Source organism: Klebsiella sp. KPN54798 (assembly GCF_021184225.1).
Lineage (GTDB): Bacteria > Pseudomonadota > Gammaproteobacteria > Enterobacterales > Enterobacteriaceae > Klebsiella > Klebsiella pneumoniae.
In genome coordinates this window covers 2,567,904-2,794,246 of the sequence record NZ_CP089234.1, presented here as the reverse complement: position 1 = coordinate 2,794,246, position 226,343 = coordinate 2,567,904, and the positions used below count along the sequence as shown (strand labels likewise).

Here is a 226,343-nt window from a genome sequence, read left to right as displayed (position 1 = left end):
CGCTGGGGCTGGCGATCACCTATGGCCTGCTGGGGGTGATTAACATGGCCCACGGTGAGATGTTAATGATCGGCGCCTACAGCTGCTGGCTGGTACAGCAGGCGCTGGCGCAGCTCGCGCCGCAATGGCTTGCCTTTTATCCGCTGGTCGCGCTGCCGGTGGCGTTTCTGGTGACCGCCGGGATCGGCATGGCGCTGGAGCGCACCATTATTCGTCATCTGTATGGTCGGCCGCTGGAAACGCTGCTCGCCACCTGGGGGATCAGCCTGATGCTTATCCAGCTGGTGAGGATGCTGTTTGGCGCGCAGAACGTGGAGGTGGCAAACCCGGCCTGGCTCTCCGGCGGCGTGCAGGTCCTGCCGAACCTGATCCTGCCGTGCAACCGGCTGGCGGTGCTGGCGTTCGTCCTGCTGGTGCTGTGTTTTACCTGGCTCATCCTGAACCGTACCCGTCTGGGGATGAACGTCCGCGCCGTGACGCAGAACCGGGCGATGGCCGCCTGCTGCGGCGTGCCTACCGGGCGGGTGGATATGCTGGCCTTTGGCCTCGGCTCTGGTATTGCCGGGCTGGGCGGCGTGGCGCTGTCGCAGCTTGGCAACGTCGGGCCTGAACTAGGTCAGGGATACATCATCGACTCGTTTCTGGTGGTGGTGCTCGGCGGCGTCGGCCAGCTGGCCGGCAGCGTGGCGGCGGCCTTTGGGCTGGGCATTTTCAACAAAATTCTCGAACCGCAAATGGGCGCTGTGCTGGGCAAGATCCTGATCCTGGTGATGATTATTCTGTTTATTCAGAAACGCCCGCAGGGTCTGTTCGCGCTGAAAGGGAGGGTTATTGACTAATGAGCCAACCAATCACCTTAACGCTGGCGCAGCGCGCGCCGCGGCCTCTGCGCTGGCTGGGGATCCTGCTGGTGCTGGGGCTGCTGTGTATGCCATTCCTGGCGCTGCTGCCGGCCTCGCATCCGCTGGCGGTGCCGAGCTGGCTGCTGACGCTGAGCGGCAAAATCCTCTGCTACGCCATTGTGGCGGTGGCGCTGGATCTGGTCTGGGGCTACGCGGGTATGCTGTCGCTGGGGCACGGGATTTTCTTTGCCCTCGGCGGGTACGCCATGGGGATGTACCTGATGCGCCAGGCGGCGGGGGACGGTCTACCGGCGTTTATGTCTTTTCTCTCCTGGAGCGAGCTGCCCTGGTTCTGGTGGGGCACGCAGCATTTCGCCTGGGCGATGGCGCTGGTGGTGCTGGTTCCCGGTCTGCTGGCCCTGGTTTTCGGCTGGTTTGCCTTTCGCTCGAAGATCAAAGGGGTCTATTTCTCGATCATGACCCAGGCCCTGACCTATGCCGGTATGCTGCTGTTCTTTCGCAACGAGACCGGGTTTGGCGGGAATAACGGCTTCACCGGTTTTACCACGCTGCTGGGCTTTCCTGTCACCGCCACCGGCACCCGCGCCAGCCTGTTTATGGCCACGGTTTTGCTGCTGTTGCTGACGCTGTGGCTGGGCGCGGCGCTGGCGCAGAGTAAGTTTGGCCGGATCCTCACCGCGGTGCGTGACGCCGAAAACCGACTGATGTTCTGCGGGTACGACCCGCGCGGCTTCAAGCTGCTGGTGTGGACGCTGTCGGCGGTGCTCTGCGGTCTGGCGGGGGCGTTATATGTCCCGCAGGTGGGGATCATCAACCCCAGCGAAATGTCGCCGACCAACTCCATCGAGGCCGCCATCTGGGTGGCGCTCGGCGGGCGCGGCACCCTGATTGGCCCGGTGCTTGGCGCCGGATTGGTCAACGGTGCGAAAAGCATTTTCACCGTGGCGATGCCAGAGTACTGGCAGCTGTTTCTCGGCCTCATCTTCATCATTGTGACCCTGTTTTTACCCCGCGGGGTGATGGGCCTGCTGCGTCGAGGAGACCGCTAATGCAACCGGATGAAGGACTATTTACCCGCCAGCTGCCCGGCGATCGCTTTCGCGAACAAACCGATCCGGTGCTGCAGCTGGAGAACATCAACGTCAGCTTTGACGGTTTCCGGGCGCTGACGGATCTGTCGCTGGCGATAGGCGTCGGCGAACTGCGCTGTGTGATCGGCCCCAACGGGGCGGGCAAGACCACCCTGATGGACGTGATCACCGGCAAGACCCGGCCGCAGAGCGGCAAAGCGCTCTATGACCAGTCGGTGGATCTGACCACTCTTGACCCGGTGGCCATCGCCCGCCAGGGCATCGGGCGCAAGTTTCAGAAGCCGACGGTCTTCGAAGCGCTGACGGTGGCGGAAAATCTCGCCCTGGCGATGAAGGGGGATAAATCGGTGTGGGCCAGCCTGCGCGCCCGGATGAGCAGCGAACAGGACGATCGGCTGAATGAGGTGCTGCGCCTGCTGCGTCTTGACGGCGAGCGCTACCGCCAGGCCGGTCTGCTGTCCCATGGTCAGAAACAGTTTCTTGAGATCGGCATGCTGCTGGTGCAGGAGCCGCATCTGCTGCTGCTTGATGAGCCGGCGGCCGGCATGACCGATGCGGAAACGGAGTATACGGCGGAGCTGTTTCGTACCCTGGCCGGACAGCACTCCCTGATGGTGGTGGAGCACGACATGGGATTTGTCGAGACCATCGCCGACCGGGTGACGGTCCTGCATCAGGGCCAGGTGCTGGCGGAGGGAGCGCTGCGGGAGGTGCAGGCCAATGAGCAGGTCATTGAAGTTTATCTGGGACGTTAAGGAGCGCCAATGTTACAGGTGAGTCAGTTACATCAATACTACGGCGGCAGCCATATTTTACGCGGGGTGGATTTTTCCGCCCGCCAGGGCGAAGTCACCTGCCTGCTGGGGCGCAATGGCGTCGGTAAGACCACGCTGCTGAAATGCCTGATGGGGCTGATCCCGGCGCGCAGCGGTGAGGTACGCTGGCAGGATCAGAACATCACCCATCGCAAACCGCACCAGCGGGTGCAGGCCGGGGTCGCCTACGTTCCCCAGGGGCGCGAGATATTTCCGCGCCTGACGGTGGAAGAAAACCTGCTGATGGGGCTGTCGCGCTTTCCCGCCCGCGAAGCGCAGCAGGTGCCGGAGGAGATCTACCAGCTTTTCCCGGTGCTCAGGACCATGAAGCAGCGGCGAGGCGGTGACTTATCCGGCGGCCAGCAGCAGCAGCTGGCGATCGGCCGCGCGCTGGCCAGCCGCCCACAGCTGCTGATCCTTGATGAACCCACCGAGGGGATCCAGCCCTCGGTCATCAAAGAGATTGGCGAGGTGATCCGCCAGCTGGCGAGCCGCGGAGACATGGCGATCCTGCTGGTGGAGCAGTTCTATGACTTTGCCGCCGGACTGGCGGACCACTACCTGGTGATGTCGCGCGGCGCCATCGTCCAGCAAGGCAAGGGTGGTGATATGGAGAGCGACGGCGTGCGCGCGATGGTGACCATCTGACCATGCCGGCGGCGGTCGCGCCGCCGGTTTGCGGCCTATTTGCGCAGCAGCCGCTGCAGGCGCGCCTGGCGCCAGTTTTTAATCCATTCGCCGAACACGAACAGGCGTAATCCTCTCACCACCAGCAGGGCGCCCCAGATCAGGGCGACCCAGCCGGACCAGTAGTACTGTGGATTAGTGAAGCGGTTAAGCACCGCCAGCAGCACGCAAACCACCAGCGCCACCGACAGCGAACGGAAAAAGCGGCTCTCCTGATGCACCCGCGCTTTGGCTTCCTCTATGCGCAGATCCAGTGAGGCTTCCTGGCCCGGCGCGTCTTCCCGCCGGGCTTCGCCGCCGATCTCGGCCACCGTCACTTCAAAGACCGCGGCGAGGGCGCTGAGGGTTTCCAGCCCCGGGCGTTCGCCATTCTCAATGCGCTGGATCGTGCGGACGCTGAGACCCGCCATTTCGGCCAGCTGCTCCTGGGACCAGGCGCGCTGCAGCCGTAATTGTTTGACCTGATTGTTGCTGTTCATATTCGTATGCTCCATAACGTTCTGCGGATGTAAACCTGTGATGGAGTATGGTGAACCGGGCCGCCAGCCACCACGACAGCGACCCGACAACGGCCCGACAGCAACCTGACAGCCGCATGCCAGCTGGCGTCAGGCGTTGGCCAGCGGAGAATCCGGTTGCCAGGGGCGGGCATTGATCCCGCGAAAAATCATCAGCCAGGCGGCGACAATCGCCACGATAAGAATGACAAAAAGCGACCAGTGCGGCAGATGGGTGAGGATCAACCCCGTCAGCATCGGGTTGAATGCCGCCCCCAGCCACCCCAGCGACTGGGCGGAGAAGTAGCTGGCCTTCATCCCCGGCGGGGCAATATGGTCAATCAGCATATACTCCCCGGGGGCATAAATCACTTCCCCGAGGGTGAAGATCGCCGCCGAGATCCCCCACGCCCACAGGCTGGCGCCAGAGAACATAAAGCCCACAAGGCCGATCACAAAGCAGACGGTGCCGAAGGTCATCAGCGGGCGGATATTTCTCGCGCTCAGCCGCCGGCCAACCGCATACTGCAGAGCAACCACCACCGCGGCGTTGACCGGCAGCACCACGGCCACCACTTTCTCGGCGAAATCGCTGCTGGCGACCACCAGCACATACTGCGAGAGACAGGAGGCGAAGGCGCCGCCGACGAAGGAGGCCAGCAGCCCGGAGCAGGTAAACCACAGCAGCGCCCGGTCGCGCAGCAACACCGAAGGCGACCAGGGCGCGGCGCCCGGCTGGGCCGCGGCGGCGCCATCCCGCTGAAGAAACAGCTGAATAAACACCAGCGGAAAGGCGGCGCAGGCGGCCGCCAGCCAGAACGGCAAATTGATACTGTGCATTACCAGCAGGGTGCCGATGGGCGGCCCAACGGTCCAGCCGATGTTGAGGATGGTGTAGTTCAGCGAGAAGATGCGCGCTTTTTTCTCTGCCGTCAGCCGGTCGGCGAACCAGGCTTTCAGGACGGTGGAAAAGACCGAGTAGGCGCAGTTGATCAGTGCAAAGAAGATCACCACCAGGGGGGCGTTATTGACCAGCGGTATTGCGCTGAAGCCGAGAATAAACACCAGCACTGACCACACCATATAGCGCTTTTTATCGAACCTGTCAGCGAGGATGCCAAAACCCATGCTGAACAACACCCCAACCACCAGCGCCAGCGACAGGGCATAGCCAATCACATCCACCTCCAGCTGAAAGCGTCGGGTGAGATAGATGGTCATAAACGGCAGTGTGGCCCCGCGGCCGATAGTCAACAGTAACGACGATGCCAGCAGCGCGATGGTGGAGCGCCGGAGAGTGGTGATCATGATTTCCTTGCCTGTCATGTTGTTATAATTTTATGTCTTCGATCACAAATAACACGGCCATTACGCCTTGTACAGGTCATCGCGGTCGACGGGCGCACTTCCGGGCCTGCCAAAAATAATGATCTATCCCGGCGGCCGCTTTTTCGCTACTTTGATTTTGTTCACAAAAATTCCAATAACGACAGAGGCAGGGGTATGACGAGGAAAGATGGACTACTGGCGCTGCTGGTAGTGGTGGTGTGGGGGCTTAACTTTGTGGTGATTAAGCTGGGGTTGCACAATATGCCGCCGCTGATGCTGGCGGGGCTGCGCTTTATGCTGGTCGCCTTCCCGGCGCTGCTGTTTGTCGCCCGGCCAGCTATTCCGCTGCGCCTGCTGCTGGGCTATGGCCTGACCATAAGTTTCGGTCAGTTCGCCTTTCTGTTCTGCGCTATCGGCCTGGGTATGCCGGCCGGGCTGGCCTCCCTTGTGCTGCAGGCGCAAGCCTTCTTCACCATCATCCTTGGCGCCTTCGTCTTTGGCGAACGTCTGCAGGTCAAGCAGCTGGCGGGGATCGCCCTGGCGATCTTTGGCGTGTTGGTGCTGGTGGAGGGCAGCCTTGGCGGGGAGCATGTGCCGCTGGTGGGCTTTATGCTGACCCTCGCGGCGGCGCTCAGCTGGGCCTGCGGCAATATTTTCAACAAGAAAATCATGTCCCAGGCGAGCCGGCCGCCAATCATGTCGCTGGTGGTCTGGAGCGCGCTGATCCCGGTGCTGCCGTTTATGCTGGCCTCATTGTTGATCGATGGCCCGCAGACCATGCTGGCGAGTCTGCAACACATCGATCTGCTAACGATACTGTCGCTGCTTTATCTGGCGTTTATCGCCACTATCGTCGGCTATGGCATCTGGGGATCGCTGCTGGGGCGGTATGAAACCTGGCGGGTGGCGCCGCTGTCGCTGCTGGTGCCGGTGGTGGGAATGGCCAGCGCTGCGCTGCTGCTCGGGGAGACGCTGAGCGGACTGCAGCTCACCGGGGCGGTGCTGATTATGGCCGGGCTCTACATTAATATCTTTGGCTTACGTTTGGTGCGGCCTGGCATGGCGCGCGGATAAAAAAAAGCCCCGGAGACGGGGCTATACACAATTATGCGTGTAATGGCATCACAGGTCGTGCTGCTGATAGTACGGCACGCCAAGTTCGTCAGATTTATCATTACCAGCCGCCATATGATTGAAATCAAACGGCGAATCATTATGTTCGGAAGGGATAATCATTGTATCACGCTGGTTTTGACGCACCGGCGTGGTGTTTTGCTCCGCATAGCTGAGGCTGGAGGCCAGCGACAAGAGTACGATAGCTGCGGCAGCGAATAGTTTCATGATTTCCTCAATACGTCTTTTATAGTGCAGGCGATTAACATCAGTTATTTAGCGGATGTAGATAGCGGGATTCGCCAGGTACATTCGTTATGCGATACTTGTGGGGCGGAACATCGAAATAGTTCTTGAACGTTCGCGTCAGGGTCTGCTGCGACTCGAAACCATAGCGTTCCGCCAGGTACAGGATTGGCTCATTGCTCTGCTTGAGCTTCTGCGCAATCTCCGTCAGCTTGCGGCTGCGGATGTACTGGCCGAGGGAATGGCCGGTCTCTTTCTTAAACATACGTTGCAGGTGCCACTTAGAGTAACCGGAGCGCTCAGACACTTTTTCCAGCGACAGGGGCGATTCCAGGTTATCCTCGATCCACGACAAAATACTATGGATAGTGATGGCGTCATTATTACGTCTGGACATCATCTTACCTCTTCTTATTTTTACGGCAGGACCTTCTTGAGCAGTTGCTCAAGCATGGCGACTTCGTCCGCCGACAGATTTTTCGTTAACTCCTGGTGTAACTTCTGACCCACAACCTGATGACACTGCTCGCAAAGGGCTGCGCCGTCCGGCGTCAACTGCACCAGCACGCCGCGCTTGTCAGCGGGGTTGGGTAACCGTTCAATCCAGCCTTTGCACGCCAGGCGGTCGAGCATGCGCGTCATCGCGCCCGGGTCGACGGAAAGCACGGTTTTCAGCTCAACGGGGGTAATACATACTTCGCAACGAATGGAGCAGAGCACGCGAAACTGGGTCGCGGTAATATCCATAGGTGAGAGGTAGTCATTGAGCAGGCGATCTTTTTTCTGGTTAACCATCTGGATCAAGCGGCCCAGCGGGATCATTTCATTAAACAGGTCGCTGGTACTTTTCATAATGGTTGCCCAGGCAAGTAATTAGTTGCAAGTGATACTATTGCCCAGGCAATCATAAGTCAACATTATGAATTGGCCGATGCCACGATTTGCTAAAATGGAAAAGTACGATGTGGGTCACTCTTTATGATTTTTCTAACGCTTGTTATTTTTTTGCAGAAGTGATTTATCAGCAGGCTGGCGTCAAATTTGTTGAAGCCGATATACTCACGGAATGAAACCATTCTTAAAAAATGAATATTAACGGGACTTTAATTAACTATGTTCGATTTGTTTAAAGCAATAGGGCTCGGCCTGGCGGTGCTTTTACCGCTGGCGAATCCACTCACAACCGTGGCGCTGTTCCTTGGCCTGGCCGGTAATATGAACAACGCCGAGCGTAATAAACAGGCGTTAATGGCATCGGTGTATGTCTTCGCCATCCTGATGGTGTCGTGGTATGCCGGTCAGGTGGTGATGAATACATTCGGCATATCAATACCTGGGCTGCGTATCGCCGGCGGATTGATTGTGGCCTTTATCGGTTTCCGCATGCTGTTTCCCCAGCAAAAAGCCCACGATTCGATGGAAGCGAAGATCAAATCGGAAGAACTGCAGGATGAACCGACCGCCAATATCGCCTTTGTGCCGCTGGCGATGCCAAGCACCGCCGGTCCGGGCACCATCGCGATGATTATTAGCTCCGCCTCGACCGTTAAGCACGGCGTGGACTTCCCGGAGTGGGTGGTGCTGGCGGCGCCGCCGATCATCTTTTTGCTGTTAGGGGTGATTCTGTGGGCTTGTCTGCGCAGTTCCGGCGCGATTATGCGTCTGGTTGGCAAAGGCGGCATCGAGGCCATCTCGCGACTGATGGGCTTTCTGCTGGTCTGCATGGGCGTGCAGTTTATTATTAACGGCGTGCTGGAGATCATTTCGACCTGGCATCCCTGACCGCCCGCGATGCGCAGAGAAAAAAAGCCCGCCGGCGCGATACCGGCGGGCTTTTTTGTGCGACGGAATCAGGAGTGGTGCGGCTGATGGTCTTCCAGCGATACCGGCCAGCGACGGAATATCATCAGCGACCAGACCAGCGCGACCAGCGCCGGAATGGCGCCGACGTAGCCGACGGAGGCCATGGAAAGATGCAGACTCACCTGGCTGCCGACCAGCGCCCCGGCGCCTATGCCGATATTAAAGATGCCCGAGAACAGAGACATGGCGACGTCGGTGGCATCCGGAGCGGAGGCCAGCACTTTCACCTGCATGCCGAGACCGATAATCATGATCGCCACCCCCCAGAAGATGCTGAGCAGCATCAGGTGCTGCGGGTTATGCGAGGCCGGCAGCAGCAGCAGCAGGCAGGCGAGCAGCAGGGCAATCGCCAGGCTTATCAGCCCCGACGCGTGCTGGTTACCGAGCTTACCGAACAGAATGCTGCCGATAATACCGGCCCCGCCAAGGATCAGCAGCAGTACGGTGGCAAAGTTGCCGCTCAGGTCCGCTACCGTCTGGACAAAGGGCTCGATATAGCTGTAGGCGGTATAATGAGCGGTCACCACCACCACGGTCAGAATGTACACGCTGACCAGCGCCGGGCGGCGGAACAGCACCGGCAGGCTTTTCAGCGAGCCAGAATGTTCGCTCGGCAGGGTCGGCAGCAGTTTTACGAGGCAGGCCAGGGTGGCTAACGCGCCGAGGCCGATCGCCAGGAAGGTCATCCGCCAGCCAAAGTACTGGCCGATAATGCGCCCGATCGGAATACCAAACACCATCGCCAGCGCGGTACCGGTGGCGATCAGGCTCAGCGCCTGCGCCCGTTTGCCCGGCGGGGCCATGCGGATGGCCAGTGCCGACGTTATCGACCAGAAAACCGCATGCGCAAAGGCGATGCCAATGCGGCTAATCACCAGCACGTCAAAATTCCAGGCAAAAAACGACAGGACGTGGCTGGCGATAAACAGAATAAACAGGCCGATAAGCAGGCGCCGGCGCTCCACTTTGCTGGTTAGCAGCATAAACGGCAGCGACATTAACGCCACCACCCATGCGTAGATGGTCAGCATCATGCCCACCTGGGCGGTTTCCATGCCGAAGCTGTCGGCAATATCCGACAACAGACCGACCGGGGCAAACTCTGTGGTGTTAAAAATAAACGCGGCGATGGCCAACGTCACGACACGTAGCCACGCTACCTTGCGTGAGACCGTATTCGTAGTCATAAGCTCTGGACTGGTGATTCAGGGAAAGATGTGACGCTGATCTTAAAACGATTGTTGGCGAAAAGACAATCATTTTGTGATCTGCGTCTCATTTCATCGCAAGGGGCTGGCCGCGGTTAAGCGATTAATTTTGCTATGGATAGTGTCAAGGGGGCGCTTTTATGTCATGTTGAAGGAAAGTAAAAAAAGTAAGGACAGGGTATGCAGGAAATTCAATTTTATCTGGTCGATGCTTTCAGCGATAAAAACTTTGGCGGCAATGCCGCGGCCGTCTGCCCGCTCAGCGAGTGGTTAGCCGACGATGTGCTCCTGAAAATGGCCCAGCAGCATAATCAATCCGAAACGGCTTTCTTTGTCCGTACCGACGAGGGCTATGAGCTGCGCTGGTTTACCACACTCGCTGAGATCAATCTCTGCGGCCACGCGACCCTCGCCGCTGCGCACGTTATTTTCGAATATCTCGACCATCCTTCGGCGACGATTCTCTTTAGCACCCGTTTTGTTGGTGAGCTGCGGGTCACCCGTAATGGCGACTGGCTGACGCTCGATTTCCCGGCGTGGTCGACCTCCCCGGTGGAAAACCCGCCGGCGGATCTGCTGACCGGGTTGGGACTCGAGGCCGCCGTTGAAGTTCGGGAAGGACGCGATTATCTGGTGGTGCTGGCGGATCGCCAGCAGGTTGAAGCGGTGCGACCGGATATGGCGCGGCTGCGAACGCTTGGCAAAATGATCTGCGCCAGCGCGCCGGATGAAGAGTATGACTTTGTCAGCCGCTTCTTCTGCCCGGGAGAAGGGGTGCCGGAAGATCCGGTCACCGGCTCCGCCCATAGCATGCTGATCCCCTGGTGGGGCGAAAAGCTGGGGAAAACCACCATGATGGCGCGCCAGGTCTCCGCTCGCGGCGGCGACCTGCGCTGCCAGTGGCAGGGCGACCGTGTGCTGATTAGCGGCCAGGCCACCACCTATATGCGCGGAACGGTTTACCTGCGAGGTTAACAATGTGTTTACGCCCGGTGGCGTCCTCTACCGGGCGGATTGGACTTAATGTTGTTCTGCGGCATTAAGGACGGGTGATTTTCCACCTTTGTCATTGATAGGTTCAATTTTACCCATCAGGAACAGGTAGTTGATTATCCCGATAACGACAAGAATGGCCGAGAAAATCAGTGCCCAGTTGAATGAGCCTGTCGCAGCAACGATCGCACCCGTAATGATCGGACCGACTGCGCCTCCCATATTCGAAACCGTATTTTGCAGCCCAGCGACAATTGAGACGCTATTTTTGGGTGCAACATCACCCGGTAAGGCCCAAACCTGCGATGCGGCGACCGTCGTGCCTGATTTCGCGACACACAAGAGAAAGACGGTCATAAACACAGAGTCGGTAAATGGTGCAAAGCCGATACAAAGTGCCATAAGCAAGCCGATAGTCAAAAACAGTTTACGGGTGGCCGTAAGAGACAGTACTTTCTTATGTACCAGACGATCCGAGGCCCAGCCAGCAAAAACTTCAATAACCATCCCGCATAATAAAGGCAGAGCGGCTACCATTCCCATTTTAATAAAATCCATACCTTTTTCTTTTACCAGGTAAGTAGGAAGCCAGGTAATAAAAAAATAGGAGGTATAATTGATGGTAAAAAAGCCGATGCACATTGCCCAAATGTTACGATAACGCAAGAGCTTATACCATTTCATGGGCAATACAGTTTTGTCGCCGTGATGTTGTTTTTGGCCATCGCGAATAATACGCACTTCTGAAGGACTGATGCGTTTGTGTTCTTCCGGGTTTTCAGCATAGATAAAATACCAGGCGATAACCCATAAAATGCCCACACTGCCGATAATCAAAAAGGTCAGTCGCCAGTCAAAGGTGTAGATCATCCAGACGATAAGCGGCATGGCAATCGCCCCGCCAAATTTTGACGCACTATCGAAGAGTCCGGATACGGTGGCACGTTCTTTATCCGGAAACCAGCGTGCGGTGATCCCAGCGTTGCTGGGGTAGGCGGCGGCCTCGCCAACACCTAAAGCCAGACGCAGTGCCAGAAGTGATTTAAAACCCGTGGCAACACCCATCATCGAGGTGGCAATTGACCACCAGGCGACGGCTAAACCAAGACCTTTTTTCTGACCAAAACGATCGGCGAACCATCCGGCGGGGATCTGTAATAACGAGTATGACCAAAAAAAAGCCGCCATGATAAACCCCATCATTTCGGGGTCGAGTTTCAGTTCATCGATTAAATGTGGGGCTGCGGCAGATAATACTGTCCGGTCGATATAGTTGATGGCAATAGCCAACCACATTAACCCGGCTATCCACCAGCGAATACGAGTAGTGTTAGCTGTCGTGTTCATATATTCGGCTCTAAGTAGATGTTCGTTATATTGGTGGGAATGGCATGCTTCCCACCTCGTTATTTACAGCGAATTCATAATGTTTTCAGGTCGTTCACCACGACAGACGCAGGTAATAATATTGTTGACGCAGCGCGCGCTAATATTGCTAATTGCGCCATCCGTATATCCAGCAATATGAGATGTTGGCGCAAAATTCGCCAGGGTAAATAAAGGGTGCGTAGCGCAAGGTTCCTCGAGAAAAACGTCAGCTGCGGCTCCGGCGAGGTGTCCTGATTTTAGTGCTTCATACAACGCTTGTTCATCAACAATACCGCCTCTGGAAACATTGATCAGGAATGCCCCTGATTTCATCTGCTGTAGCCGGGCGGCATTAAACATATTTTCAGTTTCCGGGGTTAAAGGGGTATGCAGGCTAATAAAATCACTTTGCGCCGTCAGGGTATCCAGTGAGACATATTCAATCTGGTGTTGTTGTGCAAATTCTCTGTCTGGCCAGGCGTCGGTGGCGAGCACTCGCATATTGAATCCGCGCGCACGTCGCGCCACTTCCTTACCGATATGGCCTAAACCGACGATCCCCAGGGTTTTGCCATACACATCAGTGGCAAAAATACGAGGCCAGTTGCCTGCTTTCGTTTCACTGATTGCCTGACAAATCTGGCGGGCAGTATTGAGAATTAAGCCAAAAGCAAAATCGGCCACCGCATGCTTGTTGGCATCAGGAACGTTAGTGACAAAAATTTTGCGCTGACGTGTAGCGTTAAGATCGATGTTATCCACACCAACGCCGTGTTTGCAGACAATTTTTAACCTCGGGGCCTTTGCCAGCAGCGATTCATTGATGTCGGTGAAGGCGACAATCATCGCTATGGCATCAGGCAGATGCTGAGCCAGCATCTCTATAGAGGCATCGGCAGGCAACATGACCAGTTCAAGATCGGCCTCTTTCAGTGCCGAAATGGGCGCATCGTCGTATTTGGCGAATGAGGGCGAGGTGCAAATTACTTTCATAACCGTTTCCTGTTTACTGGCGACAATGAGCGTCGCAAATACAAGACCTTGCCCCAGCCAGTGATGGCCGGGGCGGATACGTAAATTAGTGAAGGTAGGTGTTAATGATATTTTTAATCTGCTGCAGCTGGTGGTCACTAAACTGCACCGCGTAGCGGCTGTCGCCCACCTCGTGACCCATTAGCTGCAGGGCTTTCTTCACCGCCGCAGGCGAGAACGCCACTTTATACAGATCGGTGCGCAGGCCCGTTACCTGCTCCTGGGCCTGGCGCGATCCGGCGATATCCCCGGCGTGAAAGCGCGACCAGATGGCGTTAATTTCAGCGGGGGCGACGTTGGCAAGCCCCGAGATGCAGGCCGAGCAGCCGTCGACAAATCCCTGATGGATAAGCGAGTCCGGCCCGTTCAGAACGTCGAAACCGTCGATATCGCGCACCGCGTCGAGAAAGCCTTTCAGGCTGTCGTAGCTGCCGGCGCTATCCTTAATGCCGACTATATTCTCGTGGCGGGCCAGCTGGCGCGCGGTCTCCGGGGCAATAGTGTTCCCGGTGCGGGCGGGAATATTGTAAAGAAAGAGCGGGACGCTCAGCGCGTCGGCGATCGCCGTATAGTGGTTAATCAGCTCTTCCTGCTTCAAGGGCACGAACCACGGGGTAATGGCCGATACCGCGTCAACTCCGAGGCGGGCGATCTGCTGGCCCAGCCGGCGCGTCTCCCGGGTGGAAACCTCCCCAATATGGGCCACCACCGGCGCGCGACCGGCCGCCTCTTCCACGCAGGTTCTGGCGATGGCGATCTTCTCTTCCTCATTGAGGACAAAAAACTCGCCGTTGGTGCCGCCGCAGAAAATACCGTTGCCTGCGGCGAGCTGGCGCTGCACCTGCTGGCGTAGCGCCGGCAGGTTAAGCGCTCCCTCGGCGGTAAAGGGAGTGACAATGGCGGTGAGTACGCCGCTAATAGCTTTCCTCATTTAACTTTCTCCTGTTAGGCATGTTCTGGATACAGCGTTTGGTAGATGGCCGCGATCTCTTCGCGGCTGACGCTGCATGGGGCATTGTTCATCAGGCGTTTGACGTTTTGCGCCGCTGCGCTGAGGGCGGAAATACTCTCCTGAGGCACGCCTAGCGCGGCCAGGTTGTCCGGCAGCGGCAGTCGTTTGACCAGCGCCGCCAGCCATGCGACCAGCGCATGGGATTTCTCTTCCGCGCTGAGCGTGCGATCTGCATCGGGGATCAGGTCCCAGACTTGAGCGAACTTCGCCACCGCGTGAGGGCGGACCACCCGCATGCAGGGCGCCAGTAGAATGGCGTTGGCCACCCCGTGCGGCAGGTGCCAGGTACCGCCAAGCGGATAGGAGAGCGCATGCACCAGGTGAGTGCCGGAATAGTTGATCGCTGCGCCGCCGTACCACGAGGCCCAGAGCATCTCCAGCTTCGCCGTCAGATCCTGCGGCTGATTTACCGAACGCTCGATATGGCGTACCAGCTTGTGTAAACCGATTAACGCCGCGTTATCGCTCACCGGGTTGGCGACGGTGGAGGTAAAGCACTCCAGCAGATGACACAGAGCATCGATTCCGGTCGACGCCGCGATGCTGGGCGGCATGCTGGTGGTCAGCTCCGGCAGCAGGGCGACATAGTCCGGAAGCAGCACCGGGGAGATGATCCCCACCTTCGTCTGCTGCTCGGGGATCGCCAGAATGGCGTTCGGCGTCGCTTCGGATCCGGTGCCCGCGGTGGCCGGGATTAACAATGAGCAAATTCGTCGTTGCGGCTGCTCGCCTGCCAGCAGGGACGTCAGCGAGGGCGCCTCAGGGTGCAGAAGTACTGACAGCAGTTTTGCTACATCCAGTACGCTCCCCCCGCCGATACCAACGACCATCTGCGGCTGGCTGGCGCCCAGCTGGCTGACGATCTGCGTAACATCGTGATGGTTGGGCTCCGCTGGCACGCTGTCAATGACCTCAACTTCACGCCCTTCAGCCGCCAGCAGGCGATGAATCGCCTGGGTTGCCTCCAGCGCCCCGACGTTCTTGTCGGTCACCAGCAGGATTGAGGTTTTACCGGCCAGCAGCGGGAGCAGGGCCGATGAGGCGCCAGCCCCGCTGATGATTGTGCTGTGTATCGTCGCCACGCGTTTCTCCTTGGTAGTAATTGATTGAATTCAATCATTCATAAATCTTGCCACTCGTCTGATGGGGAAAAGTTATAATTTATACGGCAGCTTAATAACTTGAGCTTGCTCACATTTAATCAAATATGATTGAATATAATCAATTTAAGATTTTATCGACTACAAGGCAGGACAATGAACGACGGCAATAACAGAGTGCTAGTGCTGGCGGATGACTTTACCGGGGCCAATGACGCCGGGGTCAGCCTGGCGGAGGCGGGTATGTCGGTGGAAGTGGCCTTCACCGCCGGACAGCCATCAACCGCCCGGGCATTAATTCTCAACAGCGACAGCAGGGCGATGACCGCCGCCGCGGCGGCGGACAAGGTCGCCGCTCTGCTGCGCGGCGCGGCGACATTCGTCCCGCACTGGCAGGTAAAGAAGATCGACTCCACGCTGCGCGGTAATCCCGGCGGCGAACTGGAGGCAATGATGGCGGCGCAAGGCTGCCGGATGGCGGTGGTGGCCCCGGCTTATCCGGCAGCCGGGCGGCATACCCGGGACGGGCGCTGCTATGTGCATGGCGTGCCCCTCGATCAGACCGAATTTGCCAGCGATCCGAAAACGCCGGTGAGCCGGGCGGAGATTAGCGAAATTATCGCTATGCAGAGCCGTCTTCCCTGTCTGACCCTGAACGCTGGCCAGCTTCCGGCGGCATTAGCGACGGCGGGCGAGGAAAAGCGAGTGTTGATTGTCGACGCCTGGGAAGACAGCCATCTGGACCAGGTGATCGACGCCGTTGCGCCCCATGCGCGGGAGACCCTGCTGGTCGGCTCGGCGGGTCTCTGCGAGGCGCTGGCTCGCCGCCTGCGCCGCAGCGAGCAGGGCCCGCTGCTGGCGGTGGTCGGTTCGATGAGCGAGATGGCGCAGCGTCAGGTTGCTGCGCTGCAGGTCCATTCCCGAGTACGGGTGATTGAAATTGATGTCGAACAGGCCTTTAGCGGATCGCCAAAGGAGGAAGCTTCACGGATCGCCGGGGCGCTGCGCGAGGGCCAGCACTGCGTGGTGACCACCCGCCCGAATCACGCCGTCCGGCAAGGGATTGAAGCCCGGTGCCGTGAACGCGGCCTCAGCCGCGCCGCCTACGGGGAGCACATCTGCGCCTGGCTTGCCGACGTCACGGCGCAGGCGGTGGCGCAGTCTTCCCCTGGCGCGCTGTATCTTTCCGGCGGCGATGTGGCCATCGCCGTCGCGCACGCGCTCGGCGCCACAGGGTTTCAGATCCGCGGCCGGGTGGCGGAGTGCGTTCCATACGGGCATTTTCTCGGCGGCCGCTGGTCGCGGCCGGTGATGACCAAAGCCGGAGGATTCGGCACCGACACCACGCTGTTACATGTTGTGAATTTTATTGAGGAGAAACTGAGTGTCTAAGATGATTGCAGTGACAATGGGCGACCCGGCAGGGATTGGTCCGGAGATTATTATCAAATCCCTCGCCGAGGGGGCGCTGAGCGGCGCGCCGGTGGTGGTGGTGGGCTGCGCGCAGACGCTGCGGCGGATCCTGGCGCTAAATATCACACCGCGGGCGGAGCTGCGCATTATTGACCATCCCGCCGAGGCGAGTTTTTCCCCAGCGACTATCAACGTCATTGATGAACCACTCAGCGACCCGCAGGGGCTGCGCCCTGGCGAAGTCCAGGCCCAGGCAGGGGATCTCGCGTTTCGCTGCATCAGGCGGGCGACCGCGCTGGCGCTGGAGGGCGCGGTCGCGGCCATCGCTACCGCGCCGCTGAATAAAGAGGCGCTGCATCTCGCCGGGCACGCTTATCCCGGCCATACCGAACTGCTGGCCCACCTGACGCAGACTACCGATTACGCCATGGTGCTCTATACCGAGAAGCTTAAGGTTATCCATATCACTACCCATATTTCCTTGCGCCAGTTCCTCGATACCCTCAACCAGCCGCGGATTGAGACGGTGATTGGCGTGGCGGATCGCTTTCTGCGCCGCGTCGGCTATCCACGTCCGCGCATCGCGGTCGCCGGCGTTAACCCGCACGCCGGGGAGAACGGCCTGTTTGGCGATGAAGAGATCCGTATCGTCGCCCCGGCGGTCGCCGCCATGCGGGCGAAGGGAGTGGAGGTGACCGGCCCCTGTCCGCCGGACACGGTGTTTATGCAGTGTCACGAAGGCATGTACGACATGGTGGTGGCGATGTATCACGACCAGGGGCATATTCCGCTGAAGCTGCTGGGATTCTATGACGGGGTGAATATTACCGCCGGGCTGCCGTTTATCCGTACCTCCGCGGATCATGGCACTGCGTTTGATATTGCCTGGACAGGTAAAGCGAAGTCTGAGAGCATGGCAACCTCCATTGAGCTCGCCATGCACATCGCGCAGGAATAACATGAAGGGATATAACCGGTTAGAGCAGATTATGGACTTCCTGAAAAGCCATAATCTGGTGACAGTCGACCAGCTGGTGGCGGCGACCAACGCCTCGCCGGCCACCATTCGCCGCGACCTGATCAAACTCGATCAGGAAGGGGTGATCAGCCGAACGCACGGCGGGGTGACGCTGAACCGGTTTATTCCTTCCCAGCCGACGACGCTGGAGAAAGCCCAGCGCAGTCCGCTTGAGAAGCAGGCTATCGCCAGTGCGGCGGCAGCGCTGGTGAAAGCCGGCGACGCCATTGTGCTTGACGCCGGCACCACCATGATTGAGCTGGCGCGGCAGATCACCCATCTGCCGCTGCGGGTGATCACCAGCGATTTACATATCGCGCTGTTCCTATCGGAATTTAAGCAGATCGAAGTGACGATTATCGGCGGGCGCATCGATGACAGCAGCCAGTCGTGCATCGGCGATCACGGCCGCCGCCTGCTGCAGACCATCTGGCCCGATCTCGCCTTCGTCAGCTGCAACGGCTGGGACCTTGAGAAGGGGATCACCGCCCCGACGGAGGAAAAGGCCGCCCTGAAGCGCGATCTGATGGCCAATGCCCGGCGGCGTATCCTGCTGGCGGACAGCTCCAAATACGGCGCCTGGTCACTGTTCAACATCGCTCCGCTGGCGTCGTTGACCGATATCGTCACCGACGCCCACCTGCCGGATAAAACCCGCGAGGCGCTGGAGACCCTTTCCCCGCAGCTGATCATTGCCGACTGACTCGCAGGCTGCCGTCAGGGCAGACGGGCGATATTGGCCTTGATCACCGCGATCGACTGGCTGAACTTCGCCTGCTCTTCGCCGGCCAGCTGCAGTTCAATGATCTGCTTCACGCCACCCTGGGCCAGCACCGCCGGCACCCCAGCCGCCGCGCCGCTGACCCCGTACTCGCCGTCAAGAATGCAGGAGACCGCCAGCGCGCGGTGGCTGCCGGTGAAGATATTGCGGCAGATCTCGGCGATGGTCCCTGCCACGCCATATTCGGTGCAGCCTTTACCCGCGTAGATCTCAAATCCCAGCTTGCGCACTTTGTCAGCCATCGCCTCGCGAGCGAGCGGCAGGCCGGTGCGCTGCTGGTAGAGGTCGGCGATTGGCGTGCCATATACCGAGGAGTGCGACCACACCGGAAACTGGGTATCGCCATGCTCGCCGAGGATAAAGGCGTCGATGCTCTGGGCGCCAATCTCCAGTTCCTGCGCCAGCAGGCGACGCAGGCGGGTGGTATCCAGCCAGACGCCGGTGCCCAGCACCTGGCTGCGCGGCAGGCCGGAAAGCTGCCATACCTGCCAGGTGATGATGTCGCAGGGGTTGGTGGCCACCAGAAAGATGCCCTTAAATCCGTTGGCCATCATCGTCGGCACAATGCTCTTCACAATCTTCGCGGTGGAGGTCAGTTCATCCAGCCGGCTCTGGCCGGGGCGCAGCGCGCCGCCGGAGACGGTGATCACCGCGATATCGACATCGGCGCAGTCGCTGGCCTCGCGGGTGGAGATGGTCATCATCCCCGGCAGGTAGGCCGCGGCGTCGCTCAGGTCCTGAGCGTGGGCCTCAGCGCGCTGTTGGTTAAGGTCGACGAGGATCAGCTCCTCGCAAATGCTCTGGTTGAGCAGGGCGTAGGCCGCCGACGCGCCGACATTGCCGGCGCCAATAATCATCACTTTACGGGCTTTGGTGTGCATATTCAGATCTCAAGTACGAACAGCAGGGGATAAAATTACTGTGTTTCAGTTGGTTAGCGCAATAGGCGGGCGGCAATATAAGTTAATGCTATGTCGGGAAAAGCCGCCGGCCGCGCTACAGTGGGGTAAAAAAGGAGCTCACCTATGTACACCATCACCGACATCGCCCCTACCGACGCCGAATTTATCGCCCTGATTGCCGCCCTCGACGCCTGGCAGGAGACCCTCTACCCGGCGGAGAGCAACCACCTGCTGGACCTTAGCCAGCTGCCGCCGCAGACGGTCATCGCCCTGGCGATCCGCAGCCCGCAGGGCGAGGCCGTTGGCTGCGGGGCTATTGTTCTCAGTGAGGAAGGCTTTGGCGAGATGAAGCGGGTCTATATCGATCCCCAGCACCGCGGCCAGCAGCTGGGAGAAAAGCTGCTGGCGGCGCTGGAAGCGAAAGCGCGTCAGCGCGACTGCCATACCCTGCGCCTGGAGACCGGTATCCATCAGCATGCGGCCATCGCCCTCTACACGCGCAACGGCTACCAGACCCGCTGCGCGTTTGCGCCGTATCAACCCGATCCGCTCAGCGTGTTTATGGAGAAACCACTGTTTGCCGATCTTCGTTCAGCAGCGCTATAAACGCCTCCAGCTGGCGGGTTTTGGCGCCCCGGCGCCACACCAGCCAGGTGGTGAGCCAGCGCCACTCTTCGGCCAGCGGCCAGGCGGAAACCTGCTGATGGCCGGGCATACTCTCCAGCATGCTGCGCGGGATCAACGCCAGGCCGGCGCCGGCGATGACGCAGGCCAGCATCCCGTGGTAAGACTCCATCTCGTGGATCCTGCCCGGGGTCGCTCTGTCGGCATGAAACCAGCTCTCAAAATGCCGGCGATAGGAACAGTTGGCGCGAAAGGCGTAGACGTTGGCCCCGTTCACTTCGCTGGCGCGGGTGATGGGTGCGTGGCCGTAGGGGGCGACGATCATCATCTCTTCAGGGAACACCGGCAGCCCCTCCAGGCCCGGATGCACCAGCGGGCCGTCGACAAACGCGGCGCTCAGGGCGCCTTCCAGCACGCCGTCGATCATCGTCCCGGAAGGGCCGGTTGAGAGCGCCAGATGAATTTTCGGGTAGCGCTGATTAAAGTGGGCCAGAGTGCTGGGGATCCGTACCGCCGCGGTGCTCTCCAGCGAACCAAGAGAAAACAGCCCCTGGGGTTCGTCGCCCGCCACCACCATTCGCGCCTCGTCCACCAGGGCGAGGATCTGCTGGCTATAGCGCAAAAAGCTGTGTCCCGCAGGCGACAGGCGCAGGCGCTGGTTCTCGCGGATAAACAGCTCAACGCCGAGGTCGGCCTCCAGCTGGCGGATGCGGGTGGTGAGGTTGGACGGCACGCGATGCACTTTCTGCGCCGCCTGGGTAATGCTGCCGGTGCTGGCGACAGCGTTAAACATCTCTAGCTGAGTCAGGTCCATGATATTCTTCTTTTGTGAATGCGTTGCTTAATATTATTCATTTTCAATGAATGGAAAGGTAAGCCAGAATACGGACACTTCGCAAGCAACGAGAGAGAATAATGATGAATTTATCTGCAACGCACGCCGTCTCCGTCAATCCGACTACCGGTGAGGTGGTCTCCTCGCTGCCGTGGGCCAGCGAACGCGAGGTCGACGCGGCCATCGCGCTCGCCGCGGCGGGCTATCGCCAGTGGCGTCAGACGCCGCTTGCCGACCGCGCCGATGCCCTGCGCCGCATCGGGGCCGCGCTGCGCGCCCGCGGTGAAGAGGTGGCCCAGATGATCACCCTTGAGATGGGCAAGCCGATCGCTCAGGCGCGTGGTGAGGTGGCGAAATCGGCCAACCTCTGCGACTGGTACGCTGAACACGGCCCGGCGATGCTGGCGACGGAAGCTACCCTGGTGGAAAATAACCAGGCGGTAATTGAGTATCGTCCACTGGGCGCCATACTGGCGGTGATGCCGTGGAACTTCCCGGTCTGGCAGGTGATGCGCGGCGCGGTGCCGATCCTGCTGGCCGGCAACAGCTATCTGCTGAAGCATGCCCCGAACGTGATGGGCAGCGCCCGTCTGCTGGGCGAAATTTTTGCCGCCGCCGGCCTGCCGGATGGTGTATTTGGTTGGGTGAACGCCACTAATGACGGCGTTTCGCAGATTATCAATGACGACCGCATCGCGGCGGTGACCGTCACCGGCAGCGTCCGCGCCGGGAAGGCGATTGGCGCCCAGGCGGGCGCGGCGCTGAAGAAATGCGTGCTTGAGCTGGGGGGATCCGATCCCTTTATCGTGCTCAACGATGCCGATCTCGATGAAGCGGTAAAAGCCGCCGTCACCGGCCGCTATCAGAACAGTGGCCAGGTGTGTGCGGCGTCGAAACGCTTTATCCTCGAAGCCGGCATTGCCGAGGCCTTCACCCGCAAATTTGTCGACGCCGTGGCAGCGCTGAAGATGGGCGACCCGCGCGATGAGCAAAACTACGTCGGACCGATGGCGCGGTTCGATTTACGCGATGAACTGCACCAGCAGGTAACGGCGACCCTTGATGAAGGAGCGACTCTGCTGCTGGGCGCGGAAAAAATCGAAGGGGCGGGCAACTACTATGCGCCAACGGTGCTGGGCAACGTCACCGCCGGGATGACCGGCTTTCGTCAGGAGCTGTTTGGTCCGGTAGCAACCCTGACCACCGCTCGCGACGCTGACCATGCACTGGCCCTCGCCAACGACAGCGAGTTTGGCCTGTCCGCCACGGTCTATACCACCGACGAGGCGCAGGCCCAGCGCTTTGCCCGCGAGCTGGAGTGCGGCGGCGTCTTCCTCAATGGCTACTGCGCCAGCGACGCCCGCGTGGCCTTCGGCGGCGTGAAGAAGAGCGGTTTTGGCCGCGAGCTGTCGCATTTTGGCCTGCACGAGTTCTGTAATGCGCAGACCGTCTGGAAAGACCGTCGCTAATCAACGTTAGCCCCTGACGACCGTCGTCCACGTCTGCTATACTCGCCCACCGAATTTTGATGGTGGGCAAGGAGCCGCGTGTGGCGACGGTTATCAATAATGCAATGCTGGAAGCCATTCTGGCAGAAATCAGGCCGCTGATTGGCCGCGGAAAAGTGGCGGATTATATTCCGGCGCTGGCCAGCGTCAGCGGCGACAAGCTTGGTATCGCGATCAGTACGGTGGACGGTCAGCACTTTGCCGCTGGCGATGCCCATGAACGTTTTTCCATCCAGTCAATCTCCAAGGTATTGAGCCTGGTGGTGGCCATGAACCACTATCAGGAGGAGGAGATCTGGCAGCGGGTGGGGAAAGATCCTTCCGGCCAGCCCTTTAACTCGCTTCTGCAGCTGGAGATCGAGCAGGGCAAACCGCGCAACCCGTTTATCAACGCCGGGGCACTGGTGGTCTGCGACATGCTGCAGAGCCGGCTCAGCGCCCCGCGTCAGCGGATGCTGGAGATTGTCCGCCGTCTGAGCGGCGTGGCCGATATCGCCTACGATCCGGTGGTGGCTCGCTCAGAGTTTGAGCATTCGGCGCGCAACGCCGCCATCGCCTGGCTGATGAAATCCTTTGGTAACTTCCATAACGACGTCGCCACCGTGCTGCAGAACTATTTCCACTACTGTTCGCTGGAGATGAGCTGCGTTGAGCTGGCGCGAACCTTTCTGTTTCTCGCCGACCGCGGCATTGCCCCGCATCTCGACGCGCCGGTTATTGCGCCCATCCAGTCCAGCCAGGTGAATGCCCTGATGATGACCAGCGGCATGTACCAGAACGCCGGTGAATTCGCCTGGCGCGTTGGCCTGCCGGCGAAATCGGGCGTCGGCGGCGGGATCGTGGCGATTGTCCCGCAGGAGATGGCGATCGCCGTGTGGAGCCCGGAGCTTGACGACGCCGGGAACTCGCTGGCCGGCGTGGCGATGCTGGAAAAACTAACTCAGCGGATGGGGAGGTCGGTGTTCTGATGGTCGATCAGGATCGCTTGTTTGCGCGCCTGGCGCGCTCGACGTTTCGCTCACGCTTCCGTCTGGGGGGGAAAGAGCGGCAATATTGTCTCGATAAGGGACCGGAGGTCATTGATCGGCATGCCGCAGACTTTATTCGCCAGCGGCTGGCGCCCGCTGCGCCGATCAATGATGGCAAGCAGACGCCGATGCGCGGTCACCCGGTGTTTATCGCCCAGCACGCGACCGCTACCTGCTGTCGCGGTTGCCTGGAAAAATGGCATGCCATTCCCCACGGCCGCGCGCTGAGCGAGCCGGAGCAGGACTATATCGTGCAGGTCATCCACCGCTGGCTGGTGCTACAAATGAATGCGCCGTCTGTGCGCTAATTTGCATTTGATCGGCGCCGGAGTATGCCTGATAAATATTCTCATGTTATGATAATCCGCTAACTAACTATTAACATAATAATTTCCTGAAACAATTAGACGGATAATTACTGAATGTCTTCACTGTCGATTCGGTCATTTACGCTGTTTCGTGAAGAACAACCCGTGCGCGATGCATTGGTCTTATTTACGTTAACGCTACTGCTGCATTTTCTTGGCGCTATGCTGCGTCTGGTGCAGGAGCTCTCTTTCTTCTGGCCGCTCAATGCAGTGATGGCCGGGATTTTTGCACGCTATGTATGGCTTAACCGCAGCTATTTTTATGCCGTCTGTTTTGCGGCAATGCTGGTCTATGACGGATTAACCTCGCGCTGGGGAATGGGCTTTGCCTCATTGCTGATTAACTTTTCCAATATTGTCTTTATTGTGACGCTGGCGCAGCTGGTGCTGTGGGATAAACGTCGCGCCGACTCCATGCCGGGCCCGATAAACGCGCTTAATTTATTCTGTTTCTGCCTGTTAGCCGCCTTACTGTGCGCAGCGGTCGGCGCGCTGGGGTCGGTGGATGTTGAACGCGCCACCTTCGTTCCCCAGCTGGCGGACTGGTTTAGCGAACAGTTCTCAACGGCGGTATTAATCCTGCCCTTTATTCTGACCCTGACGCTGCCTTCGGCATTAAGCGGTTTTCGCTTTCGCCAGCTGCTGCCGGTGCTGGCGCTGGTCCTGTCAATTGCGCTTGGCGTGGCGGTAGGCGGCGCGGGCAGCATTACCTTCCCGTTACCGGCTTTGATCTGGTGCGCTGTACGCTATCCGCTGCCGCTGACCTGTCTGCTGACTTTTCTCACTGGCATCGGCGAAATACTGCTGGTCGCTAATTCGTTAATTCACTTTTCGCCAGATGCGCGAATGCAGCCGTGGCAGCTGTTCTCCACCCGCCTCGGAATTGCCGCCATGCTGATTAGCCCGGTGATTGTCGCATCCAGTGTCGAAGCGATTAACACGCTGGTGAAGCAGCTGGCCCTGCGCGCCGATTTTGACTTTCAGACCCGCGTCTATTCCCGTTCCGGACTGAGCGAAGCGTTGAAGCGTCAGACGCTGCCGGCGGATAAGCTGCTGACGGTGATGGTGCTGGATATCGATGGCTTCAAACGGGTGAATGATGCTCTGGGCCATGAAGGCGGCGATTGCGTGCTGACCCAGTTTGCCCAGCAGGTTCGACAGCTGGTGGGTGAGCAGGGGATGGTGGCCCGTATCGGCGGCGAAGAGTTTGCGGTGGCCGCCGTCGTCGACAGCGCCCAGCAGGGCTATTTGCTGGCGGAAAAGATCCGTCACGGGGTGGAGTCGCAGCCTTTCGGCCTGGGCCAGAACCCGATCCACCTGACCATCAGTCTGGGACTGGAGACGCGCGAGGTAGGCCACGCCCGCATCACCGAGCTGTTTAACCAGCTGCTGTTGGCGGCGGACGATGAGATGGTGAAAGCCAAACAGAGCGGTCGTAACCAAATTTGTATGCCGACGCTGACCGAAAGCGCGCCATAAGAAAATCCTATCGGGATCCTGCTTGTGCTAATTTTTGGTTAAAAACATAGTGATGTGGTCGATAACAGGGAGCTTTTATGACCACATCCTTTTCACTGCGCACGCTCTCGCGTGACGATATTCTCCATCACCTCCCGGCATTAAGCGAGATCCTGGCAAGCTGCGTCAACGGCGGCGCCTCGGTGAGCTTTATGCTGCCTTTTGCGCCGCAAACGGCGATAACGTTCTGGCAACGCACTGCCGACAGCGTGGCGGCCGGGGAGCGCATTGTGCTGGCCGCCTTCGACGCGGAGGAACGTCCCGTTGGCACCGTGCAACTTATCACCAGTCAACCGGAAAACCAGCCCCATCGAGCGGATGTCGCCAAATTATTGGTTCACCAAAATGTCCGCCGCCAGGGGATCGCCCAGGCATTGATGAGCGAGCTGGAGCGCATTGCCCGGCGGGAAAGGAAGACGGTGCTGGTGCTGGACACGGCGACCGGCAGCGGGGCGGAACAGTTCTATGCCCGCTGCGGCTGGGAAAAAGTGGGGGAAATTCCGCGCTATGCGCTGATGCCCGACGGCGAAATGACTGCCACCTCACTATTCTATAAGTTTCTGCCCTGACGGCCGCTATTGCAGATTGCTTTGATCAAAACAGGGTTTCACTGGTAGCAAAACCTGATAACTTATTGGACCAATTACTCAGGTTGTATGACTACTATTAGAGGGAACCCATTGTGAAAACTTTAAACCGTCGTGATTTCCCCGGCGCGCAGTACCCTGACCGTATCATCCAGTTTGGGGAAGGTAACTTCCTGCGCGCATTCGTTGACTGGCAGATCGACCTGCTCAACGAGCATACCGACCTGAATGCGGGCATCGTGGTCGTGCGGCCTATCGCCACAGATTTTCCGCCTTCGCTGAACACCCAGGATGGCCTGTACACGACTATTATTCGCGGCCTGAACGAGCAGGGCGAAGCGGTCAGCGATGCGCGTCTTATCCGCTCGGTCAACCGGGAGATCAGCGCTTACGCAGACTTCGACGCTTTTTTACGCCTGGCGCATAACCCGGAGATGCGGTTTGTCTTCTCCAACACCACCGAGGCGGGCATCAGCTACCATGCCGGGGATCGGTTTGACGACGCGCCGCCGGTCAGTTATCCGGCGAAACTGACCCGTCTGTTGTTTGAGCGTTATCAGCATTTCGCCGGTGCGGCCGACAAGGGATGGGTGATTATTCCCTGCGAGCTGATCGATTATAACGGCGAGGCGCTGCAGGCGCTGGTGCTGCGCTATGCTAGCGAATGGGAACTGCCGCAGGCATTTATCACCTGGCTGACCTCAGCGAATACCTTCTGTTCGACGCTGGTGGATCGCATTGTGACCGGCTATCCGCGTGATGAAGTGGAGGCTCTCGAGGCGCAGACCGGCTATAAAGATGCTTTCCTTGATACCGCTGAGCATTTCTACCTGTTCGTTATCCAGGGACCTGCCTCGCTGGAGGCCGAGCTGCGTCTCGATAAACTGCCGCTGAATGTGCGCATTGTGGACGATATCAAGCCGTATAAAGAACGCAAAGTGGCGATCCTTAACGGGGCGCACACCGCGCTGGTGCCGGTGGCCTTCCAGGCCGGGATCGACACCGTGGGTGAGGCGATGAACGATGCGGAGATTTGCGCGTTTGTCGAAAAAGCGATTTATGACGAAATTATTCCGGTGCTGGATCTGCCGCGCGATGAGCTGGTGTCATTCGCCAGCGCCGTGACAGGGCGCTTCCGTAATCCCTATATTAAACATCAGCTGCTCTCGATTGCGCTCAACGGCATGACCAAGTACCGCACCCGTATTCTGCCGCAGCTGCTGGCGGGGCAGAAAGCGCATGGCGCGCTGCCGCCGCGTCTGACCTTTGCCCTGGCGGCGCTGATCGCCTTTTACCGGGGAGAGCGGGATGGTGAGAGCTATCCAGTACAGGATGACGCCGACTGGATATCGCGCTATCAAACGCTGTGGGCCCGCCATCGCGATGGCCAGATGAGCACTCGCGAGCTGGTCACCGCCGTGCTCAGCGTGGCGGATCACTGGCAGCAGGATCTGAGCCAGATCCCGGGATTGGTGGAGCTGGTGACTGCCGACCTTGACGCTATCCTGACCTGCGGTATGCGCGACGCCGTCAAACCTCTTTGCTGATAGTCCATCTATACACCCGGCTGCGGCCGGGTTGTGCAGGATTTTTATTAGTTACAACATACTATTATACTAACCTGTAACAGCCGGTCAGTGGCTCCTCTGCATACGGCTTTTTAGTGCCAAATCGTTCCGAACAGCAGGAGAATTATGGCCGAAGCGCTTGAACAAATATCTGCGCAGGAAAATAATGACCTCAACTCATATCTCCTGCCAATATTCGCAGGCTAATGCATTCATCTGTAAGGAAACTCTCATGGTCATCGATATCCGGGAAGTACGGCCCCACGACAAAGCCGAATGGCTTCAGCTTTGGCAAGGCTACACTCGTTTTTACGGTAGCCCGCAGCCGGAAGAGGTGACCGAATGCACCTGGCAGCGGATGCTGGATGTAAACTCGTCTGTATTGGGTAGAGTCGCGGTGGTGGATGATGCGGTGGTCGGCTTCGCTATCTGTGTTCTTCATGAGGGAACCTGGGTTACCACGCCGATCTGCTATCTGGAGGATCTGTTTGTCGATCCCGCCTTCCGTGGACAGGGTATTGCCAGAACCATGATTAAGTCGCTGCAAAGCGAAGGGGCGGACAAAGGCTGGTCGCGGCTGTACTGGCATACGCGCCGTGATAATCCCGCCCGTCATCTGTATGATGAGTTTACCCCAGCTGACGATTACGTACGCTACAGGATCACGCTTGGGTCCTGAAGCGGTAAGAGGTTGTTAAGCTTTTCCCGCTATAACAGGGGAAACAGGCTCAGGAGAAGCAACGATGGAAAAACGTCTTGAAACAGTGGTCAATGTGATTATGTTTCTTTCGCTATTGGCAACGGCCTGGGATCTCTCGCTGGTGCATCATCTCGCGTGGTAGTACATTATATCATCTGAAACGCGGCGCCTCTTGCGGCGCCGCCTGTCTCATTCATCCGCCATCTTCCCTGGGCTAAAACTCCAGTCCTCCAGTTGGTTAAACTGGATAACCACCATCACGTCCTGCGGGCTGACCGCCATCTCATCGTCTAACCGCGCGCAGAGCCGACGATAGAGTCCCTGTTTCTGCGCCCGGCTGCGCGGTTTTCCAGCGAAAATATGAAATAATACGAAGTAATAGCTAACCGAGATATTTTAAGCCGGGCAGGGGGCGAGGGAATATAAACAAAAGAGTAGAGTCAATATTACTATCAAGGCCATCGTTTTATAAGTATATTGAAAGGCCAGATGAACATAAGAAATATGTGCCGGAACAATGAATGATCTAATAAAGGAAGGATCTAATTATGTATTATAGGAATTTCATCATTACCTCAATCGAGGCGGAGCGTATTCTGGCCATGAAATTTGATGAAGCATTTGCTGGAGTAAAAAAGAATGTTATTGATACACTGAATCAAATGGGAAATGGTATAACCCGTGCTTCGTATTATACTTCCTGCTTAATGGATAATTATCAGGGTGTTTGTTCTAAGTTAAAGCAAGAGGACACAAGATTTATTGCAGGGCTGGCGCAGTTAGTTAAAAGCCGTGATATCATTTTCCAAATGATTAAAATATATATAGAAACCAACTTTCAAAATAAAAAAGAAGAAAAAGCTCAATATATTCTCAAGAAGCTTGTCGGCGCGGGAGTTTACATATCATCTTCAGGATTAACTAATCGTATTTTAATAATGGCAGTAGCAACCATGATTTGCCAGGCTTCCAGGTTTAATACTGTTGTATATGGGCGTATCAACAGGGCAAGGTCATTAGTCCTTAAAGGGAGTGTAACTGCTACCGCAGTGGTATTAAACGTGTATGGATTGATTCAGGATGCCGCTAATAGCGCTGACAATTTGAAAATGCATAATTCATTTTATTACAATGCGTTATACGCTAACCATCTGGAGATGATGTACTTTCTCATCGAACCTGTCATCACAGGCGTTCCTTATTTAAATCCGATGATTATTTCTGATGATGAACTTGCTGAATTACTTATTAAATTAATGAGGTGAATGGATGGATTTCTTGAAAAGATGGTTAAAAGAAGAATTCATTCTTTTTTTATGGGGATGGGGTATTGTATTATTAATCATTATATTTAGCATGATTGCAGTCTCTCTTTTTCCTGACATTGCCATTAACTTAATAGGACTTTTTGTTTTATTAATCATTGGGTTTCACGTTGTCGTTTGGTTTAAAGTTAAAAACTGATATGAAAGAGGAGGGGTAATGTCAAATCCAGCATATTTATGGTTAACTGATGAGAATGATTCGCCTATTATAGGTTCTTGCCTGATGCCCACACGCACGGGTTCCATCGAATTGCGCGCAGTGAATCATCATGTTTGGTTACCTACCGATAATAATACAGGAAAGCTGACGGGAACCCGTCTTCATACACCGGTTAAAATTCAAAAAGAGTTTGACAGAACAACACCTTTGTTATTTAGGGCTCTTTGTGAAGGTCGAATATTAAGATCGGCAACGCTAAAAATGTACAGAATAAATGAGGCGGGACTGGAAGTTGAATATTTTAACATAGCGATGGCGAATCTTAAGATTACGGCAATCACACCAAATTTACATCCGGCCGGAATGACAAGTACTCACCTTGAAGACATTGATTTCCGTTATGAGACGATCACCTGGATATACACAGAAGGGAACATCATGTATCGTGATTCATGGAACGATCGCTGTTGTGCATGGTAGCAAATGATATAGTGCTGAAACGCGGCGCCTCTTGCGGCGCCGCCTGTCTCATTCATCCGCCATCTTCCCTGCGCTAAAACTCCAGTCCTCCAGTTGGTTAAACTGGATAACCACCATCACGTCCTGCGGGCTGACCGCCATCTCATCGTCTAACCGCGCGCAGAGCCGACGATAGAGTCCCTGTTTCTGCGCCCGGCTGCGCGGTTTTCCAGCGAAAATATGAAACAGCACGAAGCGGGCGCTGCGTCCTTCGCTGAGGTAGTGCGGGTCGTAAATGCGCTGCTCATCGGCGGCCCGTTCGATAAACTGAAATCTGTCTGCTGACGGAACGTCGAACTCCGCCACCAGACACTCATGAAAGAGCGCCGACAATTGAGCAAACTCCGCGGGATGCCAGGCGGTGCCAAGCGAAATTCGGGTCAGGGGCATGACGCCTCCTGCGCGTTCAGGCAGGTCAGGGCGCTGGCCGCCGCCGGCCAACCGGCATAGAACGCCAGATGGGTAAACAATTCGACAATTTCTTCCCGGCTCAGGCCATTCTGATAGCCGAGCGCGATGTGCCACGGCAGCTGTTCAGTTTTGCCCTGCGCCGTCAGGGCGGAAAGGGTGATCAGGCTGCGTTCGCGGGGCGACAGCTCGCTCCGCGCCCAGATATCGCCAAACAGCACCGTTTCGGTCAGCTCGGCTAGCTTTGGCGCGATAGCAGCCAGCGTTCGGCGATCGACAGGAGGAGTACTCATAGTGATTCTCTTTGCAGGTTAAAGGAGTCATCACTGTCGCACGCTGACTAAGATATTGAATATCGCAACGTTCGGGATTATCAATCCTGAAAATCAGGATGGTATAGCCGATCCTTTACACCTTTCATCACTCCGCTTTTCTGCCCACCTATCCCAACGGTCAGGCGGCGATCTTTCGCGCCACGATAAACAGCCGTGGGAAACGCAGGAGCACCTTCCCGTTACACTGTAACGGATAGTGTGCGGCCAGCAATGCGAGATAGCGTGTGAGAAACGCGCTTCCGGCCTGCTCGTCCAGGCCTGCCAGATAGGGGCGTAACCCGGTGCCCTGCAGCCAGTCGACAATCGCCTGATGAGAAGCAAGGGGATGAAAATAGGTGGTGCGCCAGATATCAACTTCGCAACCCTGGCGGCTGAGCAGATCGTACCAGGCGGCGGGCGGGAGTAACGGCTGGCGTCCACGGTCCGGCAACCCCATCTCGCTAGCAACCTGACGCATCAGGGTATGGGAAGGTTCCTGCCAGTTATCCGGCATCTGCACTGCCAGCGTTCCGTTGTCCGCCAGCTGGTTTACCAGATGGGGGAAAAGCGTCTCATGATCCGTCAGCCACTGCAGAGAGGCGTTGGCATAGATCACATCTGGCGGTTGCGCAGGCCGCCAGCGGGCAATATCGGCATCAATGAATTCGCAGTCGGGTAAGGCCTGCGCCGCCTGGACCAGCATGGCCGGGGAGTTATCGATACCGACGATCGTCGCCAACGGCCAGGCGGCGCGTAGCAGGCGGGTGCTGTTTCCCGGCCCGCAGCCGAGGTCGACGGCGTGCTCGACCTGCAGATGGGCAATACGCGAGAGCAGGTCGGCCGCGGGGCGGGTACGTTCAGCGTCAAATTGCAGATACAACGAAGGATTCCAGTCGGCCATCGGGTGCAGTTCCTGTGTGAGGAGGGAGACAGGGTAAAGCATAGAACGCGTCAGGCGGCATGTCAGCGGTTAATGAACCTCAGCGGTCACCTTTGTGCGTGACAGTGTCACAAAATAGAACGTGGCTGGATTGCGCCTGCGCTGTTGGCCGAACCTGGGATTGAGACATGGCAGGGAACGTCTCTGCGCCCGTGGCGGGCGCAGGAGCCTATTCGGCGTTTTTGAGCGCCTCGGCGCGGCTGGCGGTGGCGTAGACAAAATCCAGCATCGGCTCGAGATCGGTGTCATAGCCAGCCTGAATAATTTTTCCTCGCAGCCATTCGATTTCACTGGTGATATCGGGAGGAAAAATGTTGTTATCCTGCGCCCGGCGCAGCCATTTCAGCAGAAAGTTATTCTTTCCCCTGATACCACCTGCTTTTTTCGATTTTCCGTGCATCTTCAGCGCGACCAGGACGCAGTAATAGAAATGAACGCGCTGATTAAAACTTTGGTGCATGTCTGTGTTTCCCGCCAGAATCAGGAATTCACCGTGTGGGTCAGTGATTCGGATTGGACTACGGTACCGGGCTGGATCGTTGCGCGAACTCTGTTGTCTACCAGTACCGTCCATGCATCTGTTGCCAGACGCTGACGGGATGTTGGCACGGAAGCCGAATCGTCGTCAATTGCCGATTCATTTTTTGCCGGCGTTATCGGACCGCGGCGGCCCGCGAGCCGGGCCACACTACTCTCTGGCGACAAGCCGCTGTTGCCGATGTACGCGGAAAATCAGCAGGAATGCGAGCGCCACCACGATCGCCGCCAGCAGATACAGCGTGGCGAGATCGTAGAACCCGGCGACCCAGCCGGCCAGCGGCCCGGTCAGGCCCAGCGCCAGATCAAGAAACGCCGAGTAGGTGCCGAGGGCGGTTCCCTGATTTTGCTCTTCCACCTGTTTTACCGCCTCAACTCCTAAAGCCGGAAAGACCAGCGAGAAACCCGAACCGGTGAGAAAGGCGCCGACGCCGGCTATCCATGCTGATGGCGCCAGCCAGATAAGCAGCAGGCCGAGACTTTCAATGATGAAGCAGGCCAGGGAGACCGGGACTCCGCCAAAGCGGGTAATGGTATTTCCCAGCACCAGGCGAACGCAGATAAAGCCGACGCTGAACAGCGAAAGGGTAAACGCGGCGCCCTGCCAGCTGTGCGCGGCGAAGTAGAGGGTGATAAAGGTGGCGATAACGCCGAAACCGACGGTGCCAAAGGCCAGCCCCAGGCCGTAAGGCCAGATTTTTCGCACCACCGCGTGAAAGGGCGCTCTGGCGCCGGCGGTCACCTTGACGTCCTGGCGGGTACGAGCGAACAGCAGACCGATGGCCGCGACCAGCACTACCACCGTAGCAAAGCCGCTGATGCCAAAATAGTGATTGAGGGTAACTCCCAGCGGCGCCCCGACCGCCATCGCCACATAGGTCGCCACGCCGTTCCAGGAGATAACCCGTGACGTGTGGATCGCGCCGACGGTTTTGATCCCCCACAGGGTGGCGCCGGTGGCGGTAAAGCTCTCGCCGACGCCGAGAAACACCCGGCCCGCCAGCAGCGCGGCAATGGCCAGCATCGGCGTTGCCTGCAGGACTACCGCCAGTAGCGTGAAGGCGCCACTGAGCAGGCAGCAGACGATCCCAAGGCTGACCACTTTTTTCGGCCCCCAGATATCGGTGTAGCGCCCGGCGTGCGGCCGGCTTATCAGCGTCGATATGTACTGCAGACTGATCACAATTCCGGCGACAAAGGTGCTGTAGCCCAGCTGATAGTGAATATAGCCCGGCAGTACGGCCAGCGGCAGACCAATGGAGAGATAGCAGATACAGGTAAAAACAACGATCGAAATAATGCGCAAATTGAGTTGTGTAGTGCTGACGGAAGTGCTCATAGGGATAAGAGGTTAATACAACGGGATGTGTAGCATAGCGCGCCGTGAGGGTGCTGGCGAGGCGCGACAGCGTTTTATCGGTAACCGACGGGAACGATATTTGTACGAATGTAAATAACTGCTTTTACAGCGCTTAACGCCCGCCTCGCTCAGCGTCAGCTCGCCGCCATACCCGACGAATCACACACCATGCCCCAGGCGCGGTTTTGCAATACCGTGCGGTAGCCGTCCCGGTCGACGAAAGTGACGCCATTGACCTCCCAGTAAGGGTTAAACGCCGTAACGCGCAGAAATCCGGCGGCGTCCATGGCTGCGCACTGTGCCTCCCATGCCGCCTGCTGCGGATAGTACAGCACCAGCAGATCTTCATCGCCTGGCGAGGGGGTGACGGGATGGTGGCGGCAGTGGGTGAATTCCAGATGCCAGCCCGCTTCGGGCGCGCCGAGCATTATCCCGCTAAATCCTTCATGATCGGTAAAGCTGCCGAGCTGCTCGAGTCCCAGCCCGGCGCAATACATGCTGGCGGTGGTGTCCAGTTCGCTGACCGGCCTGGCAATACGCATATGACAGAACGACATAATGACTCCCGTGAGCATAAGTTGAGTTGATACTGTACCGGTAAATCGGCCCGGCGTGTGTTAAGCCGTGCCCAGGCGCCACCTTCTCTCTGTAAATACCATAGCGGATTAACATCCGCCTTGCGCCAATAATACCTCTTCATCATAATAAAAAAAGAATCATTCAATCTTATTATTCTTAAATTGAGAATCACTGTGGGGTGGTGGATGAATAACCAATCGCGCCAGGCCTTATGGCTGGCACTGGCTGGATCGATAGTACTGATGATCGGCATGGGCTATGGGCGCTTTGCCTTCACCGGCGTGCTGCCGCTTATGCTTAATGAAGGTCTGTTAACCCTGCACGAGGGCAATCTCGCCGCGTCGGCCAATTACGCTGGCTATCTGGTCGGCGCGTTGCTGCTGGCGCGGGTGCAGCCTGGGGCCGCCACCCGACTGAGCATTATCTCCGCCGGGTTGACCATCGCCAGCCTGGCGCTGCTGGCCTGGGTGAGCTCGCCGTGGACCATTATTACGCTGCGCGCCGTCGCCGGCGCGCTGAGCGCGATAACGCTGATTGCAGGTTCGCTGTGGCTGCTGGAACATATGGGGCATCATCACGGGGCGCCGTTGCTGTATGCCGGGGTGGGGCTGGGGATATTTATCTCCGCGGAGGGGATCGCCCTTGGACATGCCCTGAGCCTCACCAGCCAGCAGATCTGGCTGCTCTGCGCATTATGCGCCGGTCTGCTGCTGGCGCTGGCGATCCGTTGGCTACTGACTCCGCCGGCTGCACTGGTGAGGGTTTCCCATGTTGAGACCTCCCTGCCTGCGTCCGGGAGCGATACCCGTCGCGCGGCGTGGCGACTCTTGATGGTTTACGGTCTGGCGGGCTTCGGCTATATCATCACCGCCACTTATCTGCCGTTGTTTCTGTCCGGTTCGCTGCAGAGCGTTGACCCGGTCCATCTGTGGGCGCTGTTTGGTCTGGCGGCCGCGCCGTCCTGCCTCATCTGGCATAAGCTGGTGCTAAAGTGGGGATACCGGCAAGCGCTGACCCGCAACCTGCTCGTCCAGGCGCTTGGCGTGATCCTTCCAGCCTGCAGCGCTTCATTGCTGTTTTGCGTGCTAAGCGCGCTTTTGGTGGGCTTTACCTTTATGGGCACCGTAACCATTGCGCTACCGAAGGCGAAAAGTCTCAGCCATCAGGTGAGCTTCAATATGATTGCCGCGATGACTGCACTGTACGGTGTGGGACAGATTGCCGGGCCGCTTATCGCCGGCGCGCTGTATCAGATCGCGGCTTCATTTAACCCGGCGCTCTATGCCGCGGCGCTGGCGCTGCTGATTGCCGCAGGGCTGGTCTTTACCGAACGCCAGGCTTAGCCAATCGCCACGCTTTGCAGCAGCTTGCGCCACTCGCTCAGGGCGGGGGCGCTCAAGCCGCTGCGCCAGATAAGCTGGGTGGTCGCCTCGCACAGCGGTTCGCTAAGGCAGTTTTCGGGAAGCGTCATCAGCGACAGCACGCTCTGCGGCAGCAGGCAGGCGTAGCGCCCGGACGCCACGCAGGCAAGCATGCTGTGATAGGAATTGACCTCATGCACCTCGACGGCCGCCTGCTGTTCCGCCAGCCAGCGTTCTCCCAGCGCGCGGTAGCTGCAGCCGCTGGCAAATGCCGCGAACCGCAGCGGACCCGGGGTCTGCGGACGGACCAGCATCAGGGTTTCATAAAACACCGGGGTGAATGCCAGCTCGTCGGGACAGGCAGGTTGCCCATCGGCCCCTGGCGGCAGGCAGACCAGCGCGGCATCAAGGGCGGCGGTTAACACCCCCTCGGTTAACTGGCTGGTTGGTTGGGTGATGAGGGTGATATCCACCTGCGGGCACTGCTGTTGGAAGCGGGTAAGCAGCGGCGGCAGCCGGCTGGCGGCGGTCGCCTCCATCGCGCCCAGACGCAGACTGCCGCCTGGGGTTGTCGGATGCAGAGCCTGCTTTGCCTCTTCCGCCAGGCTCAGGATCCGCCGGGCATAGCTGAGAAACTGCACGCCTGCCGGGGACAACACCATTTTTTTGTTGCCGCGAACGAAGAGCTCAACGGCAAGCTCCTCTTCCAGCTGCTGAATGCGGGTCGTGATATTGGACTGTGCGCGGCCCAGCCGTTTTGCTGCCTGGGTGACGCTCTGCGTTTCTGCCACCTGAATGAAGATCTCGAGTGTGCTGTGGTTCATATTTTTCTTCTCAATACGATAATAATGTTGATCTTACCATCTTTAAAGGAGATGGTAAGCCTCCGGCATCGTTAATGCATGAGGAAACCATGAGCAACCCGCTGCTTTCGCTTCTTGATATTGATTATCCCCTGATTCAGGCCCCGATGGCGGGCGTCTCCACCCCCGCGCTGGCTGCCGCGGTAAGTAATGCCGGCGCGCTGGGCTCGCTGGGGCTGGGCGCTTCAACCGTTGCCCAGGCGGAAGCGATGATAGTCGCCACCCGCCAGCTGACGGACCGTCCGTTCAATGTCAATCTGTTCTGCCATGCGCCGCCCCGGCGCGACGCCCGGCGGGAAGCCGACTGGGCAACAACATTACGTCCCCATTTTGCCCGCTATGGCAGTACGCCACCGGATTCGTTAAGCGAGATCTACCAGACATTTATCGGTCATGCGCCGATGCTGGAGCTGCTTCTCGACCTGTCGCCGGCGGTGGTGAGCTTTCATTTTGGTCTTCCTGAAGGTGAGACGATCCAGCGTCTGCGGCGGCAGGGGATCGTTACCCTGGCGACAGCGACTTCGCTCCAGGAGGCGCTGCTGATTGAACAGCAGGGGATCGACGTGGTGGTCGCTCAGGGCTATGAGGCGGGTGGGCACCGGGGGATCTTTGCTCCGCAGGCGCCTGACGCGCAGCTGAGCACCTTCACCCTGGTGCAACTTCTGCGGCGTCGACTAACCATCCCGGTGGTGGCCGCCGGAGGCATCATGGACGGAGCGGGGATCGCCAGCGTGATGCAGTTGGGGGCGCAGGGCGTACAGCTCGGTACGGCGTTTTTACTGTGTCCGGAATCGGCCGCCGACGCCGGCTACCGCGCGGCGATCCACAACAGTCTTGACGGGCGTACGGTGCTGACCTCCGCGATATCCGGGCGTCCGGCACGCTGTCTGGCGAATGCCTTCTGTGCGCTGGGGGAAGGCTATCCGGCGAGCGCCGTGCCGGATTATCCGCTGGCGTATGATATCGGCAAAGCGCTGGCCGCCGCCGCGAAAGCCCAGGGCGTCCATGAGTATGGCGCCCACTGGGCCGGGCAGGGGGTGGGGTTGATCCGCGAGTGTGACGCCGCCACTCTGATCCGCCAGCTGGCGGCAGAGAGCGGCTGGAACTAATGACTGACGGCTAGCGGCGGTGGGCCAGGCTACGCACCAGCCGATCGCCGGCCATTTGCACCCCCTGGACCATCGCCACCAGGATCAGCACTGTGCCAAACATGACTTCATTATTAAACCGCTGATAGCCGTAGCGGATGGCGAGGTCGCCGAGTCCACCGCCGCCGATCACACCGGCCATGGAGGAGAAACCAATCAGCATCACGATGGTCAGCGTGATCCCGGCCAGCAGCGTTGGCAGGGCTTCCGGCAGCAGGGATTTAAAAATCACGTGCCAGACGTTGCCGCCCATCGACAGAATGGCTTCAATTCTCCCGTAGTCCACCTCGTCGAGCGCGTTTTCCGTCAGACGGGCAAAGAACGGAAAGGCGCCGATGGTTACCGGCACGATGGCGGCGGTGCTGCCCAGCGTGGTGCCGACGATCAGCCGGGTAAAGGGGATCAGGGCGATCAGCAGTACGATAAACGGCAGCGACCTGCCGATGTTGATCACCGCGCCTAACAGCGCGTTCAGTTTCGGCATCGGCGCCAGCCCGTTGGCGCGGGAAATAAACAACAGCACGCCGGTGGGCAGCCCGATCAGCACCGTAAACAGGGCCGCCAGGCCCACCATATAGAGCGTATCCAGCGTGCCGTCGAGTAATAACGGCCACAAATCTTCCCAGCTCATGCTACTCCGCATAATGGCCTCCCCTGAACGCCGTGGCGGGTAAGAAATTCCTGTTCAGCCTGCGGGTCGTGCAGCAGCGACTGGCGCAGCCGCGACCATGGGGTCACCAGCAGGTCGGCAAGTTTACCGCTTTCGACAATCTCGCCCTGTTCCAGCAGCGCCGCGTGGTCACAGATGGTTTTCACCACCTCCAGCTGGTGCGTAATCAGCACAATGGTCAGATTGAGGCGCTGGTTAATATCCGCCAGCAGGGCCAGCACCGAGGCGGTGGTCTCGGGATCCAGCGCACTGGTCGCCTCATCGCACAGCAGCACTTCCGGCCGGGCGGCCAGCGCCCGGGCGATGCCGACGCGCTGCTTTTGCCCGCCGGAAAGCTGTGACGGGAAAGCGGCGGCCTTTTCGCTGAGATCCACCAGCGCCAGCAGTTCGCGCACCCGGGCCTCGCGAGCGGCCCTCGGCACTCCGGCAATCTCCAGCGGCACCGCGACGTTGTCAGCGACGGTGCGGGCATGCAGCAGATTGAAGTGCTGGAAAATCATCCCGGTGCGCAGGCGATAATCCCGCAGCGCCGCCTTGTTCAACTGGGTAATATCCTGTCCGTTCACCAGAATGCGGCCCGAGGTGGGCCGCTCCAGTAAATTGAGACAGCGGATGAGCGTACTTTTGCCGGCGCCACTGCGCCCGAGAATGCCGTATATTGCCCCTTTCGGTATCTGCAACGCGATATCGTTCAGCGCCGGTCGGCCGGTTCCGGCGTAGGTTTTGCTCAGCCCTTCGATGGTTATCATGACTGAGGGGCCACCGGGATCACCGAGCCGTTGTAGGTTTTACGGATAAACTCCGCCACCTGCGGCGAGGTCAGATCTTTCGCCAGCGCCTTAATGCGCGGGTCATTCGCCAGGGCTGGGGTGGTCACCAGAATATTGGCGTACGGGTTATGCTCGGCGCTTTCTAGCCCCAGGGCATCCTTCGCTGGCACCAGGCCGGCTTCCAGCGCGTAGTTACCGTTAATCACCGCCAGGTCGACATCGTCGAGGGAGCGCGGGATCTGCGGCGATTCAATCTCCAGAATCTTCAGGTGTTTCGGGTTCTCGACAATATCCTTCGGCGTCGCCAGGGTGGTGGCCGGGTCGGTAAATTTAGGGTCCAGCTTGATAAGCTTCTGCGCCTGCAGCAGGAACAGCGCCCGGCTCAGGTTGGTGGTGTTATTCGGCACCGCCACCGTGGCGTTTTCCGGCAGTGATGAGAAATCTTTATGCTTATGCGAGTAAATTCCCAGCGGCTCAATATGCACGGTGGCCGCGACGGCAAAGGTTTTACCCAGCGCTTTTTCCTGATCCTTCAGATAGGGAACATGCTGGAAGTAGTTGGCATCCACATCGCCACTGGCCAGCAGTTCATTGGCGTTGACCCCGCTGGTCAGCTCCACCACCTTCAGATCGAGGCTGGGATCGATTTTTTTGATGTAGTTGAGGATCTCCGCGTGGGGAACCGGGTCCGCGGCGACGCGCAGCGCGGCAGCCTGGGCAGACGTCCATACCAGAGAAAGAGACAGTGCGACCCCTGCCAGTTTAAAAGCGGCATATTTCATGGTGTGTTCCTTTTTAGTTATGGTTAAACGATCAATTGCTCGGCGCGTTCGCGAAACACGTCCTGATAGTAGCGTTCCGCCACGTCCGGATGGGAACGCAGACGGCCCTTGAGATAATTCCAGCCGACATCGCGCAGCAGCGGATTGTGCGGGTCGCTGTCCGGCCCTCGCGCTTCACGCGCCAGCTCGGGCGGCAGGGTGTAAACCGGCACCACCGCGTCAAGCTGGGCGCCGAGGAAGAAGGCGATGGAGAGGCGCTGCTGCTGCGCCGGCGGCGACACCACGCGATGGACGGTAGCGCGCAAATACCCGTTGGTCGCCAGCTCCAGCAGTTCGCCAATATTGACCACAAAGCTGCCGGCCAGCGGCACGGCGTCGATCCATTCTCCAGGCGCGACCTCTACCTGCAGTCCTTTCTGCTCGTCCTGCAGCAGGAAGCTGAGAAACCCCGAATCTTTATGGGCGCCGACGCCCTGGCTGCTTTGGGTCTCCTGCTGGCCGGGGTAGCGGATCAGTTTGATATGCTCGTTGGGTTTCTCGCCGTAGAGCTGATCGAAAGCATTCTCCGGGAGCTGCAGGGCTTCGGCAAAGGCGCGCAGCAGGCGGATGCCCACCTGGGTCATTTGCTGTTGCCAGTGAAGTAATACCGGTTTAAGCGACGGCAGGGCGGCAGGCCACAGATTCGGACCCTGCAGGCGCTGCCAGCGCGGGGCGTCGTCGCTGAGGGTTAGCGCCGGACGTTCGGCGCCGATATCAAACTGTTCTCGCCAGTCAGGCTGGCCGCGCGTCAGCTCAGAGGCCGCGCGGTTATAGCCGCGAAAATGGGGGGAGTGGATCATCGCCACCTGCTGTTTTTGCGCCTCATCGAGAGCAAAAAAACGCTGGGACTGGCGCTGAACTTCATATTGAAGCGCGTCGTCGACACCGTGGTTGATCAAATAGAAGAAGCCGATGTCGCGGGCGGCATGACGCAGGTCGGCCAGGAAGGCCGCTTTATCCGCGGGGTCCGCGTAGCGGGCCAGGTCGAGAATCGGCAGGGTGGTCGCGTTCATTGTGTTCTCCGAAAACGGGGTAATAAGTTATGGGTAGATTCAGGTTCTGGGTTCGGGCACAACAGCAGCGCATGGTGATTTCCTCTGTCCGGGGCTGAACACAGCTTGCCTCAAGGCCAAATAAGCAACCAATAACGTTATTTTCTAATTTATGACTGCGCGGGGTTCAGTGCTTTTGCGTTAAATAGATATAGGCGCGAAGCGCGTAATGAAGCCGGTTGCGCCCGTCGGTGAGAGCCAGTAAGGTAGGCGCACTTTTTAATGCGGAACGGACGTATCGTAATGCACAGCTCGAAAGATCCCCTGCACGGCGTGACGCTGGAAGCGCTGCTCAATGCCCTGGTGGCGCGCTATGGTTGGGCGGAAATGGCCCGCTAGGTCAACATTAACTGCTTTAAAAGCGATCCCACCATTAAGTCCAGCCTCAAATTTCTCCGCCGGACGCCGTGGGCGCGCAAAGAGGTAGAGGCTATGTATCTCGCCTCCCTTGATGATGACGCGCCGGTGGAGAAAGCGGATCCCTGGGCAAACTGGCAGAAAAAATAACCCTTACCACAGGACACCACCATGCAGAGCTGGAGCAGTAAAGATTTCACCGCCGACCGCGCGTGGGGCGCGCTGGATATTGCCAATTTTTCCGGCACCACCGTGCGTCTACACTGGACCGACCAACCCTATATCTGGCACATCAATGATGGTCAGGAGGTGTTTGCCGTGATGGATGGTCAGGTGGCGATGCATGTGAAAGTCGACGGCGAGGAGCAGATCATCATGCTAAACGCCGGCGATATCTTCTACGCCGGGGTGGGATGCGAGCATGTCGCTCACCCGCAGGGGGCGGCGCGTATTCTGGTGATTGAGAAAGAAGGGTCGGTCTGACCCCGTGGCGGGCGGTTCTTTGCCCGCCGTTTCATCGCCTGTCAGATGCGACATACCGCGTTGATATAAATCACTTATCCTGCTTTCGATATATTTAATTCTTGTTTGCCATTCCCTTCACCCCAGCACTATCTTTTGCCGCAGGCGCCTGACCAGGCACAATCGCGGGAGAGATCATGGCAACCTTGCAGTGGGACCACGCAGTACAGTTTGTGAATCAGCCGGAAGCGGCGATTGAAATCTTTGCCGGGCAGCAGCTGTGGGCGGTGGCCGGTGGGCACCATCCGGGGTGGGGAACCCGCAATGCGCTGAGCTATTTTGGCCTGACCTATATCGAATTCCTCGCCATTGCCGACCCGGACGAACTGCGCGCCGCGACGGACAAATTCCTCCTTTCGCGCGACGCCGCACGGCTGCTGCCGGAGAATGAGGCGCTGTTTCGGGTGGCGCTGCGCAGCGACGACATCGACGCCACCCATGACCAGTTGCGTCGCACAGGGGTGACAGTGTCACCGATTGTTGATGGCCAGCGCAACGATCCGCAGGGCAATATCATCCGCTGGCGGATCTTCACCATCGATGGCGACACTGCCGGGCTGGTCTATCCCTTTGTGCTGCAGTGGGGAGAAGACGACGCCACCCGGCTGACGCGGCTGCGCGCCCAGAGGCTGGACGCGCCGCATCCGCTGGGCGACATTACGCTTGAGCAGGCGGTGTTCGTGGTGGTCAATCCGCAGGCGGTGCGCGATCGCTGGCAGGCGCTGCTGGGCTTTCCGCCCCTGGGGGAGCAGGGACTGGACGTGGGCGGCCAGCAATTTATCTTCCGTGAAGGGGCTGCCAACCAGCTGACCGAACTGGTGTTCCGCGTCGCCAACCCGGCGCTTAAGGGGCAGCGCTTTCGTGTCGGCAACGGCGTGTATCGCTTTACATAAAGGCTGACTCTAGCGTGCCGTGGCGCGCAGGGCCCCCGGCGGCTGGCCGGTGATGCGTTTGAAAGCCCGGCTGAAGGCCGCCAGCGACTGATACCCGAGGCTGAAGGCGACTTTTTCCAGCGCCTGGCCTTCATGGGTGATGTACTGCACCGCCAGCCGCATACGCAGCTCGGTGAGATAGCGGGCGGGGGTGGTGCCGGTGGCGGCGAGAAAACGTTCCGCGAACAGCGAGCGTGAAAGACCCGCCTCCCGCGCCAGATCTTCCACTTTCCAGTTGACCCCCGGGCGCTGATGCATGGCGTAGATCGCTTTCGCCAGCCGGGGATCGCGCAGGACCTGTACCCAGCCAGTGGCGTTGCCGCACCCGCACGCTACCCAGCCGCGGACAATCAGCGCGGCCACCACGTCCGCCAGCCGGGCGAGGATCCCGGCATAGCCTGCCTGGCGGGTGAGCGATTCCCGCTCCATCGCCGCCAACAGCGGCTGGATCTCCGGCCAGGTGTTTAGCAGGCTGCTGACCCGCATCACCTCGGGCATGGCCTTGACCAGCGGCTGCATGCCGCCGAGCTCAAAGTCCATACAACCGCTGAAAATGACGGCGCGCTCCGGGCAGTCAGGCTGGTCGCCAGCGTTGATACAACTTACCGTGCTGCACACCGTTTCGCTGGGCAGCTGCGCCACGTTGACCACCGTGGCCTGCGGATCCGAGAGCAGGGCGTGCCCGTCGCCGTTGGGAATAAACAGCGCATCGCCGCTCTCGAGGGTGAACTGTTCTCCGCTGGCCATGCGCAGCAGCACCGGCCCGCGGCTGATGAAATGGAACTGGGCTTTACCCGCCACGGCGCTAAAGCCGACGCCGAACGGGCGTGCGGTTTCGATGCGCCGGTAGTTAACGCCGGAGAGGCGCATACCGCGCAACAGTTCGCTGGTCAGATCGATGGCAGGCTGGCTCATGGTAATTCCGGACGAATAATCAATAACTGAAGAGTATGCATCATATATCGTCCGAAAGTAAGGCCCTAAGATGACCAGGATGTTAATAAACCTGGAGAGTTGTATATGAGTTCCTGCATAGCTGCTGACGCGAGCCTGTCATCCGCCAAACCTGCCTGGCGCGCCGTCTATGCCCTGGCCCTCGGGGTGTTCGGCCTGATCGTGGCCGAGTTTCTGCCCGCCAGCCTGTTAACGCCGATGGCCAGCAGCCTCGGCGTCAGTGAAGGGATGGCCGGACAGGCGGTCACCGCGACGGCGCTGGTGGCGTTAGTTACCGGCCTGCTGATCGCCACCGCCACCCGCAATATCGATCGCCGCTGGGTGCTGATGTTCTTTTCCATACTGCAGATAGTCTCCAGCCTGATGGTCGCGTTTGCCGATTCGCTGGCGTTTCTCCTGCTGGGCCGTCTGCTGTTGGGGATCGCCATCGGCGGCTTCTGGGCGATGTCCACCGCCACGGCGATGCGTCTGGTGCCGGCGGCCCATGTGCCAAAGGCGCTGGCGATCATCTTTTCCGCGGTGTCTGTCGCCACGGTGGTGGCCGCGCCGCTCGGCAGCTACCTCGGGGAGCTGATCGGCTGGCGCAACGTGTTTATTCTCTGTGCGATACCCAGCCTGCTGGCGCTGCTCTGGCAGCTGTGGGTGCTGCCCTCCATGCGCCCGGAGAGCGTCGGGACCTTCTCCACGCTGTTCAGGGTGCTGCGCCGTCCCGGTATGCTGGGCGGCATGCTGGCGACGATCCTGATTTTCAGCGGCCATTTCGCCTTCTTTACCTACCTGCGGCCGTTCCTTGAGACCGTCGCACAGGCCAGTATCGAAGGGGTTTCGCTGATATTGCTCGGCTTCGGTGTCGCTAACTTTATCGGCACTTCGGTGGCGAGCTATCTGCTGAGCCGTAGCCTGCGCCTGACCCTGGCGCTGGTGCCGTTGATGATGAGCGTTCTGGCGCTGCTGATGGTGACGTTTGGCCATCTGACCGTGCTGGCCGGGCTGCTGGTCGCCCTGTGGGGATTTGCCTTCGGCCTGGTGCCGGTGGCCTGGTCCACCTGGCTTGCCACCACCGTGCCGGATGAAGCAGAAAGCGCGGGCGGTCTGCTGGTCGCCTCTATTCAGCTGGCCATCAGCGCCGGGGCCGCCGGCGGCGGGGCGGTGTTTGATTTGCACGGCGCCAGCGGCGTCTTCACCGGCAGCGGTCTGCTGCTGTTGAGCGCGATGGTGATTGTCTTCGCCGCCGTACGGGTGAAACCGGTCGCCCGCGCCGACCAGCCGGTGACGGGCCGCTTATCCCGCGAGATCGATAACTAAATTGGCCGACAGGCTGCGGGAGCAGCACAGCGCAATATGCTGCTCTGCGGCCTGTTTTTCCGCCTCCGACTGCACGGTATCCCGGTGGTCGACGGTTCCCTCGCGTACCGGCGTCAGGCAGGCGCCGCAGATCCCCATCTCGCAGGAGAGCGGCACCGCGACGCCATGCTCCTGCAGCACCTGGGCGATGGTTTTGTCCCCCGGCACCGGCCAGCGCTCCCCGGTGGAGGCGAGGGTGATGGTGAAGGTTCCGTCCGCCGCCGACGCCGCCGTCGGGGCGGGCGGCTGGAACGCTTCGCTGTGCAATTGCGCCTCCTCCCATCCGACCGCCCGCGCGGTATCGCGAACCCGGGCCATAAATCCGGGCGGACCGCAGAAGTAGACCCGGGTGTCGGCGTCCGGAGCCCCCAGATCCTGCGCCAGCCGCTGGCGCGGACTCTGCCCCTCGTCTGAGCAGTGGATCTGGCAGATTCCACCCGTTAGTTGGCGGGCGATCTCGGTGGCGAAGGCGGCCTCCTGCGCACGGCTAACGTAATAGTGCAGCGTAAAGCTGGCGCCGGACGCCGCCCGGGCGTGGGCCATCGCCAGCAGCGGCGTAATGCCGATCCCGGCGGCGAGAAGCACCACATGGCCGCCCTCGTGCAGCGGAAAGTGGTTGCGCGGGGCAGAGATCATCAATGGCTGTCCCGGGCGCAGGGTGTCATGAATATAACGGGAGCCACCGCGAGACTGCGACTCGCGGGCGATGCAGAGCAGATAGCGATCCCGTTCGGCCGGGCTGCCGGTCAGGGAGTACTGACGGATCAGCCCGCAGGGAAGATGGAGATCGATATGGGCGCCGGGCGTCCACGCCGGCAGCGGTTGCCCCTCGGCGCTCACCAGACGAACGGCCAGATTTTTCGCGCCCTGGCGCCACAGGCCATCGACCACCACCGGGAGTATGTCGCGCATATGACCTCCACTCATACCAGAAAGAAATCGCCAAAGCCCATCTTCTTCAGCCCGCGCCGGTAGGCGATAGAGCTGCGGTCCGCCGGAATATGCGCCTCCAGGGTCAGATCCAGCGGCAACCGTTCCGGACGCTGGGTCTCGACCATCAGGCGGTCCTCTTCAAATACCCGCAGGTTGAACGCATGTACGTCTTCCACCGGCACGTGCAGATCGAAGTTGCGGGCAATAGGGGCAAACATCCGCGTCACCCGGGACGACACCGGCGAGGCGGCGTTCATGATCACCAGCCTGGCGTCGGCGGGAAAATGGATGGTCAGCGTAGCGGTGAACGGCAGATGCATTTCAAAGTGACGCAGCCACTGGAACCCTTCCGGCGCGCGGAAATCAGAGCTGGCCGGGTAATTGCCCACCGAGCTCCAGTAGTCGGCAACAAAGCCGAACGGCGTCTCCTGCGGGGTGTAGTCCGGCACCTGCTGGTTGTCCGGATCGGCGAAGGTATCGGTGTGGATCCACGCGAAGTGGGCGACATCGAGAAAGCCTTCGACCTGGCGGCCGGCAAATCCCTTTACCTCGAAGGCCGGGCAGTTGATTTGCTGAAAGCCGGCGTCGTCCCAGTGCGGCATGGTCGGTAACGGCGGCGGATTGTCCGGATCGCAGGCCAGGCAGGTCCAGATCAGCCCGTAGCGCTCCTCCACGGCGAAGCTGGTGAGATGCAGTTTGGCCGGAATGGGTTGCCCCGGACTGGAGGGGATACGGTTGCAGCGGCCATCCTCGCCAAAGCGCAGGCCATGATAGGGGCAGACGATGCCTTCTTCTTCATGAAACCCCAGGGTCAGCGGCACCCCGCGGTGCGGGCAGACGTCGCGGGCGACTACCACCTGGCCTTTAATACGATAGATAACCAGCTGTTCGTCCAGCAGGGTGGCTTTCACCGGGGCGCCGGCAATATCGCAGGCGCGGGCCACCGGGTGCCAGCAGCGGGCCAGCCGCAGCCAGTCTTCCGGGTCAAAGGTGCAATGGGCGGGGGGCGTGGGGGTGATTGTCTTCATGATTTCTCTTCCTGCTCACATCGGTGATTGTTTTATTGTTGTGAGATTATTGTTGTCATATTAGGGTGTTCACATCCATCACCATTAATTCACTCTGCTGTTGCAAAAAAGAGTACAGGGGCGCCATGAGTCCATTTTCCCGTTTCGCGCACTATTTCATCGCCGTGGCCCGCTGCGGCAGTCTGCGCCGGGCCGCCGAGCAGCTGCATATCTCCGCCTCGGCAATTAACCGCCAGATCCTGCAGGCCGAGGAGGCCTTCGGTACCCCGCTGTTCGAGCGCCTGCCGGAGGGACTGCGGATGACCACCGCCGGTGAACTGCTGTATGACAATCTGCTGCGCTGGCAGAAGGAATTTCGTCAGACCCGACAGAAATTTGATGAGCTGCAGGGGATGAAGCGCGGGAGCGTTAGCGTTGGCATGGTGCAGGCGCTGGCGGAAGGGGGCTTCGCCGCCGCGCTGGCGGAGATCATCGCCAGCTGGCCGTGGCTGGAGCTGGATCTGCAGGTGGCTGACAGCCACACCGTCAGCCAGAAAGTGCGTCAGGCGGACCTGGACGTCGGCCTGATCCTCGATCCGCAGGGGCAGGCTGGACTCAGCGTGCTGGCCTTTGCCGAACTGGAGGTGGGGATTGTGATGCGTCCGGACCATCCCCTGGCGGGGGCGAAGGCGCTGTCTTTGGGCGAGCTCAGCCTGGAGCGGCATATCGTGCCCGGCGCGCCGCTGATCGTCCATGAGCGGGTGGCGCTCCTCTATCGCCACCATGACTTTGCGCCGGAGAATACCATCAGCTGCAATGATATCCGGCTTATCAAGTCGTTGGTGCTGCGCGGCAGCGGCGTGACACTCCTTAGCCTGCTCGACGTGCTGGACGAGGTCCAGCGTGGACAGCTGGCCTTTGTCCCGCTGCGCAGTACGCTGCTGCGACCGCTGACCCTGGCGCTGTGTACTGCACCCTCGCGTCAGCTTTCGCGGCCCGCGCAAATGGCCATTCAGACGCTGAGTGCGGTGATCGAATCCATGGCGACGGTCAGCCCAGCGGCCCGCTGAGGATGGTGTCGCACATGCCGTTGATAATGCGCTCCCCGGTCTCCTCGCGCAGCTCCTGGTACCAGGCTTCGGTGAGCTGCATATCCTTCCCGTGGGTAATATCGCACCGTTTGCGCGCCTTCAGCACCAGGTCACGAACCCGGTCGCAGCGCTGGGCTTCGTACTCGCGCAGGGCGGCCGCAATATCGCGGGTCTGGCGGAAAACGGCGCCCAGCACCACTGCATCTTCCATCGCCGCGCAGCCTCCCTGGCCAATATCCGGGGTGGTGCTGTGTCCGGCATCGCCGAGCAGCGCGACGCGGCCGCGCACCAGGCGGCTGAAAGGTTCGATATCATGGATTTCAATGCGGTTGGTAGTCTGCGGGTCGAGGGCGGCGATCAGCTTCTGCACCGGCGGCGCCCAGCCGGCAAAGTAGCGGCTGAGGTCAGCGCGCAGGGTGTCACGATCCTCCGCCAGACCCGCCGGAAGCGGCACATCAAAGAAAAAGTAGAACCGGCCGGCGGAGACCGGCATCAGCGAGACGCGCTTGCCTTCGCCGACAAAGGTGGTCCACTGGTCGCCGGGGGCCAGCGCTTCATCTATCTCCACCAGGCCGTTCCAGTTGACGTAGCCGGCGTAGCGGCGCTGCGGGGTAAAGCCCAGCACCCACGGACGCAGTGCGGAATGGCTGCCGTCGGCGGCAATCAGCAGATCGCCGCTGGCGCTGCTGCCGTCGGTAAACCATACCGTCACGCCGTCGGCGTCTTCTTCACAGCGGGTGACGCGTTTGCCGAACTGCACGCTGTCCCGTCCCCAGTAATCCAGCATTTCCCGCTGCAGTTCTGCCCGGGAGACCGGGCAGGGACGGCTGCCGGTGCGTTCGATCAGCGGGGCGAGACTGAACTGGGTCATGTTCTCGCCGCTGCGGAAATCACGATACGCCATCCGGCGCAGCGGCCCGCCGAAGGTCTCCATGATGTCGCCCATGCCGAGGTGGGCCATGCACTTCACGCCGTTGGGCCACACGGAAATCGCTGCGCCGACCGGTTTGATCTCTTTCACCGCTTCATAGACGTCGCAGTCGATCCCCGACTGTTTGAGCGCCACTGCCGCGCTTAAACCGCCGATGCCGGCGCCAATCACGATTGCTTTCATTTTTTTCTCCTTCTCCCGATGTTGTGACTGACTACAGCAATTTGCGTACCAGTTCGCCGGAGGGAGGAAAACCGCCTGCCTGAGGCACAGCGATGGCTCATGACGCACCGCATCGGTGCAATGTGAGGTATTGGTTGCCTTTTTATGAATCAAAAGTTTCTGTATGTTGCATTAAGAATCTATCGTTTCAGACGCATGGTTCAGCAGCGGAGAGGGGTGATGCATCACGAGCGTAATATAAGTTGATGATTTTTAAGTGATAATAAATTTATTGGTGCCCTTTTGTCGTCTCTGGCCTGCTTTGTGCACTAGCCCATGCACTTCTCTTTGCTACGGGATATCACTATGTCTGACGAACATCACAGTGGCCTGCTTTACGGCCTTGAACAGCGGATCCCACCGCTTCCGGCCTTTTTCAGCGCTCTCCAGCATGTGCTGGCGGGCCTGGTGGGGATCATCACGCCGCCGCTGATCATCGGCGCTACCCTCGGGCTTGGCGACTGGCTGCCGTATCTCATCAGTATGTCGCTGCTGGCCTCGGGCATTGGCACTTTTCTGCAGTCCAATCGGGTATGGGGCATCGGCGCCGGGATGATCTGCATGCAGGGCACCAGTTTTGCCTTCCTCGGCGTGACGGTGGCCGGAGGGATGTGGGTAAAAGCGCAGGGCGGCGGGCCGCAGGATATGATGGCGATGCTGTTTGGCGTTAACTTTGTCGCCGCTCTGGTGCCGGTGATTGTCAGCCGCTTTATCGAACCGCTGAAGAAAATCTTTACTCCCATCATTACCGGCAGCGTGATTGCGCTGATCGGCATCAGCCTGATCAAGGTCAGCGTCATCAACTGGTGCGGTGGGGAAAAGGCAGAGGATTTCGCCAGCATGAGCAACATCGCGCTCGGGGCGGGCACCCTCGGGGTTATCGTCCTGCTGAGCTGCGCCAAAAACCGCTGGCTGCGGCTCTCCTCGGTGGTGGTGGGCATTGCCGTGGGCTGCATCGCAGCGGGGCTGAGCGGTCAGTTCCATCTCCACAGCCTGGGCGACACTCTGTTTCGCCTGCCGACGCTGTTTCCGTTCGGCTTTCAGTTTAACAGCGCGATATTTCTGCCGGTCGCCCTGGTGTCGCTGGTCTGTATTCTGGAGGCGGTGGGCGATCTGACGGCCAACTCGCTGATTTCACAACAGTCTGTTGACGATCGCGCTTTCCGTAACCGGCTGAAGGGCGGTATCCTGGCGGATGGCGTCAGCTGTATGGTGGCGGCCATGCTCTGTGCTTTTCCGAACACCACCTTCGCGCAGAACAACGGCGTGATCCAGATGACCGGGGTGGCCAGCCGCTATGTCGGACGCTACATTGGCGTGATTCTGATCCTGCTCGGGCTGTTCCCCCCGGTGGGCGAACTGCTGCGGCAGATCCCGGCGCCGGTGCTGGGGGGCGCCACGATGGTGATGTTTGGCTGCGTGGTGGCGGCCGGGATCCGGATTATTACCCAGACCCCGCTGAGCCGTCGCGATGTGCTGATCGTGGGGCTGGCGTTTGGCGCGGGTCTTGGCGTGGAGTCGGTGCCGGCGTTTCTCAGCCATTTTCCGCCGATGGTCGGCGATCTGTTCGGTTCGGCGGCCACCAGCGGTGGGCTGGTAGCGATAGCGCTGAACCTTATTCTGCCGCAGGAGCAGGCGGCGACGAAATCGTTAAGGAGTCAGGATGATCGCGCTGAGTCAGTTTAACAGCCTGAGCAAAGATGAGGCGGCGGGGCTGCTGGCCCCTTGCGTGGCGATCCCGGCCTGGGGCGAGACGCTGGTGAGCTTGCGACCTTTCGCCAGCCGCCATGCGCTGCTGCAGGCCGCCCGTAAGGCGATGGCTAACTGGGGAGAGGATGAGCTGAACGCGGCGCTCAGCGCCCATCCGCGGATCGGTGAAAAGCCGACCGGCGGCCAGGCGCATGCGGCGCTGTCGCGCCAGGAGCAGTCGGCGGTGGACAGCGAGAATGAGCGGCTCGCGCAGGCCCTGCGGGAGGGGAATGCCCGCTACGAAGCCCGCTTTGGCCGGGTGTTTTTAATCCGCGCCAAAGGGCGCAGCGGCGATGAGATGTTGCAGGCGCTGACGCGCCGGCTGCAGCATACCGCCGACGAAGAAGTGGCCGAGGCGCTTGCCCAGCTGCGAGAGATTACGATGTTAAGACTGGAAGGAGTGATTGGCGAATGAGCACCCTGAGCACCCATATTCTGGATATTTCCACCGGTACGCCGGCAGAAGGCGTAACGGTCAGCCTGAGCCGGGAGGGCGAGACGCTGGCGAACCTGGTGACCAACGCCCAGGGGCGTATCGCCACCTTTAGCGCCGCGCCGCTGCCGGCGGGGCACTATTGCTTAACAGCGGAAACCGGGGCGTGGTTTGCCCGCGCCGGGCGCGAGAGCGTCTTTACCCGGGCGCAGATTGATTTTGTTATCGGCGAGGCGGCAGAGGACCATTTCCATCTGCCGTTTCTCATCGCCCCGGGCGGGTGGTCGACCTACCGCGGCAGCTAAGCGCGACTGCCCGCTGCCGGGCGGCGCTGCGCTTGCCCGGCCTGGATCGTAACGGAGCGGGTAGAGACAGCCCGTAGGCCCGGTAAGGCGCAGCCGCCACCGGGCATGTACAGGTGGCTCCGGCGATCATCCTTCCTGTTTTATCCCCACTAGGGGATATCCTTGACATTATCCCCTGCAGGGTATAAAACCAAGTTTATCCCGACAGGGGGATAAATGATGGTGAGGAACAAGGCGATGAATTCCCCGCAGATATACAGTCCCGTGCAGCTGGCCAATTACCTGAAGCTGCTGCGCCAGCAGAACCACTGGACCCAGGATGCGCTGGCCAGGCGGATCGGCATTAAGCAGGCCACGCTGTCCAATTTTGAAAATCACCCCGACAAAACCACCTTAACCACGCTGTTTAAGATCCTCCAGTCGCTGGGGGTGGTGATGACGCTGAACGCCAAAGCTGCTGAGACGGCGCCGGCTCCCGATAACAACACGGACCTTGACTGGTAATGGCGACGCTTACCACCTGGATGAACAATGTGCGCGTGGGAACCTTAACCCGCCAGGCTAACGGGGCGCACAGTTTTCGCTATGAGGAAGAGTGGCTGCGCAGCCCGCGCGCCAGACCGCTCTCTCTCTCACTGCCGCTGCAGTATGGCAATATCACGGCCGACGCGGTGTATCACTATTTTGATAACCTGCTGCCCGACAGCCCGCAGGTCCGCGACCGGATCGTCAGGCGCTATCAAGCGCGCTCGAAGCAGCCGTTCGATCTGCTGGCCGAAGTCGGGCGGGATAGCGTAGGGGCGGTTACCCTCCTGCCGCCGGGGGAAGAGGCGCACCTGGAAGGATTACGCTGGCAGACGCTGGACGAGGCGCAGCTCACCGCTTTGCTGACCGCTTACCAGTCGGATATCCCCCTCGGGATGATTACCGGCCAGGACGATTTCCGTATCTCGGTGGCCGGCGCCCAGGAGAAAACGGCGCTGCTGCGGATGGGCGAGCAGTGGTGTATTCCGCAGGGCGCCACGCCGACCACGCATATCATTAAGCTGCCCATCGGCGAGATCAAGCAGCCCAATGCGACGCTGGATCTGCGTGAAAGCGTGGATAATGAGTTTCTGTGCCTGGCGCTGGCCAGAGAACTGGGCCTGGCGGTGCCGGAAGCGGAGATCATCACCACCCCGCGGATCCGCGCCCTGGCGGTAACCCGCTTCGACCGGCGCTGGGCGCAGGAGGGACGGGTGCTGCTGCGTCTGCCGCAGGAGGATCTGTGTCAGGCTTTTGGTCTTCCTTCAGCGATGAAATATGAGTCTGACGGCGGGCCGGGTATCGCCGCGATCATGACCTTTCTGCTGGGCTCGAGTGAAGCGCTGAAAGATCGCTATGACTTTATGAAGTTCATGGTCTTCCAGTGGCTGACGGGGGCGACGGACGGTCACGCAAAAAACTTCTCAATTTACCTGTTGCCCGGCGGCAGCTACCGCTTAACACCGTTCTACGACATTATTTCGGCGTTTCCGGTGCTGGGCGGCACGGGACTGCATCTGCGCGATCTGAAGCTGTCGATGGGGCTCAATGCCACAAAAGGGCGTAAAACAGAGATTAACGCCATCTATCCGCGTCATTTTCTGGCGACGGCCAAAGCGGTGAACTTTCCCCGGGAGCAGATGCTGGCGATCCTCCAGGAGTTTGCCGGGCATGTGCCGCAGGCAATCGAAAGCGCTCGCCGGACGCTGCCGGCGGACTTTTCCAGCCACGTCTGGCAGGCCATTACAGAGAACATGCTGAAGCTGCACGCCCGCCTGCAGCAAGGGCTGCAGGCGCTATAGCAGAGCCGGCTGGCGGCTAGCTCTGCGGCTGCCCCCAGCGGCTGCGCAAATAGTTAACCGCCTGCCGGGTTTGCGGCTGATTGAGGTTGTTTTCGCGGAACAGGATGGTGCCCTGGATCTGCGGCAGAGTCTCATTGAGATCGAGCTGCTTTTTCAGCTCCGGCACGCCGCCGTCCACCGTCCAGTCAGGCTCATTTTTGGACGGTTCACCCACCTTGTACAGCGCCACGCCGATATACAGCCGGGTATGCGTCGGTTTAACCACCTCGGCCCACCAGTTGGCCAGCACATCATAGCGCGCGGCATCGCGGGCAAACGGCCAGTAGATCTGCGGCGCGATGTAGTCGAGCAGTCCCTGCTGCACCCAGCTGCGGGTATCGGCATAGGACTCATCATAGGCGGCCGCGCCACGGGTATCCGACCCCGCCGGATCGTGGGAGCGGTTGCGCCACACCCCCGCCGGGCTCACGCCAAACTCGACGTTCGGATTGAGCTTTTTGATAGTAGTGGAAACCTGGGCTATGAGCTGCTGGGTGTTATGCCGCCGCCAGTCGCCCTTCGAGGCATAGCCCTGCCCGTAACGGCGGAAAGTCTCGTTGTCGTTAAGCGGGGAAGAGGCGGTTTCGGTATAGAAATAGTCGTCGAACTGCACGCCGTCAATCGGGTAGTTCTGCACCACTTCAGCGACGATGCTGGTGATCCAGTCCCGTGCTTCGGGAATGCCCGGGTCGAGAACAAAGCGATCGCTGGCGGTGCGGATCCAGTTACGGTGCAGGACGAACACGCTGGCCGGTACCTGAGTAAGGGTGTTGTTCAGCTCGGCAATCGTCGACGGTTTGGTGTTGACCGAGACGCGGTAGGGGTTAAACCACGCGTGAACCTTCATGCCGCGCTTGTGCGCTTCATCCAGCATAAACTGCAGCGGATCGTAGCCAGGGTATTCGCCGATTTTGCCGGTCAGCATATCGGACCACGGCAGAATATCCGACCGCCAGAGCGCCGTACCGTCCGGTTTCACCTGGAAAAAGACGGTGTTGATCCCCAGGCGCTGCAGGTTATCGAGTTTAGCGATCAGCGCCAGCTTCTGCTGCGTGATGCGGCTCTCCGGCGTGCTGGCGATAATCGACCCGACCGGCGGCCAGTCAAGGCGCGAAACGGTGGTGAGCCACACGCCGCGCACCGGCTCCCGGTGCGCCTGCCCGGCTTTGACGGCGGCAGCGTTCGGCGGCGTGACAAGGGATTTAGGGGCTTTACTGGTGCAGCTGAACAGCATGCCAGCGGCGATGAGCGCCGCGCCTGCCAGCGCCACTTTGCTGGCTAAGGGGAATCGACGAGAATGGCTGACGATGAACTCCCGTGTACTCAGATCGTCGCGTGTAGGCGCTATTCTCTTACGATTCGCCGGTCAGAGCAATTCCTTCATCCGCTTCATCCGTCGGTTCGCCATCGCCTAGTCATAATGCAAGGTATAGGTCGCGACGGCCGACACCTGACCGGCGGTGATCCGGGAACGTGTCTGGTAGTAGCGGGCAGTGAGCGGCAGGGTAAACCGGCCCGCGCTCGCGCTGCCCAGCGTCATCTCATGATTCAGTACGACCGGCTGACGATGGTAAAGCAACTGCACGCCAATACCCTGCGCCCGATCGTCGGTGGCGTCATTGCGCAGAACGCCATGCCCCCGGGCGGAGAGGGGCTCCGCGCCGTCAACTCGCAGGGAAACCGTGACCGCGCTGTTGCAATCCAGCTGCAGCGCGAAAGGGGTGTCGCCGGTGGTTTTGCCGACGCCACCGAAGTGGTCAAGCATCGCCGCAGGGAGCTTGATCAGGGCTGGCGTGGCGTCATTCACTGAACATCCCGCGGTGCTGATCCTGCCGGTTAAGTCTAACGCGGCCAGCGGGGTATGCTCCGCTATTAAAAAGCGCTCGCTGTGATACTCAAGCTCGCCCGGCGTCGCCGCGGGACCGGTTTTAATGAGCTCAATCGTCAGGCGGAAATAGCCCAGTTTCCACACCGCATCGGGCAAGGCGGCGGGATTGTCCACCCGTTGGCTAAACGGCGAGGGCGTCGGCCGGTCAGGAAAGCCGCCATAGCTGCCGATAGCGCGCAGCGATACGCGAACGCCAATGCCGGCGAGATTAGTTTGATAAACCGTCGGTCGCGTCACTCCCCCGGACAGCAGACTGTCCAGCAGCAGCGGCGACAGCCCGTGCGGGTCGTCCGCGCAGCGGATCCACTGTTCGCCGCCGTCGCTAAGGCGGTTCCAGGCGAAACTTTTATGATACAGCGGGGTGCCGGGTCTGGCGTCAGCCGGAACCGTGAGCTGCCCCACGTTCAGCCGAAGGGTGGAGGCCTGGCCGCGGACAAACACTGGCGTACAGGCCCATCCGCTGGCGGCCGGTAACAGAGTGAATAACAGCGTCAGGGCGACCCGACGCAGGAGAGTTAAAAAGGACATGATAACGTCTGCTGTAAGATGAGTGGATGGGGGGTCTGCGCCAGCGTCGGGGTGAGATCGTAGCGGGCGCTACAGCGCTGCTGAGGGCCTGGCCCCCATTGCGCATACAGGGTGCCTTTTGGCGCCAGGCCGGCCAGGTACACCTGACCCTCGCTGGCAACGATGCTGTTGGTGTCCTTAGCGCGTACTTCGCTGCCAAAGGGCAGCGGTTGTCCCCGCGACTGCAGCGTAAACAGCGCCTTATAGCCAACGTGGGTGTGAAAGCGCGCCAGAACCACCGCGTCTTTGGTAGGGACCAGCGTCACGGTGCTGTTGGCCAGATCCACATTCTCCGGCAGCGAATGGCTGTCGAGAGAGACGTCGTTGCGGTGATAGGCGGTGGCGAAGGGCAGCACGGCGTACCCGTCACCATTGGTGGCGATGGTTTTCTGGTTGGCGAGGGTCACACCGCCGGCGCCACCGGCGTCAATCAGGACGACAGCGCCATTCATTTCCGGCGTAAAGACTACCCCGTGGCGGTGAATCAGAATGCCCCCGCTGGCGCCGTAGTTCAGACGAGCGGCCTGCGAATCGTGGCTGTAGCCGAGATTCAGATCGCCCCTTCCACTGCTGTACCCGGCCGTCAGGCTGCCGCTGGACCCGTTTTGCCGATCGCGGGTTTGGCTGACGGCGTAGCTAAGCGCGTGATTGTCCAGCAATGTGCCGTTGAGGCTGACCATCTGACTGCCAACGCTGTGGCGGGAGGAGGTCAGGGTATAGCCGGCATAGCTCCCCGGCAGCAGGTGGCTCAACGGCACGGAAAGTGACAACGTCACCACTTTGTCGGAATGCGGCTCGTCATCCTCCTCGTCACCGTGGCTGCTGCGGGAGTCGCTGTAGCTGAGCGACCACGCGATACCGTGAACCTGGCTGCTGATCCCCATATTGGCGGTACGCTGTGTGGCGCCCCCTGACCAGTAGCTGTCCTGGTCGAGGCTCAGATAGAGGGTGATATCGTACGGCAGGCTCTGGCTGGCGGTGATTTGCAGGGTTGCTTTTTTGTTGTCGCTATCCTGCAGGTCGTCGTCGCTACCCGGGCTGGAAAACGCCTCGCTCAGCGTGGCATAGCGCTGATGCGAATAACGCCAGCCGGTGAAAGTGAACTGCGTGCCAAGACGATCAAAACCTTTGCTGTACTGGAGCTGCCAGGCCCGGCCATCGATCGGATCCTGCTGGTGCCGGTCGCGGGCGTTTAACAGCTGCAGCGAGAGCGCCCCGGCTTCTCCCAACCCCTGTCCTGCGCCGAGCGAGAGGTTATGGTATTGCGCCGCGCTCTGCAGTCCGCCAAACAGCGTCAGATTGTGGGCGAACCCGCGCATCAGCGACAGCTGCATCATCAACGGCCGCTGGCTGGTATCGTCGCTATGGTAGCGCCCGGCGACCAGGTTGTATTTCAGGCTGCCTTCGCGCTGCATGCTGGTCACCGAAGCATACGGCTGGGTGAAGCGGCGGATTTCGCCATCCGACTCTTTGACGGCAACCTCAAGATTGCCGCTGCTGGCGGTGGGATAAAGATCGTCAATCACGAACGCGCCGGGGGTGACGTAGGTTTGATACAGCACGTAGCCATTTTGCCGAACCGTGACCTGGGCGTTGGTTCTGGCAATCCCGCGGATGGTCGGGGCAAAACCTTTCTGCGAGTCCGGGAGCATCGCATCGCTGGAGGCGAGGGATATTCCCTGAAACTGTACCGCGTCAAACACATCGCCCGACGTGAAGGTATCCCCGAGGGTCAGTTCACTCTGCCAGCGCGTCAGGTCGCGCTCAAGCCAGGCGCCGCTGGTCGTCCACTGGGGCTTATCATCGCTGTTGGCGGTCAGGCTATTGCTGGCGCGCAGGCGCCAGGCGCCGACGTTCACGCCGCTTTTCAACATCAGATAGTTATCGCGCTCGGTGCTGCCCTCGCGGGTACGCTGGCTGGCGCCTGAATAACGATAGTTACTCTGAAAGGCGCTAATACCTTCGTCCCACAGCGCAGAGGGAACATTATCCCTCGCCCGGTGCGTCATCAGCGCCTGAGGAATGGTCATTACCAGCCGCTGATGAGCAAAATCGAAATTGACCGTGCTGCCCGGCAGCAGCGCGTTGAGTTCGGGACATGAGCGGGACGTTGCGCCGGGCGCCTGGGACAGCACGGCCGGGTTAACTCCGGCCTGCAGCAGATCTTCCGGCTTAAGGCAGGGCGTGAGCTGTCCGCGATCGTTCTGGCGAAACGTGACGGTCTTACGGGCGTCCAGCGTGACGCCGTTGACCTGCCAGCTCACCGGATAGTCGCCTGGCGGCTGGCCCGCCTGCTGATTGAAGCGTTGCAGATCCACTGCCGGCAAATGGTCGTTTTTCTCCAGCAGATCCATATTAAAGGTCGCCTGGGCGTGCAAGAGCGCGCTCTGTCCGCCCAGCAGGATGGAGAGGCTGACGATGGTAACGGTATGAGCCGGGCCGTGGCGCATCGCGACATCAGACGCTTAGTGCGCCGAAACGGGGGCGCTAAACGTCTGCACAGCGCCAAAGTCATCCAGAATGCGCCAGCTCACCTCGCGGTCGCAGGCCTCGCCGGGGAGGGAATACTCTTCACGGCTGTGAGGAGCAATCACGCTGCGCTCAAGCGGCGTTTTCTGGTTCTGGCCCGCGCAGGTGAGCGTGGTGATAGTCACATAATAGGGGGAGGCATTCTCCGCCTGCAGGTGGTTGTCGCTGACCCGCCAGCGCAGGTGCTGCGCCGCGTCGAGCGCCGAGCCAGGGAGCCCTGCCGGGCGATAAATGAGCTTCAGTTGATTCTTAATAGCAAATTGCAGAATGTTCTCGCCAGCCGGCGCGGTATTGGCAGGGATCACTTTGATATTCAGGGTGAACAAACTTTCCCGATCGTTTGGCAGTTGCGCCGAGGTTAATAACACGCGCAGATCGTTGCTGTCTCCGGCATCCAGACGGAACAATGGTGGGGTGACGATAAACGGTGATTTATTATTATCAGCCAGATCGTCTACCCAGCTCTGAATAAGCACCGGATCGTGAGGATTGGTGTTTTTTACCGTGATGTCTGCCTCATGGCTTTGTTCATTATAAATGACACGTGTGCCGGCAATGGCAACCCCGGCGGCAGACGCCAGGAACGGGCAAAAGAGAAGGCTCAGGATAAAAGCCGCTTTATAACACTGCATAATTGAGGATCCGGTCACGAGGAAGAGAATAAGGGCAGGGGGACGCTGCCCTTGGAAAAGTGGCAATCAGGACATTCTATTCGTACACAATATCAATATTGGCCGTGGCATTAATATTGCCGGCAGTGACATCCTGTGAGGAATCGCTCTTCAGATCGGCAATAAAGTTAAATGCAATATCACCGTTTTCGTCGGCTTGCGAAACCGCCGTTTTGCTGTGCTTGTCAAAGGTCAGCTGAGTGCCTTCCGTTGAGCCGTCAGGGGAAGAGAAGACTTCAATGCCCACCCCTTTGGCGGTATCCGCGGCGTCGGAGAGCGCCAGCACGGCGGCGCTGGTGCCGTTAGCGTTGGTGTCCGGAGTACCTTCCAGGCTGATACTGATGTTCTGCGCCAGTGGGCAACCGGTGAGGTTGATAGTGAACGGCGTTTCTGCGGTTTTCGCTTCATGGGATTTCAGCGCCGACATATCGACGTTGCCAAAATCGACATTAACATCGCCACCGTTATTGGCGATCTGGCAGGACTCGTTAATAATTTTACCGGTGAAATTCAGTGTACCCGCCGCGCGGGCGGTGGTCACAGTAGCCAGACTTAAGGCCAGCAGTGAACCAACAACCAGCAGGGTGCCTTTTTCTTTCATACTCAAACCTTATTAAATAATCACAAGTTAACAAAAGCATTTAACATTTTTAAAGCATGTTTTTTATTTCTGTTCACAAAAAACGGTAAGCATCGCTAATGTATATTACCGTCGGGGGCGGGATTATACGGAGAACATCGTAAAGGCCCATTGATAAGATGTGTTAAGCTGTAACATTATTTATTTTTTGGTGTAAGTATAATCTCATTAAATATTAAAAAGAGTCCCATACGTATAATGCATTATTTCCGGGAGATAACTGTTCTGAGCAAATTTTACGAAAAAGTTGCTGTTATTCCCGGCAGTTGACCGGGTGGCCCGGAATAATCATTTACGCTGCCGCTATTTTGCAGTAGCGTGGAGTGACGGCAGGAAGCCGCAGGTTGTAGGGCACAGAAACGATGCTGTGCCGCGCAGTGTCACCCGTTATCAAGGAAGATTGCTATGTCTCCATTCCGTCTCGCTCTGCTATGTCTGTGCCTGGCGCCGCTGGCGTCGTCTGCTGCGCTTTCCGGCCAGGTTCATTTTTCAGGACGGGTCATCAATCCGGCCTGTGTTATCGCCCCCCGGCACGATCGTATCGATGTCTCGTGCCAGCACCATTCACCGGAACAGGTCGCCTTGACAAACAACCGTCCTCGCTACGCCATGCCGGACAATCGTGGTGAGGTCAGTATTCACTGGCGAAATGCGCAGCATAGTGAAGCGGATGTCATTATTCGCTATCGCTAAGGCGGGATAAAGGCAATGAAGAGTAAGCTGATGCAAGGAGGTAAAGGATAAACCGTTGTGCGGTTTATGCGCGCATCAGCCATAACCAGCGGGCAGGCGCGCGCAGAAAATCATTCATGAAAACAATTATTGCCGCCGCCCGGCGGCAGAATCAGGTGTCGTCTGGCGCCCAAGCGAGCTCCGGGATCGGAAAGCGGCCCACCGTCATAGAGAAAGGGAAGCAACTCAGCGGATCCGCGACTGTTCATCGTCGCGTAACGTCAGCACCTCAAAACCGTTGGCGGTGACGGCCACGGTGTGCTCCCATTGCGCGGAGAGTTTTTTATCGCGGGTAACCACCGTCCAGCCATCTTTTTTGGTTTTGATACGGCTGTCGCCCTGGTTGACCATCGGCTCAATGGTGAACACCATGCCTTCCTGCAGCACGGCGCCTTCTCCGGGGCGGCCATAATGCAGCACCTGCGGTTCCTCATGCATTTCCTGACCGACGCCGTGACCGCAATATTCTCTGACCACGCTATAGCCATGTTCCTCCACCCAGCGCTGAATAGCGTGGCCAATATCGCCCAGCGTCGCGCCAGGCTTCACCACCTCAATGCCTTTCCACATCGCTTCATAGGTAGTCTTTACCAGCCGGCGGGCCAGCGGGGAGACATCGCCTATCAGGTACATCTTACTGGAGTCGGCAATCATGCCCGCTTTCTCGAGGGTGATATCGACGTTAACAATCATCCCGGAGCGCAGATGTTCGGTCGCTTTGGGGATCCCGTGGCACACCACATCGTTAATGGAAGTGTTCAACACATAGGGAAAATCGTATTGCCCCTTGCTGGCCGGGCGGGCGTGCAGCTGGTTGACGATAAAATCTTCCACTCGATCGTTAATCGCCATCGTCGTTACGCCGGGAACGATAAAAGTATCCAGCATATCAAACACTGACGCCAGCAGCTGGCCGGCATGGCGCTGCCGGGCGAGTTCGTCGGCGGTTTTAATGATTATTGATGGCATTGATCACCTCCAGCAGACGGTCAGAGCCGGATTTCAGCATCAGCAGTTTGATCTGCTGGTGGTTAAGCTCAGGGTAGAGTTCGCTCATCATGCCCAGACGGATCCAGTATTCCGCCTGGGCATTGACGGAGCGGGACATGGCTTTGCTGGCATCACGAATATCATCGTGCAGCAGATCGGAGATTTTGACGATTCCCATAGATATATACCGTAATGATTCGTATATACATCGTATACAATCCAGCGCGGGATGTCCTTGGCATTTTGTGGCGTGGATGGCGAGCACCATGCAAAAAAGCCCGACCAGCGGGCTTATATTCAGCATTTTTTCGGGTTAAAAATTCGCGCTGTGCACCATGGCGAAAATTACCCATTAGATTATCGGTATGCAGAAAGAAAATAACATGATGGCGACGCATCAATATATTTTATGCAGGTGTTAATTTTGCGTATTAATATTCTCCCGTCAGGCCGGGAATCCGAAGGATTTACAGCGCGTCAGTGAGTTTATCCACCACCACTTTACCCGCATTATCGAACTGCGTAATGCGGAAACTGTCGCTCCAGGAGCGGCGGGTGGTGAAGCGGTCAAACAGGGATACCCGGCCTTTGCGCTGGCCATCTTTACTTAAAATAACCCATTCGGTCACCGAAGAATAATGCTGGCTATTGTCATGTCGACTCTGTTGTTCAACAAGCTGGTCTTCTTTTTCCACTTTTAAATAATCACGCAACATATTTAACCTCCATAGAAAGTATTATTAACATTACTCCTTTTATTTATTCTTTCAATCAAACTTTTTAATCAATAAAAGTAACTATTAGTGGGCGACCTAAGTGCAAAAATCGCGGGGAATATCACTCCTTCGGACGGCCTGGTCCACTACGCTTAACGAGAGCGTCCGCCGCGCCTTCTGCGGTGTCCGGGTCAGAAAGAGGCCAACAAAAGGCCATATCCTTGTATTCTTAATAGGCGTAATTCTGCTATATCTAATGCGTTTTGCCACGACCGAGCCACAGAGAGCGCTGTACCATGAGTAACGATCACCTGACGGATATTGCCTATCGCCACTTTATTGAAAGCGTTAAAGATTATGCCATCTATATGCTGAGCGCCGACGGCACGGTCATTAGCTGGAATGAGGGCGCCCGCCGGGCAAAAGGGTACCTGAGCGACGAGATCATCGGTCGCTACTTCGGTCTCTTCTATAGCGAAGCTGAGCAACTCTCCGGTGTACCCGCAAAAAACCTGGAAATCGCCCTGCGTAGCGGGCAGTTTGAAGGGGAAGGCTGGCGGTATCGCAAAGACGGGTCCCGATTCTGGGCGCATGTCATGATCGATACCATCCGCGATGAGCAGAACACCCTGCTGGGTTTTGCCAAAATTACCCGCGACATTAGTGAACAGAAGGCGATTAACGACCGCATCGCCTGGATGGCGCGCTACGATGCGTTAACCGGTTTACCCAATCGGGTGGAGTTTTTTGAACGGGTGGAGAAGCTGATCACTGGAAATGATGCCCGCCGCTTTGCCATTTTCACGATCGATTTAGACAAATTTAAAGAGATTAACGATCTACAGGGCCATCTGATTGGTGACCAGCTGCTGCAGCGCGTGGCGGGCGCTGTTCTCAAAACGCTGCAGAAGGAGGAGATGGTCGCCCGCTTCGGCGGCGATGAGTTTGTGGCTGTTAAACCTTTTTCCGATGAGGGGGAAGTGGATGCCTTTGCTGCGCGCCTGTGGCACTGCTTCAGCGGTAAGCAGACGTTTGCCGCGACGGAAGTGGTTCTCTCCGCCAGCATTGGCATCTCAGTCTACCCGGAGGACGGCACGGATATTAATACGATACTGAGCAATTCCGATCTGGCTATGTATCGGGCAAAAAGCAGCCTCGACCATAAGATTTGCTGGTATGAACGTGAAATGGATGACAAGACGCGGCAGCGCAATATGATGGCCGCCGATATCCGGCGCGGTATTCACGCCGGGGAGTTTTCGCTCCACTATCAGGCTATCCGCAACATCAAAGATCGTAGCATCACCGGTTACGAGGCGCTGCTGCGCTGGCAGCATCCGCAGCTGGGGACGATCCCGCCGGACGTGTTTATTCCCATCGCCGAAGAGAGCGGCGCCATCGTGCCCTTAGGTTACTGGGTGCTCGAGCAGGTGTGTAACGAATCGCTGGAAAATGGTTTGAACAGAAAAGTTTCGGTCAATATCTCTCCGGTGCAGTTGCGTCATCGTAGCTTTATCGAAAAAGTCCGCGAGATCCTGATGCGTACCGCCTACCCGGTCAGTCTGCTGGAGTTTGAGGTCACCGAAACGGCGTTTGTGATCAATAAACAGCTGGCGTTCAGCGTTTTGCATCATCTGCAAAAAATGGGGATCAGTATTGCGCTGGATGACTTTGGCACCGGTTACTCCTCCCTGAGCATGCTGCGCGATTTTCATTTCGACGTCATCAAACTCGACCGCAGCTTTATGACAGATGTGGAGAGCAACCCTCAGGTACGCTCATTCGTGCGAGCCATTATTTCGCTGGGCAATTCGATCAATACGCCGCTTATCGCCGAGGGGGTGGAAACGGCTGGACAACTGCAGATCCTCGAAGAGGAGGGATGTGACGAGATGCAGGGATTTCTGTTCGGCGAGCCGGTCGATATCAAACACCTGCCCGACCGGCGCTGATGCGCCCACCCTCCGCTGGTGGGCGTAAGGGCGTTACTGATGCGCAAGCGCTGCCTGCCCGGAAAGATGCAGCAGCGCCGAGCGCAGCGAGACCTCGAACATCTGACCGTGCGTCAGGCCGGGATAGCGCCAGAAGGCTACGGTCAACCCTTTACTGGCAAGCTGCTGTTGGGTTTGACGCAACACCTCAAGCGAGGCCTCGTGCCCGGACGGTTCTCCACGGGCTTTACCGTCACCCTCGAGTAGGTACAGCGATTTCCCTCGAAAGCGGACGGCATCAAGACTTTGGCTTGCCTGCAAAGGCGATTGCAGGGCCTGACCTAGCGACGGGCTGGCGGAATAGTAGATCCCGAACAGCGAAGCCTTCCTCCACGCGTCGAGCACAAACAATCCGCCGTAGGAGTGGCCCCAGATAGCGCGCTGGTGGGGATCTATTTTCAGGTTAGCTTCCGTCTGGGGAACCATCGTTTCGGTCAGCAGCTGGCGAAAAACATCATTGCCCCCGGTTTTACGCGGCGGTAGCGCGGGTTTCCCGGCGCGAGGCTCATGCGTCTTTAGCGGTGGGGTGTAATCCCAGGCACGGGCTGCGGTATCAAAGGGCAGCGCGGTCTGGTAGCCGATAGCGACGATCACCGGCGGGGAGCCGGCGAAGAGCTGCTGCAGAAACGCGTCGTCGAGTTTATCCATCACCGCGTTGCCATCCAACATATACAGTACCGGATAGCCGGCGGCGGGCGGGGCTTTGTCCGGCACTGCGGTCCATACCCGGTAGTGACGTTCGCCATCGGCAGAGTCATACTGGCGTTGCGTAAAGTGGTAAAACGCCGACCCTTTATCCGCAATGTTCGGCCCCAGCGGCTGAAGATCCGGCCGGGCAATACTGCCGCTGCTGTAGAAGAGTGCGCCAATCGCCAGCGTCAGCAGCCCGCTCGTACGACCTGTTGTGATGCTCCCTGAACTCAACTTCACCTCGTCTGTCCCCCTGTTTTGTTGCTTCTGGCGTTATTGTTGGGCTGACACGTTAGCACAGCTTTTATGATAATGGTTCTCATTTATTTTTCTGGCGTTGCCACAAACTGTATGCTGGGGGAGCGGGTGACGGGATAAACGGAGATGACGAAGAGAAGGCCCCCTGTAGGCGGTCATAAAAGAAAATTCAGGAACGATCGTGAAGGTGACTCAACAGTTTTTTGACCAGCGGAGTGAGCGCAATAAACAGCAGCGCAATAATTACGATCAGCAAGAGCGTCAGCCCTTTATGGTGGCTGATAAGCACCAACAGCATCGCCAGCGTCATGGTATGATCCTTTAATAAATGGCGTTAACCACCGCCAAGGTGAATAAAATTCAACAAAATGGTCATGACCACCCAGGCCAGCAGCAGATAGCGTCGTTTATCGCGTCGAGCTTCCAGCGCAGCAAAATAGTTAGCGCTGTACCAGGTCGATATGATAATAGCCAGCGTGATGATGACCTGCCAGATCGCCTCGCTGAAACCGGTGACGCTGCTTATGCCACGAAAGCAGAGGACAATCGCAATACCGTTAAACGCATTACACATCAGCCATCCCCACAGACTTGCGGGTCGGCTAAATAAATATCCCAATCGTAAAACCAATGTCGTATTCACCCTGCTAAAATAATCGCGCTGTAAAATGCATTTTAACGATCGAACAGGTATTGATATAAATCAAAACTAATGGAATACCGCAGGAATCACTGGCGTACGGTGCTAACAGCGCGAGCAATAAACCTGAGGGTCAGTAGCCCTGGAGAATATTTAAATCATTGTTTTAATGGGATTTTGGTTATGAGATACCTGCGGTAACGTGCGTACTTCAAGCAAGTAGCAATACGTTGGTTTCTCTGGTTATTATTGCCATTGAGGTTATAACGGGGAGAATCAGATTATTCGCCATGTTTGCTGGGCGAGGGGTGAAAATCCGACCGGGGCCAGAGCTCCGGTCGGTGTCATACTTAATGGGGCAAGGCGTTATGCTGCAGAATTTTCAGGAAATCATGTTTGTCGGAGATTAATGACAGTGCGTTAGCGATCAGCTCATCGCTAAATATCGAGGCAATTTCCTTGAGTACGTCAATATGCTCTTTCTCTTTCGCGATCACGCCGATGGCAATAAACATTACATTGCTCCGATCCCAGATTACGCCATCAGGAAACTGATAGATCTCAATCCCGGTTTTAAGGATGATATCCGTCGCGGATTTCGGCAAATGCGGCAGGGTGATGCCATTGCCTAAAAAGGTCGAGACCTGATGTTCACGCTCCAGCAGAAAGTGGACACATTCCTGATTGACATAGCCTTTGGCTTTAAACTCCGCGCCGATCATGGCGATGACTTCCGCTTTATTACTGGCTTTGCAGCCAATATGCAGATTATCCAGCGTGATGTTATCGATCATAACCAACCTCCCTGGTGAGACGAGTGGATTTTTTATCTTCATGGTTTGCTGACAGCTCTGCTTCTAACTGCTCAAGCGATTTATTGGAGGTCTCGGGCAGGGCAAAGACCACGAAAAGAATGGCTAAATAGTTAATGGCGGCGAAGATAAAGAAGACCGGCCCAAGGCCCAGTTTTGCCTGCAGCAGCGGGAACAGATAGCTGACCACCGCGTTCATGATCCACATGAAAAATACCGAGATCCCCATCGACAGTCCGCGGAATTTCAGCGGGAACAGTTCGGCTAATACCACCCAGGTAATAAAGCCCATGGAGCCCTGCATCACGCCGACGAACAGCGCGCCCAGCAGCCAGATGGCGGTAGCTTTCAGGTCACCCACCAGGGTGTAATCGACAGCGGCGATAATCAGATGCAGGGTTGCCATAATGGCGAAACCGTAGATGATGATTGTCTTACGTTTGAAGCGGTCGACAAGGAACAGCACCCCGATCAGCATACCGCCCACGGAGAAAACACCGTTCAGCACGTTGCAGATCAGCGAGGTTCGTTCGGAGAAACCGGCGGCACTCAGGATTTCCGTACCGTAATACATAATGACGTTAACGCCGGTGGTTTGCTGCAGTGCGGCCCATGTAATGCCGACCAGCAAAATTTTGAGGATCCAGGGTGTTTTGACGATCGTCGCAAAGGTGCTCTGGGCGCTGTACTTATTACCAGCTTCAATTTTGATCAGGGTAGAGATGTCATCGTACTCCTTCTGCGCGCGTTCCGCCGGGCGGATTTGTTTGAGGATATGCAGCGCTTCATCATGACGATTTTTGCTGATCAGCCAGCGCGGGCTTTCCGGCGCGCGCCACATGCCAACGAACAGGCAGATGGCCGGAATCGCTTGTACCAGCAGCATATAGCGCCAGACGTCCGGCAGATGGCCCCAGATGATGCCAATGATCGCGTTGATGGCAAACGCCGCCAGCTGGCCAATGACGATGGCGACTTCATTCAGGCCGGTCAGCTTGCCGCGCATCTCGGTAGGCGCCACTTCTGAAATAAACGTGGGGGCGGTGACCGAAGCGCCGCCGACGGCATAGCCCAGCAGGGCGCGGGCAATCAGCAGGGTAGTGATATCGGGGGCCGCGGCGGAAAGCAACGCGCCGATGAGAAAAACAAAGGAGAGAAAGAGTAAATATTTACGCCGGCCGAAGTAATCGGCAAATTTGCCGCCAAACACGCTGCCCAGCGCGGCGCCGACCAGCAGAACGCTCATTACCAGCCCTTCGGTGGTTGGGGTCAGCGCCATGTACTGCTTCAGTGAGGAAAAGGCGCCGTTGATAACGCCGGTGTCGTAACCGAAAAGCAGGCCGCCGAAGGTGGCCACTAAGGTGATCTGATGAAGTCGTTTTCTCTGTTGCTGGTTCAGGTTTGTTATAAATGACATGGTAGTCCCTTTATTTTGTTGAACGACACAAGATAAAAATACATCTCCCCAGTCAGGATTTATCACGCCTGTGTTGTCGTATCTAACTGAATTAAATGATTTTCTTCTTTGTGTAATTGCTCAGCACAAGGCAGGGTACGCTAAGCAATGGCGGTCAAAGAGGTTTACGGCTTGGTGTTGACATGGATGTAGTCGATATCCGTTCTCCTTTGCGGGTTAGCGGTCTTTAGTGCGTCAGTCGCGACGACATTTGCCGATGAACAGCGCTCTGGTGTGGCACGTTGCTGTCGCTCCGGCGATTTACCGTGGTAAGAATATGGCACAAAGAAATGGAATGAACATGCAACAAGATCACATTATGAAAATTTAATTTCAAATCAGTGTTGCAGAATGGTAAATGCATGAAGCCAATCACAAAGGCTAAAGGGAGTATATCCCCATGAAAAGCAGGTTAAATTTACAGTGAGGTAATAACGATGTTGTTTTCAGTGGGTTAATGTAAATCGAAGAATACTACGCAGATCACATTTTTACGCCATATTATTGAAGAATAGAATTTATATTTCATTGTCACGATCGGGGCAAAATGAAGATAGAGGCCTTTTACCTCCGGTCTGAAGGGGGAAATGAGCGGTTCGGGGGAGGAGGTTAAGGATGAATGCATCACCGGGGGAAACACCGGGTAAAAATGCAGAGAAGGTGGATTCTCTGCATCTTTCCCATCACGAAAAAGATCAGTGCAGTGCGGGCCAGTAGCCTTCGTTGGCGACGATCAGTTCATCGAGGATGGCTTTCGCCACCGAAGCGCTGGGCACCGTTTTCGACAGGGCGATGGCCTGCCACAGTTTCTGGTAACTGCCCTCAATCCAGGCGTCAACCACCAGTTTCTCAACTGCCACCTGCTGCTCCATCAACCCTTTCTGGAATGACGGGATTTTCCCCATCGCCAGCGGTTCCGGACCGTTAACGCCCACCAGGCAGGGGACTTCCACCATCGCCGTCTCATCGAAGTTGGCGATGGCTCCGTTGTTCTCGACGATCAACAGCATCCGCTCCTGGGTGTTAAAGGCGATGGCGCAGGCGAGGTCGACGATAAAGGTGGCATGGGCCCCGGCATGGAAATGCGCGCCTTCCGCCGTGCCGCGACGGGTGATCTCCCGGGCCATATCAAAGACCTCTTTTTCGCGTCCGGCCATCACCTCGTTGGCCCGCGTAAACTCCGGGTCGGAATGCGCCACTTCATAGTCCGGGTAGAGATAGTATTTCAGATAGGTGTTAGGCAGCGTCGTCGGATCGAGGGCAAACACATCCTTCACCTTTTTAAAGGTCTCGATCCAACTCGGCGCCTTATGCTGAAAGTCTTCTTTTGGGCTGCTGTATCCCTGCTCCGCCACGTGACGCTTCAGCGCCGGCATCAAATCGTTACCGGCTTTATCGGTGATGCTGGTCCACCAGCCGAAGTGGTTCAGGCCATAGTAACGAACGTTCAGCGCTTTGCGCGACGGCAGGCCGAGGATGTCGGCGAACAGACCCTCGATAGCCACCGGCATATCGCAGATGTTGATGATGCGCGCGTCGGGCCGCAGGCGACGGGTCGCTTCCGCGACGATAGCCGCCGGGTTGGAGTAGTTGAGCATCCAGGCCCCTGGAGCGTACTGCTGCATATAATCGACCAGCTCCAGCACCCCGGCAATCGAGCGCATACCGTAGGCAATCCCACCCGGACCACAGGTCTCCTGGCCCGGCACGCCATATTTCAGCGGGATCTTTTCATCCTTTTCCCGCATCTCATACAGGCCAACGCGAATATGCGCCATCACGAAATCGACGTCGGTAAAGGCCGCCTGCGGATCGGTGGTATAGCTGAACTTAACCTGTGGGAAGCGTTCAGCCACCAGGATGGCGCAGGCGTCGCCGATAGTCTTCTGACGCTGGTGATGGTTGTCGTACAGACGGATCTCCCGCAGGGGAAAGCGCGACATATTTTCCAGTAACATCATCACAATCCCAGGGGTATAAGTACTGCCGCCGCCGGCAATGGTGACCACAAAATTATCTTTCATTTACCACCTCGTTATTCAGTAACACCCAGACTGGCGTTGACCGCCGTTCGAATTTTGTTAACTCCCAGACCATAGATAACCTGGACATGGTTTCCTTTAATCAGCACGCTGCTCCCGCCGCTCTCTTTCAACAGCTTCTGCTGGATAAGGGCGGGGTCCCGCACATCAATCCGCAGACGGGTAAAACAGTTGCCCACCGCACAGACATTCTCTTTCCCTCCCAGCCCGGCAATCACCAGCGCGCCTTTATCCGGATGCTCGCTATTAGCCTGTTGCGAATGCTCATCTTCGGCTGCGGTTTCTCGGCCCGGGGTGAGCAGCCGCAGACGGGTAATACAGAAGGTGCCGACCAGGTACATGGTCGCGGTTTCCAGCAGACCGAGGGCGACAAACACCGGCCAGCGCGTCGCGCTGACTCCCGCCGGGAGGTTATAGACGACGAAATCGATGAGACCGTTAGTGGCGCAGACCCTGACGTGAAGCAGCCAGGCCAGCATCTGGAAAAAACCGTCCAGCAGGGAGTAGATAAGCCACAGCAATGGGGCGGTGAAGATAAAGAGAAACTCAAAAGGTTCGGTGATCCCCACCAGGACGGAGGTAACAATCAAGGGGATCAGCGTGACTTTCAACCGCTGCTTATTCTCCGCTTTCGCCGTACGGTAGAAGGCGAGCGCCATGCCGGCGGTGCCAAAAATCTTCACCATCCCATAGGTGAGGAAACGGGCGGAATCACTGAGCGCGTCAACGGGGTGGAGGGCGATTTCGGCCAGGAAAATAGGCTTAGCGCCAATGACGGTCTGACCATCGATCAGCAGCTGACCGCCGATAGAGGTAAAAACGAACGGCGACCAGATCAGATGATGCAGCCCGGTGGGGATCAGGAACCGGTTGAGAAAGCCGTACAGGAAGACCCCGATGGCGCCAAAGGATTTCATAAAGCCGGTCAGCGCCGAGATGCCCAGCTCCACCACCGGCCAGAGATAGACGGTGGCGATGGCGAACATGCCAACCAGCGGCAGCATCACGATCAGCACCAGCTTACTGTTGCCGTAGATCGACAGCGCGCCGCGAAACTCAATCCCAACCACGCGATTATGGACAAAGGCGACAGCGCAGCCAAGGATAATCCCAAGGAATACGCCCATATCGATAACCTGAAAACCGAAGATAAAGGTTTGTCCGCTGCCGTACAGTTGCGCGTTGGTGGCTCCGGTCGCCAGGCGATGGGTGAGGGTTAGCCAGCTATTATTCGCCGCCAGGTACATCAGCCAGGTCATGGCCGCCACGAAGGCCGCTTCGGCCTTGCGGGTTTTCGCCAGACCGCTGGCCAGCCCAAGGCAGAACAGAAACCCTAGATGGTTCATCAGCGCCCAGAGCATACTGGAGACAAATTTCCCCACCAGGTAGAGCCCGCTGCTTTCATCCACCCACAGCCGGTTGGTCGTCATGCTGAACAGGGCGATCAACAGGCCGATAGCTGGCAGATACAGCACCGGCCCGATCATCGCCTTGGAAAAATCCTGAAGCTTTTTCACTCCAATCATGGTTGTCCTCTCGTCTTTGCAGACCGCTGTCATCACCTGATGAATAGGCTTATCAGACTAGGAGCAGACCACCGGGAACCCGAGCAGGAAAAGGGCCATCTGTGACGAAAGTCATATATATTGTTGCTGGACAGATATATAAATATGGCGTGATTTATAGATGTGTCATTGTTGATTTTTTCGCTGCAAGATAAAAATAATAATTTAATTACATGAAGTTATTCATGTCTACCGTTGACTGGCGCCACTCCATCGAGACATCTAAAAGTGATTTATAAAAAGATTGCCACTGAACTGAAGGCCCGCATCAACAGCGACGACTATGCCGTCGGCGATATGCTGCCCAGCGAAAAAGCGCTCGCCGCGGAGCTGAAGGTCTCGGTGATGACGCTGCGCAAAGCGCTGGCGCTACTGGAGGAAGAAAAGCTGATCGCGCGGCGGCACGGCAGCGGAACCTGCATTGTGCGTAAAAGTAACTATCATGGCGGGGAACTGGAGGGCTTTAACTACCAGATGCAGGTGGTGGGCGTCACCAACTACCGTAACAAAGTTATTGAATTTACGCTGCTTGATGCCCCGCCAGCCATTGCCCAGCAGTTAAAGATCCAGCCGGGGGAGAAAGTGTATTACGTCAGACGGCTGCGGCTGATCGATGAGGTCCCAATCCTGGTGGAAAACAGCTATATCCCCTTCGCCACCTTCCCCTGGCTCAGCGTGGGTAACCTCGAGCAGTCTAAGTTCAACTATTTCAAAAAAGAGTGCCATATCACCATCATCGAGAGCCACCGCAGCTATACCCCGGTGCTGGCGACCCGTGAGCAGGCGGAGCTGCTGCAGGTGGCGCCAAACAGCCTCCTGCTGCGGGTGCAGTCGATCAGCTACGCCCAGAACCGGGCGATCGTCGATTTCTCAGAGATCTACCAGAACACCAGTAAGTACAATGTGAAGCACATTACCCGCCGCTAGAGGATTCAGACCAGCCATCCCCGGGCGATCAGCTCTATCCCCAGCGCCAGCAGGAACAACAGAAAGCCCTGACGAAAGCGCTGCGGGCTGAGACGCGAGCGGATCCGCTGTCCCAGCCACATGCCGAGCAGCGCCGGCAACAGCGCCAGCGTCGACAATAGCCATGCATCATCATGCCAGCCATCGTGCAGGGCGAGGCCAGCCGCCAACGCCAGGGTGGAAAGGGTGAACGACAACCCCAGGGCCTGCACCAGCTCGTCGCGACGAAAGCCCAGCGCCTGTAGCCAGGGAACGGCCGGAATAACAAATACCCCGGTCGCCCCGGTGATAACGCCGGTCAGCCCGCCCATGAGCGGCGACAGCCACTTCTCCACGCGGCCGGAAACCTGAAACACCGGACTGCAGAGCGCATACCCGGCATAGACTATCAATGCGGCGCCAAGCGCCAGCGCCGACCACCGAGGATTGAGGCCGATCAGCAGTGAGGACCCGGCCAACGTGCCAATAATAATCCCGGTCATCATAAGCCAGAGACGGCGTACAATCTGCGCCAGCGCCGGGCCTGCCAGTAACTGCCAGAGATTGGTGAGCAGCGAGGGAAGCACCAGCAGCGCCGCTGCGGCCTGCGGCGGCATCAGCAGGCCAAGCAGGCCCATCGCCACGGTGGGCAATCCCATGCCGGTCACCCCTTTGACCAGCCCGGCGGCAATAAAGATCAACAGGAAAGAGATCGTGTGTAAATCGAACATTATGGCTCACTTTTCAGGGTAGAAAGGGGCATTGAAACAGCTGGTCGTGAGGGCCACAATGCGGTATGTTGGCCATAGACTACGGAAAAACCGAAGGGAAAGGAGGGCCTGATGCGACTGGATCTGGCCGATCTGCGGCTATTTATCGCCATCGTGGATACCGGCAGTATCACCGGCGGAGCGGCGAATGCCCATCTGGCCCTGGCGTCCGCCAGTGAGAGGCTGCGCAAGATGGAGGCCGAGATCGGCGTGCCGCTGTTGCACCGTCATGCCCGCGGGGTGACGATGACAGAGGCCGGGGAGGTACTGGCGCGCCATGCCCGCCCGCTTCTTGCGCAGCAGCAGCGTCTGCGCCAGGCGATGCACGCCTTCGCCTGCGGTCAGCGGGGGACGCTGCGCCTGTTCGCCAACACCTCGGCGATGTCGGCCTTTCTGCCGGGGAAGCTCGCCGCCTGGATGGCAGCGCACCCGGCGGTGCAGATCGAAACCGAAGAACGCACCAGCGCGGATATCGTCAGCTGTATCCTGGCGGGCGTGGCGCAGGCCGGAGTGGTGTCCGATGCGGTCGACCCCGGGCCGCTGCGCCTCGATCCCGTCGCTGACGACCCGCTGGTGCTGATCGTGCCGCCAGCTCGCCCTCTGGCCGAAAAAGAGGAAGTGGCGTTTGCGGCGGTGCTCAACGAGCCGTTGGTCGCCCTCTATCAGACCAGTGCGCTACAGCAGCATATCGAACAGCACGCAGCTGAACTCGGCCAGGCGCTAAACGTTCGGGTCAGGATGAGCCATTTTGCAGGGCTTTGCGAGATGGTGGCGCACGGCGCCGGCGGGGCGATCCTGCCGCGCGTTATTGCCGAGCGTTGCCGGCAGCGCTATTCGTTTGCCGTCATCGGGTTACAGGACCGCTGGGCGCAGCGCCGTTTGTGCCTGTGCTACCAGGATGACGCCAGCCTGTCGCCAGCGATGCGCCGCTTACTGGAATGGCTTCGTCAGCCTTGAGAATATCAGTGACAGCGTCACTTTTCATGCCCGTTATTGCTACTGACATCCGTGCCAGAGATGCGATAGTAGAGGTCCGTTTTTATTAAGACGCGAATCAGGACAGACAAGATGAGTACATTACCAAAGGTCGCGGTGCTGGGACTCGGCGCCATGGGACACGCTTTTGCCAGTAACCTGCTGAAAAACGGCTTTACCGTTGCCGGCTGGAACCGTTCGCCAGCCCGCGGCGAAGATTTACAGGCGCATGGGTTATCTCTGCACGCCACGCCGCAGCAGGCGGTGGCCGATGCCGAGGTGATCATCAGTATGCTCGCCGACGGCGAGGCCACCCTCGAGGTACTGGCGCAAATCGCGCCCGCCTGTCAGCCGCAGGCGATCTATTGCCAGATGGGCACCATTGGCCTGCCGGAGACCCGGCAGGCCATCGCGTTGTTGCGGGAACTTCAGCCAGCGATGACCTATATCGATGCCCCGGTGTCGGGGACCAAAGCCCCAGCGGAGAAGGCACAGATCCTGGTGCTCGCCAGCGGAGATCGGGAAAAGGGCGCCGCTGCCGAACCGGTGTTTGCGGCTATCTCCCGCGCGACGCAGTGGTTTGGCGAGGCGGGCAACAGCCAGAAAATGAAGCTGGTCCTCAATGCCTGGCTGATTTCGATGATGCAGGGCATCGCGGAGAGCGCCCAGCTGGCGAAGACGCTGGGCTTCACCCCCGACCAGCTGTGGAGCGCCCTGGAAGGCGGCCCGCTGGCGGCGCCCTATGTCAAAGTGAAACTGGACGCCATCGCCAGCGAGCAGTTTACCCCGCAGATGCAGCTGGCGCATGCCCTGAAAGATGCCCGGCTGGCGCTTTCCCTGGCCGAGCCGCACACCATGCCGGGGCTGGAAAACATCGCCGAACTGTGGCAGCAGGCGGCGGACGCGGGATATGCCGGAGAGGATTTGTCTGCGGTATATCAGTGGCTGTCGCCGTCGTCAAAAGCGTAGTTTCCTACCCACGCCAGGAAAGAAGTGGCCATGGTGGCCACTTATCCTGGCGGATGGGGCATCAATTCGAATCTATCGTACGTTAGCTTAAGCTATCAATCCATTCGCTCTGGCGCGGATTCAGCCGGCGATAACAGTGTACCGACACCGCCAGCTGCGTCAGGTCGGTGAAGACCATCGGATCGAGCTGTATGTGCTTTTTAATTTGCTGCAGCCGATAGGTGAGCGTATTACGATGAATCCCCAACAGCAGCGACGTTTTGCCCGGTTCGGCATTATTGGCAATAAAGCTGCTCAGGGTATCCAGCAGTACTTCGCCGGAATCATGCTCAAGCAGCTGGCGTACATTATTGATAAAAAAATTGACCATATAGCTGTCTTCCAGCACCCTGAACAGGCAGAGCATTGCCATTTCGCGAAAGTAGTAGATCTGCCGCTGCGGCTGCACTTTGCTACCCACTTCGATCACCGAGCGGGCGAACCGAATGGCCTCGCGAATGTCCGGGGCGCTGTCCGCCTGCACGCCAATCCCGATATGGTAATGGCTTATCTGATTACTCAGTACAAACTCAATGCCCCGCAGCAGGGTTTCCTGGGCTTCGCTTAGCGCGTTGAGGATCAATATTTCATGGCTGCCCAGCAAAATAACGTCACTTACGCCGGAGAGCTGCGAGAATTCCCGCAACAGCGTACTCAGTATGTCGCTTAACTGATGCTGTTCGACCTGCACGGTCACTACGATCGGAACCCGCGGTGTATCAAAATCGAAACCAAGTTCCAGCAGGCGATGAAGCGCTTCTTGCCCGGCGGGTGTAGCCCCTTGTTCAAGATACTGACAAAACAAGGTGTCACGCAGACGTTGCCGCCAGTTGGTTTCCCGCATCTCTATGGCCTGGCGGACCAGCAGTTCGGCGGTGAGCACCGCCAGTTCAGCATAGCGGCTTATCGCCGCGGGATCGCCGCTGATGCCTACCACCATCACCACGCGATCGTCATAGATAATGGGATGATTAATACCAGGATGCACGTTGTGAAAACGCGCGGCTTCCGCGGCGTTGTTAATACAAATGCGTTTCCCGGTGCGTATTACCTCTTGGGCGACTTCATGCTGTTCGCCGATACGATGCCGTTCACCTGAGGCAATGATCTGTCCATGATGGTCAATCACATTCACGTTATGATGAATTATCGCCATTGCCCGGGCGACAATTTCATTAGCCAGCGCTGTTGTAATAATCATACAGTTATCCGCTTATGTGCCTCTCCGCGCCACCCGCTCAGAAAGGTTCGTAGAACATTCTCCGCGGCGTCGGCGAGGAGCGGTTCGCATGTGTTCATCGACTCTGCCAGCGCCATAGGGCGCTGGCAAATAGACCACATTGCGTCAATATGGTGTTGATATAATTGCCGGCTGCTCTCATCACGCCCGCCGCAAAGGGCCACAACCGGCACGCCATGGCGTGCGGCTTTGCCTGCCACGCCCACCGGGGCCTTACCAAAGGCGCTCTGCCGATCGAGCCAGCCTTCACCCACGATCGTCAGCGCGGCATCGCGAAGATGGTCGTCGGCGTTAAGCAGCTCCAGCACCAGGTCAATGCCCGGACGCAGCGTGGCGCCGGTATAGGCGATAAGCGCAGCCCCCATACCGCCCGCGGCCCCGGCGCCGGGCCGCTCGCTGGCGTCGAATCCGAGGGTTTGCGTAAGCAGCTGGCTATAATGCGCCATTCCCGCCTCCAGCTCGCTGAGCGCCGCCTCGTCCGCGCCTTTCTGCGCCCCATACACCCAGGTGGCGCCATGCTCGCCAAGCAGAGGGTTAGTGACATCGCAGGAGGCCTGTATTTCGCTTTGCTGTAGACGCGGGTCCAGACCGCTCAAATCGATGCGCTGAATATGCGCCAGGTCCTGACCTGCCGCGGGAGCCGGCAGCAGGGTGCCGTCCTTACGCCAGAAGCGCGCGCCGAGCGCCTGGGCAAAACCGATGCCGCCATCGTTGGTCGCGCTGCCGCCCAGGCCGATAATCAAATGCCGACACCCGGCGTCCAGCGCCGCCTTTACCTGTTCGCCCAGCCCGTAGCTGCTGGCCTGACGCACATCCCGCTGCGCTGGCGGCGTGAGTTCGAGCCCACAGCTTTGCGCCATCTCGATAATGGCCCGCTCGCCGGGCAGGATCAGGAAATCCGCCTGCAGGGAGAGGCCATAAGGCGAGGTACAGCGCTGCTGTTGCCACACCGCCCCCTCAAGCAACGGACTATCCGCCAGAGTCGACAGCAGTCCCTCTCCGCCGTCGGACACGGGCATTTCGACCAGCTCCAGCGTCTGGTCAACCCGGCGCAATCCCTGGGCTACCGCTGCGCAAGCGGCCTGCGCGCTACAGCTACCTTTAAACGAATCCAGCGCGATAACAATCTTCATACGTTCTCCTGCGTTAATGCGCTTTGCGCGGCGTTTTATCGGTGGTCATGAGCTGTAATAACATCCCCAGCAGCGCACATCCCGCCATGGTAAAGAAGGCGTAGATATAACCCGCTGGATTTTCCCAGCCGCCGCCAAACTGAATGAGCCAGCCCATAAGCAATGGCGAAATGCCGCCGCCGATAAACATCGCCGTGGTGATGATTCCGTTAGCGGTAGAGGTGGCGCGTTCTTCGGCGGAGTCCGACGCCATGGCGTAGTAGATAGGCCACACGGCGTTGGCCACCAGGCCAAAAAATAGCTGAATGGCGATAAGGCGCGGCATATTGGTGGCGAAATAGAACAGCGCAATGCCGATACTCATCCACAGACCGCAGACGATCAGGGTTCGTTTACGGCCAAAGCTATCCGACAGCCAGGGCCAGATTACCTGACCCAGGGTACCGGTAAGCGTGAAGATAATACTCAGCCCGGCGGACGCCGCCAGCGACAGGCCGGAGACGTGATAAAGATACGGGGGCAGTACAACGTTAATGCCCATATAGACGATTTGCGTCAGCAGGGTATTGCCCGCCGTCAGCGAAATATTGCGGTTGCGCAGGGTGCGTAAAAAGGTCTTCATCCCTTCGCCTTTGGCGACATGGCTGCTTTCCTGCGTCGCCGGGCGCGTCAACCCCTGGCTGTCGATATGCTGATAAAGCGTGTTGATGCGGTCGGCGGTAGAATATTTTGCCCAGAAGATCATTAGCGGGATGGCGACGAGCAGCGCCAGCAGGAAGCAGTAGCGCCAGCTGCCTTCGCCAAACGTGGCAAGCACCAGGCTTGCCACCACGCCGCTCAGCAGCGCGCCAATCGGATAGCCGGTATGATGCACCCCCAGCGCAAAACCACGCTTCTCTTTCGGCCACCACTCCGCGGTGTTGCTGACGCCGACGGGTTCGCCCCAGCCGGCCCCAAGGTTGACGCCCACGCGCAGCAGCACAAAGGCCGTCAGCCCGTGGCTGATCGCTTTAATCCCGGAAATAAAAGACAGCGCGGTATAGCCCAGCACCAGCGGTACCTGAAAGCGCGCTCGTTTCCAGCCAGACCCGTAGCGATCGCTCCAGATGGAGCCGGGAATATCCAGCACCGCAAGGGCTACCATGATCAGGGCGACGATATTGCCCCACTGTTCCGGCGAGAGCGAGAACTCCTTAGAGATGACCGGGCCAAGGCGCAGGATCATCTCGCGATCGTAGGCGTTAAGCACCCAGATTAGCCAGCAAACCAGTAGCGAAACCCAGGAGAAGCGATGTATCAGCCGCTTTTTGCCACGTTGTTCACCGGCAGGTGTGTGATTGATTGTTGTCATAGTCGTGTTTACTCCGCGGCGTCGCGACAGCATGATGCGCGCCGCCTGGTGTCAGGGTCAGAGTCAGTTCGCCGGGTATTATTGTTATCGCGGCGAGCCGGTGGTTCGTTTAGCCGGCGAAGCGCCGTTCCGCTACGCCGGTCACGCCCAGGTCGTAAATGGCGAACAGGCTGCCGCGCAGCTGATTATCTTCCGGGAAGCGCGGCAGGGGCGGCTGCGCCATGGAGGTGACGTACAGCACATCAAGGTTTTCGCCGCCGAACATCACGCTGGTCACTTTTTTCACCGGCATCTCAATGATGCGATCGACCTTGCCCTCCGGGGTATAGCGCACCAGCTTGCCCGCGTAGACCAGCGCGTTCCACAGATAGCCTTCGCTGTCCACGGTGGCGCCGTCCGCCGCGCCGCCTTCGCTGCGATCGACATGGCAAAAGACCCGTTCGCCGGAAAGATCGCCGGTCGCGGTGTTGTAGTCCCAGGCGCAGATTTCGCCCGTCCAGGTATCGGCAAAATAGAAGGTCTCGCCGGAGGGGCTCCAGCAGGGGGCGTTAGAGACGATAATGTCTTTCTTCAGCACGTGCAGGGACAGATCGGGGTCCAGGCGATATAGCGCGCCGCTCGGTTCCTCTTCGCGCATATCCATTGACCCGAACAGAAAGCGTCCCTGACGATCGACTTTGCCGTCGTTGAGCCGGTTAAAGGGTCGGTCCGCTTCCGGATGGTGCAACAGCGTCAGCTCGCCGCTGGCGAAGTCGAGCAGATGAACGCCATTCTGCAGCGCCACCACCGCGCCTTCGCCGCTCTGGCGCAGGGCGAAAGAGCCAATTTTCTGTCGCACGTCCCAGCTCTTGATCGCGCCGCCCTGCGCGTTGCAGGCGAACAGGCGCCCGTCGAGGCTGTCCACCCACCAAAGACGCTGCTGTTCGACATCCCAGACCGGGCTTTCGCCGAGTCGGGTTTTTAAATCCAGTAACACTTCAATGCGCATAATGGCCTCCTGATTACACTTTTTCGCCGTGGGCCTGTTTCGCCGATACGGAACCTGGGGATGAGGAACTTTTGAGAAACAGGGACACCAGCGCGCCGATAATCAGTAGCGCGACAGCGAACCATAAGCCGGACGTTGCCGCACCGGTGCGGTCCTCAAACGCGCCGAGAATAAACGGCCCGAGAAAGCCCCCGCACAGCCCGAGGCAGTTGAGCAGGCCGAAGCTGCCCGCCAGCATATGCCCGCTCATGATGGACGGGAGCCAGTTAAAGATGATGGATTGCATAGCGAAGAACATGAAAGCGGCCAGCGAGAAGCCAAGCAGCGCCACACCGTGGCCGGCAATGGCGCCAATCGCCATACCGGTCGCCATGACCAGATATCCGGCCATCAGCATGCTGCGGGAACGCTGTTCCGTGCGGGCGAATCGCGGCAGCAGGATCCCACCCGCGGCGGCGGCAATCCACGGGATGGCGGTCAGCAGACCAATCTGCAGCGGAGTAAGCTGGCCCCAGCTACCGATGATCCCCGGCAGGAAATAACTCAGGCCGTAAACCGAAAACTGGTGGGTAAAGTAAATCAGCACCAGCAACAAAAACACTCGGGTGGACAGCGCGGTTTTCAGGGAGAAACGGCTCGGCGTATGGCGTGTTTCCTCGGCTTCTTTCGCCAGTACCGCGTTAATGGCTTGCACATCGTCGCTGTCCAGCCAGCGGGCGTCGGCTGGTTTATCCGGCAGTCTGCGCCAGACGACGAACGCCAGCGCTATCGCAGGCAGCCCTTCGATAAAGAACATCCACTGCCAGCCGTGCCAGCCGGACATGCCATCAAGGCTTAATAACAATCCGCCCAGCGGCGCGCCGATAATATTGGCCAGACAGACCCCCAGCAGGAACAGGCCGGTGGCTTTTGCGCGCTCTTCGCGGCCAAACCAGAGGGTGAGGTAGTAAATAATGCCCGGATAGAGTCCCGCTTCGGCGGCGCCGAGCAGAAGGCGCATCACGTAAAAGGACGTAGGCCCGGTGACAAACGCCATACCGCAGGAGAGGATGCCCCAGGTAATCATGATGCGAGCTATCCAGCGCCGTGCGCCAATCCGGGTGAGAAACAGGTTACTGGGGATCTCCAGCACTGCGTAGGTGAGAAAAAACAACCCGGCCCCGAGGCCGAATGCGGTTGCGGAAAGGCCGATATCCACCGACATGGTCGCTTTCGCCATGCCAATATTGGTACGATCAATAAAGCTGATGATGTACGCCACGATAAGCAGCGGCATCAAATGGCGGTAGATTTTTTTATGGGTGCGTTGCAGCTGCGTCCCGTTTACCGCCTTTTCATTTATTGCGGACATGGTTATTATTTCCCCGTATTCGTGGTCAGAAGCCTTGCCGGGATCGAGACGATCCCGTTCGTCAGCTCACAGGTTGTCGCCGGGTGCTGACCCGAACGACGCCCGGCCCGAAGCCCCACTTCGGGCCGTCTTTTGCTAAGCGCCTTCGCGCTCGAACAGCATAGAAATCCCCTGGCCGCCGCCGATGCACATGGTGACCAGACCAGTGCGTGCGCCGCTGCGCGCCATTTCATACATCAGTTTGACCGGCAGGATCGCACCGCTGGCGCCTACCGGGTGGCCGAGGGCGATCGCGCCGCCGTTGACGTTAACGCGGGCCGGGTCGAGACGCAGATCGTTCATCACCGCCAGCGCCTGAGCGGCGAAGGCCTCGTTGAGTTCAATTAAATCAATGGACTGCACATCTATATTGAGACGGTCCATCAGGCGTCGGGTGGCGGGAGAGGGACCAAACCCCATAATCTCCGCCCCGCAGCCGGCGACCGCCCAGCCGCGAATGCGCATGCGCGGGGTTAAGCCGCGTTTTTCCGCCTGCTGGCGGGTCATCATCACCAGCGCCGCCGCGCCGTCGTTAATGCCCGATGAGTTGGCCGCCGTCACCACGCCGTCGGCTTTAAACGCCGGACGCAGCGTGGCGAGCTTTTCACGCGGGGTGTTGCGCGGGTGTTCATCGGTCGCAAACAGGCGGGTCGCTTTTTTGCCGTCCGGCACCTCAAGGGCCAGGATCTGCTCGCGAAAGCGACCTTCCGCGATCGCCTTCAGCGCCTTCTGCTGGCTCGACCAGGCGAAATCGTCCATCGCTTCGCGGGTAATACCGAAGCGTTGCGCGACGTTTTCCGCGGTGATGCCGTTGTGATAAGGGCCTTCCGGCCAGGTGAGAATGGAGATCAGGCCATCTTCCAGCTCGCCGTGGCCCATGCGATAGCCATCGCGCGCTTTACGCAGGTAGTAGGGCAGCTGGGTCATATTTTCAGTGCCGCAGGCGACGACCACCTCGGCCTGGCCGCTTTGCAGCTGCATCATGCCGTCCGCCAGGGCCTGAAGTCCGGAGCCGCACTGGCGGTTAACGGAATAGGCGGTGCTCTCCTGCGGGATCCCCGCGCGCAGCTGACAGATGCGGGCGATAAAACCGCTTTCGGCGATTTGCCCGACGTTGCCGACGATCGTTTCGTCGATATCCTGCGGCGCAATCCCGGCGCGGGCGATCGCTTCGCGAATGACGGCGGCCCCAAGGTCATGCTGATGGGTATGTTTAAGACTGCCGTTAAACGTGCCAATAGCGGTACGGACGCCGCTGACAATCACAATATCATTAGCCTGGGTCATTGTTTTTCTCCTTACAGCACCATGCCGCCGCCGACGTTAATCACTTCACCGTTGATATAGCGCGCGCCATCGGACGCCAGAAACGCCACACACTCGCCGACGTCTTTCGCCTCGCCGGCGTAACCCGCGGGAATTTTGCTGACCATGATTTGCCAGACGTTTTCCGGTACGCCGCGCGTCATGTCGGTATCGATAAAGCCCGGGCAGATGGCATTCACTGTGACACCTTTTTTCGCCAGTTCGCGGCAGGCGGTTTTGGTCATTCCCACCACGCCGGCTTTTGACGCCGAATAGTTGGTTTGCCCGACGTTGCCAAGCCAACTGGCGGAAGCGATATTGATAATGCGGCCCGCACCGCGCTCGCGCATGCGGATAGCGGCCTGCTGCATACAGAGGAAAGTGCCTTTCAGGTTAACGTCGATAACCGTGTCCCAGTCCGCTTCCGTTAATTTGTGCAGCATGGCGTCGCGGTTGATTCCGGCGTTATTCACCAGAATGTCTACCGGGCCAAACGCCTCTTCGGCCTGGGAAAACAGGGCTTCGACCTGCGTTTTTTCAGCGATATTGCAGCTGATAAACAGCGCCTGTGCGCCCGATTCGCGCAGGGAAGCGGCGGCGGCTTCGCCGTGTGCATCACGATCGGCGATAATCACTCGCGCGCCTTCCCGCGCAAGCACCTGGGCAATGCCAAAGCCGATACCGCGTGCGGCGCCGGTGACAATGGCGGTTTTACTGGCAAGTTTCATAGCAACGTTCCTTATGAGTCAGAGGATGAATTCCGGGACAGATGTTCCGCGAGACCGCAGGGCGGCGGGGCGAACAATCGGCTGTCCATAACCTGAAGATCCGCGGCGATCGCCGGATGAAAATCCATATGCGCCAGGATGTCGCGCTCAAGATCGATACCGGGGGCGATTTCCGTCAGCACCGGTCCTTCCGGGCGCAGTTCGAAAACCGCCCGTTCGGTGACATAATGCATGGTTTGTCCTTTGGCGCGGGCCAGTTCGCCGTTGTAAGAAATCTGGTTTACCCCGGCGACGAATTTACGCACCTCGCCTTCGCGGCGGATATGCAGCGCCCCGTGTTCACAGGCGATCTCCAGCCCCTTGGCGGTAAAAGAGGAGCAGAACACGACGTGGCGGGCATTCTGGGTGATATCGATAAAACCGCCCGCGCCGGGGCAGGATGCGCCGAGCCGTGTGGCATTGACGTGCCCGTGCGGGTCCATCTCGCCGGCGCCCATAAAGGTGATGTCGACCCCTGCGCCGTTGTAGTAGAGCATTTGATCCTGGTGGCTAATCATCGCGCTCAGATTACGGCCGATACCAAAATCCACGCCACCCGCCTGCTGCCCGCCGTAGATCCCTGACTCGACGGTGATGGTGACCTGCTCGCCGAGCTGTTCCTCGTGAATGATGGCGCCAATCACGTCATTGGGAATACCGGTGCCGAGATTGATGACGCAGCCGGGGGTCAGATAGCGGCAGGCAATCCGCCCGATAAGCTTGCGCAGGTCCAGCGGCAGCGGCGCATTCTGCGCGGCGGGCAGCTGGATATCGCCGCACAGCGCTGGGTCGAAGGCCCAGCTTGAAGTCTGGCGGTGATCCGTCTGCGGCTCTTCGCACACCACAATGGCGTCGATCAGGTTGCCGGGAACGGTGATGCTTTTCGGATGCAGCGAGCCTTTCGCTACGCGATATTTCACCTGCGCCAGCACCTTCGCCCCGTAGCGTCTGGCGGCGAGAACGGCGTGCAGGACTTCCAGCTTCATCACCTCTTCATCGGTCGTGAGGTTGCCGTCTTCATCAGCATGGGTGCCGCGCACAATGACCACGTCCAGAGGAAGAGCCGGATAAAACAGATATTCGTCGCCGCGAAACGTGACGTGCTCGATCAGATTGGGTCGTTCGCGGGTGCGGGCGTTCATCCTTCCGCCCTCTATGCGCGGATCGACAAAGGTACCGAGACCGACGGGGGAAAGCCGCCCCGGCAGTCCGGCGGCCATCGCGCTATAGAGATGAACGATCTGCCCCTGCGGCAGGCACCAGGCTTCCACTTCGTTGTTGTTGATCATCGCCATCCAGCGCGGCGCCAGGCCCCAGTGCGAACCGATAAGGCGGGTCACCATACCCGGATGGGCGAAGTGCTGGATACCGCGCTGGCGATCGCTTTGCCCTGCGGCATGCAGTAGCGTCAGGTCACGCGGTTCGCCCGCGGTCAGAAAGCGCGCTTCGATGGCGCTTAAAATGGACTCCGCCGCGCCGATAAGCGTCATCCCGACGGTGCAGACGGTGTCGCCGCTGGCGACCCACCGCGCCGCCTCATGGGCGTCGATAAATTTGCTGCTCACTTTTTATCCTCCGTTGATAGCGTGATGATGGATTCTGCGAGACGCGTTTTGAGCTGCTGTTTGCTCACTTTGCCGTTGTGGGTACGCGGTAAAGCACGGGTGAAAATAATGCGCGCCGGTAGCTTAAAACGGGCGATTTTGACCTTCAGCCAGTCGAGGATCTCTTCGCTGGTCAGGTGATGCTGGCCATCCGGCACGATAAACGCCACGGGCTCTTCGCCGTAGACCGGGCTGGGGGTCGGGATGACGGCAACTTCCCGTACTCCCCGATAGGTAGAGAGAATGTTTTCCAGCTCCAGTGAGTAAATTTTCTCGCCGCCGCGATTGATCATGTCCTTGCTGCGGTCTTTGATGTACAGCCAGCCTTCGTCGTCGAGATAGCCCAGATCGCCGGTACAAAACCAGCCCTGCGCATCGCAGCTCGGGCGTCGCTCGCTGTGCTGCCAGTATTCGCGGATCACCACATCGCCTTTTAGCCAGATATGGCCGATTTGTCCGGCGGGGAGGGGCTGCTGGCGATCGTTGCGGATGGTAATGGCGAGACCCGGGATCGCCTGACCTGAACTGCCGCATTTATCGCTGCCCCAGACGTCGCCCGGAAAAATCGTCGCAGGCGAGGTCGTTTCGGTGAGGCCGTAGATTGGCTGAATCGCGGTATGCGGGAACAGGGTTTTTAACTCCTTGATCAGTCCATCGCTCAGGTGGCCAGCGCCGCAGGCAATCGTGCGCAATGCCGGAAAATCGCTGGGATGGCTGGCGCTCTGCTCACGCGCAGCCTGGCAAAGAAGGATAAAAATGGTGGGCGAGCCGTGCAGAAAGGTAATGTTCTGCTCGCGCAGGGTGGTGATCACCTGCGGGGCATTGAACCGATGCTGCAGCCAGATGCTCGCGCCGAGGCTAATAAACAGCGCCAGCAGCGCCGACAGGCCGGTGATGTGATAGATAGGCACCGCCAGGATGGTGCTATCCGCGGCGGTGAGATTCAGTTTTTGCGTATAGGCGTCAATCGCGCAGAGCAGGTTATTGTGGGTGATAATCGCCCCTTTAGGCTCTCCGGTGGTGCCGGAGGTGAACATCATCACCGCCGTATCGTCGCGGTTAACCGGGACCGGCGGGCGGGTCAGCGGTTCGGGAAGGCAGAGCGCCTGCCATTCGGTGAGTGAAACCGCACGCGCGTCAGGGGTGTTTTTCAGCCAGTCCTGTACGGTCGCATCGAACAGGACAACCCGGGGAGCGATATGGCCTACCAGCGCCTCGCTTTCGGCCTGCTTAAGCTTGGTGCTGAAAGGCACCACTTCGATGCCCAAACCCAGCGCGGCAAAAAGGACTTCGCAAAAAGCGGGGTGATTGCCCCAGGCCAGCAGAATACGGTCGCCTTTGCGCAGCGACCAGCCGCGATCAAGCTGCGCCATCGCCCGCTGTACCCGCAGATGAAAATCGCGGTACAGATAGCGCCGATCCTCAAACGCCAGCGCCAGGGCATCCGGGCTGCGGGCGGCGCTGTGGCTCAGGGCCTGGTACAGATTCTGGAAGTCGGCGGAGGTGCTGTTCATGTGTCTCTCCTGATATCGCGTATTGAGTAGGAGTAGTCTGGGGAAATTCAGGAGAGGAAATTGCCGAATGGCTCACAATAGAAAATCAACAAAACAGAAGCAATTTTGTAACATTGCACAATGGGCAGGAGAGACCGGGTGGGGGAGAGATATCCGCGAATCAAACCGACGTGAATAATGCCAGAGGACGCTATCTTTTAGACCCGTGTTAACCGGGCCTAAAAGAGTGAAGGGGTCAGCCCTGCCGCTTAGCGTTTACAGGCATCGAACTCGAGCCGTTCGCCATCGGGGCCGCGAATAAGCAGGAAGCGCACGTTGTCTTCTTCTATCGGCCCTTCATCGAGCGGATAACCGAGCGCCGCCAGCCGCTGCTGCACCGCATCCAGGTCGCTGACTTCCAGCGCCAGATGATCGATACCGCAGCGAGGGGCGTCAAAGGGCGTTCCAGCGGGAAGCTGATACAGCTCGAGGACGGCGCCCGCCATTTCCAGGAACGCAACTTCAATAGTGCCCTGTGGCGATGGCTTGCTAAACCGCTGCTGGCGCTGAAAGCCCAGCGGTTCATAGAAGGCAAGCGAACGCGTTAAGTCACTGACCTGATAGCCAATATGAGCAATCGTGTTGATAAGTTCGCGCATGTTATACCCCCTTACGCACGCACCAGAAGCCGTAGAAAGCGACATACACAAAGCACAGGAGCGGAGCGATAAAGGCGATTTGCATATTGCCGCCGTTCATATCCGAGATAATGCCCATCACCAGCGGAATTACGGCCCCGCCGATAATCGACATCACCACGATCGAGCCTGCGGTCTGGGTATCTTTCCCCATCCCTTTGATCACCAGACCAAAGTTCGTCGGCCAGCATGGCGCCATACAGAAGCTGACCAGAATGAGCGCATAGACCGCCAGCATTGAACCGCTGAAAACGGCAATCAGTAACAGGGCGGTGGCGGCCAGGGCAAACGTTCCGAGCAGCATCGCCGGATTCAGACGGTTCATCAACCAGGTGGCCACGGTTTTTCCCACGGCGTAAATCACCAGAGAAGCCAGCAGCCAGTAAGTCGCGGAGTGCTCGCTGGTGCCTTGCTGCACGAGCTGCACAAAGCGAATCGTGAAGCTCCATACGCCAACCTGGGCGCCGACGTACAAAAACTGCGACAGGATCCCGAGGCGAAAGCGCGGGATAGCAAACAGGCGTTTCAGCGTTGGCCCCATGCTTTCCGTCGGGAGTTGTTGCTGTTGAGCGGGCGCGCCCTTGCACGACGGGAATTTAATAAACACGAACACCAGCGCCAGCACCACCAGTACGGAGCCGATAATCAGATAGGGCCCGACCACCTGACTGACCATCTGATGGCGGGCAATGTCTGCAGCGGAGGCGGGCATCGCCAGCAGTTGTTCATGACTCGGATCGTTTTCGCCAAAGACCATCAGCTGGCCAATCAATACGCCGGAGATCACGCCCAGCGAGTTGAAGATCTGCGAAAAGTTAATACGCTGGGTGGAGGATTGAATCGGACCCAGCAGGCTGGAGTAGGTATTTGCCGACGTTTCCAGAAAAGAGAGTCCGCAGGCGATCACTCCGAGGCAGGCGAGGAACGCGCCGTAGGTCATGATCTGTGCGGCCGGAACGAACAGGAAGCAGCCGAGGGCGTACAGGCACAGCCCAATAATAATCGCCGCTTTATAGGAGAAACGCTTAATCAGCGCCGCCGCGGGCAGGGCGACAAAAAAGTAGCCGAGGAAAAAAATCGACTGCACCAGCGCTGTCTGGGTATCCGTTAAATCGAAGCCCTTTTTAAACTGGGCGATCAAAATATCATTCAGGTTGCCCGCCATCCCCCATAGCGCAAACAGGCAACAGACCAGTAAAAATTGCAGCCAGGGGGTATGGGGTAAATACGCACTGGTGTCCAGTTTTTCTTTTTGGACCGCTGCGTTATCGACCTTATCCGTGATTAGCGTACTCATTGAGCTATCCTCTTAATGTTTTTTATACAGTAGGGTTTATGCCATTTCATAATCAGCGGCGGCACGGAGAAGCCGTTCCTGTGCCTCCAGGTACTCAGGTAAAGATGAGGCGCCTTGCTTTTCGACACTGACGGCGGCATAGGCCGCCGCGAATCGGGCTGCGGCCTGTAGCGGTTCCCCGCAGGCCAGCCGCGCCGCCAGCGCGCCGTTGAAGGCATCGCCCGCACCGGTGGTGTCGCGGGGGTGAGAAGGAAAGCAGGGAACACGAGATTTCACTCCCAGCTCGCTCAGCAGGGCGCCGCTGGCGCCGAGAGTGATAATGACGTTGCGCGCGCCCTGAGCATGTAACACGTCGGCGGCCTCAGCCGCGGCCGTCAGACTGTCAACCCTGCGTCCGGTCATTAACCCGGCCTCCGTGGCGTTCGGTGTAAGTAAATCCACTTTGCTTAGAACGGCGTGCTCAACGGGCTGCCAGGGCGCGGGATTGAGTATTACCAGGGCCCCGGCTTGTTTGCCGGCGTCTATGACCTGTTCAATAGCAGAAAGATTGTTCTCCAGCTGAACCAGAACCACATCCGCGCAGCCGATAGCGGGAATGCAGCCGGCGATTTCATCATCGGTCACCGTCATATTCGCGCCGGGATCGACGGCAATCATGTTTTCGGCATCGTTACCGGCGACATAAATCAGCGCATTGCCGGTGGGGATCTCTTCGGCGACCAGCAGCGTCACAGCATTGAAGCCCACGCCTTTCAGATGACGGCGGGCAAAATGGCCGAAGGTGTCATTGCCAATCTTGCCGATATAGTGGACATTTGCTCCCGCTTTTAGCGCGGCGGTGGCCTGGTTCGCCCCTTTACCTCCGGCGCTGGTCATACTTCCGCAGGCCACTAACGACTCACCTGGTACCGGAAAGCGATCCACCCTGGCGACCATGTCGAAATTGAATGAACCAAAAACACAGACTTTTCCTGACATCATTCGCTCCTCTATACCAGCTCGGGGGAGTGCAGCGCGGCGGACAGTTCGCGGGACATGGTTTCCCAGGCCAGCTCGAGCGGCATATCAGCGCGGAATAAACCGCTGCTGCCCATCACTAATATCTGTGCGCCGGCGCCCAGCAGCGCGCGGTAGGTGTTGCGGTTACAGGAGCCATCGACTTCCAGCAAGAAGCGGAGGCTGCCGGTCTCTTTGAGCTGATGAAGCTGCGTAATTTTGGCGAGCATTTCAGGAATAAACGGCTGACCGGCATAGCCTGGGTCGACGGTCATCACCGTCACCTTATCGAGCAGATGCAGATAGTGCTGGATGCTCTCAACCGGTGTGGCGGGATTGAGCACCATTCCCACCTCTTTCCCCGCCTGACGAAGCATATTGATAACCCGGAACGCTTCGCGGCAGATGGTCTCCGGATGCAGTGAGAAGGCGTCTGCGCCGGCGTCTAACAGCGCCGGTATAAACGAAGCGGGCGCTTCGACCATCAGATGGACATCGATAGGAAGCGAGGTGTAGGGACGGATCTGCGCCACAAAGCTGGCCGACAACGCCAGATTTTTGACATAGTGGCCGTCCATGATGTCGACATGCAGCCTGTCGGCTTTGCTGTTTAGAAATCGCAGCTGTTCCGTCAGCTTCATCATGTCCATACACATCAGCGAGGGAGAAAGGTAATAACGCATAAGGCCTCATTTATTCCGGTGGTGGCTGAATTCAGGCAAAGTCTGGCCCTGCCGCGGTAAGCAGCGTTTCGACATTGCGCGTATTAACCGTCACGTCATGACGGCGTACTCAGGCTATTTGCAGGCTGACGTTATGCCAGGTCATCTCTTTTTCCAGCAGCGGATCGACAAACCTTTCAGTCACCAGACAGTCCAGCTCGCCCAGTCCGCCGATACGCGCGACGCCTGTTCGCCCCAGCTTGCTGCCGTCGACCAAAGCCACAGTCTGACGGGCGGCCAGCAGCATCTGTTTCAGCAGGGCGGCGTGGGCTTGCGTACCCGCATACAAGCCGCTATCGCGCTCCAGCCCCTGGCAGGAGAAAAAGAGCGTATCAATGGCATATTCGCGTAGCGTTCGTGAGGCGGTTTCCCCGAAGAACGACTCTTCGGTCGGGGAGAAATCGCCCCCCAGCCCGACGAGATGCAACGAGCGTCGGCTCATCAGAGTTTGTAAGATGCGAATGGAGGGCGTAATCACCGTCAACGCCATCTCCGGCATCTGCCGGGCCAAAAACCAGCTGGTGCTACTCCCGTCCAGGACAATGGTCTGTCCCGGTTGGAGAAACTGCAGTGCTTTACGGGCCACGCGCATTTTGCCTTCGCTGTGCAGCAGCGTTCTGTGCTGAAAGCTTCCCTGGCTATCTTCAACTGGCAGGGCGGATGCCGCCGCCCGGGTCGCCGGCAGCGGATTTTCCGCCGCCAGCGCTCCACCGTGGCTTCGGGTTAAGATCCCTTTGCGTTCCAGCTCGCTCAGATCGCGGCGAATCGTTTCCCTGGAGACCCGAGTCGCTTGCGCAATCTCATTCACCCGCATGACGCCGTGTTGGCCCAGCAGTTCAACAATCAAACGATGACGTTCCAGCGGCAACATAGCTCTCTCCTGAAGTACATAATCAGATTACCTTTCCCTTGCGCAGAGCGTTGAGACCTCGGGAATGTCCCACGAAGGCAAGCTATCCGCAGCCGAACACTGTGATAGCGCACGCATTTCGCTTCACTTCCGTCAGCGGTTTGCGCTATTTCGCCCGTGATTCAGGCATAAACAAAAACAAACAAAAATAAATGCAAGATTGCTTTTGCGCCCATTTATGCCCGATTACGCCTGCTCTGCAAGGTTAACGCTTATTTTCTGCTGCTAATTAAAAACAAATGAAAATAAAAAAATGCTAATTTGATCACGTTATTTTCATTTAATGCGTTTTTAAATGGATTTAAGCCAAATATCAGCATTAAATGAAAGCAATTAAAAACAAAGGACAGGATAAGACCATGAATGAAACAACCCGTCGTTTTGCACGTTTAGTTGATCTGAGCGCAGTTCAGGCCACCAGTACCGAAGCGGATGTTCGCGCCTGCGCCGAGCTGGCTGCCAGATACAACATTATTTCCGTCCACGTACTGCCTTGCTGGACGCGCTTTCTCAGTACGTTGCTGCCGCAGCAGGGTACGGGAGAGGTGATGATTGGCGGTCCGGTCGGCTTTCCCGGCGGTGGGCATACCACCGATACCAAGGTTCAGGAAGTGCGGCAGCTGATTGCCGACGGCGCTCGGGAAGTGGATATGGTCGTGAATATCGGCAAAGTGCTCTCCGGCGATTATGACTATGTGCGCGAAGATTTGCGCCGCGTGGTGGAAGCCGCCGCCCCGGTACCGGCCAAAGTGATCCTTGAAACGCACTATCTTAATGAGGAGCAGATTCGTCGCGTGTGCGAAATTGCCGTAGAGGTGGGGATGAAGTGGGTCAAAACCTCTACCGGCTGGGCGCCCACCGGCGCCACGGTGGAAAAAGTCAGGATCATCGCCGACCAGCTTAAAGGCCGAATCGATATCAAAGGCGCCGGGGGCATTCGCGATCTGGCCACGGTGCGTGCGCTGTACCAGCTTGGCGTGCGCCGCTTTGGCATGAGCCATGGCGCGGTAACCAAGGTGCTGGCTGAACTGGAGCAGCACCCGGAACGTTTTCCCGAGCTGAACGCCGATTAAACTGAGAGACCGCGGGCCTGGTGGCCCGCCTTAAGACGTCACCGGAGTTAGTGATGAAAGATAAAATACTCACGATTGATGTTGGCACTGGCAGTACCCGCGCCGCTATTGTGCGCATTGACGGCGCGATGATCGGCTTTGCGCAAAGAGAGTATGAGCAAACCACGCCGCGTGCAGGTTGGTCAGAACAGGCCCCGTCTTTATGGTGGCAGGCCGCCTGCGACTGTATACGCGAGGTGCTTTACCGCTATCCTGAAACGGCAGCGCAAATTGCGGTTATTGGTGCTTGCGGACAGATGCATGGCACCGTCCTTCTGGACGACCGTGGCGAGCTGGTGGAGGATAGGGCGTTGCTGTGGAATGATAAGCGCAGCCAGCCGCAAGTTGACGCCTTTAACGCGCGCGAAGGTTGGGAAAAGTGGCTGGCGCATTTGAATAATCCGCCTGCGGCAGCATGGCCCGCTTTCAAGTTAGCCTGGTGGCGCGAAAATCATCCGGATCGCTGGTCGCAGCTCGCCAAAGTATTAATGCCGAAGGACTATATTAATTTCATGCTGACCGGTGCCATGGCGACCGATTATAGCGAAGCGTCGTGCTATTTCCTGATGGACAGCGAAACCCGTAGCTGGTCTTCGCAAGCCTGCGAAACGTTTGGTCTGCGGGTCGATCAGCTCCCGGAGCTTAAACTTTCCAGCGACATAATCGGCCAGGTGACGCAGCGCGCAGCCGACCTGACGGGCCTGCCGGCGGGTATCCCGGTGGTTGCCGGGACGTCGGATATGGCGGCCTCTCTGCTGGGCTCGGGTGTGTATGAACCGGGGATGGCGTCTGATTCAACCGGCACGTCGACGCTGATGACGGTGGTGTCGCCGCGGCCGTTACACCATCCGCTGGTTAATAATCTTCATCTTGCCAACGCGGCCTGGGGCGGATTTACGATCCTCGACGCCGGCGGCGATGCCGTTCGCTGGGCGCGGCTGGCACTTGCCGATAACCAGATTACGCATCCACAGCTTTTACAGGAAGCGGCGGCGGTGCCGGCGGGGGCAGAAGGGCTGCTGTTTCTTCCCTATCTGACGGGAGAACGTCTGGCCGAACACACGAACTCGCGGGCACAGTTTTTTGGCCTGCAGCGCAAGCATCGCCGCGGTCATTTATTCCGCGCAGTTCTGGAAGGGGTGGCCTTTGCATCCTGGCGCAATCTTCGGCAGCTGCAGAAGTGCGGGCAGTATCCGCAACAAATGATCGCTTCCGGCGGCGGCGCGCGCAGCTCGCTGTGGCTTGAAATCAAAGCCGCAGCGTACAATCTGCCGATATTATCTACGCGTAATCAGGAGAATGGCGTCACCGGATGCGGTATTATCGCCGGGGTTGGCGTAGGGTTGTACGCCGATTTTGCCAGCGGCGTGCGGCAAACGGTGCAGTTCGACAAACTGATCTCACCGGATCCCCGTCTGCGGGATTATTACCACGCCTGCTGCGAGCTTTTTGATACGCTGTACCGGCAATCCGCCGCCTTATACGACAGGCTGGATGCGCTCAGCGTAGGACCCGACTGATACGCAAAGGTAAGCCAGCGCCGCTGCGCGCGTAACGAGCTGTAAAAAAGAGAGAGGCAGAATGTTTGCAGAAGAAAGACAGGAGAAGTTACTCGGTATTCTCAGGGAAAAACGCAAAGTTGCTGTTTCTGAGATGTGTGACGTCTTTAATGTATCTGGCGCTACCATTCGTGCCGATCTCCGCCAGCTGGAAGAGGAGGGGTTGCTGACCCGAACGCATGGCGGAGCCGTTCTTCGTACCCGAGCGAGCTTCGAACAAGCATCGGACGCCCGCGAAATTGTCAATCTCAGCGCGAAAGAACGGATCGGCCAGCGCGCGGCGGCGCTGGTTGAGGATGGCGATATAATCGTGCTGGATACCGGTACCACGACGCTACATATCGCGCGCAATATTCGTGACAGACAGAACGTCACGGTGGTTACCAATGATTACCAAATCGCCCGGGAGCTTGAGGCCAGTCCCTCGATTCAAACGATTCTGCTCGGGGGGATCGTTAAGAAGGGATACCACTGCGTGGTGGCAATTAACGGACGTTCCATTCTCGACACGCTAAACGTCGATAAAGCATTTATGGGCACCAATTCGCTGTCGCTGAAACACGGCGCCTGCGTGGCCGATATCATGCTGGCAGAAACGAAACGAGGCATGGTGGAACACGCCAGTCAGGTGATTATTGTCTGCGACTACAGCAAGCTGAATAACACCTCGCTTGCCCAATTTACCGCCGCAGATCGAATTGACACGGTGGTGGTGGATCGTCTGCCTGATGATGTTCAGGCGTATCGTAATGCCGGCATTCAGGTGATTTCTCTGGATGAAGAGAATCTTCTCTAGCGCGGAGTTCAGGCGGTATCAAATATCAGGTGGGCCGTAAAACCCCGCCCAGATGGACGGGGATGTAAGGCGCGTTTTACCGAGTCACGTGAAGAGGAGCGATACAGAGGAGTGGATGCGATATGTGGCGTAGATTCCCTCAATCGGCGATTTAACATAATATACATTATGCGCACTCATGTTGTAGTAGCTAAATTGAGATGTCCGTCTTCTCTGACCAAATAGATATGTCCGCGCTACAGTCTTACCACAGCGATCACTGCTTTCAAAGATAGGGACAATCCAGGGCCGCTGCGCCATCACCCAGGCCAGCGCGAACTGAACCGGAGTGGTGTTTTTGCGACGGGCCCACGACTGCGCGAATTCAAGCAGCACCATGTTTTTGGCCAGGGCATCGGGCTGGAAGCGTGGCAGGTTATGCCGCCGATCGGTGCTGTCGAACCGCTGGCTTGGATTGACTGCTCCGGCAAGGAAGCTGCGGGCAGTCGGGCAGTAAGGTACGAAACCGATACCCAGCTCTTCGAGCGTTGGAAATATCCGCGTCTCTGGTTCCCGCCACCACATGGCATACTCACTCTGCACCGCAGTCACAGGGAGTACCGCATGTGCGCGGCGAATTGTCCTGGCACTCGCTTCCGACAGTCCCCAGTGTTTCACTTTACCCTCCTGGATCAACGCCTTCACGGTTTCCGCCACATCCTCGATCGGCACATTCGGATCGGGGCGATGCTGATAGAGAAGATCGATGTGGTCCGTTTTCAGACGCTTTAGCGAGCCCTCTACGGCACGGCGGATATGGTCAGGGTGGCTGTTAAGGGAAGTGGGCTTCCCCTCCTCCACGCCGAAGCCGAACTTGGTGGCAATCACCACACGATCGCGAACAGGGGCCAGTGCTTCCCCGACAAATTCTTCACTGAGATGGGGGCCGTAGACCTCGGCAGTATCAAAGAACGTGATACCTTGTTCGAAGGCTGCCCGGATAAGCGAAACCATGGCTTTACGATCGCGCGGGCCTCCGCCGTAATAACCCACCATCGGCAGGCACCCGAGTCCCATGCTGGACACCTCCAGCGAGCCGAGTTTACGCGTGGTTAAGGTTTCCTTCCGGACGGGAGCAGCATCCGAAGGGGCGTTCGGCGTGTCCTGACCAGCCGGTTTCGCCATCACGGCGCCGCTCCTGCCAAGGGTGGTTGCGGCCAAAGCCAGACCGGCGCCGGCGATCAGAAAATTGCGCCGGTCCCGGGAAGCGGGTACGGCAGCAGAAGGCTGGTCATGGATCATCTTGCTCATAAACTGGAACTCCCTATAACGAAGAAAGGATTCATTAATTGGTCATTACCAGGCATAAGCCTGGGGCGCTTCTCCCCCGGGGCCGGGCCAGATTTCGTCGAGACAGCTCATGGTGTCGTCTGATAGCGTGACTGTCGTTGCGTGAAGCGCCTGCTGGAGTTGTTCGACCGTACGAGGCCCAATCAGTGGAGCGGTAACGACAGGATTCTGCAGGAGCCACGCCAGGGCCACATCGGAGGGGGTTTCGCCGAGGTCCTCACATAATCCCTCGTAGGCTTCCAGCTGCGGACGATACTGTTCGATTAGACGGGCAGACGCGGGCCTTGCACGGCGCCCGCTTGCCATCTTTTTCAGTACGCCGCCAAGCAGCCCTCCGGCAAGCGGGCTCCAGGGGATCAACCCCAGGCCAAAATGGCGGCATGCGGGAATGACCTCCAGCTCAATGGTGCGGGCTGTCAGATTATAAAGACTTTGCTCGGCGACCAGGCCCAGGAAATGACGGGCCGTGGCGACTGACTGCGCAGTCGCAATGTCCCAGCCCGCGAAATTGCTGCTACCGATATAAAGAACCTTTCCCTGCTGAACAAGCAGTTCCATGGCCTGCCAGATCTCTTCCCACGGCGTATGACGATCGATGTGATGCATCTGATAGACGTCAATATGGTCGGTCTTAAGCCGTCGCAAACTGTCCTCGCAGGCTTTGCGAATATGGTAAGCAGAAAGCCGGCGATCGTTCGGGCCCGGTCCCATAGGCTGATAGACTTTTGTCGCCAGAACGATGCGTTCACGGCGGCCACCCTGCTGAAGCCAGCGACCAATAATTTCCTCGGACAGCCCCGAGCCTTGCTGGATATCGGGAGATTGTTCAGTGCCATACACGTCTGCTGTATCAATGAAATTGATACCCGCCTCAAGCGCCTCATCCAGAATGCGGGCGCTGGTCTTCTCGTCGGTGACGTCACCAAAATTCATGGTTCCGAGACAAAGGCGGCTGACTTTCAGGCCGGTGCGGCCAAGATGCGTATAGTTCATAAACGGCTCCGTTAGATGAGTGTCCCGCCCTGGCCTACCAGCCAGAGCGCATGATTTTCAAGAATAACGAAGCACAACGTGTACAGTGAGTGGACGTGCATGAATGGACTTGTGAAAGAAATTCAGCAATGGATTAGCCCTAATCGGTCTAAGGTGTATATCATTTCTTCATCAACGCATTCGGGTTTTAACGCCGCACAAGGAAAACTTTTCTGTATGCAAATAAGCAGAGCTGATGTTGCCGATCTTATTTATTTCATGGCGATTGCACGTCATCGCAGCTTCAGCCGTGCGGCAATTGAATTAGGCGTCAGTGCATCAGCGCTGAGTCATGCCCTGAAGGGGCTGGAAACCCGGCTCGGGGTTCGCCTGCTTAATCGCACGACCAAGAGCGTCACCCCTACGGCAGCTGGTGAGGAACTGGTTCAGTCTGTTCTTCAGCCTTTCGACACCATAGAAGGCGCGCTTGAATCGCTTAACCGGTATCGCAATACCCCTACCGGTCGTATCCGCATCAATGCAGCCGTTGAAGCGGCAAATCTTTTGCTTGCGCCGGTCATGCCCGCTTTTATGGATCGCTATCCCGATATTGAAATCGATATTGTGGCCAGCAACCGAATGGTTGACGTGACTGATGCGGGCTTCGATGCCGGCATCCGCTATGGTGGCACCGTCCCGGAGGACATGGTTGCCCGGCGTTTATCTGCCGATATTCGCTGGGTTATCGCGGCCTCCCCTGATTACCTGGAACGCTACGGAACGCCTGAACATCCGGATGATTTATTACACCATCGCTGCATCAGCAATCGTCTCGGTGACGATCGGGTTTATCGCTGGGAACTTGCGCGAGACGGCGAAACATACCAAATGACAGTGCCAGGCTCAGTGACGGTCAATCATGCCGAAACGGGTCTGGTGGCCGTATTGGGCGGGGCTGGCCTGATGTATTTTCCGGAGCCTCTTGTTGCACCCTATGTCAAGGATGGACGGCTCCGTCTGGTGCTTACGGAATGGTCCCCACTGGAGGAAGGTTTTCATATCTATTATTCAAGCCGCCGGCAATTGCCGACCGGGCTTCGCCTTCTGATTGAGTTCATACAGGAGGCCAGGCCGCTGGGGTTGTGAAATAGTGCCTCCATACTGAATGATGCGTTATCGGCTTTATCGCCCCGTCGCTTATTCAGAATGCTCAGTTGCAGGAAGCCGCAGGGAGTCTGCAAGGCGTGCTGTTTGCTAATAATGGAGAAACAAGAGGTAACGCTGTGAAAAATTACAAAAAAAACATGGGTTGTAGTTTATTTGAAGGCTAGCCCAGGTGACCCGCATCAATAAGCGCCATACGAAGATGTTTCTGAATGAAATCCGCTTTATAAATGCTGTATCGGTGGCTGTCATTTTCACATAATAACATCGCGCTTTTTTTCATTAAAGCGTACTGAATGGCTACGTCATTGTGTTTAATAAGGTAATCACGGAATGCCAGGTGTTTTATGATTTGAGCATCCCCGGTGGTAAACGCATGGATATGATGACTACGCTGATTTCCACCTTTTGTAAAGTACCTACGATTTAAAATGCCGTTTTCACCACGCACAGTATATCCTACACCCTCCATTGCCTGATTCAGACTGTCCAGTTCTTCAAGATTAGCAACTTCGATTAATATATCTATTACTGGCTTAGCTGATAATCCAGGCACCGAGGTGCTACCAATATGATGAATCCGGGATATCACTTTACCAAGCGTCATCTGCAACAGAGTACGCTCGTTCTCAAATAAAGTCGGCCACATCTCATCATAATCAACCACAGTCAATATTCGCATGTTCAACAGTCACACCTTTTAAGGAAATTTAAGCAGTCACAATAACATAAATCGCCTCTGCTGACTTGAAGGCATTTATAATCTGTATCTGTCCTCATAATTTTCAACCATCGTCTGACAAGATGCCCTAAACCCCTTTGTAGTGCTCTTTATTCAGACCATACTTCTTCATTCTGAGATAAAGTTTTTTACGCGGTATCAGCAGATACTCCGCCACCTCATTAATACGTCCCTGGTGGATATTCAGCGCTTCGGTGATGATCTGCCGTTCGACGTCCTCAACCCGCTGATCCAGCGGCGTCGGCTCGCCGATGTGCATCAGCGGATTAACCGTTTCTGCAAGTGGTAATACCCCCACTGCAAACAGCTCGGCGGCGTTCGCCAGTTCGCGAACGTTATTTGGCCACACCCGGCGCATCATCCCCTTCAACAGACCAGCATCCACCTCCGGGACGGGATGATTCAGCCGTTGACAGGTTTTTTGCAAATAGTGATGAAACAGCGGCTCGATATCATCAGGTCGCTTTGACAGAGGCTGGCAGCCAATTTGCGTCATCGCAAAGCAGTAATAGAGTTCCGCCACTATCTGGCTGCTGGCGGCCAACTCCACCAGCGAAGCGCTACCGATACCAATCAGGCGAAAAGGCCGCTTCTCATGACTCTGCAGCTGTACCAGCTGATGCTGTTGCTCGTGAGTCAGATGCTCGGGGTGACTTAAGACCAGCGTTCCGCCCTGGGCCTGGGCGATCAGTTCATTAAGCGTATGGGCGTTAGCCGGAGTCAGCTCGCAGGCGATAAACGGACCTTCAGCGTGCCGTCCTAACTGGTGCAGGTAACGCGCGCCGGTCATGCGGCCGGTTCCCGGCTCGCCGTAAAGCCATACCGCAATATCCGTTTCTGCCAGCTGCTGAAGGCGCTGGCGATACCGAACCGTCCATTGGCTGCGGCCAATAAGCTCAACCTGTAATTTTTGCTGACAATACTGGCGACGGGCGATAACCGATTGCCTCTGACGCAGCGCGGCGTCCACCAGCGTGAGCAGTTTGCCCGGATCGATCGGCTTTTGCAGGAAATCCCAGGCCCCTTTTTTCACCGCCTCCACCGCCATCGGCACATCGCCGTGACCGGTGATAAGCAGAATCGGCAGCAGATCGTCATCCTGATGAAACAACGTCATTAAATCGATACCGGAGCAGCCGGGCATGCAGACATCGCTTAAAACGATGCCGGGCCAGTCCTTCGGCACCTGCTCCCGCGCATCAAACGGATTATTACAGGCACTGACATGATACCCCGCTTGCTCAAGCAGCTGCGTATAGGCATCCAGCACATCGGCATCATCGTCAATCAGCAGAATCGAACAGTTATTACTCAACATCTTTTACATCCGTCAAATTGAATTCCAGCACCACGCAGGCACTGCGTGTAAACGTCGACGCCAGGCGCAACGCCCCTTCCATTTGCGTCATCAGCGAAACACATATCGAAAGCCCTATTCCGAGCCCCACGGTTTTACTGGTAGTGAACGGCTTTAACAGCGAAGGGAGTAAGGCCGCAGGCCAGCCAGGGCCGTTATCGGCAATCAACACGCACAGCCTTCCGCCCTGGATTTGCCAGCTCACGGTGATTTGCGCGGCGTGCGGGCAGGCGTCGAGGGCATTGGACAGCACGTTCACCAGCACCTGATGGACGCGCACTTCGTCCCCCTGGATCCAGACAGTGTCATCCGGTATCACCAGCGTCCCCTGCTGAGGCTTATGACGCATCGCCAGCAGTTCCCACGCCACGGTAAACGTCTGACGCAAATCGACCGGATGCAGCGGCGTTTCCAGTTCTGCGCGGCGGGTAAACTGGCGCAGGGAGCGGATAATCGCGTCAATGCGGTTGATCAGCCCTTCTGCTTTGCTTAACGTCGTCCGCGCCTGCTCCGCCTGTCCCTGTTCGATCGCCCTTCCCGCCGTAAAAAGATACATCGACAGCGCGTTCAGCGGCTGATTAATCTCATGCGCCAGGGTGGTCATCGTCTGCCCCACCACCGCCAGTTTAGCGGTCTGGATCAGCTCGTCCTGCGTGGCGCGCAGATCGGCCTCAATCGCTTTTCGCTCGCCAATCTCCTGTTCCAGCTGCTGTTTTTGCGCATTAAGCTGACCCAGGGTATGACGAAGCAAACCGGCAATACGTCCCAGCTCGTCGCGCCCGTAAACCGGAATGGTCGCCTCGGTCCGGCCCAGACCAATCTGCACCACCGCCTGATTCAGCGCGGTAAAGCGTTTCACCAGCCGCGAGCGAATATAATAATGGTTTAGCCCCCATGCCAGCAGCAGCGCCAGCAAGGTCGCCACCAGGATTAACCCGCCGCTGACCCGGACAATCTGCGCCATACGCTGATTAAACATCTGCATCTGCTGGTGACTGCTGCCAAGCTGGGCTTCCAGCAGCGTTCTGAAGCGCCCCAGCGTCGCTTCTCTGGACCGGCTGGCTTCCACGAGCGCTTTTTGCGCGCTAACATAGTCGCGCATGGTATCCGGCATATTATTTTTCACCATGCCAATTTCCAGCAGCTCATCTATCGTTTGTCGCAGGGTAATGGTGCTCGGCCAGTCATCCAGCGCACGGATATTTTCATCCGCCGTTTTTTTCAGGTTTTCAAGATAGCGGATATGCGTCTCCACCAGCATGCCGTCATCATTCCCGGATTTCAGTTCATTGAGCCTGTCGCGCAGGTCGTCAACGATCTGATTTTCAATACGAGCCAGGGTATAGACCTGCTGCTGTTCATTCTGCACTTCCCGGGCGCGTTTCAGATACTGCCTCGCATCCCCCTGTCGGGCTTCAATCTGATCGAGCAGCGTTCCCTGTTGCCAGGTAAAATCCTGCACCAGCGAATTTAGCTCGGTGGTGAAATCATCGTGCAGCCAGTCGATCCGCGCCGCAAGCTCTCCCACCTTTTCACGAACCAGAAACATGTTGTAGAGCACGCGATCCAGTTCCGCCAGCAGCGCGCGGCTGTCCTGCAATATCACCCCCAACTGCTGGCGTTCTGCCGGCGACAACCCCTGACTTAGCCGTTCTATTTTGTCCAGATGCTGGATAATCTGGTTGCGCAGCTGCAGTCGTACCGTGGTATTTGGCGCCAGCAGAAATTCATTGAGCTGATCGACCACCAGGTTGAGATTCCCTTCAATCAGAAAAGCCGCATGGATGCGCGGAAAATACTCATCCAGCGAATAGCGGATCTGCGAACTTTGTTCATGCCAGGAATAGAGGCTTACGCTGCTGACAATCAGCGTAAGCAGCGCCCCCGTCAGAAATGCCCCGCGCAGACTGCTACTGATACTGATTTGCCGCAGGCGTTGCAGCATGGACCTGTCCGTCATTTCAGTTCTTCCAGTTTAGTAATCGCCTGCCGCTGGTTGTTGAGAAACCAGAGCTGCCACTCCATCATCTGCTGTTCCGCAAAACTTTTGTTGTCGAACTGAGCCAGCCAGGCTTCATCCTCGCTGCTGGCCGGATCCACCGGGACACGGGTGAGCAGCGCCCGTATCTCGGGCAGCGGACGCTTAAGACGGACCTCCGCGCTATGCAGCGCTCGCCAGGCGTCTTTGAGCTGAGCAAGACGAAAGCTAATCGCCGTATCAAACATCCGCTGAACCAAACGCTGACGTTTGAGGATCAATCGATAGTTTAATGGCGGTTGATTCATCAGCATCGCCTGCTGCGCCGCCCGTGGATTGCCTGGCGCCAGCGGTGTTACCGGATACTTCCCGGTATTAGCGTCGGCGAGGATCGTCTGGCCCTCCGGACTTAACAGATAGCGAATAAACCGCCGCGCTTCGCTGGCGTGCTGGCTGTTTTTAAGCACTGCGACATAGGTCGGCGAAACCGCCGACTGGGGGAAATAGCTAAAAGCCAGGTGCGGATCGTTCAGCAGCAGATTGGCGTAATTATCAATCACCGGACCAGCCACGCCCAGGCCGCTTTTAATCTTATCCGCCACCCCAAAGCTACGGGATGAAATGGTCACGAGGTTTCCCGCCGTCGTCAACAGCGTTTCCCATCCTTTAATCCAGCCTTTTTGTTGCAGCAGCGACTCCACCATCAGATGGTTGGTATCCGAACGCGACGGACTGCTCATCAGCAGCGCCCCCTGATAACGGGGATCGGTCAGGTCATCCCAGTCCGCTGGCGCAGGCAGATGCCGGGTCATCAGCGCTGAGCGATTCATCAGCAAACCGAACCCGGAGATCGCCACGGCCACGGAGGTGGAGCGAATGGATTCCGGCACCAGATGTTGGCTGACTGCCGGCGCACCGCTGAACGGCGCCAGTTTTTGATGCTCCTGAAGATGCTGCAGCAGCATCGGCGACGAAGTCAGGATCAGATCGACATTTTCGGCATTTGCCGTATCAAGCAACTGTTCCAGCGAGGCGCTGGTGCGGTTGAGCGTCCTTATCATCACCGACCCCGGCTCTTTCTGCCAGCGATCGATAATCCACACGGTGGCGCTGGGAGAAAATGTCGTCGCCATCACCAGCTCATTGCTTTGCGCCGCACAGGGTCTCAGCCATGCGGTCAGCAGCAGCAGCGCGAGCATTTTGCTCACTATCCTGACCCCACGAAGAAATATGTTTGTGATCCCGTTCATAAATATTGAAATACCGTAAAAACCGCGTTGAGACAAAACTTACCCGTTTATGACATCTGGTGAATTAATCGCCGCGAGCGGAAAAATAGTCAAACGGGCGTCCGGGAATATCGGGAAAGATTACCAGATAATGATTAGGCAATTTGTTAGTGTCCGCACAAGCCGGACATAAAATCAGCGCAAAATTAATTGCGCAAAATCTCACTCATGCCACATGGGTCAAAAACAACCCGTCCCTGCATTATTTTGAGTCAATTTTGACTCATTTCGTCGATTTGAATTTTTTAGCCGCTTATTTCACCCTTCGGGGTAATTACTCCTGATGTTCATATCAATATAAATACAGGTGACGACATGTTATCATTATTAAAAAAAGGCCCGTCGGCGAATAAAGTTCCTGCTGAGAAAATTCAGGCAACCTATGGTCGATACCGTATGCAGGCGCTGCTAAGCGTATTTCTGGGATACCTGGCGTACTATATCGTGCGCAATAACTTCACCTTATCCACGCCCTATCTGAAAGAACAGTTAGACCTCAGCGCCACGCAGATCGGTTTGCTCAGCAGCTGTATGCTCATCGCCTACGGGATCAGTAAAGGCGTAATGAGCAGCCTCGCGGATAAAGCCAGCCCGAAAGTCTTTATGGCCTGTGGCCTGGTGCTGTGCGCCATCGTCAACGTCGGGTTAGGATTCAGTACCGCATTCTGGGTCTTCGCTGCGCTGGTTGTCCTGAACGGCCTGTTTCAGGGTATGGGGGTCGGCCCCTCTTTTATTACTATTGCGAACTGGTTCCCGCGCCGTGAGCGTGGCCGCGTTGGGGCGTTCTGGAACATTTCCCATAACGTCGGCGGCGGAATTGTCGCCCCGATCGTCGGCGCCGCATTCGCCATTCTCGGCACCGAGCACTGGCAGAGCGCCAGCTACATTGTACCGGCCTGCGTGGCGGTGGTATTCGCCATTAGCGTACTGGTACTGGGTAAGGGTTCGCCGCGCGAGGAAGGTCTGCCTTCGCTGGCAGAGATGATGCCGGAAGAGAAAGTGGTGCTGAAGACCAAACACGGCCAGAAAGCGCCGGAGAACATGAGCGCATTTCAGATCTTCTGTACCTACGTACTGCGTAACAAAAACGCCTGGTATGTCTCCTTTGTGGATGTGTTTGTCTATATGGTGCGTTTCGGCATGATCAGCTGGCTGCCAATTTACCTGCTGACGGTGAAACATTTTTCCAAAGAACAAATGAGCGTCGCATTCCTGTTTTTTGAGTGGGCGGCAATTCCGTCTACTCTGCTGGCCGGCTGGCTCTCCGACAAGCTGTTTAAAGGGCGCCGGATGCCGTTAGCTATAATCTGTATGACGCTAATCTTCATCTGTCTGATTGGCTACTGGAAAAGCGAATCTCTGCTGATGGTCACGGTATTCGCGGCGATTGTGGGCTGCCTTATTTATGTCCCGCAGTTTCTGGCCTCGGTCCAGACCATGGAAATCGTCCCCAGCTTTGCCGTCGGTTCAGCCGTGGGTCTGCGCGGATTTATGAGCTATATCTTTGGCGCATCGTTAGGCACCAGCCTGTTCGGCGTAATGGTCGATAAAATGGGCTGGCACGGCGGGTTCTATCTGCTGATGGGCGGGATCGTCTGCTGCATACTCTTCTGCTACCTCTCTCATCGCGGCGCGCTGGAACTTGAGCAACAGCGTAAAAACACCGAGCAGGAAGAGGCCCGGCTGGCACTGGCTAACGCACAGTAAGCGCCTGAACCCCGGTAAAAGAGCCAGCAAGCTGGCTCTTTTGTCGTTGAGAGAGGAATAGATGTCCGCGGCGGCTTCCGACAGCGGTATAAAGCAAGTATTCCTGCCATCACTGATGTTGCTGCTGAGTGGCCTACTTCGCCGGGATAATCAGCACCTGACCCGGATAGATTTTGTCGGGATGGGTCAGCATCGGTTTATTGGCTTCAAAAATACGTTGATAATCATTGGCCGAGCCATACATCGCTTTTGAGATTGCGCTCAGAGTGTCACCGGATTTGACCGTGTAAAAACGACTTTCCGCCCCGCTTTGCGTCACCTTAACGCCGTCACTGACCTGGCCTACGCCAGTGACATTCCCGACCGCTACCAGAATTTTTTCCTTATCCTCCTGCGAAGCGACATCACCAGTGACCGTTGCGGTGCCATCTTCCGCAACATCAATATTGACCTTTTCGGCGCCAGGCAGATTAAGTCCATCGATATGTTTTTTCAGCTTATCGGCCCGATCTTCTTTACTGTCGCCGGAGACGGCATCCCATATTTTCTCACCCGCTTCTTTCACAAAATTTAATAATCCCATCTTTCCATACCTCCACGACGGTTACATGATCACATCATCATCGGACCCGTTGATCCAATGTCAGGGGGCTGGTTTTGCTACCCGCCCTCGCGTCAACAGCCTGAAGCAGCACAAGCCACCATCAAAGTATAATCAATAAGCGACTAAGTGCAGGAAATTTGCCCCGCTACGGCAGGAAAGTCTGTATTCCGGCAAGGCGACACGAAACTAAAGCGGACATTATCCCCCCGAACACAAGGCACCTGGCGCAGAGGCTGATTGATTGTGAAAGGATATGGGACCTTAAATGGCAGGCTGGGAGTTGGCACCCCGCCTGAGGGCTCCTGATTCTGGTCGCCAATGCTTTCAGGACGTTTTTCTTACTGAGATCGTCTCAAAAACATTCGCTGATTTCTGCCGCAGCAGCTACAGTAAATCCAGGTTAAACTGGTATGACCACACAAGGCGAGACTCATGGAATCTGTCATCATCCCCGTAAGCCAGGGCGGCTTTGTCGCCGCCACGCTCTGGCAAAGACACAAAGCCAAAGCATTGGTGATCGTTCACCCGGCGACGGCCGTTGTACAGGGATTTTATAAAGGATTCGCTGAATACCTTTATAAAAGGGGGTTTAGTGTCATTACTTATGATTACCGGGGCACTGGTCTTTCGAAGTCCGGGAGAGTCCGTCACAACAAAAACACCATGTCCGACTGGATCGAGCAGGACGTCGGATGCATCACCGCGTGGGCGAAAGCCCGAGCCCCTGGCCTTACCCTGCTGGCGATTGGGCACAGTATTGGCGGGCATGCCGTGCTGTTATCTTCCGCCTCCACCGACCTGCGAGCCGCCGTCATGGTTGCCTCACACGCAGGCGTGACAAGCACTATCAGCCAAACGAAGGAAAAGCTGCGAGTATGGTGCTTACTGCGCGTTTTGGGGCCGGCACTTTGCCGGCTCTTTGGGTATATGCCAGCCAGACGTCTCGGGCTGGGTGAAGATTTACCGGCTCCGGCGATGCTTCAGTGGGGACGCTGGAGCGCGATGCCTGAATATTTCTATGACGACCCGGAGTGGGATGCGCGTCAGCGGGCAGGAAAGATAACCTTACCTATTCTGGTGTTGGGTTTTGATGACGACCCTTGGGCTAATACAGAAGCCATCTCACGCCTGCTTGCTCCAGCGCAAAACGCAAAAATAGAACGCCGTGAAATACGGCGGGCGGATTACGGACTTTCATCCATTGGTCATATGGGCTTCTTTCGTACCCGGAATGCGGAGAAATTATGGCCCCTCGTCGCACAATGGCTGGAGAGACATTGCCCGGATAAGAGGCGGACGACCTGAGCAATATTTCAGGAGACGCCGCTTCCGGCGCCTCCTGTTCTTCACCTCGCGGCTACTCCTCGTACGCCGCGTGATGGAAATCAATTTCCCACTGCAGCACCTCGCCGTAAAGCGCCGATAACGCCTGCTTTTCGTCTTCACTCAGCGCCATGGCGCAGCGGTCGAGTTCGTTTTTTAGCCAGAGAGCCTGCTGATAAAATTCGTCCTCCGCGTGCATTTCCACCCAGCGTCGTAAATCAGCATCGCTCTGATAATGTTCGCTCGCCCGTCGGCACCAGAAATAGTACATCCATTCCGCACCGAACATCAGGGTCACAATCTGCTCATAGCTGCCCTCGTGGGCGGTCCGCAGCATACCGTCGCGAAAGCGCCGTACCCCGGGCAAATCATCCGGGTACTCAGCGGGATCGATCTGCCGCGCTGACAACACCTGTTCAAACCACGCGATCTGTATATCAACCAGGGCATTCAGCACGCCAATCAGCCAGCGCTGCTGTTGAATACCCGGCGCTTTGCTGACCCCGAGGGCAAAAATCGCGATTGCCGTCGCGACAAAGTTGCCCTCAAACACCAGATAGCGGTTGAAGACGACTGTCGGCAGACGATCCTGTTCGATATCAGTCACAAACGGGTGCTGCTGCATCGCCTGCCACGCCGGTTGATGTTCGCGCAGCAGGCGTTCGCTAAACGCTTCCATTATGCCTCCTCCAGCGCGGCCTGCGCGACCGACATAAAATGTTTCACCCGGGCCAGCTCAACATCGTTCCACCAGACGCCATCGACCTTCATTGTACTGGCCACAATGACCCCCTGAGTCCGCCCGAGGATCTGCTTCACGTTAGCCGGTGTCACCCCGGAGCCCACCAGGAGCGGTAGTTCCGTCGCCGCGCGGATCTCGTCAATTTCCGCCATCGTGGCGCTATCGCCCGTACGCTGGCCGGTGGCGATCACCGCGTCAGCCTCGAAGAAATCGACATCGCGCGTCAGTTCCTGAATCGAACGATCGGCGACAATGGCATGGCTACCGTGCTTAACGTGGCTATCGGCAAAAACGCGAATATGTTCAGCGCGCAGCATACTGCGGTAGCGCAGCGTCTTAGCGGCCGCCCCTTCTATAAATCCTTCGTTGGCGATATAGGCGTTGGCCCACTGGTTGACGCGGACGAAATCGGCGCCTCCCGCCAGGGCGATCGCCATTGCCGGGATCGCCGCGTTAGCCAGAACGTTAATGCCCAGCGGCACAGCAAAACGTTCACGAACTTTCTCGGTAATGACCGCCATCAGCGCTGAGGTTTCATGGCCGATATCCTCAGGTTTAGAGAAAGGAATATCGCCATGATTTTCAATAATCAGACCATGAACACCGCCTGAAATATAATTTTCAGCATCGCGAAGCGCACGTTCAACAATATCCGAGACTGATTTTCCTCGATATTTTGGCGAGCCAGGAAATGGGTCGCAATGAATAACACCAATAACAGCCTTGCTTCGTGAAAAAATAGCTTGTATTGCATTCGTTTTTTCTGCTGAGATAGCAACCATCTTATCCATCCTGTTAAGGGAACACTATGCGTGTTTACGTTACTGGTAATATTACCGTAGATGAAACCTGGTCCATTCCGGATATACCGAAAAAAGGAGCCTCCATTCACGGCGTTAAAGTGTCGCAGGATATCGGCGGTAAAGGCGCGAACCAGGCGATTATATTATCCCGCTGCGGAATAGAGACGCGTTTAATTGCCGCCACGGGAAATGACAGCAACGGCGCGTGGATCCGCCAGCAGATAAAAAATGAACCACTGACGCTACTACCCGACGGCCATTTCAATCAACATAGCGATACCTCGATTATTTTAAATAGCGCTGATGGCGACAACGCCATCATTACCACTACGGCGGCGGCCGATACATTCAGCCTGGATGAAATGATTCCGCATATGGCGGATGCCGTCGCTGGCGATATTCTGCTACAGCAGGGCAATTTCTCCCTCGATAAAACGCGGGCGCTGTTCCAGTACGCCAGAAGCCGCGGCATGACGACGGTATTCAACCCCTCACCTGTCAATCCTGACTTTTGCCATCTGTGGCCCCTCATCGACATCGCGGTGGTCAATGAATCCGAGGCCGAGCTGCTCCAGCCATACGGGGTGAAAACCTTAGTGATTACCCAGGGCGCCGCAGGCGCCTGGCTGGTCCAGGAGGGCCAGCGTCAGTTTTGTCCCGCCGTGCCCGCCGAGGCGCTTGATACTACCGGCGCGGGCGACACGTTCCTCGCCGTCATGTTGGCCTCCGCCCTGCTGCGCGGCGTCGCGCCGGATGCGCTGGCGCTGGCGCACGCCAGTCGCGCTGCCGCCATTACGGTTAGCCGCCGGGGGACGGTCAGCGCGTTTCCCGGCAGCCGTGAGCTCGCCGCCCTGTTAACCACGGACGGGGCGCGCTGACCTACTTAAACAGCGGACGGTATGAATCGACGTTCGCTTTGGTTACCACCGTCGCCGGAACCAGAATGGTTTTCGGCACGGTTTTACCCGACGTGATGCTGTTCAGCGCATTCAGGGCTTCGGCGCCCATCTTTTCCGGGTCCTGCTGCAGTACGGCGGTGACGTAGCCGCCGTCAATACCGGAAATCGCCTTCGCCGTCAGATCCCAGCCAAAGACTTTAATATCCTTCTGCCGCCCCTGGTTTTCTACGGCGGCGATAGCGCCGAGCAGCGCGGGTTCGCCGGTGGCATAAATCGCTGTCAGATCCGGATTACCGGTGATCAGGTTTTCCGCCGCGGTCATCGCTTTATCCTGCACATTCTGCCCGTCGACCACGTTAGCGATAGTAATCTTCGGATTGCTTTTCAGCGTCTCTTCGAACCCTTTCTGCCGCTGGTTCTGAATGGCCGAATTCAGCGCGCCGACTATACCCAGTCGCGCCTGGCCGCCCATCTCTTTCTGCACGTAGTCCACGAAGTATTGACCGATAATTCTGCCGCCTTCAATATTATCAACGCCGACCTGAGCTGCCTGTGGCCCGGCCGGTAATACGGCATCAATCGCAATCACCGGAATGTTTGCGGCGGCGGCTTCTTTAACCGCTGGCATGATCCCGTTAACGTCGATAGCAGCAACCAGAATGCCTTTAACGCCTTGCTGAATATAGTTTTCTATCGCGTCGTTTTGCGCCACGGGATTATCGTTAGAGTTAAAAATAACTAAATCCTTGCCACTGGCTTTGGCCGCATCCTGTGCGCCTTTATTCATCAGATTAAAGAACAGCGCCTGTTGGTTGATTTGTACCAGCGCATAAGTCGGACCGGCAGCGCTGGCGGCAGAAATAAAACTCATTGATGCCAGCATGGTCGTGGCGACAGTAAGTAAACGCAGTTTTCCGGTGTGAAATAACATCATCAGTATCCTCGTCGGGAATAGTTGATAGCCAGCAGAGTTCCGCGCCGCATGCGAACGCAGAAGGATTATTTTTTTGGCGGGCAAATATCGTCTATATCGCCAGAACAATCATTGAACGTTCGGCGGATACCTGCTTAATGTCATCCCGGCAACCGGTCCGTGTCGGTGCGCGACTGGAATAACTTAAACGGGGTTGGGAATGACTTCCCGGATGATGCGGTAAACTGCCTATACAATTCTCCGCTGATTAAAATTTGTCAAGCATTTATTTTTGGTGATTGTTCGCAGAGAAATTGCTGTATCCACCGCGCTTAACTATGTTACAGATAGCCGATTCTGGCAGAAATGGCGCAGGAAATGAGTATAAAACGTGTATTGTTATCCGATGTGGCAAAGCTGGCCGGGCTGTCGAAGGCGACCCTGTCGCGCTATATGAACAACAGTATTGTGCTGCCGCAGGACACCATCGACCGCATCGAAACCGCCATTCGCGAACTGGACTATCGCGGCAATAGCCTGGCACGCCGTCTTAGCAAAGGCGGCAGCGAAACGCTTGGCCTGGTGCTTCCCGATATTACCAACCCCTTCTTTGCCGAACTGGCCGACGCAGCCGAAGAGGCCGCTTCTGCCAGCGGCTACAGCCTGGTGCTGTGTATCACCCGCAACAACCCGGAAAAAGAGTGCCAGTTCATTCGCTGGCTGGATACCTGCCAGGTCGACGGTCTGCTGTTCACCACCAACCGCCCCGATAATGGCCTGCTGCGCAAGGAAGTCCAGCGTCACGAACGGATTGTCCTGCTGGATGAAGATATTCCCGGCAGTAAGGTACCGAAAGTGTTTGCCGATAACGTCCAGGGCGGGCGGATCGCCACCGAAAAACTGATCGCCGCCGGGCATCGCCATATCGCTTTCGTCGGTGGCCCGGACAAGCTGATGAGCGTCCGCGAGCGCTATCAGGGCTTTTGCACCGCGATGGAGCAAGCGGGCCTGAGCTGGCCGCCCGAATGGGTGATGTATGGCGACTACCAGCGCGAGTTTGGCCAGCAAGCGTTGCGGTACCTGTTCAGCCAACAGGTTCGCCCTACCGCCGTCTTCGCTGCCAGCGACTATCTGGTGCTCGGTCTGCTCGACGGCTTGCGCGCCAGTGGGCTCCAGGCGCCAGAGGCGCTATCGTTAGTCGGCTTCGATGACGCCAACTATGCCGATTTTACCCAGCCGCGGATCTCCACTATCCGTCAGCCCGCCCGCGAACTGGGCCGCACTGCGGTGAACATCATGATGCGCCTGCTAAACGACGATCCGGATATCCCTGCGGAAACCCGCCTGCCGGTTGAATGGATTGGCCGCGACTCGATCAAGATTTGTTAAGCCCGTCCCAAAATGGCGCAAAAGCGCCCGCTTTTGGCGCAAAAAACGATCAATTAACAATTTATTCACTATAATCAGTAAACCGGTTTACCGGATTGTATTCAATTAAGTGTATTGAATACATAAGGTTAAGTTACAGGGCTGCTGTGTGGTTACTGCCCTGGCACGGATGCTGCAATGTTCTTACTGGCGAACAAATATCTTACATAGCGTTTGTCCTGACTGCACTGGCGAGTGCTCTGGTCCGCAGGTAAACCGGTTTACTAGATTGTAAACCGTGTCGGATAGAGTCTCTCCCGCAGGATGGCGAACATTTTCCCGCCCACAGCGATGGGAGTTATCAGATGCAGCAGCCACAAACTACCCCGCCAAGGGTAGAGATGATCAATATCACCAAGACCTACGGGTCGATACGCTCATTGCGCGGAGTCAACCTTGAGCTGGCCCCGGGCGAAGTGCTGGGCTTAGTGGGCGATAACGGCGCGGGGAAATCCACCTTGACCAAAGTGCTCTCTGGCGCGGTGATCCCCTCCAGCGGCACGATTCGTATCGACGGTGAACAGCAACAGTTTACGAATCCGGCCGATTCACGCCGTTGCCATATCGAGATGGTCTACCAGGATCTGTCGCTCTGTGACACGGTCGATGTCGCGGGCAATCTGTTTATGGGCCGTGAGCCGATGAAATCGGTCCTCGGCATCCCCTTTCTCGACGAGGCCAAAATGCACGCCGATGCCAGAGAGATGCTTAAAGGGCTCGGGATCTCCATTCCGGATACCCGGCTGCTGGTGCGAAATCTCTCCGGCGGCCAGCGCCAGGCTATAGCCATCGCCCGCGCCGCGGCCTTTGACCCGAAAGTGCTGATTATGGATGAACCCACCGCCGCGCTGGCCGTCGCGGAAGTTGAAGCGGTTCTGGAGCTCATTCGCCGCGTTTCCGCTCGCGGGGTGAGCGTGATTCTGATTACCCACCGCCTGCAGGACCTGTTCCTGGTCTGCGACCGGATCATGGTGATGTATGAAGGTACCAACGTCGCCGACAGACGGGTGTCCGACACCAGCCTGAGCGATATCGTTAACCTGATTGTGGGCGAAAAATTCACCGCCCGCTCTGCGGCAGCACATTGAGGTAACAGGATGAGTATCATGAATTTAAGCAGCTCACGCATGATCCAGCATTCGCTGCCGCGCCGCCTGCTGCATAACCATTCAGGCGTAGTCAGCATCGCGCTCTTTTTCGTCTTCTGCTGCGTGGTGTTTTCGCTGATCACCAGCAACTTTCTCACCGGCACCAACTGGCTCAACATTATCCGTCAGAGCGCCCCGCTGCTGATCGTCGCGACGGCAATGACTCTGGTCATTACCACCGGCGGTATCGATCTGTCGGTAGGCTCCACCCTGGCGCTGGTCGGCGCGCTCTCCGCTATCGCCCTGAATAGCTGGGGTCTGCCGTGGCCGGTGGTACTCCTCGGCGGCCTGCTGCTAGGCGGATTCGTTGGCGCCATCAACGGCTTCTTTATTGCCTATGAAGGCATTCCGGCGTTTATCGTCACGCTCGCCACCCTGGCCGTAGTTCGCGGCATCGCGCTGCTGGTCACCCAGGGCTACTCGATTCCGGTGCCGGCTGACAGCCTGTTTACCTTTATCGGACGCGCGTGGGTCGTCGGGATCCCCATGCCCGCACTGCTCGGCATTCTGATTCTGCTGATCGGGCATATCGTTCTCAACCATATGCGCTTTGGCCGCTACGTGACCGCCATCGGCGCTAACGCCGAAGGCGCGCGGCGCAGCGGCATTAACACCAAAGCGGTCACCATGAAGGTCTATATCATCAGCGGAATGGCCGCCGCGCTGGCGGGGATGATCATTACCGCACGCCTCGGCAGCGGCTCCTCCAACCAGGGCGAAGGCTTTGAACTGCAGGTCATTGCTGCCGTTGTGCTAGGCAGCACCAGTCTGTTTGGCGGCTTCGGAACTATTATTGGCACGCTGCTGGGCGCACTGTCGATTGCGGTCATTCAGAACGGGCTGATCCTGTCGCATATTTCGCCGTTTTACACCCAGATAGCCACCGGCACCATTATCCTGCTGGCTATCTGGCTGAACACCCGCATTCTCAACCCGACGCGCTCCGCGGCAAAAGGATAGCTGATGAAAGGATCAATTTTTCGCCATCCCTCCCCGCTGCCGGTTGGCGTTAGCAGCGGTTATGTAATGACTGTGCTTGGCCCACTGCCGATTAACGAAATGGGCGTTACTCTGATGCATGAGCATATTCTGCTGGATGCCTCCGGCAAATGGGTGCCGCCCTGCTGCTGCAGCGATCGCCATCTTGCCGAAATGCCGGTGAAAATGGAAAACCTTGGCGAACTGTCGCTCAACCCGCTGATGAGCCGCGATAACTGTCAGCTGTTTGATGTCGACGTTGCGATTGACGAGCTGACTAAATATCGCGCCCTTGGCGGAGAAACGGTAGTCGACCCGACCAATATCGGCATTGGCCGCGATCCGAAAGCGCTGGCGCGCATCGCGCGGCTGACCGGTCTGAACATCATTATGGGTACCGGGCTCTATCTGGAACCTTCGCACCCTGAGTGGGTAAAAATCAGCAGCGTCGAACAGCTGACCGAACGGCTGATTTACGATCTTGGCGGCGCGGAGGAGAAACCGGAGGTGCTCGCCGGGCTCATCGGCGAAATCGGTATCTCCAGCCGCTTTACGCCGGATGAGGAGAAATCCCTGCGCGCTGCGGGTCGGGCCAGCGCCGCGACCGGCGTGCCGATCGAGGTCCATCTGCCCGGCTGGGAGCGGCTGGGCCATCGGGTGCTGGATATTCTCGAGCAGGAAGGCGCCGATTTACGCCATACCGTGCTGTGCCATATGAATCCCAGCTTTGCCGATAAGCGCTACCAGCGCGAACTGGCGCAGCGCGGGGCGTTTCTCGAATACGACATGATTGGCATGAGCTATTACTACGCCGACGAGTCGGCGCAGTCGCCCTCCGACGAGGAGAACGCCCGCGCGATCCGCGAGCTGATTGACGACGGCTACATCCAGCAAATTCTGCTGTCGCAGGACGTCTTCCTGAAAACCATGCTCACCCGCTACGGCGGCCACGGTTATGGCTACATACTCAAGCATTTTGTTCCCCGTCTGCGGCGCCACGGCGTCAGCGGCGAACAACTTGAAACCTTAATGATTGGAAACCCCCAGCGGGTCTTTGGCGGATAAAAGGAAACGTCATCATGCAGAAAAAAATCTTACTGGTCGGTGAGTCCTGGACCAGCACGTCAACGCACGTTAAAGGCTTCGACCAGTTTGCCACCGCCACCTGGCACACCGGCGCAACGGACTTTCTGGCCGCGCTCGCCGACAGTCCCTATGCCATTACCTATATGCCCGCCCACGCGGCGGCGACCGACTTTCCGCTGACGCTGGAAGCGCTGCAGGAGTGGGATGCGATTATTCTCTCGGACATTGGCGCCAATACGCTGCTGCTGCATCCGGACACCTGGCTGAAGAGCCGCCGAACCGCCAACCGTTTAACGCTCCTGCATGATTACGTGGCCGGCGGGGGGGCGCTGATGATGATCGGCGGCTATTACAGCTTCCAGGGAATCAACGGCGGCGCGCGCTACCGCCATACCGAGGTGGAGAAAGTGCTGCCGGTACGCTGCCTGGCCTGGGACGATCGCACTGAAACCCCGGAAGGCTGCTATGCCGAAGTGACGGAGTCTCACCCCCTGTTTAACGATATTCCGGGCGAATGGCCGTGGCTGCTGGGCTATAACGAAGTTGAAATGCACCCGGAAGGCAAACTGCTGGCGACCGTGGCCGGTACCGGTCATCCGCTGTTGGCTGTTCGCGAATATCAGCAGGGTCGCTCGCTGGTGTGGACCAGCGACATGTCGGCGCACTGGCTGCCGGAAGAGTTTGCCAAATGGCCCGGCTATCGCCAGCTGTGGATTAACTGCCTCGACTGGCTGACGGAACGCCGCTGATGACCGCGACCCTTGAGCTCGCCCGGCAGCTGCTGGGCTTTAACACCATCAACCCGCCGGGCAGCGAAGCCGACTGCATGCGGTTCTTCGCCGACTGGCTTGACGATAGCGGTTTTGAGGTTTCGCTGTCGTCGTTCGGCGAAGGACGCTGCAATCTTATCGCCAGCCTGCCCGGGGCGAAGAGCGGTAAACCGCTGGCCTTTACCGGACATCTGGATACCGTCCCGCTGGGAAATGCCCGCTGGCAGTACGATCCTTTCGGCTCGCAGATGGAAGACGGGCGTCTTTATGGCCGCGGATCCAGCGATATGAAAGCGGCGATAGCGGCGTTTGCCGTCGCCTGCGTTCATCAGCGGGAAGCGATCCTCGCCGGACGCGGCGCGGTATTGCTGATAACCGGCGGAGAAGAGACCGGCTGCGACGGCGCGCGGGCGCTGATCGCCTCCGCAACGTTGCCGGAGGTGGGCGCGCTGATCGTCGGTGAACCCACCGCCAACTATCCGGTTATCGGCCATAAAGGCGCGCTCTGGCTACGCTGCGAAACGCGGGGGAAAACCGCCCACGGCGCGATGCCGGAGCTGGGGATCAATGCTATTTATCTTGCGGCGGATGCGTTGGGTAAGATTCAGCATTTTTCGCCAGGCGCGCCGCATCCGCTAATGAAGCAACCCACCCTCAACGTCGGACGCATAGAAGGCGGACTCAATATTAATTCCGTACCGGACCGCACGCGTTTTGATGTCGATATCCGCAGCGCGCCCAATTTACAGCACGCCACTATCCGGGAGCGCTTGACGACGCTGCTTGGCGAAAGCGTCACCGTCTCCACGCTGGTCGACCTGCCCGCCGTCCTCAGCCGGGAGGATCATGCGTGGATTAAGCAGGTTTATCAACGCTGTCAGCCGCTGCACGCTGAGCCGATTGCGCCGCGCGTGGTGCCCTACTTTACCGACGCCTCGCTGCTGCTGCCTGCATTGGGCGATCCGCCCTGTATTATTCTCGGCCCCGGCGAGCCGTCGATGGCGCATCAAACCGACGAATACTGCCTGCTCAGCCGACTGGCGGAGGCCGAACAGCTATACGGTGACATCATTCGCGACTGGATGGCATCACCGCCCGCGACGAAAGTAAAAAATGAGTGACACTGTCACTGAAAGCGCGTGCCATGCAATTCAGCGTTTGAATAATATCGCGGAATAACAGAGGATAACCGCCTCGTACACGACGGTATCACCACCAGCAAGGAGGCTTAGCATGTCCGTGAAAACCAACGCTGTGCTCGTTTGCACCCTCTCTTTACTCCTTTCCGCCTGCTCGGGTCGTGCTTCTGCGCCGGGCAGCGCCGAAGACGCTAAAATATCGGCTGAAGTGGATATGATACTTCGCGATTATCAAACGGGTTCCGATACTTCACCCCAGGCCAATGCCTCACGCTATCTGGCGCGGATCCAGGCGGCTATCTTCGCTAATATAGACCAGCCGGCCTCCTGGCAAGGGCAAAAATGCTCGGTGCGCTTTATGCTGCAGCGTGACGGGACGGTGCAGGATCCAACGGTCGAGAGCGGCGATCGGCCATTCTGCGCGCAGGTGATGTCCGCGCTGAAAAAAGCCAACATCCCGCCCGCGCCGGACGAAAAAACCTATCAAACCTTCAGTCATGTCGTGCTGGACGTGAAGCCCTGAGCTTGCCCGCAGAAATGGCCCCGGCCATCACCAGGGCCATTTCGAACAAGATAAGCTGACAGCCCTGCTTAACAGAAGCTTTTTGGCGATCAGCGAGGAATGATTCAATAGTAACAGGCTGGCGCAAGCCTGTTTTTTTTCCATTCTTCAGGATCGTGGCCGGGTATGAATACCGCATGATATCGCTCGGTAAGCTGACGCAGCTTTCGCACAGACTGAGCGACATCAGTAGCAGACGTCATTAGCCCCGGGAGCGCCTTCTCATGGTAATGATCTAAGGTATAAGCCGCATCAATCGCTAGCGTAAAATTTGTACCACCCGGTAAGCGGATAAGAAAAGATTGATGGCCCGGTGAATGCCCTGGGGTGAAAATACATTGTAACGTGCCATCACCGTAAAGGTCATAGTGATCATCGGACAACCCGTTCAGAAATAGCCAGTTAAGTTGGGGACGATCGAAATCGCGTCGGCAATAGGCTCCCGAAGTAAACCAGTCAGGGGCAAAGGCATATTCATACTCTTGCCTCTGGACAACATGCGTAGCATGGGGGAAGCGACCAATTGCTCCCGTATGATCAGAGTGCAAATGGGACAGGACCACATAGCGGATATCCTCAGGAGCAATGCCAATCCTCTTAAGTTGTTCCACGCAACCCTGTTCTTCTGACATCACCGGTTTAAACTGCTCTACAGCACTTCCCCAATAACCGCTGGGATCTTTCAATCCTTCGACAGCCAGACCGCCGTCAATCAGCGTAAACCCATCCGGATGGGTCAGCAGAAACCAGGGGACAGGGATCTCATAATTCTCTCCCACGCCCTGATTCATCCGGATATGCTGATATCGACAATGCTGTGTTCCTGACTGGAACATGAAAAGCTTTATCTCTGGCATCATTATTTTCCACCAATAAATCAATTAAATAGATTGAAATTTAGCCTGACTCAGGCCTTGAGTCTGGATTTTTCATCATTTCGCAGTAAAGCAGTAGATACCTATCCCCACTTACATTTATCGGTAAAGCCAATATAATTGGTGAATGGATCTCTTCTCAGCAATGCGCATATTTATCAGGGTGGTTGAACGGGGCAGCATGTCGGCTGCAGCCCGCGATCTCGGTATTGGCCAGCCCGCCGTGAGTGAAAGAATAGAAAAACTGGAAGCTCATCTTGGGACACGTTTGCTTAGGCGCAACACGCGTAACATGTCTCTAACGCAAAGCGGTAACGTGTTTTATGAGCGAAGCAAAACGGCCGTTCAGGCGGCAGAGCATGCTCTTTCTGTGAATGAGGAAAATCAGGGGCTGCAAGGCAAAATCCGTATTGCCGCGCCCTATTCCGCCGGAGAAAGCTTGCTGATGCCTGCATTGTTGCAGCTTCAGAACGAGCATCCGGCGCTGCAGGTCGATGTCATTTTTAACGACCGCGTCATCGATCCCGTCACCGAGGGGTCGATTTATCACTGAGATTAGGTGATGTCTCCGAAGGTTTTTTTGTCGCACGCCCGCTTGGCACCGTGCGCAGAGTGTTACTGGCCTCTCCGGCTCTGCTGGCGAAAATGGGTCATCCTGACACGCCGGATGCGCTGACAGATTATCCATTTGCTGCTGTTTCCGGTGTATTCGCCAGTAATCGCATTCAATTGGTCGCTTCCGAAGATCAACTCATTAATGTTCCCGTCAATATTCAATTTCAGTCCACGCACTGGCGGAGTGTCCTCTCCTGGTTATTAGCGGGACATGCCATTGGTGTTTTGCAAAGTCCGGTTTGCAGAAAAGAAATGGCAGACGGCGCGCTCATCCCCCTCTTAAGCCACTATCCGATCCCGCCATTTAGTGCCTGGTTGCTCCATCCACCAGTTGGGATGATGTCGTATGAAACGCGAATTTGTGCCTCCCTGCTGGAGGGCTATATCAGAGATTTGTTGCTTGAGCCGGCCGGCTGAATAAAACAGCGCTGCCCTGGCGCGCTGAAGATGGCCTCTTGTTAATGACTCAATCTCTGATGCATGAAATCAATAAGCGCTCTTGTTTTTGCCGGCAAGTAACGCCGATCTGAATACAGAGCGAACAATTGCAAGGGGGCTGCCGATTGTTCAAATTCAATCTCGATTAACCACCCATCATCAATATAGGGTTGGCAGGCTTGTTTCGACAGGATGGCAAAACCGACACCTGAGATGGCCGCTCGCCCTGCCATCTCTCCGCTGTTGACCCGATAACGACCGTTAACCTTGATCGTCTCGAATCCGCCCTTTTTATTCACAAACTGCCAGGGAGCGCCTTTAAGCGCATTCACCGTTGTAATACAGGGTAACTCTTCAAATTGCTGTATTCGAGAAGGCGTGCCATAACGCTGGATGACGGAGGGGGCCGCAACGATGGTGCAAGGGATCGTCACCAGATGACGGGCGATGTAGTCACTGTCATCCATCTGACCACGGCTAACAATGACAGCTAAATCCAGATCATCTCGCAGGGATTCATAACCCGACAAATTTGTGACGCAACTTATCTCCAGATCCGGATGCTGACAGGCGAAATCAGCAACAACAGAGCCCAGCAATACAGGACCGATTTCATTGGGAATACAGATACGTAATGGCCCCTTGAATTGCATTTGTCGCAACGTTAATTCGGTTTCAGTTTGCTCAAGTGCTTCCAGTAATGGCTTCGCCCGGGTATAGAGTAGATGCCCAGCCTGTGTGAGCTTCATATGTCGGGTACTGCGCTCAATGAGCTGAAGGTTCAGTTTGTCTTCTAACTGAGAAATGCAACGGCTCACATTTGATGTCGGCATTTCCAGGGCTTTCGATGCCCCGACAAAACTGTCTCTTTCCACCACAGCAATGAAGATTTTCAGCGCATTAAAGTCAAGAACTGGCCGCATCAACTATCCCACATATGATAATAATGAGTGCCATTTTTACCATCTAATCGACAAGTTTGATAGCAGTTAAGCTAGGATATCTTTCATCCACAGGTCGCTTGCTATGCCACTGGTCACCACAACATTTAATCAAAAGACGCTCATTCGGATTGCTATGGTAATCGCTTTTGTCCAGTTTACTAATGCGCTGGAATATATGATGTTCAGCCCTGTTTTTACATTTATGGCTGCAGATTTCGCTGTTCCCGTCACCTTCTCAGGCTATGTATCCGGTATGTACACATCTGGAGCCGTCCTGTCGGGAATTATCGCCTTTTACTGGATTGATCGTTGCAATAAGAAGCATTTTTTAATCGCTAATATGGTACTGCTAGCCATGGCGACACTGTTGACGACATTCACTACCAGTTTTCCTCTTCTTCTTACATTGCGCTTCTTCGCAGGACTGGTTGGCGGTACGACAATGGCTGTGGGGATCACTATTTTGATAAACCACACACCGGCTGACTTGCGCGGAAAAATGTTGGCGACGGTGATTGCGTCATTTTCGATGGTCAGCATCGTGGGGATGCCCGCTGTACTATTTTTGTGTACTCATTACGGTTGGCATGTCGCGTTGTGGTTAATTTGTACACTGTGTTGGTTGGCATTGCCACTGATCGTCTCCATCATCCCTCAGGATCCCGTCACTTTCGACACGTCCCACGCGCTGCCCCTCGATGTAGATACTTTACTGTTTGCTTCCGGTAATGCGCTGGTACAGTTTAGTCCAATGCTGATCATTCCTGTCCTGGCGCCATTAATGACGCAGCTGTTGGGGGCTTCTCAAGGTCTGCTGCCCTGGTTGTTCTTCGGCGGGGGCCTGGCGGGGTATCTGTCTACTAGAATGACAGGCGCATTAACCTCTCGTGTTTCTGCTTTGAGTTTGGCGACCGGGTCGACCCTCGTTTTTATCCTGAGCTTACTGATACCCCTGATGGGCTATCCGCATCCAGCGCTATTTATTACGTTATTTCTCGGCGCAGCTTACAGTCGTCTGGTGGCATCGTCGGCGGTGACGATTCAGTTTCCTGATAACAAGCAACGAGCGGGATTCTCTTCATTACAGACATCCATGATGTATCTGATGACAACTGCCGCATTTTTCCTGTCTGCTTTTTTGTTACCCGACCATCGCATGGCGCTACAAAATATGGATACGCTGTTGGCGGTATGCGCAATTACCGCATTAGGAACCCCAATTATTGTCATCGTTTTGCAAAAGAAACTGGCTAAACGTACGTTCGAGCCCGATCGTTTCACCACTGAGTAGTACTCCACGGGTTGCTCATTTTTTAAGGCAAAAACAGGGGCATACGCCCCTGCGTGACTACCGCCGACTCATGGCCAGCTTCGCGGCAAACAACAGAAACAGGCAGCCGGTCGTTCGGTCCATCCATTTCACTACGGCCGGTTTTTTCAGGATGCCGGCGGCATAGCGAGTGGCGGTAATCAGCGTTAACGACCACAGCGTCCCTATCAATACATGGATGGTGACCAGGAGAAAGGTCCAGCTGATCGGTGAATGCCCGGCAGGGATAAACTGGGGCAAAAACGAAACGTAGAAGACGCCCATTTTGGGGTTAAACACATTCCCCAGCATCCCACGCAGGAACCAGTTACTCGTGGAATCTGATTCGGCCGGGTGGGTGTTAAATTGCTGGCGTGGTCGCAGGAGCAACTGGATGCCCAGCCAGCAAAGGTATCCTGCTCCGCACCATTTCAATAAGGTATAAGCCAACTCAGAAACCGCCAGTAGCGCACCTAAACCAAAGGCCACCAGCGCGCCCCAAATAAAGCACCCGAGATCGATGCCTAACGCGGCATGCAAGGCTTTGCGTCCCCCTTCAGCAGTCGCCGTGCGGAGAATAAGAGCAGTATCAAGACCTGGCGTCAGGGTAAGCAGTGTAGCAGCGAGGGTGTAAGCAAGAAGTGAATCAGTGACGAGCATTTCCTGTCTCCGAAAGAGACAAGGCTACTGAAGCGTTCACATTTTTGCAACAACAATGTTCACCCTGCTCCACTTTTACCCAGCCGTCTACCTGACGCAACTCAGCCCATAACTAAGGACCCCTCGGTTATGGGCTGAGTTGCAGGACTAGCTCAACGCCATTGATAAAATAATACAGGGGTAAGTTAGCTCACTTTAATATCATTAAGGTCGATATCCTCTTCTTCGTGATCATGAGTAACCAGCACATCACGCGGAATATCTTTTTTGATGACAGCATAAACCGTGGCGGTAACAACGATATTCACCAGCAGGGCCATGATGCCTGCCATCGGATGTGACATCGTGGGGATCATCAATACTCCGCCAAAAGGAACCGTCGCATCCGCACCATAGACCATGGTGACCGCCCCGCCGCACGCGCCGCCGATAGCCGCCGCCGCGATACCGCGCACAATATCATTCATGACGATCGGAATAGAACCCTCAACGATATTCACAATCCCCATCGGAACCGCTGATTTTAAGGTTTCCACTTCTTCACGGTTATAGATATTTTTACGCAGCAGTTTGGCAATAAAGAAAGCCAGGCCAAATCCGATAGGCGTAGCGGTGTTAACTAACTGAAGTGCGGTAATGGGTTCATTTATCCCCTGCGCCTGCAGGGTCAGCACGAAAGCAAAGCATGTCTTATTTAGCGGGCCGCCAAAGTCAACAATACACAATGCGCCTATGACTGCGCCTAACACCAAATTCGACGACGTGCCCATGCTTCTCAGGAAAGACGTAAGCGCTTCCGTAAAGATACCGATAGGCGTACCGATGATATAGACCATAATCAGGCAGCTGATAATGGAGGCAAAAAAGGGAACGATCAGCGTCGGCATCAACCCGCGGGCCCAGTCAGGCACCTTGACGTTTTTAATGATCGCCAGCGCAATATACCCCGCAATATAGCCACCAATCATCCCACCGATAAAGCCTGCGCTTATGGTATTCGCCGCCAGCCCGACGACAAATCCTGGCGCGATGCCTGGTTTGCCGGCGATCGAGCCAGATATTCCCACGGCAATCACCACCGGCAACAGCCCAAGCGCCTTGGCGCCCAGGGTGGCCATTGCCTGCCATACATCAAATTGTCCCGGCGTTAACGTGTCCTGCACCGTTCCGCCAAGCCCCATGCCGATGGCGATAATAAACCCAGAACCACAGACAATGGGGATCAGAAACGAGATAGCGGTCAGCAGATGTCCTTTAGGGTTTGCTGCTTGCCATATTTGTTTTAGAGACATAAGTCACGCCCTTTAATGTAGAGTCGCCAGGCCGAAATAAAATTATGAATTGACTATTTCACTGAGTTTTTCAATCAACTTATTGGGGGATTTGACTGCCGTTTCCGTCGCGACTTTAACGACTTTTTTGCCGGCAAATCTCTCCTCGCCCGTTACTTTGACATCGGCAGCAAGCAGGACAATATCTGCTGCGGCAATCTCATCAGCGGTTAACGGGTTCTCAATGCCGATGGTTCCTTGCGTCTCGATTTTAACGTTATGTCCGGCTTTTTTAGCCGCAGTTTCAATTTTCTTTTGCGCAATATAGGTATGTGCAATCCCCACCGTGCAGGCGGTAACGCCGACAATATTCATAATGTTTCTCCGTTAATTAATTTAATAAATTACAAATCGATATTAGCAAGTTGGTATTAAGCATCGGCGTTTTCAGTTTCTGAATTGAAAAGCGCAATGATTTTATGTGGATCAGATTCAACAAGTAATTTAGCGATAATGTCTTCATCCGCCAGTGACCCAGACACTTGTGCCAACAGGCGAATATGGGTGGCATTTTGATCCACCAGGCAAACCGCAAATAAAATAACACAGCGGACATCGCTGCCATCCATGGTCTCCCAGGGAATGGCATGTTGCGTGCGTCCGATGGCTAATGCGGTACGGGAAACACCGGAAGATTTACCATGTGGAATAGCGATATGGTTTTCAAAGCCGGTAGAGCCTAGCTCCTCGCGTAACCAGACATCACGAATAAAGTCTTCCTTATTGGTGACGGCGCCATCCTGGATAAGTAAATCGGTGAGTTCTTCTATCACCTCTTCTTTGGTTCTGGCGGTCATATTTAACTTGATGTTTTTAACATTAAGCACTGTCGAAATATCCATGATTCACCCGCATTCATATAGAGTGGTCGTTAAATAACAAACCAGCATCGCTGGCGTGATGCAGATCTTTTAAGGCTTATTCAAATACACACTGTGGTTCGAAGAGAAATAACCCGTTATGCAGCGACAGTTTCCCGTTGGAAGATCTCGATCATTCTGTCCCACGCCTGGCTGACATCCTCATGGAGCGAAAACAGACCCGATGTGCCGACGATAAAGACATCTACCCCGGATTCAGCAATCTGACCGAAGGTTTTCTCATTGCAAGAGCCATCAATTTCCGTCAGATAGCGATAACCATTATTCTTGCGCATGTTGATGAGCTTTCTAATCTTGTTCAGCGACTCAGGAATAAACTTTTGTCCGGCATAGCCAGGGTCAACCGACATGACCGTCACTTTATCCAGCAGATGCGCATATTCGGCAATGCTTTCTGCCGGTGTCGCCGGGTTCAGCACCACCCCGCACTTTTTGCCCGCATCCTTGATCTGATTCAGCAGGCGGAATATTTTGTTATTCGCCGTCTCGGGATGAAAGCTGATGATATCGGCGCCGGCCTCGAGACACATGGGAATGATATCTTCCGGATGATTCACCATCAGATGAACATCAATGGGCACAGTAGTAATTTTTTTCAGATTCTCAATAAAAAAGGGAGACAGTGTGATATTGCGGACGTAATTGCCATCCATTATATCAACATGGTAAAAATCCGCTTTTTTATTCATTGCCGTGATCTGCTCTTTGAACTGCGTTAAATCCATGCACATCAGTGACGGTGAAAATTTAGCGCTCATAAACCACCTCCGATAAATAGTTAGTTAAACATTGCGATGATATGACCCAGCACGATGCCGACAACGCCAAAGTCTGCGTCTCCAAAGGTTGTGGAGCCCAGTCCCATATCCCCCATCATGGGCAAGAGAATGGCAGGCAGGAACGAAATGAGCAGACCGTGAGCAAAAGCCCCTACCACCGCCCCGCGACGTCCGCCGGTAATGTTGCCGTAAACCCCCGCCGTGGCCCCGCAGAAAAAGTGGGGAACCAGGCCCGGGACGATGACGCTCAAGCCGAACAGCGGGCAGAGGAACATACTGACCAGCCCTGCGACAAAGCTTGCGAGGAAGCCGACGATGACGGCATTCGGAGCGAAGGGAAACACCGTCGGACAGTCCAGCGCCGGCTTCGCGTCTTTAACCAGTTTGTCCGCAATCCCTTTAAACGCCGGGACGATCTCGGCAATCACCATCCGAACCCCGGCGAGGATGATATAAACTCCTGCAGCAAACGTGAGGGACTGAATAATGGCGAAGATAATAAAGTTCTGACCAGCGCTCAGGGTCTCCTCGACAAAGGATTTGCCCGCAACGAGCACCAGCACCAGAAACAGAATCATCATGGTGAGAGAGATGGCCACCGATGAGTCGCGAAGGAAATTGAGCGACTTAGGTACTTTGATCTCTTCAATCGAGGGACTGCCTTTACCAATAATTTTGCCCACCAGCGCGGACAGCAGGTAGCCAATAGATCCAAAATGCCCGAGCGCCAGATCGTCGGTGTTGGTTATTTTACGGGTAAACGGCTGCAAGATAGCCGGGGAGATGACCATCATCGCACCGAGAATAACCGCCCCGATGGCCACCACCCATCCCCCTGACAAGCCCCCTACAGACAGGATAACCGCCAGCATCGCAGCCATATAAAGCGTATGATGTCCGGTCAGAAAGATGTACTTTAATGGCGTTAGACGCGCAAGGGCGATATTGATCAGCATGCCCAATACCATAATGGTGGCGGTTTCCGTGCCGTAATTCTTCTGCGCCAGAGCGGCCATGGCATCAGTGTTGGGCACCACGCCCTGAATATGGAAAGAATGTTCAAATAACTGGCTAAAGATGGTTAACGTATAGGCTATAATACCGGCGCCGGCGGTCAATATGACAAAACCCATGATGGTTTTCAGCGTGCCTGAAATAACGTCTGAAATTCCTTTTTTTTGCAACAGCAGACCGATCAGTGAAAATAAACCAACCAGTATCGCCGGTGTTCCTAGCACATCATAAATAAGAAAATGAAGCATGTTAAACTCCACGAATCAGATAGCCGTTGCTTAAATGTTTTCTGCTAAAATTTCTTTAATTTTATTGTTATCAAGTAAATTACTTAATCCAACGACCTTTGCAGAGTGACTGCTAAGATGTTCTGCAATGTCTTTAGCGCTGAGAATAAGATCGGCAGTTTCGCTTTTTGCCGACGTCAGGTCGGTATGTGCGACTTCAGCTTCTTTATTCATTTCGGCAAGGATCTTTTTGACATTCATTTCAACGATGAAGCTGCTGCCCAAACCATTACCGCACACGATAAGCACTTTTTTCATTCTGTTTTCCTTCAGTCAATAACGGCCTGAATCGCCTTGCTATCATCGGCATTTAACAATCGGTGTAACTTTTGCTGATCGCTAAAGATTTCAGCCAGTTCACCAATCATCGTGATATGTTCATTCCCGGAACGAGCGCATAGCATGATTACCACGTATATCGGATCGTTCTCTTCCGAGCCGAACGACACCCCTTCTTTAATATGAAGAAGCGATAATCCATTTCTTAACACCCCCTGTTCAGGACGGGCATGAGGCATCGCCAAGCCGGGAGCTAATACGTAATAGGGCCCAAGCTCTTTATGGCTTTGCAAAATCGCCTCAATATACGACCCGGCTATATACCCTTGCATCAGCAAGGGTTCTGCTGCAAGTCGAACGGCATTTTCCCAGCTATCTATTGAGTTAATGACTTTAATTTTATCCGGGGTTAACCAGTCTCTGATCATATGCTCTCCCGAGGGGGTCTATGTGCTGCACTATAAACAGCTAAATAAAATGCAACTGTGATACACCTCCCAAAGTTAGCGCTAACAAAGAAAAATGTTAAAAAGTGCGTTACCGCTAACACTGGCTATAATGTGCTTTCCCCCTCGCTGTGGTAAGTTATAATGCGATTCGCAGATATACTTTCGTTATATTTTATTTTTCAAACGGTTGGTGATTTTGGTGAAGAGTTTAGACGCGGACGGTAGCCCGAAAGAAAAACGACGTAAAGGAACGGGTAAGATAACCCTGACCGAGGTGGCTGAGTTTGTCGGTGTGAGCGCCATGACCGTCTCGCGAGCGCTGAGAATGCCTGAAAAAGTGAATCCTGAGCTTCGCGATCGCATCGATGCGGCCGTCAGTCAACTCGGCTATGTCCCTAATCTGCAGGCACGTAATCTGGCCTCGGTCCATTCCGATCTTATTCTCGCCGTCGTTCCCACCTTCTCTTCGCCGGGTTTTTTGCCGGTCTCTGAAGCGCTGCAAAAAGTGCTGACCGAACGCGGATATACCATGATGTTTATGGAATCCGGGCATGACGGTCAAAGTGAACAAAAGACGTTTGAAAAAATGCTCGCCTATAACCCGGCGGCCATTATTCAGTTCAATATCGATACCATTGAGAGCTGCACCCAGTTGCTGGCCAACGTGGATGTTCCTATTCTGGAAATTGGCGCGCTAAATACCCACCCCGTGGGTATGTGCATCGGCGTGGATTACGGTAAGGCCGTAAAACAGATCGTGACTCATCTGGCCGACGCCTCATTAAAAAACATCGCACTGCTCTGTACCCCGGCTAATAACACAATGTTTCGCCAGTTGCTGAGCGGATGGAATACGGCGATGCTCGCTCTGAACCGCTCCCCGCACCGGGTGGTAACCACGCATTTGCCATCCACCATCGCCACAGGCGTCAATATATTCAAGGATATGATGATTACCTGGGGCGATCTGGATGCGTTAATTTGCACGTCGGATGAAATGGCCTGTGGATGTATGATGGCCTGCCACAGTGCCGGCATTAAGGTGCCCAATACCGTAGCCATTGCGAGTTTAGGCGGAGGAGTGTTATCGACAGTCTGTTCCCCTGCCCTGACAACCGTTGAGTTTCCCTGGCATGACATTGGGGTGAAAGCCGGTAAAGCTCTTCTCGAACTGCTTAACGATAAGCCTGGTGAAAAGTTCATTGAAATTCCGTCAGTGCTCAAAGTCCGGGCCAGTACCGCGGCATGAGTTTAATATAGGGCGATAAGGCTTCCCCTATCTAGTATCTGTGTGCGGTAGCCAGGCTTTCTACCAGGAAGAATGTCTCTCTGCGAGAGTCCATACAATAAATGCCCAGCTCATAAAGCAAAAAATAGTCGGGACAGTAGTGTTTTTTCGCTACTAAGCGGGTAAACCGCCAGCCTCATTTCCCGTTTATCTTGTCAGCCGCCCCAGGCGGTGATTTCGTAGCCTCGACCCGCCTGGGCGGCTTTGCACTGAAGTCCGTCTAGCGCCACTCCAGGATATACGATGTCTCCTACGCCAGTTAGCAGGCAAAGCGCACCGCGATAATTCATTTGCACCGCCCTGGTGCCGCACATTCACCATGCCGCCCCCCGTCAGACATGCCCTCATTACATTAACCAGTTGAATATAAAAAATTATTTTATATGGCACGTTTAATGCTCTTCGCTTGTATACCGCAATGTGGACAAGAACGTATGCCATATGGCCACAACAGGTCGCCAGTCTGCGGTCGCAACCTTCCCCTTTCTGTGAGGCATCCAGGGTGGATGCGTTTCACGGAAGCCTGCTTACTGAAAACGGAGAACAACATGACGACACTCAGTGAACCGTTGGTTACCCCGAAATATGGCAAATGGCGCCAGCTGGTGCTGGGTTTGATCTGTATGGCCGCCATTTCCAGTCCGCAATATGTCTGGACGCTGTTGACAAAACCCCTGGCCGCTAAACTGGGCGTGGGTTTGCCAGAATTGCAGGTCACCTTCTCGCTACTGATCATCCTGCAGACCTTCTTTTCCCCTTTTCAGGGGCGATTAGTGGAAAAATTTGGCCCACGGCGGCTGATCGCTATTGGCACGGTGATGGCGGGCATGAGCTGGGTGCTTTCCGCGCAGGTGAATGGCCTGGCAACGCTCTGGCTGGTTTATGGCTGCATGGGCGGCCTCGGGACCGGGATCGTCTACATCGGCGTTGTCGGCCTGATGGTCAAATGGTTCCCACAGCAGCGGGGATTTGCCGCCGGCGCGGTGGCGGCGGGCTACGGGATGGGGGCCATCATAACCACCTTCCCCATCTCCCTGTCGCTGACCACTAACGGCCTTGAACACACGATGACGACTTTCGGGATCCTTTTCGCCCTCGTCGGCTTCCTCGCCAGTCAGGGGCTGAAGCTGCCGCCGCCCGCTGTCTCCCAGCCCGTCAGTCAGACGGTGGTGCAGAGCAGCAGATCGTTTACTTCCCGGGAAATGCTGCGCCAGCCGCTGTTCTGGCTGATGTTCGCCATGATGGCGATGATGTCGACTTCCGGGCTGATGGTCACTTCGCAGATGGCGGTGTTCGCCGAGGATTTCGGCATTAGCCAGGCGGTGGTGTTTGGCATGGCGGCGCTGCCGCTGGCGTTAACGATAGACCGCTTTACCAACGGCTTAACCCGGCCGCTGTTTGGGTTTATTTCCGACCGCTTCGGCCGCGAGCAAACCATGTTTATCGCCTTTGCGCTGGAGGGGGTAGCGATGATGCTCTGGCTGGCGTGCCGGGAAGATCCGCTGCTGTTTGTCCTGCTCTCCGGGGTGGTGTTCTTTGGCTGGGGGGAGATCTTCTCGCTCTTCCCGTCGACGCTCACCGATACGTTCGGCAGCGAGCATGCCGCCAGCAACTATGGCTGGCTGTATATTTCGCAGGGCATCGGGTCAATCTTTGGCGGTCCGCTGGCGGCACTGCTCTATCAGCACACTCACGGCTGGCATGTGGTCTTCAGCTGCGCGATTGGCCTTGATTTTGTCACCGCCGCCCTCGCGCTGTGGGTGCTAAAACCGTGGCGCGCGCGCTTTATCCGCCAGCATAGCTAATCGTCCGCCGGGCAGAAGTGACGGCTCGCCCGTCACTTCACTGATATTCGCTACGCAACAGCGCGTACAGGTACTCATCGCCCCACTCGCCTTTAAAAAAGATATTCTGCCGGTAATGCGCCTCGCGACGAAAGCCCAGCCCTTCCAGGAGTTTGATCGCGCCGGTATTGCGGGTGTCTACCACCGCTGTCAGCCGGTGGTGGGCTAACTGTTCAAAGAGTAAGGCCATCACCGCCCGCATGGCTTCCCGGGCATACCCCTGATGCTGATACGCAGGGGAAAAGGTCATCCCCAGCTCGGCTTGTCTGCCGTGATCTAAGAAGTGGATCCCCACATCTCCCGCCAGCGCACCGTTGGCCTGAATCTCTACGGCAAGCTGGAACCAGCTCTCATCCTCAGCAAAGGCCTGCGAACGCTGTTGTTCATAGAAGGCTGTCGCCTCTGTCATGCCGTAGTGGGTCCAGCTCTGAAAGCGGGCCACCTCCGGCAGATTGCGATAATGGCTGAAAGACGGCAGATCTTCCGTTCTGAACCGGCGCAGCAGCAGCCGGGGCGTGGTCAGGGGTAATTTCATCTCTTCTCTTCTTCTCAATGAGACAGGCAATGGCGGGGCCATCTTAACCTGCGCAGCCTCAACCCAGCCATCGCACTTCCTTGTCAATTTAATATAAAGTTAAATTTCGATATTAAAATTTCACAAACCGATAAAACATTACAATAACAAATACGAAAAACAGGGGAACAAGCCAGAGAGGCGTCTCTGGAAAAAAGAGCCCTTGCGCCACGGCGAAGAGGATGGTCAGTACAGCTGGGCCATAAGATGAAATTAACGACCTGAATATTCTTCGCAGCAATCTTTTAATAAGATTCATCATAGTTATCGGATCATCCTGGTAATGATGTCTGTAATACCCTCATTCGATGCCTGTCCTGCTGTAACCGTCTCAGACTTCAGAAATAATGCCTATCAGAAAGTACATCATTCACAGCTTATGTGTATAAAGGTCCGAATAATACGCCGGTTCAGAAACATAAGGACATGACTTGTGTATGTCTACGCAATCTTGTTTTTATTGAGGGAACCGACTCCGCATAAACCGCGGCTGATTTACTTTTTGCCCGTCTGGCGGCAAGATCCGGCATAATGCACCGCTGTCGCAGGACGGCCGTGTCACCGGCAATCGTGACAGCGAACCATTCGACAGGAAAACGCATGAAGCCAAAACAAGCGGACATTCTCCGCCACGCCAGCACGCTGTTTAATCGCGAAGGATATCAGTCGCCCAGCATCGAGCGGATTGCTGAACATGCTGGCATCTCCAAAATGACCTTCTACCGCTATTACGCCGATAAAGAGGCGCTCATTCTGGCTATCCTCAAGCAGAAAGAGAGCGAATTTATGCAGGATTTGGCGCAGATCACCGCGGATAAAGCCAGCGCGCGGGAAAAGCTGTTCGCCGTGTTCGACTACTACCATCGCTGGTTTACCTGCGAAACGTTCCACGGCTGCATGTTTACCCGCGCGCTGTTTGAATATGGCGCGTCATCGCCGGCGATCCGGGAGCAATGCTCCCGATTTAAGTCGCTCCTCTGGCAGTTCTTCCGCGATATCCTCCTGCAGGTGTTAAAACCGGAACCTGCCGAGCGGGTGGCCATGATGATGGTGATGCTCATCGATGGCGCCATCGCCGCCCAGCAGGCCGAGTCCGCCGAATGCCGGGAGATCCCGCCAGGGATGACCGCCTGGAGCGCGGCCAAAGCGCTTATTTACTCAGAAGGCGGTACGCTGTGAGATGATAAGCTGCCGCCCAGCGACTGCAGGGCCGCCAGCAGACAATCATAGTAATCGTTGCAGGTTTGCAGACGCAGCGCGGCGCCAAAGAAGACCTCCTCCATCGCCGCCGGATGTTTTTTGCCAATCGGCACAATCACATTGTTCAGCCAGCCATCCGCATGACCGATGTCGACCGTGATATGTTCGGCATAGTAATGCACGTCGCGCTCGGAAAGCCCAATCCGCCGACAGCCCGCCACCAGTTTTTCATACTGCGGCGGGTCGAGCAGCTCGGTCATGGCCATCACGCCCAGTGATTTGTAGTAATGCTGACGGTTAACGCCGCCCAGCATAAAGGCGTTATACCCGGCCAGCCCCTGCCACTCGTACAAATGGGCAAAATGATTGTCCGGCAAAGCGATATTCCGCCGCTTCAGTAAATCCTTGTACAAATTGACGTGGGTGATCTCAGTGCTGCCCTGGCCTATCTCATCCCACAGATTTTGCGCAATCTCGGCACGAGTTTCCGGCAGCGAACCGACCAGCCCCATCGCCACCAGATCGAAGAACAGCAGATTCAGCGCGCTGTCGCTTTTGAAGAAATAGTCGATTTGCGCCGCAGAGGCCTCGCTGGCAAGGAAATCGAACAGCGGATGATGAGACGCCGGGTGCTGCTGGCATAAGGCGCGCAGTTCGTCGACGATATTGCCGGCGTTAAGCATTGGTCTCTGGTGGTGGAAGCGTTTGCTTTCCGCCCGCAGCCACTCAGACTCGATGTAATTTCTGATCCCGGAAAGCAGCGGATGAAACTGATTGGCAGCCGCTGGCGAGAGCGGGTCGGCAAGCCAGGACTGATAGAGAATGAACAGCGCGTGGTGCGCACGCTTTTTGGCCTGTGGATCGTCAGCGGAGAAGGCGCGGATGCAGGTATTCTCAGTGAGATGCCAGGCTCTGTCGGCCACCAGCGGGTTGGCCGTCAGCTTCAGCGACAGCGCGTTGCTGTGCAGAAGCTGGTCAATTAACTCATCCAGCGCCAGCCTGGCCATCACCGCGGTCTGGTCGCTTCCAATCACCCCATTATCTGTGTTACGCATGATTTATCCCTGTGAAATACATGGCTACTATACGGTATAGTACCGTCCATAATGCGGCAACGTAAATTTCACACGCATTATCAATTTACTGTTTATTAAAGAGTTTAAATGAATACAATAAAAACCACTAAAATATTATTGATATTATAAAAGCAATAACATTACCATTCAGTACAGTGACAAACGACACAAGGAATCATCATGCCCTATCTGTTACTGACGCTGGCGGCTCTGTTCTGGGGCGGGAATTATGTTGTCGGGCACGTGCTGGTGCAGGGCGTGGATCCAATCCTGATGACCGAAGCGCGCTGGGCGCTGACGGCGCTGCTGCTGGGCCTCCTCTACCGACGGCAAATCGCCGGCAGTCGCCACCTGCTGCGGGCAAACGCGCCAGCGGTGGTGGTGCTAACCCTCTGCGGCCAGGTCAGTTTCCCGCTCACGCTCTATATTGGCCTGCAAACCACCTCCGCGCTCAACGCCGCCATCTATATGTCCGCCACGCCGAGCATGGTACTGTTGATTAACCGACTATTTTTCCGCGATCCGGTATCAGGGCGTAACTGGCTCGGAGTGGCTTTTAGCACCCTCGGCGTGATGATCCTCTTATTTCAGGGAAATCCGCTGCACGCCGCCTCTCTGCACACCTTTGCCATCGGCGACCTGTGGGCGATGGGGTCGGCGCTGAGCTGGGCGCTCTACTGTTCGCTGTTACGTCTGAAGGACCGCCGAATCCCGGCGAATGGCTTTGTCGCCGTCAGCTCGCTGCTCGGCGCCCTGATCCTGGTGCCAATCGTCATCTTCTGGCTGATGCGCCACCCGGCGCAGGACTGGGCAGCCTGGCGCGAGCCGTTTTTCCTCAGCGGCCTGGCGTATCTGGTAATTTTCCCATCGTGGCTGGCCTATTTGTTCTGGAACAAAGGTATCGCCACCATTGGCGCCACGCGGGGCGAAATTTACACCCACATCATCCCCCTCTCCGGCGGGGTGTTGAGCATCCTGTTCCTGCATACTCAACCGCAGGCCTGGCATCTGTTTAGCGCGCTGTTCATCATGGTGGGGATTGGGATCTGCTCGCTGGAGAAACGCCAGGCGGCGTCTATTCGTCTGCGTGACTAATGTATGCGACCGGGCGCCTGGCCACGCCCGGTCACAAAAGTTAACGGCTGGTGGAGAGCGGCTGGTGATGTCCCGCTCCTGCGGATTGGATCACCCGGCCTTCGCGACCAAAAAAGGTCAGGACGGTAATGACAATCGCCACCGTCCCGGCCACCAGGGCCATTGCCAGGCCGTAGTTATGCCCATGATGCTGGGCGATTGATGCCTGGAGAGTGGCATTCACCGAAGCCAGCAAATTACCCAGCTGGTAGACGAAGCCGGGCAGCACCGCCCGGGTGTTGGCCGGGACCAGTTCATTGAGCCAGGTGGGGATCACCCCCCAGGCCCCCTGGACCATAAACTGCATCAGGAACGCCCCCGCCCCCAGCGCCAGCGAGCCGCTGGCGAAAGCCCACAGTGGAATGACCGGCAGCGCCAGCAGGGCGGCGATCATAATTGCTTTGCGTCGGCCAATCTTCTCCGACAGCGAACCGAAGAACACTCCACCAATGATCGAGGCGATGTTATAGCAGACCGCGATGATGCTGACCGTTTTAGGCTCGAAGCCGTGCTGAACTTTCAAAAAGACCGGGTAAAGATCCTGCGTCCCGTGGGAGAAGAAGTTGAAAGCCGCCATCAGCACCACCAGGTACAGGCACAGCTTCCAGTGGCTACGCAGTACCGGCAGCAGGGCCGTACTCTCTTTATTCTGCCTGGCCGCCTGCCAAACCGGAGACTCCTCGACGCAGAAATAGATAAACGGCAGCAGCAGCACCGGCGCGGCGCCAATGACAAACATCCCGCGCCAGCCGAGTTGTTCAAACAGCAGCCCGTAGGCGACGGCCGCCAGCAAATAGCCGAAGGGGTATCCCGCCTGGAACAGGCCGGACATCAGGCCGCGCGAGCGGTCGGGGATCGTCTCCATCGCCAGCGAAGAGGCCACGCCCCAGATCCCGCCCATCGCCACGCCGTACAGCACCCGCAGCAGGAAAAACAGCATCAACGACGGCGCGGCGGCGGAGAGCAGCTCAAAAGCCGAGAAGAACACAATGTTGAGCATCAGGATTGGTTTGCGACCAAACTTCTCCGCCGCCCTGCCGAAAATTAGCGCGCCGACGGGCCGCACGGCCAGAGTCAGCAGAATCGCCAGAGTGACCTCCTCAAGGTCGACATGAAACGAGTGGGCGATATCGCTCAGTAAAAAAACTAACAGGAAAAAGTCGAAAGCATCGAGCGTCCAGCTTAAAAAACTGGCTATCGCCGCATTACGCTGTCGTGAGGTCCAGCCGTGCATCTTGTCATCCCTATCCCGACGGCATTGCCGGGAGTGTGCGCGGCGTCCAGCAGAGCGAGCTGGGGTCGCCGCTTGTGTAAATTGTTTGTATAGAAAGTTGCTCTTTTGTTAATTACACCCCTTTTACGACAATCGGCAAGTTTATTAGCATGCTAATTTGTTTCAAATTGCGTGTTCCCCTCACCGGTTCGGCAATTTTCGACCAGAATTAAAACCAGGTTCGCTTAAGCGAAGCGTCATCAATGCCGCATCTGCCCACAGGAAGGGAGAGAATCATGAAGAGAATTGCCATCGTCGGCGTGGGGCCGACGGGGATTTACACCTTTTATGAACTGGTGAAGCGCGGTGAGCCGCTGGCCATCACTCTGTTTGAAAAAGAGGCGCAGGCCGGGGTGGGTATGCCCTACAGTGACGATAATACCGCGGCGCAAATGCTGGCCAATATTGCCAGCATTGAGATCCCCCCCATCGACCTGACCTACCTGCAATGGCTGCAGCAGCAAAGCGATGACTGGCTGGCGGCGCGCGGGCTTGAACGGCACGCCCTGCATGAGCGCCAGTTTCTGCCGCGGGTGATCCTCGGCGAATACTATCGCGACCGTTTTCTGTACCTCGTTGAGCGGGCCCGGGACGTCGGCTTTGTGATTAGCGTTTGTGAATCCTGTGAAGTCACGGATATTGCGGTTCAGCCCACCGGGATCGCCATCCACACCGATAGTGCAGCAGACCCGGTAATCGTCGACCTGGTGGCGATTGCCACCGGCCATCTGTGGCCTGAAGAAGAGCGCGCCAGCCGACAGTACTTCCCCAGCCCGTGGACCGGCCTGATGGAGGCCCGCATTGCCCCCTGTCGGGTGGGGATCCTTGGCACTTCATTAAGCGCGATTGATGCCGCCGTGGCGGTAGTGGCCCGCCACGGCGTTTTCCATACCGAGGACGACAAAACGACCCATTTTTCCCTCCATCCAGGCAGCGAAGCGCTGGAGATCACCCTGATGTCACGCCACGGCGTGCTGCCGGAGGCCGATTTTTACTGCCCGATCCCGTGGGAGCCGCTGGAGATTGCCACTCCCGCCGCCCTCGAAGCGGCCATTGCGGAGGGTAGCGACGCTCTGTTAGATCGGATTTTTGAGCTGATCGTTAAAGAGCTGGAATATGCTGCCCCCGACTGGAGCGAGGCGATCGGGCTTCGTCAGCTGACGCCTGACAGTATCGCCGACGCCTGGTTTGCCGACCGCCTCACCCATGACCCCTTTCAGTGGGCGCAGCGCAATCTGCAGGAGGTGGAGCGCAATAAGCGCGAACACCACACGGTGCCCTGGCGCTATGCCATTCTGCGCCTGCATGAGGCGATTGAAACCGTGGTGCCGCAGTTCAACGACGCGGACAGCCGTCGCTTCCGCCAGGGCCTCGCCCGGGTATTTATCGATAACTACGCCGCCATTCCGCCGGAGTCCATACGTCGGCTGCTGGCCTTGCACCGGGCTGGCATTCTGCGGATCCTGACGCTGGGCGAAGATTATGAGCTGCAGCGGGAGCCTGACCGGACGCTGATTGTTCATCATCGTCAGCGCTGCGAATTCGATGTCTTTATCGATGCCCGCGGACAAAAAGCGCTGAAAACCCGGGATCTGCCCTTCCCTTCACTGCGCCAGCAGCTGCTGGCCTACGGCGACGACATTCCGGACGTCGGTGATGACTACACGCTGCAGGCGCCGGAGACAGTGCGCGGCCGGGTCGCCTTCGGCGCCCTTCCCTGGCTGATGCACGATCGCCCCTTTGTGCAGGGGCTGACGGCCAGCGCCGAGATTGGCAGCGCAATGGCCCGCGCCGTGTCGCAGCAGGCCGCCGGCCGACGGCGCCGTCTCTGGTATATCGAATAGCGGAGCGCTTAAGCGCAATATCCGAATACTGGGGGGGTGAACAGGCGTGCTATAAACAGCAACTGTCCGTCCCCTGCACGACCACGTTTAACATTTACGAGGTATTCATGAGTCATCTTTTTAGCGCGACGCGAATTGGTCAACTCACCCTTGATAACCGTATCGTTATCGCCCCGATGTGTCAGTACTCCGCCGACGAGGGTAAGGCGACCTCCTGGCACCGGATCCATCTTGGCCAACTGGCTTTCTCCGGCGCCGGCCTGTTAATTCTGGAAGCCACGGCGGTAGAGCCTGCGGGGCGTATCTCCCCGGGGGATCTGGGGCTGTGGGATGATGAAACCGAAAACGCCCTGCGCGGCGTAGTCGAAGATATTCGGGCCTGGTCGCCGATCCGTCTGGGGATCCAGCTGGGTCATGCCGGACGCAAAGCATCCTGCGCCGCCCCCTGGCAGGGAGGCCATCAGCTGGCGCTCAACGATGGTGGCTGGCAGACCGTCGCCCCTTCCGCCGTGGCGTTTCACGATGGCGATCGCGCCCCCGCTGAACTGAGCCATGCCGATCTGGCGCGCATCAAAGCGGCCTTCGTCGCCAGCGCGCTGCGCGCCCAGCGGCTGGGCTTTGAGCTGATTGAACTGCACGCCGCCCACGGCTATCTGCTGCACCAGTTTCTCTCGCCGCTCAGCAACCAGCGCCGCGACGAGTACGGCGGTTCGCTGGAGAACCGAATGCGCTATCCGCTGGAAGTCTTTAAGGCGATCCGCGAGGCAGTGGGCAACACCATGGCGGTGGGCGTCAGGCTGTCGGCTACCGACTGGGTCGAAGGCGGCTGGGACTGCGAGCAGTCCATTAAGTTTAGCCAGCAGCTGGAAACGCTGGGCAGTGACTATATTCACGTCTCCAGCGGCGGTTTGTCGCCGCAGCAGGCGATCACCGTTGGGCCGGGATACCAGTTGCCTTTCGCCCGCGATATTCGCCAGCAGGTAGCCATCCCGGTGATTGGCGTGGGGCTGATCACCGACCCGCAGCAGGCGGAAGCGGCGCTGGAGAATGGCGATGCCGACCTGATCGCCCTCGCCCGCGCGGTACTCTACGATCCGCACTGGCCGTGGCACGCAGCGGCCAGCCTTGGCGCCCAGGTCCGTGTGCCGTCGCAGTATTTGCGCTCGGAGCCGCACGGCCTGAAAGGCACCCTGCTGCCAAACCGTTGAACCCACGGCGGGCATAAAAAAGGGGTATCGTAAGATACCCCTGAGCAGGATGTTATTGCGGTCCATGTGCCGGGCGGCGGCGACGCTTTGCCGGCCTACAAAAGGGTGATACCCGGTCATTGCGCAGCCAACCCGCCCCCTACGTAGGCCGCGCAAGCGCAGCGCCGCCGGGCAATCTATCAGGCTCCGCTCCCTATATTTCCGGGCGGCGGGTCAGACAAACACCGCGAGTTACTGCTGTGCGGCAGGCGGCGCGGCGTTCTGTTTATCCTTCGCGATACTGTCCTGGATGGCTTTGGTTTTGCTCGCCGCTTCAGCCGAGAGCTGATTGGCGTCACCGATGGCGTTGTCTTTGATCTGACCCGCCTCTTTGACTATGCGGTCACTTTCCTGCTTTGCGTTCTGCTTCACCGCATCGGCCTGGGCTTTCGCCTGCTGGGCGATGGCGTCCGCCTTCTTGTCCGCCTCGGCCTTGATGGCGCTGGCCTGATCCTTCAGGCGATCGGCCTCGGCGTCAGCCTGGCTTTTCAGCGTATCGATTTGCTTATCCGCATCCTGTTTAATTGCCTGCGCTTTATCCGCCGCGGCATCCTTCATCTGCTCCGCATTATCTTTAGCCTTATCCAGTTTGTTATCAACTTTCGACGCATCGTCGCAGCCAAACAGGGTCAGGCACAGGGCGGAAGCGAGTAGTGTTTTATTCCAGAGTTTCATCAGCATTCCCTTACAGGTTAAGTCGTTATCCAGCTTTGTGATTCGTTGCATTAATAGCATTCACATTTTATATATAAACGCTCAGCCGATAGAGTCAAGGCGACAGCGCCGATTGTCAGTCCAGGGTCGCTACCAGCCCCTGCAGCCAGTCGGCAAAGACCCGAACCTTATGCGAGAGATGCCGGTGCGGATAGAGCAGCGACAACGGTCGACGCGGCGCCGGAAAGTCCGGCAAAACTTCCACCAGTTGCCCGCTGTCGATATAAGGTTGCAAAAAGAAACGCATCCCCTGCAGCATCCCCAGCCCCGCCAGCCCGGCAGCAGTAAAGACTTCAGAGTTGTCCAGCACCAGTTTACCGGGAATGGCGATCTGCCTGATGCCCTCCGGGGTCTGGAATCGCCAGGGCATAATCTGCCGGCTGCTGCTGTTCACCCAGTTCACCGCCAGATGCGACTGCAGGTCCTCCAGCGTCGCGGGCGCCCCATAGCGCGCCAGATAGCCCGGACTGGCGCAGGTGGTTAACGCCACCTCCCCCAGTGAACGCGCCACATAGTCGCCATCCTCAAGATCCCCCACCCGCAGCAGGCAATCCAGACCATCGCGCAGCATATCCCGGCGTACGTCGGAGCTGCTGAGGACAATCTCCACCTCCGGATGGGCCTGATAAAAATCCGGCAGATGCGGGATCACCAGCAGCCGGGCAAAGGCGATCGGCATATCAACGCGCAGCTGACCGCGGATCGGCCGGTCCGGCGCGAACGACTCCAGCAGATCGTCGGCCTGGGAGAGCAACGGTTTGCTGCGACGATAAAACTCTTCCCCCTCCGGCGTAAGATACAGACGCCGGGTGGTGCGCTGCAGCAGCCGGACCCCGCTCTCCTGCTCCAGCTGCTGCAGTGCTTTGGTCACCGCCGGTCGGTGGATCTGCAAATTTTCCGCCGCCTGGGCAAAGCTGCCGGCATCGACGATTTCAATAAAAATTTTAATATTTTCAAACAGATTCATTTGCATGATGGCCCGCCTCCCACCTCTTCATCAGTTCACATTATTACTAATTTAATAATAGTGATGAAAGTTTTTGCTCATTTTTTAAAACAATAAAGACGCCTACACTGCCCTCATTGCCGCATCGCTGGGGCGAACAAATTTATAACTTATTAACATACAAGGAAAAATAGCATGCAACCTAACCGCGTCGCCCGCATTCTGGGTATTGAAAAACCGGTGGTCCAGGGGCCCCTCTCCTGGCTAACCGATGCTCGTCTGGTGGCGGCCGTCGGCAACGCCGGTGGGCTTGGCGTGCTGGGCCCGAACGCCGGACTGACGGCGGCAACCGCCGTCTCCACCCCGGAGGCCACCGCCGAGAAAATGCGCGAAGAGATCCGCAAAACCAAACAGCTGACGGAGAAACCCTTTGGCGTCAACCTGATCCCGACGGCGGAAAATGACATCTGGACGCCGGCGATCCTCCCGGTGATCAAAGAGGAAGGGGTTAAGGTGGTGGTCTACACCGGCTACGGCGACGGTTCGTTAAAACCGGCGCTGTTCGACGAACTGAAAGCCGCCGGGATCACCATTATCTATCGTGACATCAACCCGACGCCGGAGAACAGCCGCCGCGCGGAGCAGGCCGGAGCGGATATTATTGTCGCCACCGGCTTTGACGAAGGCGGCACGCTGCCGGGTACCGCCCTCGGGACCTTCACCATCGTCCCGCTGATCGTTGACGCGGTACAGCGGGTTCCGGTGATGGCCGCCGGAGGGATCACCGACGCCCGGGGCGCGCGCGCCGTTCATGCCCTGGGTGCGGAGGGCGTCTTCGCCGGTTCGGTATTTATCAGCACCATCGAAAGCCGGGTTCCCGACTCGGTGAAAGCGAAAATTGTGGCCGCCAACGGTCTGGATCTGCGCCTGTTCCGTACCCTGCCGGACTACTACCGCGCGCTGCCCGGCAAACTGAGCGACACACTGGTGGCCATGGACCGGGCCGGCGCCTCCAGGACCGAGCTGGCCCAGGCGATGGGTGGTCTGCGCGGGATGCGGCTGGGCATGCTGGAGGGGAATACTGATGAGGGGTATATCTCGGTGGGCGCGGGGATCGGCAACATCCATGCCATCACCTCCGTCGCCGAGGTGGTCAACCAGCTGGCGGTGTGAAGCCGCCAGCCGGGGCTCGGCAACCGGCGCGATCAGGCGTCGGCCACCTTCTCTACCGCCCGGGAGAAAGCGTCGATAGCCAGTCCGACGTCGGCGGCGGTGACCGACTCCGCCGGGTGATGGCTGACGCCCCCCAGGCAACGCACAAACAGCATCGCCGATGGCCAGCGCTCGGCGATGGCGATAGCATCATGCCCTGCGCCGCTCGGCAGCGTCAGGGAACGCCCCTGCACCGCCACCACCGCCTCGCTCAGCACCGCCTGCAGGTGACTGTCGCAGGCGGTGGCTGCGATGCGATAATACTCCTCCGCGGCGAAACTCAGCTGGCGGCGCCCGGCAATGGCCTGCGCCTGCCCCAGCAGTTCCTCCAGCAGCGCCGTCAGCGGCGCATCCTGCGGGCCGCGAATATCCAGCGTCAACTGCACCTCGCCCGGTATCACGTTCACCGCGCCCGGCGCACAGCGCAGGGTGCCGACCGTCGCCACCAGGTTGCCACCGCGCTGCCGGGTCAGGCTTTCCACCTGCCCCATCCATTCCGCCGCCGCGGCGAGCGCGTCCTTACGATGGAGCATCGGCACCGTGCCGGCATGGCCGGCTTCGCCGGTAAAGCGGCAGGTCAGGCGGCGGGCGCCGTTAATCGCCTCCACCACGCCGAGCGCCAGACCCGCCTGCTCCAGGCACGGCCCCTGCTCGATATGCAGTTCCAGATAGGCGGCGATATCCCGCGGGTGACGGGCCGCGTGGGCGATCCGCGCCGGATCGAGTCCGGCATTCACCAGCGCCTGGGCGACGCTCACCCCGTCGGTATCGCACTGTGACAGCCAGCTTTCAGGCCAGGTGCCGGTGACGCCGCGGCTGCCGAGCAGGGTAATGCCAAAGCGGGTGCCCTCTTCATCGCCAAAGCCGACGATCTCGATTGCCTTCGCCAGCCGTCGCCCCTGCTGGTGCAGACGCTGGACCACCTCGATCGCCGCCAGCACGCCGAGCATGCCGTCGTAGCGTCCGGCGTTGCGCACGGTGTCAAGATGAGAGCCCAGCAGCACCGCCGGCGCCCCCTCCTGTTGTCCTTCATAACGTCCGCAGATGTTGCCGACGCTGTCCTGCCACACCATCATGCCGGCAGCCTGCATCCACTGCCCCACCAGCTGGTTGGCCTGCAGATGCTCGGGCGACAGATAGACCCGGGTCAGGGCATCGGCGGTTTCGCTGAGGGCGGCCAGCTGGTCGGCGCGCGCCATCACCCGGCTGGCCACCGCCTCTCTCTCCGCCTGCTGGCGGACGGTATCACTCATAGGATGGCCTCGGTGCGATAGTGATCCCAGGCCGCCTGCATCGCCGCGCCCTGAGTGGTGGTGAACCTGAGGTAGTTCAGGACCGCTTCCAGCGCGCTGAGCGTCTGCATCACGCAGTCTTTACGCGCGTTATAGCCCATGGTGCCAATGCGCCAGACTTTACCGTGCAGCGGACCAAACGAGGTGCCAATTTCAATGCCGAAATCTTCCAGCATCAGTTTGCGTACCTGATCGCCGTTGACCCCGTTGGGGATCACCACCCCCAGCACGTTATTCATTTTGTGCCGCAAGTCGCCAAAGGTCTCGAGCCCCATCGCCTGGATGCCCTTCAGCAGCGCATCGCCGTGCAGTTTGTGGCGGGCGATGCCGTTGTCGAGTCCCTCCTGGAGGATCAGGCGCGCGCACTCCCGGGCGGCGAACAGCGCCGAGGTCGCTTCGGTATGGTGGTTAAGGCGCTCCGGCCCCCAGTAATCCATCACCATGCCGAGATCGAAATAGTTGGAGTAGATCATCTCGTCGACGCCATCGTGATGGGCATCGGTGCGGATCCCCTGCTCAATGCAGCGGCGGCGGCGGATGACCTCTTCCATCCGCGGGCTGAGGGTGATGGGCGAGGTGCCGGAAGGACCGCCCAGGCACTTCTGCATCCCGGCGGACACGGCGTCCAGCTGCCAGGCGTCGGTTTCCAGCGGGTTACCGCCGAGCGACGCGGTGGCGTCGGTATAGAACAGCACATCGTGACGACGGCAAATCTCCCCCAGCTCCGCCAGCGGCTGCAGCATGGTGGTGGAGGTATCGCCCTGCACGGTGAGCAGCAGGCGCGGCCGCACGCGCTTGATCGCATCCTCAACCTGATCCGGCGTAAAGACCTCGCCCCACGGCACCTCGATGGTGTGCACTTCTGCCCGGCAGCGACGCGCGATCTCGCACAGCAGATGACCAAACCGGCCGAACACTGGCACCAGCACCTTGTCACCGGGACGGATCGCCGACACCAGAATCGCTTCGATCCCGGCGCGCGAGGTGCCGTCGACCAGCATCGTCCAGCGATTTTCGGTGCGAAACACGCCGCGGTAGAGCGCCATGACTTCATTCATGTAGTGGGTCATCGCCGGATCGTACTGGCCAACCAGCTGGCTCGACATGGCGCGCAGCACGCGCGGGTCGGCATTGATCGGCCCCGGCCCCATCAGCAGGCGCTGCGGCGGGTTAATTTGCGAAAACTGAGTGATATCCATCTGCCATTCCTTACGTTAGTTAAGACCGCGCACCGAGGAGATAAACTGTTTCAGTTCGCTGGTCTGCGGGCTGGCGAACAGCGTTTTGCTGACGCCCTGCTCCCAGACGCGTCCCTGATGCATAAACACCACGCGGTCGCCCACTTCGCGGGCAAAATTCATTTCATGGGTGACGAGGATCAGCGTCATACCTTCCGCCGCCAGTTGCTCCAGCACCTTCAGCACTTCACCCACCAGTTCCGGGTCGAGCGCCGAGGTGATTTCGTCACAGAGTAAAACTTTCGGCGACATGGCCAGCGCCCGGGCAATGGCCACGCGCTGCTGTTGGCCGCCGGAGAGGTTGGCCGGGTAGTAATCCAGACGGTCGCCGAGCCCGACCTTCTCCAGCATCCGCTGCGCCAGCTCCCGGCATTCTGCCTGGGACTTCTTCAGCACCCGCCGCGGGGCCAGCATGACGTTCTCCAGCGCCGTCATGTGCGGAAAGAGATTAAAGTTCTGGAACACCATGCCGATGGAGCGGCTGATCTCCCGGGCCTGGGAATCGCGGTTGGTGATGGTCATGCCCCCGAGCTTGATGCTTCCCTCCTGGTAGCCCTCCAGACCATTGATACAGCGCAGCAGGGTGCTTTTACCCGAGCCGCTGCGGCCGATGATCGAGATCACTTCCCCCATGTCGATATCCAGATCGACGCCCTTCAGCACATGGTTGTCGCCGTAGTACTTCTGCATCTGATTAATGGTGATGAGAGGCATTGAATTTGTTCTCCAGATAGCGGCTGTAGCGGGACAGCGGATAGCACAGAATGAAATAGCCCAGCGCCACAAGGGCAAACACTTTAAACGGCTGATAAGTGACGTTGGTCAGCATCGTCCCGGCCTTGGTCAGCTCCACAAAGCCGATAATCGATGCCAGCGCCGTGCCTTTGATCACCTGTACGGCAAAGCCCACCGTCGGCGCGATGGCAATGCGCAGCGCCTGCGGCGCCACCACGCGGTACAGGGTCTGGCCGAAGCTCAGCCCGAGACACCGCGAGGCTTCCCACTGGCCTTTCGGCAGCGCGCGAATGCTGCCGAACCAGATATCCAGCAGAAAGGCGCTGGTGTAGAGCGTCAGGGCGACCGAGGCGGCGGTCCACGCCGAGACGTCGACGCCGAACAGCGCCACGCCAAAGAATGCCAGAAACAGCTGCATCAGCAGCGGCGTGCCCTGGAACAGCTCAATATACCCGCGGATCAGCCGTTTCACCTGGCGTCCGCCGGTGAGGCGCAGCAGCAGTAACGGTAAGGTCACCAGCGCCCCGCCGGTGAACGCGACCAGCGACAGCAGCACCGTCCAGCGACCGGCCAGCAGCAGGTTGCGGATAATGTCCCAGTCAGTAAAAGTGGTCATCAGGCCTGTACCCCCAGCCATTTACGCCCCGCCGCCATCAGCAGCTGGCGCATCGCTATCGATAACGCTAAGTAGATCCCGGTGGTTACCAGATAGACCTCAAAGCTCAAAAATGTCCGCGACTGGATCAGGTTGGCGGCGAAGGTCAGCTCCTCATAGGAGACCTGCGACACCACTGACGAGCCGAGCATCACAATGATGCACTGGCTGACCAGCGCCGGATAAATCCGCTGCAGCGCCGGGGGCAGTACGACGCGAACGAAGGTTTGCGTCCGGCTAAGCCCGAGCACGCGACCGGCTTCCCACTGGCCCTTCGGCGTCACCTGGATGCCGGCGCGGACGATCTCGGTGCTATAGGCGCCGAGGTTGACCACCATCGCCAGCAGCGCCGCTTCACCGGCGGTCATCTTCAGTCCGAGGTTCGGTAAACCAAAGACGATAAAAAAGAGCTGCACCACAAACGGCGTATTACGGATGATTTCCACATATCCGCCCCATACCCGGCTGAGCATTCCCGGGCGACCGCTGCGGATCGCCGCCCCAAGGATGCCGATCGCCAGTCCGCCGATCGTCGCCAGCACCGTCAACTGCACCGTCACCCACAGGCCGGCCAGCAGCTCCGGCCAGTGCGGCCAGAGCTCAGAGAAATGAAGTTGCTCCGTCATCCCCAGACCTTACGCGCCGAGGCTGGCAGGCAGTGGCGCTTTCAGCCACTTCTCAGACAGACCGTTGAGGGTGCCGTCCTTAATGCCCTGCTCGATGAGGGTATCCACTTTTGCCTTCAGCGCCGGTTCGTTCTTTTTCAGACCGATAAAGCACGGCGAGTCCTTCAGCATAAAGCTCGGGACCGGCGCTTTGTCGGCGTTCTGCCGGGAGATAGCCGCCACCACCAGGTTTCCGGTGGCGACATACTGCACCTGACCGGACAGGTAAGCCGACAGCGTAGTGTTATTGTCCTCGTAGCGCTTAATCTGCGCCGCCTGCGGCGCCACGCTGGTCAGCACCATATCTTCCACCGCCCCACGGGTCACGCCGATGCTTTTGCCGCTCAGCGCGGCCGCGTCCTTCAGCTCCGCCCCTTTCGGGCCAAACACCCCGAGGAAGAACGGGGCGTAGGCGCGGCTGAAGTCGATCACCTTCTCGCGCTCGGCGTTCTTGCCGAGGCTGGAGATCACCAGGTCCACCTTATCGGTCTGCAGATACGGCACGCGGTTGGCGCTGGTCACCGGGACCAGCTGCAGCTTGAGCTTCATCGATTTCGCCAGATAGCGCGCCATATCGATGTCATACCCCTGCGGCTGCAGGTCGGTACCCACCGAGCCGAACGGTGGAAAGTCCTGGGGTACGGCAATGCGGATGACGCCGCGTTTTTCAATATCCTGGAGCTGGTCAGCCTGCGCGGCAGAAACAGACGATAGGAGACAAGCGGCCCCGGCCAGCGCGATCAACAGTTTCTTCATGATGTTTACCCGTTACGTTAGCATGAAACAAAAGATTCTTTGAATCTGTTTTTGCAACTAATGTGCCAGATACGGACGAGGCGAGGGTTGGCGAGGAATTAAAACAAAAAGTGAGAAAGGACAAGCGCTAACGGAAAAGTCCTCAGAGAGCGGCGGCGCCATCACGTGGTTTTTATTGCACCATAATAATGCACAGCACCACGCTGGCGCCCCATCAGCGTTGTTCCAGCTCGTCCAGCTGCTGGTAAAGCGTGGCGATCTCGTGGATGCGCGGACGACCGCTGTCGAGCGTTTCATGGAGAAAGGCATTGGCCAGCAGATTAATCAGGCTGTTGACCGAGGCATAGCTATCGTAGGCGGAGACGCTGTCCAGCGGCGCGCAGAGCTGCCAGCGGGAGAGCGGAAACAGGCTGTGGGCCTGCGGCTCGCACATTAACAGGACCGGCACCCCGTCGCGCTGCAGCTGCTGCAGCAGCGGGCGTACTATTCGCGGCCGGCGGCGAAACGCCATCATTACCACCAGATCATCGGCGGTCAGATCGACCAGCTCTTCGCTGAGACTCTGACCCGGCTGGGGCAGCACCAGCACCTGGCCGCGGGCCTGCAGCAGCTGCTGGCGCAGATGCAGCGCCGCCGGATAGGCGTTGCGCATGCCAATCACCACAATGCGGCGGGCGGCCACCATCGCCGTCAGCGCCTCATCGAACTGGCGGGCGTCGAGGGCGTTGACCCACTGGGTGAGGTTTGCCATCTCCTGCTTATAATGGCGCGCCAGCAGCGTGTTACCCTGCACCGCGTCGCGCTGGTCGGTGAGCGGCATCCCGCTCTGACGCAGAGTGCGCAGTTCATCGCGCATATCCTTATATTTGTCGTAACCGAGGCGCTTAAACAGCCGGCTGACGGTGGCTTTCGACACGCCGCTCAGCTGCGCCAGCTCGGCGCTGTTGTAGCTTATCAGGTCGTCAAAGTGGTCAAAGATGAAATCCGCCACCCGCTGCTCCTGCGGCGACAGCGAGGCGTATTGCCCTTTCAGTCGTTCATCGAGTTGTTGCATAGCGCCCCTGTAACTTTCGTTTCATCATCCATTCCTCATCATACTGTATCTGCTATGCCTTACACATAGCGTGCCAGTGGGAAAATTCTGGTCATCGTTTTTATCAATGAAACGAAACGTTCAGAGATGGAACAGCTTTTGCAGTGTTCTGCGGGTGATTCGTTCAGAAAGGATAATTTATGCACAGTAGCAACGTTTCGACCCACGGCATGGCGGTGGCCCCCCACCACCTCGCCAGTCAGAGCGCGCTGGCGATCCTGCGCGAGGGCGGCAGCGCCATTGAAGCGATGGTGGCTGCCGCGGCGGCCATCGCCGTCGTCTATCCCCATATGAATGGCCTCGGCGGCGATGGCTTCTGGCTGATCGTGCCGCCTGAGGGAGACCCCATCGCCATTGACGCCAGCGGGGCCGCCGGATCGCTGGCGACCCTCGAGGCCTACGCCGGACAGCGGCATATTCCCCACCGGGGACCGCAGGCCGCGCTGACCGTCGCCGGCACCGTCAGCGGCTGGGACGAGGCGCTGCGTATTTCACGGGACTTAACCGGCCGCGCGCTGCCGGTGGCCCGCCTGCTGGCCGATGCGATCGGCTATGCCGAAGACGGCATTCCGGTCACTGCCTCGCAGGCCCACGCCACCGCCAGCAAACTGGAAGAGCTGCGCCATCAGCCGGGCTTCAGCGAAACCTGGCTGGTCGCGGGCGAGGCCCCGCGGCCCGGCAGCCGCTTCCGCCAGCCCGCCCTCGCCGGTACCCTGCGCATGCTGGCCAGCGACGGTCTCGACAGTTTCTATCGCGGGCCGCTGGCCGAGCGTCTCGCGCAGGGTATGGCCGCGCTGGGGATGCCGATCACCCTCGGCGACCTGCAGGCCCACCGCGCCCGGCGTCCGGGGCCGCTGACGCTCCAGCACCAGCAGGGCACGCTGTGGAATCTTGCGCCGCCGACGCAGGGACTGGTGTCGCTGGCGATCCTTGGCATCACCGACCGCCTGAACATGGCCGATGCCGACGACGCGCAAACGGTGCACCGTATCGTCGAAGCCACCAAGCGGGCATTTGCCCTGCGCGATGCGCATATCACCGATCCACGCCATCTGGATGTGGATGTACAGGCGTTGCTCACCCCGGAAGCCCTGCAGCCGCTGGCCGACAGCATCGACGACGCCAGCGCTTCCCCCTGGGGCCGCGGCAAAGGCCCGGGCGATACCGTCTGGATGGGCGTCGTGGATGACAGCGGACTGGCAGTGTCATTTATTCAGAGTATCTATCACGAGTTCGGCAGCGGCGTGGTACTCCCGGACACCGGGATCGTCTGGCAAAACCGCGGGGCGGCCTTCAGCCTCGACCCGCAGCATCTCCTGGCGCTGGCCCCTGGCAAACAGCCATTCCACACCCTCAACCCTGCCGCCGCCCGCCTGAACGATGGCCGGGTGATGGTCTATGGCTCGATGGGCGGCGACGGTCAGCCGCAAACGCAGGCGGCGCTGTTTACCCGCTATATCCTGCAGGGGGTGCCGTTGCAGGAGAGCATCTCCCGTCCGCGCTGGCTGCTGGGCCGCACCTGGGGCCAGTCCTCCGACTCACTGAAGCTGGAGGGACGCTTTGCCCCCGCCTGTATCGCTCGCCTGCGCGAGCTGGGGCACGACGTAGAAGTGCTGGCCGATTTCAGCGAAGCGATGGGCCACGCCGGGGCCATTGTCCGCCATCCCAACGGTCTGCTTGAAGGGGCGACCGATCCTCGCAGCAACGGCGCCGCCGCCGGGTACTAAGGAGCAGACCATGACCACACAGCCAGACTGGAGCGAGTATCTGACGCAGATGACTCACCTGTTGGATATGGAGCTGGATGCGCCGCGCCGTAAGGAGCTGGAGCGCCAGTTTGCCCGCATCGCCGCCATGGCGCAGCCGCTGATGGACTATCCCCTCGGGCCGCGCGAGGAGATTGCGGGGGTGTATAAAGCATGACTCTTCAACACTTCACCATTGCCGATCTCCAGCGTGCGCTGCACGATGGCGAACTGAGCGCCCGGGAGATCGCCCGCCAGACGCTGGACGATATCGCCCGCGTGAATCCGCAGATCAACGCCTGGACCGAGGTCACCGCCCAGCGCATGCTGGCGGAGGCCGACAGCATCGACGCCCTGCGCCGGGAAAAGCGCCCCCTGCCGCCGCTGGCAGGCATTCCTTACGCAGTGAAAAATCTGTTTGATGTCGCCGGGCACACCACCCTCGCCGGCGCCGAACTGCTGAGCGATCGGCCGCCGGCAGCCAGCGACAGCTGGGCGGTGCGCCAGCTGCACAGCGCCGGCGCCCTGCTCAGCGGGATGCTCAATATGGACGCCTACGCCTACGGCTTCACCACCGAAAACAGCCACTATGGCGCGACGCGCAACCCGCACGATCTGTCGCGGATCGCCGGCGGTTCTTCCGGCGGTTCGGCCGCGGCGGTGGCGGCCGGGCTGGTTCATTTCAGCCTCGGCAGCGACACCAACGGCTCGATCCGTGTCCCCGCGTCGCTGTGCGGGATCTTTGGCCTGAAACCCACTTTCGGTCGCCTGTCGCGCTCTGGCAGCCATCCGTTTGTCGCCAGTCTGGATCATATTGGTCCTTTTGCCCGCCGGGTGGCCGACCTCGCCGCGGTGTATGACGCCCTGCAGGGGCGCGACCCGGCCGATGACTTTCAGGCTGATAAAGCCAGCGAGCGCACCGGCAACATGCTGGAGCGCGGACTGGAGGGGCTGCGCTGCGCGCGGCTGGGGGGCTATTTCACCACCTGGTGCGATGACGACGCCCGGGCGGCCGTGGAGCGGGTCGCCCACGCGCTGAGCGCCGACAGCGAGCTGCAGTTCGCGGATGCCGCCCTGGCCCGCTCGGCGGCCTTTATCATCAGCGCCAGCGAAGGCGGCAATCAGTACCTGACGGATCTTCGCCACTCGCCCGAGCGCTTTGAACCTCACTCCCGCGAGCGGCTGCTGGCCGGCGCGATGATCCCCTCCGCGTGGTATCTGCAGGCTCAGCGTTTTCGCCGTCATGCTCGCCAGGCAATGAAATCCCTGTTCAGCCAGGCCGACGTGCTGATCGCCCCGGCCACCCCATGCAGCGCCACGCCAATAGGCGCGGAGGAGATGGTGATTAACGGCCAGCCGCTGCCGGTGCGCGCCAGCATGGGAATGCTGACGCAGCCGATCTCCTTCCTCGGTCTGCCGGTGGTGACCGTGCCCCTGCGTACCGCCAGCGGCAAGCCGATTGGCCTGCAGCTGATTGCCGCGCCGTTTAACGAACAAGCCTGTCTTCGCGCCGCGCGGGCGCTGGAAGCGATGGGCATTACCGATGCCCGAGTGGCGGAGAGTGCAGCATGATCAATCTGGATAATGTAGACCGCCCGGCGATCCTCGCCGAGGTGACGGCGGCGTTTTATCAGTATGAAGAGGCGCTGGTCAGCAATAACATCGAGGCGCTGGATGCGCTGTTCTGGCACGACCCGCGCACCGTACGGCTGGGAGCCGGCGAAAATCTGTATGGCATCGAGGCGATCCGCGCCTTTCGCGCCGCCCGCCCCGCCGCCGGTCTGGCCCGCGACCTGCGCCATACCACCATCACCACCTTTGGCGCGGACATGGCGGTGTGCAGCACCGAGTTTACCCGTGAAGGCAGCGCCCGCCTTGGCCGCCAGCAGCAAACGTGGGTGCGCTTTCCCTACGGCTGGCGGATTGTCGCCGCCCAGGTCAGTCTGATGGACTGAGTGGCGTATACGGGAGCGGACCGGAGAATAAGGTATCCACCGGCCCGCTTCCGGTCCGGTAACATGTTATTTGGAGTCGAAGATCATGGTGTTCATCAGAGCGGCTGAAGCAGAAGATATCCCCTCGCTGCAAACGCTATTTCTGCAGCTGGGCTATCAGACGGAGACGGCGATCTTAGCGCAACGCATCACTGCCCCGCAGAGTATGATGAGTGCGCTGGTGGCGGAAACAGAAAACGCCGTGTGTGGCGTAATCGTTATCAATTTTATTTTACCGGTACATGAGAACCGTTTATGGGCATTAATTTCCGCGCTGGTCATCGAGGAATCGTCACGTGGATCAGGGATAGGCCAGCAGCTTCTCCAGGCCGCAGAGCGCCTCGCCCGCGATAAACAATGCGCTCAGATCGAGCTTTCAAGTAGTGAAAAAAGAATCAGAGCGCATCAATTTTATGAAAATAACGGCTACAAGGAGGTTCGCAAACGCTTCGTTAAACATTTGTCTTAACCGCCTGCGCGCGAGGGCTTTCCCCGGATGACCGTAACTATATTTTGCCCAGCAGGATATTTAACATGCGGCGCAGGGGTTCCGCCGCCCCCCACAATAGCTGATCGCCAACCGTTAACACCGAGTAGACTGGGTCATTATTTAGCGACATTTTCTTGTAGCGGCCAATACCTACCTGCAGCGAACCACTAATAGCAGCCGGGGTCAATTTACTGACACTCTCTTGCTTATTATTGCGGACATAGTTTACCCACGGATGGGAATGGGTGACTAACTCAGCAAATTCTGCTTCGCTGACCTCACGTTTAAGTTTCAGCGTAATCGCCGCGCTGTGACAGCGGATCACCCCGACCCGAATGCATAAACCATTGACCGGGATGGTACCCGGCGCAAGGCCAAGAATTTTATTAGTTTCCGCCTCGCCCTTCCATTCTTCGCGGCTGTTTCCATCGCCCAGATCGCTGTCGATCCACGGAATGATGCTGCCCATGAGGGGGACGCCAAAATTCTCCACCGGCATGCCCGCGCTGTTAATCAACTCACTCACTTTATTTACCAATGGCAGCACGGAACCTGATGATGTCAGTTCATCAGCGGATAAATGCTGACTGATATAAGCGCTTTGCGCTATTAATTCCCGCACCTGTTTGGCGCCCGCCCCGGAGGCAGACTGATAGGTCATCACGCTCATCCATTCGATAAGATCCGCTTTTATCAGCCCGGCCAACCCCATCAGGCTCAGCGTAATGGAGCAGTTGCCGCCGACAAACAGTTTAATTCCCGCTTTTACCGCACTATCGATATTTTCGCGGTTGACCGGGTCGAGAATAATGCAGGCTTTTTCATCCATCCGCAGCGCCGAAGCCGCATCAATCCAGTAACCTTGCCAGCCATGGTTAATTAACGCCGGATAGATGGCTTTGGTATAATCCCCGCCCTGACAGGTGATGATGATATCCATTTCGGCGAGTGCGCTAAGGGAATTCGCATCTTTCAGCCTGTCGCTTTTACCATTAATAACCGGGCCCGGGGCACCCGCACTGGAGGTACTAAAAAAATGCGCTGTAATATCGTCGAAATCATTTTCTTCGATCATGCGTTGCAACAATACTGAGCCCACCATCCCTCGCCAACCAACAATACCCACCTGCTTCATTTATTTAACCTTTATAAGTTATGAGAATGTTAATTTGAGTGTCGCCATACCTCATATCGTATCCCCCAATAAAGGTCATTACCCAGCACATCGATTTTTATCATTATTAAAATGTTTCATCTGCCATCAGCGATATTTATCTCTTATTACGGTCAAGCAGATATAAGGCGGCGGCGACTGTCCAGTTTTCGGCATTCAAAGGTAAAACGGCGTAGCGAAACGGCAGCGGCTTCTTCTCCGAGTACCATGAAGGGTAACTTGCATTTTGATAGTGACTATGTCAATTTGCTGGCAAAAGCCACCTGGTTACTGGACAGCCCATGAAAAATGAACCGCTTTGCCACGCTCCCTGCCCCATCGCCCGCAGCCTTGGCCGCATCGGCGACAGCTGGAGCATCATGATCCTGCGCGATGCCTTCGCGGGCTTTACCCGCTTTGACGAGTTCCAGAAAAGCAGCAACGTCGCGCCCAATATTCTGTCGCGCCGCCTGAAGGCGCTGGTCGATGACGGACTGCTGGAGAAGGTGTGCTACAGCAGCACCCCGCCGCGCTACGAATACCACCTCACGCCGCGCGGCCGCGATTTCCGCATGGTGCTGCTGGCGCTGGCGGAATGGGGTAACCGCCACTTCGCCCCCGAAGGCCGTCAGATGCAGTTGGTGGAAACCGCCACCCAGCGACGGGTGGAGCCAGTCATGGTGGATAAAGCGACTGGGGAAGAGATTATCCCGGGTAAATACGCCATGGTGCCGGGCCCCGCCGCCTCGCCGCTGATGAAATATCGTCATGAATATCTGCTGCGCAAACGCGAAGGCGATAGCGGACAAAAATTCCAACCGGAACCTTACAGAGATGCCAGCAATGAATCCGGCCAGTAAGAAAAGCGTCCTCGTTCTGGCGGCCCTGGGGGCTGCCGCCCTGGCGGCAGCGAGCTACGGCGCTTACTGGTGGCATACCGGGCGCTTTATGCAGACCACCGATGATGCCTATGTCGGCGGCGACATTAGCGCCATCTCCAGCAAAGTCTCCGGCTATATCCAGCAGCTGGCGGTGCAGGACAATATGGCGGTGAAAAAAGGTGACCTGTTGATCCGCATTGACGACCGCGATTATCGCGCCGCCCTCGCGAAAGCCGCCGGAGAAGTGGCGGCGCAGCAGGCCGCGCTGGCCGATATCCAGGCTACCCGCCAGCTTCAGCAGGCGACCATTGCCGGCTCTGCGGCCTCGTTACTGGCCGCCACGGCGGCAACCGAAAAACTGGCTAACGACAACCGACGCTATAACGCCCTGGCCGCGTCGAGCGCGATTTCCGCACAGATCCGCGATAACGCCTCCGCCGATTATCGCCGGGCGCACGCCGAGCAGGAGAAGGCCAAAGCGGATAAAACCGTGGCCGAACGTCAGCTGGCGGTGCTGGATGCTCGCCAGCAGCAAATCCTGGCTGCCCTGGCGCAGGCCCAGGCTAACCTCGAGATGGCCAGGCTGAACCTCAGCTATACCGACATTCGCGCACCGTTCGATGGGGTGATTGGCAACCGCCGCGCGTGGTCCGGCTCCTTCGTCAGCAGCGGTACGCAGCTGCTCTCCCTGGTACCCGCGCACGGCCTGTGGATTGACGCTAACTTCAAGGAAAACCAGCTGGCGCATATGCGTGCCGGCCAGCCGGTGACCATCGTCGCCGATGTGCTGCCGAACCATACCTTTAAGGGGCATGTCGCCAGCCTGGCGCCGGCGACCGGCTCACGCTTCAGCATTCTGCCGGCGGAGAACGCGACCGGGAATTTCACTAAAATCGTGCAGCGGGTGCCGGTCCGCATTGCGCTGGAAGGTGACGGGGCAAAGCTTGACGTCCTGCGCCCGGGACTGTCGGTGATCGTCACCGTGAACGAAAAGAGCCCTCGATGAGCACCGTTCAGGCGCTGTCCGCCCCGCAGGGTCTGTCGATGCCGACGGCGAAGAAGATCTTCGCCTTCGCCAGCATGTGCGTGGGGATATTTATTGCCCTTATCGACATCCAGATCGTCTCCGCCTCGCTGCGGGATATTGGCGGCGGCCTGTCGGCGGGCGACGATGAAACCGTCTGGGTACAAACCAGCTACCTGATCGCCGAGATCATTATTATCCCGCTTTCCGGCTGGCTGGCCCGGGTCATGTCGACCCGCTGGCTGTTTGCCGCTTCCGCGGCGGGCTTCACGCTGATGAGCCTGCTGTGCGGCTGGGCGTGGAACATCCAGAGTATGATCGCCTTCCGCGCCCTGCAGGGACTGGCGGGCGGGTCGATGATCCCCCTGGTGTTCACCACCGCTTTCGCCTTTTTTCAGGGCAAACAGCGGGTCATCGCCGCGGCGACGATCGGCGGCCTGGCCTCCCTCGCCCCTACGCTGGGTCCAACGGTGGGCGGCTGGATCACCGAAAACTACAACTGGCACTGGCTGTTCTTTATCAACGTTGTTCCGGGGATTTACATCGCGGTGGCAGTGCCGCTGCTGGTAAAAGTAGACAGCGCCGCCCCCACTCTGCTGCGCGGCGCCGACTATCTCAGTATTCTGCTGCTGGCCTTGTCCCTCGGCTGCCTGGAATATACCCTCGAAGAAGGTCCGCGCTGGGGCTGGTTTGATGACGCGACCCTGACGACCACCGCCTGGGTCGCCCTGCTCTGCGGCGTGGCCTTTGTAATCCGCACCCTGCGCCATCCGCAGCCGGTGATGGATCTCCGCGCCCTGCAGGATCGAACCTTCAGCCTCGGCTGCTATTTCTCGTTTATGGCCGGCGTCGGCATCTTCGCCACCATCTATTTAACCCCGCTGTATCTGGGGAGCGTGCGCGGTTTCAGTGCGCTGGAGATCGGCCTGGCGGTATTTTCCACCGGTCTGTTCCAGGTCATGTCTATTCCGTTTTATTCGTGGCTCGCCAACCGCGTCGATCTGCGCTGGCTGCTGATGGCCGGGCTGATCGGCTTTGCGGTGTCAATGTACAGCTTTGTTCCGATCACTCACGACTGGGGGGCGGACCAGTTGCTGCTCCCGCAGGCCTTTCGCGGACTGGCGCAGCAGTTTGCCGTCGCGCCAACGGTGACCCTGACGCTGGGCAGCCTGCCGCCCGCGCGCCTGAAGCTGGCCTCCGGGCTGTTTAATCTGATGCGCAACCTCGGGGGCGCCATCGGCATCGCCCTGTGCGGCACGGTGCTTAACGACAGAACCAATCTGCACTATAGCCGCCTGGCGGACCATCTGAATAACGCCAACCTGGCAATGAGCGATTTTGTTCAGCGCAGCGCGGCAAACTTCACCGTCCAGGGGATCTCGCCGGATGCCGCGCAGACGGCGGCGCTGAAAAATCTTTCCGCGCTGGCGCTGCGGGAGGCGCGAACCCAGGCCTTTTCCGATGCGTTCTACCTCATCATGATGGGTTTTTTACTTGCCGCGCTGCTGGTTCCCTTGATGAAAAAGCCGCCGGCACACTGATACTACAGGAGAGTTAACTATGGGCGTTTCCGTTAAACGCATTGTCGTCACCGGGATGGGGATTGTCAGCCCGCTGGGCTGCGGCGTACAGCACGTCTGGCAGTCGCTGCTGGCAGGTAAATCCGGGATCACCCGACTCAGCGAGCAGCTGGTCGCGGATATTCCCTGCAAAGTGGCTGGCCAGGTGCCGTCCATTGACAGCGATCCGCTGCACGGCTTCGACCCGCTGGCGACCATCCCGGCGAAAGAGCGCAAAAAGATGGATCGCTTTATTGAGTTTGCGCTGGTCGCCGCCCGCGAAGCGCTGGCCCAGGCCGGTTGGTCGCCAGCATCCGAGGCCGAACAGGAACGCACTGCCACGGTGATCGCCACCGGGATCGGCGGGTTCAGCGAGATCGCCAATGCGGTACATACCACCGATGAACGCGGGCCGCGTCGTCTCTCGCCGTTCACTATCCCCTCTTTTCTGGCCAACCTGGCCGCCGGGCATGTGTCTATCGCCCACGGCTTCCGGGGCCCCATCGGCGCGCCGGTCACCGCCTGCGCAGCGGGCGCCCAGGCCATTGGCGATGCGGCGCGGATGATCCGCAGCGGCGAGGCGGATATTGCCCTCTGCGGCGGCGCGGAAGCGGCAATTCATCGCGTTAGCCTGGCCGGGTTTGCCGCGGCAAGGGCGCTGTCCAGCGCCTACAGCGACCAGCCGGAAAGCGCATCCCGCCCCTTTGACCGCGACCGCGATGGATTTGTGATGGGAGAAGGCGCCGGGCTTATCGTGATCGAGTCGCTGGAGCACGCGCTGGCGCGCGGGGCCACGCCGCTGGCCGAGCTGGTGGGCTACGGCACCAGCGCAGATGCTTATCACCTGACCGCGGGCCCGGAAGACGGGAACGGCGCACGTCGGGCCATGGAGATCGCTATTCGCCAGGCCGGGGTGACCGTCGAAGAGATTGACCATATCAACGCCCACGCCACCTCGACGCAGGTCGGTGATAAAGGTGAACTGGCGGCGATTAAAACGCTGTTTGGCGTCCATCCGGTCGCTATTACCTCGACGAAATCCGCCACCGGCCATCTGTTAGGCGCGGCCGGCGGGATCGAGGCCATCTTCACCATTCAGGCGCTGCGTGACCAGGTGGTGCCGCCGACGCTGAACCTGCATCACCCCGATGAAGAGGCGGCAGGTCTCCATCTGGTGGCGCTGCAGGCCCGCCCGCAGAAGATGCGTTACGCGCTGTCGAACGGTTTTGGCTTTGGCGGCGTTAACGCCAGCCTGCTGCTGAAACGCTGGGAATAATCGTCAGCTCCCCCGCGGTACTGGCCGACGGGGGATTTCCACCGTTGCGGCTTTTGCCCTGCTGCTGGAGTAAATCAAGTACAACGCAATACCCAGGGAGACAATGGCGCCGATTCGGCTCATCGAGAATGGAATCGACGCATTGTCCAGCCAGCCGAAGTTATCGATCAAGGTCAGTTTTGAGCGAAGAACGGACCACACTATCTAAAGAATGATATCGCCTATTATGTTGGGACCGCTCATGTTAAAAAAGGGATAGCTTTTCTTTTCATTGACGATAACGAAGGAATTTTCATGGTTGAGGTTGAGAAAATAAAAAAGAAATATCCCGGCGCAGATGCCTGGCAAATGGGTGACAGTCCGCAACTGGCTAACGAGCTTGCTGACTTGATCAAAAAAGGGATCAAAACGGCCTCTTGCGGATCTTTTGCCTCTTACCAGCAGGAAGAATCTGCCCCGAGAATTGGGAGTTATAACATTATTCTTGATGGCCAGAATGTTCCAGTTTGCGTGATCAGACTGATTTCGATGCAGCTGGTTCGTTTTTGTGATGTCACTGAAGCGTTCGCCCGCAAAGAAGGTGAAGGCGATTTAAGCCTTGAATACTGGAAGAAAGAGCATCAGAGATTTTTCAGCTCTGAAGGTCATTTTTCTGAAGATATGGAGTTGATCGCAGAAGAATTTGTAGTGGTTGAGGTGCTGTGAGACAAGGTCTACGGGCTGACGTTTTATCACTGACCACTCATAACAATGTTCGCTTCTGGCGCGGAGCGGACAAGCTGTCGAGCTAAAGGTCCGCATTGAGCAAAGAGCTGACGTGCCAGCTATAATTGGTAATAAAGTGAGAGTAGAACTATTCTGATTTGTTTAAAAAAACATTTTTACATCCAAGGGCAAAATATTTTTTATGCTATCTTACATGCTCTCTCAATATGCCAGGCTACCTGTGCCTGAAGTTACTCTACGTTCATGGTTAAAACAATGGTTGTCAGAGCAGGAATCGAGGTGTACAGACAGAAGTTTCTCAGCGCGATTTCCCTGGAGAGAAACTGGATTATGTCAGGAATATTTTTTACAACGAAAACTCAGAATTGATGGAAAGCAATTTCTTACTGGCCCCCGTTATCAGGGCGGAAATATTAACAAACCTTTTATTGATATTGTAGGTATGGATTCTGACCTAAATCATACTGCATTAGAACTCATTAGTAAGGAATGGTCACAACTCAGAGCTCAGTATGTCCGCATTCTTGTGCCAGGCCAGTCCTTCCCGCAGGGTATTCCCGACCAGTATATATATGCCACTTCTTTTTCTGAACCCCCTGAATTCAATGATAAATCTCTTACTTTGCAAGTGGCGACATACGAAGATTTTGACTGGTGTTGTCAGGCCCTGGGTGATGCCTATAAGCATACATGGCAGACAGTTCGCGAACTGTCTGCAAGCAATTTGGTAGCAGTTGATGACGAAGAGTTGTGTGACCATATTTCTGAGAGAGAAGTATATATTATCTATGAAAACGATGTTCGCGCCGGGTTGCTAATATGCCAGAAAGGAAACCTCGCTTTTCTGAGAGGATATCGTATTACTGACAAAGTAATACTTCCTGCTTTTCGTGGTCGATCATTGTCGGCCCGAGCGCAACGCCTGCTGTACCGATTATTAACTCATTCCGATTCGGAACTATCCATGTATATGGGCACAATTATTCCGGAGAATATCCCCTCGATGAAAACTGCAGAAAGAGCGGGACGAACTTGCATCCTAAGTTATCAATTTCTACCCATCTGCAGAACCCACGATTAACATCAACGCTAATTTATCATCAGCCTACTTCCGCTTTTGGCACACAGGGACGTGCAGGGCCCGGGAGTACTCCCCTGGACGCATTAATGGGCAGGATGTGATTGTTGCGCAGGCTATCATATGGCGTGAGGTACAGCAGAATCAGGCTTCGTAGCAATGAGGGGCTCACAGCGTCCGGAATCCACCCGGTGCCGTAAATCACCGTAAGGTCTGTCATAAGGTAATTTCATCACGCATCGCGACACCTTTTTTCTTCATGCAGGCCTTCTCTTTCACGGTTTGTCAGAACTGTGGACCGCAGTAATCTCCACTCCGTGCTTTAATCAATGAGAGTGTGTCGGGTGCAAATTAAACTACCTTTCTCAACAGCAAAGGCGGGATACCCCTACCCTCGCAGGGTTTCTGCGTCTGGTAATATGCCCATGACAGTCTCAAAGACCGCTTTGAGGGTTTCCCGGTTTAAGGCACATAATCGCGTGGCGTTGCCCCCAAAATGCAGCGAAAAGCAGCGGTAAAGGCCGCCGGGCATGAGAAACCAAGCTGGTAAGCGACCTGTTTGATTGGAACACCGTTCGCGAGAAGATCCAACGAAGCGCAAATTCTGGCTCTCTGCTTCCATGTTCTAAAACTAAAGCCTGTATCCTTCATAAACAAGCGGGAAAAGGTCCGTTCCGACATGGCCGACATAAAAGCCAGCTCGCTCAGCGATGCTTCCCAGCGCTGATTGACCAGTAGCGATCTGGCCGCGCTGAATAATCGCTCATCATTCGGCATGGGAAGCGCCATCGTTAAAGGTGGAGCCTCGCTGAGAATTTCCAGAAGCAACAACGCTATCTTCCGTTGACTCGGTCTGGCGTAGTCCTCACTGAACAGCCCTGCGATAAGCTCTTTGACTAAGGGCGTAGCCGTGATCACATGCACCTGCTGACTCTTCGTAAAGCTCGTACATTCTGCGATAAGGCTACTGCTGAAATAGATCGCCCTGAGATCGGTTTGTGAAAGCAGATGATAACTATGGATATGCAGAGGCGGTAGCCATAATGCCCGCTGAGGAGGGATCACCCAACGGTCGCTCTCTGTTTGCACCAGCATAACCCCTCTGGTGGCGAAGAGTAGCTGCCCCTCAACATGATGATGGGGAGGATCTGCCTCGCCGCGTTGATAGCTTATCGCAGTACTGGACCAGCCTGTGGCTTCATCATGTCTTGGCGCTTTATCTATACTACCTGGCATTTCAGATTTAGCCCCTGCCATTATCATATCGAAACTGGAACCACCCGGAGTAGAGCCTTAGGCAATGGGTGCGTGACTTATCATTCTGATCATCAAAGATATTACAGGAGCTTAACCTCATGCGTGTACACTTTATCGTACATGAAAGTTTTGAAGCCCCGGGCGCATATGAAACCTGGGCAATAAACCAGGGTCATGATGTAACTTACTCACGCGTCTATGCAGGCGATCGGCTACCTGATGACGCCGTAGGCATCGATTTTCTTATCGTTATGGGCGGTCCGCAAGATCCGGACACCACGCTTGAAGCGTGCCCGCACTTTAATGCTAAAGCGGAACAGGCGCTGATTGCTTTCGCGGTTAAAACCGGTAAGGCGGTGATCGGTATCTGCCTGGGTTCACAGCTCATTGGTGAAGCGCTGGGCGCGCCGTTCTCTCATAGCCCGGAAAAAGAGATTGGTAAATTCCCGATCACATTGACCGAAGACGGCAGGAAGGATGAGATGTTCTCTCACTTTGGGAAAACACTGGAAGTGGGTCACTGGCATAACGATATGCCAGGTTTGACGCCAGAGGCTAAAATTATCGCTTACAGCGAAGGCTGTCCGCGGCAGATCGTTGCCTATTCAGACCGCGTCTTTGGTTTCCAGTGCCACATGGAGCTCACATTGGACGTTGTAGAACGGCTGATCGCTCATTCTGAGAAAGACCTGAGCCGTGCAGCAGAATATCGTTTCGTTGACACGCCTGAAGCGCTCCGGGCGCACGATTACAGTGAAATGAATCAAGTACTTTTTGGCTTTTTGGATAAGCTGGAAGCACGTTACAAAGCAGCGCAAGCATAATGTCATGCTCGGTAAGCTTGCCATCGGTTTTGATTTTAATGTCCGCTCCTGGCACAGAGCGGACAAGCTACCTGATTTGAAGGTCCGCTATGAGCGAGAAGCGGAAAAGTGCTCTGGTAGGTTGTACACGGACCTGGGCATTAGAGCTTGCTCAATTCGGGATCAGCCTGTTGATGGTGGAGGAAGCCAGGGAGAACGTTAGAAACGTTCAGAAACTCTGTGGAAATAGACAAACGCCTATCCAGGGCTGCAATTTGATATTGTCGCTGTTAGTAAGATATTTTTAACCTGTCTTATCCAATAAATACACTGATGCATTTAAGCGAGAATTATGAGTTTAAAGCCGCGTAGAATCGTTTTAATTCCTGGGTTTATGCTGAATGAAATGCTTTGGCATGAATTTGAAACATATCTCCCGTCAAACTGTATTGTTCATCATGCAGCTGTAACTGAAGGACGAACCATTCATGATGTAGTGCAGCATTTGATTACTCTTCTGCCTGAGAAGTTTTCTTTGATAGGTTTTTCGATGGGAGGATATATTGCCCGACAACTGGCAGCAGAATTCCCTGAACGTGTAGAGTCCTTAGTGCTTATTGCCAGTTCCTTACGGGAAGATACGCCGTTAGAAGCTGAAGCAAAGCGGAAAAGCGTGCAGTCATTGTCCCCCACAACCTTTAAGGGGCTGAGCAGACATGCTATTGCCCGGTCACTCCACCCTCTAAACACATCAAATCAGGATATGATTTCAGCTATCCAGAAAATGGGATGCTCTCTGGGATTTGAAGCCTTCATCACGCAATCATCCTTATCCAGGCAAGGTATACCTTCTGCAACGATACGTTGTCCAACGCTGGTTATCGCCAGTGAAGATGATGCCATCCGTTCGATGAAGGAGGCAGAAGAATTGGTCGAAGCCATACCTTATGCGTCGTTAAGAATCATTCTGGATTGCGGCCATATGATTCCGCTCGAACAGCCCAGGGAGTTGGCAAGAATTATTGTTGAATGGATCCCTGCTACGTAAATTATTGGGGGTTTATCCGGCAAAAATCCGGATTTACTTCATCGGGGTAAGTTCCGCTCCTGGCTCAGAGCGGACATTCCCCTTTGCCGACGTGAAAACCGCTATTGCCTGACCTCATTCTGGTCAGCCAGATGTTCTGTCCCGCCGCCCTGCCGGCGGCCTCTATCTCAGTAATACCTGTATCAGTTGAACGACGATATACACTCCCGCTACCACCTGTATGATTCGAAATCCCCATCTCAGATAGCGCCATTGATAACGTTCGCTGGCATCAGCGGCTTCAATTGCGGGATCATAGCGTTTTCTTTTCCTGGTTCTGAAGGTATCGAATCCCCACAGGACGAGAAGAATGATGATGATGATTTTTTCAATGATAAGATGGTTCACAAAGAGAGACTCCGGTCTTCTCACGGTTACAGGCAGAATAGATAAACCGCCTGGATGTAGCCACCACTAAATGTAGGGGTACCTGAAAACGAAGCCAGGCCTTCCTGGATTATCTGTCTTATGACCGCGTAAACGCATAGCAACGCCATAAAAGCGACATTCTTTTCCGACACATGCTGCGGGAGTCCCCTTCTCCGACGCCTCAGGCTGGGTGATAAAACGACGGCGGCTGCCCGGTCACGCGGCGGAACATGGTGGCGAAAGAGGACGCATTGTCGTATCCAAGGGATAATGCCACTTCGTTCACCGGTTTGCCTGCTATCAACCATGCCAGGGCGCTCACCACGCAGGCTCGCTGTCGCCAGGCGGAAAACGACAGGCCCAGCTGCTTCAGGAAATGGCGGCGAAAGGTACTAGGACTCATAAACAGCGCCCTGGCCCAGCGCGCCGCAGGATCATGGATAGAGGGGTTAAGCAAAAAAGCCTGACAAAGCGCCAGCAGCGCCGGATGCTGCGGCAACGGAATGTCAAATTCGCGGACCGGCATGGCGGCCAGTTCCAGCAACATCAACTGTATCAGCGTGCGATCGCGTGGGCTGTCGTACAACGGTGGTAAATCCACAGCCTCAAGCAGTAGCTGGCGCAACAGCGGCGAGACGCTGATCACTTCGCAACGACGGTGTTTAATGAAAGCGGCCACACAATCTGGCTCAATATACAAGCTACGCGTGGTCACCCCTGCAAATCTGACGGCATGCACGGTTTCAGGGGGGATCCAGACAGCGTGTTGCGGAGGAACCACCCATTCTCCGTCTTGCGTAGTGACATACATCAGTCCGGTCGCGCCATACAGTAGCTGTGCGCGACGATGCTGGTGCGGGGGCAGGATAAATCCCTGCGCATAGTCATTACCTAACGCCACCACATCACGATCGAGTCGATCGAACTCGTCAATTTTTACGTTGCGCACACCTGCCTCCCTCTGACCGATTTACAAAGGTAATTGAGCGCTACGCAAATGGGAAGCAGTACGCGACCGGTATAAGCTGCTCGCTCATTTTCAGGTCGGGGATACTCTCTTGAATGAGATCGTTATTATTGCGCTGGCAGGCTTTACTACCGGCATTACCACGGTGCTGTTCGGCTTCGGCGGCGGCTTTGTGGTGGTGCCCTTTGTCTATCAACTGATGCTCCGGCAGCCGGCGATCGCGGGCAACGCCATGCATGTCGCAGTGGCTACCTCAACGGCAGTGATGATATTTAACGCCGGCTGGGTCAGCTATCGAAACTGGCGGGCGGGCAGGCTTGCCGCGCAGACGCTGTTTCCGTTGTTATGGTTTATTGCCATTGGGGCGGTGGTGGGCTCCTGTCTGGCGGGGATATTGAGCGAGAATATTGTTCGCGCGCTGTTTATTCTCTATATGCTGGCAACCATCAGCGATTGTTTGTTGCGCAAGGGTTTTTTCACGGGCAGCGCTCGGCGTCGCCTGTCCCTGCCAGTGGTCACCGGCGGCGGTGTGATTATCGGTACGATCGCCGCATTGCTGGGCGTGGGCGGCAGCGTCATGACGGTGCCCCTGCTACGGCGACACGGGTATGCAATGCAGGAGTGCGTTAGCGCATCCAACCCGCTTTCTTTGCCCGTGGCGCTATGCGGGGCTGTGACCTATGCCGCCATTGGCTGGCACAGCATTCCGCTGAGCGGATTTCTGGGGTTTATCAGCCTGAAAATTTTAGGCCTGCTCGTCCTGACCGGCTGGGCCGGGATAGTGTTTAGCCGCAGGGCAATCCCTGCGGTACCTGATGTATGGTATGCGCGCATCTATGTGCTGCTGCTGTGCCTGGTACTCCTCGCCATGCTTATTCAATAATCAAATTACATTCTGGTGAACCGGTGTAACAGACGCGACCGGGCGGAGCCCTCTCCCTGGAGAGAGGGCCAGGATCAGGGGGCAAAAGCTACCCGCGATACGGATGGGTTTCGCGCCAGTGGTTGGCAATCTGCTGCCGGGTGCAGACCCACACCTTGTCGTGCTGCTGGATATAGTCAAGGAAACGCTGCAGCGCGCGGAATCGGCCCGGGCGCCCCAGCAGCCGGCAGTGCATTCCCACGGACATCATCTTCGGCGCGGTTTCACCCTCGGCGTACAGCACGTCAAAGCTGTCTTTCAGATAGGTATAAAACTGCTCCGCGGTGTTGAATCCCTGGGCGGTGGCGAAGCGCATGTCGTTGGCGTCGAGGGTATAAGGCACGATCAGGTGCGGCCGCTGGCTGCCGTCGCTGCAGGCCACTTCGCTCCAGAAAGGTAAATCATCGCCGTAATAATCGCTGTCGTAGTCAAAGCCGCCGTGCTCCACCACCAGCTGGCGGGTGTTAGGGCTGTCGCGGCCGGTATACCAGCCGGTGGGCGGTTTGCCGAACAGGTCGGTCAGTACCTGCACCGCTTTTTGCAGATGCGCGCGCTCCTCGGCGATATCCATGTGCTGATAGTGGATCCAGCGCCAGCCGTGGCTGACCACATCGTAATCCGCGGCCTTGATCGCCGCCACAATCTCCGGGTGCCGCGCCAGCGCCATCGCCACGCCGAAAACCGTCAACGGCAGCCCGCGCTGGCTGAACTCGCGATGGATGCGCCAGAACCCTGCCCGGCTGCCGTACTCATAGAGTGAATCCATCGACATATGGCGCGCCGGGTAGCTGGCGGCGCCGATAATATCGGACAGGAACTGTTCCGAACCCGCATCGCCATGCAGGACGTGATTCTCCGCGCCTTCCTCATAGTTGAGGACAAACTGCACCGCGATCCGCGCCCCGCCCGGCCAGCGCGCGTGCGGCGGCTCCCCTGCGTAACCTCGCAGATCGCGAGGATAGTGTTCCTGGTTCTCTCCCATCTCCTGCCCCTTTTAAAATGGATTTAACGACTGAAACTGTCCGCTTAACGCTTTTTTCTCCGGGAACGCTAAGTCCCCATGCTTGCTGGTCGCCAGGCCCAGCGCGACCAGCGACTCCACCATCTTCACCGCCGCGCTGACGCCATCGATCACCGGCACCCGCAGCTCGCGGGTCAGCTCCTGCGCCAGGGTCGCCATCCCGCCGCAGCCAAGAACAATCGCCCCGCTACCATCCTCTTTCAGCGCGCGAATGCAGCGCTCACGCACTTTCTCCTGCGCCAGGCCGCTGCCGTCTTCCAGAGCCAGCACCGGCAAGTCAATGGCGTGCAGCGCCGCGCAGTGTTGATGAAATCCGTACTGGTGCAGTAAATGACGGGCGATGATCAACGTGCGCGGCAGCGTGGTCACAATGGAGAAACGGGTGGCGACCATCGTCGCCATATGCATTGCCGCCTCCGCGATACCGATCACCGGCCCCTGGGCCAGCTCCCGCGCCGCCAGCAGCCCCGGGTCGCCGAAGCAGGCGATCACATGCCCATCCACCCCCTGCTCGCGTCCGGCCCTGATCTGCTCCAGCACGCCGACCGCCGCGATGGCTTCGTCAAAGTGGCCCTCAATTGACGGCACCCCGGCGCGGGGACAGACCGCAAGGATCTCGGTGCCCGGCGCAGCGACCGCACGCGCGGCGGCGCCTATCGTTTCGGTCATCGCCAGGCTGGTGTTGGGGTTAATCACTTGTATCCGAACGGAAGACATCACGACTCCTTGTGGCCGGCGAACAGCCGGGAAAAATCGGGCAGGCTGACGCCATCGCGCTCGAAGCACAGGCTGGCGACAATATGATCAAAATGGTGCATCAGCGCCTCGCTGAGCGGCTGCAGGGCTTTATCCCGCAGCAAACCGACCAGCTGCTGGTGATCGTCGCAACGGCAGCCCTGTCGCCAGGGGGCGCCCCAGGCGGCAATCACTAAAGAGGAGCGCTGGCTGAGGCGGGTCACCATCTCGGTGAGCACCGGGTTGCCGGAGATAGCCTGCAGCTGAATATGAAAGTCAGCGGAGTGGCGGATCGCCGCCGGGCCGTCGTGCGCCGCATGGGCCTGCTGTTCACGCTGAATAATGTTCTCCAGCGCCGCCAGATGCGGCGGCTGACAGCGCGCGATTACATCGGGGAGATTGGCGACCTCGAGCAGCGCCCGGGTGCGAAAGATCGCCTGGGACTCTTCCACGCTCGGGCTGGCGACGTGTGCACCACGTTTGGGCGTCAACGTGACCAGTTGCACAGCGGCGAGTCGTTGCAGCACCTTTCTGATGCCGGTGCGGCTCACGGCGAACACCTCCGCCAGCGCCTCTTCCGGCAGTTTGCTGCCCGGCGGCAGCTGATGTTCGACGATAGCCGTCATCAGCGCCTGGTAAATGCTTTCGTCCTTGTCCTGCAGCGCTGGCGCGGCCTGGAGACGATGTTCATTATTCATTAACCCACTCCGGTTTCACTTATCGATAGCAGATCGTATACATAAAATTTATTTTTTGTATACAAGATTCATCATTCTGGCCTGGATCCTGCAATAGCCTCAGCAATCCATATCAAAGGGTTTTCATTCAGAGGAGCAGGTTTCATGCCACATTCATCCCACACGCAGCAGACGAAGACTCACGAGGCGGCCGCCGGCTACAGTCCGCGGCTATGTAATGACGATCTGGCGCCGACCCGCGACCAGAACTGGAGCTGGTACAATATCTTTTCATTCTGGATGTCGGACGTGCACAGCATGGGCGGCTACGTAGTGGCGGCGAGCTTCTTTACGCTTGGGCTGGCCAGCTGGCAGGTTCTGCTCTGCCTGCTGGTGGGCATCTGTATTGTCCAGCTGTGCGCCAACCTGGTGGCGAAGCCGAGCCAGATGGCCGGGGTGCCTTACGCGGTGATTTGTCGTCAGGCGTTTGGCGTTTTCGGCGCCAATATCCCGGCGGTGATCCGCGGGCTGATCGCCTTTGCCTGGTATGGCATTCAGACCTATCTGGCGGCGAATGCCCTGATGCTGGTCCTGCTCAAGTTCTGGCCCTCCCTAGCCTCGCTGACCAGCAGCAGCTTTCTCGGGCTGTCGCCCCTCGGCTGGCTGTGCTTCGCCACTATGTGGCTGCTGCAGGCGATGGTGTTCTGGCATGGCATGAACGCCATCAAACGCTTTATCGATATCGCTGGTCCGGCGGTTTATGTGGTGATGCTGGCGCTGGCCGGCTGGATTGTATACAAGACTGGTCTGGACGGTATCTCCTTTACCCTCGCCAGCAAATCCCTGAGCGCCGGCGAGCAGACCTGGCAGATGATCACCGCCACGGCGCTGGTGGTCTCCTACTTCTCCGGGCCGCTGCTTAACTTCGGTGACTTTTCCCGCTACGGCAAAAGCATGGGCGAGATCCGCCGCGGTAACCGCTGGGGACTGCCGTTTAACTTCCTGCTGTTCTCGGTGGTGACCGTGGTGATTGTCTCCGGCACCCAGTCGCTGTTCGGCAAAATGATCACTGACCCGATCGAAACCGTCAGCCGCGTGGGTAACGATCTGGCGGTGGCCATCGGCCTGCTGACCATGATTACCGCCACCATCGGCATTAATATCGTGGCTAACTTCGTCTCGCCGGCCTTCGATTTTTCCAACTGCGCCCCGCAGAAAATCAGCTTCCGTACCGGCGGGATGATTGCCGCGGTGGGCTCGATACTTCTGACGCCGTGGAATCTGTTTAACTCGCCGGAGTTGATCCACTATACCCTCGACGTACTGGGCGCCTTTATTGGCCCGCTGTTTGGCATCCTGATCGCCGACTTCTACCTGATCAAACGCGGCCGGGTGTCAGTGGACGATCTGTTTGACGATACGCCGCAGGGTAAATACTGGTACCGCAATGGCTTTAACCCGAAAGCGATTGCCGCCCTGCTGCCGTCGGTGGGCCTGGGGCTGATTATCAGCTTTATACCGGCCCTGCATGAAGTGGCGAACTTCAGCTGGTTTATCGGCGTCTTCCTCGGCGCCACCGCCTACCGCTGGCTGGCTCGCGACGAGCGCGAAGTGCAGGCGAAAGCCGCCTTCCGCTCCGGCGCGGTGGCGCAAAAAGAGTAACCTTCCCCTTCTGCCGCGGCGTCTGGCCGCGGCAGGCTGCAAACTGGCACCAATCTTGCTGTTTATCACTATTCCCTGAGCGTTGAGAGAAGGCAGGTTCGATGATGGATTACCAGACCGCGGTGCGCGGTGCATTTTTTGATATCGCCGGCGTGGCAGAGACCCCGGATGAGGTGGCCGCCCAGGCCCGCTATCTCGATGATGGCCTGTTGTTCCTGCAGGAGGGGAAAATTATCGCCCTGCTGCCATGGCATGAGGGGGAAACCTTTCTGCATCCCCTGAAGGGCTATGTCGATCTGAGGGGTAAGCTGCTGCTGCCGGGGTTCGTTGATGCCCACGTTCACTATCCGCAGACCGAGATGATCGGCGCCTTTGGCGAACAGCTGCTGGAGTGGCTCACCACCTACACCTTCCCGGTGGAGAGCCAGTTTGCCGATGCGGAGTATGCCCAGGAGATAGCGCAGTTTTTTGTAAATCAATTGATAAGCCATGGCACCACCACCGCGCTGGTGTTTTGTACCCTGCATCCGGCCTCGGTGGAGGCGTTATTCAGCGAAGCGCTGCGTCTGAATATGCGGCTAATCGCCGGGAAAGTGATGATGGATCGCCATGTGCCCGACTACCTGTGCGAAACCGCCGGGGAGAGCTACGAGCAGACCCGGGCGTTGATCCGCCGCTGGCATCAGCGCGGCAGGCTGGGCTATGCCATCACCCCGCGCTTTGCCCCCACCTCGACCCCGGGGTTGCTGGAGGCGGTGCAGCGCCTGCGGGCCGAGTTTCCCGACACCTGGCTGCAGACGCATCTCAGTGAAAACCGGGAGGAGATCGCCTGGGTTAAACAGCTGTGGCCTGAGCATGCGCGCTATCTGGATGTCTATCATCACTATCAGCTCACCGGCGAACGCAGCGTCTTCGCTCACGGGATCCATCTCGATGATGCCGAGTGGCAGTGCCTGCATGACACCGGGTCCGCAGTCGCCTTCTGCCCGACGTCGAATCTGTTTCTCGGCAGCGGGCTGTTCCGCCTGCCCGCCTGCTGGCAGCACCAGGTGCGGATGGGCATCGGCAGCGACGTCGGAGCCGGGACCACCTTCAGCATGCTGCGGACGCTGGGCGAGGCCTACAAGGTAGGACAACTGCAGAGCTATCGCCTGCGCGCCAGCGAGGCCTTCTATCACGCCACCCTTGGCGGGGCGCGCGCCCTGCGGCTGGAGGAGAAAATTGGCAATTTCCAGCCGGGCAAAGAGGCGGATTTTGTGGTGATTGACCCGGCGGTCACCCCGCTGCAGCGCCTGCGCACAGGCCGCTGCCATGACATTTATGAGCAGCTGTTCGTGCTGATGACCCTGGGTGATGAACGCAATATCAGCGAGACGTGGGTGAACGGCGAGCGGGTGTGGTGTCAGGATTGACCCCATCAGCCAGTCCCACTTCCTGAAAAGAACGAGAAAACGCACCATACCTTGTTTGCCACCTTAGCGCAGGCTAACCCACTACAGGCGGGGGCTTATTCAGGCGGCGCCATCTCTACTGCGCCGTCGCTCAGGGCTGTCAAAAGGCATGCGCGTCACCCGATTACGCCCATCATTTTTTGCCGCATACAGCGCTTTATCGACGCGGGAAAACAGTTGATCAACCGTTTCGCCGTCATGATGTTCAGCCACGCCGATGCTGACGGTCACCGACAGCGTCTGGTATTCGCTAACCGCCTGGCGGATCCCCTCCGCCAGTATCAGCGCGCGGCCGATCGGCGAATGGGGCAAAAAAAGCAGAAACTCTTCTCCACCCCAGCGATAAATTTTATCTTCGCGGTCGACCGACGTTTCCAGAATACGAGAGAGCACCAGCAGGACCTCATCGCCTTTTTGATGGCCGTGAATATCATTAATGCTCTTGAAATGATCGATATCGATTAACAGCAGACAATAACCCCGGGGGATAAAAGTTGGCGCCTCAACCAGATGGTGAAACTCCCGGCGATTAAGCAAGCCGGTTAACGGATCGTGGGCGGCGGAAAATTCCAGCTCTTTTTTCAGATGCACTTCTTCGGTGATATCGTGAATGATGCATAGCATCAGTCGAATATTATACAGCACCACCGGCCCGGCATAAGTTTGGACATGGCGTAGCGAGCCGTCAGCCAGAATATGCGTAAAATTAAGCGGTTTATGACCGCCAGGCAGACTGGCAATATTATTCATAATGGGGATAACGTCCCGGCCCAGGGTATTTATTTGCCAGGTATGTTTGGTGCGCATTTCCTCATCGGAATAATGATAAAAACGTAGCGCGGCAATATTGGCATCGACAATCCGGCCATCTTTATGAGGGTCGATCAACAGCATCGGCGCGGTATTGGTCATAAAAAAGCGAGCGAAAAAGCCATTGTTACGCCGCTGGTAGCGGCGGGAGCCGGTATGAATCGACTGATTTTGCGCCAGCAGCTTCACGGCTTCAAACAGCAGCAAGCAACCACAGTCTTCGGTATCAATCAGGGTGGTTTTGCAATACACCGACTGCAACCCATTGGCGGTGGGTAACGTCCAGACTTCGAATATCTCGCTCATGGTGTCGAGATAGCGAAGGTAGTGCTGCAGTTGCGTTTCCGGACAGGTGGAATAAATACCGTTACGCATCTCATTGAGCGACATCTCGCCGCTCAATGTCCGGGAAGCCTGATTGGCATAGACCACCCTTTCGTTAAAAGGATGAACTACCCATATCGGGGTGCTTAAGACCTCAAAAACAGCCAGCTCTTTTAATAACATACAGGCCCCAAACCGACCCACTGCCAGCGCGGAACGGCACTTAACGCTGTGCAGCCCCAACGCTGGTTTAAAGTGAAAGCAAAATAGACACCGAGAAACCGCAATTACGCGCGAGCGCGCCAAGTATAGTCGGTTATGCGCCCAGTAAAGCCCTCTGAGGGTGACTTTGCGCGCAGTTTAACCAACAGAAGCGATGCTGCCTTTAATAATAATTTTATTTCAACAGCATAGCAGCAATGCCAGAACGGGTAGTCGCTTTTGATCACAGAGTGTGCATCGCCAACAGGGGTTACCCGGCAGGCGCAGCGGCATAGGCCAGGGCGGGCAGAGAGTCGCTTTTCTGCCCAGGCTAACCGTGATAGTTTCTATCATTACGCTCATTCATAGCGACAATTACCTTGAAAAAAATCGCCACTAAAATCACCCTTGCCGACATTGCGCGTGAAGCGCGCGTCGGCGTAGCCACCGTCGATCGGGTGCTCAATAAGCGCGCGGCGGTGAAAGAGTCCACGGCGCGGCGCGTGCTGGAGGCCGCCCGCCGGCTGGGTTTTACCCTCGAGCAGCCCCACTATCGCCTGGCTGCCGGCAAAGCGCCGGTCACGATCAGAATGGGCTTTATCCTGCTGCAGGAGAGCCACTCCTTCTACCTGCCGTTGGCCCGGGCGCTGACGCGCGAGGCTGCCCCATGGCTACCGGCGGGCCAGGCGCCGGTGATACTGCATTTTGCCATCGATGCGGTGGAAGCGATGGCTCAGGCCATTCACCGACTCAGCGATGAAGTGGAGGTGCTCGGCCTGGTGGCGCTGGATCACCCGCTGATTCGCCACGCGGTGGCCCGGGCCGCCGCCCGCGGCGTGCGCGTGCTCACCCTGCTTTCCGATCTATCGGTCCCCCAGCGCAGCGGGTATATCGGCCTCGATAATCATAAAGCCGGGCGCACCGCCGCCTGGTTTATCGAGCGCTTATGCCGGGGAAATGGTGAAATTGGCATTATCATTGGCGATAATCGTTTTACCTGCCAGGAAAGCTGTGAGATCAGCTTTCGCTCCTGCCTGCGAGAACAGGGCAAGGGGCAACAGATCCTTGAGCCGGTTCGCAGTCATGAACGGGCGGATATCGCCAGGACCGTGACGGAACAGATGCTGACTCAGTACCCGGCCCTGCAGGCGATCTACGCCCCCTGCGGCGGCGTCGAAGGGATCGTCGACGCGCTGCGCGACAGCGGCCGTCAGCAGGAGATCGCTCTGGTCTGCCACGGTCCGCTCAGCGACAGTGAACTGGCCCTGATCGATGGCACCATCGACATCATGCTTAACCACCGGCTGGATGAGTTTGCCGCCGTTACGCTGCGCGCCATGGCGGACGCTGCTTCACGCCCCCATAGCGAGGTGATTTCACTCCCTCAGCCTTTCGATATCATCACCAAAGAAAATATGTAAATTTCCGGCTCCGTCTCCAGCGGAGATGGTTATCGGGCGGACCGCGCCACCTCTCGATTTGATAAAAAATTATCAAAAAATCCATCAATTAAAATCATGATGATTATCATAAAATCAAAATTCCATCATTGTTGACAATGATATCTTTATTCAATACTCAGCGGCATCCCTTGTATGAAAAAGGAAGCCGACATGATACATCCTATCGCTAACGCCCCTGCAGCTGGGGCGTCGATGACCCGAAAAACCCTAACCTCCCTGCCTGGGCTACCGTACTGAAGGAGGCGGCGCAGGCTGGCTATCGCAGCATTGAGCTCGGCCCTGGGGTTATCTCCCCACCGATCCGGCCAGCCTGCGCGCGGCGCTGGAGCAGCATCAGCTGTCGCTGGTCGCCGGCACGATCTTTGACGATCTGGTGAGCGAGGCCCATTTCCCCACCCTGGTGGCGCTGACCCATCAAATCTGCCGCAATCTGTCGCAGGTAGCCGCTGCCGAACCGATCCCGGGCCGCCCTTTCCAGCCGCCCTATCTGGTGATTATCGACTTCGGCAACCCCGAACGGGCGCGCTTTGCCGGGCGCGGCGCGCTGGCTCCGCGCCTCAATGACAAAGACTGGCAGCGCATGATGGAGCACATTATCGCCCTTAGCACCCTCGCCTGGCAGGAGTACGGTGTGCGGGCGGTTATCCATCCGCACGCCGGGGGCAGCATTGAATTCGCGGATGAGATCGAGCGGCTGGCCAACGATATCCCGCACGACGTCGCCGGGTTGTGTCTGGACACCGGACATCTCTATTACGCCGGGATGGATCCGCTCGACTGGCTGGATCGCTATTACCACCGCCTGGACTATCTGCACTTCAAGGATGTCGACCCGCAGGTTTATCAGCGCGCTATCCATGAAGGTATCGACTTCTTCACTGCCTGCGCCGAAGGGGTGATGTGCCCGCTCGGTAGCGGCGCCATTGACTATCCGGCTATCAAAGACTTTCTTGCCCGCCGGGGGTATCAGGGCTGGATAACCCTTGAACAAGAGCGCGACCCGCGCCATGCCGCAGGCAGCCTGCAGGCGGTCACGGAAAGTCTGCGCTATCTGCGCGACGTCGGATTCTGACAGGAGGCACGACATGATTAACGGTTTAAAACCTCTCGACCGCACCCTGCGCTGGGGCATGGTCGGCGGCGGCGACGGCAGCCAGATCGGCTATATTCACCGTTCTGCAGCGCTGCGCGATAACACCTTCACGCTGCTGGCCGGCGCCTTTGATATTGATGCCGAGCGCGGACGCCAGTTCGGCCAACGGCTGGGGGTGGATCCCGACCGCTGTTACGCCGACTATCAAAGCCTGTTCCGCGGCGAGGCTGCCCGGCCTGACGGCATTCAGGCGGTGTCAGTTGCCACGCCAAATAACACCCACTATGCCATCTGCCGGGCCGCGCTGGAGGCCGGGCTGCACGTGGTGTGCGAAAAGCCGCTGTGCTTCAGCAGCGAGGAAGCTGACGAGCTGGTGGCGCTCAGCCAGCGGCGGCGCAAGATCATAGGGGTGACCTACGGCTATGCCGGCCACCAGCTGATCCTGCAGGCCCGGCAGATGATCGCCGACGGGCTGCTGGGCGATATCCGTATCGTTAATATGCAGTTTGCCCACGGTTTTCACGCCCAGCCGGTGGAACAGGAAAACGCCAGTACCCGCTGGCGGGTCGATCCCCGCTTCGTCGGCCCCAGCTATGTGCTGGGCGACCTGGCCACCCATCCGCTGTTTCTGGTCGAAACCATGGCCCCGCAGCTGAAGATCACCCGGCTGATGTGCGCCAGACAAAGCTTCGTCAAAAGCCGCGCGCCGCTGGAAGATAACGCCCATGTACTGATGGAGTATGACAACGGGGCCATCGGCTCACTGTGGAGCTCCGCCGTCAACTGCGGTTCGATGCACGGGCAAAAGGTGCGAATCATCGGTGAAAAAGCCAGTCTCGAATGGTGGGATGAACAGCCCAACCAGCTACGCTACGAAATCCAGGGCGAACCCGTGCGCATCCTCGAGCGCGGTATGGACTATCTCGATCCGCTGGCGAGTCAGGATGATCGCATCGGCGGCGGCCATCCCGAGGGACTGTTTGAGGCATGGTCGAATCTCTATCGCCGCTTCGCCATCGCCATGGATGCCGCCGACCGTCGCGACGAGGCGCTGCTGGCCGACTTCTGGTACCCGGACGCCCGCGCCGGGGCGTTCGGCGTCCGCTGGGTGGAAAACTGCGTGCGTTCTGCCGACAACGGCGCCTGCTGGGTCGACTTCCGCTAACTCGCCGGCTCAGGGCGTTCGTCCTGAGCCTTTACGGATATTTTTCTGTCCGCGCCAGCTGGGTTTTATCCGCCTCATGGGCGCGGTCCGCCAGCCCCTGGAACGCTCCGGCGCCATAGTATTGCGCGGGAACCGGCAATGCCTGCATATCGTGCCCTGGATAGATCTGCAGTTCGCCGAGGTCGCGTAAGCGGAATCCCCCGACCTGCTCCGGCATGGTCAGGCGATACGGCGGCATGGTTTCGAATGGGACCGGCGTCGGCAGCCGGTTTTCCTGTAGATCGTAGTTACGCTTCAGTACCAGAAACTTATCCGGCACCCGCCGGTGACTGTTCCACCAGTCGCCGTCGATCTGCTGAAACATCGCTTCCGTCTCTCCGCGCGTCGCCACCAGCAGCCGGGTCAGCACTTGTTTCAGCGCCGCATCCAAGGCCTGGTTATAATCCTCCAGCGAACCGCCGTGGCCGCTGAGGATGACATTAATCGCCAGCCTCGCGCCCAGTAAATTGGAGTAGAGATCCTCGGGCGAAAAAGCGGAAATCTCTTCGGAAAACCCGGGGACCGACTGGAAGCCATACCACTGGGCGATCTCATGCCACTGGGCGATTTCGAAGGCCAGATGCCCGGCGAGCCAGGCCGCCAGCTGATAGCGCTGCCTGACGCCCGCCGGCGGCGTAAAGGCATTCAGCTGCACGCGGCGCACGCCCAGTTCTTCACTGTAGAAGATCCGCCCCGCCTGGCCCAGCGTCGGCGCAATACGATTGAACAGATAAAAGGTGTTATCCGCCGTATCGCGCACATGGGCGATATCAATAAAGCCGCCGCGGCGGGTATAGATAAGCCCGTTCTGCTCCTCGCTGAGCCCCAGCAGATTTTTCACCGCACCGAACGCGCTGTCGTTGTAATGGTGCTTACCCAGCGTACCCAGAGTCAACACATTACCGATCTGGTACATCGGGATCGGAATGCCCGCCGCGCGCACGTGCAGGTCGTAACCAAAAGCGCAGCACGGTCGCAGCGACTCCGGCGGCGGCAGCTCACCGAGGGTGGGCGCCGTATGGATCGCCGTCACGGCGGGTAGCACCGGATCCTGCGCCAGCGCCGGCAGCGCCAGCGCGAATAATAGCCAGAAGGCTTTACGCATCAACAGCCTCTCCACAGCAATAAAAGTGCGCGCATCTTACCGGCAGATAGCGCCTGCGGTTTTAGTTAAAAACGGTATTCAGCGCCGACAACGAAACTATTGCGCGCGTAAAAGCCGCTCTTCCGTTCGTCGCGGCCCGGTGGTTAGTAGTTCTTGCGCGGAAAAGCGCTGGCTATCCCCCCATTACCATCATCCTGCGGCAAGGTGGCGCGGTGATTGTATTCAAAAGGTGAATGTCGTATAACATAGCGCTACCGAGGGGTGTCCCGTGAGGGCTGAGATGGCGCAAGCCGAACCCTTTGAACCTGATCTGGGTCATGCCAGCGAAGGGACGGGTCGGCAATTTTGCCAGCATTACCGCCATTGCCTGTTCACACCCCTGCACGCCCGGATCTCCCCTGAATAAATGGAGGTCCTGTGATCGTTCCCGCTTTTAGCCAAGGTCTTTACGGCCGTTTACGCCAGCTGGCCGCCGCTGACTGGCAGCGCTATGTGGCGCATCCTTTCGTCCAGCAACTTGCCGATGGGACGCTGGCGGAAAACGCCTTTCGTCGCTATCTGACCCAGGATTATCTGTTTCTGATTCACTTTGCCCGCAGCTACGCGCTGCTGGTGAGTAAACTGCGCACGCTGCCGGAGATGCGGGCCGCGGCCGCCTTGATGAATGCCATCCTCAACGAACTGCCGCTGCACGTCGGCTACTGTGCCCAGTGGGGGATTAGCGAACCGGAGATGGCCGCCCAACCTGAAGCCCCCGAAACCCTCAACTATACCCGCTATGTGCTGGATATTGGCCACTCGGGTGACGCGCTGGATCTGCTGGTCGCCCTGATGCCCTGCGTCGCGGGCTACGCCGAAATCGGTCTCGGCCTGCTGCAGCATCCCGCCACCCGACTGGACGATAACCCCTACGCCTCATGGATCCGCAACTATGGCGATGAAGGCTATCTGCAGGGCGTCAGCGCCGCGCTGGCGCTGTTGGAAACGGTGTGGCAGCAGCGCGGGAGCGAGGCGCGAATCACTGAGCTGAGCGAGATTTTCACCACCGCCACCCGCCTTGAGGCGCAGTTCTGGCAGATGGGCCTCAACGCGACGGCGGAGACCCGGGCGTGACGGCGCCGGGTATCGAGGTCCGAGGCCTGAGCCTGCATTTCGGCGACCGCCGGCTGTTCGACAACCTGTCGTTTACGGTCCCCGGCGGGCAGTGGGTGTCGCTCCTCGGTGCCAGCGGCGCCGGCAAAACCAGCCTGCTGCGGGTGATGGCCGGTCTGGCGCCCGCCACCCGGGGAGAAGTGGTCGCCAGCGATGGGCAACCGATTCAGGGCCGTCTGGCGTGGATGGGGCAGAAAGATCTGCTTTACCCCTGGCTGAGCGTCCGGGACAACATCGCCCTCGGCGCGCGGCTGCGCGGTGAAAAAGTCGATCGCGCCCGGGTCACCGCTCTGCTTGAGGAGGTGGAGCTCTCGTCCTGCGCCGACGCCCGGCCGGCAACCCTCTCCGGCGGCATGCGTCAGCGCGCCGCGCTGGCGCGCACCCTGTATGAGGACCGCCCCATCGTGCTGATGGATGAGCCTTTCTCGGCGCTGGATACCCTCACCCGCACGCGCATTCAAACCCTGGCAGCCACCCTGCTGGCTGGTCGCACGGTGGTGCTGATCACCCACGATCCGCTGGAGGCCTGCCGGCTGAGCCACCGCCTGCTGGTCCTCTCGGCGGCCGACGGCGACATCGATGACAGCCATCACCTCGCCGGCACACCTCCGCGCGCGCCGGACGCGCCCGATCTCTTGAACAGCCAGGCCGCCCTGCTGCAGCAACTGATGAGGGCTCATCCATGACCGGACGTCTCTGGCGGGGCAGCATGGTGTTCTGCGGGCTGATGATCCTCTGGGGTCTGGCCAGCCGCAGCGGCATTCCCCATTTTCTTTTACCGTCCCCGATGGCGGTCGCCGAGGCGCTATGGGTAAATCGCGCCTATCTCGGCTGGCATACGCTTATCACGCTCAGTGAGATCCTGAGCGGCCTGGCGCTGGGCGTGACGCTCGGCGTCACCCTGGCGCTGGGCATGATCCTCTCCCCCCGTCTGCAGCGCTGGCTGATGCCGCTGGTGCTCACCAGTCAGGCGATCCCGGTCTTTGCCCTCGCCCCGCTGCTGGTACTGTGGCTGGGCTTTGGCATGAGCGCCAAAGTGGCGATGGCGGTGCTGGTGATTTTCTTTCCGGTGACTTCCGCCTTCTTTGATGGCTTGCGGCGGGTCAACCAGGAGTATCTCGATCTGGCGCGCAGCATGAATGCCTCCTTCGGCGCTCAACTGCGACATGTCCGCCTGATGGCCGCCCTGCCGGCGCTGGGCTCTGGCCTGCGCATGGCGGCGGCGGTGGCGCCCATCGGCGCGATTATCGGCGAATGGGTCGGCTCCGCCGAGGGGCTGGGCTACGTCATGCTCAATGCCAATGCGCGGCTGCAAACCGATATCTGCTTCGCCGCGCTGTTTATTTTAGTGCTACTGACCCTCCTGCTGTGGCTGGCAGTAGATACCCTGCTACACCGGCTGATCGACTGGTCACCGGAATAAAGATGAAGTAATAAAGGAAAACAGATGAAAAAGTCGCTTTTCGCCGGGGCAACCCTGACGGCACTGGTCAGCGGCCACGCGCTGGCCAATGAACCGCTGACGCTGGTCCTGGACTGGTACATTAACCCCGACCATGCGCCGATTATGGTGGCCGAGCAGATCGGCGCCTTTAAGGCTCAGGGGCTGGACGTCAAGATTGTCCCTCCCTCCGATCCCGCGCTGCCTCCGCGCATGGTGGCCGCCCGTCAAGCGGATCTGGCCATCACCTACCAGCCGCAGGTGCACTTTTTTGCTGACGAAGGGTTACCGCTGGTGCGTGTAGGGACACTGATTAATTCGCCGCTGAATACGGTTATCGCCCTGGATAAGCAGATCAAAACCCCGGCAGATCTGCAAGGCAAGAAGGTGGGCTACTCGGTCAGCGGCATTGAGCAGGCCACCCTGTCGACCATGGCGCAACACGCGGGGATCGATCCGGCCAGTATCAAACTGGTTAACGTCAATTTCCAGCTGACCAGCGCCCTGCTGGCGGGCCAGGTGGACGCGGTCATCGGCGGCTACCGTAATATAGAAGCGCAGGAGCTGAAGCTGCAGGGCAAAACGCCGGTAGTGATGAACGTCGAAGATTACGGCGTGCCGGCCTATGACGAGCTGGTGATTGTCGCCCATCGCGACGCGATTCATGAGGCCAAGATCCGTAAATTCCTCACCGCCCTGCAGGCCGGAGTGAGCTATCTGCGCGCCCATCCGCAGGAGTGCTGGGAGGCGTTTGCCGCCGCCCACCCGGAGCTTAGGACCGAACTCAACCACCAGGCGTGGCTGCAAACCGTGCCCCTGTTCGCCACCGATCCGGCGGCGCTGGATAAACCGCGCTACGAAGCTTATGAACAGTTTTTATATAACAATAAGTTGGTGAAAAAAGTCACACCTTTAACAAATTATGCGGTGGAACTGCATTGAGTCTTGCTATCGCTGACGGAAGGCATTCCGTCAGCGCTTTAACGTAGCGGCAATAAAAATATAGAGACTTTCTCACTAATAATTACACTTTAAAGGGTTATAGTGACAGAGCGTTGTTCTATTATAATTCAGCAAGTTACGTTAATTTTGCCCCTGGTAAGAATAACGTCAAAATAGCGCAATCAATAAAACGTTGAATGCGGATTTAAAAAGCCATATATTGTGCGCGCTTTATGAATGCCAATTCAATTTCTTACACCAATTATTCAACCAGCGTTCAACCGCAATGCTGGTTGTGGGAGTGATATGATGACGGATAAAGTCCGTATTGATACTTTACGTGCCGATTTATTAGACGCAAACAACGAAACCTTTTTGGCCCGTCAGGCCGAATTCGAATCGAATGTCAGGAGTTACCCGCGTAAGCTGCCGCTGGCTATCACTAAAGCCGAAGGCGTGTGGCTGACGGATGCGGATAACAAACAGTACCTGGACTGCCTCGCGGGCGCCGGTACTCTCGCTCTGGGCCACAACCACCCTGATGTATTGCAGAGCATCCAAAGTGTCATTACCAGCGGCTTGCCGTTACATACTCTCGATCTTACCACCCCGTTAAAAGATCGCTTCTCCGAATACCTGCTCTCTTGCCTGCCGGGCGAAGGGAAAGAATATTGCCTGCAGTTCACCGGCCCGTCCGGCGCTGACGCCGTGGAAGCCGCGCTGAAGCTGGCGAAAAAATACACCGGTCGTACCGCGGTGATCAGCTTCTCCGGCGGCTATCACGGGATGACCCACGGCGCGCTGTCCGTCACCGGCAACCTGTCGCCGAAAGCGGCGGTTAACGGCATGATGCCGGAAGTCCAGTTCATGCCTTACCCGCACCTGTATCGTTGCCCGCTGGGCATCGGCGGCGAAGCCGGCGTGAAGGCCCTGACCTACTACTTCGAAAACCTGATCAACGACGTGGAGAGCGGCGTCCGTAAACCGGCGGCGGTGATCCTTGAAGCCGTGCAGGGCGAAGGCGGTGTGAACCCGGCGCCGGTCGAGTGGCTGCAGCGCATCCGCAAAGTGACCGAAGAGCACGGCATTCTGCTGATCGTCGATGAAGTGCAGGCCGGCTTTGCCCGTACCGGTAAATTCTTCGCCTTCGAGCACGCCGGTATTCAGCCGGACATCATCGTGATGTCGAAAGCGGTTGGCGGCGGGCTGCCGCTGGCGGTGCTGGGCATTAAAAAGCAGTTCGACGCCTGGGAACCGGGTCACCACACCGGCACCTTCCGCGGTAACCAGCTGGCGATGGCCACCGGCCTGACCACCCTGCGTCATCTGCGCGACAACAAGATCGCCGACAAAGTCGCCGCCCAGGGCGAGTGGCTGAAAGGTAAACTGGCCGAGCTGCAGAAACGCTACCCGGTGATTGGCCACGTTCGCGGTCTCGGTCTGATGATCGGTATCGAAATCGTCAAGCCGAACGAAGCGCAGGATCACATGGGCTGCTACCCGGCTGACGGCGAACTCTCTGCCCTGCTGCAGAAGAAATGCTTCGAAGCGGGCCTGATCCTCGAGCGTGGCGGTCGTCACGGCTGCGTGCTGCGCCTGCTGCCGTCCCTGCTGATCAGCGACGCGGAGCTGGACGTGTTCCTCGACAAATTTGAACAGGCCCTGCTGGCCGCCGGCGTAAAACCGGTCTGAGTGGAGTAAGTGACCGCCATGTCCACATTGAATCCGATTCTTGCTGGTTCAGCGCAGAGCGTTGAAGCCTATCAGCAGGTTATCGAGCAGACCAGCCAGGCCGTTGTGCAGTGGCTGAAGCAACCTGAGATGTATCAGGGGAAAAGCGTTGACGAGCTGCGTGAGCGTATCTCCCTAGAATTTAACGAACAGGGTTTGGGTAACCAGGCGGCGATTGATCGTGCGATCGAGTACTTCCTGAAAGACAGCCTGTCGGTGCATCACCCGCAGTGCGTGGCGCACCTGCACTGCCCGAGCCTGGTGATTAGCCAGGCGGCGGAAGTGCTGATTAACGCCACCAACCAGAGCATGGACTCCTGGGATCAGAGCCCGTCGGCAACCATTATCGAGATGAAGCTGATCGAATGGCTGCGCGCCCGGGTCGGTTTTCCGGCGGGCGACGCCGGCGTCTTCACCAGCGGCGGCACCCAGAGCAACCTGATGGGCCTGATGCTGGCGCGCGACGCCTTCTTCGCCCGTCAGGGCCACTCCATCCAGCAGGATGGGCTGCCGGGGGATATCCGCAAGTACAAAGTCTTGTGCTCGGAAAACGCCCACTTCTCGGTGCAGAAGAACATGGCGCTGATGGGCCTCGGCTACCGCTCGGTAACGCTGGTGAAAACCGACGAATTCGCGCGGATGGACGTGTCCGACCTGCAGGCGAAGATTGCGCAAGCGCAGGCTAACGGCGAGCAGATCATGGCGATCGTCGCCACCGCCGGCACCACCGACGCAGGCGCTATCGACCCGCTGCGCGACATCGCCGGTATCGCTGCGGAACATCAGATCTGGCTGCACGTTGACGCAGCCTGGGGCGGCGCCCTGCTGCTGTCTGAGCAGTATCGCGACTACCTTGACGGTCTGGAGCTGGTGGATTCCGTTACCCTGGACTTCCATAAGCAGTTCTTCCAGACCATCAGCTGCGGCGCATTCCTGCTGAAGGACGCGCGCCATTACGAGCTGATGCGTTATCAGGCGGCCTATCTGAACTCCGAGTTCGATGAAGAACACGGCGTACCGAACCTGGTGTCTAAGTCGCTGCAGACCACCCGTCGCTTCGATGCGCTGAAGCTGTGGATGGGTCTGGAAGCGCTGGGCCAGAAACAGTATGCGGCGATCATCGATCACGGCGTCACGATGGCGAAAAACGTGGCGGAGTACGTGAAGTCGCAGCCGACGCTGGAGCTGGTGATGCAGCCGCAGCTGGCGAGCGTGCTGTTCCGTTCCCGTCCGGCGCAGATGGCCGGGAGCGACGCGGCGGCTATCGCGCTGCTCAACCAGCGCGTCGGCGACGCCCTGCTGGCCTCCGGCCGCGCTAACGTCGGCGTAACCGAGCACAACGGCGTTACCTGCCTGAAGCTGACTCTGCTGAACCCGGTGGTGACGCTGGATGACGTGAAGGTTCTGCTGAACCTGGTGGAGCGCACCGCTCAGGAGCTGCTGGCGCAATAACCTGCCTTAGCGAGGCGGCGCCTGCCGCCCCGCTGTCAGCCTTGCCTGCAATAAGCCGATAATGTCCTTATCGGCTTTTTTTATTTCTTTCCGCACCGCTAATGCTCTCTTCGCAGGGCCCGTTGACCCCTGCCTCTCGCGATGCCACAGTATTATCCCGAGAATAACGACGTTCAGGATAAACGTCCTGAAAATGGGGATAATGATGGAGAAACGCTTACCAGGGCTGGATCTCGACGCCCTGCGCAGCTTTGTGACCGGCATGGAGTGCGGCAGTTTCGCCCAGGCAGCGCTGCGCCTGTCGCGTTCCACCTCCGCGGTCAGCGCCCAGCTTAAAAAGCTGGAGAGCCAGTGCGGTACGGCGCTGGTGACCAAACAGGGGCGGCATCTGGTGCTCACCGCGGAAGGCGAAAAGCTGTTGAGCTACGCCAGACGCCTGCTGGCGCTCAATGATGAAACCCTGCGCGCGCTGCAGGGTGAGCGGCTCACCGGCGAGATCCACCTTGGTATGCAGGAAGATTTTGGCGAATCGCTGATGCCGGGGATCCTCGGGCAATTTAAACGGCATCATCCGCAGGTGCGGATAGTCGCCAGGGTGGATCGCAATGGTCCGCTGCGCCAGGCGCTGGCGGAAGAGGCGCTGGATCTGGCGCTGCTGTGGCAAACCGAAGATCAGGGTCCCGGGCTGGGCCTCTGCCCGCTGGCGTGGATTGCGCATCCTGACCTGGATATTCGCGCTCTGCTGGTCTCCGGCGAGCCGCTGCCGCTGGTGATGTTCGACAGCCCGTGCCTGATGCGCTCCCGCGCCATTGCCTGTCTCGATGCCGCGGGGATCCCCTGGCAGGTGGTGTTCGTCAGCCACAGCCTGAGCGGCATCTGGGCGGCGGTGCAGGCCGGGCTGGGCCTGACGATACGCACCCGCATCGGCATGCCAGGCAACCTGCGCCCTGCAGGAGGACTGCTGCCAGCGCCAGGAAGTCTGGCCGTCAGCCTGCGACAAACCCCGCGTGAGGAATCGCATTCCGCCGCCGTGGCGCTGCTCGGCGAACTGATGACCGAGGCCCTGCAGGGATGGCTCGACAGGTGACACTGTCACGCCATCCCTGCGCGCTCGTGTAGGCCGGGCAAGCGCAGCGCCGCCCGGCAACAGGCACAAGAGATGAACGGAACCATCCGGCAGTCACCGGCAATGGACATTCTGCGCCTCTCCCGCTTCAATGCCCGGTGGCGGCTGCGCCTTACCGGGCCTACACTCTCCCTGCGCGCTCCTGTAGGCCGGGCAAGCGCAGCGCCGCCCGGCAACAGGCACAAGAGATGAACGGAACCGTCCGGCAGTCACCGGCAATGGACATCCAGCGCCGTTCCCGCTTCAATGCCCGGTGGCGGCTGCGCCTTACCGGGCCTACATTCTACCTGCGCGCTGATGTAGGCCGGGCAAGCGCAGCGCCGCCCGGCAACAGGCACAAGAGATGAACGGAACCGTCCGGCAGTCACCGGCAATGGGCATTCTGCGCCTCTCCCGCTTCAATGCCCGGAGGCGGCTGCGCCTTACCGGGCCTACACTCTCCCTGCGCGCTCCTGTAGGCCGGGCAAGCGCAGCGTCGCCCGGCAACAGGCACAAGGGATGAAGGGAACCGCCCGGCTGCCACCGACAATGGGCATTCTGCGCCTCTCCCGCTTCAATGCCCGGTGGCGGCTGCGCCTTACCGGGCCTACATTCTCCCTGCGCGCTCATGTAGGCCGGGCAAGCGCAGCGCCGCCCGGCATCAGGTATAAGGGCTGGAGGGTTCCGTCCGCCAGACGCCTGCGCCGCGGGTCAGGCTTTGCTCTCCTGCAGCAGCTGCTGGATCACCTGCTCCTGGCGGGCATAATCCCCTTCGCCGAATGCGGTATAACGCAGCTGCCCGCGAGCGTCGAAAATGTAATGCGCCGGCCAGTACTGATTGCCGAAGGCGTTCCAGATGGCGTACTCATTATCCGCCACCACCGGGTAGGTTATCCGCCAGTCCTTCACCGCCTGGCGCAGCAGGGGCAACGAACGCTCCCAGGGATATTCCGGGGTATGAACGCCAATCACCACCAGGCCTGCCGCGCGGTATTTGTTCGCCCAGTCGCGCATGTAAGGCAGGGTATGCTGACAGTTGATACACTCCCGGGTCCAGAAATCCACCAGCACCACTTTGCCCTTCAGACGCTCCGGAGTTAACGCCGGGCTGTTGATCCATGCGCTGCCCCCCGCCAGAGAGGGCATCGCGCTGCTGGGCTGCGGCGCGGCGATCGGCTGGAGGCTGGTCTTTTGCTCCGGCTGCGGCAGTCGGGCGGCCAGCCGCTGCTCCAGCGCCTGGCTCAGTCCACCAGCGCTCTGCAGATAGCGATCGCCGCCGCTGGCGATCAGCGCCACCGAGGCCAGCATTGCCCCCCCTGCCAACCGGCGCAGCCGTTCGCCGAACGCCTGTCCGCGACGCAATCTGGTGATCAACGCCGCCCCGCACCACCCCAGCAGGAATAACATCAGCGCCCCGCCGCTGCCGTAGGCCAGCAGCAAGCCGCCGGTAGTCGCCTGCCCCGGATGCACAAAGCCCAGGCTAAGTATCGCCCCCAATACCGGCCCGGCGCACGGCGCCCACAGCAGGCCCACCGCCAGCCCGGCCAGCAGAGAACCGATCCAGCCGCGCTGGCGTGAACTGGCATCGTTAAGCTGATTCCCCAGCGTCACCAGGGGTGAGGTTAGCCGTTGCGCGACGCGTTGCGAAAGCAGACTCAGCCCGACCAGGGCGAAGAACGCCAGCGCCAGACCGCGGCCTGCGAGGGTCAGATTCACCACCCAGCCGCTGGCGACCGTCACCAGCCAGGAGACAGCGCCGAACATCAGCGCCATTCCTGCCAGCATGATCGACAGCTGTCCCCGGCGGCCCCGGACGCTGGCGAACAGCAGCGGGATCACCGGCAGCGTACAGGGGCTCAGCAGGGTTAACATTCCGCCCAAAAATGCAATTAATATCGACATCGCCTTCTCCTCATTATGCCGTCGCTGCCGAGAGTGGCAGCCACGACATTACAGCAAGGCCATGTAAGGCGAATGTGTCGGGAAAGGGGGAGAATTGTCGGCTTAGTTATCCGTCTTTCCCGGAGATACAGCAGGATACAATCCCGCCGCGGCAAGGCGAACGCTGGCGTCCAGGCCGCCCTGCGGGCGGTTGGCCAGGCGCAGCGCGCCGTCCATCTGGCTGAGCAGCTGCGCGGCGATCGCCAGCCCCAGGCCGGTGCCGCCGGTATCGCGATTGCGCGAGTCCTCCAGGCGATAAAAAGGCTGCAGCACCGCCTGCAGCGAGGCCTCTGGGATCCCCGGCCCCTCATCCAGCACATGAAGGGTGATATCTCCCACGGCGTCACGGGTCAGGGTTACCGTGGCCGTCGTACCGAATTTCAAGGCGTTATCGATAAGATTGGTCATCACCCGGCGCAGAGCCTGCGGCGGGATCCACACCACCCCGGCGGTCTCTTCGGGACAAAACTGGACCGGCCGGCCGACATCGGCATAATCGCAGACGATAGTGTCGAGAAACGCATCGAGATTCAGCCGCTGTCGCGCCTCCTCCAGCGGCTGCGAGGTGCGGGCGAAGGCGATGCCCTCCCGCACCAGACGGGTCATATTGTCGAGATCCTGCAGCAGTTTGCCGCGCAGTTCCGGCTGGTCGGCCATCTCCACCCGCAGCTTCATTCGGGTTATCGGGGTTTGCAGATCGTGGGAGATGGCGGCAAGGATCCGCGCTCGCTCCTGCAGATGATCGTGGATGCGCGCCTGCATCGCGTTAAACGCGCGGGCGGCGCGACGCACCTCCTCCGGCCCCTGCTCGGCCATAGTTCCCGCCGTGTCGCTGGCCGGCTCCAGGGCATTTACCGCGTGGGTAAAGCGGGAGATGGGCAGCAATACCTGGCGAACCGCGTACCAGGCGCAGGCCAGCAGGAGGACAAACTGAGCGATCAGCACCACCGGCAGCCAGCGGGCGATGGCCGGTAGTTTCGGCCACAGGTCGAGGGTCAACGGCGCGCCGTCATGAAGGGTAATATGGGCCTGAATATGCTGCCGCGGGCCGGGGATCGCCACAATACTTACCGGATACTGCGCGCTCAGCGCCTCCTGCAGGGAGCGCGCTGCGTCCCGGGCGCGCCAGCTGTCCGGGTAATCGCCGCGCTCCCCGGCGTCCAGCAGATAGCGATAATTGCCGCGCGCCAGCTTCGGCAGCCATTGTGGCCGCTCAGCGGCCGGCAGGCGGTCAAGGATCGCCACGCTGGTGGCGACATCGGAAGCCAGATTCCCCAGCATCACGCTGCGAGCGCTGCTCATACGCTCATAAAACAGCAGCGACAGGGTTAAGGTATTCGCCAGCAGCAGCGCCAGAAACAGCAGCGCCATCAGCCTCGACTGCAGCGAGGCGGGCCAGAACCTCATTCATGCCTCTCGCGAATGGAGACCGGCACCGACAGCACATAGCCTTCGCTGCGCACCGTTTTAATGTAGGCCGGCTCGCGGGCATCCTCCCGTAGCCGCTGGCGCAGTCGGCTCACCAGCAGGTCAATCGACCGCTCAAACAGTTCCGCGTCGCGTCCCTGGGTCAGATTGAGCAGCTGATCGCGGTTCAGCACCCGCTGGGGATGGTCGAGAAACACCCGCAGCAGCCGATACTCCGCCCCGCTGAGGGCGACGATGGCGCCGCTGTCGTCCAGCAAATGGCGAGCGGCAGTGTCGAGCAGCCAGTCGCCAAAGGCGATCAGCCTGCCCGTCTCGGTGATCTGCAGGTTGGGCGGCAGCGCCCGGGTGCGGCGTAAAATGGCTTTGATGCGCGCCAGCAGTTCGCGGGCCACAAAGGGCTTAATCAGATAATCGTCAGCCCCCATTTCCAGGCCGAGGATCCGGTCGCTGTCATCGGTGCGGGCGGTGAGCATCAGCACCGGGATATCCTGCTGCGGGTTGGCGCGCAGCTGGCGACAGAGCGTTAAGCCATCCTCACCCGGCATCATAATATCCAGCACAATCAGGTCAATTTGATGGTTTTTGAGTACCGACCACATGGCTTTGCCGTTCGCCGCGCCGCTGGCGCGATATCCCGATTTTTCCAGATAGTCGACAATCAGTTCCCGGATGTCGCGGTCGTCGTCGACGACCAGGATGTGGTCAATACGCTCCAAAGGCTGCTCCTGCGGCAAAATAAACTCTTCACAAGCATAAGCCGTGTTGCCGGAAGCGCAACGTCGCGCCGCCGGCAAGGCGCCGGTTACAAACGATCGGCGTCCACCACCGCCTGCACAAACGCCGTCGGATCCTCCTGCGGCGGGTTATGGCCCACCGCTCCCGGCAGATCCCGGTGCTCATATTTACCGGTAAATTTGGCACGGTAGCTGGCGGGAGCCGGATGCGGCGCGCCGTTATTCGCCCCTTCCAGGGTGATGGTGGGCACGGTTATCGGCGGTAACGCCGCCAGCCGTTGTTCATAGCCGGCATACTTCGCTTCCCCTTTCTCCAGCCCCAGGCGCCAGCGGTAGTTGCTGATGGTGATCGCCACATGGTCCGGGTTATCCAGCGCCCGGGCGGTTTTGGCAAAGGTCGCGTCGCTGAATTGCCACTGCGGCGACGCCTGATGCCAGATAAATTTCGCAAAGTCGTGGGTGTTTTGCCGGTAACCGGCCTCCCCACGCGGGGTGGCAAAATAGAATTGATACCACCACGACAGCTCAGCCTGCGGCGGCAGCGGTTTTTCGCCAATCTGCTGACTGCTGATCAGATACCCGCTCACCGAGACCAGGGATTTCACCCGCTGCGGCCACAGCGCGGCGACGATATCCGCCGTGCGCGCGCCCCAGTCAAAACCGGCCAGATCCGCCTGCCTGATGTTAAGGGCGTCCATCAGATGGACAATATCGGCCGCCATCGCCGACGGCTGACCGTTACGCGGCGTGCTGGCGGAGAGGAAACGGGTCGTGCCGTAGCCACGCAGATACGGCACGATCACCCGGTAACCCTTCTGCGCTAGAGCCGGCGCCACCTGGGCATAGCTCTGAATATCGTAGGGCCAGCCGTGCAGCAGGATCACCGGCTGGCCGTCGCGCGGGCCGATATCCACGTAGCCAATATTCAGGTCGCCGGCGCGGATCTGCTGGATCTTGTCGAACGCCCCCGCGTCTTCAGCGGCGCAAACGGCGGCGGACCACAGGGTGGATAACCCCAGCGCCACGGCGCTGGTATAGCGGATCAGGGATAATCTGTTCATCGTTTTCTCACCTTTTATCGTCATCAAGAGAGTACGTGACCAGTAAAACGGAAATTTGTATCCGCCATGTGCCCGACCGGGGCCATTTTTATCTCTTAATGTCAGCGCTGCGCCGCGAGATACAGTGTGATACAAAGTCGAGGTTGGCAATTGTTGCGGGCATGTGAATTTATGCTTGCCCCGGGAGATAAATCCGTTACCGTGGCAGGCATTTTTCACCACTTGAGAACGCAGGAACCCGCTATGGCGATTTTTGATGGTCACAATGACCTGCTGCTGAATCTCTGGCTTCACCATCGCGCGGATCCGGTGAGCGCCTTCTTTGCCGGGATAGAGAACGGCCATCTCGACTATCCGCGCATGCTGCAAGGCGGATTTGCCGGCGGGCTATTCGCGCTATTCGTGCCACCGCAGGAATATATTGCCCGTATGACGCCGCAATACGCCAGCCAACGATGGGATCCGATCGATATCCTCTGGCAGCAACTGGCCATCCTGAAGCAACTTATCGCCCACTCCGCTGGACGCTTGAGATTGTGTCTGAGCGCGGCGGATATCGAACGCTGCCGCGAGGATAAGGTACTGGCGATGGTGGCGCATATTGAGGGTGCCGGAGGTTTTGATGGCGAGGGCCGCGACCTGCAGGCCTTTTATGCCGCCGGGGTCCGCAGCATTGGTCCGTTCTGGAACATTGCGAACCGCTTCGGCAGCGGCGTTAACGGTTCGTTTCCCGGTAGCCCGGACACTGGGCCTGGACTGACAGCGGCAGGTATCGATCTGATTAAGCAGGTCAATGCCTTGAAGATGCAGATGGACGTGTCTCATATGAATGAAAAAGCGTTCTGGGATACCGCCCATCACGCAACGTCACCGCTGGTGGCCACCCACTCCAATGCCCACGCCCTGTGCCCGCAGCCGCGCAATCTGACCGACCAGCAACTGCGGGCGATCCGCGACAGCGGCGGCGTGGTGGGCGTCAATTTCGGCAATGCTTTCCTGCGCGCCGACGGCCGGCGCGATAGCGACACGCCCTTAACCACCATTGTCCGGCATATCGACTATCTTATTAACATAATGGGTGAGGATCATGTGGCCCTTGGCTCGGATTTTGACGGCATCACCCTGCCGGACGAGCTGGGCGATGTGGCCGGCTTACCGCGGCTTATCAATACGTTGCGCGCTAGCGGCTATGATCAATTGGTGCTGGATAAGCTGCTGTGGCGTAACTGGCTACGGGTATTAAAAAATGTTTGGCAACAATAGGTTATATTGTAAACATAAAGTTAATTCCTTACAGATTCCGGGTTGATCTCTCTCCCGGTGAAGCGCAATATGCGGCAGCCGTCACAGATCCACCATTATCCGTGAGGCCTGTAGTCATTTTTAAGAGGAACAAAACATGTGGAAGAAACCTGCTTTTATCGATTTACGTCTCGGTCTGGAAGTGACGCTGTACATTTCTAACCGTTAATCGCCCCGCCCGCCGTTCGCGCGGGCACCTTCATTCATTACCCGGTCCGTCTTCATGTTCATTAAAGTCCTCGGTTCCGCCGCCGGCGGCGGTTTCCCGCAATGGAACTGCAACTGCGCCAACTGTCAGGGTCTGCGCGATGGCACCATTCAGGCTGCCCCCGCACCCAGTCGTCAATTATCGTCAGCGACAACGGTAAAGAGTGGGTGCTGTGCAACGCCTCGCCGGATATCAGCCAGCAGATTGCCCATACCCCGAGTTAAATAAAGCCGGCGTACTGCGCGGAACACATATCGGCGGCATTATTCTCACCGACAGCCAGATCGACCACACCACCGGGTTGCTGAGCCTGCGGGAAGGCTGCCCACATCAGGTCTGGTGCACCCCGGAGGTTCATGAGGATCTCTCCACCGGCTTCCCGGTGTTTACCATGCTGCGGCACTGGAACGGCGGCCTGGTGCATCATCCCATCGCTCCGCAGCAGCCTTTTACCGTTGACGCCTGTCCTGATTTGCAGTTTACCGCGGTGCCTATCGCCAGCAACGCGCCGCCCTATTCGCCGTATCGCGACCGGCCGCTGCCGGGTCATAACGTGGCGCTGTTTATCGAAAACCGCCGCAACGGGCAGACGCTGTTCTATGCCCCGGGGCTGGGTGAGCCGGATGAAACCCTTCTGCCGTGGCTGCAAAAAGCGGACTGTCTGCTGATCGATGGCACCGTCTGGCAGGATGACGAGCTGCAGGCCGCCGGCGTCGGGCGCAATACCGGGCGCGATATGGGCCACCTGGCGCTCGGCGACGAGCACGGGATGATGGCCCTGCTGGCCTCCCTGCCGGCAAAACGCAAAATTCTCATTCATATTAATAACACCAACCCGATCCTTAACGAGCAGTCTCCCCAGCGCCAGGCGCTAACGCAACAGGGGATCGAAGTGAGCTGGGACGGGATGGCAATCACCCTTCAGGATACCGCATGTTGATCACTGACACGCTGTCGCCGCAGGCCTTTGAAGAGGCTCTGCGGGCTAAAGGCGCCTTCTACCATATTCACCACCCTTACCACATCGCCATGCATAACGGCGACGCGACCCGCGAGCAAATTCAGGGTTGGGTGGCGAACCGGTTTTATTACCAGACCACTATTCCGCTGAAAGACGCGGCGATTATGGCCAACTGCCCGGATGCGCAAACCCGGCGCAAATGGGTGCAGCGGATCCTCGACCACGACGGCAGCCACGGCGAGGACGGCGGGATTGAAGCCTGGCTGCGGCTGGGGGAAGCGGTCGGTTTGAGCCGCGACGATCTGCTCAGCGAGCGTCACGTGCTGCCCGGCGTGCGCTTCGCAGTGGATGCCTATCTCAATTTCGCTCGTCGCGCCTGCTGGCAGGAGGCGGCCTGCAGCTCCCTGACCGAGCTGTTCGCCCCGCAGATCCATCAGTCGCGCCTCGACAGCTGGCCGCAGCACTATCCATGGATCAAAGAGGAAGGCTACTTTTACTTCCGCAGTCGTCTGAGCCAGGCCAATCGCGACGTTGAGCATGGCCTGGCGCTGGCGAAGGCCTACTGCGACAGCGCTGAAAAACAGAACCGGATGCTGGAGATCCTGCAGTTTAAGCTCGACATTCTGTGGTCGATGCTCGATGCCATGACCATGGCCTATGCCCTGCAGCGCCCGCCCTATCACACGGTCACCGACAAGGCGGCCTGGCACACGACCCGACTGGTGTAATCATGCAAAAAACGTCCATCGTTGCCTTTCGTCGCGGCTACCGACTGCAGTGGGAAGCCGCCCAGGAGAGCCATGTGATCCTCTATCCGGAGGGTATGGCCAAACTCAATGAGACCGCCGCGGCGATCCTCGAGCTGGTCGATGGCCGGCGCGACGTCGCGGCGATTATCGCCATGCTTAATGAACGTTTCCCGGAAGCCGGCGGCGTCGATGACGACGTCATCGAGTTCCTGCAGATCGCCTGTCAACAGAAGTGGATCACCTGCCGTGAGCCAGAGTAAACCCACCGTCAATCCGCCACTGTGGCTGCTGGCGGAGCTGACCTACCGCTGCCCGCTGCAGTGTCCCTACTGTTCCAATCCGCTGGACTTCGCCCGGCAGGATAAGGAGCTGACCACCGAACAATGGATCGAGGTCTTTCGCCAGGCGCGGGCGATGGGCAGCGTTCAGCTGGGCTTTTCCGGCGGCGAGCCGCTGACCCGTAAAGATCTGCCGGAGCTGATCCGCGCCGCGCGCGACCTCGGGTTCTATACCAACCTGATCACCTCCGGGATAGGGCTGACGGAGAGCAAACTGGACGCCTTCAGCGAGGCCGGGCTGGACCATATCCAGATTAGCTTCCAGGCCAGCGATGAAGTGCTCAACGCCGCGCTGGCCGGCAACAAAAAAGCCTTCCAGCAGAAGCTGGCCATGGCCAAAGCCGTGAAAGCGCGCGACTACCCGATGGTGCTCAACTTCGTTCTCCACCGGCACAACATCGACCAGCTCGATAAAATTATCGAGCTGTGCATTGAGCTGGAAGCCGATGACGTTGAGCTGGCCACCTGCCAGTTCTACGGGTGGGCGTTTCTTAATCGCGAAGGGCTGCTGCCGACCCGGGAACAGATCGCCCGCGCCGAGCAGGTGGTCGCTGACTACCGGCAGAAAATGGCCGCCAGCGGCAACCTCACCAACCTGCTGTTCGTCACCCCGGACTATTACGAAGAGCGGCCGAAAGGCTGCATGGGCGGCTGGGGATCGATTTTCCTCAGCGTCACCCCGGAAGGCACCGCCCTGCCTTGCCACAGCGCGCGCCAGCTGCCGGTGGCGTTTCCGTCGGTGCTGGAGCAGAGTCTGGAATCGATCTGGTATGACTCATTCGGCTTCAATCGCTACCGCGGGTATGACTGGATGCCGGAGCCGTGCCGCTCCTGTGATGAAAAAGAGAAGGACTTCGGCGGCTGCCGCTGCCAGGCCTTTATGCTGACCGGCAGCGCCGATAACGCCGACCCGGTATGCAGCAAATCCCCGCATCATCACAAAATCCTCGAGGCCCGGCGCGAAGCGGCCTGCAGCGACATAAAAGTCAGCCAGCTGCAGTTCCGCAACCGTACCCGCTCGCAGCTGATCTACCAAACCCGGGACCTGTAATGACGCTGGCGACCCGCACCGTCACTTTGCCGGGCGGCCTGCAGGCCACCCTGGTCCATCAGCCGCAGACGGATCGCGCGGCTGCCCTGGCGCGGGTCGCCGCCGGCAGCCACCACGAACCGTCGCGCTTCCCTGGGCTGGCGCACCTGCTGGAACATCTGCTGTTTTACGGCGGAGAGCGCTACCAGGATGATGACCGACTGATGGGCTGGGTGCAGCGCCAGGGCGGAAGCGTGAATGCCACCACCCTGGCTCGCCATAGCGCGTTCTTTTTCGAGGTTGCCGCCGATGCTCTGGCTGATGGTGTCGCGCGTCTACAGGAGATGCTGCAGGCCCCGCTGCTGCTCAGGGAAGATATTCAGCGCGAAGTGGCGGTGATTGACGCCGAGTACCGCCTGATCCAGCAGCATGAGCCATCGCGCCGGGAAGCCGCGGTGCGCCACGCCGCCAGCGCGCCCGCGGCGTTTCGCCGCTTTCAGGTAGGCAGCGCCGACGCGCTGGCGGGCGATCTCGCTGCGCTGCAGGCCGCCTTAGGCGATTTTCACCGCACCCATTACGTCGCCCGGCGAATGCAGCTCTGGCTGCAGGGGCCGCAGTCGCTTGAGGCGCTCGGCGAGCTGGCGGCCCGTTTCGCCGCCGGGCTTGCCGCAGGCGAGCCTCCGCCGCCGGCGCCGCCGCTGCGCCTGGGCGAGTTCACTGCACTGCAGCTGGCGGTCTCCAGCCAGCCCGCGCTGTGGCGCTGCCCGCTGATCGCTTTAAGTGACAACGTCACGTTACTGCGCGAGTTTTTGCTGGATGAAGCCCCCGGCAGCCTGATGGCCGGCCTGCGCCAGCGCCGGCTGGCCGGGGATGTGGCGCTGAACTGGCTGTATCAGGATCGGCACCTCGGCTGGCTGGCGCTGGTCTTCGCCAGCGACCGGCCGGAAGAGGTCGACCGGCAGATAACCCACTGGCTGCAGGCGCTCCAGCAAACGACGCCTGAGCAGCAGCAACACTACTATCAGCTATCCCACCGCCGCTTTCAGGCGCTGTCGCCTCTCGATCAGCTGCGCCAGCGGGCATTCGGCTTTGCCCCCGGCGCGCCGCCCGCCGGGTTCGCCGATTTTTGCGCCGCCCTGCAGGCCGCCCCGTCGGTCAGCCTCGCCTGTCAGACCGTTTCCTCAGGGGAGCCTGTTGCCACCCAGGGCTTTAGCCTGCCGCTTAGCCGCTGGCGCCGCCGCCCTGAGTCTGACCCGGCGCTGGGGTTCGCTTTTTATCCGCAGGCCGCTGGCGATCTCGTTGCCAAATGCCCGGAGAAAGCCGCGCCGCTGCTCCATCTCCCGTTACCGGAAGAGCCGCCGAGGCTCCTGCTGCGACCGCCCTTCTACTGCTCGCCCGATCAGGCCGAGGGGCTGGCGCGTGGGGAACAGCTGCGCCCACTGCTTGCCGCCCTGCGCCATGCCGGGGGACACGGCGAGTGGCATCTGTTCGACGGCAGCTGGCAGTTGACCCTCCAGCTGCCGGAGCCCGGCCGACGGCCGGAGGCGATCCTGCAGGCCATTCTGCGGCAGCTCGCGCTCCCGGTCGCCTCGCTGACCCCACCGCCGGAAAGTATCGCTATCCGTCATCTCATGGCTCAACTCCCCGAACGGCTGGGTACATCCGGGCATCAGGAAGGATGGCTGTCGGCCCTGGCCGGCGGCAGCGCAGAAGATGCGCAGTGGGTAGCGCGTCAGCTGAGCCTGATTACCGCCCCGGTTAATCCGCCGATGCCCGCTCCGGCGCCCTGCCGCCGCGGCGTCGAACGTCTGGTTTATCCGGGAGGCGATACGGCGCTGCTGGTCTTTATTCCGCTGCCGGATGGCGCCTCGCTGGCGGCCCTGCGGCTGCTGGCGCAGCATTGTGAGCCGCTATTTTTCCAGCGCCTGCGGGTGGAGCAGCAGATTGGCTATGTGGTGAGCTGCCGCTATCAGCGGGTCGCCGATCGCGACGGGCTGCTGATGGCGCTCCAGTCCCCGGATCGCCGCGCCGGGGAATTGCTGCGCTGTGGTAAAGACTTTCTGCGCCAGCTGGCCCCCATGGATGAGGCGACCTTCAGACCGCTACAGCAGCGCCTGGCCGCTCAGATCCGCGCCAGCAGGCCGCCAGAGGCGCGGGCGCTGTCCGCCCTGCGTCAGGAGTATGGATTACCAGAGCTAACGCCGCAGGCGGTTGACGCGCTGCGCGTTGCAGAGGTGGCCGATCTGGCACGCGAAATGACCCGCCGGCGTCGCCGCTGGCAGGTGCTGTTCACGACAGGGGATTAATGGCCGGGGGCATCCGGGGTCAGAAAGGCGCTGACGAAGCGCGTAAGGATCGCCGCGCCCTGCGGGCTCTCCTGCACCTCGTCGTGTAACCGCTGCGCGTCAATACCTTCCGCCTGCAGCACCGCCTCCCGGTGGCGGATCAGCGAACGGGCTATCGGCGCGGTAAATTCCGGGTGAAATTGCGTAGAGACCGCGTGCGGCCCATAGCGCACAATCTGGTGGGGATCGTGGGCGGACGCGGCCAGCACCGTGGCCCCTTCCGGCAGACGAGTCACGGTTTGCAAATGGCTCAGATGCGCAGGAAATGTAGCCGGCAGGCCGCTCAGCAGCGGATCATCGACACCCCATGGCGACAGCGTAATGGTTTGGCTGCCGCTTTCCCGCCCGCCAGGATGATACGCCACCTCGCCCCCCAGCGCATGGGCCATCAGTTGATGACCATAGCAGACGCCGAACAGCGGCATGCCGATAGCCACCGCCTGACGGATCCAGTCGGCGGTCCGTTCGCTCCATGCCAGGCGATCGGACACCATTGCCCACGAACCGGTGAGAACCGCCACGGTCTGGCGATCCGGCGCCGGCAGCGGTTCATCTTCAAACACCCGCACCGTGGTGAGCTGCGTCTGCCACGGCGCCAGCAGCGTGCGAAACCAGCGCGGCAGATCGCCATGCGCCTGGCGAATGGCCGTCGGCGGCGTGCCGGTCTGGACCAGCAGTAATCGGTTACGTGTCACCTTTTCTCCTCGCTCCGGGTCATGTTCCCGTAAAACACTATGCCGCCGGGAAGACGATGGGACAAATAACCAATTACTATGGACGATGCGCCTGCGGAATAAGTCCTGTCGCTTACTGGGCATCGGCGCTGTCACGCTGCGGCACATCGGCTGCCGCCGAAGATGCCTGCTGCGGGACAAAAATATGGTCCAGGATGGCGCGCGCCGTCGGTCCGGCCACCACCCCATCCCCGCCGCCGTTCTCCAGAATCAGCGCCATCGCCACCTTCGGATGCTGATAAGGGGCAAACAGGGTGTAGAAGATATGGTCGCGCAGACGCACCGGGATCATTTTGGCGTTATAGGTCTGGTTTTGCTTCAGGCTAAAGACCTGCGAGGTCCCGGACTTCGCCGCGATCTGATACGGCGCAGTATGAAACAGCTTATAGCCGGTGCCGTTGGGCTGATTCGCCATCCCATACATGCCGTTGCGCACAATGCCCCAGTACGGGGATTTCGGGTCACCCACCTGCGGCAGGTTCGCCGGCTGCTGATAACGTTCCACATGGTTGCCCTGCTTCATCGAATAGAGCAGATGCGGATCCTGTACTTTACCATTGTTCAGCAGAGTGGTAAGCGCCTTCACCATCTGGATCGGGGTGGCGATCCAGTACCCCTGGCCGATGCCGACCGAGATGGTGTCCCCCTGATACCAGGGCTTTTTATGCACCCGCTGTTTCCACTCCCGGCTGGGCAGCACCCCGGCGTACTCCTCATTAAGGTCGATGCCGGTGGACTGGCCGTAGCCGAACTTGCTCAGCCATTCATGGATCCGGTCAATGCCCATCTCGAAGGCGACCTGATAGAAAAAGGTGTCCGCTGACTCTTCGATGGCTTTAGTCACGTTGAGCATGCCGTGGCCGGTTTTCAGCCAGTCGCGGTAGCGGCGTTGCGTGCCCGGCAGCGTCCACGTCGGCGCCCCGAAGAAGGTGGTGTTCGGGGTGATGACCCCAGCGGAGAGCGCCGACAGCGCCATATAGGGTTTGACCGTCGAAGCCGGAGGATATAGCCCCTGGGTGACGCGGTTGATCAGCGGCCGGTCCGGATTCTCCAGCAGCGATTTATAGGCCTGATAGCCGATACCTTTGACGAACGGATTAGGATCGTAGCTGGGACTGGAGACCATCGCCAGCACGCCGCCATCCCGCGGGTCGACCACCACCACCGCCGCCCGCTGTCCCTTCAGCACCGACTCAATATACTGCTGGAGATGAAGGTCGAGAGTCAGATAGAGGTTTTTTCCGGCCACCGGCGGCACCTCTTTCAGTAGACGCACCACCCGGCCGTGGTTATCCACCTCCACTTCCTGATAGCCGGTGGTGCCGTGGAGCGCTTTTTCATAATAGCCCTCGATGCCCTGCTTACCGATATTGCGGTCGGCGGCGTAGTTCTCCTCTTCGCCGTTTTTCGCCAGCCGCTGCAGATCGCTGTCGTTGATTTTCGACACATAGCCCACCACGTGCGCCAGCTCTGCGCCGTAGGGGTATTCCCGTTGTTGGTAGCTCTCCACCGTCACGCCGGGGAAACGGAATTCGTTGACCGCGAAGCGGGCCACCTCCACATCGCTGAGGTCTGACTTGAGGGTGACCGCTTTGTAGCGGCTGGTGTGGTGCATATCGTCGCGAAAGCTGGCGATGTCGTCCGGCGTCAGGTCGACGATAGGCGTCAGCTGCTGCAACAGCGCGGCCATATCGGGAATTTTGCTCGGGATCACCTGCAGGCGATACAGGGTGATATTCTGCACCAGCGGAATACCGTTGCGATCGAATATCAGCCCGCGGCTGGGGGCGATGGGCAGCATTTTGATGTCGTTCTGGTTTGACCGGGTCTGGTAAAAATCGTGCTGCTCCACCTGCAGATGGTAGAGGTTAACGATCAGCACGCCAAAGCAGACCACCACCAGCAGAAAAGCAATTGCGGCCCGGCGGATAAACAGCATCTCTTCCGCGGAGTGGTCGCGAATTTCGTCTCTCAAAAGGGGCATTAGCGGTACATCACCTGAATCACTGGAAAAGCCAACGGCGTAACGGCCGGGAAGCATAGCCTTATCGCAGCGTCAGCCCTACTGAAAGGTTGCTAATGATCTGGCAGAAATGTTTCAGCATGTTAGAGGGATCGTTATTCTTAACCTTGCCCGTGACGCGTCAGGCTATATTCACGATGCCCGACGCGTCGGCGCAGCTCACTGTTCTGCGCGGGCCGCCACGTGGGAGGTAGCCGACTTCCCTGAGGTATAGATTAAGTACAGCGCGAGGGCCAGACATATCACCGCCGCCAGTCGCGCCGGCGAGAACGCCATCGTGCTGTTGCCCAGCCAGCCAAAGTTGTCGATCAGCAGGCTCATCGTCAGCTGGCCAAAGATCACCGCCACGGTGGCCGTAGCGGTGCCTATCCGCTGCACCGCCAGCACCATAATGACGATGTAGGGCACGCCGCAAAATGCGCCCAGCAGCTGCCACTTAGGCACCTGTAGCAGGTTTACCGACGTCGCTGGAGCAAAAAACAGGATCAGCAATCCCGTCACCAGCGCGCCGGTGGCGAAGGTTAAAAAGGCGCTGCGCAGCACCCCCACCTGGCTGCCAAGACGGCCATTTATCGCCGCCTGGACGCTAAGCAATGCGCCGCCGCACAGTGCCAGAATGATCACTATCGTATCCATTTCCCCTCCTTAACCCAGAGCCACCAGCAGTAACGCCGCCATAATCAACATCAGCGCCATGGCGCGCCGCGGATCGATTTTGCGCCGTGGGCTGCCGAATAACCCGTAATGGTCGATCGCCAGGCTTTTCGCCACCTGACCCGCCAGGATGCCGATCATGGTCATGGCAATACCAATCACCGGCGTCGCCACAGTCAAGATCACCACGTACCCCGCCCCCAACAGACCACCGGTGAGTTGCCAGCCGGGCAGAGAAAAGAACGACGGGCTGCTACGCGGGCTGAAAAAGAGCATTAGAAAAAAGGTTAACACTGCGCCAATCCCAAAGATGCTCATGGTTGCCCACAGATCCCCCACCTGGCTCGCCAGCGGCCCCAGCAGGCCGGCCTCGACCGATAATCCCATGCCGCCGGCAATCACTAATAAAATGAATAATAACGCCATTACTGCGCCTCCTCTGTACAACAGGCGGCTGAGGATAAAACAGCGTGCTGATGCGATAAACGGTATAATGCAGAAAACACTATTGCAGGAATTGCACAGATGGCCGATGCCAGCAGCGTCGATTTTCGCGCCCTTCAGCTTTTCATCGCGGTTTACGATAACCAGAGTTTTTCCGTAGTGGCCCGCCGCGAAGGGGTCTCTCCCTCGCTGATCTCGCGAACCATCCAGCAGCTGGAAGATGCCCTCGGGCAGCAGCTGTTCTACCGCAACACCCGTGCCGTGGTACCGACCGAAGCAGGACGCCTTTTCGCAGCGTCCGCCCGGGAACTGCTGGGACAGTACGCCGACGCGCAACGGGCGTTACAGGATCGGGCACAGGTCCCCGGCGGACTGGTGCGGATCAATGCGCCGGTCTATTTTGGTCAGCGGCATATCGCCCCCTGGCTTCCGGAACTGGCGGCCCGGCATCCCAAACTGCAGTTTGACCTGACGCTGACCGACGATTTTATCGATCCCCATCGCGATGCGACGGATATCCTTTTTCGCATCAGCAGCCTGCCGGACGCGGGCTATCACGCCAGAGTGTTTGGCAGCCAGCGCTATTACCTGACCGCCTCCCCGGAGTATGTTTCACGGTACGGCAGCCCGACTTCGCCGGAGGCATTGCATCAACATCGCACGCTGGTGTATGGCGGTTCGCAGGGAGCCAACCGCTGGCTGTTTCGCCAGCGCGAAGAGGCATGGGTGCACTATCCGTTGACCCCGCTCATGACCTCGAACAATGCCGATGCCCTGCTCACTTCAGCCATCGGCGGGATGGGGATCGTGTTATTTCCCGACTGGATGGTCAGCGAGGCGCTGCACAACGGGACATTAGTCACGCTGATGGATCGCTATTCGGCGGCCATCAGCCACACGCCATCGTATATCGCGGCGATTTATCCTTATACCCGCCATCCCTCTCTCAACGTGCGGACAGTGATTGACTATTTTGCCGACGTGTTTGGATCGCCGCCCTACTGGCAGCGCTAATGCGAGATTCGTAGTAAAACTTGTCATATCTCAAACAATTAGCATTCCTTCGCCCAGCTTGACGCGGATCGTTTCCTTTGCCGCCTCGTTACGGCTATGGTTACTAATGAGGTTAATCTCAATCTCCAGGCCGACACGGTCCCACCAGGGGGTTGCCTAACCCTTCATTGAACGGAAATAGCTATTAAATCCGTAGATTCATTCAAATATCGCTTATTGGTAGCAGTGTATATCGTAACGGCATTCACAAAAGCAAACGGAGCCTGATATGAGCACGTCTAACGACCCATCCAACAATGCATCCGCCGGGAAGTGCCCTTTCCACGCCGAGACGCCAAAACAGAGCGCCGGCAGCGGCACCGCCAACCGCGACTGGTGGCCGAACCAGCTGCGTGTCGATCTGTTAAACCAGCACTCCAATCGCTCCAACCCGTTGGGTGAGAATTTTAACTACAGGGAAGAGTTTAAAAAGCTCGATTACTCCGCGCTGAAGGCTGATCTCAGAGCGCTGCTGACCGATTCGCAAGAGTGGTGGCCGGCAGACTGGGGTAGCTATATTGGCTTGTTTATTCGTATGGCCTGGCACGGCGCCGGCACCTACCGCACCGTTGACGGTCGCGGCGGCGCAGGTCGTGGACAGCAGCGCTTTGCCCCCCTGAACTCCTGGCCTGACAACGTCAGCCTCGATAAGGCCCGCCGTCTGCTGTGGCCGGTGAAACAGAAATATGGCCAGAAAATCTCCTGGGCCGACCTTTACATGCTGGCGGGTAACGTCGCTCTGGAAAACGCCGGCTTCCGCACCTTTGGCTTTGGCGCCGGTCGCGAAGACGTCTGGGAACCGGATCTCGACGTCGACTGGGGCGATGAGAAAGAGTGGCTGGCCCACCGTCATCCGGAAAGCCTGGCGAAACAGGCCATCGGCGCCACCGAAATGGGTCTGATTTATGTCAACCCGGAAGGTCCAAACGCCAGCGGCGAGCCGCTGTCCGCCGCGGCGGCCATTCGCGCCACCTTCGGCAATATGGCGATGGACGATGAAGAGATCGTCGCGCTGATCGCCGGCGGCCATACGCTGGGCAAAACCCACGGCGCCGCAGAAACCAGCCACGTTGGCGCCGAGCCGGAAGCCGCGCCGCTGGAAGCGCAGGGTCTGGGCTGGCACTCCAGCTACGGCAGCGGCGCAGGCGCGGACGCCATCACCTCCGGTCTGGAAGTGGTCTGGACGCAGACGCCCACCCAGTGGAGCAACTACTTTTTCGAAAACCTGTTCAAATACGAATGGGTGCAGACCCGCAGCCCGGCTGGCGCGATCCAGTTCGAAGCCAAAGACGCGCCGGAGATTATCCCGGATCCGTTTAACCCGGAGAAAAAGCGCAAACCGACCATGCTGGTCACCGACCTGACCCTGCGCTTCGACCCGGAGTTTGAAAAAATCTCCCGCCGCTTCCTCAACGATCCGCAGGCCTTTAACGAGGCGTTCGCCCGGGCGTGGTTCAAGCTGACCCACCGTGATATGGGGCCAAAATCCCGTTACCTCGGGCCGGAAGTGCCGAAAGAAGATCTGATTTGGCAGGATCCGCTGCCGGCAGCGACCCATCAGCCGAGCGCGGAAGATATCGCCAGCCTGAAAACCGCCATCGCCGGCGCCGGCCTGTCGGTCAGTGAGCTGGTCTCGGTCGCCTGGGCGTCCGCCTCCACCTTCCGCGGCGGCGATAAACGCGGCGGCGCTAACGGCGCGCGTCTGGCGCTGGCCCCGCAGAAAGACTGGCCGGTTAACGCCATCGCCAGCCGGGTGCTGCCGACCCTGCAGGCGATCCAGCGCGCCTCCGGCAAAGCGTCGCTGGCCGATATTATCGTGCTGGCCGGCGTGGTCGGCGTTGAGCAGGCGGCCGCTGCCGCCGGCGTCAGCGTCAATGTGCCGTTTACCCCAGGCCGCGTCGACGCTCTGCCTGAGCAGACCGACGTCGAGTCGTTTGATCTGCTGCAGCCGCTGGCGGATGGCTTCCGCAACTATCGCCGTATCGAAGGCGGTGTCTCGACGGAAACCCTGCTGATCGATAAAGCGCAGCAGCTGACGCTAACCGCCCCGGAAATGACCGTGCTGGTCGGTGGCTTGCGCGTACTGGGCGCGAACTACGACGGCAGCAAACACGGGGTGTTTACCGACCGCGTCGGCGTGCTCAGCAATGACTTCTTCGTCAATCTGCTTGATATGGCTACCGTCTGGAAAACGGCCGATGATAACGCGGAGCTGTTTACCGGCAGCGACCGTAAAACCGGCGAAGCGAAGTACAGCGCCACCCGCGTGGATCTGGTGTTTGGCTCCAACTCGGTACTGCGCGCCCTGGCGGAAGTGTACGCCTGCGCCGACGGGCAGCAGAAGCTGGTGCATGACTTCGTTGCCGCCTGGACCAAGGTGATGAACCTCGACCGCTTCGATCTGTAATCCTCTCGCCCCGGCTCCCGCCGGGGCGTTTTCCTTATACCGCCCGCGGCAGCTGTTGCAGTCGACTCCGCGTTCGTTGAATATCCTCCAGTTCCACCCCTGCCACCAGCGTCTCCAGGTCGCAGCGGGTCACCAGCAGCAGGCGGATCTGCTTTTCATACAGCACATCAATCACATTGATAAAGCGCTGCTGGGCCGCCGGCCCCACCGTAGCCAATGGCGGCACCTCGTCCAGTAGCCAGACGGCATAGCTTTCGCAGAGCTTCAGATAGTCCATCACCGCCGTGGCGGCCTGACAAAGCTGGGTAAAGGTGAAGTGCAGCAACGCGGGCGACGCCGCGGCCGCCAGCAGCGTGCGATAGCCTACCGTCAGCGAAACCGGTTCGCCAGGCAGCGACGGCAGGTCATACAGCTGACGCTGTTGTGCATTCGGATTAACCCACATCCGCCCGCTGCAGAAGGCGTTATCCTGGCTCAGATGCCGTTCGCGATAATCTTCCTCGCCGTTCAGCGCCACCACCGTTAGATGGGCGCGGATCAGCGCGATCGACGGTAAAAAGCGATCGTGATACAGCGGATTGGGCAGCAGCATCTCCGGCGGGTAGTTTGAGGTGGCCAGCAGCACGATACCGTGTTGAAAGAGGTGTTCCAGCAAGACTTTAATCAGCATGGCGTCGCCGGGGTCGTGCAGATGAAATTCGTCGAAGCATAGCAGGCGGCAACCGGATGTCATCTGCCTCATCACCGTCTGCAGGTCGGGCGCTCCGGGGGCATTCAGCCGCTGGTGCAGTTCGCGGAAGAAGTGATGAAAATGGACCCGCCGCCTGGCGGCGAGCGGCAGGCTGGCGAAAAAGTGGTCGAGGATAAAGCTTTTCCCTCGCCCGGTACGTCCCCAGACGTATACCCCCTGCGGGCTGCCTGTCGTGGACACCAACTGCTGACCGAGGGCGTCAAGGCGGGCGATGAGTGACAGCTGATCGTCGTCCAGCGTCAGACGCGCCCGCGCCGCCTGCTCGGCCATCACGCGGGTAAAACGAAAATCAGCCGTCACCTCTGTGGGACCAGATTCCGAGGGTACACATCCATTATTTAACATTCTTATAACCTCCTGCGAGGAGGCCATTCTAGCCGCTTTCCCGCGGGATGGCGAATCGCGCGACGAGCGGCCGTTTCCGCTGCTCCGCCGCCAGCCCCTACGCCTCTCCGACACGCCAGTGCACCGATGTGACGTTCTGCTGAACGCCCATCTGCGCCATAATTTGCGCCAGCGTTTTTTGGTGCTGCTTATGGCTAATCAGCTGCGCGCAAATCTCCAGATGGTCCGCTGTGTCCGCCGCCGCCGACTGCAATCCCTGCAGGGTAAACCGCTGCTGCTGCGCAATATTCAGCAACAGCTGACGTACGGCATTTTCATGTTCGCGCAGACAGGTGACGCGTAAGACATAGCGTTTCTCTTCGTCACCGGCCCCCGGCAAGGCATGAATGCGCTGCGCCGCCTCGCGCAGCAGGATATTGGCGCACAGAATAATCAGCGTAGCCGCCGTCGCGTTCCAGAACTGTCCCAGGCCGCAGAGTACGCCGATCCCGGCCGAACACCACAGCGTGGCGGCGGTATTGAGGCCGCGGACGTTCATACCATCGCGCATAATCACCCCTGCCCCAAGGAAGCCGATACCGGAGACGATCTGCGCTGCAATACGCCCCGGGCTGTCCGGCGAGGCCGACATCGCGCTGAGAATAAACACCGCCGCGCCGGTGGCCACCAGGGCATTGGTGCGTAAACCGGCCATACGTTGTCGCCACTGTCGTTCCGCGCCGATCAGCGCCCCCAACAACATTGCCGCGAGTAAATGTGTCATATAAGGAAATACCATCGCGCCTTCCTCCAGAAAACAGAAAGCCAAAAATTACAGATGTAGCGCTCAGCCGCGCCGGGCGATTAGCCGGTGGATGATGGTGGAGGAAATAAGGGTCTGGAAAACATAAACATAACGCTGCCTCTCGCGCTCAATGGCGCATAAATAATTGAGGGAGGCAATCCGGAACTGAGAGATTGCTGCCCGCCGGGACGGCAAGCAGCGAAATGATCGCGTTAGCTTGCCGGAAAATCGCAATAAGGGTGACTGTCCAACGTATGACTCCTGAATAAAAGTGGGCACATTATAGCCCGGGGTAATGATGGGTAAAGCACGAAAACGCCGCCGGTGACGATTCGTTTAGTTTGTCTTTCGCGGGTCCTGCGTAGCGTGACATCGCCAGGCGACTAAAATGCCGTCAGCGGTGATTTACTTCAATTCCGTCGCTGGGATGCGGCGAAAACCAGCATGAATATCATCTTTATGTCTCCCCAGCGCGATCTTACGCTAAAGAATGTCGCTAAGGCTAAGGATTAAAAATTTAAAACTATTAACAATCAATTAACATTAGCAGGCAAACCATTCTTCCTGAGGAACACAACACCATGTCTACCACCCAGGTTCTCGGCGAAACGCCCTATGCTTCGCCAGGACAACCGCACGCCAGCTTAACCGGACGCATTGATGCGCTGCCCGCCTCATTTGGGTTATGGTCGTTTATTACCCTGCTCTCACTTGGCGGCTTCTTTGAGCTCTACGATCTCTTCCAGACCGGGTATATCAGCGCGGGCCTGCTGGCGGAGGGCATTTTCCACACCGGACAGGCGGGCATCTTCGGCATCGCCGACCAGGCGGCCTTCGCCTCCGCCACCTTTATGGGGCTGTTTATCGGCGCCAGTCTGCTGGCGCCGCTGGCTGACAAACTGGGCCGCCGCCTGACCTTTATGGTGGCGCTCGCCTGGTACGGTCTTTTTTCGCTGCTGATGGCGACGCAGAGTAGCGCGGAAGGGGTGATCTTCTTCCGCTTTCTGGTGGGGATCGGCCTCGGCATTGAGCTGGTGACCATTGATACCTACCTCAGCGAATGGGTGCCAACCCATCTGCGCAATAAAGCCTTTGCCTTTGCCTTCTTCATCCAGTTCCTCTCGGTTCCGGCGGTGGCGCTGATGTCCTGGATGCTGGTGCCGACCACCCTGTTCGGCCTCAGCGGCTGGCGCTGGGTGATCATCTTTGGCGCACTGTTCTCGCTGGCGATCTGGTTTATCCGCAAAAAGCTACCGGAGTCAGCCCGCTGGCTGGAAAGCAAAGGGCGGCATGATGACGCGCATACGGTGATGTGTGAGATGGAAGCCCGCTGCGGCCTGACGCCGTCGCCGAAGCATGCGCATGCGGCACAGAGCGTCGTCAAACGCGGCACCTTCCGCGAAATCTGGGCGCCGCAGTATCGGCAGCGCACCCTGATGCTGATGGTGATGAACTTCTTCCAGGCGATCGGTTTCTTCGACTTTGGCAACTGGCTGCCGGCGCTGCTCTCCGGTCAGGGCGCCAGCATCACCCATAGCCTGCTGTACGCCTTCTTTATCACCCTCGCCTATCCGCTGGGCTGCCTGTTCTGCACCCGCTTCGTGCATCGCTTTGAAAACAAGTGGCAGATTGTCCTCTCCGCGCTGATGACCGTTATCTTCGGCACCCTGTTCGCCCTGCAAAACAACCCGATTCTGCTGGTGATCTGCGGGTTTATGATCACCTGGTCCAACGCCTGGCTGACCATCAGCTACCACGCCTACCAGGCCGAGGTCTTCCCGACCCATATTCGCGCCCGCGCCGTCGGCTTCTGCTACTCGTTCAGCCGGCTCTCGACCGCGGTGACCAGCATCCTGATCGGCATTATTCTGCAATACGCCGGCACGCCGGGGGTGATTAGCTTTATCGTCGTCAGTATGCTGATGGTAATGCTGTCGGTGGGGATCTTCGGCCCGAGAACGCGGGGCATTCGTCTGGAGAATATCTGATGGCGGTCGCCGCCGAGGGTGCCGGCGGCGACATATTTTATCAGTTGCGATGTTGCAGCTGGCGCTGAACCTCAATAAGCTCCGCGATCAACTCCCGCGCGAGCATAGAGGTCATTATATGATCCTGGGCATGTACCAGAATAAGATTAACCGGTACTTTGCCACAGCCCTCATCCATACCAATAAGCATGGTTTGTACATCATGCGCGCGTTTTGCGGCATCTGCGGCGTCCTGCATCAGCCTATCAACGTCCTGCCACACTCCTTTTCTGGCGGCTTGCAGCGCCTGCATCGCCAGACTGCGGGACTCACCGGCGTTAATGATGAGTTCCATGACGGTTGCTTCCATATCCATACGGTTTCCCTACTTGTTGAGTGAAGGTTCATCCAGCAGCGCCAGCGCCGCAGCAAGAATTTTATCGCCACGCATCATGCCGTAATCCATGCTATCGATAACGGCGACTCTCTTACCCACCGCAGCGGCCTTTTTGTTAAATTCTTCGAATTTATATTTAATCTGCGGCCCTAAAAGACAGCAATCGTAATTTGGTAACGTGCGATCAAAATCATCCATTGAAACAGCAATAATATCGACAGCAATGCCTTGCGCCGCGGCCGCTTGTTTCATTTTATTCATTACCATGCTCGTTGACATGCCGGCAGCGCAGCACAAAAATATTTTTTTCATCTTATTTACCTGTTCCTGTAACGTATTATTGATGCTTATCTTTGAGATTTTGGTCTAAAAAATTAATAATAATTTTTGATACTTCAGGCTGATACCACATCAAACCTGCGTGATCCGCCCCTTTCACCACGTAATGGGTGGACGGTATTTTTTTCGCTACCAGCGCCTCGTGTAAAAGCGTTGACTGGCTGGGTGAAACCACATTGTCGGCATCGCCGTTCATTAGCAGAAAAGGCGGCGTTTTATTCGAAATCCAGGTGATGGGATTAGCCCGTTTCGCCTTTTCGGGATAGGCGGAGATCGCGCCACCGCCTTGCCAGGGAATACCATTAACCAGCATCGCCTCTGGTATGGCCGGTGACTGATGCGCTTTTTGAATGTCCGCGGAAAAGTCAGCCCCGACTTTCGTCAGATCGGACAGGCCATAGAGATCAACCACCGCCTGCACATCGCTGCTTTGATTTGAATACTCTCCCTGGTCGAATTCCTTATGGCCGCTGGTGGTACCCACCATGGCGGCTAAATACCCACCCGCCGACTCGCCCATCACAGCGATATGGTTGGGATCGATGCCTAATTTTTCAGCATTGGCGCGTAAAAATCTGACCGCCGTTTTCGCATCTTCAACCATGCCCGGGAAAGTCACATTGGGTACGACCCGATAGGTAATGCTGGCGACGACGTAACCGGCCCGGGCAATATCGACCCGCTGACCGATGAATTTTGATTTGGGCGCATCGAGAAAGCCGCCGCCGGTAATAAATACTACTGCGGGTAACGGTTTATCAGCATAAGGCTTGAGCAAATCCATCGTTAACTGGAGCGGTCGTCCCATGATATTTTGCGTAAATGAATAGGCAATATCAGGCACCATCTCGACGGCCAGAGCGCTAGGTTTAATAACGATAGTTTTGCTGTCTGTTAAAGGTGTTTGCGCAAAAGCAGACGGAATAATAAGCATCGTCAGCATAGCAGCGACGTGTTTGTTCATAGGGTAATATCCTGTAGTGATGTAGTAATGATTCAGAACCAGACTTCCATTCGATACCCGACTCGCCACTCCGAGTCTTCCGGCAATAACGTGACCTCTTTGTCCCCGCCTGCGTAGGTAACCGTCAAACTGAGAATCGGCGCGACATACGGTAAAACATCCAGTTGCAGGGCCGGGCCGGCGGCAATTTTGTAGCCGACGCCGCTGGCACCTTCGACGCCATTTTTATTGATAGTGTTATTCACCATGACTTCATACAACATGGAGAGATTTTGGTGATGAATATTTTGTTTAACGTTTACGCCGGTAAAGATCCCGGTTTCATTTGCGGAACCATAGGTCATGTCCCCCCTGAATAACCTGTATCAGGTATAAAGGTGGTTCGGTCAGCAGTTTTTTCACGCTTGGTATATTCATAGATGAAAGCCGGCGAGACGGCAAAATCATCAAATAACGTCAAGTTTCCGTCGGTGGAAAAACGCATTGAACAATCGCCCTCTTCGCTAAGGACGGTAATACGACTGGTGTTCAGATAAGGAGCAATAACCCCTTTACCATACTGTAATTTGACTGTCGATTGTCCCTTTGCCACTCCCCAAAAAGACGGCATGCTGTATTTCGCGGAAAAACTAATTGCTTTCTGCTTGCCAGTGCCCAATGGGTCATCAATTTCTTTAACATAGGTCATACCCAGCTCTGTCTGATCGATACGATAAGCCATATCAACGATGCGCCGCGAGCCTTCTATCGCCTGCGGCGCGGTATCGCTGGACCAGTCGATCTGGTCGGTACCAACGTTCAAATCAAAATTCTTACTGTTATAACCGAGGCCGGAATCAATATGTACTTCTTTGGTATTGTAAGCGAAGATATTAATACGTTGATCGAGGTAACGACGCCCAGCCCAAATGTTTGCGCCCTCGGGAAGAAAAGAGAGCCCACCAAAGCGCCCATAATTCTGTGCCGTTTCTACCGTTTTATCGCCGTAACCCACCATTTCATAGGTGTAATCAGCCCATTGCTCGGGAGAAGCCAGCCCCTGCCATTTTTTAGTGATAGCCAGCGATGTCCAGTAATCGTGCCAGAAACTGTTTCCCAAATCGCCCATTTTGCCACGAGGATCCTGATTAGGTCCGGTGGGATCGGTATGCAACGACATGTTTTTGGGACGGTTTAGTTCGCTCTGAAAATCTCCAGCCACCATGCCATATCCATTTAACTGGAAGCTGCCGTCGTCGCTTAGATTGGCCGCATGGCATAAGGTCGCAGGCAGAAAACATGAGATAACACCTGAAATAATAATTCTGGGGTTCATTCTTCAGACTCCATCGGGTAAGAGATATAAAATAAATAAAATTATTATTTTTATTGCTTATCTGATTTTATTTAAAGAATGCCACCCGTGTTATAACCCAGCTTGCCTTTTTATATATCGGTTGTTGCCGATTTTACTTATTACAAAAACATGCAATAGCATGAACGCTGTGAGCCAATTTACTATTCAGGAGTTCAGATCACGATACTCCTTAATACTCATATTATATTTCTCTTTAAATACCTTATAACAATGCGAGGCGTTTTCATAACCCGTCATATTAATAACATCAATAATAGAGTGATTAGTATGCTTAAGGAGATGGATCAACACATCCAGGCGTTTTTCAACCAACAAATCGCTAAAGTTCTTACCAGTGAAGTCTTTTATCAGTTTACTCACCTTATAATTAGGCTGATTTAAACGACAGGAGATCTCTTTCAGGCTGGCAGTTTTATAATCGGTATCAATATATCTCAACACGGCCATGGCAAGTGATTCATTGTAACTGCCGTTGATATGGTAATCGCTGGCTTGCACATTCGAGAGCAGTTCGGTCATCAACAGTCCCACCAGGAAATTGACGCGTATCTCTTTTAAGTGGTTATTACTGTAGATCTCGCTAATGATGACATGCATAATGTTTTGAATTGCGTCGATTTCCCCCACTTTAAAGTGAATATGCTCTCCATGTTTTTTTCTGCCATTAATTGCTGAAAGGATAAAACGGGAAATGATGTTATTTTCGTCAAAAAGGGACATGAGTCGACCGAAAAATTCGGTCTTAATAATAAAATTGATGATAATATCATTCTGCCCTGCGGCTTCAATTTCGTGTCTGGCAAACTGGTTGATAAGCAGGATCTCCCCCTTACCTAAAGTGAGACTTTCTTCATTAATCTTCTGATGCATTTTACCCTGATATATATAAATAAGCTCGATAAAGCCATGAGAATGCAACGGAATTTTAGTAAATCGGGTCTGCTTTTCAATATGAATGTAGTTGTCTTTGAAAAACCTTCGCTCCATATGGCTTTTGAATTTATGACACAGTTGATAGTTAGCGCGAAGCAGTTCGAGTTCTCTATCGGTATAAGCCAGTAGCTTTTCATGAATATCATGGTGTAACATAAAAGTACCTAACTGGAGCGAACGTTTGGGTATGCACTATCATTACAATAGTACTTTTATCTCACCTGCATCGGTAATGTCATAAAAGTGATGATAGGTATCACAGTCTATCGGCGCAGGTAATTGTTTATTAAGTTGATACACTTTTGGTAATTTAAGAGTGCATTTTTTGAGGTTAAATGGCACTTTGATGACTAATTCTATGCCTTTTTTATAGCGCCGCCAGCGACACTCAATACGCCCTCTGATGGTTTGATGCCAGCAATCCACAAAGTTAATCGTGTCAGTAAAGGATGGACTGATTAAAATAACATCAGCACCAACCGCCTCCTCAGCGACGGTAATGCCGCCCAAAGCCTGAAATAGCCAACTGGAATAAGAACTGAACATCGCATGATTATTCGAACCATTCAGGTTATCACCGAAAAATTCCTTCAATGTGCTGGCATCATTTTTAAGCATTTTCTTGAATCCGGCTTCGACTCTTAACCATTCAAGGATTAATTCATTATGACCATAGCGATGAAATATTTCATAGGCAAAACTTTGGCCAAAAATCCCACAAGTGATAACATTTTGCTCTTTTTTGATGAGATCGATCAATGCATTCAATGAACTCTCGATATCATCACACAAATCGAAGTAGATTGCAAAAACAAAGCTGGTCTGACTGCGATCGGCAAAGCTGCCATCCGTATTCTTATAGAGTGATAAAATTTTCTCTCTAATTTTATTGGCCTTGCCAATATATTTTAGCCATTTTTCTTTAAAGCCAAGATCATCACATATTTTTGCGATAATTAACAAATGATAATAATAGAAACAAGCACTGGTGAAATGGAGAGCTGGCGAGCCATTTTTGTAATTACGCATATCATGAACGCGGCTTCCCCAGTCACCCAGGCAGCAGGTCACCAGGTCATCAAAGTCGCGCATTTCCAGGGAGAGGATCTGCTTCTCAAGAAATGGCAAGCTTTCGGCCAGCAGATTGACATTGCCATAATGTCGATAGTGAATGGCTATCAAATAAGGTAATACCAGTTGCCAGCCCAGGGGGCCCGTTTCCCCGCCGACTCCATTAGTCTTAATTCCCATAAATGGCGCAGTTTCCGTCACACCACCACAGGGACGAATATCATTGATAAAATCAAAGATAGTTTTCTTATAAATAGCGGCAGAGTCAAACTGATACACTTGCGACCGGGCCAACGCGACAATGTCTCCGCCATAGGCGAAACGTTCGCGGGCACAATCCCCGAAGACCGAATGAATGTTATTCAGTTTGGTTCTTTTAGCAACCTCAAAGAGCTAACGGCCCTATTTCACCGAGATCATACGGCGTTAAAATAAAGAAAGAGATCATTGAAATCAGGCCTGACATGAAGCCATCAACATCGAAATTTTTCGCTAGCGTATAGGCAACGGAGAAAGCGACAATCACGGCCAAAAAATTATTCGTGAAGGTAATCGGGATATCAAAGAAGCGAGTTAAGTTGTGTCGTAACAAAAAATCCTGATATGGAGCAAACGGAAACACTTTAACCAAAGTCGCCACAGAACTCATGATCGTTACTGGCAATATGAGCATCATACCGCTCATGATTGACTTAAGGTAGGTATTTTGACCAATGCTTTGCATCAGTTGCAAAGCCTTTTCTTGTACAATGTTGGTATGAGATGACATGTAAACAGTCCGTGATATTATTAGTTTTCAGACATATTCATTTAAGAATTCATATGCCGGCATGACATTAATGCATCATAATCTAACCAGGAAGTCAGCCTAATATATCATTATGGAGTAATACATATCGGTTGTTGTTAACTTAAATGACGGCTGTTGCCATAGTTAATATTTGTGATGTGTACTGCAGGAGGGATAAAAAATTGTCATTAAGGCTTGTAACTTCTGGACAGCATTAAGCGGCGCCGCAATACCACTTTTACCAACGGTCCAGCATCACCGGGGCTATATTGACACTCTCCCATCAGAGGGGCGTTTAGGCATTTTAGTGACAAGCCGCCAGGTCGGCGGCCCGGCCTCAGCCAAATATCCCCTGCGCCTCGGTGAAGCATTTTTCCGCCAGGGTCGAGACTGGTTCCTGCTGGCGCATAATCAGCGCCAGCTGTGAATCAACATGGGTTTCGGCGATCGGCAGAATTTCAAGATTATCGCTTAGCGCTTCGAGGCCGTTGTTAAGCGGCATAATGGCGCAGCAGATCCCCGCCTGCACCGCCTGGATAATCTGAAACGTCGAATCACTTTCAAAGACATACCTTGGCGTTAGCCCTTTGGCCTTAAAGCTGATTTCAATCGATTCCCGGTAATACATCCCCTTGGTCAGAAAGCCGAGGGGCAGCGTCGCCAGCGTCTCCCATCCCGGCGTCCCGGCGCTGAAGTCGAAATGGCGTTTATCGTGCAGCAGTCCCATCCGGGTTTGCGGCAAGCGAGCAATCTTGAACTGACCTTCATCCAGATGCTGCAGATAACAGATCCCCAGATCCAGCTGATTACGGCTGACGCCATCGATAATCTGCTCCGAGGTCATCGACAACAGGCTGAACTGCAGCGCCGGATATTTCTCCGCCAGGGGTTTAATCAACTGCATCGGATTGAGGCTCGCCAGCGGCACCATACCGACCCGCAGCTGGCCGACCATCTGCCCGCGACAGATGGCCGCCTCTGCCGCCAGGCCGTCATGAGCGGCCAGCACCGCCCTCGCCCAGGCCAGGATCCGCTCTCCCTCTGGGGTAAAACCTTCAAAGCGTTGGCCGCGCTGGATCAGCGTCAGGTTCAGCTCCTCTTCCAGGTTACGAATGCGCATGGAGAGCGTCGGCTGGGTAATATGACAGGCCGCCGCCGCCTGGCCAAAATGGCGCGTCTGATCGAGCGCGATCAAATACTTGAGTTGCTTAATATCCATTCTCTTTCCCGTTTGAACCCCGCCGTTCACCCCCGGGGCCGCGCACAGGTTACCAGAATGTTAGTTTCGCTAGCGATAAATTCAAGCGAGGACACCACGAGGTGCTGCGGGGCGCAGGACGGCGCGACGCCGCTCTGCGCTATACCTTTTTAGCGCCCGCCGGCCAGCGGACGGATCTCTTTCGAGCGCAGCGTCAGACGAACGGGAACCGACTTATACGAAGGGGTGCCGCTCTCTTCATCGAGATAGTTCAGCGGCACCAGCACGTTGGCTTCCGGATAATAGGCCCCGACGGTGCCCGGCGCGATGCCGTAGGCCACCACCGTGATATCTTCCAGCGTCAGCTCGCTGTCTGGCAGCGCGGTATGGATATCCACCCGATCGCCATGCTCCAGCCCCTGGGCGGCCATATCCTGCTCGTTCATAAACAGCACGTCGCGGCGGCCAAAGACGCCACGGTAGCGGTCATCCATCGCGTAGATGGTGGTGTTGTACTGGTCATGACTGCGCAGCGTCACCAGGCGCATCACGTCCTCACCCTCCACCACCACGTTCTCATGCACCCCTTTAAATACCGAGAACATGGCTTTACCGGTGGCGGTAGGCCAGATGCGCTCGGTCGGCGGCAGCGGCATGCGGAAGCCTCCAGGATGGCGAATGCGCTGGTTATAATTCTCGAACCCTGGAATGGTCTGTTCGATCAGATCGCGAATGCGATCGTAGTCTTCCACGAGGTACTGCCAGTCCACTTTGCTGGCGGGCAAGGTGGCCTTCGCCAGACCGGCGACAATCGCCGGCTCCGAGCGCAGCATCGGCGAGGCGGGCTTAAGCTTGCCCGACGAAGCATGCACCATCGACATCGAATCCTCGACGGTGATCGACTGCCGGCCGCTGGCCTGCAGGTCAAGCTCGGTGCGGCCCAGACACGGCAGAATAAAGGTCTCTTTCGCCGTCAGGAGATGTGAGCGGTTGAGCTTGGTGCCGACGTGAACGCTGAGCTCAAGGCCGCGCATCGCCGGGAAGGCGCGTTCGTGGTCCGGCATCGCCACGGCGAAGTTGCCCCCAAGGCAGATCAGCGCTTTGGCTTCGCCGGCGATCATGGCCTCCAGGGCTTTTACCGCATCGTGGCCATGATGCCGCGGCGGCGTAATCCCCATCACCCGCTGCAGGCTGTCGAGGAAAGCCGCGGAGGGTTTTTCGCTAATCCCGACAGTGCGGTTACCCTGGACGTTCGAGTGACCGCGCAAAGGACAGATCCCGGCCCCCGGCTTGCCGATATTGCCGCGCATCAGCAGCAGGTCGGCAATCAGACGCACGTTGGAGGTGCCTTTGTTATGCTGGGTGATGCCCATACCGTAGGTGACGATGGTGGCCCTGGATTTGGCGTAAGCCGCCGCAACCTGGTTCAGGGATTCGCGCGTCAGGCCAGACTCCTGTTCGATGTCCTGCCAGCGGGTGGCGTGGAGGTCATCGGCGAAGGCGGTGAATCCCTGGGTATGTTGGGCAATAAACGCGTGGTCGAGCACATTGCCCTGCTCCTCCTCCAGCTGCAGCAGCGCTTTGGCGATCCCTTTCAGCGCCGCCGCGTCGCCGCCGGCCCGTACCTGGTAGTAGGTCGAGGCGATCGGCGTCGAGCGCCGGGTCGCCATCTCCATCACGTTCTGCGGATCGGCAAAACGCTCCAGCGCCCGTTCACGCAGCGGATTGAAAACGATAATCGGCACGCCGCGGCGGGATAGCTCATGCAGGGTGCCCATCATCCGCGGGTGGTTGGTGCCCGGATTATGGCCGATGGAGATCACCAGCTCGGTCTGGTCAAAATCGTCGAGGGAGACGGTGCCTTTACCAATGCCGATCGACTGTGGCAGGCCCACGCTGGTGGATTCATGACACATGTTGGAGCAATCGGGGAAGTTGTTAGTGCCATACTCGCGGGCAAACAGCTGGAACAGCCACGCCGCTTCGTTGGAGGCTCGGCCAGAGGTGTAGAATTCAACCTCATCCGGCTGCAGGCCGCGGAGGATCTCGCCGATACGGGCGAAGGCTTGCTCCCACGCCACCGGACGCAGGGTATCGCTGTCCCGGTCGTAAACCAAAGGATGGGTTAAGCGGCCGTAGCCCTCCAGTTCAAAATCGCTTTTTGCCAGCAGGGAAGATACGGTATTTGCCGCGAGGAATGCGGGCGTCACCCGTTTGGTGGTCGCCTCCCAGGTCACGGCTTTGGCGCCGTTTTCGCAAAACTGGAAGGTCGATTTATGTTCTTTATCCGGCCAGGCGCAGCCCGGGCAGTCAAAACCGTCCGGCTGGTTGGTACGCAGCAGCGTGGCGGGCGCCTCAAAGGCATCCATCTGGGTGCGCACGGCGATGGCCGTGGCCTTCAACGCGCCCCACCCGCCTGCCGGACCGTCATAGGGGTGAACACCGGGAACCGCGCGTCTTTTATTGGTCATCTCTTTACTCCTGCTGCTCTGTTCTGGCTGTCTCTAGCCGAAAAAGGCGTACGACAACCCCGGCGACGAAGCGTGAATCGCATGGCGTCACCTGAAAAGAATGCTGTTTCTCAAGGATAGTACGATGGGAAAGCGTAGGTACTGCGTTTGTTAACTGAATAATAACATACACCACAATTCTGTATAATTGATGTTATCTATCAGGTGTTAAATTTAACTTATTTGCAAATTTTGCGGTTTTCACCGCGGTGCTGTGACGGATAAATTGCTACGGAAAGTGATGACCGGGCAGCGAAACCGCCCGGTGGGCCAGGCTCAGGTCAGATTGAAGTAACGGTCCGGACGCAGCGTCTCCGGCAGCGGATGCTGACCGGTCATGTCGAGCAGATTGCGCTCGATGGTATTGCACATCGCGTTCAACGGCAGGTCATTGGCTGCGGTGCCGAACGGATCTTCCAGCTCTTCCGCCAGCGAATCCCACGATAAAAAGGTGTAAGAGATAAAGACCGAGACAAACGGCGTCATGTAGTGCAGATCGCCAACCAGGGCGAACGGCAGCAGCGTACAGAACAGGTAGACGGTACGCTGCAGGATCAGGGTATAGGCGAAAGGCACCGGGGTGGTGGCCAGCCTTTCACAACCGCCCAGCACGTGCGCCAGCTCGTCGAGTTTGTTGTCCATCAGCCCGTAAGTGATGTCGCTGAGCTTGCCCGCCTCCCGCAGCTGGCCAATTTCGTTGCCGGCCAGCGGCAGGATCCGGTTGGTGGGCATTGAGCTGGCGAGGATCTCCGTCGCCCTCTCCTCCGGTAGCAACCGCCGCAGGTCAGCCGTCGGATCGGTTTTGCGCAGCTGGTGCTTCAGGCTCCAGCTAAAGGCCACCAGATAGCTGACGATGCGGCGATGGGCATCGTGTTCCGCCGGCAGGATATTGCGCAGCTGACGCACCAGCGTGCGTTCGGCGATAAGCACCGTCCCCCACAGATTGCGCGCCTCGACGAAGCGGCTGTAGCTGGCGCTGTTGCGAAAGCCGAGGAAAATCGCAATCGCAATCCCCAGCAGGCTGAACGGCGCCACGGTTAAGTGGATCCCCAGCTGTTCGTACCATTGATAGCTGATAATGGCGATGATCGACATCAGCACATTTAGCAGCAGGCGAAAGATGATTTTCGACAGCACGGAGCCGTGCCAGTCAAATAGGCGAAGAAACCAGTGTTGTTCTGGCCGAATGATCATTGTCTGACTTCCTGAATTACCGCTCTGGTCATTATCTCTGAATACAGAATAGAGATTATCTATGAGCCGATTGGTTTATTTTATCGTTAACTGCGATGGGCAGATCTGCGCCATTATTTAGCGATGGTAATGGCGTTTTTAGTATGGGCCTTTTTTATATTTCAGGCAATCAATGCGCCAGCAATAATGGCTCAGAAGAAAAAATAACCGCTGAGCCAATTCATTTTTCCGCTTATGCTACCGGGTGTATCAGACCGCTTTCGTCAACCCCTGCGCTTCGCAGGGATCGAGATGCACCATCACATTAAGCACCGGATGCTGCGCCAGCACCCGCTCCCGCGCGTGACGGGCAATCTGATGCCCTTCGGCTACCGACATCTCGCCAGCCACCTCGAGATGGACATCCACCAGCACCAGATCCCCCGCCTTACGGGTTTTCAGATCGTGGAGGCCCGCCACGCCCGGCGTGGTTCGCAGCGTATCGGCGATCGCCTGCTGCATCTCTTCATCAACCGCACGGTCCATTAAATCATGCAGCGCGCTGACGGCGAAACGATAGCCCATGCGCGCAATCAGCAGCCCCACCGCCAGCGCGGCGAGCGGGTCGAACCAGGCGAACCCGGCCAGATTACCGATAATCCCCAGGGCCACCACCAGGGAGGATGCGGCGTCAGAGCGGGCATGCCAGGCATTGGCGATAAGCAGCGACGAATTCAGCCGCCTGGCGGCCGCCAGCATATAGCGAAACAGCCCCTCCTTGACGGCCAGCGCCACCAGCGCCATCCACAGCGCCGCGCTGTGCACCGGCGGAATAGTTTGCGGTTGCGCGAGATGGCCCGCCGCGGACCATAGCATGCCACCCCCGACGAGCAGCAGCATCGCGCCGATGATTAGGGAGGCGCCGTTCTCATAGCGCCAGTGGCCATAGTGGTGATCGTGGTCAGACGGTCGACGGCTCTTTTTATTCGCCATCAATACCACGCCATCGGCGACCAGATCGGAAAAAGAGTGCATTCCGTCGGCAATTAATCCCTGAGAGCCGGAAAATATTCCCACGACTACCTGTAAGGCAGAAAGGAAAATATTAACCACCACGCTAACAAGGGTACTCTTTCGCGCCTGCACCGAACGCTCATGATATTTATTATCATTTTCAAAATTATGTTGTGTCATTATTTCTCTCCCTTTGTGAGCGGGAAGAATAAACTGACAAACTGAGTTTATGCTTAACAATATAAAAGCCATTGCCTTGCCGTTTAACGATATCGCGGCGGTCGGTAATGACTATTTACTGTATGTGCCGTTGGAACGCTGCAACCTTGCGCCTATGAACTATCTTTTGAAGGGTGGCCACAGGTCGGGCCACGTTAGCTTAGCCACCACAGGAGTCAGCGATGTCACATAACAAACCATCCCGGCTGCGTTTCGCCATTAATCTGGGCAATGCGGTCCTGGCCCATCTCGGGGAGACAGGAAAGCCCGCGGGCATCACCGTCGAGCTCAGCCATCGGCTGGCGACGCGCTGGGGCGTCAGCGCCGAATTCGTTCCCTATCCTGCCGCGGGTAAAGTGGTGGCTGACGCCGGTGGCGAGCACTGGGATATTGCCTTTCTGGCCATCGATCCGGCGCGGGAAGCCACCCTGCGCTTTACCTCGCCCTATATCACCATCCAGGGTACCGCGCTGGTCAGCGTTGATTCGCCCTGCCAGAGCGTGGCCGACATGGATCGCCCGGCAACCACCATTAACGTCGGACAAAACGCCGCATACGATCTATGGCTAACCCGCCATCTGCAGCACGCCAGCCTGCATCGCCTTCCCTCTTCGCAGGAGGCAATCGACGCCTTCCTCGCCGGTGAAGGGGATATGGTCGCCGGCATCCGCCAGCCGCTGGAGGCGACAGCCCGTCAGCACGCCGGGGTGCGGGTACTGGCGGATAATTTTACCGAGATCCAGCAGGCCATCTGCGTCGCCCGGGCGGACGTGGACCGTTTTCACGCGGTAAACGACGCGCTTAGCGAGTGGCGGGCGGATGGCAGTCTGCAGGCGCTGATTGCCGGTCACCTGGGCCAAGCGAACTGAATCACGCCTCCGTCATCCGGCGCATGGCGCAATGCCAGGCGCCGTTGCGTACCGAGGCGCGCAGTACGCGGGCCACGCCATGCACCATCAGGCGCGTCGTGCGCCGCTGCAGCGGCGTGAGCGACAATCCCAGCATCTCCTGCGCCCATTCCGGCAAAAGGTCAATTCCTGCGTTCATCATCACCCGGCCGACCGGCTGGCTCATCCGCCCCGGCAGACGGGTGGAGAGCAGCACCTCGGCTACCTCCCGGGTACGTTCGTCGCAGCGCAGTCGCGGGCGCATCGCCTCGAGATAGTCCGCCACCTCCTGCGGTGTCTGAGGGATATCCCGAGCCCCCAGCCGCCGGGCGATTTCCGCCGACTCACGAAAATAGTCCTCCTGGCGCTCGGGACTGACCACCGTCCGCTTGTAGCGCAGGTGGGAGGCCATAAAGCAACTGCACTCGGCGACGTGCACCCAGGTTAACAGCGCCGGGTCGCTCGCCTGATACGGGGTTCCGTCCTTATCCACCCCGGCGATCCGCTGATGGATCCCCTGTACTTTGGCGATTAGCCGTTCGGCGTCGGGGGTAGTGGCAAAAGTGGTGGCAGAAATAAACTGGCTGGTGCGGCGCAGGCGGCCCAAAATATCCTCGCGAAAACGAGAGTGATCCCAGACGCCGGCCAGCGCCAGAGGATGCAGCATCTGCAGCAACAGCGCGCTAATGCCGCCGCAGAGCATCGAGGTAAAATCGCCGTGCACCTGCCAGATGGCCGACTGGGGACCAAACAGCCCCGGCTCTCCTTTGGGTCGTTCAAAGTCGATCTCTTTTAGCGCCATGCCGGTCAGGCCGAGCACCTGCGCCTCGATCATCCGGCGAATGCCGATCATGATGGTATCCCTTACGTGCAACTAAAGGACAAAAGATACCACTGTTGGACAGCATTGGGAGAGATATTGCGGAAAGAGTGCCCGCAGCACGCGGGCACGACGGCTTACGGATTCAGCTGGTAATCGAGGGTAATGTTGGCCTTCAGCACCTGCGATACCGGGCAGCCTGCTTTCGCTTTCTGGATGATCTCATCGAACGCCGCCGGAGACACGTCCGGCAGGACGATCTGGCTTTGCAGCGCGATATCGGTAATCGCAAAGCCGCCGTCGGTTTTATTGAGGGTGACCACTGCGGTAGTGTCAATAGACGTTGCGGTATATCCCTCTTCGCTGAGCATCAGCGACAGGGCCATCGAAAAGCAGGCGGCATGTGCAGCGCCAATCAGCTCCTCAGGGTTGGTGCCCTTCACCCCCTCAAAACGGGTGTTAAATCCGTAGGGCTGCTGGCTCAGCGCCCCGCTTTCTGTCGACACGGTGCCTTTGCCATGCTTCAGGTCGCCTTCCCAGTGCGCTAGCCCTTTCTTATGAATCGCCATTTGATTCCTCCTGTAGTGATGTCGAACAAAAAGTATAGTGCGTGATGCCGAAGCTGCGTCTTTTTGCAGCCTCTGGCTCCCACGTTCCCCTGGTTTTCGTGTCGTTGGTGACGCTATCGGCCATCCTGCGGATGCCAGGGATCGGATTTGTCATCCTTGCTGTCGTCCCGTTTACGCGGAACTTCGCCCTGCTCCCCGGGCGCCTCACGGGCAGGTTGCTTACCGCGCTCTTCGTCTTGCGAGTGAGAAAAGGTGCTCATATCGACGTGCTCCGCTTACTTAGGCGACTGCTTGAGCAGACGATCGATTCGCACGACCGGCGGCGTCATTTTGCGATCCAGACTGCCGTTGATATTGACCAGATCGTCTGGCTCTACGTGTTGTTCGTTAAACGCGGCGACCGGGATAATAACGGTGATGGTGCCGCTTTTATCACGAAACTGATAACGGTCATCTCCCTGCCGCTTGAGCAGATTGCCGCGCAGCGAAACGGTCGCGCCATCGTGCATGGTTTTCGCCTGCTCAACGGTCATGATCCGGCCATCCTCGACGCCGCGATAGCCGTCATCGAGTTTGTGCGGCGGCGGCGGCGCGGCATTCTGGCTAAACCCTCCCTTATCGTCCGCCTGCGCGACACCTACGGCAAACAGACATGCCATGGCCAATGCTAGTTTTTTCATCATGCCTCCGTTTTTTGCTGACGATGAGAATAAAGCCTGGCTGAGGCTGGCCATTTTTACAAAGTCAATTGTTCTGATATCGTCTAATATAAGAATGTCCTTATCGTTACGCTCCTGGCGAAACGAAACGCGGGGAAAATATTAATGATTAAGAATCAACAGCCTTGTCCTATCGTCGATGAGAATGAACGCTCCTTACGCTTTGAATATCGCTTCCGCCGCTATGGGATAATTGTTTTGAGTCTCATCATTCTTACCGCGTTAAGCGGCCTGTGGTCCTCCGGTTATTTCAGTGAAGCACACCGGGAAACCAGCGGAGGCGAATTAAGCGTCGATTATCAGCGCTATGCCAGGCTGATGAGTGAAACCGAGCTTAATATTCAGATTAAACCGGATACGGCCAGCGACACCATTATCAGCTTCGCCGCCCCGTTATTAACCCGCTACCAGATCGGTGATATCCGTCCGCAGCCGGATAAAATGTATAGCGCCGACGGGAAATTACATCTCGTCTATCAGCGGTCGAACCCGCCTTCACCGATATCTGTGTGGTTAGCCGTTACCCCAAAAACGGCCGGTAATATCTCTCTGCAGGCGGTAGTTAACGATCGCTATTCTGTAACCTGGCAGCAGTTTGTCTATCCGTAGGAGTCGCTATGGAAATGGTCCTTAGAGCCGCAGCAATCTATCTGATCCTGTTGATTATTTTTAAGATTGCCGGCAGAAGAACCCTGATGCAATTAACCAACTTTGACCTGATACTGTTGCTGATTATCAGCGAAGCCACCCAGCAGGCGATGCTCAGCACAGACTATTCGGTTACCGGGTCGATGCTGACTATCGTCACCCTGGTTAGTATTGATATTTTGTTCGGCTATATTAAGAAAAAATTTGCTCAGGCAGAAAATTTTCTCGATGGTACGCCGGTTATCGTGGTGGAAAATGGTGCTGTCATCGACGAGAAGATTAAGCTCGTCAATATCTCTGTCGATGATATCCTGCTGGCGGCCAGGCAGCACCATGGCATTTATGAATTGAAAGCGATCAAATTCGCTATTCTCGAGCGTAACGGCCAGATATCCATTATTCCTGAGCAGGAATAGTATCGGCTTCGCTATTTATCACGCTCCGGTTGTTTATCACCTGATTCCGGAGCGCGAGTGGCGTCATCCTCTTCTTTTTCACCGTTAACAACGTTCAACATTAACATTTTTCCTCCTCGCTGGTTGTCAGGGATCCTACAAATTATAGAACGCCTTCGCCGAAGTATGTAGGATCTGCCGAAACTAACCATGAGATGCCGCCTGATTCACATTGCGCTTATTCCAGGATATTTCCCACCTCGTCATTGCCATTGGTGAGAAATAATTAACCGATCCGTACAGTCAATATTGTGAAAGCCAAAACATAATGAGGTCACTATGTCTGTGATGGTTATTACCGGTGGAACCGCGGGAGCGGGCAAAGCTACCGCGCTGCGTTTCGCCCGCGCTGGATATCACGTGGCGCTGATCGCCCGAGACGAAACGGGTTTGCAGGAGACGCGACAGGCCTGTGAACGGTTTGGCATTAAAACGCTGGCTATTAGCGCCGATGTCGTCGATGCCGGGGCGCTGCAGCGCGCCGCCGCCGAGGTGGAAACCACCCTCGGGGCAATCGACGTCTGGATCAACAACGCCATGACCACCGTGCTGGCGCCCTTTCGTCAGATGAGCGAGGAGGAGTTTCGCCGGGTGACGGAGGTGACCTATCTCGGGTACGTGAACGGCACCCGCGCGGCGCTGGAGGTCATGATCCCCCGGGAGCGGGGGGTGATTATTCAGGCCGGCTCGGCGCTGGCCTGGCGTTCAATCCCACTGCAGTCGGCTTACTGCGGAGCGAAAGCGGCGATCCGCGGCTTTACCGATGCCGTGCGAACCGAACTGATGCATGAGAAAAGCCACATCCAGTTGACCATGGTGCAACTGCCGGGGATGAACACCGCCCAGTTTGGCTGGGCGCGAAACAAAATGGATCAGGCCATGCAGCCGGTGCCCCCGGTCTATCAGCCGGAAGTCGCCGCCGAGGCTATTTACAGCGTCATCCAGCGCCCGGTCAACGAGCTGTGGGTCGGAAAAAGCACCATCCAGTCGATCCTCGGCCAGGTCTTCTTCCCTCGCCTGCTCGATCGGCTGATGGTGAAAAAAGCGTGGGAGGGACAGTTTACCGGTCAGCCAAAGTCGTCAGACCAACAGGACGACCTGTTCACGCCGGTGCGCGGCAATCATCCGGGCCACGGCCCCTTTAACGATGGCGCACGGCGTAAAGCAGTCACCATCAGCGCCGATCTCCCGGGTAAAGTCGCCGCCGGCGTCGGGGTAGCGGTGGCGACGATGGCGCTGCGGGCGTTGTTCCGTCGTTCCGGAAAACGGCGCTAACTCAGGCTGCGGCTGAACCAACGGTAACCATACCCGGAGAGTGCCAGCCGCGCATCTTTCCCGCCGTGCAGCCCATCCTGATAGAGCTTATCTTCCAGAATTGGGCTCCAGTAGCCCTCGGCCAGCGGCGGGAGCAGGACCTCTACCGCCTGCTGGCTGCAGTTGGCCAGCATCAGTACCTCCCGCGATTCGCTGCGATAGAGCAAGCCCAGCACCGCGTCGGGCTTTAGAGTAAGGAGAGTAAAAGGGAGGGATCCCGGTTCAGTATATTCCGTGCGCGCCAATACCATATTGCGTACCCGATGCAGCAGCGACCTGGGATGGCGCAGCGCCGTTTCGACATTGATCCGTTGGTAGCGGAACCGCCCGCTGGCCACCGGTTTTACCGGCAAATCATCCCGCGCCGCCCGGGAAAAGCCGGCGTTGGCCGCGGCTGACCACTGCATCGGCGTTCTGACCGCGTAGCGCTCCGGTAAGGAGA

The 226,343-nt window shown here is 57.8% G+C and carries 221 protein-coding genes, 13 pseudogenes and 1 riboswitch (2 of these 235 cut by a window edge); of the genes and pseudogenes, 104 read left to right on the top strand and 130 right to left on the bottom strand.

What is annotated here, in order from left to right:
* The 4 genes in view from urtB to urtE are tightly spaced (at most 9 nt apart) and all read left to right on the top strand, a layout consistent with a single transcriptional unit that may run on beyond the window.
* Positions 1-839, top strand: partial view of an urea ABC transporter permease subunit UrtB gene (gene urtB / locus LPQ25_RS13550; protein ID WP_234599464.1) — the 3' portion only. 736 nt of this gene lie to the left of the window's left edge; the window shows 839 of its 1,575 coding nt (coding positions 737-1,575); its start codon lies off the left edge, out of view; the stop codon is at positions 837-839.
* Entirely contained in the window at positions 839-1,912 is a 1,074-nt protein-coding gene (gene urtC, locus LPQ25_RS13545) for an urea ABC transporter permease subunit UrtC (protein WP_004151617.1), read from the top strand. The genes urtB and urtC overlap by 1 nt, the downstream gene beginning before the upstream one ends.
* Complete coding sequence (gene urtD, locus LPQ25_RS13540; RefSeq protein WP_065813472.1) at positions 1,912-2,709, top strand: urea ABC transporter ATP-binding protein UrtD; 798 nt, start codon at positions 1,912-1,914, stop codon at positions 2,707-2,709. The genes urtC and urtD overlap by 1 nt, the downstream gene beginning before the upstream one ends.
* Before the next feature lie 9 nt (positions 2,710-2,718).
* Positions 2,719-3,417, top strand: coding sequence for an urea ABC transporter ATP-binding subunit UrtE (urtE, locus tag LPQ25_RS13535; RefSeq protein ID WP_004176246.1), 699 nt, complete (start codon positions 2,719-2,721; stop codon positions 3,415-3,417).
* A gap of 35 nt (positions 3,418-3,452) precedes the next feature.
* Here urtE and LPQ25_RS13530 read toward each other — a convergent pair whose 3' ends face one another.
* Both LPQ25_RS13530 and ydeE read right to left on the bottom strand, forming a co-directional pair.
* Positions 3,453-3,935, bottom strand: coding sequence for a helix-turn-helix domain-containing protein (locus tag LPQ25_RS13530; RefSeq protein WP_002904389.1), 483 nt, complete (start codon positions 3,933-3,935; stop codon positions 3,453-3,455).
* Between the two features lie 129 nt (positions 3,936-4,064).
* Complete coding sequence (gene ydeE / locus LPQ25_RS13525) at positions 4,065-5,261, bottom strand: efflux MFS transporter YdeE (RefSeq protein WP_002904391.1); 1,197 nt, start codon at positions 5,259-5,261, stop codon at positions 4,065-4,067.
* A 195-nt stretch (positions 5,262-5,456) separates the two neighbouring features.
* Between ydeE and eamA the strand changes: the two genes are divergently transcribed.
* Positions 5,457-6,356 carry an O-acetylserine/cysteine exporter gene (gene eamA / locus LPQ25_RS13520; protein WP_014907634.1) on the top strand — a complete coding sequence of 300 codons (900 nt, stop codon included), beginning with the start codon at positions 5,457-5,459 and terminating at the stop codon, positions 6,354-6,356.
* Between the two features lie 48 nt (positions 6,357-6,404).
* Here eamA and marB read toward each other — a convergent pair whose 3' ends face one another.
* The 3 genes from marB to marR are packed head-to-tail and all read right to left on the bottom strand — an operon-like array spanning position 6,405 to position 7,493.
* A complete protein-coding gene (gene marB / locus LPQ25_RS13515; protein WP_002904394.1) occupies positions 6,405-6,623 on the bottom strand; it encodes a multiple antibiotic resistance protein MarB in 219 nt (72 codons plus the stop codon).
* Between the two features lie 40 nt (positions 6,624-6,663).
* Positions 6,664-7,038, bottom strand: a complete 375-nt coding sequence (gene marA, locus LPQ25_RS13510; protein WP_002904397.1) for an MDR efflux pump AcrAB transcriptional activator MarA — start codon at positions 7,036-7,038, stop codon at positions 6,664-6,666.
* Between the two features lie 20 nt (positions 7,039-7,058).
* Positions 7,059-7,493, bottom strand: a complete 435-nt coding sequence (marR, locus tag LPQ25_RS13505; RefSeq protein WP_004143563.1) for a multiple antibiotic resistance transcriptional regulator MarR — start codon at positions 7,491-7,493, stop codon at positions 7,059-7,061.
* Between the two features lie 89 nt (positions 7,494-7,582).
* On the opposite strand from marR, the gene LPQ25_RS13500 reads away from it, so the two are divergent.
* Together LPQ25_RS13500 and LPQ25_RS13495 are read left to right on the top strand one after the other, a co-directional pair.
* Positions 7,583-7,711 carry a hypothetical protein gene (locus LPQ25_RS13500; RefSeq protein WP_004217987.1) on the top strand — a complete coding sequence of 43 codons (129 nt, stop codon included), beginning with the start codon at positions 7,583-7,585 and terminating at the stop codon, positions 7,709-7,711.
* A 43-nt stretch (positions 7,712-7,754) separates the two neighbouring features.
* Entirely contained in the window at positions 7,755-8,423 is a 669-nt protein-coding gene (locus LPQ25_RS13495) for a MarC family NAAT transporter (protein WP_002904403.1), read from the top strand.
* A 68-nt stretch (positions 8,424-8,491) separates the two neighbouring features.
* Here the strand turns inward: LPQ25_RS13495 and LPQ25_RS13490 are convergent, their stop codons facing one another.
* Positions 8,492-9,691, bottom strand: coding sequence for a sugar transporter (locus LPQ25_RS13490; RefSeq protein WP_226340346.1), 1,200 nt, complete (start codon positions 9,689-9,691; stop codon positions 8,492-8,494).
* A gap of 201 nt (positions 9,692-9,892) precedes the next feature.
* On the opposite strand from LPQ25_RS13490, the gene LPQ25_RS13485 reads away from it, so the two are divergent.
* Positions 9,893-10,687 carry a PhzF family phenazine biosynthesis protein gene (locus LPQ25_RS13485; RefSeq protein WP_014907633.1) on the top strand — a complete coding sequence of 265 codons (795 nt, stop codon included), beginning with the start codon at positions 9,893-9,895 and terminating at the stop codon, positions 10,685-10,687.
* 45 nt (positions 10,688-10,732) lie between these two features.
* Here the strand turns inward: LPQ25_RS13485 and LPQ25_RS13480 are convergent, their stop codons facing one another.
* The 4 genes from LPQ25_RS13480 to LPQ25_RS13465 all read right to left on the bottom strand — a co-directional run bounded on the left by LPQ25_RS13480 (position 10,733) and on the right by LPQ25_RS13465 (position 15,199).
* Positions 10,733-12,052 carry an MFS transporter gene (locus LPQ25_RS13480; protein WP_014907632.1) on the bottom strand — a complete coding sequence of 440 codons (1,320 nt, stop codon included), beginning with the start codon at positions 12,050-12,052 and terminating at the stop codon, positions 10,733-10,735.
* 63 nt (positions 12,053-12,115) lie between these two features.
* Positions 12,116-13,066: a phosphoglycerate dehydrogenase gene (locus LPQ25_RS13475; RefSeq protein ID WP_014907631.1), complete on the bottom strand. Its 951-nt coding sequence runs from the start codon at positions 13,064-13,066 to the stop codon at positions 12,116-12,118.
* 85 nt (positions 13,067-13,151) lie between these two features.
* Positions 13,152-14,036 carry a dihydrodipicolinate synthase family protein gene (locus LPQ25_RS13470; RefSeq protein ID WP_014907630.1) on the bottom strand — a complete coding sequence of 295 codons (885 nt, stop codon included), beginning with the start codon at positions 14,034-14,036 and terminating at the stop codon, positions 13,152-13,154.
* A 14-nt stretch (positions 14,037-14,050) separates the two neighbouring features.
* Positions 14,051-15,199 carry an iron-containing alcohol dehydrogenase gene (locus LPQ25_RS13465; RefSeq protein ID WP_004190212.1) on the bottom strand — a complete coding sequence of 383 codons (1,149 nt, stop codon included), beginning with the start codon at positions 15,197-15,199 and terminating at the stop codon, positions 14,051-14,053.
* A gap of 174 nt (positions 15,200-15,373) precedes the next feature.
* Here LPQ25_RS13465 and dtnK point away from each other — a divergent pair, with 174 nt between their 5' ends.
* From dtnK to LPQ25_RS13450, 3 genes are read left to right on the top strand one after another with little or no spacing between them, the layout of a single operon-like run.
* Positions 15,374-16,609: a D-threonate kinase gene (gene dtnK, locus LPQ25_RS13460; RefSeq protein ID WP_014907629.1), complete on the top strand. Its 1,236-nt coding sequence runs from the start codon at positions 15,374-15,376 to the stop codon at positions 16,607-16,609.
* Complete coding sequence (locus LPQ25_RS13455; RefSeq protein WP_004151623.1) at positions 16,602-17,588, top strand: D-threonate 4-phosphate dehydrogenase; 987 nt, start codon at positions 16,602-16,604, stop codon at positions 17,586-17,588. The genes dtnK and LPQ25_RS13455 overlap by 8 nt, the downstream gene beginning before the upstream one ends.
* Position 17,589: 1 nt before the next feature.
* Entirely contained in the window at positions 17,590-18,351 is a 762-nt protein-coding gene (locus tag LPQ25_RS13450) for a DeoR/GlpR family DNA-binding transcription regulator (RefSeq protein ID WP_002904489.1), read from the top strand.
* A gap of 14 nt (positions 18,352-18,365) precedes the next feature.
* Here the strand turns inward: LPQ25_RS13450 and LPQ25_RS13445 are convergent, their stop codons facing one another.
* Positions 18,366-19,310 (bottom strand): L-lactate dehydrogenase, encoded by a 945-nt coding sequence (locus LPQ25_RS13445; protein WP_014907627.1) that lies wholly within the window; start codon positions 19,308-19,310, stop codon positions 18,366-18,368.
* A gap of 144 nt (positions 19,311-19,454) precedes the next feature.
* On the opposite strand from LPQ25_RS13445, the gene LPQ25_RS13440 reads away from it, so the two are divergent.
* Positions 19,455-19,937, top strand: coding sequence for a GNAT family N-acetyltransferase (locus LPQ25_RS13440; RefSeq protein ID WP_002904493.1), 483 nt, complete (start codon positions 19,455-19,457; stop codon positions 19,935-19,937).
* Here the strand turns inward: LPQ25_RS13440 and ptrR are convergent.
* Positions 19,891-20,769, bottom strand: coding sequence for a putrescine utilization regulator PtrR (ptrR, locus tag LPQ25_RS13435; RefSeq protein ID WP_002904495.1), 879 nt, complete (start codon positions 20,767-20,769; stop codon positions 19,891-19,893). The two genes, LPQ25_RS13440 and ptrR, sit on opposite strands and share 47 nt — an antisense overlap.
* A gap of 101 nt (positions 20,770-20,870) precedes the next feature.
* On the opposite strand from ptrR, the gene sad reads away from it, so the two are divergent.
* The 7 genes from sad to LPQ25_RS13400 all read left to right on the top strand — a co-directional run bounded on the left by sad (position 20,871) and on the right by LPQ25_RS13400 (position 28,046).
* Positions 20,871-22,259 carry a succinate-semialdehyde dehydrogenase gene (gene sad / locus LPQ25_RS13430; protein ID WP_004179780.1) on the top strand — a complete coding sequence of 463 codons (1,389 nt, stop codon included), beginning with the start codon at positions 20,871-20,873 and terminating at the stop codon, positions 22,257-22,259.
* Positions 22,260-22,363: 104 nt separating this feature from the next.
* Positions 22,364-23,266, top strand: a complete 903-nt coding sequence (glsB, locus tag LPQ25_RS13425) for a glutaminase B (RefSeq protein ID WP_227629068.1) — start codon at positions 22,364-22,366, stop codon at positions 23,264-23,266.
* Positions 23,266-23,634, top strand: a complete 369-nt coding sequence (locus LPQ25_RS13420) for a DUF4186 domain-containing protein (RefSeq protein ID WP_002904598.1) — start codon at positions 23,266-23,268, stop codon at positions 23,632-23,634. The genes glsB and LPQ25_RS13420 overlap by 1 nt, the downstream gene beginning before the upstream one ends.
* A 114-nt stretch (positions 23,635-23,748) precedes the next feature.
* Positions 23,749-25,173 (top strand): GGDEF domain-containing protein, encoded by a 1,425-nt coding sequence (locus LPQ25_RS13415; protein WP_004148352.1) that lies wholly within the window; start codon positions 23,749-23,751, stop codon positions 25,171-25,173.
* A 77-nt stretch (positions 25,174-25,250) separates the two neighbouring features.
* Positions 25,251-25,781 (top strand): GNAT family N-acetyltransferase, encoded by a 531-nt coding sequence (locus LPQ25_RS13410; protein ID WP_002904601.1) that lies wholly within the window; start codon positions 25,251-25,253, stop codon positions 25,779-25,781.
* Between the two features lie 113 nt (positions 25,782-25,894).
* Positions 25,895-27,346 carry a tagaturonate reductase gene (locus tag LPQ25_RS13405; protein ID WP_004176226.1) on the top strand — a complete coding sequence of 484 codons (1,452 nt, stop codon included), beginning with the start codon at positions 25,895-25,897 and terminating at the stop codon, positions 27,344-27,346.
* A gap of 253 nt (positions 27,347-27,599) precedes the next feature.
* Positions 27,600-28,046: a GNAT family N-acetyltransferase gene (locus tag LPQ25_RS13400; RefSeq protein WP_014907624.1), complete on the top strand. Its 447-nt coding sequence runs from the start codon at positions 27,600-27,602 to the stop codon at positions 28,044-28,046.
* Positions 28,047-28,256: 210 nt separating this feature from the next.
* Here LPQ25_RS13400 and LPQ25_RS13395 read toward each other — a convergent pair.
* Positions 28,257-28,442: pseudogene (locus tag LPQ25_RS13395) on the bottom strand (tautomerase family protein); the annotation flags it as partial.
* A gap of 173 nt (positions 28,443-28,615) precedes the next feature.
* Here LPQ25_RS13395 and LPQ25_RS13390 point away from each other — a divergent pair.
* From LPQ25_RS13390 to LPQ25_RS13380, 3 genes are read left to right on the top strand one after another with little or no spacing between them, the layout of a single operon-like run.
* A complete protein-coding gene (locus tag LPQ25_RS13390) occupies positions 28,616-29,332 on the top strand; it encodes a hypothetical protein (RefSeq protein ID WP_014907623.1) in 717 nt (238 codons plus the stop codon).
* A 4-nt stretch (positions 29,333-29,336) separates the two neighbouring features.
* A complete protein-coding gene (locus tag LPQ25_RS13385) occupies positions 29,337-29,531 on the top strand; it encodes a hypothetical protein (RefSeq protein WP_002904612.1) in 195 nt (64 codons plus the stop codon).
* An 18-nt stretch (positions 29,532-29,549) separates the two neighbouring features.
* The gene (locus LPQ25_RS13380; RefSeq protein WP_015874782.1) at positions 29,550-30,032 is read left to right on the top strand and encodes an Hcp family type VI secretion system effector; all 483 of its coding nucleotides are present in this window, start codon (positions 29,550-29,552) and stop codon (positions 30,030-30,032) included.
* A gap of 48 nt (positions 30,033-30,080) precedes the next feature.
* Here LPQ25_RS13380 and LPQ25_RS13375 read toward each other — a convergent pair whose 3' ends face one another.
* The 6 genes from LPQ25_RS13375 to LPQ25_RS13350 all read right to left on the bottom strand — a co-directional run bounded on the left by LPQ25_RS13375 (position 30,081) and on the right by LPQ25_RS13350 (position 34,187).
* Positions 30,081-30,461, bottom strand: a complete 381-nt coding sequence (locus tag LPQ25_RS13375; protein ID WP_009308902.1) for a tautomerase family protein — start codon at positions 30,459-30,461, stop codon at positions 30,081-30,083.
* Positions 30,452-30,772, bottom strand: coding sequence for a carboxymuconolactone decarboxylase family protein (locus LPQ25_RS13370; RefSeq protein ID WP_004143517.1), 321 nt, complete (start codon positions 30,770-30,772; stop codon positions 30,452-30,454). Before LPQ25_RS13370 ends, LPQ25_RS13375 begins: the two co-directional genes overlap by 10 nt.
* A gap of 160 nt (positions 30,773-30,932) precedes the next feature.
* Positions 30,933-31,694 (bottom strand): trans-aconitate 2-methyltransferase, encoded by a 762-nt coding sequence (gene tam, locus LPQ25_RS13365; RefSeq protein ID WP_004176221.1) that lies wholly within the window; start codon positions 31,692-31,694, stop codon positions 30,933-30,935.
* A 208-nt stretch (positions 31,695-31,902) separates the two neighbouring features.
* On the bottom strand, positions 31,903-32,193 hold the full coding sequence (locus tag LPQ25_RS13360; protein WP_002904624.1) for a hypothetical protein: 291 nt from the start codon (positions 32,191-32,193) through the stop codon (positions 31,903-31,905).
* Between the two features lie 228 nt (positions 32,194-32,421).
* Complete coding sequence (locus tag LPQ25_RS13355; protein WP_048333340.1) at positions 32,422-33,609, bottom strand: MFS transporter; 1,188 nt, start codon at positions 33,607-33,609, stop codon at positions 32,422-32,424.
* Between the two features lie 155 nt (positions 33,610-33,764).
* Positions 33,765-34,187 carry a VOC family protein gene (locus LPQ25_RS13350; protein WP_004213413.1) on the bottom strand — a complete coding sequence of 141 codons (423 nt, stop codon included), beginning with the start codon at positions 34,185-34,187 and terminating at the stop codon, positions 33,765-33,767.
* A gap of 207 nt (positions 34,188-34,394) precedes the next feature.
* Here LPQ25_RS13350 and LPQ25_RS13345 point away from each other — a divergent pair, with 207 nt between their 5' ends.
* Entirely contained in the window at positions 34,395-35,552 is a 1,158-nt protein-coding gene (locus LPQ25_RS13345; RefSeq protein WP_004213417.1) for a YbfB/YjiJ family MFS transporter, read from the top strand.
* On the opposite strand, the gene LPQ25_RS13340 is transcribed toward LPQ25_RS13345, so the two are convergent.
* A complete protein-coding gene (locus LPQ25_RS13340; RefSeq protein ID WP_014907620.1) occupies positions 35,549-36,394 on the bottom strand; it encodes a LysR family transcriptional regulator in 846 nt (281 codons plus the stop codon). The genes LPQ25_RS13345 and LPQ25_RS13340 overlap by 4 nt on opposite strands.
* An 89-nt stretch (positions 36,395-36,483) precedes the next feature.
* On the opposite strand from LPQ25_RS13340, the gene LPQ25_RS13335 reads away from it, so the two are divergent.
* The gene (locus LPQ25_RS13335; protein WP_023328593.1) at positions 36,484-37,542 is read left to right on the top strand and encodes an NAD(P)H-dependent flavin oxidoreductase; all 1,059 of its coding nucleotides are present in this window, start codon (positions 36,484-36,486) and stop codon (positions 37,540-37,542) included.
* A 10-nt stretch (positions 37,543-37,552) separates the two neighbouring features.
* On the opposite strand, the gene LPQ25_RS13330 is transcribed toward LPQ25_RS13335, so the two are convergent.
* From LPQ25_RS13330 to LPQ25_RS13315, 4 genes are read right to left on the bottom strand one after another with little or no spacing between them, the layout of a single operon-like run.
* Positions 37,553-38,212 (bottom strand): methionine ABC transporter permease, encoded by a 660-nt coding sequence (locus LPQ25_RS13330; protein ID WP_004217626.1) that lies wholly within the window; start codon positions 38,210-38,212, stop codon positions 37,553-37,555.
* Positions 38,209-39,000, bottom strand: coding sequence for a methionine ABC transporter ATP-binding protein (locus LPQ25_RS13325; RefSeq protein ID WP_004176216.1), 792 nt, complete (start codon positions 38,998-39,000; stop codon positions 38,209-38,211). The genes LPQ25_RS13330 and LPQ25_RS13325 overlap by 4 nt, the downstream gene beginning before the upstream one ends.
* The gene (locus tag LPQ25_RS13320; protein WP_009308890.1) at positions 38,997-39,803 is read right to left on the bottom strand and encodes a MetQ/NlpA family ABC transporter substrate-binding protein; all 807 of its coding nucleotides are present in this window, start codon (positions 39,801-39,803) and stop codon (positions 38,997-38,999) included. The genes LPQ25_RS13325 and LPQ25_RS13320 overlap by 4 nt, the downstream gene beginning before the upstream one ends.
* Before the next feature lie 23 nt (positions 39,804-39,826).
* The gene (locus tag LPQ25_RS13315) at positions 39,827-40,855 is read right to left on the bottom strand and encodes an isopenicillin N synthase family dioxygenase (RefSeq protein WP_004176215.1); all 1,029 of its coding nucleotides are present in this window, start codon (positions 40,853-40,855) and stop codon (positions 39,827-39,829) included.
* 282 nt (positions 40,856-41,137) lie between these two features.
* On the opposite strand from LPQ25_RS13315, the pseudogene LPQ25_RS13310 reads away from it, so the two are divergent.
* From LPQ25_RS13310 to LPQ25_RS13300, 3 genes and pseudogenes are all read left to right on the top strand, one after another.
* Positions 41,138-41,401, top strand: a pseudogene (locus LPQ25_RS13310) (VF530 family DNA-binding protein).
* 21 nt (positions 41,402-41,422) lie between these two features.
* Positions 41,423-41,734 carry a cupin domain-containing protein gene (locus LPQ25_RS13305; protein ID WP_002904646.1) on the top strand — a complete coding sequence of 104 codons (312 nt, stop codon included), beginning with the start codon at positions 41,423-41,425 and terminating at the stop codon, positions 41,732-41,734.
* Between the two features lie 176 nt (positions 41,735-41,910).
* Positions 41,911-42,666 carry a VOC family protein gene (locus LPQ25_RS13300; RefSeq protein ID WP_014907617.1) on the top strand — a complete coding sequence of 252 codons (756 nt, stop codon included), beginning with the start codon at positions 41,911-41,913 and terminating at the stop codon, positions 42,664-42,666.
* 9 nt (positions 42,667-42,675) lie between these two features.
* On the opposite strand, the gene LPQ25_RS13295 is transcribed toward LPQ25_RS13300, so the two are convergent.
* Positions 42,676-43,620: an AraC family transcriptional regulator gene (locus LPQ25_RS13295; RefSeq protein WP_004176212.1), complete on the bottom strand. Its 945-nt coding sequence runs from the start codon at positions 43,618-43,620 to the stop codon at positions 42,676-42,678.
* Between the two features lie 105 nt (positions 43,621-43,725).
* Between LPQ25_RS13295 and LPQ25_RS13290 the strand changes: the two genes are divergently transcribed.
* Entirely contained in the window at positions 43,726-44,964 is a 1,239-nt protein-coding gene (locus LPQ25_RS13290) for an MFS transporter (RefSeq protein WP_014907616.1), read from the top strand.
* On the opposite strand, the gene hpxE is transcribed toward LPQ25_RS13290, so the two are convergent.
* A complete protein-coding gene (hpxE, locus tag LPQ25_RS13285) occupies positions 44,941-45,915 on the bottom strand; it encodes a molybdenum cofactor-independent xanthine hydroxylase subunit HpxE (RefSeq protein ID WP_017880076.1) in 975 nt (324 codons plus the stop codon). The genes LPQ25_RS13290 and hpxE overlap by 24 nt on opposite strands.
* Before the next feature lie 11 nt (positions 45,916-45,926).
* Positions 45,927-46,964 carry a molybdenum cofactor-independent xanthine hydroxylase subunit HpxD gene (gene hpxD / locus LPQ25_RS13280; protein ID WP_014907614.1) on the bottom strand — a complete coding sequence of 346 codons (1,038 nt, stop codon included), beginning with the start codon at positions 46,962-46,964 and terminating at the stop codon, positions 45,927-45,929.
* Positions 46,965-47,089: 125 nt separating this feature from the next.
* Here hpxD and hpxR point away from each other — a divergent pair, with 125 nt between their 5' ends.
* Positions 47,090-48,013, top strand: coding sequence for a LysR family hpxDE operon transcriptional regulator HpxR (gene hpxR, locus LPQ25_RS13275; protein WP_002904781.1), 924 nt, complete (start codon positions 47,090-47,092; stop codon positions 48,011-48,013).
* Here hpxR and hpxO read toward each other — a convergent pair.
* Positions 47,994-49,148, bottom strand: a complete 1,155-nt coding sequence (gene hpxO, locus LPQ25_RS13270) for an FAD-dependent urate hydroxylase HpxO (RefSeq protein ID WP_002904783.1) — start codon at positions 49,146-49,148, stop codon at positions 47,994-47,996. The genes hpxR and hpxO overlap by 20 nt on opposite strands.
* Positions 49,149-49,493: 345 nt before the next feature.
* Here hpxO and LPQ25_RS13265 point away from each other — a divergent pair, with 345 nt between their 5' ends.
* The 5 genes from LPQ25_RS13265 to LPQ25_RS13245 all read left to right on the top strand — a co-directional run bounded on the left by LPQ25_RS13265 (position 49,494) and on the right by LPQ25_RS13245 (position 53,500).
* Positions 49,494-50,873, top strand: a complete 1,380-nt coding sequence (locus LPQ25_RS13265; protein WP_004184021.1) for a nucleobase:cation symporter-2 family protein — start codon at positions 49,494-49,496, stop codon at positions 50,871-50,873.
* On the top strand, positions 50,851-51,351 hold the full coding sequence (gene uraD, locus LPQ25_RS13260; protein ID WP_004184022.1) for a 2-oxo-4-hydroxy-4-carboxy-5-ureidoimidazoline decarboxylase: 501 nt from the start codon (positions 50,851-50,853) through the stop codon (positions 51,349-51,351). The genes LPQ25_RS13265 and uraD overlap by 23 nt, the downstream gene beginning before the upstream one ends.
* A complete protein-coding gene (gene uraH / locus LPQ25_RS13255) occupies positions 51,348-51,674 on the top strand; it encodes a hydroxyisourate hydrolase (RefSeq protein ID WP_004215084.1) in 327 nt (108 codons plus the stop codon). Before uraD ends, uraH begins: the two co-directional genes overlap by 4 nt.
* 237 nt (positions 51,675-51,911) lie before the next feature.
* Positions 51,912-52,178 (top strand): type II toxin-antitoxin system antitoxin HipB, encoded by a 267-nt coding sequence (gene hipB, locus LPQ25_RS13250; RefSeq protein ID WP_002904790.1) that lies wholly within the window; start codon positions 51,912-51,914, stop codon positions 52,176-52,178.
* Positions 52,178-53,500 carry a type II toxin-antitoxin system HipA family toxin gene (locus tag LPQ25_RS13245; RefSeq protein WP_014907613.1) on the top strand — a complete coding sequence of 441 codons (1,323 nt, stop codon included), beginning with the start codon at positions 52,178-52,180 and terminating at the stop codon, positions 53,498-53,500. The genes hipB and LPQ25_RS13245 overlap by 1 nt, the downstream gene beginning before the upstream one ends.
* A 16-nt stretch (positions 53,501-53,516) precedes the next feature.
* On the opposite strand, the gene LPQ25_RS13240 is transcribed toward LPQ25_RS13245, so the two are convergent.
* The 5 genes from LPQ25_RS13240 to LPQ25_RS13220 form a co-directional block, all read right to left on the bottom strand.
* Positions 53,517-54,809 (bottom strand): glycoside hydrolase family 10-like protein, encoded by a 1,293-nt coding sequence (locus LPQ25_RS13240; protein WP_002904794.1) that lies wholly within the window; start codon positions 54,807-54,809, stop codon positions 53,517-53,519.
* 141 nt (positions 54,810-54,950) lie between these two features.
* Positions 54,951-55,955, bottom strand: a complete 1,005-nt coding sequence (locus LPQ25_RS13235; protein ID WP_014907612.1) for a fimbrial protein — start codon at positions 55,953-55,955, stop codon at positions 54,951-54,953.
* A complete protein-coding gene (locus LPQ25_RS13230) occupies positions 55,943-58,444 on the bottom strand; it encodes a fimbria/pilus outer membrane usher protein (RefSeq protein ID WP_014907611.1) in 2,502 nt (833 codons plus the stop codon). Before LPQ25_RS13230 ends, LPQ25_RS13235 begins: the two co-directional genes overlap by 13 nt.
* Positions 58,445-58,459: 15 nt before the next feature.
* On the bottom strand, positions 58,460-59,155 hold the full coding sequence (locus tag LPQ25_RS13225) for a fimbrial biogenesis chaperone (RefSeq protein ID WP_014907610.1): 696 nt from the start codon (positions 59,153-59,155) through the stop codon (positions 58,460-58,462).
* A 76-nt stretch (positions 59,156-59,231) separates the two neighbouring features.
* On the bottom strand, positions 59,232-59,795 hold the full coding sequence (locus LPQ25_RS13220; protein WP_014907609.1) for a fimbrial protein: 564 nt from the start codon (positions 59,793-59,795) through the stop codon (positions 59,232-59,234).
* A gap of 444 nt (positions 59,796-60,239) precedes the next feature.
* On the opposite strand from LPQ25_RS13220, the gene LPQ25_RS13215 reads away from it, so the two are divergent.
* Positions 60,240-60,527 (top strand): hypothetical protein, encoded by a 288-nt coding sequence (locus LPQ25_RS13215; protein WP_004176193.1) that lies wholly within the window; start codon positions 60,240-60,242, stop codon positions 60,525-60,527.
* Positions 60,528-60,752: 225 nt separating this feature from the next.
* Here the strand turns inward: LPQ25_RS13215 and map are convergent, their stop codons facing one another.
* The 3 genes from map to LPQ25_RS13200 form a co-directional block, all read right to left on the bottom strand.
* Positions 60,753-61,535, bottom strand: a complete 783-nt coding sequence (gene map / locus LPQ25_RS13210; protein WP_004179825.1) for a type I methionyl aminopeptidase — start codon at positions 61,533-61,535, stop codon at positions 60,753-60,755.
* The gene (locus LPQ25_RS13205) at positions 61,516-61,734 is read right to left on the bottom strand and encodes a ParD-like family protein (protein ID WP_002904808.1); all 219 of its coding nucleotides are present in this window, start codon (positions 61,732-61,734) and stop codon (positions 61,516-61,518) included. The genes map and LPQ25_RS13205 overlap by 20 nt, the downstream gene beginning before the upstream one ends.
* A 289-nt stretch (positions 61,735-62,023) precedes the next feature.
* The gene (locus LPQ25_RS13200) at positions 62,024-62,272 is read right to left on the bottom strand and encodes a hypothetical protein (protein ID WP_002904810.1); all 249 of its coding nucleotides are present in this window, start codon (positions 62,270-62,272) and stop codon (positions 62,024-62,026) included.
* 296 nt (positions 62,273-62,568) lie between these two features.
* Here LPQ25_RS13200 and LPQ25_RS13195 point away from each other — a divergent pair, with 296 nt between their 5' ends.
* Positions 62,569-64,224 carry a putative bifunctional diguanylate cyclase/phosphodiesterase gene (locus LPQ25_RS13195; RefSeq protein WP_004143447.1) on the top strand — a complete coding sequence of 552 codons (1,656 nt, stop codon included), beginning with the start codon at positions 62,569-62,571 and terminating at the stop codon, positions 64,222-64,224.
* 33 nt (positions 64,225-64,257) lie between these two features.
* Here LPQ25_RS13195 and iroE read toward each other — a convergent pair whose 3' ends face one another.
* From iroE to LPQ25_RS13160, 7 genes are all read right to left on the bottom strand, one after another.
* Positions 64,258-65,193, bottom strand: coding sequence for a siderophore esterase IroE (iroE, locus tag LPQ25_RS13190; protein WP_004190148.1), 936 nt, complete (start codon positions 65,191-65,193; stop codon positions 64,258-64,260).
* Positions 65,194-65,380: 187 nt separating this feature from the next.
* A complete protein-coding gene (locus tag LPQ25_RS13185; protein ID WP_002904814.1) occupies positions 65,381-65,521 on the bottom strand; it encodes a hypothetical protein in 141 nt (46 codons plus the stop codon).
* A 24-nt stretch (positions 65,522-65,545) separates the two neighbouring features.
* Positions 65,546-65,785 (bottom strand): hypothetical protein, encoded by a 240-nt coding sequence (locus LPQ25_RS13180; protein ID WP_002904816.1) that lies wholly within the window; start codon positions 65,783-65,785, stop codon positions 65,546-65,548.
* A 416-nt stretch (positions 65,786-66,201) separates the two neighbouring features.
* On the bottom strand, positions 66,202-66,645 hold the full coding sequence (locus LPQ25_RS13175) for a PTS sugar transporter subunit IIA (RefSeq protein WP_002904819.1): 444 nt from the start codon (positions 66,643-66,645) through the stop codon (positions 66,202-66,204).
* Entirely contained in the window at positions 66,635-68,080 is a 1,446-nt protein-coding gene (locus LPQ25_RS13170; protein WP_004143440.1) for a sugar porter family MFS transporter, read from the bottom strand. Before LPQ25_RS13170 ends, LPQ25_RS13175 begins: the two co-directional genes overlap by 11 nt.
* A 734-nt stretch (positions 68,081-68,814) precedes the next feature.
* Complete coding sequence (locus tag LPQ25_RS13165) at positions 68,815-70,143, bottom strand: 6-phospho-alpha-glucosidase (protein ID WP_004151635.1); 1,329 nt, start codon at positions 70,141-70,143, stop codon at positions 68,815-68,817.
* Positions 70,144-70,154: 11 nt separating this feature from the next.
* On the bottom strand, positions 70,155-71,687 hold the full coding sequence (locus LPQ25_RS13160) for a PTS transporter subunit EIIC (protein ID WP_014907604.1): 1,533 nt from the start codon (positions 71,685-71,687) through the stop codon (positions 70,155-70,157).
* A 267-nt stretch (positions 71,688-71,954) separates the two neighbouring features.
* Between LPQ25_RS13160 and LPQ25_RS13155 the strand changes: the two genes are divergently transcribed.
* Positions 71,955-72,653 (top strand): GntR family transcriptional regulator, encoded by a 699-nt coding sequence (locus tag LPQ25_RS13155; RefSeq protein ID WP_004891992.1) that lies wholly within the window; start codon positions 71,955-71,957, stop codon positions 72,651-72,653.
* A 5-nt stretch (positions 72,654-72,658) separates the two neighbouring features.
* Here LPQ25_RS13155 and LPQ25_RS13150 read toward each other — a convergent pair whose 3' ends face one another.
* Entirely contained in the window at positions 72,659-73,402 is a 744-nt protein-coding gene (locus LPQ25_RS13150; RefSeq protein WP_014907603.1) for a sulfite exporter TauE/SafE family protein, read from the bottom strand.
* A gap of 111 nt (positions 73,403-73,513) precedes the next feature.
* Here LPQ25_RS13150 and LPQ25_RS13145 point away from each other — a divergent pair, with 111 nt between their 5' ends.
* On the top strand, positions 73,514-74,398 hold the full coding sequence (locus LPQ25_RS13145) for a LysR family transcriptional regulator (RefSeq protein WP_014907602.1): 885 nt from the start codon (positions 73,514-73,516) through the stop codon (positions 74,396-74,398).
* A gap of 111 nt (positions 74,399-74,509) precedes the next feature.
* Positions 74,510-75,385: an NAD(P)-dependent oxidoreductase gene (locus tag LPQ25_RS13140; RefSeq protein WP_014907601.1), complete on the top strand. Its 876-nt coding sequence runs from the start codon at positions 74,510-74,512 to the stop codon at positions 75,383-75,385.
* An 82-nt stretch (positions 75,386-75,467) separates the two neighbouring features.
* Here LPQ25_RS13140 and LPQ25_RS13135 read toward each other — a convergent pair whose 3' ends face one another.
* From LPQ25_RS13135 to LPQ25_RS13070, 14 genes are all read right to left on the bottom strand, one after another.
* The gene (locus tag LPQ25_RS13135; RefSeq protein WP_014907600.1) at positions 75,468-76,625 is read right to left on the bottom strand and encodes a CdaR family transcriptional regulator; all 1,158 of its coding nucleotides are present in this window, start codon (positions 76,623-76,625) and stop codon (positions 75,468-75,470) included.
* Positions 76,622-77,797, bottom strand: coding sequence for a glycerate kinase (locus tag LPQ25_RS13130; protein ID WP_014907599.1), 1,176 nt, complete (start codon positions 77,795-77,797; stop codon positions 76,622-76,624). Before LPQ25_RS13130 ends, LPQ25_RS13135 begins: the two co-directional genes overlap by 4 nt.
* A 13-nt stretch (positions 77,798-77,810) precedes the next feature.
* Positions 77,811-79,181, bottom strand: coding sequence for an MFS transporter (locus LPQ25_RS13125; protein WP_004176181.1), 1,371 nt, complete (start codon positions 79,179-79,181; stop codon positions 77,811-77,813).
* A 76-nt stretch (positions 79,182-79,257) separates the two neighbouring features.
* On the bottom strand, positions 79,258-80,136 hold the full coding sequence (locus LPQ25_RS13120; RefSeq protein ID WP_004190127.1) for an SMP-30/gluconolactonase/LRE family protein: 879 nt from the start codon (positions 80,134-80,136) through the stop codon (positions 79,258-79,260).
* Positions 80,137-80,149: 13 nt separating this feature from the next.
* Positions 80,150-81,487, bottom strand: a complete 1,338-nt coding sequence (locus LPQ25_RS13115; RefSeq protein ID WP_004143425.1) for an MFS transporter — start codon at positions 81,485-81,487, stop codon at positions 80,150-80,152.
* Between the two features lie 135 nt (positions 81,488-81,622).
* Positions 81,623-82,813, bottom strand: a complete 1,191-nt coding sequence (locus LPQ25_RS13110) for a thiolase family protein (protein WP_004151639.1) — start codon at positions 82,811-82,813, stop codon at positions 81,623-81,625.
* Between the two features lie 11 nt (positions 82,814-82,824).
* Positions 82,825-83,559: a 3-oxoacyl-ACP reductase FabG gene (gene fabG / locus LPQ25_RS13105; RefSeq protein ID WP_014907596.1), complete on the bottom strand. Its 735-nt coding sequence runs from the start codon at positions 83,557-83,559 to the stop codon at positions 82,825-82,827.
* A gap of 11 nt (positions 83,560-83,570) precedes the next feature.
* Entirely contained in the window at positions 83,571-85,163 is a 1,593-nt protein-coding gene (locus tag LPQ25_RS13100) for an acyl CoA:acetate/3-ketoacid CoA transferase (protein WP_004179836.1), read from the bottom strand.
* Positions 85,160-86,716: a class I adenylate-forming enzyme family protein gene (locus LPQ25_RS13095; RefSeq protein ID WP_014907595.1), complete on the bottom strand. Its 1,557-nt coding sequence runs from the start codon at positions 86,714-86,716 to the stop codon at positions 85,160-85,162. The genes LPQ25_RS13100 and LPQ25_RS13095 overlap by 4 nt, the downstream gene beginning before the upstream one ends.
* Positions 86,717-86,964: 248 nt before the next feature.
* Positions 86,965-87,354, bottom strand: a complete 390-nt coding sequence (locus LPQ25_RS13090; RefSeq protein WP_004176179.1) for a VOC family protein — start codon at positions 87,352-87,354, stop codon at positions 86,965-86,967.
* 1 nt (position 87,355) lies between these two features.
* A complete protein-coding gene (fucP, locus tag LPQ25_RS13085) occupies positions 87,356-88,690 on the bottom strand; it encodes an L-fucose:H+ symporter permease (protein ID WP_014907594.1) in 1,335 nt (444 codons plus the stop codon).
* A gap of 36 nt (positions 88,691-88,726) precedes the next feature.
* Positions 88,727-89,668 carry a ribokinase gene (locus LPQ25_RS13080; RefSeq protein ID WP_014907593.1) on the bottom strand — a complete coding sequence of 314 codons (942 nt, stop codon included), beginning with the start codon at positions 89,666-89,668 and terminating at the stop codon, positions 88,727-88,729.
* An 11-nt stretch (positions 89,669-89,679) separates the two neighbouring features.
* Positions 89,680-90,369: a D-allulose 6-phosphate 3-epimerase gene (alsE, locus tag LPQ25_RS13075; RefSeq protein ID WP_004151641.1), complete on the bottom strand. Its 690-nt coding sequence runs from the start codon at positions 90,367-90,369 to the stop codon at positions 89,680-89,682.
* Between the two features lie 109 nt (positions 90,370-90,478).
* A complete protein-coding gene (locus LPQ25_RS13070) occupies positions 90,479-91,279 on the bottom strand; it encodes a DeoR/GlpR family DNA-binding transcription regulator (protein ID WP_004143408.1) in 801 nt (266 codons plus the stop codon).
* A 362-nt stretch (positions 91,280-91,641) separates the two neighbouring features.
* Here LPQ25_RS13070 and deoC point away from each other — a divergent pair, with 362 nt between their 5' ends.
* The 3 genes from deoC (at position 91,642) to LPQ25_RS13055 (ending at position 94,785) form a co-directional block, all read left to right on the top strand.
* Complete coding sequence (gene deoC, locus LPQ25_RS13065) at positions 91,642-92,391, top strand: deoxyribose-phosphate aldolase (protein ID WP_014907592.1); 750 nt, start codon at positions 91,642-91,644, stop codon at positions 92,389-92,391.
* Between the two features lie 53 nt (positions 92,392-92,444).
* Positions 92,445-93,950, top strand: coding sequence for a xylulokinase (locus LPQ25_RS13060; RefSeq protein ID WP_004891963.1), 1,506 nt, complete (start codon positions 92,445-92,447; stop codon positions 93,948-93,950).
* A 61-nt stretch (positions 93,951-94,011) separates the two neighbouring features.
* Complete coding sequence (locus LPQ25_RS13055; RefSeq protein WP_004143402.1) at positions 94,012-94,785, top strand: DeoR/GlpR family DNA-binding transcription regulator; 774 nt, start codon at positions 94,012-94,014, stop codon at positions 94,783-94,785.
* A gap of 270 nt (positions 94,786-95,055) precedes the next feature.
* Here the strand turns inward: LPQ25_RS13055 and LPQ25_RS13050 are convergent.
* Both LPQ25_RS13050 and LPQ25_RS13045 read right to left on the bottom strand, forming a co-directional pair.
* Positions 95,056-96,075, bottom strand: a pseudogene (locus LPQ25_RS13050) (aldo/keto reductase); the annotation flags it as partial.
* Positions 96,076-96,120: 45 nt separating this feature from the next.
* A complete protein-coding gene (locus LPQ25_RS13045) occupies positions 96,121-97,107 on the bottom strand; it encodes an aldo/keto reductase (RefSeq protein ID WP_032446045.1) in 987 nt (328 codons plus the stop codon).
* Positions 97,108-97,323: 216 nt separating this feature from the next.
* On the opposite strand from LPQ25_RS13045, the gene LPQ25_RS13040 reads away from it, so the two are divergent.
* Complete coding sequence (locus tag LPQ25_RS13040) at positions 97,324-98,232, top strand: LysR family transcriptional regulator (RefSeq protein ID WP_002904893.1); 909 nt, start codon at positions 97,324-97,326, stop codon at positions 98,230-98,232.
* Between the two features lie 181 nt (positions 98,233-98,413).
* Here LPQ25_RS13040 and LPQ25_RS13035 read toward each other — a convergent pair whose 3' ends face one another.
* From LPQ25_RS13035 to pgtC, 4 genes are all read right to left on the bottom strand, one after another.
* Positions 98,414-98,932, bottom strand: coding sequence for a GrpB family protein (locus tag LPQ25_RS13035; RefSeq protein WP_019705093.1), 519 nt, complete (start codon positions 98,930-98,932; stop codon positions 98,414-98,416).
* A 127-nt stretch (positions 98,933-99,059) separates the two neighbouring features.
* Positions 99,060-100,310, bottom strand: coding sequence for a two-component system response regulator PgtA (gene pgtA, locus LPQ25_RS13030; protein ID WP_002904899.1), 1,251 nt, complete (start codon positions 100,308-100,310; stop codon positions 99,060-99,062).
* Positions 100,300-102,294, bottom strand: coding sequence for a two-component system sensor histidine kinase PgtB (pgtB, locus tag LPQ25_RS13025; protein ID WP_161508564.1), 1,995 nt, complete (start codon positions 102,292-102,294; stop codon positions 100,300-100,302). Before pgtB ends, pgtA begins: the two co-directional genes overlap by 11 nt.
* 11 nt (positions 102,295-102,305) lie before the next feature.
* On the bottom strand, positions 102,306-103,526 hold the full coding sequence (pgtC, locus tag LPQ25_RS13020) for a phosphoglycerate transport regulator PgtC (RefSeq protein WP_014907588.1): 1,221 nt from the start codon (positions 103,524-103,526) through the stop codon (positions 102,306-102,308).
* A gap of 405 nt (positions 103,527-103,931) precedes the next feature.
* Between pgtC and pgtP the strand changes: the two genes are divergently transcribed.
* Positions 103,932-105,323 carry a phosphoglycerate transporter PgtP gene (gene pgtP / locus LPQ25_RS13015; protein WP_014907586.1) on the top strand — a complete coding sequence of 464 codons (1,392 nt, stop codon included), beginning with the start codon at positions 103,932-103,934 and terminating at the stop codon, positions 105,321-105,323.
* Between the two features lie 133 nt (positions 105,324-105,456).
* Here pgtP and lysM read toward each other — a convergent pair whose 3' ends face one another.
* Entirely contained in the window at positions 105,457-105,906 is a 450-nt protein-coding gene (lysM, locus tag LPQ25_RS13010) for a peptidoglycan-binding protein LysM (RefSeq protein WP_004179893.1), read from the bottom strand.
* Positions 105,907-106,359: 453 nt separating this feature from the next.
* Between lysM and LPQ25_RS13005 the strand changes: the two genes are divergently transcribed.
* The gene (locus LPQ25_RS13005; RefSeq protein WP_004151646.1) at positions 106,360-107,232 is read left to right on the top strand and encodes an alpha/beta hydrolase family protein; all 873 of its coding nucleotides are present in this window, start codon (positions 106,360-106,362) and stop codon (positions 107,230-107,232) included.
* Positions 107,233-107,284: 52 nt separating this feature from the next.
* Here LPQ25_RS13005 and LPQ25_RS13000 read toward each other — a convergent pair whose 3' ends face one another.
* Both LPQ25_RS13000 and LPQ25_RS12995 read right to left on the bottom strand, forming a co-directional pair.
* Positions 107,285-107,929, bottom strand: a complete 645-nt coding sequence (locus LPQ25_RS13000) for a TenA family protein (protein WP_002904912.1) — start codon at positions 107,927-107,929, stop codon at positions 107,285-107,287.
* Complete coding sequence (locus LPQ25_RS12995) at positions 107,929-108,774, bottom strand: BtpA/SgcQ family protein (RefSeq protein ID WP_002904914.1); 846 nt, start codon at positions 108,772-108,774, stop codon at positions 107,929-107,931. Before LPQ25_RS12995 ends, LPQ25_RS13000 begins: the two co-directional genes overlap by 1 nt.
* A 26-nt stretch (positions 108,775-108,800) precedes the next feature.
* Between LPQ25_RS12995 and LPQ25_RS12990 the strand changes: the two genes are divergently transcribed.
* Positions 108,801-109,673 (top strand): PfkB family carbohydrate kinase, encoded by an 873-nt coding sequence (locus tag LPQ25_RS12990; RefSeq protein WP_014907585.1) that lies wholly within the window; start codon positions 108,801-108,803, stop codon positions 109,671-109,673.
* A 1-nt stretch (position 109,674) separates the two neighbouring features.
* On the opposite strand, the gene LPQ25_RS12985 is transcribed toward LPQ25_RS12990, so the two are convergent.
* Positions 109,675-110,628, bottom strand: a complete 954-nt coding sequence (locus tag LPQ25_RS12985; RefSeq protein ID WP_014907584.1) for an ABC transporter substrate-binding protein — start codon at positions 110,626-110,628, stop codon at positions 109,675-109,677.
* Positions 110,629-110,973: 345 nt separating this feature from the next.
* Between LPQ25_RS12985 and LPQ25_RS12980 the strand changes: the two genes are divergently transcribed.
* The 7 genes from LPQ25_RS12980 to LPQ25_RS12950 all read left to right on the top strand — a co-directional run bounded on the left by LPQ25_RS12980 (position 110,974) and on the right by LPQ25_RS12950 (position 117,679).
* Positions 110,974-111,996 (top strand): LacI family DNA-binding transcriptional regulator, encoded by a 1,023-nt coding sequence (locus LPQ25_RS12980; RefSeq protein WP_004176158.1) that lies wholly within the window; start codon positions 110,974-110,976, stop codon positions 111,994-111,996.
* Between the two features lie 380 nt (positions 111,997-112,376).
* Entirely contained in the window at positions 112,377-113,123 is a 747-nt protein-coding gene (locus tag LPQ25_RS12975; RefSeq protein WP_004198552.1) for an ATP-binding cassette domain-containing protein, read from the top strand.
* Positions 113,124-113,141: 18 nt separating this feature from the next.
* Positions 113,142-114,143: an ABC transporter permease gene (locus LPQ25_RS12970; protein WP_002904978.1), complete on the top strand. Its 1,002-nt coding sequence runs from the start codon at positions 113,142-113,144 to the stop codon at positions 114,141-114,143.
* A 3-nt stretch (positions 114,144-114,146) separates the two neighbouring features.
* The gene (locus LPQ25_RS12965; protein ID WP_004176149.1) at positions 114,147-115,226 is read left to right on the top strand and encodes a phosphotriesterase family protein; all 1,080 of its coding nucleotides are present in this window, start codon (positions 114,147-114,149) and stop codon (positions 115,224-115,226) included.
* Positions 115,227-115,240: 14 nt separating this feature from the next.
* On the top strand, positions 115,241-115,996 hold the full coding sequence (locus tag LPQ25_RS12960; RefSeq protein ID WP_014907583.1) for a glutamine amidotransferase: 756 nt from the start codon (positions 115,241-115,243) through the stop codon (positions 115,994-115,996).
* The gene (locus LPQ25_RS12955; protein WP_004199916.1) at positions 115,996-117,138 is read left to right on the top strand and encodes a M20 family metallopeptidase; all 1,143 of its coding nucleotides are present in this window, start codon (positions 115,996-115,998) and stop codon (positions 117,136-117,138) included. The genes LPQ25_RS12960 and LPQ25_RS12955 overlap by 1 nt, the downstream gene beginning before the upstream one ends.
* 112 nt (positions 117,139-117,250) lie before the next feature.
* Positions 117,251-117,679, top strand: coding sequence for a cell envelope integrity TolA family protein (locus LPQ25_RS12950; RefSeq protein ID WP_015874808.1), 429 nt, complete (start codon positions 117,251-117,253; stop codon positions 117,677-117,679).
* A 104-nt stretch (positions 117,680-117,783) separates the two neighbouring features.
* Here the strand turns inward: LPQ25_RS12950 and ahlK are convergent, their stop codons facing one another.
* Positions 117,784-118,578: an N-acyl homoserine lactonase AhlK gene (ahlK, locus tag LPQ25_RS12945; RefSeq protein WP_074424921.1), complete on the bottom strand. Its 795-nt coding sequence runs from the start codon at positions 118,576-118,578 to the stop codon at positions 117,784-117,786.
* Positions 118,579-118,738: 160 nt separating this feature from the next.
* Between ahlK and LPQ25_RS12940 the strand changes: the two are divergent.
* Positions 118,739-119,625: pseudogene (locus LPQ25_RS12940) on the top strand (LysR family transcriptional regulator).
* Between the two features lie 41 nt (positions 119,626-119,666).
* Here LPQ25_RS12940 and LPQ25_RS12935 read toward each other — a convergent pair.
* The gene (locus LPQ25_RS12935) at positions 119,667-120,569 is read right to left on the bottom strand and encodes a LysR family transcriptional regulator (protein ID WP_041937781.1); all 903 of its coding nucleotides are present in this window, start codon (positions 120,567-120,569) and stop codon (positions 119,667-119,669) included.
* Positions 120,570-120,672: 103 nt separating this feature from the next.
* Between LPQ25_RS12935 and LPQ25_RS12930 the strand changes: the two genes are divergently transcribed.
* Positions 120,673-121,881, top strand: a complete 1,209-nt coding sequence (locus LPQ25_RS12930; protein WP_014907579.1) for an MFS transporter — start codon at positions 120,673-120,675, stop codon at positions 121,879-121,881.
* A 57-nt stretch (positions 121,882-121,938) separates the two neighbouring features.
* Here the strand turns inward: LPQ25_RS12930 and LPQ25_RS12925 are convergent, their stop codons facing one another.
* The 8 genes from LPQ25_RS12925 to LPQ25_RS12890 form a co-directional block, all read right to left on the bottom strand.
* Positions 121,939-122,559 (bottom strand): LysE family translocator, encoded by a 621-nt coding sequence (locus tag LPQ25_RS12925; protein ID WP_015874813.1) that lies wholly within the window; start codon positions 122,557-122,559, stop codon positions 121,939-121,941.
* Between the two features lie 185 nt (positions 122,560-122,744).
* Positions 122,745-123,851, bottom strand: coding sequence for a PTS fructose transporter subunit IIC (locus tag LPQ25_RS12920; RefSeq protein ID WP_014907577.1), 1,107 nt, complete (start codon positions 123,849-123,851; stop codon positions 122,745-122,747).
* A gap of 42 nt (positions 123,852-123,893) precedes the next feature.
* Positions 123,894-124,205: a PTS fructose transporter subunit IIB gene (locus LPQ25_RS12915; RefSeq protein WP_004176139.1), complete on the bottom strand. Its 312-nt coding sequence runs from the start codon at positions 124,203-124,205 to the stop codon at positions 123,894-123,896.
* 56 nt (positions 124,206-124,261) lie between these two features.
* The gene (locus tag LPQ25_RS12910) at positions 124,262-124,732 is read right to left on the bottom strand and encodes a PTS sugar transporter subunit IIA (protein ID WP_002905131.1); all 471 of its coding nucleotides are present in this window, start codon (positions 124,730-124,732) and stop codon (positions 124,262-124,264) included.
* A 116-nt stretch (positions 124,733-124,848) separates the two neighbouring features.
* Positions 124,849-125,529, bottom strand: coding sequence for a D-allulose 6-phosphate 3-epimerase (gene alsE, locus LPQ25_RS12905; protein ID WP_014907576.1), 681 nt, complete (start codon positions 125,527-125,529; stop codon positions 124,849-124,851).
* A gap of 20 nt (positions 125,530-125,549) precedes the next feature.
* Positions 125,550-126,812, bottom strand: a complete 1,263-nt coding sequence (locus LPQ25_RS12900; protein WP_004176135.1) for a PTS ascorbate transporter subunit IIC — start codon at positions 126,810-126,812, stop codon at positions 125,550-125,552.
* A 30-nt stretch (positions 126,813-126,842) separates the two neighbouring features.
* On the bottom strand, positions 126,843-127,109 hold the full coding sequence (locus LPQ25_RS12895; RefSeq protein ID WP_004176134.1) for a PTS sugar transporter subunit IIB: 267 nt from the start codon (positions 127,107-127,109) through the stop codon (positions 126,843-126,845).
* 11 nt (positions 127,110-127,120) lie between these two features.
* A complete protein-coding gene (locus tag LPQ25_RS12890) occupies positions 127,121-127,558 on the bottom strand; it encodes a PTS sugar transporter subunit IIA (protein WP_004179927.1) in 438 nt (145 codons plus the stop codon).
* Positions 127,559-127,775: 217 nt separating this feature from the next.
* Here LPQ25_RS12890 and LPQ25_RS12885 point away from each other — a divergent pair, with 217 nt between their 5' ends.
* Positions 127,776-128,828: a LacI family DNA-binding transcriptional regulator gene (locus LPQ25_RS12885; protein ID WP_004151868.1), complete on the top strand. Its 1,053-nt coding sequence runs from the start codon at positions 127,776-127,778 to the stop codon at positions 128,826-128,828.
* A 110-nt stretch (positions 128,829-128,938) separates the two neighbouring features.
* Here the strand turns inward: LPQ25_RS12885 and LPQ25_RS12880 are convergent.
* Positions 128,939-129,157 (bottom strand): annotated as a pseudogene (locus tag LPQ25_RS12880) (hypothetical protein).
* A 216-nt stretch (positions 129,158-129,373) separates the two neighbouring features.
* On the opposite strand from LPQ25_RS12880, the gene oxlT reads away from it, so the two are divergent.
* Entirely contained in the window at positions 129,374-130,672 is a 1,299-nt protein-coding gene (oxlT, locus tag LPQ25_RS12875; protein ID WP_004176133.1) for an oxalate/formate MFS antiporter, read from the top strand.
* Positions 130,673-130,709: 37 nt separating this feature from the next.
* Here the strand turns inward: oxlT and LPQ25_RS12870 are convergent, their stop codons facing one another.
* Both LPQ25_RS12870 and LPQ25_RS12865 read right to left on the bottom strand, forming a co-directional pair.
* Complete coding sequence (locus LPQ25_RS12870) at positions 130,710-131,288, bottom strand: GNAT family N-acetyltransferase (RefSeq protein ID WP_014907574.1); 579 nt, start codon at positions 131,286-131,288, stop codon at positions 130,710-130,712.
* Between the two features lie 70 nt (positions 131,289-131,358).
* Complete coding sequence (locus LPQ25_RS12865; RefSeq protein ID WP_004148407.1) at positions 131,359-131,547, bottom strand: hypothetical protein; 189 nt, start codon at positions 131,545-131,547, stop codon at positions 131,359-131,361.
* Between the two features lie 338 nt (positions 131,548-131,885).
* On the opposite strand from LPQ25_RS12865, the gene LPQ25_RS12860 reads away from it, so the two are divergent.
* Positions 131,886-132,464: a TetR/AcrR family transcriptional regulator gene (locus tag LPQ25_RS12860; RefSeq protein WP_004176128.1), complete on the top strand. Its 579-nt coding sequence runs from the start codon at positions 131,886-131,888 to the stop codon at positions 132,462-132,464.
* Here LPQ25_RS12860 and LPQ25_RS12855 read toward each other — a convergent pair.
* Positions 132,440-133,540: an iron-containing redox enzyme family protein gene (locus tag LPQ25_RS12855; protein ID WP_004184110.1), complete on the bottom strand. Its 1,101-nt coding sequence runs from the start codon at positions 133,538-133,540 to the stop codon at positions 132,440-132,442. The genes LPQ25_RS12860 and LPQ25_RS12855 overlap by 25 nt on opposite strands.
* A gap of 201 nt (positions 133,541-133,741) precedes the next feature.
* On the opposite strand from LPQ25_RS12855, the gene LPQ25_RS12850 reads away from it, so the two are divergent.
* Positions 133,742-134,656: a DMT family transporter gene (locus LPQ25_RS12850; RefSeq protein ID WP_004224889.1), complete on the top strand. Its 915-nt coding sequence runs from the start codon at positions 133,742-133,744 to the stop codon at positions 134,654-134,656.
* 40 nt (positions 134,657-134,696) lie between these two features.
* Here the strand turns inward: LPQ25_RS12850 and LPQ25_RS12845 are convergent, their stop codons facing one another.
* Positions 134,697-135,929 carry an MFS transporter gene (locus tag LPQ25_RS12845; RefSeq protein WP_004148411.1) on the bottom strand — a complete coding sequence of 411 codons (1,233 nt, stop codon included), beginning with the start codon at positions 135,927-135,929 and terminating at the stop codon, positions 134,697-134,699.
* Positions 135,930-136,204: 275 nt separating this feature from the next.
* On the opposite strand from LPQ25_RS12845, the gene LPQ25_RS12840 reads away from it, so the two are divergent.
* Positions 136,205-137,812 carry an FAD-NAD(P)-binding protein gene (locus tag LPQ25_RS12840; RefSeq protein ID WP_014907573.1) on the top strand — a complete coding sequence of 536 codons (1,608 nt, stop codon included), beginning with the start codon at positions 136,205-136,207 and terminating at the stop codon, positions 137,810-137,812.
* A gap of 107 nt (positions 137,813-137,919) precedes the next feature.
* The gene (locus LPQ25_RS12835) at positions 137,920-139,020 is read left to right on the top strand and encodes an NADH:flavin oxidoreductase/NADH oxidase (protein WP_002905225.1); all 1,101 of its coding nucleotides are present in this window, start codon (positions 137,920-137,922) and stop codon (positions 139,018-139,020) included.
* A 231-nt stretch (positions 139,021-139,251) separates the two neighbouring features.
* Here LPQ25_RS12835 and LPQ25_RS12830 read toward each other — a convergent pair whose 3' ends face one another.
* On the bottom strand, positions 139,252-139,785 hold the full coding sequence (locus LPQ25_RS12830; RefSeq protein ID WP_004179939.1) for a hypothetical protein: 534 nt from the start codon (positions 139,783-139,785) through the stop codon (positions 139,252-139,254).
* Between the two features lie 64 nt (positions 139,786-139,849).
* On the bottom strand, positions 139,850-140,740 hold the full coding sequence (locus tag LPQ25_RS12825; RefSeq protein ID WP_004218747.1) for a LysR family transcriptional regulator: 891 nt from the start codon (positions 140,738-140,740) through the stop codon (positions 139,850-139,852).
* A gap of 174 nt (positions 140,741-140,914) precedes the next feature.
* On the opposite strand from LPQ25_RS12825, the gene LPQ25_RS12820 reads away from it, so the two are divergent.
* Entirely contained in the window at positions 140,915-141,892 is a 978-nt protein-coding gene (locus tag LPQ25_RS12820) for an NAD(P)H-dependent flavin oxidoreductase (RefSeq protein WP_004179941.1), read from the top strand.
* A 32-nt stretch (positions 141,893-141,924) separates the two neighbouring features.
* On the opposite strand, the gene hpxK is transcribed toward LPQ25_RS12820, so the two are convergent.
* The 7 genes from hpxK to hpxU all read right to left on the bottom strand — a co-directional run bounded on the left by hpxK (position 141,925) and on the right by hpxU (position 148,326).
* Positions 141,925-143,184: an allantoate amidohydrolase gene (gene hpxK, locus LPQ25_RS12815; protein ID WP_014907571.1), complete on the bottom strand. Its 1,260-nt coding sequence runs from the start codon at positions 143,182-143,184 to the stop codon at positions 141,925-141,927.
* Positions 143,181-144,422 (bottom strand): pyridoxal-phosphate-dependent aminotransferase family protein, encoded by a 1,242-nt coding sequence (locus LPQ25_RS12810; RefSeq protein ID WP_004176119.1) that lies wholly within the window; start codon positions 144,420-144,422, stop codon positions 143,181-143,183. The genes hpxK and LPQ25_RS12810 overlap by 4 nt, the downstream gene beginning before the upstream one ends.
* Positions 144,423-144,437: 15 nt before the next feature.
* Positions 144,438-145,175, bottom strand: a complete 738-nt coding sequence (locus tag LPQ25_RS12805) for an amino acid ABC transporter ATP-binding protein (protein WP_226340348.1) — start codon at positions 145,173-145,175, stop codon at positions 144,438-144,440.
* Positions 145,156-145,812, bottom strand: coding sequence for an amino acid ABC transporter permease (locus LPQ25_RS12800; RefSeq protein WP_004176118.1), 657 nt, complete (start codon positions 145,810-145,812; stop codon positions 145,156-145,158). The genes LPQ25_RS12805 and LPQ25_RS12800 overlap by 20 nt, the downstream gene beginning before the upstream one ends.
* The gene (locus LPQ25_RS12795) at positions 145,812-146,477 is read right to left on the bottom strand and encodes an amino acid ABC transporter permease (RefSeq protein ID WP_004176117.1); all 666 of its coding nucleotides are present in this window, start codon (positions 146,475-146,477) and stop codon (positions 145,812-145,814) included. The genes LPQ25_RS12800 and LPQ25_RS12795 overlap by 1 nt, the downstream gene beginning before the upstream one ends.
* A 9-nt stretch (positions 146,478-146,486) precedes the next feature.
* Positions 146,487-147,272 carry a transporter substrate-binding domain-containing protein gene (locus LPQ25_RS12790; RefSeq protein ID WP_004143665.1) on the bottom strand — a complete coding sequence of 262 codons (786 nt, stop codon included), beginning with the start codon at positions 147,270-147,272 and terminating at the stop codon, positions 146,487-146,489.
* Between the two features lie 214 nt (positions 147,273-147,486).
* Positions 147,487-148,326, bottom strand: a complete 840-nt coding sequence (gene hpxU / locus LPQ25_RS12785) for a MurR/RpiR family transcriptional regulator HpxU (RefSeq protein WP_014907570.1) — start codon at positions 148,324-148,326, stop codon at positions 147,487-147,489.
* Between the two features lie 179 nt (positions 148,327-148,505).
* Between hpxU and hpxW the strand changes: the two genes are divergently transcribed.
* The 5 genes from hpxW to LPQ25_RS12760 all read left to right on the top strand — a co-directional run bounded on the left by hpxW (position 148,506) and on the right by LPQ25_RS12760 (position 152,573).
* Positions 148,506-150,092: an oxamate amidohydrolase gene (gene hpxW, locus LPQ25_RS12780; RefSeq protein ID WP_014907569.1), complete on the top strand. Its 1,587-nt coding sequence runs from the start codon at positions 148,506-148,508 to the stop codon at positions 150,090-150,092.
* Positions 150,093-150,102: 10 nt separating this feature from the next.
* Positions 150,103-150,288, top strand: coding sequence for an oxalurate catabolism protein HpxX (gene hpxX, locus LPQ25_RS12775; protein WP_004176113.1), 186 nt, complete (start codon positions 150,103-150,105; stop codon positions 150,286-150,288).
* Positions 150,285-151,682: an AtzE family amidohydrolase gene (locus tag LPQ25_RS12770; protein ID WP_014907568.1), complete on the top strand. Its 1,398-nt coding sequence runs from the start codon at positions 150,285-150,287 to the stop codon at positions 151,680-151,682. The genes hpxX and LPQ25_RS12770 overlap by 4 nt, the downstream gene beginning before the upstream one ends.
* Entirely contained in the window at positions 151,679-152,065 is a 387-nt protein-coding gene (hpxZ, locus tag LPQ25_RS12765; RefSeq protein ID WP_002905421.1) for an oxalurate catabolism protein HpxZ, read from the top strand. Before LPQ25_RS12770 ends, hpxZ begins: the two co-directional genes overlap by 4 nt.
* A gap of 85 nt (positions 152,066-152,150) precedes the next feature.
* On the top strand, positions 152,151-152,573 hold the full coding sequence (locus LPQ25_RS12760; RefSeq protein ID WP_004212128.1) for a GNAT family N-acetyltransferase: 423 nt from the start codon (positions 152,151-152,153) through the stop codon (positions 152,571-152,573).
* 37 nt (positions 152,574-152,610) lie between these two features.
* Here the strand turns inward: LPQ25_RS12760 and asd are convergent, their stop codons facing one another.
* Positions 152,611-153,729, bottom strand: a complete 1,119-nt coding sequence (gene asd / locus LPQ25_RS12755) for an aspartate-semialdehyde dehydrogenase (RefSeq protein ID WP_014907567.1) — start codon at positions 153,727-153,729, stop codon at positions 152,611-152,613.
* Positions 153,730-153,906: 177 nt separating this feature from the next.
* On the opposite strand from asd, the gene LPQ25_RS12750 reads away from it, so the two are divergent.
* Genes LPQ25_RS12750 through fabF form a run of 5 tightly spaced genes read left to right on the top strand, consistent with a single transcriptional unit; the run spans position 153,907 to position 158,487 of the window.
* Positions 153,907-154,053 carry a hypothetical protein gene (locus LPQ25_RS12750; protein WP_041169034.1) on the top strand — a complete coding sequence of 49 codons (147 nt, stop codon included), beginning with the start codon at positions 153,907-153,909 and terminating at the stop codon, positions 154,051-154,053.
* Positions 154,050-154,607: a winged helix-turn-helix transcriptional regulator gene (locus LPQ25_RS12745; RefSeq protein WP_014907566.1), complete on the top strand. Its 558-nt coding sequence runs from the start codon at positions 154,050-154,052 to the stop codon at positions 154,605-154,607. Before LPQ25_RS12750 ends, LPQ25_RS12745 begins: the two co-directional genes overlap by 4 nt.
* On the top strand, positions 154,591-155,634 hold the full coding sequence (locus tag LPQ25_RS12740) for an HlyD family secretion protein (RefSeq protein ID WP_014907565.1): 1,044 nt from the start codon (positions 154,591-154,593) through the stop codon (positions 155,632-155,634). The genes LPQ25_RS12745 and LPQ25_RS12740 overlap by 17 nt, the downstream gene beginning before the upstream one ends.
* Complete coding sequence (locus tag LPQ25_RS12735; RefSeq protein WP_014907564.1) at positions 155,631-157,193, top strand: DHA2 family efflux MFS transporter permease subunit; 1,563 nt, start codon at positions 155,631-155,633, stop codon at positions 157,191-157,193. Before LPQ25_RS12740 ends, LPQ25_RS12735 begins: the two co-directional genes overlap by 4 nt.
* A gap of 19 nt (positions 157,194-157,212) precedes the next feature.
* Positions 157,213-158,487, top strand: a complete 1,275-nt coding sequence (fabF, locus tag LPQ25_RS12730) for a beta-ketoacyl-ACP synthase II (protein ID WP_014907563.1) — start codon at positions 157,213-157,215, stop codon at positions 158,485-158,487.
* Positions 158,488-158,490: 3 nt separating this feature from the next.
* Here fabF and LPQ25_RS12725 read toward each other — a convergent pair.
* Positions 158,491-158,658 (bottom strand): annotated as a pseudogene (locus tag LPQ25_RS12725) (DMT family transporter); the annotation flags it as partial.
* Between the two features lie 177 nt (positions 158,659-158,835).
* On the opposite strand from LPQ25_RS12725, the gene LPQ25_RS12720 reads away from it, so the two are divergent.
* On the top strand, positions 158,836-159,192 hold the full coding sequence (locus LPQ25_RS12720) for an ASCH domain-containing protein (RefSeq protein WP_074184380.1): 357 nt from the start codon (positions 158,836-158,838) through the stop codon (positions 159,190-159,192).
* Between the two features lie 202 nt (positions 159,193-159,394).
* Positions 159,395-160,294, top strand: a complete 900-nt coding sequence (locus tag LPQ25_RS12715; protein ID WP_014907561.1) for a hypothetical protein — start codon at positions 159,395-159,397, stop codon at positions 160,292-160,294.
* 459 nt (positions 160,295-160,753) lie between these two features.
* On the opposite strand, the gene LPQ25_RS12710 is transcribed toward LPQ25_RS12715, so the two are convergent.
* Positions 160,754-161,527, bottom strand: a complete 774-nt coding sequence (locus tag LPQ25_RS12710; protein WP_004212113.1) for an AraC family transcriptional regulator — start codon at positions 161,525-161,527, stop codon at positions 160,754-160,756.
* A gap of 119 nt (positions 161,528-161,646) precedes the next feature.
* Between LPQ25_RS12710 and LPQ25_RS12705 the strand changes: the two genes are divergently transcribed.
* A complete protein-coding gene (locus LPQ25_RS12705; protein ID WP_004179976.1) occupies positions 161,647-162,372 on the top strand; it encodes a type 1 glutamine amidotransferase in 726 nt (241 codons plus the stop codon).
* Between the two features lie 331 nt (positions 162,373-162,703).
* Entirely contained in the window at positions 162,704-163,399 is a 696-nt protein-coding gene (locus tag LPQ25_RS12700; protein ID WP_004176102.1) for an alpha/beta fold hydrolase, read from the top strand.
* A 162-nt stretch (positions 163,400-163,561) separates the two neighbouring features.
* On the opposite strand, the gene LPQ25_RS12695 is transcribed toward LPQ25_RS12700, so the two are convergent.
* Both LPQ25_RS12695 and LPQ25_RS12690 read right to left on the bottom strand, forming a co-directional pair.
* A complete protein-coding gene (locus tag LPQ25_RS12695; protein ID WP_004179977.1) occupies positions 163,562-163,786 on the bottom strand; it encodes a hypothetical protein in 225 nt (74 codons plus the stop codon).
* A gap of 202 nt (positions 163,787-163,988) precedes the next feature.
* Positions 163,989-164,756 carry an AraC family transcriptional regulator gene (locus LPQ25_RS12690; protein ID WP_004189983.1) on the bottom strand — a complete coding sequence of 256 codons (768 nt, stop codon included), beginning with the start codon at positions 164,754-164,756 and terminating at the stop codon, positions 163,989-163,991.
* A 109-nt stretch (positions 164,757-164,865) separates the two neighbouring features.
* On the opposite strand from LPQ25_RS12690, the gene LPQ25_RS12685 reads away from it, so the two are divergent.
* Positions 164,866-165,657, top strand: coding sequence for a sulfite exporter TauE/SafE family protein (locus LPQ25_RS12685; protein WP_014907559.1), 792 nt, complete (start codon positions 164,866-164,868; stop codon positions 165,655-165,657).
* An 88-nt stretch (positions 165,658-165,745) separates the two neighbouring features.
* On the opposite strand, the gene puuE is transcribed toward LPQ25_RS12685, so the two are convergent.
* The 3 genes and pseudogenes from puuE to LPQ25_RS12670 form a co-directional block, all read right to left on the bottom strand.
* Positions 165,746-166,678: an allantoinase PuuE gene (gene puuE / locus LPQ25_RS12680; protein WP_014907558.1), complete on the bottom strand. Its 933-nt coding sequence runs from the start codon at positions 166,676-166,678 to the stop codon at positions 165,746-165,748.
* Positions 166,563-167,434 (bottom strand): annotated as a pseudogene (gene hpxA, locus LPQ25_RS12675) (allantoin racemase). Before hpxA ends, puuE begins: the two are co-directional and overlap by 116 nt.
* The gene (locus LPQ25_RS12670; protein ID WP_014907557.1) at positions 167,434-168,150 is read right to left on the bottom strand and encodes a GntR family transcriptional regulator; all 717 of its coding nucleotides are present in this window, start codon (positions 168,148-168,150) and stop codon (positions 167,434-167,436) included. The pseudogene hpxA and the gene LPQ25_RS12670 overlap by 1 nt, the downstream one beginning before the upstream one ends.
* 144 nt (positions 168,151-168,294) lie before the next feature.
* Between LPQ25_RS12670 and LPQ25_RS12665 the strand changes: the two genes are divergently transcribed.
* Both LPQ25_RS12665 and guaD read left to right on the top strand, forming a co-directional pair.
* A complete protein-coding gene (locus tag LPQ25_RS12665; RefSeq protein WP_004148447.1) occupies positions 168,295-169,791 on the top strand; it encodes an NCS1 family nucleobase:cation symporter-1 in 1,497 nt (498 codons plus the stop codon).
* Positions 169,792-169,892: 101 nt separating this feature from the next.
* On the top strand, positions 169,893-171,203 hold the full coding sequence (guaD, locus tag LPQ25_RS12660) for a guanine deaminase (RefSeq protein WP_014907556.1): 1,311 nt from the start codon (positions 169,893-169,895) through the stop codon (positions 171,201-171,203).
* A gap of 99 nt (positions 171,204-171,302) precedes the next feature.
* Here guaD and LPQ25_RS12655 read toward each other — a convergent pair whose 3' ends face one another.
* Positions 171,303-172,559, bottom strand: a complete 1,257-nt coding sequence (locus LPQ25_RS12655; RefSeq protein WP_014907555.1) for a sensor domain-containing diguanylate cyclase — start codon at positions 172,557-172,559, stop codon at positions 171,303-171,305.
* Between the two features lie 398 nt (positions 172,560-172,957).
* On the opposite strand from LPQ25_RS12655, the gene LPQ25_RS12650 reads away from it, so the two are divergent.
* The 3 genes and pseudogenes from LPQ25_RS12650 to LPQ25_RS12640 all read left to right on the top strand — a co-directional run bounded on the left by LPQ25_RS12650 (position 172,958) and on the right by LPQ25_RS12640 (position 176,298).
* Complete coding sequence (locus LPQ25_RS12650; RefSeq protein ID WP_009485818.1) at positions 172,958-173,998, top strand: LacI family DNA-binding transcriptional regulator; 1,041 nt, start codon at positions 172,958-172,960, stop codon at positions 173,996-173,998.
* A 192-nt stretch (positions 173,999-174,190) separates the two neighbouring features.
* Positions 174,191-175,112 (top strand): annotated as a pseudogene (locus LPQ25_RS12645) (TIM barrel protein).
* 13 nt (positions 175,113-175,125) lie between these two features.
* Positions 175,126-176,298, top strand: a complete 1,173-nt coding sequence (locus tag LPQ25_RS12640; RefSeq protein ID WP_014907553.1) for a Gfo/Idh/MocA family protein — start codon at positions 175,126-175,128, stop codon at positions 176,296-176,298.
* Between the two features lie 31 nt (positions 176,299-176,329).
* Here the strand turns inward: LPQ25_RS12640 and LPQ25_RS12635 are convergent, their stop codons facing one another.
* Together LPQ25_RS12635 and LPQ25_RS12630 are read right to left on the bottom strand one after the other, a co-directional pair.
* Positions 176,330-177,442: a DUF4056 domain-containing protein gene (locus LPQ25_RS12635; RefSeq protein WP_014907552.1), complete on the bottom strand. Its 1,113-nt coding sequence runs from the start codon at positions 177,440-177,442 to the stop codon at positions 176,330-176,332.
* 65 nt (positions 177,443-177,507) lie between these two features.
* Positions 177,508-177,689: pseudogene (locus LPQ25_RS12630) on the bottom strand (hypothetical protein).
* A riboswitch (TPP riboswitch) is annotated at positions 177,690-177,791 on the top strand.
* A gap of 68 nt (positions 177,792-177,859) precedes the next feature.
* Here LPQ25_RS12630 and tenA point away from each other — a divergent pair.
* The 7 genes from tenA to LPQ25_RS12595 all read left to right on the top strand — a co-directional run bounded on the left by tenA (position 177,860) and on the right by LPQ25_RS12595 (position 185,247).
* The gene (gene tenA, locus LPQ25_RS12625; RefSeq protein WP_226340349.1) at positions 177,860-178,555 is read left to right on the top strand and encodes a thiaminase II; all 696 of its coding nucleotides are present in this window, start codon (positions 177,860-177,862) and stop codon (positions 178,553-178,555) included.
* On the top strand, positions 178,552-179,280 hold the full coding sequence (locus LPQ25_RS12620) for an ABC transporter ATP-binding protein (protein WP_014907550.1): 729 nt from the start codon (positions 178,552-178,554) through the stop codon (positions 179,278-179,280). Before tenA ends, LPQ25_RS12620 begins: the two co-directional genes overlap by 4 nt.
* Positions 179,277-180,017, top strand: coding sequence for an ABC transporter permease (locus tag LPQ25_RS12615; protein WP_008804790.1), 741 nt, complete (start codon positions 179,277-179,279; stop codon positions 180,015-180,017). Before LPQ25_RS12620 ends, LPQ25_RS12615 begins: the two co-directional genes overlap by 4 nt.
* A gap of 24 nt (positions 180,018-180,041) precedes the next feature.
* Entirely contained in the window at positions 180,042-180,977 is a 936-nt protein-coding gene (locus LPQ25_RS12610; protein WP_014907549.1) for an ABC transporter substrate-binding protein, read from the top strand.
* Positions 180,978-181,283: 306 nt separating this feature from the next.
* Positions 181,284-182,669: a diaminobutyrate--2-oxoglutarate transaminase gene (locus LPQ25_RS12605; protein WP_002905540.1), complete on the top strand. Its 1,386-nt coding sequence runs from the start codon at positions 181,284-181,286 to the stop codon at positions 182,667-182,669.
* A gap of 9 nt (positions 182,670-182,678) precedes the next feature.
* Positions 182,679-184,160, top strand: a complete 1,482-nt coding sequence (locus LPQ25_RS12600) for a pyridoxal phosphate-dependent decarboxylase family protein (RefSeq protein ID WP_004217942.1) — start codon at positions 182,679-182,681, stop codon at positions 184,158-184,160.
* Between the two features lie 193 nt (positions 184,161-184,353).
* Positions 184,354-185,247, top strand: a complete 894-nt coding sequence (locus LPQ25_RS12595; RefSeq protein ID WP_014907548.1) for a LysR substrate-binding domain-containing protein — start codon at positions 184,354-184,356, stop codon at positions 185,245-185,247.
* A 729-nt stretch (positions 185,248-185,976) separates the two neighbouring features.
* Here LPQ25_RS12595 and LPQ25_RS12590 read toward each other — a convergent pair.
* From LPQ25_RS12590 to LPQ25_RS12575, 4 genes are all read right to left on the bottom strand, one after another.
* Positions 185,977-187,167, bottom strand: coding sequence for a cytochrome c biogenesis protein/redoxin (locus LPQ25_RS12590; protein WP_048333510.1), 1,191 nt, complete (start codon positions 187,165-187,167; stop codon positions 185,977-185,979).
* Between the two features lie 102 nt (positions 187,168-187,269).
* Positions 187,270-188,613 carry a sensor histidine kinase gene (locus tag LPQ25_RS12585; RefSeq protein WP_014907546.1) on the bottom strand — a complete coding sequence of 448 codons (1,344 nt, stop codon included), beginning with the start codon at positions 188,611-188,613 and terminating at the stop codon, positions 187,270-187,272.
* The gene (locus LPQ25_RS12580) at positions 188,610-189,350 is read right to left on the bottom strand and encodes a response regulator (protein WP_014907545.1); all 741 of its coding nucleotides are present in this window, start codon (positions 189,348-189,350) and stop codon (positions 188,610-188,612) included. Before LPQ25_RS12580 ends, LPQ25_RS12585 begins: the two co-directional genes overlap by 4 nt.
* An 86-nt stretch (positions 189,351-189,436) precedes the next feature.
* A complete protein-coding gene (locus LPQ25_RS12575) occupies positions 189,437-190,429 on the bottom strand; it encodes an alpha/beta fold hydrolase (RefSeq protein WP_004180015.1) in 993 nt (330 codons plus the stop codon).
* 243 nt (positions 190,430-190,672) lie between these two features.
* Here LPQ25_RS12575 and LPQ25_RS12570 point away from each other — a divergent pair, with 243 nt between their 5' ends.
* From LPQ25_RS12570 to pqqF, 7 genes and pseudogenes are all read left to right on the top strand, one after another.
* Positions 190,673-191,692, top strand: coding sequence for a dipeptidase (locus tag LPQ25_RS12570; protein ID WP_014907544.1), 1,020 nt, complete (start codon positions 190,673-190,675; stop codon positions 191,690-191,692).
* A 136-nt stretch (positions 191,693-191,828) separates the two neighbouring features.
* Complete coding sequence (gene pqqA, locus LPQ25_RS12565) at positions 191,829-191,900, top strand: pyrroloquinoline quinone precursor peptide PqqA (RefSeq protein WP_002905689.1); 72 nt, start codon at positions 191,829-191,831, stop codon at positions 191,898-191,900.
* A gap of 54 nt (positions 191,901-191,954) precedes the next feature.
* Positions 191,955-192,879 (top strand): annotated as a pseudogene (gene pqqB / locus LPQ25_RS12560) (pyrroloquinoline quinone biosynthesis protein PqqB).
* Positions 192,873-193,628, top strand: coding sequence for a pyrroloquinoline-quinone synthase PqqC (pqqC, locus tag LPQ25_RS12555; protein WP_004143685.1), 756 nt, complete (start codon positions 192,873-192,875; stop codon positions 193,626-193,628). Before pqqB ends, pqqC begins: the two are co-directional and overlap by 7 nt.
* A gap of 2 nt (positions 193,629-193,630) precedes the next feature.
* Positions 193,631-193,909, top strand: a complete 279-nt coding sequence (gene pqqD, locus LPQ25_RS12550) for a pyrroloquinoline quinone biosynthesis peptide chaperone PqqD (protein ID WP_004143686.1) — start codon at positions 193,631-193,633, stop codon at positions 193,907-193,909.
* Positions 193,896-195,038 carry a pyrroloquinoline quinone biosynthesis protein PqqE gene (pqqE, locus tag LPQ25_RS12545; protein WP_004184158.1) on the top strand — a complete coding sequence of 381 codons (1,143 nt, stop codon included), beginning with the start codon at positions 193,896-193,898 and terminating at the stop codon, positions 195,036-195,038. Before pqqD ends, pqqE begins: the two co-directional genes overlap by 14 nt.
* Positions 195,038-197,323, top strand: a complete 2,286-nt coding sequence (pqqF, locus tag LPQ25_RS12540) for a pyrroloquinoline quinone biosynthesis protein PqqF (RefSeq protein WP_015874827.1) — start codon at positions 195,038-195,040, stop codon at positions 197,321-197,323. Before pqqE ends, pqqF begins: the two co-directional genes overlap by 1 nt.
* On the opposite strand, the gene LPQ25_RS12535 is transcribed toward pqqF, so the two are convergent.
* The 4 genes from LPQ25_RS12535 to LPQ25_RS12520 all read right to left on the bottom strand — a co-directional run bounded on the left by LPQ25_RS12535 (position 197,320) and on the right by LPQ25_RS12520 (position 201,199).
* Positions 197,320-198,057, bottom strand: a complete 738-nt coding sequence (locus LPQ25_RS12535) for a glutamine amidotransferase (RefSeq protein WP_015874828.1) — start codon at positions 198,055-198,057, stop codon at positions 197,320-197,322. The genes pqqF and LPQ25_RS12535 overlap by 4 nt on opposite strands.
* 112 nt (positions 198,058-198,169) lie before the next feature.
* A complete protein-coding gene (gene mrdA, locus LPQ25_RS12530) occupies positions 198,170-200,080 on the bottom strand; it encodes a penicillin-binding protein 2 (protein WP_002905759.1) in 1,911 nt (636 codons plus the stop codon).
* 198 nt (positions 200,081-200,278) lie between these two features.
* Complete coding sequence (locus LPQ25_RS12525; RefSeq protein ID WP_004200007.1) at positions 200,279-200,755, bottom strand: DMT family transporter; 477 nt, start codon at positions 200,753-200,755, stop codon at positions 200,279-200,281.
* A 9-nt stretch (positions 200,756-200,764) separates the two neighbouring features.
* Positions 200,765-201,199, bottom strand: coding sequence for a DMT family transporter (locus tag LPQ25_RS12520; protein WP_002905764.1), 435 nt, complete (start codon positions 201,197-201,199; stop codon positions 200,765-200,767).
* A gap of 99 nt (positions 201,200-201,298) precedes the next feature.
* Here LPQ25_RS12520 and LPQ25_RS12515 point away from each other — a divergent pair, with 99 nt between their 5' ends.
* Both LPQ25_RS12515 and katG read left to right on the top strand, forming a co-directional pair.
* Positions 201,299-202,231, top strand: coding sequence for a LysR family transcriptional regulator (locus tag LPQ25_RS12515; protein ID WP_002905767.1), 933 nt, complete (start codon positions 201,299-201,301; stop codon positions 202,229-202,231).
* Positions 202,232-202,499: 268 nt separating this feature from the next.
* Positions 202,500-204,677 (top strand): catalase/peroxidase HPI, encoded by a 2,178-nt coding sequence (gene katG, locus LPQ25_RS12510; protein ID WP_009485840.1) that lies wholly within the window; start codon positions 202,500-202,502, stop codon positions 204,675-204,677.
* Between the two features lie 34 nt (positions 204,678-204,711).
* Here the strand turns inward: katG and zapE are convergent, their stop codons facing one another.
* Complete coding sequence (gene zapE / locus LPQ25_RS12505; protein ID WP_014907542.1) at positions 204,712-205,773, bottom strand: cell division protein ZapE; 1,062 nt, start codon at positions 205,771-205,773, stop codon at positions 204,712-204,714.
* 97 nt (positions 205,774-205,870) lie between these two features.
* Positions 205,871-206,551, bottom strand: coding sequence for an MgtC family protein (locus tag LPQ25_RS12500; protein ID WP_002906011.1), 681 nt, complete (start codon positions 206,549-206,551; stop codon positions 205,871-205,873).
* 587 nt (positions 206,552-207,138) lie between these two features.
* Between LPQ25_RS12500 and LPQ25_RS12495 the strand changes: the two genes are divergently transcribed.
* A complete protein-coding gene (locus LPQ25_RS12495) occupies positions 207,139-208,545 on the top strand; it encodes an MFS transporter (RefSeq protein WP_226340351.1) in 1,407 nt (468 codons plus the stop codon).
* 40 nt (positions 208,546-208,585) lie between these two features.
* Here the strand turns inward: LPQ25_RS12495 and LPQ25_RS12490 are convergent, their stop codons facing one another.
* From LPQ25_RS12490 to LPQ25_RS12435, 12 genes and pseudogenes are all read right to left on the bottom strand, one after another.
* A complete protein-coding gene (locus tag LPQ25_RS12490; protein WP_004180041.1) occupies positions 208,586-208,900 on the bottom strand; it encodes a PTS lactose/cellobiose transporter subunit IIA in 315 nt (104 codons plus the stop codon).
* A gap of 9 nt (positions 208,901-208,909) precedes the next feature.
* On the bottom strand, positions 208,910-209,233 hold the full coding sequence (locus LPQ25_RS12485; protein WP_004180042.1) for a PTS sugar transporter subunit IIB: 324 nt from the start codon (positions 209,231-209,233) through the stop codon (positions 208,910-208,912).
* Positions 209,234-209,268: 35 nt separating this feature from the next.
* Positions 209,269-210,224 (bottom strand): annotated as a pseudogene (locus LPQ25_RS12480) (alpha/beta hydrolase fold domain-containing protein).
* 32 nt (positions 210,225-210,256) lie between these two features.
* The gene (locus LPQ25_RS12475) at positions 210,257-210,568 is read right to left on the bottom strand and encodes a hypothetical protein (protein WP_014343097.1); all 312 of its coding nucleotides are present in this window, start codon (positions 210,566-210,568) and stop codon (positions 210,257-210,259) included.
* Positions 210,565-211,539 (bottom strand): carbohydrate porin, encoded by a 975-nt coding sequence (locus LPQ25_RS12470; RefSeq protein ID WP_226651186.1) that lies wholly within the window; start codon positions 211,537-211,539, stop codon positions 210,565-210,567. Before LPQ25_RS12470 ends, LPQ25_RS12475 begins: the two co-directional genes overlap by 4 nt.
* 186 nt (positions 211,540-211,725) lie before the next feature.
* Positions 211,726-212,670, bottom strand: a complete 945-nt coding sequence (locus tag LPQ25_RS12465; protein WP_004180047.1) for an AraC family transcriptional regulator — start codon at positions 212,668-212,670, stop codon at positions 211,726-211,728.
* 42 nt (positions 212,671-212,712) lie between these two features.
* Positions 212,713-213,978: pseudogene (locus tag LPQ25_RS12460) on the bottom strand (alpha-L-rhamnosidase-related protein); the annotation flags it as partial.
* Position 213,979: 1 nt separating this feature from the next.
* Positions 213,980-214,309: pseudogene (locus LPQ25_RS12455) on the bottom strand (PTS transporter subunit EIIC); the annotation flags it as partial.
* Between the two features lie 403 nt (positions 214,310-214,712).
* Positions 214,713-215,594: a LysR family transcriptional regulator gene (locus LPQ25_RS12450; RefSeq protein ID WP_014907538.1), complete on the bottom strand. Its 882-nt coding sequence runs from the start codon at positions 215,592-215,594 to the stop codon at positions 214,713-214,715.
* A 149-nt stretch (positions 215,595-215,743) separates the two neighbouring features.
* The gene (locus LPQ25_RS12445; RefSeq protein WP_014907537.1) at positions 215,744-218,044 is read right to left on the bottom strand and encodes an FdhF/YdeP family oxidoreductase; all 2,301 of its coding nucleotides are present in this window, start codon (positions 218,042-218,044) and stop codon (positions 215,744-215,746) included.
* A 315-nt stretch (positions 218,045-218,359) separates the two neighbouring features.
* Complete coding sequence (locus LPQ25_RS12440; protein WP_014907536.1) at positions 218,360-219,277, bottom strand: bestrophin family protein; 918 nt, start codon at positions 219,275-219,277, stop codon at positions 218,360-218,362.
* A 249-nt stretch (positions 219,278-219,526) separates the two neighbouring features.
* Positions 219,527-220,450 (bottom strand): cation diffusion facilitator family transporter, encoded by a 924-nt coding sequence (locus tag LPQ25_RS12435; protein ID WP_004151892.1) that lies wholly within the window; start codon positions 220,448-220,450, stop codon positions 219,527-219,529.
* A 49-nt stretch (positions 220,451-220,499) separates the two neighbouring features.
* Between LPQ25_RS12435 and LPQ25_RS12430 the strand changes: the two genes are divergently transcribed.
* Both LPQ25_RS12430 and LPQ25_RS12425 read left to right on the top strand, forming a co-directional pair.
* Positions 220,500-220,682, top strand: coding sequence for a hypothetical protein (locus tag LPQ25_RS12430; RefSeq protein ID WP_040244767.1), 183 nt, complete (start codon positions 220,500-220,502; stop codon positions 220,680-220,682).
* Complete coding sequence (locus LPQ25_RS12425; protein WP_004184165.1) at positions 220,672-221,358, top strand: ABC transporter substrate-binding protein; 687 nt, start codon at positions 220,672-220,674, stop codon at positions 221,356-221,358. Before LPQ25_RS12430 ends, LPQ25_RS12425 begins: the two co-directional genes overlap by 11 nt.
* Position 221,359: 1 nt before the next feature.
* Here LPQ25_RS12425 and LPQ25_RS12420 read toward each other — a convergent pair whose 3' ends face one another.
* The 4 genes from LPQ25_RS12420 to LPQ25_RS12405 all read right to left on the bottom strand — a co-directional run bounded on the left by LPQ25_RS12420 (position 221,360) and on the right by LPQ25_RS12405 (position 223,445).
* Positions 221,360-222,229, bottom strand: coding sequence for an oxygenase MpaB family protein (locus tag LPQ25_RS12420; RefSeq protein WP_004176040.1), 870 nt, complete (start codon positions 222,227-222,229; stop codon positions 221,360-221,362).
* 104 nt (positions 222,230-222,333) lie between these two features.
* Positions 222,334-222,765, bottom strand: a complete 432-nt coding sequence (locus LPQ25_RS12415) for an OsmC family protein (RefSeq protein ID WP_002906030.1) — start codon at positions 222,763-222,765, stop codon at positions 222,334-222,336.
* Positions 222,766-222,878: 113 nt separating this feature from the next.
* Positions 222,879-223,025, bottom strand: coding sequence for a hypothetical protein (locus LPQ25_RS12410; protein ID WP_002906033.1), 147 nt, complete (start codon positions 223,023-223,025; stop codon positions 222,879-222,881).
* A 15-nt stretch (positions 223,026-223,040) separates the two neighbouring features.
* A complete protein-coding gene (locus LPQ25_RS12405; RefSeq protein WP_015874836.1) occupies positions 223,041-223,445 on the bottom strand; it encodes a YdeI family stress tolerance OB fold protein in 405 nt (134 codons plus the stop codon).
* Between the two features lie 144 nt (positions 223,446-223,589).
* On the opposite strand from LPQ25_RS12405, the gene LPQ25_RS12400 reads away from it, so the two are divergent.
* The 3 genes from LPQ25_RS12400 (at position 223,590) to LPQ25_RS12390 (ending at position 225,862) form a co-directional block, all read left to right on the top strand.
* A complete protein-coding gene (locus LPQ25_RS12400; protein ID WP_004180065.1) occupies positions 223,590-224,093 on the top strand; it encodes a hypothetical protein in 504 nt (167 codons plus the stop codon).
* An 8-nt stretch (positions 224,094-224,101) separates the two neighbouring features.
* On the top strand, positions 224,102-224,548 hold the full coding sequence (locus LPQ25_RS12395) for a DUF421 domain-containing protein (RefSeq protein ID WP_004148482.1): 447 nt from the start codon (positions 224,102-224,104) through the stop codon (positions 224,546-224,548).
* 318 nt (positions 224,549-224,866) lie between these two features.
* The gene (locus LPQ25_RS12390; protein ID WP_014907534.1) at positions 224,867-225,862 is read left to right on the top strand and encodes an SDR family oxidoreductase; all 996 of its coding nucleotides are present in this window, start codon (positions 224,867-224,869) and stop codon (positions 225,860-225,862) included.
* On the opposite strand, the gene LPQ25_RS12385 is transcribed toward LPQ25_RS12390, so the two are convergent.
* Positions 225,859-226,343: the 3' end of an alpha-amylase family protein gene (locus tag LPQ25_RS12385; protein ID WP_004184169.1), read on the bottom strand. 1,141 nt of this gene lie beyond the right edge of the window; only the last 485 of its 1,626 coding nucleotides appear in the window; its start codon lies off the right edge, out of view; its stop codon occupies positions 225,859-225,861. The two genes, LPQ25_RS12390 and LPQ25_RS12385, sit on opposite strands and share 4 nt — an antisense overlap.

Coding starts and splice junctions, on each gene's coding strand:
- urtC (WP_004151617.1), top strand. CDS start 839: ATGAGCCAACCAATCACCTTAACGCTGGCGCAGCGCGCGCCGCGGCCT.
- urtD (WP_065813472.1), top strand. CDS start 1,912: ATGCAACCGGATGAAGGACTATTTACCCGCCAGCTGCCCGGCGATCGC.
- urtE (WP_004176246.1), top strand. CDS start 2,719: ATGTTACAGGTGAGTCAGTTACATCAATACTACGGCGGCAGCCATATT.
- LPQ25_RS13530 (WP_002904389.1), bottom strand. CDS start 3,935: ATGAACAGCAACAATCAGGTCAAACAATTACGGCTGCAGCGCGCCTGG.
- ydeE (WP_002904391.1), bottom strand. CDS start 5,261: ATGATCACCACTCTCCGGCGCTCCACCATCGCGCTGCTGGCATCGTCG.
- eamA (WP_014907634.1), top strand. CDS start 5,457: ATGACGAGGAAAGATGGACTACTGGCGCTGCTGGTAGTGGTGGTGTGG.
- marB (WP_002904394.1), bottom strand. CDS start 6,623: ATGAAACTATTCGCTGCCGCAGCTATCGTACTCTTGTCGCTGGCCTCC.
- marA (WP_002904397.1), bottom strand. CDS start 7,038: ATGTCCAGACGTAATAATGACGCCATCACTATCCATAGTATTTTGTCG.
- marR (WP_004143563.1), bottom strand. CDS start 7,493: ATGAAAAGTACCAGCGACCTGTTTAATGAAATGATCCCGCTGGGCCGC.
- LPQ25_RS13495 (WP_002904403.1), top strand. CDS start 7,755: ATGTTCGATTTGTTTAAAGCAATAGGGCTCGGCCTGGCGGTGCTTTTA.
- LPQ25_RS13490 (WP_226340346.1), bottom strand. CDS start 9,691: ATGACTACGAATACGGTCTCACGCAAGGTAGCGTGGCTACGTGTCGTG.
- LPQ25_RS13485 (WP_014907633.1), top strand. CDS start 9,893: ATGCAGGAAATTCAATTTTATCTGGTCGATGCTTTCAGCGATAAAAAC.
- LPQ25_RS13480 (WP_014907632.1), bottom strand. CDS start 12,052: ATGAACACGACAGCTAACACTACTCGTATTCGCTGGTGGATAGCCGGG.
- LPQ25_RS13475 (WP_014907631.1), bottom strand. CDS start 13,066: ATGAAAGTAATTTGCACCTCGCCCTCATTCGCCAAATACGACGATGCG.
- LPQ25_RS13470 (WP_014907630.1), bottom strand. CDS start 14,036: ATGAGGAAAGCTATTAGCGGCGTACTCACCGCCATTGTCACTCCCTTT.
- dtnK (WP_014907629.1), top strand. CDS start 15,374: ATGAACGACGGCAATAACAGAGTGCTAGTGCTGGCGGATGACTTTACC.
- LPQ25_RS13450 (WP_002904489.1), top strand. CDS start 17,590: ATGAAGGGATATAACCGGTTAGAGCAGATTATGGACTTCCTGAAAAGC.
- LPQ25_RS13445 (WP_014907627.1), bottom strand. CDS start 19,310: ATGCACACCAAAGCCCGTAAAGTGATGATTATTGGCGCCGGCAATGTC.
- LPQ25_RS13440 (WP_002904493.1), top strand. CDS start 19,455: ATGTACACCATCACCGACATCGCCCCTACCGACGCCGAATTTATCGCC.
- ptrR (WP_002904495.1), bottom strand. CDS start 20,769: ATGGACCTGACTCAGCTAGAGATGTTTAACGCTGTCGCCAGCACCGGC.
- sad (WP_004179780.1), top strand. CDS start 20,871: ATGATGAATTTATCTGCAACGCACGCCGTCTCCGTCAATCCGACTACC.
- glsB (WP_227629068.1), top strand. CDS start 22,364: ATGCTGGAAGCCATTCTGGCAGAAATCAGGCCGCTGATTGGCCGCGGA.
- LPQ25_RS13420 (WP_002904598.1), top strand. CDS start 23,266: ATGGTCGATCAGGATCGCTTGTTTGCGCGCCTGGCGCGCTCGACGTTT.
- LPQ25_RS13415 (WP_004148352.1), top strand. CDS start 23,749: ATGTCTTCACTGTCGATTCGGTCATTTACGCTGTTTCGTGAAGAACAA.
- LPQ25_RS13410 (WP_002904601.1), top strand. CDS start 25,251: ATGACCACATCCTTTTCACTGCGCACGCTCTCGCGTGACGATATTCTC.
- LPQ25_RS13400 (WP_014907624.1), top strand. CDS start 27,600: ATGGTCATCGATATCCGGGAAGTACGGCCCCACGACAAAGCCGAATGG.
- LPQ25_RS13390 (WP_014907623.1), top strand. CDS start 28,616: ATGTATTATAGGAATTTCATCATTACCTCAATCGAGGCGGAGCGTATT.
- LPQ25_RS13385 (WP_002904612.1), top strand. CDS start 29,337: ATGGATTTCTTGAAAAGATGGTTAAAAGAAGAATTCATTCTTTTTTTA.
- LPQ25_RS13380 (WP_015874782.1), top strand. CDS start 29,550: ATGTCAAATCCAGCATATTTATGGTTAACTGATGAGAATGATTCGCCT.
- LPQ25_RS13375 (WP_009308902.1), bottom strand. CDS start 30,461: ATGCCCCTGACCCGAATTTCGCTTGGCACCGCCTGGCATCCCGCGGAG.
- LPQ25_RS13370 (WP_004143517.1), bottom strand. CDS start 30,772: ATGAGTACTCCTCCTGTCGATCGCCGAACGCTGGCTGCTATCGCGCCA.
- tam (WP_004176221.1), bottom strand. CDS start 31,694: ATGGCCGACTGGAATCCTTCGTTGTATCTGCAATTTGACGCTGAACGT.
- LPQ25_RS13360 (WP_002904624.1), bottom strand. CDS start 32,193: ATGCACCAAAGTTTTAATCAGCGCGTTCATTTCTATTACTGCGTCCTG.
- LPQ25_RS13355 (WP_048333340.1), bottom strand. CDS start 33,609: ATGAGCACTTCCGTCAGCACTACACAACTCAATTTGCGCATTATTTCG.
- LPQ25_RS13350 (WP_004213413.1), bottom strand. CDS start 34,187: ATGTCGTTCTGTCATATGCGTATTGCCAGGCCGGTCAGCGAACTGGAC.
- LPQ25_RS13345 (WP_004213417.1), top strand. CDS start 34,395: ATGAATAACCAATCGCGCCAGGCCTTATGGCTGGCACTGGCTGGATCG.
- LPQ25_RS13340 (WP_014907620.1), bottom strand. CDS start 36,394: ATGAACCACAGCACACTCGAGATCTTCATTCAGGTGGCAGAAACGCAG.
- LPQ25_RS13335 (WP_023328593.1), top strand. CDS start 36,484: ATGAGCAACCCGCTGCTTTCGCTTCTTGATATTGATTATCCCCTGATT.
- LPQ25_RS13330 (WP_004217626.1), bottom strand. CDS start 38,212: ATGAGCTGGGAAGATTTGTGGCCGTTATTACTCGACGGCACGCTGGAT.
- LPQ25_RS13325 (WP_004176216.1), bottom strand. CDS start 39,000: ATGATAACCATCGAAGGGCTGAGCAAAACCTACGCCGGAACCGGCCGA.
- LPQ25_RS13320 (WP_009308890.1), bottom strand. CDS start 39,803: ATGAAATATGCCGCTTTTAAACTGGCAGGGGTCGCACTGTCTCTTTCT.
- LPQ25_RS13315 (WP_004176215.1), bottom strand. CDS start 40,855: ATGAACGCGACCACCCTGCCGATTCTCGACCTGGCCCGCTACGCGGAC.
- LPQ25_RS13305 (WP_002904646.1), top strand. CDS start 41,423: ATGCAGAGCTGGAGCAGTAAAGATTTCACCGCCGACCGCGCGTGGGGC.
- LPQ25_RS13300 (WP_014907617.1), top strand. CDS start 41,911: ATGGCAACCTTGCAGTGGGACCACGCAGTACAGTTTGTGAATCAGCCG.
- LPQ25_RS13295 (WP_004176212.1), bottom strand. CDS start 43,620: ATGAGCCAGCCTGCCATCGATCTGACCAGCGAACTGTTGCGCGGTATG.
- LPQ25_RS13290 (WP_014907616.1), top strand. CDS start 43,726: ATGAGTTCCTGCATAGCTGCTGACGCGAGCCTGTCATCCGCCAAACCT.
- hpxE (WP_017880076.1), bottom strand. CDS start 45,915: ATGCGCGACATACTCCCGGTGGTGGTCGATGGCCTGTGGCGCCAGGGC.
- hpxD (WP_014907614.1), bottom strand. CDS start 46,964: ATGAAGACAATCACCCCCACGCCCCCCGCCCATTGCACCTTTGACCCG.
- hpxR (WP_002904781.1), top strand. CDS start 47,090: ATGAGTCCATTTTCCCGTTTCGCGCACTATTTCATCGCCGTGGCCCGC.
- hpxO (WP_002904783.1), bottom strand. CDS start 49,148: ATGAAAGCAATCGTGATTGGCGCCGGCATCGGCGGTTTAAGCGCGGCA.
- LPQ25_RS13265 (WP_004184021.1), top strand. CDS start 49,494: ATGTCTGACGAACATCACAGTGGCCTGCTTTACGGCCTTGAACAGCGG.
- uraD (WP_004184022.1), top strand. CDS start 50,851: ATGATCGCGCTGAGTCAGTTTAACAGCCTGAGCAAAGATGAGGCGGCG.
- uraH (WP_004215084.1), top strand. CDS start 51,348: ATGAGCACCCTGAGCACCCATATTCTGGATATTTCCACCGGTACGCCG.
- hipB (WP_002904790.1), top strand. CDS start 51,912: ATGAATTCCCCGCAGATATACAGTCCCGTGCAGCTGGCCAATTACCTG.
- LPQ25_RS13245 (WP_014907613.1), top strand. CDS start 52,178: ATGGCGACGCTTACCACCTGGATGAACAATGTGCGCGTGGGAACCTTA.
- LPQ25_RS13235 (WP_014907612.1), bottom strand. CDS start 55,955: ATGTCCTTTTTAACTCTCCTGCGTCGGGTCGCCCTGACGCTGTTATTC.
- LPQ25_RS13230 (WP_014907611.1), bottom strand. CDS start 58,444: ATGCGCCACGGCCCGGCTCATACCGTTACCATCGTCAGCCTCTCCATC.
- LPQ25_RS13225 (WP_014907610.1), bottom strand. CDS start 59,155: ATGCAGTGTTATAAAGCGGCTTTTATCCTGAGCCTTCTCTTTTGCCCG.
- LPQ25_RS13220 (WP_014907609.1), bottom strand. CDS start 59,795: ATGAAAGAAAAAGGCACCCTGCTGGTTGTTGGTTCACTGCTGGCCTTA.
- LPQ25_RS13215 (WP_004176193.1), top strand. CDS start 60,240: ATGTCTCCATTCCGTCTCGCTCTGCTATGTCTGTGCCTGGCGCCGCTG.
- map (WP_004179825.1), bottom strand. CDS start 61,535: ATGCCATCAATAATCATTAAAACCGCCGACGAACTCGCCCGGCAGCGC.
- LPQ25_RS13205 (WP_002904808.1), bottom strand. CDS start 61,734: ATGGGAATCGTCAAAATCTCCGATCTGCTGCACGATGATATTCGTGAT.
- LPQ25_RS13200 (WP_002904810.1), bottom strand. CDS start 62,272: ATGTTGCGTGATTATTTAAAAGTGGAAAAAGAAGACCAGCTTGTTGAA.
- LPQ25_RS13195 (WP_004143447.1), top strand. CDS start 62,569: ATGAGTAACGATCACCTGACGGATATTGCCTATCGCCACTTTATTGAA.
- LPQ25_RS13185 (WP_002904814.1), bottom strand. CDS start 65,521: ATGACGCTGGCGATGCTGTTGGTGCTTATCAGCCACCATAAAGGGCTG.
- LPQ25_RS13180 (WP_002904816.1), bottom strand. CDS start 65,785: ATGTGTAATGCGTTTAACGGTATTGCGATTGTCCTCTGCTTTCGTGGC.
- LPQ25_RS13175 (WP_002904819.1), bottom strand. CDS start 66,645: ATGATCGATAACATCACGCTGGATAATCTGCATATTGGCTGCAAAGCC.
- LPQ25_RS13170 (WP_004143440.1), bottom strand. CDS start 68,080: ATGTCATTTATAACAAACCTGAACCAGCAACAGAGAAAACGACTTCAT.
- LPQ25_RS13165 (WP_004151635.1), bottom strand. CDS start 70,143: ATGAAAGATAATTTTGTGGTCACCATTGCCGGCGGCGGCAGTACTTAT.
- LPQ25_RS13160 (WP_014907604.1), bottom strand. CDS start 71,687: ATGATTGGAGTGAAAAAGCTTCAGGATTTTTCCAAGGCGATGATCGGG.
- LPQ25_RS13150 (WP_014907603.1), bottom strand. CDS start 73,402: ATGTTCGATTTACACACGATCTCTTTCCTGTTGATCTTTATTGCCGCC.
- LPQ25_RS13145 (WP_014907602.1), top strand. CDS start 73,514: ATGCGACTGGATCTGGCCGATCTGCGGCTATTTATCGCCATCGTGGAT.
- LPQ25_RS13140 (WP_014907601.1), top strand. CDS start 74,510: ATGAGTACATTACCAAAGGTCGCGGTGCTGGGACTCGGCGCCATGGGA.
- LPQ25_RS13135 (WP_014907600.1), bottom strand. CDS start 76,625: ATGATTATTACAACAGCGCTGGCTAATGAAATTGTCGCCCGGGCAATG.
- LPQ25_RS13130 (WP_014907599.1), bottom strand. CDS start 77,797: ATGAAGATTGTTATCGCGCTGGATTCGTTTAAAGGTAGCTGTAGCGCG.
- LPQ25_RS13125 (WP_004176181.1), bottom strand. CDS start 79,181: ATGCTGTCGCGACGCCGCGGAGTAAACACGACTATGACAACAATCAAT.
- LPQ25_RS13120 (WP_004190127.1), bottom strand. CDS start 80,136: ATGCGCATTGAAGTGTTACTGGATTTAAAAACCCGACTCGGCGAAAGC.
- LPQ25_RS13115 (WP_004143425.1), bottom strand. CDS start 81,487: ATGTCCGCAATAAATGAAAAGGCGGTAAACGGGACGCAGCTGCAACGC.
- LPQ25_RS13110 (WP_004151639.1), bottom strand. CDS start 82,813: ATGACCCAGGCTAATGATATTGTGATTGTCAGCGGCGTCCGTACCGCT.
- fabG (WP_014907596.1), bottom strand. CDS start 83,559: ATGAAACTTGCCAGTAAAACCGCCATTGTCACCGGCGCCGCACGCGGT.
- LPQ25_RS13095 (WP_014907595.1), bottom strand. CDS start 86,716: ATGAACAGCACCTCCGCCGACTTCCAGAATCTGTACCAGGCCCTGAGC.
- LPQ25_RS13090 (WP_004176179.1), bottom strand. CDS start 87,354: ATGCGCGAACTTATCAACACGATTGCTCATATTGGCTATCAGGTCAGT.
- fucP (WP_014907594.1), bottom strand. CDS start 88,690: ATGAGTACGCTAATCACGGATAAGGTCGATAACGCAGCGGTCCAAAAA.
- LPQ25_RS13080 (WP_014907593.1), bottom strand. CDS start 89,668: ATGTCAGGAAAAGTCTGTGTTTTTGGTTCATTCAATTTCGACATGGTC.
- alsE (WP_004151641.1), bottom strand. CDS start 90,369: ATGCGTTATTACCTTTCTCCCTCGCTGATGTGTATGGACATGATGAAG.
- LPQ25_RS13070 (WP_004143408.1), bottom strand. CDS start 91,279: ATGTTGCCGCTGGAACGTCATCGTTTGATTGTTGAACTGCTGGGCCAA.
- deoC (WP_014907592.1), top strand. CDS start 91,642: ATGAAAGCAATTAAAAACAAAGGACAGGATAAGACCATGAATGAAACA.
- LPQ25_RS13060 (WP_004891963.1), top strand. CDS start 92,445: ATGAAAGATAAAATACTCACGATTGATGTTGGCACTGGCAGTACCCGC.
- LPQ25_RS13055 (WP_004143402.1), top strand. CDS start 94,012: ATGTTTGCAGAAGAAAGACAGGAGAAGTTACTCGGTATTCTCAGGGAA.
- LPQ25_RS13045 (WP_032446045.1), bottom strand. CDS start 97,107: ATGAACTATACGCATCTTGGCCGCACCGGCCTGAAAGTCAGCCGCCTT.
- LPQ25_RS13040 (WP_002904893.1), top strand. CDS start 97,324: ATGCAAATAAGCAGAGCTGATGTTGCCGATCTTATTTATTTCATGGCG.
- LPQ25_RS13035 (WP_019705093.1), bottom strand. CDS start 98,932: ATGCGAATATTGACTGTGGTTGATTATGATGAGATGTGGCCGACTTTA.
- pgtA (WP_002904899.1), bottom strand. CDS start 100,310: ATGTTGAGTAATAACTGTTCGATTCTGCTGATTGACGATGATGCCGAT.
- pgtB (WP_161508564.1), bottom strand. CDS start 102,294: ATGCTGCAACGCCTGCGGCAAATCAGTATCAGTAGCAGTCTGCGCGGG.
- pgtC (WP_014907588.1), bottom strand. CDS start 103,526: ATGCTCGCGCTGCTGCTGCTGACCGCATGGCTGAGACCCTGTGCGGCG.
- pgtP (WP_014907586.1), top strand. CDS start 103,932: ATGTTATCATTATTAAAAAAAGGCCCGTCGGCGAATAAAGTTCCTGCT.
- lysM (WP_004179893.1), bottom strand. CDS start 105,906: ATGGGATTATTAAATTTTGTGAAAGAAGCGGGTGAGAAAATATGGGAT.
- LPQ25_RS13005 (WP_004151646.1), top strand. CDS start 106,360: ATGGAATCTGTCATCATCCCCGTAAGCCAGGGCGGCTTTGTCGCCGCC.
- LPQ25_RS13000 (WP_002904912.1), bottom strand. CDS start 107,929: ATGGAAGCGTTTAGCGAACGCCTGCTGCGCGAACATCAACCGGCGTGG.
- LPQ25_RS12995 (WP_002904914.1), bottom strand. CDS start 108,774: ATGGTTGCTATCTCAGCAGAAAAAACGAATGCAATACAAGCTATTTTT.
- LPQ25_RS12990 (WP_014907585.1), top strand. CDS start 108,801: ATGCGTGTTTACGTTACTGGTAATATTACCGTAGATGAAACCTGGTCC.
- LPQ25_RS12985 (WP_014907584.1), bottom strand. CDS start 110,628: ATGATGTTATTTCACACCGGAAAACTGCGTTTACTTACTGTCGCCACG.
- LPQ25_RS12980 (WP_004176158.1), top strand. CDS start 110,974: ATGGCGCAGGAAATGAGTATAAAACGTGTATTGTTATCCGATGTGGCA.
- LPQ25_RS12975 (WP_004198552.1), top strand. CDS start 112,377: ATGATCAATATCACCAAGACCTACGGGTCGATACGCTCATTGCGCGGA.
- LPQ25_RS12970 (WP_002904978.1), top strand. CDS start 113,142: ATGAATTTAAGCAGCTCACGCATGATCCAGCATTCGCTGCCGCGCCGC.
- LPQ25_RS12965 (WP_004176149.1), top strand. CDS start 114,147: ATGAAAGGATCAATTTTTCGCCATCCCTCCCCGCTGCCGGTTGGCGTT.
- LPQ25_RS12960 (WP_014907583.1), top strand. CDS start 115,241: ATGCAGAAAAAAATCTTACTGGTCGGTGAGTCCTGGACCAGCACGTCA.
- LPQ25_RS12955 (WP_004199916.1), top strand. CDS start 115,996: ATGACCGCGACCCTTGAGCTCGCCCGGCAGCTGCTGGGCTTTAACACC.
- LPQ25_RS12950 (WP_015874808.1), top strand. CDS start 117,251: ATGTCCGTGAAAACCAACGCTGTGCTCGTTTGCACCCTCTCTTTACTC.
- ahlK (WP_074424921.1), bottom strand. CDS start 118,578: ATGATGCCAGAGATAAAGCTTTTCATGTTCCAGTCAGGAACACAGCAT.
- LPQ25_RS12935 (WP_041937781.1), bottom strand. CDS start 120,569: ATGCGGCCAGTTCTTGACTTTAATGCGCTGAAAATCTTCATTGCTGTG.
- LPQ25_RS12930 (WP_014907579.1), top strand. CDS start 120,673: ATGCCACTGGTCACCACAACATTTAATCAAAAGACGCTCATTCGGATT.
- LPQ25_RS12925 (WP_015874813.1), bottom strand. CDS start 122,559: ATGCTCGTCACTGATTCACTTCTTGCTTACACCCTCGCTGCTACACTG.
- LPQ25_RS12920 (WP_014907577.1), bottom strand. CDS start 123,851: ATGTCTCTAAAACAAATATGGCAAGCAGCAAACCCTAAAGGACATCTG.
- LPQ25_RS12915 (WP_004176139.1), bottom strand. CDS start 124,205: ATGAATATTGTCGGCGTTACCGCCTGCACGGTGGGGATTGCACATACC.
- LPQ25_RS12910 (WP_002905131.1), bottom strand. CDS start 124,732: ATGGATATTTCGACAGTGCTTAATGTTAAAAACATCAAGTTAAATATG.
- alsE (WP_014907576.1), bottom strand. CDS start 125,529: ATGAGCGCTAAATTTTCACCGTCACTGATGTGCATGGATTTAACGCAG.
- LPQ25_RS12900 (WP_004176135.1), bottom strand. CDS start 126,812: ATGCTTCATTTTCTTATTTATGATGTGCTAGGAACACCGGCGATACTG.
- LPQ25_RS12895 (WP_004176134.1), bottom strand. CDS start 127,109: ATGAAAAAAGTGCTTATCGTGTGCGGTAATGGTTTGGGCAGCAGCTTC.
- LPQ25_RS12890 (WP_004179927.1), bottom strand. CDS start 127,558: ATGATCAGAGACTGGTTAACCCCGGATAAAATTAAAGTCATTAACTCA.
- oxlT (WP_004176133.1), top strand. CDS start 129,374: ATGCGTTTCACGGAAGCCTGCTTACTGAAAACGGAGAACAACATGACG.
- LPQ25_RS12870 (WP_014907574.1), bottom strand. CDS start 131,288: ATGGCCCCGCCATTGCCTGTCTCATTGAGAAGAAGAGAAGAGATGAAA.
- LPQ25_RS12865 (WP_004148407.1), bottom strand. CDS start 131,547: ATGATGAATCTTATTAAAAGATTGCTGCGAAGAATATTCAGGTCGTTA.
- LPQ25_RS12860 (WP_004176128.1), top strand. CDS start 131,886: ATGAAGCCAAAACAAGCGGACATTCTCCGCCACGCCAGCACGCTGTTT.
- LPQ25_RS12855 (WP_004184110.1), bottom strand. CDS start 133,540: ATGCGTAACACAGATAATGGGGTGATTGGAAGCGACCAGACCGCGGTG.
- LPQ25_RS12850 (WP_004224889.1), top strand. CDS start 133,742: ATGCCCTATCTGTTACTGACGCTGGCGGCTCTGTTCTGGGGCGGGAAT.
- LPQ25_RS12845 (WP_004148411.1), bottom strand. CDS start 135,929: ATGCACGGCTGGACCTCACGACAGCGTAATGCGGCGATAGCCAGTTTT.
- LPQ25_RS12840 (WP_014907573.1), top strand. CDS start 136,205: ATGAAGAGAATTGCCATCGTCGGCGTGGGGCCGACGGGGATTTACACC.
- LPQ25_RS12835 (WP_002905225.1), top strand. CDS start 137,920: ATGAGTCATCTTTTTAGCGCGACGCGAATTGGTCAACTCACCCTTGAT.
- LPQ25_RS12830 (WP_004179939.1), bottom strand. CDS start 139,785: ATGCAACGAATCACAAAGCTGGATAACGACTTAACCTGTAAGGGAATG.
- LPQ25_RS12825 (WP_004218747.1), bottom strand. CDS start 140,740: ATGAATCTGTTTGAAAATATTAAAATTTTTATTGAAATCGTCGATGCC.
- LPQ25_RS12820 (WP_004179941.1), top strand. CDS start 140,915: ATGCAACCTAACCGCGTCGCCCGCATTCTGGGTATTGAAAAACCGGTG.
- hpxK (WP_014907571.1), bottom strand. CDS start 143,184: ATGAGTGATACCGTCCGCCAGCAGGCGGAGAGAGAGGCGGTGGCCAGC.
- LPQ25_RS12810 (WP_004176119.1), bottom strand. CDS start 144,422: ATGGATATCACTCAGTTTTCGCAAATTAACCCGCCGCAGCGCCTGCTG.
- LPQ25_RS12805 (WP_226340348.1), bottom strand. CDS start 145,175: ATGCCTCTCATCACCATTAATCAGATGCAGAAGTACTACGGCGACAAC.
- LPQ25_RS12800 (WP_004176118.1), bottom strand. CDS start 145,812: ATGACCACTTTTACTGACTGGGACATTATCCGCAACCTGCTGCTGGCC.
- LPQ25_RS12795 (WP_004176117.1), bottom strand. CDS start 146,477: ATGACGGAGCAACTTCATTTCTCTGAGCTCTGGCCGCACTGGCCGGAG.
- LPQ25_RS12790 (WP_004143665.1), bottom strand. CDS start 147,272: ATGAAGAAACTGTTGATCGCGCTGGCCGGGGCCGCTTGTCTCCTATCG.
- hpxU (WP_014907570.1), bottom strand. CDS start 148,326: ATGCAACAACTCGATGAACGACTGAAAGGGCAATACGCCTCGCTGTCG.
- hpxW (WP_014907569.1), top strand. CDS start 148,506: ATGCACAGTAGCAACGTTTCGACCCACGGCATGGCGGTGGCCCCCCAC.
- hpxX (WP_004176113.1), top strand. CDS start 150,103: ATGACCACACAGCCAGACTGGAGCGAGTATCTGACGCAGATGACTCAC.
- LPQ25_RS12770 (WP_014907568.1), top strand. CDS start 150,285: ATGACTCTTCAACACTTCACCATTGCCGATCTCCAGCGTGCGCTGCAC.
- hpxZ (WP_002905421.1), top strand. CDS start 151,679: ATGATCAATCTGGATAATGTAGACCGCCCGGCGATCCTCGCCGAGGTG.
- LPQ25_RS12760 (WP_004212128.1), top strand. CDS start 152,151: ATGGTGTTCATCAGAGCGGCTGAAGCAGAAGATATCCCCTCGCTGCAA.
- asd (WP_014907567.1), bottom strand. CDS start 153,729: ATGAAGCAGGTGGGTATTGTTGGTTGGCGAGGGATGGTGGGCTCAGTA.
- LPQ25_RS12745 (WP_014907566.1), top strand. CDS start 154,050: ATGAAAAATGAACCGCTTTGCCACGCTCCCTGCCCCATCGCCCGCAGC.
- LPQ25_RS12740 (WP_014907565.1), top strand. CDS start 154,591: ATGAATCCGGCCAGTAAGAAAAGCGTCCTCGTTCTGGCGGCCCTGGGG.
- LPQ25_RS12735 (WP_014907564.1), top strand. CDS start 155,631: ATGAGCACCGTTCAGGCGCTGTCCGCCCCGCAGGGTCTGTCGATGCCG.
- fabF (WP_014907563.1), top strand. CDS start 157,213: ATGGGCGTTTCCGTTAAACGCATTGTCGTCACCGGGATGGGGATTGTC.
- LPQ25_RS12720 (WP_074184380.1), top strand. CDS start 158,836: ATGGGTGACAGTCCGCAACTGGCTAACGAGCTTGCTGACTTGATCAAA.
- LPQ25_RS12715 (WP_014907561.1), top strand. CDS start 159,395: ATGCTATCTTACATGCTCTCTCAATATGCCAGGCTACCTGTGCCTGAA.
- LPQ25_RS12710 (WP_004212113.1), bottom strand. CDS start 161,527: ATGCCAGGTAGTATAGATAAAGCGCCAAGACATGATGAAGCCACAGGC.
- LPQ25_RS12705 (WP_004179976.1), top strand. CDS start 161,647: ATGCGTGTACACTTTATCGTACATGAAAGTTTTGAAGCCCCGGGCGCA.
- LPQ25_RS12700 (WP_004176102.1), top strand. CDS start 162,704: ATGAGTTTAAAGCCGCGTAGAATCGTTTTAATTCCTGGGTTTATGCTG.
- puuE (WP_014907558.1), bottom strand. CDS start 166,678: ATGGGAGAGAACCAGGAACACTATCCTCGCGATCTGCGAGGTTACGCA.
- LPQ25_RS12670 (WP_014907557.1), bottom strand. CDS start 168,150: ATGAATAATGAACATCGTCTCCAGGCCGCGCCAGCGCTGCAGGACAAG.
- LPQ25_RS12665 (WP_004148447.1), top strand. CDS start 168,295: ATGCCACATTCATCCCACACGCAGCAGACGAAGACTCACGAGGCGGCC.
- guaD (WP_014907556.1), top strand. CDS start 169,893: ATGATGGATTACCAGACCGCGGTGCGCGGTGCATTTTTTGATATCGCC.
- LPQ25_RS12655 (WP_014907555.1), bottom strand. CDS start 172,559: ATGTTATTAAAAGAGCTGGCTGTTTTTGAGGTCTTAAGCACCCCGATA.
- LPQ25_RS12640 (WP_014907553.1), top strand. CDS start 175,126: ATGATTAACGGTTTAAAACCTCTCGACCGCACCCTGCGCTGGGGCATG.
- LPQ25_RS12635 (WP_014907552.1), bottom strand. CDS start 177,442: ATGCGTAAAGCCTTCTGGCTATTATTCGCGCTGGCGCTGCCGGCGCTG.
- LPQ25_RS12615 (WP_008804790.1), top strand. CDS start 179,277: ATGACCGGACGTCTCTGGCGGGGCAGCATGGTGTTCTGCGGGCTGATG.
- LPQ25_RS12610 (WP_014907549.1), top strand. CDS start 180,042: ATGAAAAAGTCGCTTTTCGCCGGGGCAACCCTGACGGCACTGGTCAGC.
- LPQ25_RS12605 (WP_002905540.1), top strand. CDS start 181,284: ATGATGACGGATAAAGTCCGTATTGATACTTTACGTGCCGATTTATTA.
- LPQ25_RS12595 (WP_014907548.1), top strand. CDS start 184,354: ATGGGGATAATGATGGAGAAACGCTTACCAGGGCTGGATCTCGACGCC.
- LPQ25_RS12590 (WP_048333510.1), bottom strand. CDS start 187,167: ATGTCGATATTAATTGCATTTTTGGGCGGAATGTTAACCCTGCTGAGC.
- LPQ25_RS12585 (WP_014907546.1), bottom strand. CDS start 188,613: ATGAGGTTCTGGCCCGCCTCGCTGCAGTCGAGGCTGATGGCGCTGCTG.
- LPQ25_RS12575 (WP_004180015.1), bottom strand. CDS start 190,429: ATGAACAGATTATCCCTGATCCGCTATACCAGCGCCGTGGCGCTGGGG.
- LPQ25_RS12570 (WP_014907544.1), top strand. CDS start 190,673: ATGGCGATTTTTGATGGTCACAATGACCTGCTGCTGAATCTCTGGCTT.
- pqqC (WP_004143685.1), top strand. CDS start 192,873: ATGTTGATCACTGACACGCTGTCGCCGCAGGCCTTTGAAGAGGCTCTG.
- pqqD (WP_004143686.1), top strand. CDS start 193,631: ATGCAAAAAACGTCCATCGTTGCCTTTCGTCGCGGCTACCGACTGCAG.
- pqqF (WP_015874827.1), top strand. CDS start 195,038: ATGACGCTGGCGACCCGCACCGTCACTTTGCCGGGCGGCCTGCAGGCC.
- mrdA (WP_002905759.1), bottom strand. CDS start 200,080: ATGCCCCTTTTGAGAGACGAAATTCGCGACCACTCCGCGGAAGAGATG.
- LPQ25_RS12525 (WP_004200007.1), bottom strand. CDS start 200,755: ATGGATACGATAGTGATCATTCTGGCACTGTGCGGCGGCGCATTGCTT.
- LPQ25_RS12520 (WP_002905764.1), bottom strand. CDS start 201,199: ATGGCGTTATTATTCATTTTATTAGTGATTGCCGGCGGCATGGGATTA.
- LPQ25_RS12515 (WP_002905767.1), top strand. CDS start 201,299: ATGGCCGATGCCAGCAGCGTCGATTTTCGCGCCCTTCAGCTTTTCATC.
- katG (WP_009485840.1), top strand. CDS start 202,500: ATGAGCACGTCTAACGACCCATCCAACAATGCATCCGCCGGGAAGTGC.
- zapE (WP_014907542.1), bottom strand. CDS start 205,773: ATGTTAAATAATGGATGTGTACCCTCGGAATCTGGTCCCACAGAGGTG.
- LPQ25_RS12500 (WP_002906011.1), bottom strand. CDS start 206,551: ATGGTATTTCCTTATATGACACATTTACTCGCGGCAATGTTGTTGGGG.
- LPQ25_RS12495 (WP_226340351.1), top strand. CDS start 207,139: ATGTCTACCACCCAGGTTCTCGGCGAAACGCCCTATGCTTCGCCAGGA.
- LPQ25_RS12490 (WP_004180041.1), bottom strand. CDS start 208,900: ATGGATATGGAAGCAACCGTCATGGAACTCATCATTAACGCCGGTGAG.
- LPQ25_RS12485 (WP_004180042.1), bottom strand. CDS start 209,233: ATGAAAAAAATATTTTTGTGCTGCGCTGCCGGCATGTCAACGAGCATG.
- LPQ25_RS12475 (WP_014343097.1), bottom strand. CDS start 210,568: ATGACCTATGGTTCCGCAAATGAAACCGGGATCTTTACCGGCGTAAAC.
- LPQ25_RS12470 (WP_226651186.1), bottom strand. CDS start 211,539: ATGAACCCCAGAATTATTATTTCAGGTGTTATCTCATGTTTTCTGCCT.
- LPQ25_RS12465 (WP_004180047.1), bottom strand. CDS start 212,670: ATGTTACACCATGATATTCATGAAAAGCTACTGGCTTATACCGATAGA.
- LPQ25_RS12450 (WP_014907538.1), bottom strand. CDS start 215,594: ATGGATATTAAGCAACTCAAGTATTTGATCGCGCTCGATCAGACGCGC.
- LPQ25_RS12445 (WP_014907537.1), bottom strand. CDS start 218,044: ATGACCAATAAAAGACGCGCGGTTCCCGGTGTTCACCCCTATGACGGT.
- LPQ25_RS12440 (WP_014907536.1), bottom strand. CDS start 219,277: ATGATCATTCGGCCAGAACAACACTGGTTTCTTCGCCTATTTGACTGG.
- LPQ25_RS12435 (WP_004151892.1), bottom strand. CDS start 220,450: ATGACACAACATAATTTTGAAAATGATAATAAATATCATGAGCGTTCG.
- LPQ25_RS12430 (WP_040244767.1), top strand. CDS start 220,500: ATGCTTAACAATATAAAAGCCATTGCCTTGCCGTTTAACGATATCGCG.
- LPQ25_RS12425 (WP_004184165.1), top strand. CDS start 220,672: ATGTCACATAACAAACCATCCCGGCTGCGTTTCGCCATTAATCTGGGC.
- LPQ25_RS12420 (WP_004176040.1), bottom strand. CDS start 222,229: ATGATCGGCATTCGCCGGATGATCGAGGCGCAGGTGCTCGGCCTGACC.
- LPQ25_RS12415 (WP_002906030.1), bottom strand. CDS start 222,765: ATGGCGATTCATAAGAAAGGGCTAGCGCACTGGGAAGGCGACCTGAAG.
- LPQ25_RS12410 (WP_002906033.1), bottom strand. CDS start 223,025: ATGAGCACCTTTTCTCACTCGCAAGACGAAGAGCGCGGTAAGCAACCT.
- LPQ25_RS12405 (WP_015874836.1), bottom strand. CDS start 223,445: ATGAAAAAACTAGCATTGGCCATGGCATGTCTGTTTGCCGTAGGTGTC.
- LPQ25_RS12400 (WP_004180065.1), top strand. CDS start 223,590: ATGATTAAGAATCAACAGCCTTGTCCTATCGTCGATGAGAATGAACGC.
- LPQ25_RS12395 (WP_004148482.1), top strand. CDS start 224,102: ATGGAAATGGTCCTTAGAGCCGCAGCAATCTATCTGATCCTGTTGATT.
- LPQ25_RS12390 (WP_014907534.1), top strand. CDS start 224,867: ATGTCTGTGATGGTTATTACCGGTGGAACCGCGGGAGCGGGCAAAGCT.